Origin of the sequence: Paenibacillus sp. UNC499MF (genome assembly GCF_900107975.1) — a bacterium.
Lineage (GTDB): Bacteria > Bacillota > Bacilli > Paenibacillales > NBRC-103111 > Paenibacillus_F.
In genome coordinates, this window is sequence record NZ_FNVF01000010.1 from 1 (window position 1) to 192,598 (window position 192,598).

Annotated in this window: 161 protein-coding genes, 3 tRNA genes, 1 pseudogene and 1 riboswitch; of the genes and pseudogenes, 37 read left to right on the forward strand and 128 right to left on the reverse strand. The window is 52.0% G+C overall.

Going from position 1 to position 192,598, the window contains the following annotated elements; genetic code table 11:
• Positions 1-399 precede the first annotated feature (399 nt).
• From ligA to C4S74_RS18770, 4 genes are all read right to left on the reverse strand, one after another.
• Positions 400-2,421: an NAD-dependent DNA ligase LigA gene (gene ligA / locus C4S74_RS18755; protein WP_103996820.1), complete on the reverse strand. Its 2,022-nt coding sequence runs from the start codon at positions 2,419-2,421 to the stop codon at positions 400-402.
• Between the two features lie 41 nt (positions 2,422-2,462).
• Positions 2,463-4,796 carry a DNA helicase PcrA gene (gene pcrA, locus C4S74_RS18760; protein WP_103996821.1) on the reverse strand — a complete coding sequence of 778 codons (2,334 nt, stop codon included), beginning with the start codon at positions 4,794-4,796 and terminating at the stop codon, positions 2,463-2,465.
• Between the two features lie 50 nt (positions 4,797-4,846).
• Positions 4,847-5,533, reverse strand: a complete 687-nt coding sequence (locus tag C4S74_RS18765) for a heptaprenylglyceryl phosphate synthase (RefSeq protein ID WP_103996822.1) — start codon at positions 5,531-5,533, stop codon at positions 4,847-4,849.
• Between the two features lie 288 nt (positions 5,534-5,821).
• Positions 5,822-6,244, reverse strand: a complete 423-nt coding sequence (locus C4S74_RS18770) for a DUF6130 family protein (protein WP_103996823.1) — start codon at positions 6,242-6,244, stop codon at positions 5,822-5,824.
• A 144-nt stretch (positions 6,245-6,388) separates the two neighbouring features.
• On the opposite strand from C4S74_RS18770, the gene C4S74_RS18775 reads away from it, so the two are divergent.
• On the forward strand, positions 6,389-6,688 hold the full coding sequence (locus C4S74_RS18775) for a hypothetical protein (protein ID WP_103996824.1): 300 nt from the start codon (positions 6,389-6,391) through the stop codon (positions 6,686-6,688).
• Between the two features lie 80 nt (positions 6,689-6,768).
• Here the strand turns inward: C4S74_RS18775 and C4S74_RS18780 are convergent, their stop codons facing one another.
• From C4S74_RS18780 to C4S74_RS27270, 6 genes and pseudogenes are all read right to left on the reverse strand, one after another.
• Positions 6,769-8,286 carry a spore coat protein gene (locus C4S74_RS18780; protein ID WP_181024476.1) on the reverse strand — a complete coding sequence of 506 codons (1,518 nt, stop codon included), beginning with the start codon at positions 8,284-8,286 and terminating at the stop codon, positions 6,769-6,771.
• An 81-nt stretch (positions 8,287-8,367) separates the two neighbouring features.
• Complete coding sequence (locus C4S74_RS18785; RefSeq protein WP_103996825.1) at positions 8,368-8,616, reverse strand: hypothetical protein; 249 nt, start codon at positions 8,614-8,616, stop codon at positions 8,368-8,370.
• Positions 8,617-8,793: 177 nt separating this feature from the next.
• Positions 8,794-9,714, reverse strand: a complete 921-nt coding sequence (locus C4S74_RS18790) for a DUF4340 domain-containing protein (RefSeq protein ID WP_103996826.1) — start codon at positions 9,712-9,714, stop codon at positions 8,794-8,796.
• Entirely contained in the window at positions 9,711-11,099 is a 1,389-nt protein-coding gene (locus C4S74_RS18795) for a GldG family protein (RefSeq protein ID WP_103996827.1), read from the reverse strand. Before C4S74_RS18795 ends, C4S74_RS18790 begins: the two co-directional genes overlap by 4 nt.
• A gap of 5 nt (positions 11,100-11,104) precedes the next feature.
• On the reverse strand, positions 11,105-11,821 hold the full coding sequence (locus C4S74_RS18800) for an ABC transporter permease subunit (protein ID WP_103996828.1): 717 nt from the start codon (positions 11,819-11,821) through the stop codon (positions 11,105-11,107).
• A 744-nt stretch (positions 11,822-12,565) separates the two neighbouring features.
• A pseudogene (locus C4S74_RS27270) lies at positions 12,566-13,295 on the reverse strand (ABC transporter ATP-binding protein); the annotation flags it as partial.
• Positions 13,296-13,679: 384 nt separating this feature from the next.
• Between C4S74_RS27270 and C4S74_RS26665 the strand changes: the two are divergent.
• From C4S74_RS26665 to C4S74_RS18835, 6 genes are all read left to right on the forward strand, one after another.
• Positions 13,680-13,856 carry a hypothetical protein gene (locus tag C4S74_RS26665; protein WP_219819067.1) on the forward strand — a complete coding sequence of 59 codons (177 nt, stop codon included), beginning with the start codon at positions 13,680-13,682 and terminating at the stop codon, positions 13,854-13,856.
• A gap of 106 nt (positions 13,857-13,962) precedes the next feature.
• Positions 13,963-14,256 carry a hypothetical protein gene (locus C4S74_RS18815; protein WP_146065513.1) on the forward strand — a complete coding sequence of 98 codons (294 nt, stop codon included), beginning with the start codon at positions 13,963-13,965 and terminating at the stop codon, positions 14,254-14,256.
• A 126-nt stretch (positions 14,257-14,382) separates the two neighbouring features.
• A complete protein-coding gene (locus tag C4S74_RS18820) occupies positions 14,383-14,664 on the forward strand; it encodes a hypothetical protein (protein WP_103996832.1) in 282 nt (93 codons plus the stop codon).
• 278 nt (positions 14,665-14,942) lie between these two features.
• Positions 14,943-15,251: an S-layer homology domain-containing protein gene (locus tag C4S74_RS18825; RefSeq protein WP_103996833.1), complete on the forward strand. Its 309-nt coding sequence runs from the start codon at positions 14,943-14,945 to the stop codon at positions 15,249-15,251.
• A gap of 182 nt (positions 15,252-15,433) precedes the next feature.
• Positions 15,434-15,946 carry a sigma-70 family RNA polymerase sigma factor gene (locus C4S74_RS18830; protein WP_258042544.1) on the forward strand — a complete coding sequence of 171 codons (513 nt, stop codon included), beginning with the start codon at positions 15,434-15,436 and terminating at the stop codon, positions 15,944-15,946.
• The gene (locus tag C4S74_RS18835) at positions 15,933-17,255 is read left to right on the forward strand and encodes a DUF4179 domain-containing protein (protein WP_103996834.1); all 1,323 of its coding nucleotides are present in this window, start codon (positions 15,933-15,935) and stop codon (positions 17,253-17,255) included. Before C4S74_RS18830 ends, C4S74_RS18835 begins: the two co-directional genes overlap by 14 nt.
• 295 nt (positions 17,256-17,550) lie before the next feature.
• Here the strand turns inward: C4S74_RS18835 and C4S74_RS18840 are convergent, their stop codons facing one another.
• Positions 17,551-20,244 (reverse strand): U32 family peptidase, encoded by a 2,694-nt coding sequence (locus tag C4S74_RS18840; RefSeq protein WP_103996835.1) that lies wholly within the window; start codon positions 20,242-20,244, stop codon positions 17,551-17,553.
• Positions 20,245-20,596: 352 nt separating this feature from the next.
• The gene (locus C4S74_RS18845) at positions 20,597-22,669 is read right to left on the reverse strand and encodes a glycosyl hydrolase family 18 protein (protein WP_103996836.1); all 2,073 of its coding nucleotides are present in this window, start codon (positions 22,667-22,669) and stop codon (positions 20,597-20,599) included.
• Between the two features lie 803 nt (positions 22,670-23,472).
• Between C4S74_RS18845 and C4S74_RS18855 the strand changes: the two genes are divergently transcribed.
• Positions 23,473-24,858 (forward strand): glycine--tRNA ligase, encoded by a 1,386-nt coding sequence (locus C4S74_RS18855; RefSeq protein WP_103996838.1) that lies wholly within the window; start codon positions 23,473-23,475, stop codon positions 24,856-24,858.
• A 172-nt stretch (positions 24,859-25,030) separates the two neighbouring features.
• Here C4S74_RS18855 and C4S74_RS18860 read toward each other — a convergent pair whose 3' ends face one another.
• Complete coding sequence (locus tag C4S74_RS18860) at positions 25,031-27,175, reverse strand: methyl-accepting chemotaxis protein (RefSeq protein ID WP_103996839.1); 2,145 nt, start codon at positions 27,173-27,175, stop codon at positions 25,031-25,033.
• Positions 27,176-27,353: 178 nt separating this feature from the next.
• Between C4S74_RS18860 and C4S74_RS18865 the strand changes: the two genes are divergently transcribed.
• From C4S74_RS18865 to C4S74_RS18890, 6 genes are all read left to right on the forward strand, one after another.
• Positions 27,354-30,575, forward strand: a complete 3,222-nt coding sequence (locus C4S74_RS18865; protein WP_103996840.1) for an FG-GAP-like repeat-containing protein — start codon at positions 27,354-27,356, stop codon at positions 30,573-30,575.
• Between the two features lie 122 nt (positions 30,576-30,697).
• A complete protein-coding gene (locus C4S74_RS18870; RefSeq protein WP_103996841.1) occupies positions 30,698-30,949 on the forward strand; it encodes an acyl carrier protein in 252 nt (83 codons plus the stop codon).
• A gap of 4 nt (positions 30,950-30,953) precedes the next feature.
• A complete protein-coding gene (locus C4S74_RS18875) occupies positions 30,954-32,147 on the forward strand; it encodes a hypothetical protein (RefSeq protein ID WP_103996842.1) in 1,194 nt (397 codons plus the stop codon).
• Between the two features lie 11 nt (positions 32,148-32,158).
• The gene (locus C4S74_RS18880; RefSeq protein WP_103996843.1) at positions 32,159-33,064 is read left to right on the forward strand and encodes a hypothetical protein; all 906 of its coding nucleotides are present in this window, start codon (positions 32,159-32,161) and stop codon (positions 33,062-33,064) included.
• Between the two features lie 160 nt (positions 33,065-33,224).
• Positions 33,225-34,376, forward strand: a complete 1,152-nt coding sequence (locus tag C4S74_RS18885) for an MBOAT family O-acyltransferase (RefSeq protein WP_103996844.1) — start codon at positions 33,225-33,227, stop codon at positions 34,374-34,376.
• A 157-nt stretch (positions 34,377-34,533) separates the two neighbouring features.
• Positions 34,534-35,502 (forward strand): sugar phosphate isomerase/epimerase, encoded by a 969-nt coding sequence (locus C4S74_RS18890; protein WP_103996845.1) that lies wholly within the window; start codon positions 34,534-34,536, stop codon positions 35,500-35,502.
• Between the two features lie 109 nt (positions 35,503-35,611).
• On the opposite strand, the gene C4S74_RS18895 is transcribed toward C4S74_RS18890, so the two are convergent.
• Positions 35,612-35,812 (reverse strand): DUF2759 family protein, encoded by a 201-nt coding sequence (locus tag C4S74_RS18895; protein ID WP_103996846.1) that lies wholly within the window; start codon positions 35,810-35,812, stop codon positions 35,612-35,614.
• 302 nt (positions 35,813-36,114) lie between these two features.
• Between C4S74_RS18895 and C4S74_RS18900 the strand changes: the two genes are divergently transcribed.
• Complete coding sequence (locus tag C4S74_RS18900) at positions 36,115-37,731, forward strand: nitrite/sulfite reductase (RefSeq protein ID WP_103996847.1); 1,617 nt, start codon at positions 36,115-36,117, stop codon at positions 37,729-37,731.
• Positions 37,732-38,014: 283 nt separating this feature from the next.
• On the opposite strand, the gene uvrA is transcribed toward C4S74_RS18900, so the two are convergent.
• Together uvrA and uvrB are read right to left on the reverse strand one after the other, a co-directional pair.
• Positions 38,015-40,906 carry an excinuclease ABC subunit UvrA gene (gene uvrA, locus C4S74_RS18905; protein WP_103996848.1) on the reverse strand — a complete coding sequence of 964 codons (2,892 nt, stop codon included), beginning with the start codon at positions 40,904-40,906 and terminating at the stop codon, positions 38,015-38,017.
• A 458-nt stretch (positions 40,907-41,364) separates the two neighbouring features.
• Positions 41,365-43,362, reverse strand: a complete 1,998-nt coding sequence (gene uvrB, locus C4S74_RS18910; RefSeq protein ID WP_103996849.1) for an excinuclease ABC subunit UvrB — start codon at positions 43,360-43,362, stop codon at positions 41,365-41,367.
• 290 nt (positions 43,363-43,652) lie between these two features.
• Between uvrB and C4S74_RS18915 the strand changes: the two genes are divergently transcribed.
• The gene (locus tag C4S74_RS18915; RefSeq protein WP_009676980.1) at positions 43,653-44,453 is read left to right on the forward strand and encodes a flagellar motor protein; all 801 of its coding nucleotides are present in this window, start codon (positions 43,653-43,655) and stop codon (positions 44,451-44,453) included.
• The gene (locus C4S74_RS18920) at positions 44,437-45,264 is read left to right on the forward strand and encodes a flagellar motor protein MotB (RefSeq protein WP_103996850.1); all 828 of its coding nucleotides are present in this window, start codon (positions 44,437-44,439) and stop codon (positions 45,262-45,264) included. Before C4S74_RS18915 ends, C4S74_RS18920 begins: the two co-directional genes overlap by 17 nt.
• A 149-nt stretch (positions 45,265-45,413) precedes the next feature.
• Here the strand turns inward: C4S74_RS18920 and C4S74_RS18925 are convergent, their stop codons facing one another.
• The 5 genes from C4S74_RS18925 to ftsE form a co-directional block, all read right to left on the reverse strand.
• Complete coding sequence (locus tag C4S74_RS18925; RefSeq protein ID WP_103996851.1) at positions 45,414-46,703, reverse strand: PDZ domain-containing protein; 1,290 nt, start codon at positions 46,701-46,703, stop codon at positions 45,414-45,416.
• Between the two features lie 174 nt (positions 46,704-46,877).
• A complete protein-coding gene (locus tag C4S74_RS18930) occupies positions 46,878-48,332 on the reverse strand; it encodes a S41 family peptidase (protein ID WP_103996852.1) in 1,455 nt (484 codons plus the stop codon).
• A gap of 95 nt (positions 48,333-48,427) precedes the next feature.
• A complete protein-coding gene (locus C4S74_RS18935) occupies positions 48,428-49,696 on the reverse strand; it encodes a murein hydrolase activator EnvC (protein WP_103996853.1) in 1,269 nt (422 codons plus the stop codon).
• 44 nt (positions 49,697-49,740) lie between these two features.
• A complete protein-coding gene (gene ftsX / locus C4S74_RS18940; protein ID WP_103996854.1) occupies positions 49,741-50,658 on the reverse strand; it encodes a permease-like cell division protein FtsX in 918 nt (305 codons plus the stop codon).
• Positions 50,648-51,334 carry a cell division ATP-binding protein FtsE gene (gene ftsE, locus C4S74_RS18945; protein ID WP_103996855.1) on the reverse strand — a complete coding sequence of 229 codons (687 nt, stop codon included), beginning with the start codon at positions 51,332-51,334 and terminating at the stop codon, positions 50,648-50,650. Before ftsE ends, ftsX begins: the two co-directional genes overlap by 11 nt.
• A 258-nt stretch (positions 51,335-51,592) precedes the next feature.
• Here ftsE and C4S74_RS18950 point away from each other — a divergent pair, with 258 nt between their 5' ends.
• Positions 51,593-53,035 (forward strand): VanW family protein, encoded by a 1,443-nt coding sequence (locus C4S74_RS18950; protein ID WP_103996856.1) that lies wholly within the window; start codon positions 51,593-51,595, stop codon positions 53,033-53,035.
• Positions 53,036-53,162: 127 nt separating this feature from the next.
• Here the strand turns inward: C4S74_RS18950 and argH are convergent, their stop codons facing one another.
• From argH to C4S74_RS19420, 93 genes are all read right to left on the reverse strand, one after another.
• Entirely contained in the window at positions 53,163-54,578 is a 1,416-nt protein-coding gene (argH, locus tag C4S74_RS18955; protein WP_103996857.1) for an argininosuccinate lyase, read from the reverse strand.
• Between the two features lie 100 nt (positions 54,579-54,678).
• Positions 54,679-55,917 carry an argininosuccinate synthase gene (locus tag C4S74_RS18960; RefSeq protein WP_103996858.1) on the reverse strand — a complete coding sequence of 413 codons (1,239 nt, stop codon included), beginning with the start codon at positions 55,915-55,917 and terminating at the stop codon, positions 54,679-54,681.
• Positions 55,918-55,949: 32 nt separating this feature from the next.
• Positions 55,950-56,906 carry an ornithine carbamoyltransferase gene (argF, locus tag C4S74_RS18965; RefSeq protein ID WP_103996859.1) on the reverse strand — a complete coding sequence of 319 codons (957 nt, stop codon included), beginning with the start codon at positions 56,904-56,906 and terminating at the stop codon, positions 55,950-55,952.
• A 66-nt stretch (positions 56,907-56,972) separates the two neighbouring features.
• Positions 56,973-58,163, reverse strand: a complete 1,191-nt coding sequence (locus C4S74_RS18970; protein ID WP_103996860.1) for an acetylornithine transaminase — start codon at positions 58,161-58,163, stop codon at positions 56,973-56,975.
• Positions 58,164-58,204: 41 nt separating this feature from the next.
• Positions 58,205-58,990, reverse strand: coding sequence for an acetylglutamate kinase (argB, locus tag C4S74_RS18975; protein ID WP_103996861.1), 786 nt, complete (start codon positions 58,988-58,990; stop codon positions 58,205-58,207).
• Positions 58,991-59,035: 45 nt separating this feature from the next.
• Complete coding sequence (gene argJ / locus C4S74_RS18980) at positions 59,036-60,262, reverse strand: bifunctional glutamate N-acetyltransferase/amino-acid acetyltransferase ArgJ (protein ID WP_103996862.1); 1,227 nt, start codon at positions 60,260-60,262, stop codon at positions 59,036-59,038.
• Between the two features lie 154 nt (positions 60,263-60,416).
• On the reverse strand, positions 60,417-61,466 hold the full coding sequence (gene argC, locus C4S74_RS18985) for an N-acetyl-gamma-glutamyl-phosphate reductase (RefSeq protein WP_103996863.1): 1,050 nt from the start codon (positions 61,464-61,466) through the stop codon (positions 60,417-60,419).
• 248 nt (positions 61,467-61,714) lie between these two features.
• Complete coding sequence (locus tag C4S74_RS18990; protein ID WP_103996864.1) at positions 61,715-62,599, reverse strand: YitT family protein; 885 nt, start codon at positions 62,597-62,599, stop codon at positions 61,715-61,717.
• Positions 62,600-62,954: 355 nt separating this feature from the next.
• Positions 62,955-64,068 (reverse strand): peptide chain release factor 2 gene (gene prfB / locus C4S74_RS18995; RefSeq protein ID WP_103996865.1). Its coding sequence is split into 2 segments (ribosomal slippage): positions 62,955-63,995 and positions 63,997-64,068, totalling 1,113 coding nucleotides; the frame shifts between segments, so codons are not numbered across the junction.
• Positions 64,069-64,262: 194 nt separating this feature from the next.
• Positions 64,263-66,767 carry a preprotein translocase subunit SecA gene (gene secA, locus C4S74_RS19000; RefSeq protein WP_103996866.1) on the reverse strand — a complete coding sequence of 835 codons (2,505 nt, stop codon included), beginning with the start codon at positions 66,765-66,767 and terminating at the stop codon, positions 64,263-64,265.
• Positions 66,768-67,258: 491 nt separating this feature from the next.
• A complete protein-coding gene (gene hpf / locus C4S74_RS19005) occupies positions 67,259-67,807 on the reverse strand; it encodes a ribosome hibernation-promoting factor, HPF/YfiA family (protein WP_103996867.1) in 549 nt (182 codons plus the stop codon).
• 196 nt (positions 67,808-68,003) lie between these two features.
• Positions 68,004-68,201, reverse strand: a complete 198-nt coding sequence (locus C4S74_RS19010) for a cold shock domain-containing protein (RefSeq protein WP_009677088.1) — start codon at positions 68,199-68,201, stop codon at positions 68,004-68,006.
• A 243-nt stretch (positions 68,202-68,444) separates the two neighbouring features.
• A complete protein-coding gene (locus tag C4S74_RS19015; RefSeq protein WP_103996868.1) occupies positions 68,445-69,233 on the reverse strand; it encodes an FkbM family methyltransferase in 789 nt (262 codons plus the stop codon).
• A 25-nt stretch (positions 69,234-69,258) separates the two neighbouring features.
• Positions 69,259-71,016 (reverse strand): glycosyltransferase, encoded by a 1,758-nt coding sequence (locus C4S74_RS19020; RefSeq protein ID WP_103996869.1) that lies wholly within the window; start codon positions 71,014-71,016, stop codon positions 69,259-69,261.
• 36 nt (positions 71,017-71,052) lie between these two features.
• Positions 71,053-72,291 carry a flagellin lysine-N-methylase gene (gene fliB, locus C4S74_RS19025; protein WP_103996870.1) on the reverse strand — a complete coding sequence of 413 codons (1,239 nt, stop codon included), beginning with the start codon at positions 72,289-72,291 and terminating at the stop codon, positions 71,053-71,055.
• 17 nt (positions 72,292-72,308) lie between these two features.
• Entirely contained in the window at positions 72,309-73,397 is a 1,089-nt protein-coding gene (locus C4S74_RS19030; protein ID WP_181024478.1) for a glycosyltransferase, read from the reverse strand.
• Between the two features lie 63 nt (positions 73,398-73,460).
• A complete protein-coding gene (locus C4S74_RS19035; RefSeq protein ID WP_103996872.1) occupies positions 73,461-77,429 on the reverse strand; it encodes an IPT/TIG domain-containing protein in 3,969 nt (1,322 codons plus the stop codon).
• 18 nt (positions 77,430-77,447) lie between these two features.
• The gene (locus tag C4S74_RS19040; protein WP_103996873.1) at positions 77,448-77,780 is read right to left on the reverse strand and encodes a hypothetical protein; all 333 of its coding nucleotides are present in this window, start codon (positions 77,778-77,780) and stop codon (positions 77,448-77,450) included.
• Positions 77,773-78,165 carry a flagellar export chaperone FliS gene (gene fliS, locus C4S74_RS19045; RefSeq protein ID WP_103996874.1) on the reverse strand — a complete coding sequence of 131 codons (393 nt, stop codon included), beginning with the start codon at positions 78,163-78,165 and terminating at the stop codon, positions 77,773-77,775. The genes C4S74_RS19040 and fliS overlap by 8 nt, the downstream gene beginning before the upstream one ends.
• A gap of 45 nt (positions 78,166-78,210) precedes the next feature.
• Positions 78,211-79,716, reverse strand: coding sequence for a flagellar filament capping protein FliD (gene fliD, locus C4S74_RS19050; RefSeq protein ID WP_103996875.1), 1,506 nt, complete (start codon positions 79,714-79,716; stop codon positions 78,211-78,213).
• Between the two features lie 14 nt (positions 79,717-79,730).
• The gene (locus tag C4S74_RS19055) at positions 79,731-80,069 is read right to left on the reverse strand and encodes a flagellar protein FlaG (protein ID WP_103996876.1); all 339 of its coding nucleotides are present in this window, start codon (positions 80,067-80,069) and stop codon (positions 79,731-79,733) included.
• A gap of 73 nt (positions 80,070-80,142) precedes the next feature.
• Complete coding sequence (locus tag C4S74_RS19060; RefSeq protein ID WP_103996877.1) at positions 80,143-80,982, reverse strand: flagellin; 840 nt, start codon at positions 80,980-80,982, stop codon at positions 80,143-80,145.
• Positions 80,983-81,147: 165 nt separating this feature from the next.
• Positions 81,148-81,375: a carbon storage regulator CsrA gene (gene csrA, locus C4S74_RS19065; protein ID WP_103996878.1), complete on the reverse strand. Its 228-nt coding sequence runs from the start codon at positions 81,373-81,375 to the stop codon at positions 81,148-81,150.
• Position 81,376: 1 nt separating this feature from the next.
• Positions 81,377-81,808 carry a flagellar assembly protein FliW gene (gene fliW / locus C4S74_RS19070; RefSeq protein WP_103996879.1) on the reverse strand — a complete coding sequence of 144 codons (432 nt, stop codon included), beginning with the start codon at positions 81,806-81,808 and terminating at the stop codon, positions 81,377-81,379.
• A 63-nt stretch (positions 81,809-81,871) separates the two neighbouring features.
• On the reverse strand, positions 81,872-82,444 hold the full coding sequence (locus tag C4S74_RS19075) for a DUF6470 family protein (RefSeq protein ID WP_103996880.1): 573 nt from the start codon (positions 82,442-82,444) through the stop codon (positions 81,872-81,874).
• Between the two features lie 12 nt (positions 82,445-82,456).
• The gene (gene flgL, locus C4S74_RS19080) at positions 82,457-83,368 is read right to left on the reverse strand and encodes a flagellar hook-associated protein FlgL (protein WP_103996881.1); all 912 of its coding nucleotides are present in this window, start codon (positions 83,366-83,368) and stop codon (positions 82,457-82,459) included.
• Between the two features lie 13 nt (positions 83,369-83,381).
• On the reverse strand, positions 83,382-84,947 hold the full coding sequence (gene flgK / locus C4S74_RS19085) for a flagellar hook-associated protein FlgK (protein ID WP_103996882.1): 1,566 nt from the start codon (positions 84,945-84,947) through the stop codon (positions 83,382-83,384).
• Between the two features lie 51 nt (positions 84,948-84,998).
• A complete protein-coding gene (locus tag C4S74_RS19090; RefSeq protein ID WP_103996883.1) occupies positions 84,999-85,499 on the reverse strand; it encodes a flagellar protein FlgN in 501 nt (166 codons plus the stop codon).
• A gap of 24 nt (positions 85,500-85,523) precedes the next feature.
• Positions 85,524-85,787, reverse strand: coding sequence for a flagellar biosynthesis anti-sigma factor FlgM (gene flgM / locus C4S74_RS19095; protein WP_103996884.1), 264 nt, complete (start codon positions 85,785-85,787; stop codon positions 85,524-85,526).
• Between the two features lie 144 nt (positions 85,788-85,931).
• Positions 85,932-86,348: a flagellar protein gene (locus C4S74_RS19100; RefSeq protein ID WP_103996885.1), complete on the reverse strand. Its 417-nt coding sequence runs from the start codon at positions 86,346-86,348 to the stop codon at positions 85,932-85,934.
• A 1,051-nt stretch (positions 86,349-87,399) separates the two neighbouring features.
• Positions 87,400-89,658: a DEAD/DEAH box helicase gene (locus C4S74_RS19110; protein ID WP_258042545.1), complete on the reverse strand. Its 2,259-nt coding sequence runs from the start codon at positions 89,656-89,658 to the stop codon at positions 87,400-87,402.
• 84 nt (positions 89,659-89,742) lie between these two features.
• Positions 89,743-90,135, reverse strand: coding sequence for a hypothetical protein (locus C4S74_RS19115; protein ID WP_103996887.1), 393 nt, complete (start codon positions 90,133-90,135; stop codon positions 89,743-89,745).
• Between the two features lie 50 nt (positions 90,136-90,185).
• Complete coding sequence (locus C4S74_RS19120) at positions 90,186-90,911, reverse strand: response regulator transcription factor (RefSeq protein ID WP_009677083.1); 726 nt, start codon at positions 90,909-90,911, stop codon at positions 90,186-90,188.
• Positions 90,883-92,070 carry a sensor histidine kinase gene (locus tag C4S74_RS19125; protein WP_181024479.1) on the reverse strand — a complete coding sequence of 396 codons (1,188 nt, stop codon included), beginning with the start codon at positions 92,068-92,070 and terminating at the stop codon, positions 90,883-90,885. Before C4S74_RS19125 ends, C4S74_RS19120 begins: the two co-directional genes overlap by 29 nt.
• A gap of 88 nt (positions 92,071-92,158) precedes the next feature.
• Positions 92,159-94,777: a stalk domain-containing protein gene (locus C4S74_RS19130; protein ID WP_103996888.1), complete on the reverse strand. Its 2,619-nt coding sequence runs from the start codon at positions 94,775-94,777 to the stop codon at positions 92,159-92,161.
• A gap of 485 nt (positions 94,778-95,262) precedes the next feature.
• Positions 95,263-96,471, reverse strand: a complete 1,209-nt coding sequence (gene metK / locus C4S74_RS19135) for a methionine adenosyltransferase (protein ID WP_103996889.1) — start codon at positions 96,469-96,471, stop codon at positions 95,263-95,265.
• A 146-nt stretch (positions 96,472-96,617) separates the two neighbouring features.
• A complete protein-coding gene (locus C4S74_RS19140) occupies positions 96,618-96,896 on the reverse strand; it encodes an alpha/beta-type small acid-soluble spore protein (protein WP_103996890.1) in 279 nt (92 codons plus the stop codon).
• 401 nt (positions 96,897-97,297) lie between these two features.
• The gene (locus tag C4S74_RS19145; RefSeq protein WP_181024480.1) at positions 97,298-97,867 is read right to left on the reverse strand and encodes a hypothetical protein; all 570 of its coding nucleotides are present in this window, start codon (positions 97,865-97,867) and stop codon (positions 97,298-97,300) included.
• Positions 97,868-97,935: 68 nt separating this feature from the next.
• Positions 97,936-100,947 carry an S-layer homology domain-containing protein gene (locus tag C4S74_RS19150; RefSeq protein ID WP_103996892.1) on the reverse strand — a complete coding sequence of 1,004 codons (3,012 nt, stop codon included), beginning with the start codon at positions 100,945-100,947 and terminating at the stop codon, positions 97,936-97,938.
• A 431-nt stretch (positions 100,948-101,378) separates the two neighbouring features.
• A complete protein-coding gene (locus C4S74_RS19155; RefSeq protein WP_103996893.1) occupies positions 101,379-105,248 on the reverse strand; it encodes an S-layer homology domain-containing protein in 3,870 nt (1,289 codons plus the stop codon).
• A 264-nt stretch (positions 105,249-105,512) separates the two neighbouring features.
• The gene (locus C4S74_RS19160; protein ID WP_103996894.1) at positions 105,513-106,625 is read right to left on the reverse strand and encodes a glycosyltransferase family 4 protein; all 1,113 of its coding nucleotides are present in this window, start codon (positions 106,623-106,625) and stop codon (positions 105,513-105,515) included.
• Positions 106,626-106,744: 119 nt separating this feature from the next.
• Entirely contained in the window at positions 106,745-107,518 is a 774-nt protein-coding gene (locus C4S74_RS19165; RefSeq protein WP_103996895.1) for a WecB/TagA/CpsF family glycosyltransferase, read from the reverse strand.
• A 15-nt stretch (positions 107,519-107,533) separates the two neighbouring features.
• On the reverse strand, positions 107,534-108,679 hold the full coding sequence (gene csaB / locus C4S74_RS19170) for a polysaccharide pyruvyl transferase CsaB (RefSeq protein WP_103996896.1): 1,146 nt from the start codon (positions 108,677-108,679) through the stop codon (positions 107,534-107,536).
• A complete protein-coding gene (locus C4S74_RS19175) occupies positions 108,643-110,706 on the reverse strand; it encodes a DUF5693 family protein (protein WP_308458029.1) in 2,064 nt (687 codons plus the stop codon). The genes csaB and C4S74_RS19175 overlap by 37 nt, the downstream gene beginning before the upstream one ends.
• Positions 110,707-110,802: 96 nt before the next feature.
• On the reverse strand, positions 110,803-112,500 hold the full coding sequence (locus C4S74_RS19180) for a phospho-sugar mutase (RefSeq protein WP_103996897.1): 1,698 nt from the start codon (positions 112,498-112,500) through the stop codon (positions 110,803-110,805).
• Between the two features lie 45 nt (positions 112,501-112,545).
• A complete protein-coding gene (gene fabZ / locus C4S74_RS19185) occupies positions 112,546-112,974 on the reverse strand; it encodes a 3-hydroxyacyl-ACP dehydratase FabZ (protein WP_009677001.1) in 429 nt (142 codons plus the stop codon).
• Between the two features lie 202 nt (positions 112,975-113,176).
• Entirely contained in the window at positions 113,177-113,731 is a 555-nt protein-coding gene (locus C4S74_RS19190; RefSeq protein WP_103996898.1) for a CDP-alcohol phosphatidyltransferase family protein, read from the reverse strand.
• A gap of 116 nt (positions 113,732-113,847) precedes the next feature.
• Positions 113,848-114,105 carry a DNA-directed RNA polymerase subunit beta gene (locus C4S74_RS19195; RefSeq protein WP_258042547.1) on the reverse strand — a complete coding sequence of 86 codons (258 nt, stop codon included), beginning with the start codon at positions 114,103-114,105 and terminating at the stop codon, positions 113,848-113,850.
• A 29-nt stretch (positions 114,106-114,134) separates the two neighbouring features.
• Complete coding sequence (locus C4S74_RS19200; RefSeq protein WP_103996900.1) at positions 114,135-115,004, reverse strand: flagellar hook-basal body protein; 870 nt, start codon at positions 115,002-115,004, stop codon at positions 114,135-114,137.
• Positions 115,005-115,080: 76 nt separating this feature from the next.
• Complete coding sequence (locus tag C4S74_RS19205; RefSeq protein ID WP_103996901.1) at positions 115,081-115,899, reverse strand: flagellar hook-basal body protein; 819 nt, start codon at positions 115,897-115,899, stop codon at positions 115,081-115,083.
• A 9-nt stretch (positions 115,900-115,908) separates the two neighbouring features.
• Positions 115,909-116,910 carry a rod shape-determining protein gene (locus tag C4S74_RS19210; protein ID WP_103996902.1) on the reverse strand — a complete coding sequence of 334 codons (1,002 nt, stop codon included), beginning with the start codon at positions 116,908-116,910 and terminating at the stop codon, positions 115,909-115,911.
• Between the two features lie 167 nt (positions 116,911-117,077).
• On the reverse strand, positions 117,078-117,368 hold the full coding sequence (spoIIID, locus tag C4S74_RS19215; RefSeq protein WP_009676986.1) for a sporulation transcriptional regulator SpoIIID: 291 nt from the start codon (positions 117,366-117,368) through the stop codon (positions 117,078-117,080).
• Between the two features lie 198 nt (positions 117,369-117,566).
• Positions 117,567-118,313, reverse strand: coding sequence for a M23 family metallopeptidase (locus C4S74_RS19220; RefSeq protein WP_103996903.1), 747 nt, complete (start codon positions 118,311-118,313; stop codon positions 117,567-117,569).
• Between the two features lie 77 nt (positions 118,314-118,390).
• Positions 118,391-119,431, reverse strand: coding sequence for a stage II sporulation protein D (spoIID, locus tag C4S74_RS19225; protein ID WP_103996904.1), 1,041 nt, complete (start codon positions 119,429-119,431; stop codon positions 118,391-118,393).
• A gap of 253 nt (positions 119,432-119,684) precedes the next feature.
• Positions 119,685-121,007, reverse strand: coding sequence for a UDP-N-acetylglucosamine 1-carboxyvinyltransferase (gene murA / locus C4S74_RS19230; RefSeq protein ID WP_103996905.1), 1,323 nt, complete (start codon positions 121,005-121,007; stop codon positions 119,685-119,687).
• Between the two features lie 164 nt (positions 121,008-121,171).
• Positions 121,172-121,423: a DUF1146 family protein gene (locus C4S74_RS19235; RefSeq protein WP_009677070.1), complete on the reverse strand. Its 252-nt coding sequence runs from the start codon at positions 121,421-121,423 to the stop codon at positions 121,172-121,174.
• Between the two features lie 4 nt (positions 121,424-121,427).
• On the reverse strand, positions 121,428-123,980 hold the full coding sequence (locus C4S74_RS19240) for a S8 family serine peptidase (RefSeq protein ID WP_103996906.1): 2,553 nt from the start codon (positions 123,978-123,980) through the stop codon (positions 121,428-121,430).
• Positions 123,981-124,117: 137 nt separating this feature from the next.
• The gene (locus C4S74_RS19245) at positions 124,118-125,632 is read right to left on the reverse strand and encodes an NADH-quinone oxidoreductase subunit N (RefSeq protein ID WP_103996907.1); all 1,515 of its coding nucleotides are present in this window, start codon (positions 125,630-125,632) and stop codon (positions 124,118-124,120) included.
• Positions 125,633-125,635: 3 nt separating this feature from the next.
• Positions 125,636-127,264: a NuoM family protein gene (locus C4S74_RS19250; RefSeq protein ID WP_103996908.1), complete on the reverse strand. Its 1,629-nt coding sequence runs from the start codon at positions 127,262-127,264 to the stop codon at positions 125,636-125,638.
• On the reverse strand, positions 127,254-129,128 hold the full coding sequence (gene nuoL / locus C4S74_RS19255) for an NADH-quinone oxidoreductase subunit L (RefSeq protein ID WP_103996909.1): 1,875 nt from the start codon (positions 129,126-129,128) through the stop codon (positions 127,254-127,256). The genes C4S74_RS19250 and nuoL overlap by 11 nt, the downstream gene beginning before the upstream one ends.
• An 82-nt stretch (positions 129,129-129,210) precedes the next feature.
• Positions 129,211-129,522 carry an NADH-quinone oxidoreductase subunit NuoK gene (gene nuoK / locus C4S74_RS19260; RefSeq protein WP_103996910.1) on the reverse strand — a complete coding sequence of 104 codons (312 nt, stop codon included), beginning with the start codon at positions 129,520-129,522 and terminating at the stop codon, positions 129,211-129,213.
• A 1-nt stretch (position 129,523) separates the two neighbouring features.
• A complete protein-coding gene (locus C4S74_RS19265) occupies positions 129,524-130,054 on the reverse strand; it encodes an NADH-quinone oxidoreductase subunit J (protein ID WP_103996911.1) in 531 nt (176 codons plus the stop codon).
• Positions 130,047-130,499, reverse strand: coding sequence for an NADH-quinone oxidoreductase subunit NuoI (gene nuoI / locus C4S74_RS19270; RefSeq protein WP_042233867.1), 453 nt, complete (start codon positions 130,497-130,499; stop codon positions 130,047-130,049). The genes C4S74_RS19265 and nuoI overlap by 8 nt, the downstream gene beginning before the upstream one ends.
• Positions 130,500-130,545: 46 nt before the next feature.
• A complete protein-coding gene (gene nuoH, locus C4S74_RS19275) occupies positions 130,546-131,553 on the reverse strand; it encodes an NADH-quinone oxidoreductase subunit NuoH (RefSeq protein ID WP_103996912.1) in 1,008 nt (335 codons plus the stop codon).
• On the reverse strand, positions 131,553-132,650 hold the full coding sequence (locus C4S74_RS19280) for an NADH-quinone oxidoreductase subunit D (protein ID WP_103996913.1): 1,098 nt from the start codon (positions 132,648-132,650) through the stop codon (positions 131,553-131,555). Before C4S74_RS19280 ends, nuoH begins: the two co-directional genes overlap by 1 nt.
• Positions 132,651-132,654: 4 nt before the next feature.
• Positions 132,655-133,635: an NADH-quinone oxidoreductase subunit C gene (locus C4S74_RS27210; RefSeq protein WP_103996914.1), complete on the reverse strand. Its 981-nt coding sequence runs from the start codon at positions 133,633-133,635 to the stop codon at positions 132,655-132,657.
• Positions 133,632-134,150, reverse strand: coding sequence for an NADH-quinone oxidoreductase subunit B family protein (locus C4S74_RS19290; RefSeq protein ID WP_009676983.1), 519 nt, complete (start codon positions 134,148-134,150; stop codon positions 133,632-133,634). Before C4S74_RS19290 ends, C4S74_RS27210 begins: the two co-directional genes overlap by 4 nt.
• Positions 134,135-134,500: an NADH-quinone oxidoreductase subunit A gene (locus tag C4S74_RS19295; RefSeq protein WP_103996915.1), complete on the reverse strand. Its 366-nt coding sequence runs from the start codon at positions 134,498-134,500 to the stop codon at positions 134,135-134,137. Before C4S74_RS19295 ends, C4S74_RS19290 begins: the two co-directional genes overlap by 16 nt.
• Positions 134,501-134,690: 190 nt before the next feature.
• On the reverse strand, positions 134,691-135,095 hold the full coding sequence (locus tag C4S74_RS19300) for a F0F1 ATP synthase subunit epsilon (RefSeq protein ID WP_103996916.1): 405 nt from the start codon (positions 135,093-135,095) through the stop codon (positions 134,691-134,693).
• A 146-nt stretch (positions 135,096-135,241) separates the two neighbouring features.
• A complete protein-coding gene (gene atpD / locus C4S74_RS19305; protein ID WP_103996917.1) occupies positions 135,242-136,651 on the reverse strand; it encodes a F0F1 ATP synthase subunit beta in 1,410 nt (469 codons plus the stop codon).
• Positions 136,652-136,695: 44 nt separating this feature from the next.
• A complete protein-coding gene (gene atpG, locus C4S74_RS19310) occupies positions 136,696-137,559 on the reverse strand; it encodes an ATP synthase F1 subunit gamma (RefSeq protein ID WP_103996918.1) in 864 nt (287 codons plus the stop codon).
• Between the two features lie 48 nt (positions 137,560-137,607).
• Positions 137,608-139,122 (reverse strand): F0F1 ATP synthase subunit alpha, encoded by a 1,515-nt coding sequence (gene atpA / locus C4S74_RS19315; protein WP_103996919.1) that lies wholly within the window; start codon positions 139,120-139,122, stop codon positions 137,608-137,610.
• Between the two features lie 16 nt (positions 139,123-139,138).
• Positions 139,139-139,687: a F0F1 ATP synthase subunit delta gene (locus C4S74_RS19320; RefSeq protein ID WP_103996920.1), complete on the reverse strand. Its 549-nt coding sequence runs from the start codon at positions 139,685-139,687 to the stop codon at positions 139,139-139,141.
• A complete protein-coding gene (gene atpF / locus C4S74_RS19325; RefSeq protein ID WP_042233891.1) occupies positions 139,684-140,169 on the reverse strand; it encodes a F0F1 ATP synthase subunit B in 486 nt (161 codons plus the stop codon). Before atpF ends, C4S74_RS19320 begins: the two co-directional genes overlap by 4 nt.
• 110 nt (positions 140,170-140,279) lie before the next feature.
• A complete protein-coding gene (gene atpE, locus C4S74_RS19330; protein ID WP_068777401.1) occupies positions 140,280-140,492 on the reverse strand; it encodes a F0F1 ATP synthase subunit C in 213 nt (70 codons plus the stop codon).
• 106 nt (positions 140,493-140,598) lie between these two features.
• The gene (gene atpB, locus C4S74_RS19335; RefSeq protein ID WP_103996921.1) at positions 140,599-141,378 is read right to left on the reverse strand and encodes a F0F1 ATP synthase subunit A; all 780 of its coding nucleotides are present in this window, start codon (positions 141,376-141,378) and stop codon (positions 140,599-140,601) included.
• A gap of 26 nt (positions 141,379-141,404) precedes the next feature.
• Positions 141,405-141,773 carry an ATP synthase subunit I gene (locus C4S74_RS19340; RefSeq protein ID WP_103996922.1) on the reverse strand — a complete coding sequence of 123 codons (369 nt, stop codon included), beginning with the start codon at positions 141,771-141,773 and terminating at the stop codon, positions 141,405-141,407.
• On the reverse strand, positions 141,766-141,999 hold the full coding sequence (locus tag C4S74_RS19345) for an AtpZ/AtpI family protein (protein ID WP_009677071.1): 234 nt from the start codon (positions 141,997-141,999) through the stop codon (positions 141,766-141,768). The genes C4S74_RS19340 and C4S74_RS19345 overlap by 8 nt, the downstream gene beginning before the upstream one ends.
• 197 nt (positions 142,000-142,196) lie before the next feature.
• Positions 142,197-143,333 (reverse strand): non-hydrolyzing UDP-N-acetylglucosamine 2-epimerase, encoded by a 1,137-nt coding sequence (gene wecB, locus C4S74_RS19350; RefSeq protein WP_103996923.1) that lies wholly within the window; start codon positions 143,331-143,333, stop codon positions 142,197-142,199.
• A 23-nt stretch (positions 143,334-143,356) separates the two neighbouring features.
• A complete protein-coding gene (gene upp / locus C4S74_RS19355; protein ID WP_009676968.1) occupies positions 143,357-143,986 on the reverse strand; it encodes a uracil phosphoribosyltransferase in 630 nt (209 codons plus the stop codon).
• Positions 143,987-144,226: 240 nt separating this feature from the next.
• Positions 144,227-145,477, reverse strand: a complete 1,251-nt coding sequence (gene glyA / locus C4S74_RS19360) for a serine hydroxymethyltransferase (RefSeq protein WP_103996924.1) — start codon at positions 145,475-145,477, stop codon at positions 144,227-144,229.
• Between the two features lie 102 nt (positions 145,478-145,579).
• Positions 145,580-146,239: a TIGR01440 family protein gene (locus C4S74_RS19365; protein ID WP_103996925.1), complete on the reverse strand. Its 660-nt coding sequence runs from the start codon at positions 146,237-146,239 to the stop codon at positions 145,580-145,582.
• A 29-nt stretch (positions 146,240-146,268) separates the two neighbouring features.
• Positions 146,269-146,727, reverse strand: coding sequence for a ribose 5-phosphate isomerase B (gene rpiB, locus C4S74_RS19370; protein ID WP_009677057.1), 459 nt, complete (start codon positions 146,725-146,727; stop codon positions 146,269-146,271).
• 166 nt (positions 146,728-146,893) lie between these two features.
• A riboswitch (ZMP/ZTP riboswitch) is annotated at positions 146,894-146,974 on the reverse strand.
• 103 nt (positions 146,975-147,077) lie between these two features.
• Positions 147,078-147,659 (reverse strand): low molecular weight protein arginine phosphatase, encoded by a 582-nt coding sequence (locus C4S74_RS19375; RefSeq protein WP_103996926.1) that lies wholly within the window; start codon positions 147,657-147,659, stop codon positions 147,078-147,080.
• An 84-nt stretch (positions 147,660-147,743) separates the two neighbouring features.
• Entirely contained in the window at positions 147,744-148,316 is a 573-nt protein-coding gene (locus C4S74_RS19380) for a manganese efflux pump (protein ID WP_103996927.1), read from the reverse strand.
• Between the two features lie 248 nt (positions 148,317-148,564).
• Positions 148,565-149,650 carry an L-threonylcarbamoyladenylate synthase gene (locus C4S74_RS19385; RefSeq protein WP_103996928.1) on the reverse strand — a complete coding sequence of 362 codons (1,086 nt, stop codon included), beginning with the start codon at positions 149,648-149,650 and terminating at the stop codon, positions 148,565-148,567.
• Between the two features lie 29 nt (positions 149,651-149,679).
• Positions 149,680-150,396: a stage II sporulation protein R gene (gene spoIIR / locus C4S74_RS19390; protein WP_103996929.1), complete on the reverse strand. Its 717-nt coding sequence runs from the start codon at positions 150,394-150,396 to the stop codon at positions 149,680-149,682.
• Positions 150,397-151,012: 616 nt separating this feature from the next.
• Positions 151,013-151,906, reverse strand: coding sequence for a peptide chain release factor N(5)-glutamine methyltransferase (prmC, locus tag C4S74_RS19395; protein ID WP_103996930.1), 894 nt, complete (start codon positions 151,904-151,906; stop codon positions 151,013-151,015).
• A 7-nt stretch (positions 151,907-151,913) separates the two neighbouring features.
• Complete coding sequence (gene prfA / locus C4S74_RS19400; protein ID WP_103996931.1) at positions 151,914-152,984, reverse strand: peptide chain release factor 1; 1,071 nt, start codon at positions 152,982-152,984, stop codon at positions 151,914-151,916.
• Positions 152,985-153,198: 214 nt separating this feature from the next.
• On the reverse strand, positions 153,199-154,299 hold the full coding sequence (gene ychF, locus C4S74_RS19405; RefSeq protein ID WP_103996932.1) for a redox-regulated ATPase YchF: 1,101 nt from the start codon (positions 154,297-154,299) through the stop codon (positions 153,199-153,201).
• Between the two features lie 257 nt (positions 154,300-154,556).
• Positions 154,557-155,093 carry a hypothetical protein gene (locus tag C4S74_RS19410; RefSeq protein WP_103996933.1) on the reverse strand — a complete coding sequence of 179 codons (537 nt, stop codon included), beginning with the start codon at positions 155,091-155,093 and terminating at the stop codon, positions 154,557-154,559.
• Positions 155,094-155,229: 136 nt separating this feature from the next.
• Entirely contained in the window at positions 155,230-155,685 is a 456-nt protein-coding gene (locus tag C4S74_RS19415) for a hypothetical protein (protein ID WP_103996934.1), read from the reverse strand.
• Positions 155,686-155,869: 184 nt separating this feature from the next.
• Positions 155,870-157,297 carry an amino acid permease gene (locus tag C4S74_RS19420; protein ID WP_103996935.1) on the reverse strand — a complete coding sequence of 476 codons (1,428 nt, stop codon included), beginning with the start codon at positions 157,295-157,297 and terminating at the stop codon, positions 155,870-155,872.
• A 351-nt stretch (positions 157,298-157,648) separates the two neighbouring features.
• Here C4S74_RS19420 and C4S74_RS19425 point away from each other — a divergent pair, with 351 nt between their 5' ends.
• The 10 genes from C4S74_RS19425 (at position 157,649) to C4S74_RS19470 (ending at position 169,221) form a co-directional block, all read left to right on the forward strand.
• Positions 157,649-158,875: a CdaR family transcriptional regulator gene (locus tag C4S74_RS19425; protein ID WP_103996936.1), complete on the forward strand. Its 1,227-nt coding sequence runs from the start codon at positions 157,649-157,651 to the stop codon at positions 158,873-158,875.
• Between the two features lie 137 nt (positions 158,876-159,012).
• On the forward strand, positions 159,013-160,146 hold the full coding sequence (gene ald, locus C4S74_RS19430) for an alanine dehydrogenase (protein ID WP_103996937.1): 1,134 nt from the start codon (positions 159,013-159,015) through the stop codon (positions 160,144-160,146).
• Positions 160,147-160,299: 153 nt separating this feature from the next.
• Entirely contained in the window at positions 160,300-161,502 is a 1,203-nt protein-coding gene (gene alr / locus C4S74_RS19435) for an alanine racemase (RefSeq protein WP_103996938.1), read from the forward strand.
• 644 nt (positions 161,503-162,146) lie between these two features.
• The gene (tadA, locus tag C4S74_RS19440) at positions 162,147-162,680 is read left to right on the forward strand and encodes a tRNA adenosine(34) deaminase TadA (protein WP_103996939.1); all 534 of its coding nucleotides are present in this window, start codon (positions 162,147-162,149) and stop codon (positions 162,678-162,680) included.
• 84 nt (positions 162,681-162,764) lie between these two features.
• Positions 162,765-162,838: transfer RNA gene (locus tag C4S74_RS19445), tRNA-Arg, on the forward strand.
• 766 nt (positions 162,839-163,604) lie between these two features.
• Positions 163,605-164,486, forward strand: coding sequence for a class I fructose-bisphosphate aldolase (locus tag C4S74_RS19450; protein WP_103996940.1), 882 nt, complete (start codon positions 163,605-163,607; stop codon positions 164,484-164,486).
• Complete coding sequence (locus C4S74_RS19455) at positions 164,483-165,244, forward strand: amidohydrolase family protein (protein ID WP_103996941.1); 762 nt, start codon at positions 164,483-164,485, stop codon at positions 165,242-165,244. The genes C4S74_RS19450 and C4S74_RS19455 overlap by 4 nt, the downstream gene beginning before the upstream one ends.
• 27 nt (positions 165,245-165,271) lie before the next feature.
• Positions 165,272-166,621 (forward strand): phenylacetate--CoA ligase family protein, encoded by a 1,350-nt coding sequence (locus C4S74_RS19460; RefSeq protein ID WP_103996942.1) that lies wholly within the window; start codon positions 165,272-165,274, stop codon positions 166,619-166,621.
• An 18-nt stretch (positions 166,622-166,639) separates the two neighbouring features.
• The gene (locus C4S74_RS19465) at positions 166,640-167,926 is read left to right on the forward strand and encodes a 3-dehydroquinate synthase II family protein (protein ID WP_103996943.1); all 1,287 of its coding nucleotides are present in this window, start codon (positions 166,640-166,642) and stop codon (positions 167,924-167,926) included.
• A 65-nt stretch (positions 167,927-167,991) separates the two neighbouring features.
• Positions 167,992-169,221, forward strand: coding sequence for a phenylacetate--CoA ligase family protein (locus C4S74_RS19470; RefSeq protein ID WP_103996944.1), 1,230 nt, complete (start codon positions 167,992-167,994; stop codon positions 169,219-169,221).
• A 91-nt stretch (positions 169,222-169,312) separates the two neighbouring features.
• Here the strand turns inward: C4S74_RS19470 and C4S74_RS19475 are convergent, their stop codons facing one another.
• From C4S74_RS19475 to C4S74_RS19490, 4 genes are all read right to left on the reverse strand, one after another.
• Positions 169,313-171,469, reverse strand: a complete 2,157-nt coding sequence (locus tag C4S74_RS19475; protein WP_103996945.1) for an EAL domain-containing protein — start codon at positions 171,467-171,469, stop codon at positions 169,313-169,315.
• Between the two features lie 195 nt (positions 171,470-171,664).
• Positions 171,665-173,653: an FAD-dependent oxidoreductase gene (locus C4S74_RS19480; RefSeq protein ID WP_103996946.1), complete on the reverse strand. Its 1,989-nt coding sequence runs from the start codon at positions 173,651-173,653 to the stop codon at positions 171,665-171,667.
• 237 nt (positions 173,654-173,890) lie between these two features.
• Entirely contained in the window at positions 173,891-175,396 is a 1,506-nt protein-coding gene (locus C4S74_RS19485; RefSeq protein ID WP_103996947.1) for a CAP domain-containing protein, read from the reverse strand.
• 218 nt (positions 175,397-175,614) lie between these two features.
• Positions 175,615-175,691: transfer RNA gene (locus C4S74_RS19490), tRNA-Pro, on the reverse strand.
• Between the two features lie 190 nt (positions 175,692-175,881).
• Here C4S74_RS19490 and C4S74_RS19495 point away from each other — a divergent pair.
• The 9 genes from C4S74_RS19495 to C4S74_RS19535 all read left to right on the forward strand — a co-directional run bounded on the left by C4S74_RS19495 (position 175,882) and on the right by C4S74_RS19535 (position 184,366).
• The gene (locus tag C4S74_RS19495; protein WP_103996948.1) at positions 175,882-176,751 is read left to right on the forward strand and encodes an ABC transporter ATP-binding protein; all 870 of its coding nucleotides are present in this window, start codon (positions 175,882-175,884) and stop codon (positions 176,749-176,751) included.
• Positions 176,744-178,954, forward strand: coding sequence for a hypothetical protein (locus C4S74_RS19500; protein WP_103996949.1), 2,211 nt, complete (start codon positions 176,744-176,746; stop codon positions 178,952-178,954). The genes C4S74_RS19495 and C4S74_RS19500 overlap by 8 nt, the downstream gene beginning before the upstream one ends.
• Positions 178,951-179,667, forward strand: a complete 717-nt coding sequence (locus C4S74_RS19505; protein WP_258042546.1) for a hypothetical protein — start codon at positions 178,951-178,953, stop codon at positions 179,665-179,667. The genes C4S74_RS19500 and C4S74_RS19505 overlap by 4 nt, the downstream gene beginning before the upstream one ends.
• Before the next feature lie 46 nt (positions 179,668-179,713).
• Entirely contained in the window at positions 179,714-180,331 is a 618-nt protein-coding gene (locus tag C4S74_RS19510; RefSeq protein ID WP_103996951.1) for an RNA polymerase sigma factor, read from the forward strand.
• Positions 180,324-181,160, forward strand: coding sequence for a hypothetical protein (locus C4S74_RS19515; protein ID WP_103996952.1), 837 nt, complete (start codon positions 180,324-180,326; stop codon positions 181,158-181,160). Before C4S74_RS19510 ends, C4S74_RS19515 begins: the two co-directional genes overlap by 8 nt.
• On the forward strand, positions 181,157-181,999 hold the full coding sequence (locus C4S74_RS19520; protein ID WP_103996953.1) for an ATP-binding cassette domain-containing protein: 843 nt from the start codon (positions 181,157-181,159) through the stop codon (positions 181,997-181,999). Before C4S74_RS19515 ends, C4S74_RS19520 begins: the two co-directional genes overlap by 4 nt.
• A gap of 168 nt (positions 182,000-182,167) precedes the next feature.
• Complete coding sequence (locus C4S74_RS19525) at positions 182,168-182,692, forward strand: RNA polymerase sigma factor (protein WP_103996954.1); 525 nt, start codon at positions 182,168-182,170, stop codon at positions 182,690-182,692.
• Positions 182,689-183,237 (forward strand): hypothetical protein, encoded by a 549-nt coding sequence (locus C4S74_RS19530; RefSeq protein ID WP_103996955.1) that lies wholly within the window; start codon positions 182,689-182,691, stop codon positions 183,235-183,237. The genes C4S74_RS19525 and C4S74_RS19530 overlap by 4 nt, the downstream gene beginning before the upstream one ends.
• A complete protein-coding gene (locus tag C4S74_RS19535; RefSeq protein ID WP_103996956.1) occupies positions 183,227-184,366 on the forward strand; it encodes a hypothetical protein in 1,140 nt (379 codons plus the stop codon). The genes C4S74_RS19530 and C4S74_RS19535 overlap by 11 nt, the downstream gene beginning before the upstream one ends.
• A gap of 100 nt (positions 184,367-184,466) precedes the next feature.
• Here the strand turns inward: C4S74_RS19535 and C4S74_RS19540 are convergent, their stop codons facing one another.
• The 10 genes from C4S74_RS19540 to guaB all read right to left on the reverse strand — a co-directional run bounded on the left by C4S74_RS19540 (position 184,467) and on the right by guaB (position 192,379).
• The gene (locus C4S74_RS19540; protein WP_103996957.1) at positions 184,467-185,048 is read right to left on the reverse strand and encodes a thioredoxin family protein; all 582 of its coding nucleotides are present in this window, start codon (positions 185,046-185,048) and stop codon (positions 184,467-184,469) included.
• A 386-nt stretch (positions 185,049-185,434) separates the two neighbouring features.
• On the reverse strand, positions 185,435-185,584 hold the full coding sequence (locus C4S74_RS19545) for a small acid-soluble spore protein P (protein WP_103996958.1): 150 nt from the start codon (positions 185,582-185,584) through the stop codon (positions 185,435-185,437).
• A 42-nt stretch (positions 185,585-185,626) separates the two neighbouring features.
• Positions 185,627-185,773: a hypothetical protein gene (locus C4S74_RS26670; RefSeq protein ID WP_181024481.1), complete on the reverse strand. Its 147-nt coding sequence runs from the start codon at positions 185,771-185,773 to the stop codon at positions 185,627-185,629.
• Positions 185,774-185,806: 33 nt separating this feature from the next.
• The gene (locus C4S74_RS19550) at positions 185,807-186,154 is read right to left on the reverse strand and encodes a hypothetical protein (RefSeq protein WP_103996959.1); all 348 of its coding nucleotides are present in this window, start codon (positions 186,152-186,154) and stop codon (positions 185,807-185,809) included.
• Between the two features lie 214 nt (positions 186,155-186,368).
• Positions 186,369-186,458: transfer RNA gene (locus C4S74_RS19555), tRNA-Ser, on the reverse strand.
• Positions 186,459-186,540: 82 nt separating this feature from the next.
• Positions 186,541-187,824 (reverse strand): serine--tRNA ligase, encoded by a 1,284-nt coding sequence (gene serS, locus C4S74_RS19560; RefSeq protein ID WP_103996960.1) that lies wholly within the window; start codon positions 187,822-187,824, stop codon positions 186,541-186,543.
• Positions 187,825-187,913: 89 nt separating this feature from the next.
• Positions 187,914-188,486 carry a pyridoxal 5'-phosphate synthase glutaminase subunit PdxT gene (gene pdxT, locus C4S74_RS19565; protein ID WP_103996961.1) on the reverse strand — a complete coding sequence of 191 codons (573 nt, stop codon included), beginning with the start codon at positions 188,484-188,486 and terminating at the stop codon, positions 187,914-187,916.
• A gap of 28 nt (positions 188,487-188,514) precedes the next feature.
• Positions 188,515-189,396: a pyridoxal 5'-phosphate synthase lyase subunit PdxS gene (gene pdxS / locus C4S74_RS19570; protein ID WP_103996962.1), complete on the reverse strand. Its 882-nt coding sequence runs from the start codon at positions 189,394-189,396 to the stop codon at positions 188,515-188,517.
• 115 nt (positions 189,397-189,511) lie between these two features.
• The gene (locus tag C4S74_RS19575) at positions 189,512-190,804 is read right to left on the reverse strand and encodes a D-alanyl-D-alanine carboxypeptidase family protein (protein WP_103996963.1); all 1,293 of its coding nucleotides are present in this window, start codon (positions 190,802-190,804) and stop codon (positions 189,512-189,514) included.
• Between the two features lie 117 nt (positions 190,805-190,921).
• Entirely contained in the window at positions 190,922-192,379 is a 1,458-nt protein-coding gene (gene guaB / locus C4S74_RS19580; protein WP_103996964.1) for an IMP dehydrogenase, read from the reverse strand.
• Between the last annotated feature and the right edge of the window lie 219 nt (positions 192,380-192,598).

The following is a 192,598-nucleotide window of genomic DNA, read 5'->3' on the forward strand; positions in this document are numbered from 1 at the left end:
TGCTGGTTGTAAATTAGTTCTGTTCAGTTTTCAAGGAGCTTACTTAATGTTTGCGTCACTTGCGGTGACAAGAACTAATATTATCAGGCTTTTTGACTATTTGCAACCCCTAATTTAAAAGAATTTTCTTCCAGGTGTTTAATGACGTTGAAAATTGGGTACAAGCCCGGAATTCAAATACTTCCTCTCCTTTAAGTGCCTAAAAGTGATTGCTGACTTTGTTCACTGTAGCCTGCCGATACTTGGCATCTATTGCAGCAGATCCATTCATTGCGGCTGTAGGAGAAACCGCAGAACGAACCAAGCCGTGCCGGAGTTTTAACGGTGGACTTCTTCTATATATAAGAGTAAAGACAAGGCCCGAACGAACGAGCCTTGTCTCTTGTATCCCAGCGGGGCTTATTGTTCTCCGAGCAGCTCCAGAAGTTCCTGCTCGTTATCTATAACGCGGATGCCAAGTGACTGTGCCTTGGCAAGCTTGCTGCCGGCACTCTCCCCGGCAATCACGATGTCCGTCTTCTTCGAGACGCTGCCGGTTACTTTGGCGCCGAGGGCCTCGAGCTTATCCGCCGCTTCGTCCCGGCTCATCACGCTGAGCGTACCGGTCAGCACGATGGTTTTGCCGAAGAGGGGATGGCTCTCGTCCGCTGCGGCGGCGGGCTTTTCTTCCGCGCGAGGGTGGACACCAGCCGCAAGCATGCGGGATATACTGTCCTGCATGAGCGGATCGCGGAAGAAGCTGTAGATGCTGTCGGCCACGATACCGCCGACATCCGGCAGCGCGATCAGCTCTTCGATCGACGCCTCCATGACTTTATCCAGGCTGCCGAGATGCTCAGCCAGCACTTTGGTCGTGGTTTTGCCCGTATTCGGAATGCCTAAAGCAAACAGGAAGGACGAGAGGTCGCACTCCTTGCTCTTCTCGAACGCGGCAAGCAGCTTGTTGGCTTTTTTCTCACCGAAGCGTTCCAGTTTGATCAAGTCGTCATAAGTGAGCCTGTACAGGTCCGCAGGATCGCGTACGCCCACCTCCTGATAGAGCTGTTCCGCCGTCATGACGCTGAACGTATCGATATCCATCGCGTCACGGGAAGCGAAATGAGTAATTCTGCCGATCATCTGAGGCCTGCAGCCCAGACGGTTCGGACAGAACAAGTGGGCTCCCCGCTGTTCAAGCGCAGTTCCGCAGGCAGGGCAATGATCCGGGTAAACGATTTCTTCCCCGTCGGTCTCTTCCGTGGCTTTACCGAGTATTTCCGGAATCACGTCGTTCGAACGCCGGATATAAACAAGACTTCCCAGAGCATGCTTCAAGTTTTTGCGTTCGATATCGCCGATATTGTTCAGCGTACAGTTTTGTACGGTTACGCCAGCCAAATCGACCGGTTCCACGCGTGCCACCGGCGTTATTTTACCCGTGCGTCCCACTTCCCATGATACGGATTCCAGAACGGTCGTAACCTCTTCAGCCTCGAACTTGAACGCGATAGCCCAGCGCGGAAATTTCTCGGTATACCCGAGCACTTCCCGCGTACGCATATCCGCCACTTTGACTACCGCTCCGTCGATGAGGAAATCGTAGCTCAGGCGATTGCTTCCGATACGCTCCAGTTCATCCATAACATCGTCGATAGAATCGAAAAACTTGATGTCCGGGTTAACTTTAAACCGGTTCTCCCTAAGAAACTCCACCATTTCCCGATGGTCGGTGAATCGGAGGTTATCGGAATAGCCCACATTATAGAAGAAAGCGCTCAGTTTGCGTTTGGCCGTTACTTGCGGATTAAGATTGCGGAGTGCTCCCGCGGCCGCATTCCGCGCGTTTTTGAACGGTTCGGCCGCCGTCTGATTGTACTGGTCCAAAACGGACAGAAACATCAGGCCTTCACCCTGCACTTCAATGATCCCGTCTTTATAAGGAATCTCCAGAGGGACGGAACGGATGGTTTTCACCTGTTCCAGAATTCCTTCTCCTACCGTTCCGTTGCCGCGGGTCGAAGCCTGGACAAGCGCCCCCTTGTCATACGTCAAATTGAGCGTAAGTCCGTCAAATTTAAGTTCGACGACGAAAGTCGGATGCGGCAGGGGATTGTCCGGGTTCTGTTTATTGTATTCGCCGACGAGTTTCAATACGCGCGTTAGCCATGCGTTAAGACCGTCTTTGTCGCGCGTCTTATCCAGACTCCACAGCCGGGAGAGATGACGGTGGGGTTCGAACCCTTTCAGAAGCTCGCCGCCGACACGTCTGGTGGGAGAGTTCGGAAGCGTCACTCCGGATTCCCTCTCCAATTCCACCAGACGGTCATACAGCTTGTCGTATTCGGCATCTGTAACTACCGGGCGGTCCAGCGTGTAATAGTTGTAATTGTGCTGCTCGATAGCTTCGATGAGTGTCTTCATCTCCGCAGTGAAGTCGGCCATCAGTCTTCTTCCTCTCGTCTCATCTATTCCTTGAATATTATTTATTGCTTCGTAATCGGCGCAAACTTGGCCAGCAGACGTTTGACGCCTACAGGCGCCGGAAAAGCGATCTGGAGCTCGGTATCGTCCCCTTTACCTTTGACCGCCACGATAACGCCTGTACCCCATTTGCCGTGGGATACCTTATCGCCCATCTTGAAGTCTCCAGGCTGGCTTCCCCCTGCCGCAGGGGCCGTACGCGGCGCACTGCGAACGGTGGAGGCTCCCGGAGAAGTCTTGCCGAATGAGGAAGCCTGGCTTCCCCAGGAAGAGCCTCCCGCTGCCGATTGTCCGAAGCTTGTGGAACCGGAGCTTCCGAAGCCGGAAGATGTGCGTCCGCCGAAGCTCGTACCGCCGCTGCGGGACCAGCCGGAGAATGTGCTGCCCCCTCCGCCGGAAGAGACAATCTCCATAAGTTCCTGAGGGATCTCTTTCAAGAACCGGGAAGGCGGGTTCGTGCTTGTCCGGCCGAAGAGCATCCTCATCCGGGCGCAGGAGAGGAAGAGATTTTCTTCGGCACGCGTGATTCCCACGTAAGCCAGGCGCCGCTCTTCTTCCAGCTCCTCATTGTCCGTGGCGGCACGGCTGTGAGGGAAGACACCTTCCTCCATTCCGATAATGAAGACGACGGGGAACTCCAGGCCTTTGGCGCTGTGCATAGTCATCAAGACGACAGAATCCTGAGGCCCCTCCTCCTTGTCCATCGTGTCTATATCCGCAATAAGCGCCAGATCCGTCAAGAAGGCGACAAGAGACTTGTCTTCATTGCGGGTCTCAAACTCGCTGGTAACCGACAAGAACTCGTCGATGTTCTCCAGCCGCGATTTGGATTCCAGCGTATTCTCACGTTGAAGCTCCATCCGGTACTGGCTCATTTCCAGTACTTTTTCCGTCAATTCCGTGACCGACAAGTATTCCACCATCCGGTGAAGGTTATGGATCATGTCACGGAAGTCCGCCAGCGCGTTGCGCGTTCTCGCCGTAATCTCCAGCGATTCCACTTCATCGAGCATAGCGAACATGGAGATGCCCCGTCTGGCCGCGAAATCGGCCACCTTATCCAGAGTAGTATCCCCAATTCCCCGTTTAGGAACATTCACGACCCTCGTCAGACTGATATCATCATCTGGATTCGAGATAAGTCTTAAGTAAGCCAGGATATCCTTGATCTCTTTACGGTCGTAGAACTTGACGCCTCCCACGATCTGATAAGGAATATCGGATTTAATTAGAATTTCCTCGATTACCCGGGACTGGGCGTTAGTCCGGTACAAAATGGCGTGGTCTCCGTATTTTTGCGCGGAACCGACGTTTTTATTGATTTCACCGGCGATAAAATAACCCTCGTCATGCTCGGAATCCGCCTGGTATACCCGGATTTTGCTGCCTTCGCCTTTGTCGGTCCACAGATTCTTGGCTTTGCGGCCCGTGTTGTTGCCGATCACCTTATTGGCTGCCTGCAGAATAGTCGAAGTGGAGCGGTAATTCTGTTCCAGTAAAATGGTCGTGGCGTTCGGATAGTCTTCCTCGAAATTGAGGATATTCGTGATATCCGCTCCCCGCCAGCGGTAAATGGATTGGTCGGAGTCCCCTACGACACACAGATTTTTGGACTTGTCCGCCAGCATCTGGCACAGCATGTACTGGGCGCGGTTCGTATCCTGGTACTCATCCACGTGGATAAAACGGAATTTATTTTGATAAAAGTCCAGAACTTCGGGCACATCGGTAAAAAGCTGGATCGTCGCCATGATAAGATCGTCGAAATCCAGGGAGTTATTGCTTTTGAGTTTTTTCTGGTACAGGGCATACACTTTGGCTACCAGACCGTCAAAATAATCTCCGATTTTCTGCTCAAGACGCTGAGGGGTCACCAATTCGTTCTTGGCTGTGCTGATCGCGGCCTGAACGGCTTTGGGCTCGAATTTCTTGGTATCGATGTTGAGTTCTTTCATGCAAGTTTTGATAACAGATAATTGGTCGCCGGAATCCAGGATGGAAAAATTCGAGGTAAACCCGATCCGGTCGATATCGCGGCGCAGAATCCGCACACACATGGAGTGGAACGTGGAAACCCAGATGTCATTGGCGGACGGGCCCACAAGGTGTTCGACCCGTTCACGCATTTCACGTGCGGCCTTGTTTGTAAACGTGATGGCCAAAATGCTCCAAGGGGCTACCCGCTTCGCTCCGATCAAATAAGCGATTCTGTGGGTCAGAACCCGGGTCTTGCCGCTGCCCGCTCCCGCCATAATGAGAAGAGGCCCTTCGGTCGCTTCCACGGCTTTACGCTGCTGAGGGTTGAGCTTCTGAACGGCTTGCTGTATATCAATCATGAGATTACCTTCCTTCCACGGCTGACCGGCCGATGCCGGTCCCCGCTTGTTTATATCAACGCCCGCACCGTTTCCAGCGCACGGTCCAAATCTTCATATACAAGGTTGCCGACCACAATCGTATCGGCGGCTTCGGCCGCCAGCTTCGCTTTCTCGGGACCGTCGATGCCGCCGCCGTAGAATAGCCGGGTTCCTTCCAGAACTCGTTTTGTCCTTCTGACGAGATCCATGTCGCCGAACGTCCCGCTGTATTCCACATAAAAAATAGGCAACCGCAGCAGATGCTCCGCCATGCGGGCATAAGCGACAACGTCACGTTCGGTCAAGTCGGTACGGGCTGCGGTCACCTTCGCGGCGGTAGATTCCCCGTTCAGGATGACATACCCTTCAACCAGAATCTCGTTCCAGTCCATGATAGCCCCGTATTCTTTAAGCGCCTCGTGATGACGGCCGAGAATCCACTGGGGATCTCCCGCATTAAGCACCATGGGAATAAAAAACAGATCAAAGCCCGGCACAATCGCTTCCGCATCGGACACTTCCAATATGCAGGGCACTTCAAATCCGCGTATCCGCGCAAGCAGATCCACTGTATTGTCAAACGTTACACCGGACGAGCCGCCGACAAGAATGGCATCGGTGCCGGACAAGCAAATACGCTCAAGAGCCTCGTCGGATATTTCCCGGTCGGGATCGAGCTTAAACACATGTTTCCAGGTTGAGCTGTCTACGATCAAAACGTTTCTTCCCTCCGCTCAAGCATAGGCGAAAAAGCCGCCCGTCTGCACTTCAATACCCTCAGTCTATGCTACGCGTCCGGGTGTGTCAAATAAGGAGACAGACCTCTTTTTATTATAAAACAGGAATGTACGTTCCCGAAAGGAAAACTTCCGTTTGGAGAGGTGGGAGTGAAAGGAAGCTTGGAGTTTTCGGCCCCGAAAATAAAAAAGAAACCGGTCCGAACGCGAGGTTCGTCCGGTGCCGGCTTGGGGATACCCGGTTATGTAGGACTCGAAAAAAACCGATTATTTTTGAATCGTTACATCGAAAACCTTCTCCACATTTAAAGGAACATGGTCGTTCTGCTGGAGGGACAGCTTGATCGTATGTTTACCCGGAGGAATGTTTTCGAGCCGGACCGGTGCGTCTGTCTTCAGCATCGCTTTCTGCACGCCGTCCACGTAAATGTGAAGGTGCCCTTCTCCCTCTTTGGGCGCAGCGCCCACACTGTCACCGGCGATCGTTAAATTATTTACCTTGTAGGAAATAACGGCGGACGTGCCTTCCTGCGTCAAGGTTGCATCGATAGTCGGGACCGCGCCCGAAACGGCTTTACTGCCCGCCTGATCCGATTTGTTCTGGAAACCGCATGCCGTCAAGGCCCCGCTGCAGGCGAAAACAAGGAGAAGCATGAGCACAAAAGATCGTTTAAAACTTATTTTACGCATGATTTAGACACTCCTTCGATTAATTAAAGTGGCCGGGAGGGACATCCCTGTAACTTGTATATGTGGCGCAATGAGGAAACATGCCAGCATCTTCGGGAAGGGCATAATGTAAACGGCGAAAAGGACGTGAGAGGAGAGGCGGCTATGGTCAAAAAGAAGGAGCCGGGCACCTGTGAATTATGCGGACGTCACGAAGTGGAGCGGACCGAGCACCACTTGACTCCGAAAGAGAAAGGGGGAACTTTTCTGCCGACGGCTATGCTTTGCATTCCTTGCCACAAGCAGATTCACGCCCTCTTTACGAACGAACAGCTTGAGCGCGGGCTGTATACGCTTGATGCGCTGCGAGGCGAAGAACGGATGAAGGCTTTTCTGAAATGGATCCGCAAACAGCCATCGACGTCTCTTCCGCGAATCCGCAAATCCCGGGAATTACGGCAATAAAAAAACGCCTTCGACGAGGCGTTTTTTGGATTGGTGCTATCGGCTGGCCGCCGTCTGACTAGAATGACGGGAAGGAGCCGTTAACCCTGCGGACGGTAAGCAGGCGGCCTGCCGCCGCCCTCTCCCCCGTACCGGGAGGGGTAGGGCTGCTGGGCGGACGGTGCCGCGGGTGGCGTCGGGCTGCCCTGCTGCTGCGGCTGCCGGCCGGCGTAAGGCTGGCCGTACCGCTGAGGATGGCCGGCAGAGTAGGCGCCTGCCTCCTGACCCGGCTGCGGACGGTAAGGCGCACGAGCCGGGGCCGGGCCCGGACTGCGGAAGCCGCCGTAGGACACTCCGACCGGGGCGCCGGAAGGGGCAGCGGGCTGCCCGTAGGCCACGGGCGGCGCTGCCGCGGCAGGCGTGCCGTAAGGCGCCGGTCCGCTTGTGGCGGGACGGCCGTACGGGGAGCGTGGAGCGGCATACGGCTGCGCGGGTACAGCGGGAGCGGGGACGCTTCCAAAGCGCGAGGGAGCTGCATGCACGGGGGCGTGGCTTTCCACCGGGGCGGCAGCGGGCTGCGCGGGCACGGCGGGCGCTGGCTGCTCCAGCGCAGCGGGAGCGGGGACGCCTCCAAAGCGCGAAGGAGCTACATGCACGGGGGCGTGGCTTTCCACCGAGGCGGCAACGGGCTGCGCGGGCACGGCGGGCGCTGGCTGCTCCGGCGCAGCGGGAGCCGGGCCACCTCCAAAGCGCGAGGGAGTTGCATGCACGGGGGCGTGGCTTTCCGCCGGGGCGGCAGCGGGCTGCGTGGGCACGGCGGGCACTGGCTGCTCTGGCGCAGCGGGAGCGGGGACGCCTCCAAAGCGCGAAGGAGCTGCATGCACGGGGGCGTGGCTTTCCACCGGGGCGGCAGCGGGAGCCGGGCCACCTCCAAAGCGCGAAGGAACTGCATGCACGGGAGCGTGGCTTTCCACCGGGGCGGCAGCGGGCTGCGCGGGCACGGCCGGCGCTGGCTGCTCCGGCGCAGCGGGATCTTCCGCTCCCATCTCAACAGTTTTCGCGGAAACGGAGTCTTCCTCTCCAGGATCGGACGGCCCGGAATGATAGGCGTCTCCGTATGAAGATTCATAAACGGGAGACGCGGAAAGAGAAGAATAATAATCGGGACGTTCTCCGAATATTTCAAGTTCTTTCTCTTCATATACAATCGGTTCTAAGACTGCCGTCTCCTCTTTGACGCTATACAAAGCCGAAGCCGCTCCTGCCGATGCTTCCGGGTCAGCTTCTTTCGCTTCCATACCGGCAAAATCTTTCCGGATAGCGGCTTCCAGTTCGGAGAGCGCACGATCATGGCTGGCAATCTCCTGTTGTACGTCTTCTCCGCTGGCGCTCCGGACTTTCTTCTCGTCCACGCGGGCCGCCAAAAGCCTGTACAGCTTATCCTGATCGTCCAGAGTCTGCTGAAGAAGCTGGCGGTAAAGAGCGCGAATGCCGGGCTGCCGGGCATCCCATGCGGCCGAAGCATATCTGGACGCAAGCCTTTTAAAATCCTCCATCGTCCGTTCGGCTGCCTCCCATTGTTTCTCCCCGGCTTGTTCACATTGAATTTCCTGTTTCATCTGTTGCCACCTCCATTTAGTCCATACGTCTTTTTGTAGAAACCCTCGACGGCCTAGAGCCGATAAATGCAGGGCAAAGGCTCATAATTCCGTGCTTCTGAGGGCAGCCAGAAGCTGCCGGGCACAGCTGAGGCGGAGCACAGCCAATTGCCCCAGTACCTCCTGAAGTTCCGCATCTGTGGAAGCTTCGGCTTCTTCGGCGCAGCGTTTTGCCAGCGTATGCTCAAAACGGATCAGGTCTCCCAACGACTGAAGCTCAGGAAGAGTGACCCTCTCCAAATGTTCTTCTTTGTAAACGGCACGATGCTCTCCGGCATGACTGATTAACATTTCCCTCTACCCCCTGAACTGTTTTTATTAGCATGCCCATTTTTACCCATCCTATGTACTCCCTCTCCTCACCTCCCAGCTTCTCAAACCCAGCTTCCGAGCATAAAAAAAGAATAAAAGCGCCAGGCGCTTTTATTCCTCAGTTGCTTTCCCTCCCTTACCGGAAGTCATGAGACGTTATTCCTTTTTTACGTTGGAAACCGCTAGTTCTTCCATGGCGGCCTGCGGAATGGCATAAGCCCAATCCCCACCCTGCTTGGCGATCCATACGGATTTACCGTCGGAGCGGCCGTTGTACGTGTCCTTCTGCTCTTTGCCTTCAACGGTGCGGACGATCTCAAGCTTCCACTCCCCCGGCTTGATCGAAGCATCGGCGGACGGTTTCGGCAATTCCTGCGTTTGCATGAAAAGCACTTTGTCCAAAACCTGAGTCGCCTCCGCTCCCTCGATCTCACGGTCAGGCAGCTTCCACTTGGACTGGGCCGCGGATTTATCGGCCTCGTTCTTCGTCAGGGACCATTTATGATCCTTCCAGGAGAACGTGACGCTTTTAACCTGATCGTAATCGAATTTCACCGGACTTGTTTCCACGAAATCCAGCGGAGACTTATTTAAGGCGGACAGGGAGGATTCTCCGACCTGATAGACGGCAGGAGAACTTCCCAGCTGTACATAGACGTAGCCTTGCACCGGCGTTGGCGATCCTGCTTTCACTTCCTGTGAAGTACCGTCCGCAAGGTTTACCTTATAGACGGATGAAGGCTTGTCGAGCCCGTATTTGGCCAGATCGGACGCCTTATCTTCCACGATCCTTTCCTGTGTCAGCAAGTTGAAAGAATCGATCCAGCCTTCGGTCAAATTAGGATTAAGCGGAGCGGCCGAGGGCTTGGTCATCGACCAATCGCCGTCCTTGCGGACCAATTCCGTCTGCTCGTCTCCGCTCAAGATAGAAAAGCTTTGGACATCCGCTACATTTACATGGACAAGAGGCTTGGATGTCTCCATTTGTTTTTCCTTGAAAAAATCCTGGCTCCAGGCATACCAGAGACCGCCCAGAAACACGAGAATCAAAAGCAGCGCGGGCGCGAATTTTTTCACCCTTTTCTCCTCCTCCACCAGATAAACCCGCCGAGCAGCAGGAAGATCAGCGGCATAAAGACGATCGCCACGAAAAAGATAGTTTTGGCCTGCCCCGGAGTTAATGCGGCGGTTTGATACGCTTCATTCTGTCTGGGCCGGATCGTCACCTGATCTTTCTTCTCCTGAAGCCATCCGATGCTGTTCATCGCAAAATCCCGGTTTCCCTGCACGTTGATCTCCTGGTCCATCAGGAATGTGGAACCACCTAGTATGACAGCCTTAGGCTTGCTGTCTTTATCTTCTACCGCATAACCCAGGTTGAGCGGGCCCTTCACATCTTTGTCGTCCTGATTCGTCTGAGATTTCATCAGCCCGGCGATATCCGTTTCACCGTAGGCTTGAGCCGACGTCTTCAAGATCGGCGTGCTTTTAAAATCCCCCTCTTCTTGAGCGTCCAAGGCAACGGCCAGCGACATCATCGTCAGAAGATTGTAGTTTTTCAGCTTGGTCGTGATATCGTGATCCCCATACTCCGGAATAATCGTAAGCGGATCGTACAGGGTGCTCTGTTTCGCTTCGATGGCAACCGCATGCTGATCCTTGACGCCGTATGTATTCATCAAGGTATCGATATTTTTCCATTTTGACGCCATTTCCTGGCTGAAGCCGAGGGAGACGTACAGCTTGCCTTTTCCGCTCAGGTACTGCTTGATCAGTTCCGCTTCTTTGTCGTTCAAATCGGTTTGGGGACCGATCATGAACAGCATGTCGGCATCGTCCGGAATTTTGCCTTCCCGGTACAAATTAAGATCTTTAACCGTGTAATTCTCGCCTTCCAGGCTCGATTTCAGAACGGTCATTTCCTGGAGCGTAATTTCCTGGTGTCCCGATAAGAAATAAACCGTATGCTTTTCGGTGCTGGTCAGGCTTTTGACGGCCTGGGTCATCTTCTCTTCCCCGGCAAACTGATAAGAGCCGGAGCCCTGGCCGGCCGTGAACATCTCCTGGAAAGTGATCACTTTTTTCTGGCTGCCGCTTTCGAAAACGAGACTGCTCTGCTGTACGCCGTACTGCTGGACTTTGGAGGGCTCTTTCAGCATGTCGTACTGGTTATACGTAATCTTGCCCGTACGCTTGCCATATTCCTGAACCATGTCCGTCACTTCACGGGTCAGCACGCCGTCCGGATCCTCCTGAGGATTCGTAAATGCCGTCACATGGATATCCTTGTCCAGGCCTTTCAGGGTTCCCAGCGTTTGATCCGAGAGTGTGTACATTTTATTTTTGGACAAATCGAGCTGAAAATCTTTCAACGAATGGAGAAAGAAGGTCAGCAGAATAAAAATTCCGATGACGGCGATTGAAATCACCGCCGTATTTGTACCGCGCAGCCATTTCTTCATCGCTGTCACCTCCACCGTTTTCTTTCAAGGGTCTGCATGCCGAGAATAAGGAAAACCGCCGCAAGCGTCACGAAGAAAAGGATATCCGCTCCGTGAAGAATCCCCTTCTGCATATTGGCCATCCGTCCGCTCATCGAGAACTGGATAATCCATTCCCGGAACTTGCCGCCGAATCCGTCGGCCATCCAGTCGATCAGCCAGAAAAACAGAAGAAAAGCAAAACCCGCAATACCGGCCACCATCTGATTGTTGGATAACGTGGAGGCAAACAGGCCGATTGCCATCATAGCGGCTCCCAGCAGGAACATGCTGAGGTACGACAGCCACAGGACCGGCTGGTCCAATGTGCCGAAGGCCGACATGATCAGCGGGTAGACCAGACTGCACAAAGTAAGCAGAAACTGGACGATAAGCGCAGCCATGTACTTGCCCAGCACGATTTCGCCGATTCCGGCAGGTGAGGTTAGCAGCAGCTCATCCGTTCCATGACGGAATTCATCCGCCACCAGACGCATCGTAAGCAGCGGGATGATGAACAGGTAAATGAACGTAATATTACCGACCACATAGCGGATATCGATCAGGCTGGGCTGCACCATGACAAAATTCAAGTAAAACATGATGCCCGAGACCAGCACATAAAAAGCGAATGCGACATAAGAGGTCGGCGAGTAGAAAAACAGCTGCAGTTCTTTCGAGCAGATCGCCCACGTTCTACGCATCTTCGCCGCCCCCTTTCGATTGGCCTGCTACCTTACTTCCGGACTTATCTTTCAGCGGCAGCCATCTGCTGACCCGGTCCAGCTTGGACGTCTCTCCCCGACTGCTCTCCCGGTCCCCATCGGGATCTGCGGACAAGCTCTCGTCGGTCGTCAGCTTGAGGAAGATATCTTCCAGACTGAGGCTCTCCCGTTTCATCTCCAAGATGGGATAGCCCGCCTCCGCGAGACGGAAGAAAAGCGGCTCGCGGATGTCCGTACTGTCGGCTGACGATACGAGCAGCTTGACCGTGCCGGGTGCTTCCGGCGCACCGCCAGCGGGAGAAGCATCCCCCGGGCGGGAGACCGGCGTGGCGCCGGCCTGCTGAGGCTTCGCGGGGGCATCGGGCGCAGCCGGATCATCGACGGAGCCGATAGAGCCCGGCGCTTCGGGCAGTGCTTCCGGCACGTCTGCCGCATCAGCGTGCAGCTTCGTATCCGCCTGCGGCAGAGCCGTGGCGCCGGCGTCGGCGCCTGCCGCATCAGCCGGCTGCGGCGTACCCGCTTCGGCCGTCTCACCTGCCGCAGCCGGTGCAGCTTCACCCTCATCGGCACTGCCGGGGGCCGCTCCCTGCGCTTCCGCGTCAGCCGCCCAGCCGGCTTGGGACTCCCCGCTTGTCCGGATTCCCGGCAGATGGGGCCCCCCCGCATATACGCCGCCGGAAGCATCCGCAAGCTCCCGCACGGCGGCGATGCCTGCGGTAGAGCCCAGCAGCGAGATGACTTCCTCTCGCGGTCCCTTCACTTCCAGCGACACCTCGAATGTGTCGCCCATCGTCGCGCCAAGCATCTCCGGCTTCTCGTCGAGCACGATCTGCCCCTGGTTAATAATGAGCACCCGGTTGCACAGGGTATTCACTTCGGGCAGAATGTGCGTGCTGAGCAGCACCGTATGATTCTCCCCCAGCTCGCGGATCAAGCTGCGGATTTCAATAATCTGCTTCGGGTCCAGACCCGAAGTGGGTTCGTCCAGCACTAGCAGGTCGGGCTTATGGACGATCGCCTGCGCGAGTCCGAGACGCTGCTTGTATCCTTTGGACAAGCTGCGGATGATCTGGTTCTCGCGTCCGTTAAGCCCCAGCTTGTCGATAATTTCGTTAACCCTGCCCTTTTGCGCCCGGACAGGCACATCTCTTAGGTCGGCCACAAATTTAAGGTACGACCTCACGGTCATTTCCGGATAAAGCGGCGGTGTTTCGGGCAGATATCCGATCTTGCGCCTTGCCTTGCGGGGATGATCGGCCATGGACAAGCCGTCCACCAGGATGTTCCCGCCCGTCGGATTCAAGTACCCCGTAATCATCCTCATGGTAGTCGTCTTGCCTGCTCCGTTGGGCCCCAAAAAGCCCACGATTTCCCCGCGCTGCATGGAGAAATGAATATCCTTCACTCCCCGCGAGTTTTCGTAGAGCTTGCTGACTCCGTTCACTTCCAGCAATCCTGCCCCCTCCTTTTCAACTGTAAATTAGGGTGTTCATCAGTTACATATTCTCGTACAGATAGACAACGTTCTTTTGTAGAAGCCGTACTCAATATATCCAGGGCACAATAAAACAAGCTTAAACAAAACTGAATTTTGGATTAAAAAAATGTGTCTGAATTGTGAACGAAATATTTTTCCAAGTAAGTCCTTTCCACCATCTTCCTTATTTAAAAACTAGCTCAAAAGTAATCATTTCCTAAATCTTACTTCCTAAAATCCCGTATTGCGGCCTATACCAGCGGCACATTCCGCAGCGTATGGCAGGGCCTTACCTCTTTAAGAGGCGCGACGTTCACCGAAACGCTTAAAAATGGCGTGAAAGCGCTGGGACAGCAGCTGATGAGCAAAGGCTTCAAAGTAACCTTTTCTATGAATCTGGGCATCAGCTTTGCGTCGAAGCTTGCCTTTGAAGGAAAATTGCCTACCACCGGGGAAATTCTTCAGATGGGTGCAGAAAGCTTTGTCGGGGCGCTGGTTATCGATAAAGTCGCCGATCTGCTCAGCCTCAGGCCGTAAAGCCTTCGGCAAACGGATGGCCAACTATTTCGTCGGCGCCGCAGAAAGTTTAGCCGTCGATGCCGTGATCAAACGGAAAGAATCGAACTACGGAGAAGTCGCGCAGATGAGCTTTATCAAAGCTTTCATTCTGCAGCCTTTGTTTAAAGCCCGGTTAAACCATGTCCGTCTCAAGCAGGATATCGGGACCACTTTGGGGGAAGTACGGCAGCAAGCGCCCGATTTTGACGCCTCGAATGTATCTCGCAAACAAATGACTAACCGCTCGCTAGATCAGATGTGGCAGAATGAAATCAATCCGAATACGTTGAATCAGAATTCGATCGACCATTGGAACCGGCGCGGAAATCGGTTACCCAAAACCAGTTCGATCGGCTGGTACAGAATGATCAGCAGCTGAATAAAATCGAAGACACAGAAACTGGTTGAAAAAAGCACAGAGAAGGTCGTTGAGAAAGGGGTAGAAAATAACTACGGGTTAAAGCCGGGGAAATAACCATTCTTGCGAAAATTGGGACGTGATGCCATGAAACTTCTGGAGAACGTGAGTGAAAAAAAGTTAGCCAACTGGCTGTTTATCCATACGATTATCTTTTTTATAGGATTGTTGATCGTCTCGTATTTGGGCGGCGACCATGATTATATTTCATTTCGTACAGGCGTTATTATTGCAGCCGTGCTCTATGCCCCGGGTCTCTTCCTGCTTATTGCCTTATACATCCGGGCCGACCGACAGACACGCAAAGGATATAACCTGCGGCTCCTACTCGTATTGGCCCTTGTGGCCGCAAAATATACGTTCTTCTAAAGATGGACTCTCAAGTTCACATCAGCATCAGGTAGCGGCAATAAGCAAATATCCCGCTGTAAAAAGGAGGGATCTCTCATGAATCCGATAAAAATCACACTTCTGGCGGCTAGTGCAGCCTCTCTCCTGGCAGCCGGCTGCAGTTCCGGAGGAAACGGGTCCCCTCCGGATCGGCGTCCACGCCTGCCTCATCCGTCTCCCCGGCCAATTCCCCTAGTGCAGTGCCAAACGGAAGCCCGGCGCCTGCGGAAGTCGGCAAGGAGAAGGTTAAAGTAGAAGTGGTTGCTTCCGGGTCGAAAGAAACGGCTTCCGTAAGCACCCCGGTCACGGATATAGCCGGCCATCCGGCCGAAAAGGCTATGCCCGTGCTGCTCGAAAGCGGTGCCGTCAAGCCCGATGACGGCGGACGCTTCCGGCCGGACGAGCCGGTCACCCGGCGAGAATTTATTCATTTTAAAGCGGCGCGCACGCTGGACATAGAGCAGCTCTCATTTGAAAAAGATATCGAAGCAGCCGCGGCAGCAAACGTATCTTCGAAGGATTTTAAGATCACGGTCCGCTCCGACACGCGGAGCATTAAGTTATAAAAACCCGGTCGAAAACTAAAAACAACCACCAGGCAGTTGGAGCGGATTGCTTCCGGCTGCTTTTTTATATGCCCAAATCCCGGGTTTGGAAAAAAATATGTACTGGAACTCCGACGATTTTCCCTCCCGAACCGTCTAATAAAATAGAACCTGGAAGGAGGGACCTTTTTCTGGACACCGAAATGCTTGTCCGGGCGGCACGGAACGGGGACGATCAAGCTTTTACCCGGCTTATGGAAGAGGAAAAAGCAAGGCTGTACCGCATTGCCTACGCCTACCTTCACAGCCGACCGGACGCGCTGGATGCTCTGCAGGAAACGGCTTTCCGGGCGTTCCGCAGTATTCGCAAGCTGCACGATCACGCGTTGTTTTCCACTTGGATTACGCGTATTCTGCTGAATTATTGCGCCGATGAACGAAAGCGCCAAAAACGTACCGTTCCACCGGATTATGCGGCTCCGACAGAAGTATCCGGCCCGCAGCCCGACAATCTGGATTTATATATGGCCCTGGACAGCCTTCAGCCTTCCGAAAAACAACTCGTTATCCTCAAATATATGGAGGACTGGACCTACCCCCAGATCGCCGCTCTGCTGCAAATGCCGGAGAGCACCGTCAAAACGAGGGCGCGAAAGGCGCTCGATCAGTTAAAATCGATTCTCGGAAGGGAGGATAAAGCTTATGGAGGAGCATAACTGGCTGCAAAAAGAACTGCGCGGAGCGGCAGACGGGGAAATACCCGCCGAGGCGGACCTTGCCATTGCGCAAGGTGTTCAGAGAGCGAAAGCCTTACAGCGCCGGAACCGGACATCTTTAACCGCTGCGGCTTCTTTTTTCCTCCTGATTACTGTATTTGCGGCCTTAATCCATGTGTCTCCCGCTTTCGCCTCCGCGATCCGTCAGATCCCGGGTATGGAGATTTTCGTCCGGATATTGAGCACACAGGATAAAGGGCTGGCGCGTGCGTTCGATAACGAATTTTTTCAACCGATCAACATCTCCCGCACTCAAAACGGGGAAACTGTCACGCTTAACGGCATAATCGCCGATGAATCGCGGATCGTCGTTTTTTATTCGTGGGGCAATGCCCCCACCGCTCCGAAACACGGCCCTGAGGTTAAGCTGCGCCCTGCGGACGGAAGTCAGCTGCCGGCCTTAACGAGTTATCAGCATTCGCCCGTTCCTGCCGAACCTGTATCCTCGGGCAGCGACTATTTGGATGCGATGCTGGCAGAGGGTGCTCCGATGCCGGACGACTTCATTTTCGAAGCCAGGCTGGAAGGCGATGATGGTCCGGTAATGCAGATACCTCTCAAGCTCGACCGGGAGCTGTTTATGAACCGGGTAGAGACGATTCCGATCGGTAAAAGCGTCGTCATACAAGGTCAAACGGTCACGTTTAACGAAGCCAAACTTTATCCGACCCGGGTACTGCTGGACGTTTCGTATGAAGAAAGCAACACTAAGCAGCTTTTCGGGCTGCGCGACATTCATTTGGTCACCGAAAAAGGGGAACGCCTTACGTCCTGGAGCACCTCAAACGTTAGCGAGAATAAAAAAATAATGACCTTCGAAAGCTCCTACTTTACCCGACCGAAGGAACTATACGTGGAAGGCAGCCTGGTGACTGCTCTAGACAAAGATCAGTTGACGGTGACGCTGGATGCGGCAAACAAACAGATCCTGTCTCCGGACAACCGGCTTCAGCTTCTGAAGCTGACCGACCTGGGCGACAGCTATGCCGTGTCCCTTAAATTAAGCGGGCTGGAGTCCTCCTGGGACAATATGAGCTACACGACTTGGAGCGATTGGAAAGATGCGAACGGAAACACTGTCGAAGTATCAAACCGTACTTCAAGCAGGACTTTTGGAGAAGATCCTGAATCCAGCGCATCCCTGGAATCTTTTATGATTCCGAAGAAAGACAATGGCGGCGTGTTGACCACTACTTTACAAGAGTGGCCGAATCCTCTAAGAGAACCGTACCGCATTCGTATCAAGTAACGCATCTATAATCAAAAAAAGACCCGCCGGTTTCCGGCAGGTCTTTTTCTGGTTCCGTCCCGTACAGAGTCGGCGAGCTTGGTACGAAATCCACGATTCCGTCCCTATCCTTTTCTATAAAAAGAGCCCTCGACCGCATCCTAGTGAACCGATGAGTACGTTCGTCAGGATGCGGCACAAGGAGCCCATGTATGTTACATCCGCAGAACAGGCAGCATCCAAACTTTGCCGCCAAGCTTCCGCAGCGCAGGCGGAAGGTCCGTACGCTTCCTCTTGCACCCGGGAAAGCTCCGCCTTATTCCATCGTATCCACGCGGCCCCATTTGACAAGCTGACCGCGGGTAACGCCAAGCTGGTTGGTCGCTTTGAGCGTCTTCCACACCTGCGTGCCGGTAATGTTGCCGCGGATCGCCCGGCGGTACAGGTCGAGCACTTCCTTGACCTTCTCGGGGGATTCCTCCAGGAATTCGACGCGGTAGGAGCGTACGCCCAGCTCAAGGAAGTGGTTCAAATACTCGGCGCCGGACTGCTCAATGGCATTGTAGACGGTATTGCGGCAGCCTTCATCCACACGAACCGGATGAGACATACCGATCCGGTCCTGCAGGGAGGCGCGGTGATCTTCGCAGGGACGCCCGCAGTTCGTGTAGTCCGTGCCTTCGCTCATAAACGTGCAGTACACGCAGTGCTCCGTATGGAACATCGGCATATGCTGCTGAATCACCATCTCCATCTTCGACGTATCCGTGCGCGACAGCATATCCACCATCTGCTGGATATTCAGATCGTACGACGGAGTGACCATGGAGCACCCGGCATCTACGAAGAGCGAAGCCGTCTTATGGTTGGCGATATTCAGCGAGAAATCGCCGATCAGTTCCGGCTGGTACTCCTCCGGGTTTTCCGCGCGGTACTTCATAAAGAAATACATCGCACCGGTATTCCGGATAAGTACCGCATCCGGCCGCAATTTCAAAATATTGCGGAAGTAGCCGGTCTCGCCCGGCATATGAATGCGCGGAGTCGCCAGCGCGATCTTCTTGCCCGCGGCATGAGCGGCCTCTACAGCCGCAGGAAACTGCTTGATGAACTCGAAATCGGCGTAGATCATATCCACGTCGGTTTCGACGGCCGCAAGCACCTGCTCGATGCCGCGGCAGAGCGCGGTCAGGCGCACGCCGTAAGGCTGCGCCCCGCCACCGGCGGCGGAAGGGACGGCTCCGGTACCGTCCGCAGCCCCGTTCGCCGCGTCAGCCGCGTGCTCGGAGCCAGCCGGCTGTGCCTGTGCCGCTTCCGCAGGCACCTGCTGTGCGCCCGCATCCGCGCGGCCGCTTGCCCGGCGCTCTTCGGCGCTCACCGGCACCTGCAGCAGCTGCTCGTCGGCGTAAGCGTCGACTTCGCGCTTCATGTAGCGGCGCGGTTTCTGGCGCTCGGCTTCGAGCAGCTCCACGGCGCGGCGGCGCAGGGCGTTCAGCTCGCGCATCGGGACGATCACGTCGCCGCTGAGCTGGACATCCAGTCCGGCCAGCTCGAAGATCGTGCCGCCGAGACGCCCCAGCTGCTCCGCCAGCACTTCTTCGCCGAGAGGGCGCTTCAAAGCCGCTTCCAGCAGCGCCTCGCTTTCCACGAACACACTGTGGTTCGAGGAAGGATCGCTCCACCAGGTCTTCAGCGGCTGGCCTTCCGCCCCGGTGACGCGCACGTGAACCGGGAACGTACGGTACGGCTTCTCCGTTTCGTACGTTTGACGCAGACGCTTGTCGAGCGCCGGATCGCTCGTCTTCCAGATCCGGTCTCCGACGCGGACGCGTCCGAGATCGACATCGTTGCGCCCCGGGACGATCTCAATCAGACCGCCTTCGGCCTCGCCTTCCATCTTGACGCCTTTGCGGCGCAAGTCGTACACGCGGCCGCCCTCTTCCTTCTTCGTCGGGTCGCCCGCATCGAACACGATCCCGTCTCCGCGCTTGAGCGGCGCCTCAATCTCGCAGATGACCGCATCGCGCAGAACCTGCTTCACGCGGCCGAGGAATACGCCGCGGCTCTTCGGGAAGGTGCCGTCCACGAGCTTCTTGTTGTTCGTGCCTTCAAGGAACCCGCTCGTGAATCCGCGGGAGAAGCTCTGCTGGAGCTCGCGGATATCTTCCTTGGACGGCTTCTCATCCTTGCCGTCGAAATACGCGTCGATAGCGCGGCGATATTTGCTCACGACGTTGGCCACATACTCCGGACTCTTGAGGCGTCCTTCGATCTTGAACGAAGTCACACCCGCTTCGATGAGCTGGGGAACCAGCTCGATAGCGGCCAAATCTTTGGGCGACAGCAGGTAAGCCACGTCCCCCATCGGCTTGGGCTCTCCATCGACGATCAGGTCGTACGGCAGCCGGCAGGCCTGGGCGCACTCACCGCGGTTGGCGGAGCGGCCTCCCCACATTTCGGAGGTCAGGCACTGTCCGGAATAAGAAACGCACAGCGCACCATGCACGAAAACTTCCATCGGAAGCTTCGCCTGATCGCCGATCGTTTTGATCTGCTTTAAGTTATTTTCGCGCCCAAGCACGACTCGTTCGATCTCGAACGGTTTTGTAAACTCCACCGCCTCCGGCGAAGTAATGGTCATCTGCGTCGATCCGTGGATCGGGAAGTCCGGTGAGATGTCGCGGATCATTTTGACAAGGCCCAGATCCTGCACGATTACCGCGTCCACGCCCGCATCCACGCAGGCTTCGATAAGCTCCTTCGCATCGCGGAGCTCGTCCTCAAACACGAGAATGTTGAACGTCAGAAAACCTTTGACGCCATATAAGTGTAGAAACGACATAATGTCGGACAGTTCATCCATCTTGAAATTGTGCGCGCGGGCGCGGGCGTTGAATTTCTCAACCCCGAAAAAAATCGCATTGGCGCCGTTCGCTACGGCCGCCCGCAGGCAATCCCAATCGCCGGCAGGAGCCAAAAGCTCTATATCTTCTCTGCGTAAAGATCGCATGATTCATATCCTTTCATTGTGCAAATCAGGTAACATAACTAGTGTACCTTTGTGAATGTTCGCCCGCAACCCGCAAAAGCCCCCGCGGCGCCCTTTTTTTGTCATAAGGTTAAAAAATAAACGTTCCGGACAAATTTGTCCGCAGGCGATTTGCCGCAGACGGCTGGAGTGCAGACTTTTTAAAGAGACCCCTCACCGCTGCGCTGCGCTGCGCCTCGCCTGTTTGGAGCATATGGGATAGCCGTATACAAAATGCGAAAGCTTCCAACCGGCCTATTCCGCACAAAAAGAGCGCTGTCGAGAGACAGCGCCCTTTTTTTCTTCCTATCAAGATCTTAAAAAGGATAAGTGCTTAGTGAGGCAGATCGTTGGAGACAACTGTTTGCAGCGTTTTGTTGCTGTCGGCTTCCAGCTCCCAGAACATGACGCCGCGCAGTCCTTTGGACTTCGCATATTCGTTCTTCGCGTGGATCGAAGCCTCGTCCTCGTAGGTGATGAAGATTTTGCTAGTCGGATTGTACAGGTAAGGTGTCTTGGTCACATCGTTCCAGTAACGCGTGAAGCCCAGGCCGCCCACCGTGTATTTACCGCTTGCGTCTTTCGTCAGATAGCCTTTGTTTTGCAGGTACGAGAAATTGAAAGTGGAGCCGTCCGAACCCGTGTTGGCAGAGCCCGTGCAGCTCTGATACAGGCCGTCGCCTTTGGCTCCCGCGTTACATCCGTTCCAGCCGTAACCGTAGAACGGCTCGCCTACCGTGATTTTGCTGGCTGGCACGCCTTTGTTCAGATAAATTTTGACCGCGGAATCCACATTGAACTGCGGAGTTCCGGACGGATCGCTCGGATCATTGTAAAGCGGTGCTACGTGATTGCTGGAAGTATCCCAAGGACCGTGGAAATCGTACGTCATGATGTTGATCCAGTCCAGATAGTTTGCCAATTGGGTGATCCAGTTGGATGTGCCGCCCGCATCCGCCACGAAAGTGGAGTTAGCTCCGGAAGCGATCGTGATATAGTACTGCTTGCCGTCCTTCTGACCGGCCGTATCCAGCTGCTGGCGCAGAGTTTGCAGCAGCAGGATATAGTTCGCTTTATCCGCCGCGCGCTGGCAGGTTTGACCGGAAGCGCACGGTACGCCGATAGCGTTCGGATATTCCCAGTCGATATCGATGCCGTCAAAATTGTACTGGCGGAGCAGAGAAACCGCCGAAGTGGCGAAGTTTTGGCGGGCTGTCGCATCTGCGGCCGTGTTCGAGAACTGGTTGGACCAAGTCCATCCGCCCACGGAGAAGAACAGCTTCAGCTTCGGATTTTTCGTTTTCAGCTGAGCCAGTTTTTTCAGGTTTTCGTAGCCGCCGCCTTCGCCGACGTCATCGACATAAGGATCGCCCAGTACGATGGACCCGTTCGGTGCGTTGTTTGCGGTTCCGTTGCCGTTCTGGCAAGGCCAAGTTTGCGCATTCGGGTTCTCAGGGTCGTTGGAAGGGTTGCCGTGTCTGCCGTTCCAGCAAATATCCAGGAACGCGTAGTTGATTGCGGATATTTTCGTTGCGTCCACATTCGCCGGTGTGAAAGACGGCGTATTGTACGAAGTCCAGCTCGGGAAGTAAGCGATAATCTCGTTGCTTCCGGCCGGCTGGGTCGTCGTCGTTGCCGTTACTGCCGCGCTTGCAGGGGATACGTTGCCCGCCGCGTCCTTGGCTTTCACGGTGAACGTGTACGCTGTATTCGCCTGCAGACCCGTCACCGTGTAGCTCGTCGTGGACGTCGAACCCGCGAGTGCGGTGCCGTTGTATACGTCGTAGCCGGCTACGCCGACGTTATCGGTAGAAGCCGTCCAGCTGAGCGCTACGCTGTTAGCGGTTACATTTCCGGCTTTCACATTAGTCGGAGCAGTCGGTGCCTGCGTGTCCGGGGCAGCCGTCTTGACGGTTACCGCCGCACTGGCCGCGGATACATTGCCGGCAGCGTCTTTCGCCTTCACGGTAAACGTGTAGGACGTATTCGGCTGAAGGCCGGTTACCGTATAAGCAGTCGTCGTGGAAGTTCCGGCGAGAGTCGTGCCGTTATAGACTTCGTAACCGCTTACACCAATGTTATCGGTAGAAGCCGTCCAACTGAGCGCGGCGGAATTCCCCGTTACGGTACCCGCTGTCAATCCAGTAGGCGCAGTTGGCGCCTGAGTGTCCGGAGCGGCCGTCGATTTTTTCCAAAGCGCCGGTACATTCGGCGGTTCCCATCCCTGCAGAGCCGTGTGCGGCTGTATGCATTCATAAAGCGATCCGCTGTAACTGACGACGTCACCTTTCTTGTAAGCCGTTCCGGGTGCCCATTCCGATGCGCCCAAAGCGCTCAGCGGCAAGGATACGAGCAGCAGCAGGACGACCAATAGAAACGCTAATCCTCTTTTTGCTTGTCCATTCATTCGTTAATTCTCTCCCTTCATAATTAGGAAACTTCCCGGGACAAACCGGCTACCCGTCCGGGCACAGCCGTCCCCTTGACTGTGGTTCGCATCTCGACCGTCAGCCTGTCTTTCTTTCGTTTATCTCCTCCTCCATGTCCCTGTAAAAGTTAAATGGCTTTAACTTACAGGCTATAAAATGTGCATCTGCGGATGCATGCGTCCGGGTCATTTTTATCACCGCAGTTCTCTTAATACCTAAACAGTTCGACTCTCAATATTTATTTCCTTCCTTTTCCAGAAAAATATTTTGCGTCCCGGCTGCGCGGCTGCCGCATTGATTTTTTCTCGCAACTTAGGTAAACTATTCCCAACTGCATACGATGCGGCCGTGAAGGACCAATAGTACCTGAATTTCCTTCGAATCAGCGATCCGGGAATGGTGAAAGCCCGGACAAGGAACCAGCGAAACGGCAGTCCGGAGCCGCGTGCGGAAAGAAAGGGGATGCGCCAGCCAGGCGCCATTCGCCGTAATCCGATCCTTTGTCCGGGCAGCATGCGCCGGGCGGGTACGGAAAGACGGGGAACGGCGGATATCCGGGCGGAGCATCAACTAGGGTGGAACCGCGGGTGCTCAAGCTCTCGTCCCTAGGCATATCGGATGCCTGTGGGATTGGGGGCTTTTTCGATTGGGCGGCGGAAGGCTCCTTACGGATCTGTGGAGTCTGCCCGGACGGAAATTCCCATAACCCCGGCAGCGATCAGGCGATTCGGCTTGCATCTTGTTTTAACCCATTCCCGACATACGCAAAGGAGCGAAAAAAATGAGCGTCAACATGGATCAGATCGTAGCTCTGGCCAAGCACAGAGGTTTTATTTTCCCGGGTTCCGAAATTTACGGCGGCCTGGCCAACACTTGGGATTACGGCCCCCTCGGCGTAGAACTGAAGAACAACGTAAAGCGCGCCTGGTGGAAAAAATTCGTCCAGGAGTCTCCGTACAACGTCGGTCTGGACGCGGCTATCCTGATGAACCCGCAAGCATGGGTGGCATCCGGCCACGTCGGCAATTTCAACGATCCGATGATCGACTGCAAGCAGTGTAAAGCCCGCCATCGCGCGGATAAAATCATCGAAAACGCACTGGATGCCAAAGGCATCGAGCTCGTGGTAGACGGCCTGTCCTTCGATCAGATGAAAGCGCTGATGGACGAACACGAGATAGCCTGCCCGGACTGCGGCAGCCGCGACTTCACGGACATCCGCCAATTCAATCTGATGTTTAAGACGTTCCAGGGCGTAACGGAGTCCAGCTCCAACGTCGTCTACATGCGTCCGGAAACCGCACAGGGTATTTTCGTTAACTTTAAGAACGTACAGCGCACGATGCGTAAAAAGCTTCCGTTCGGTATCGGCCAGATCGGCAAAAGCTTCCGGAACGAAATCACGCCGGGCAACTTCACTTTCCGTACGCGCGAATTTGAACAGATGGAGCTTGAATTCTTCTGCAAACCGGGCGAGGACATGAAATGGTTCGAATACTGGCGCGCTTACTGCCGCGACTGGCTCTTGAACCTCGGCGTGAAAGAAGCCAGCATCCGTCTGCGCGACCACTCCGATGACGAGCTGTCTCACTACAGCAACGCCACGACGGATATCGAGTACCGCTTCCCGTTCGGCTGGGGCGAGCTCTGGGGCATCGCCGACCGCACCGATTACGACCTGAAGCAGCACATGGAACACTCCGGCGAAGATTTCAACTACGTGGATCAGGAAGCGGGCAACGAGAAGTACGTGCCGTACTGCATCGAGCCTTCGCTCGGCGCCGACCGCGTCACGCTGGCCTTCCTGATCGACGCCTTCGAAGAGCAGAAGCTGGAAGGCGACGACAGCCGCACCGTGCTTCATCTTCACCCGGCGCTTGCTCCTTTCAAAGCGGCTATTTTCCCGCTTTCGAAGAAGCTGTCCGAAGGCGCGCAGGCGATCTTCTCCGACCTGGCCAAGAGCTTCATGGTCGATTACGACGACACCGGCTCCATCGGCAAGCGTTACCGCCGTCACGATGAGATCGGCACGCCGTTCTGCATCACGTACGACTTCGAGTCCGAGCAGGACGGTCAAGTTACTGTCCGCGACCGCGACACGATGGAACAAACCCGGATGCCGATCAGCGAGCTGAAGGCGTTCATCGAGAGCAAAGTCCAGTTCTAAGACAGACTTCATCAAGCGACTGAAGGCCTTTTACAGAAAGGGATCGGGGTACAGCCTGAATCATCACAAGGCTGCCCTCCCGTCCGCAAAGGGCATCATTTAAACCAAAAGCCCGGCCACCGCAGGAACCTGCGTGGGCCGGGCTTTTTTTCATGGATGTACCGATCCGGTTCTATACCTTGAACTTCGTCAGCGATTCGCTCAACTGGCTGGAAACGTCCTCCAGCTTCACGGACAGCCGTACCAGCCCTTCGCTCACGCTCTGCTGCTCGCTGCTCAGGGAAGCGACTTCCTCGCTTGTCGCGGAAGATTGCTCCGCAACGGCACTCACGTTGGTCATCGCATCGGCGAGCGTCATCTGGGACTCGTTCAGCTCATTTATGGAAGTCGAGACCTCATCCAACTGGATGAGCAGATTATCCATTTCGTTTTTCACCGAGGAGAACATCTGGTTCGCTTCCTTCACCGACTCCGTCTGTTCGCGGAACAGCGGATATGCGGCCGACAGCGCTTCTACCGTAGCGTCCATCTCACGTTGGATTTCCTCTGTGATATGGGCCACGTTCACGATCGATTCTCTGGATTGGTCCGCCAGATTGCGGATCTCACCGGCCACGACCATGAACCCCTTGCCCGCCGCTCCGGCGCGCGCCGCTTCAATACTTGCGTTCAGAGACAAAATATTCGTCTGAGCGGTGATTTTTGTAAGTACATCGAGAATTTTACGGATAGAGCTGGTGCTTTGCTTGAGCGTATCGACCCGGTCTACGAGAGAGTGGGTCATCTGCTCGCTCTGCATGGTTTTCTGGGTTAGCTCATCCATCTGCTCGATGCCCCGCTCACTCATCTGCTGCACTTCGGAAGTGGCGATAGACATCCGGATGTTTTTCTCGATCACATATTTCATCTGTTCGGAAATTTTGGTGGTCAGATCGTTTCCGTTCTCGGCCGCAACCGCCAGGCTTGTTGCCCCTCCGGCGATATCTTCCGTAGCCGTCGCGATTTCCCGTGCCGAAAGCGCGGTCTTCTTCGAGGCGTCCGTCAGCTCGCGCGCCGTTTCGAGAACGCTGTCCGCCGAGCGGTTCGTCTGGTTGACGAGATCCGTGATTTTACTCATCATGCCGTTAAAGCTCTTGCCCACTTGGCCGATTTCATCCTGACGCTGGGTGAAGAGAGTGCGTACCGCCAGGTTGCCCTTCTCCCCTTCGTTCATCAGGTGGCCCAGCTCGACTAGCGGTTTGCCGATCATGCGGCTCATCAGCCAGCCGACCACCACCGCCAGCAGAGCGGAAATAATCGCCACCCACACGGTCAGCGCAAAAATGCCGTTCGCTTTTTCCGTGATTTCATCCAGCGGGGCGTAGCCGTAAATGAGCCAACCCGTCTGTTTGCTTTTTGTATAAACGATCAGATTTTGTTCGCCGTTGACGTCCGCCTTCGTTCGCCCCTGATCCTGAAGCTGGCCTTCCAATTTAACCTGTGCCGCCTGACCGATATGGTCGGCTTTCTCGGTCACCGTCAGCTGCTGCTTTGTATTCATCGCTTCGATCCTGCCCGTCTGGCCGACGCGAATGCTGGAAAGCTGGTTATACAGATAGTCCGTTTTGATCTCCAGCAGGACCATGTAATTGCTTTGTCCGTAATCGTTCTTCATTACACGGGCCACGCCGAAAGTAGGGAAAGAAAGCTGTGTAAAATAGCCGTTGATTTTGGAATCGAACCAGACCGCCTTGCCGTCCGCTTCCTTCACGCTTTTGATGAGCGCCGCGTTCTCCTGAATGAGCTTCTCTTGGCCGTAGCCTGTGGGAATCCCTTTTTCGGTCAGCGGAATAACGTAGATGCCCGCGAGATTCTCATCCGTTTGCGAGTATTTCTTAAGGTTGCTGTCGAGATTCATCCGGGCGATGGCGATATCCGAATCGGAATTGTTCGGACGTGCCAGTTGATCCACCGAGGCTCCGACCGTTTTGTCGATCATGATATCCAGCGACATCTTCTCATAAGTCCGGAAAAGAAAATCGAGCTTCTCCCCCGTCTGGATGACGGTCTGCTGGGCCGCCTTCGACACCTCTTCTTCCACAACGTTTCTGGATGTCCGGTAAGACAGCGTTCCCACAATCACAACGGCGACCAGAATGCTGAGAAAAAAGATGACGAACAGCTTCGTCCCGACCGCTTTCAGCGCCGGAACCGAGCTTTTTCCCGGCCCCTGTCCGGACGGATCTCCCGAAGCGATTTTTGCCGGCGCAAGGTTCTTTATTTTTCGGGCCGCGCTCTCCCAAACTCCGGCTGCTTTCTCACTCCACTTGTTACTCATAGCAACTCCCCATTTGTCAGAATAATTTCGCGTTGTAAATATTCACCTTTTCTATATATCGGCGCCCGGGGTTTTAATTATGAACCTAATTTTCGGCAAAATTTTTCGGATTCGACGAATGCGCGGAACCGCGCCGCAGCCGCCCCCAAAGTTAACAAACGGAGGGAGAAGTGCTATAATGGCAAGGATCATATACAAAAATCGAGGGATGAATTTGTCGAAAAAAAGAACCGCCATAGCGGTATTTTGCCTGGCCGCTCTTCTTCTGGCAGTCGGAGCCGCAGCCTTCCTCACCGGGAAGAAGGAGCAGGTCCGGCTTCTGTACGCAACCGGCGGCGATCGCTATGATACGGCGGCATTCGAACAGTTCCGGCAGTCGCTGGCGGCGAATCTGGAGCTTGAACGGAAACCGATGGACGAAGTATCGGCCCGCAAGCTGCAATCGTACGAGGCGGTCGTGCCGGACCCGGAGCTCGCAAACATACCCGACAACGGATACATCCAGAAGCTCCAGGACTATGTGCAAAACGGAGGGCATTTGCTTCTCGACAACGCGTTCGCAAGCAAGTTTCCCGCCGATTTTCTGGGAGCCTATCAGACGCAGCTCATAGCGCCGCCGCAGGCCAAACCGCAGTTTCAGTATCCGGCCGTCCCGGTGAACGCTCAAGGCATGCAGGAAGTCATCAAACTATTCAGCGATAATTTCTTCAAACGCGAGACGATGGACAATCTTCCGGGCTTCTATTGGGGCTACGGCCTTGACCCTTCAACGGCGCAGCCGCTGGTTACGCTGAACGGGCAAGCGCTCGTCGCCGTCAATAAAGTCGGCAAAGGAACGGTACTTCTGAGCAGCACCTTCCTGCCCAACCGGTACTTTATTACAGGCTACGATCTTCAGAGCGGCACGGACCCCGCGCAGGGGTTCGGCAGTCTGGCCGCCAAATACGATCAGCAGCGGAGCCTGAAACCGGGCACCGCCTATTTCGACAAGAAAGACCTGAAGCTGGAGCCTTACTTCCACTTTGCTTTCTCGGCGGCCAACGCCCAGTTCCGCACGGAATTTGTCTCTTACGTGTCCAAGGAAACCTACGGGTACAGCGTGACCAAAGTACTCGGTCCTTACGGACGCCCGGCCATGTCCTACCAGAACCATTTCGAGGCCATGCCCGCGTTCAAGGACAAGGAAGCGATCCAATGGGCGGAGCTGACGAAGAAGTACGATCAGATCCCGTCCTTCTCGCTGGTCCGCTCCGCCTTCTATTGGGGGCAGTGGAAAGAGAGCGTCTCCGTCCACCTGAACGGCGGATCGAACGAGAAGCCGCAGTTCAGCGGAGAATCGCCCGCTTCCTATTACAGCAGCGGCATGCATCTGCAGTCCGAGGAAGGCGCCATACGCCTGGCGGAGTACCCGGACTACAAATCGCTGGCCGACCCCGTGGAAGGCCCGCACCGGCTCGTACCGGCGTTTGCGGATATTAACGGGGACGGGAAGGAAGACCTTCTCGCCGGCAGCAGCGACGGGTACGTCTACGTGTACCCGAACCTCGGACCAAAGCCCGAGGCTTACGAGCGGGATCCCGCGCCGGGCGGCCTCAAACTGCCGGACGTGTACGGCAAGCCGGAGAAGCTGCTGCTGGCGAGCGGCCAGCCGCTCAAGACCGGTCCGCATGCTTCCGTGCATGCGGTGGACTGGAACGCCGACGGGAAGATCGATCTTCTCGTCAGCGATGCCACCGGGGCCGTGCAAATCGCGCTCGGCCAAGACGGCGGGCGGTTCGCGCCGCTGACCGCCCTGCAGGACCCGTCCGGGCCCATCAAGGTGCCCGGACCGGCTCTCGCCGCCGCGGGAGACCTCGGCGGCCAAGGCTTCCCGGACCTTGCCGTCGGTGACGCCGACGGCAAGGTCCGGGTGTACCGCGCGCCGCAGGCAGGCGCGCTGCGCCTCTCCGCCGGCGCCGTAGTCGCGGACGTCGGCGCCAAGTACGCCGCGCCGTCCGTCCGTGACATGGACGGCGACGGCCGGGCCGACCTCGTTGTCGGCAGCAACGAGGGAGATCTGCGCGTGTTCCGCCAAGAGAGCGGCGGAACCTTCACCGCCCAGGGAAGCGTAAACGGCGCCACGCTGAATCAGATGGGCACGAACGCCCTGGTCGGCGGGCACAACTCCGTGCCGGTCTGGCACGACGTGAATCACGACGGCGTGGAGGACCTGATCGTCGGGCAGCTGGAATTCGGCTCGCCGGTTCCGGTTGATTCGCCGGCTTTCCCTTACAAGGCGGAGCTGCAGGAGTTCCTGCAGTATACGAAGCAGAACCATCTCGAATTGTATCCGCACATATACGTGCACAATTTCGTCAGCGACGCCCAGGAGAAGCAGGAGATCGCCCTGCACAAGCAGGCGTTCGAGAAACTCGGCCTGCCCTGGACGATGCCCGGGACGAATCAGCACACCTGGCGGATCAACTTCCCGGACCGTCTCCAGACGCTCCGTAACGAGAACGAGCAGGGAATCTGGTTCAACTTCGGCTTTACGCCGTCTCACACGCCTACGGAGCCGCGGCTCGGTACGGATTACATCTGGGGGCTTCCTTTCCTGCTGACGAAGGACAAGACCGGCAGCGATCAGCCCATGCTGATTTACACGCCGGCTCCCGTACTTCGCAAAACGGGTGAAAGCTCTACGGTCGATATTTATGATTCTTACGTTAAACGCGATATGCCCATTGATTACTTCGAACACATCGAGTATCATTTCCCTGCCCGCACAGGTGAATTGGAGGAATTCGCTTCCTTCCTCGATGACATTCGGAATCAATACGATTATAACTTTATGACGGAACCTCAAATGGCCCGTTCCTTCCTGACGACGCTGACTACACAGGTAACGGTGAAGCGTACCTGGGCCGATTACATCTTGGACGAAGTGAAAGACCGGATTTCGGGCAAGGGCCTGCATCTGTCTCTCACGATCGGAGCGGATACGTCGGCCGTGCCGAAGCAGGCGGCCGAGTACGCCAATACGCCGGGCGTTGTCGTGGAGAAAGGCGAGAAATACGCGCCTTACTCCCTAGCCGCCAAGTCCGACGTATATACGGAGCGCGACGGCAAGCTGTATCTCGGCCTAGCCCGTGACGCGCAGCTTCATATCGGCAAGCCTGCCGGGGAAGCCCACATCGTCCGTGCCAATGTGCCGTTCGAGCTGGATACCCGCGAGAGCGGCATCTGGAAGCTCGATCTGCAGGCGGCCGGTCTGCAGCAGATCAAGATCTACAGTCCGGCCGGACTGACCATTCAGGGAAACCCGGCCGATATCAAGCTTGAGCAGGATGCGGCGACCGGCACGTATACACTTACACGTTACGGAGATAAGACGGCCATCCGCTTGTCTCTAACCAAATAAAAAGGGATCGGCCGGATGATACCTGCCTGATCCCGTGTACAGCCGGTGCCTGCCGTCCTACGGTCCATCCGGCTGTACGCCTTCTTTACACAACCCTATTTGCCCGGGAGGCCCGACTGACTATGGAAGAAATCATGAAGCAGCTGGAAGAACACATCAAAAGCCGCTATGAGATTGAAGAAGACGACGAGGATTTCGGCACAGACGTTCATCTGTTCGATTACGGCTTTATCGACTCGATGGGTGCCACGGCACTGATCGCGCATATCGAGCAAACGTACGGCATTCAAGTGACGAATCAAGATCTGATGCTGTATCCGATGAACACCGTTCGCGAGATCGCCCAATTCATTTCCACGAAAACCGGGAGGTAACACCATGGAATGCAAAATATCGCTGGAGCGGCTTTCCGAAAGCCAGCACGGACAGGTTAAATACGCATCCGCTTTCGTGGATGAGCACATTCAGGAAATTTCCCTGGAAGACGGACATCTCCGGATTATCCATACGTCCCCGAACGGAGACGAAGCGATCCGCGAACGCGTAGAGCGTCTTATCGAACGCTTCTCCAAGGGCGACTTCGGTTTTAAAGAAAATGTCCTGTTCCGCAACGAGGTTTCCGTTCCCTACAGCGGCGACATTATCCGCGAACTCGTGGAAAGCAAAAGCATTAAAGTGCTGGAGCCGGGCCTGTTTATTTTCCGTGAGCCGTTCTCCTCTCTTATGCGGTTTCTTGACTATTCGTTCGTTACGAAGATCGCCAACCGTTTCCAAGTAACGGAAGAGTCCTACCCGGCCGTCATTCACTCGGAAACTTTGAACAAAACGAATCACTTTACCTCTTTTCCGGAGCACATCCACTTCCTTACACATTTGCGCGAAGATCTCGACGTGATCGAATCCTTCTCCGACTCCATTCGCGCTACCGGCGGCTGGAAGGACGAGCTTCCGCTTGATCTGAACGCTACTATGCCGAAGCCTAAGTTCACCATGAACCCTTCTACCTGCTATCACTGCTACGAAGGACTCCAAGGCGAAACTCTCGAAGGAGACGGAATCGTCGTAACGGCTGTCGCGAAATGTCATCGGTTCGAGTCCAAGAACCATACCGATTTCGGCCGTCTGCTCGATTTCTCGATGCGGGAAATTATTTTTGTGGGAAAACCGGACTTCGTGAAGGAAAATCGTCTGAAATCCATCGAATACATTAAAGAGCTTGCCGTAGAGTGGGAAGTCGACAGCCTGCTTGAAATTGCGAACGATCCGTTTTTCACCAACGATTTTCAGGTAAAAGCGTCCTTCCAGCGCAACCAGGAGATGAAATACGAGCTGCGGTTGACGATTCCTTACCTGGACAAGTCTATCGCTTGCAGTTCCGTCAACTTCCACAGCAACACCTTCGGCAACGCCTTTGACATTAAAGTCGGCAAGCGTGCCGCCGTTACCGGCTGCGTAGGATTCGGCATCGAGCGCTGGGCGTTTGCGTTCCTTGCTCAATACGGTATGGATGAGGCCAACTGGCCGGCGTCTTTCCGTGAGCAGTACCATGCTTGGCAACAAAAATCCCTATAAAGAGTGATCGTGTGAACATACTCGCTTTTTTCAAGAAGAACAGCTTCGTCCTGGGGCTGCTTCTTATTTTTGTGGTCGCTGAAGCTCTCGTCATGTGGTGGAATCCGCTGGAGACGAGCCGCCGGTTCGGCAAGGACGACTTTACGAAGACGCTCTACCATCACGGCTGGTCGCGCACGGGAGCCGTATTTTACGGCAATTCCTCCGTTACGGGGGCTTATATTGAGGATAAGTCGGCAGCCAAGCTGGTTGAAATGGGTTTGTCCTACGGGAAGCTGACGGATTTGCAGCAAATTCTTCAGCGCGGTCTGTACACCGTGAAAGATGAATTGGTCATCGGCATCGATGTGCATACGCTGCTGGACAAAATGGAAACCGACTACCGGTTCCCGTGGAACAAGCCTTGGTACAAGCCGTACGTGTACGCGTACCGGGCGGACTTCCTGGATGCGGGCAAGGAACTGGTCCGCAATCTCGCTTTTCAGGGAAATCTCGCTTATGAGCCACGCTGGATCGACAAGGAACTGTATCACGGGTATGCTGCGGAAGAGGCGATGACCAAGAGCTGGACCCGGTACGAGAAGGATTACAACTGGATGACGCTCAAGGACATGGAAGACAACCTGGACGCGCTCCAGTGGGTGCTGGATTACAGCCGGGAGAAAGGGATTCCGCTCCGCGTCGTTTGGATGCCTTTCCGCCAGGATCACGTGAAGCCTCCCTATGTCGAAGCCATGAAGCAGGAAGTGAATGCGCGTCTTAAAGCCGCGGACGTTCCCGTGCTTGATCTCATGGACCGTTACGCGCCCAAGTACTTTCATGACCTCGTCCACCTTAACCGGGAGGAAGGGGCTCCCTTGTTTACGAAGGAGGTTGACGAATGGCTGCTTTCTTTAAGAAAACTTTCGAAGTCCTGATTTATGTGGCCATGCTTTACTTGGTACTTGTTTATTTTACCGGACAAGGTTTGTTTATTTACGAAGGGTTTTAGCCCCTTGCTCACCCCTGGGGCTTAACCTGTCCGCTTATGTTTATGTATCGACTCACTCATTCTCCGTCCGTTGAAGGAGCCCTGTTATGTTTTATTTGAACATGAACGCGCTGCTCGCCATGTGCGGCATGGTGTTCGTGCTGATGGCGACGAGAAAATGGCCGCAGAACAAACGTATCCTGATGCTGCTATTCAATCTCGGCTTTCTTTTTCTGTGGAGCGGCAAACTGTTTGCGTTCTATATCGCCTATACGCTGCTTAATTATATTTTCTTCGTGTATCTGTGCCGTACGCCCGTCTGGCGGAAATTCGCGTTCGCGCTGTTCATTCTCGCCAATATAGGGGCCGTCGTCCTGTTTCACATGCTGGGCAAGCAGGACTCCACTTCACTCCTGGCAGACGGCGTGATGACACTCGGCATCATGTTCAACGTGCTCAAAATTATCGATGCGCTGTATTTCGCTTATTTTTTCGGCAAAGACGGCCAAGCCAAAGTTATCGACTACGTGAACTATATTTTGTTCGTTCCCACGTTTACTTCGGGGCCGATCTTAAAGTTCCGGGACTTCATGGCCGATGTAAAAGTGCCGTATAAAGTGGATGCGCCCCAGTTTGAGGCCGGCGTGAAACGGATTATTTTAGGCCTTTTCAAAAAAGTCGTCGTGGTCGTCTGGATGACCGATCTGTTCAATAAAGTGATGGACCAGGAGCTTCATACGCATCAGAGCCTTTTCTTGATGATCTGGTTTTATCTGATGATTTACATGGATTTCTCGGGCTATTCGGACATTGCCGTCGGCTTCGGCCGTCTGATGGGCTTCACAATTCCCGAAAACTTCAAGAAACCGTTCCTCTCTCCCACCCTCACGCAGTTCTGGCGTAACTGGCATGCGACCTTGGGCGATTGGTTCCGCGATCATATTTTCATTTTCTTTTCCCGCAAAACGCCATCCAAGCTCATGACCGCCGGACTTTCGATATTCATTATGACATTGATGGGACTGTGGCACGGCTTCTCATGGCTGTTTCTGATCTACGGGGTTTATCACGGGGTCATTATCGCGATTGAGAATTTGCTCGGCAAGACGACCGTCATCCGCAGAAAGGTATCCAAGCCATACTTCTATATGAGATGCCTCCTGACCCAGGCGCTTGTCGTCGCTGCCATTATCATTAATTTGAATAACCCCGACGTGGTTATGCGCGTGTACAAAGGTCTTTTCCATCTCCCCTTTTAATGGCGGCAGGTGGGAAGGCCCTTTTTATTTTCCGTAAAAAGCAGGAGTGATTTCCTTGACGGAACTTGCTGAGGCTGTCCGCTTCATTTCCGGGCAAAGCGGTGATATAATGAGTGTACGCGCGTTCTTTTTTTAAAATCCGTGGAGGTGTACAAAAATGAAGCTAGGCGTGTTTGCCGTCCTTTTCGGACAGAAACCTCTAGAAGAAGCACTCGATTACATTGCAGAAAAAGGCCTTGAAGCCGTTGAGATCGGTACCGGCGGTTACCCGGGTAACGCTCACTGCAAACCCGAAGAACTGCTTGCCGACGAAAGCAAGCTGAAAGCTTTTAAACATGCGTTCGATTCCCGCGGCCTGACGATTTCCGCACTCAGCTGCCACGGCAATCCGCTTCATCCTCAAAAGGCGATAGCCAAACAGTTCCACGAAGATTTTATCCGTACGCTCGAACTGGCTGAGAAGCTTGAAGTGCCTGTCGTAAACGGATTCTCGGGCTGCCCGGGCGATCACGAGGATGCCAAATACCCGAACTGGCCCGTTGCTCCCTGGCCGAACGATTTTCAGGAAATTCTCGACTGGCAGTGGACGAATAAAGTGATCCCTTACTGGACCGAAACCGGTAAATTCGCTTCGGACCGCGGCTTGAAAATCGCCCTTGAGCTGCACGGCGGCTTCTCCGTTCATACACCGGGCACCCTGCTCCGTCTGCGCGAAGCGGCCGGCGAAGTAATCGGCGCGAACCTGGATCCGAGCCACATGTGGTGGCAGGGAATCGATCCGGTGCAAGCCGTTCAAATTCTTGGCCGCGAAAATGCGATTCATCATTTCCATGCCAAGGACACTTCGATCGATCCGATCAACGTAAACAAGCATGGCATTACCGATATGCAGTCTTACTCGCTTATGCTGGATCGCGCTTGGCAGTTCCGCACCGTAGGCTATGGCCACGATATGAAGACATGGGCAGATATCATCAGCGCCCTGCGTTTGGTCGGTTACGACTATGTCGTGAGCATTGAGCACGAAGACGGCCTCATGTCGGTTAACGAAGGCTTCACGAAAGCCGTCGAGAACCTTCAGCAGATTCTTATCAAAGAACCGCTTGGCGACATGTGGTGGGTGTAACCCTCTCATATCGGCCTCGACCAGCGACCGAATAAAACAAAAAGAAAAGCCTCTTATCCGAAGATAAGGGGCTTTTCTTCATGCGCTGCTATTTGTAAGCGGCAGCTTGTTACCAGCCTTTGATCATGACGACATCCATGAAAAGGAATACAGCCAAGCTAACCAACGCGAATGCTATCGCGAAAACGTTTTTTCTTTTGGCCGCGAACAGACGGACCAAACCGATTGCGATCAGGATCGTAAAGATGATCACAAATGGATCGAATCCGGAAAAACTGGATGCTTGTGCTGCCTCTTCTGCAAATAACATTGAGAGACCTCCTTCATTTATCCAACCAGGTAACCTAACGAAATAGCCTTTTACTCTCTATGTTAGCTCTATCGGTGTCAAGATGCAAGGCCCTAGTCTTGATGTTAACAAGTTTGTCACGATTTATTCATTTCTATGAATAGAGCGGTCAATTATAAACAAAACCTGTCTCTTTCATAATAATTGTTTATACCCGCTTTGGCCCCCTACGGATTTACGCCCTGACCTAAATATGATACGATCAACCTATCCTATTTCACACTTTTTCTATCGGAATTACGTATAAAAGGGAGGTCGCAAGCATGGCTTATCAACCGATCTGGACACAAGACACGTCAAAGCTGAACAAAATGGAGCTCGTCAAGCTTCAAAAAGACGGACTCGATGTGATTCGTACCATTATTGAAAAGTATGCTCTGGAAGGATACGATTCCATTCCTGAAGACGATATGAATTTATTCAAATGGGCTGGTGTTTATCAGCAAAAGCCTAAGGACGGCCATTTTATGATGCGCGTTCGCATCAACTCCGGCGTATTGACCAGCGCCCAAGCCCGCGCACTAGCCGCCATCGCGGAAGATTACGGACGGAATCTGGTCGACGTCACAACGCGTCAGGCGATTCAGTTTCACTGGTTGACCGTGGAGAACCTCCCCGATATCTTTAAACGGCTGGAAGAAGTCGGCCTTTATTCTTATGAAGCTTGCGGCGACTGCCCGCGTACGATTGTCGGCAATCCGCTGGCAGGCATCGATCCCGATGAGCTTATGGACACCACTGCCCTGGTAAATGAAGTAAACGATTTCTTCCTGATGAACAAAGATTTCTCCAACCTGCCGCGTAAATATAAAATGTCGATTTCCAGCAACGTCTATAACTCGGCTCATGCCGAAATTAACTGCCTCGGTTTTACACCGGCCGTTAAAGTCATTGACGGAGAAGAAGTGCTCGGCTTCCATGCTTGGGTCGGCGGCGGTCTTTCCGCAAAGCCTCATCTCGCCAAGCAGCTTGACCTCTTCGTGCGTCCGGAAGAAGTGCTGAAAGTCGCCACCGCGGTAACGGTTATTTTCCGTGACTTCGGCTATCGCGAGAAGCGCCATCATGCGCGCCTGAAGTTTCTCGTGGCCGATTGGGGCCCGGAGAAGTTTCTGGAGAAGCTCATCGAGCTGACCGGACCTATGCCAACCCGCGGAGAAGAGAAAGTTGTCGGCTGGACAGCGGCATATTTTGACGGCGTTCACCCTCAAAAGCAGGAAGGCTACAGCTACATCGGCCTGAACGTGCCGGTAGGCCGGCTTAATGCGGAAGAGCTGCGTGAGCTGGCCCGCATCTCGGACCAGTACGGCCAAGGCACGATCCGCACGACCATGTCGCAGAACATCATTCTGTCGGATATCCCGAATGACCGGGTGGACGATGTTCTCCAGGAAACCGTGCTGCAGCGTCTGACGCCGTTCCCGAAACGTTTCATGAGCCGGACGGTATCGTGCACAGGCAACGAATTCTGCAACCTGGCGATCGTAGAAACCAAAGAACGCGCGCGCCGCGTTGCCGAGTATCTGGACGCCCATGTAGACCTGGACGAAGAAGTCCGCATCCACTTCATCGGCTGCCCGAACGCCTGCGGCCAGAAACAAATCGCGGACATCGGCCTACAGGGTACGCTCGTTAAAACGCCGGACGGCCCGGTAGATGCGTTCGATATCGCGGTCGGCGGCATTCTCGGTCCCGGGGCCCAGTTTAACACCGGTCTGAAGGGCCGTGTCAAAGGAGACGACGTAGGTCCGGTCCTTGCCGAGCTTATCCGTTTCTACAAGGAAAACCGCAGTCCCGAGGAAACGTTCCATCAGTTCTATCTTCGTGTAGGAGCACCTGCATTCCAGGAAAAATTGACGGAAATCCTTACGGTAGCTTCCTAATACGAAAGGCTGGGGATGAGCTGAATTCAGGTTCATTTTCAGGTTCATTTGCCGGGTCACAGCATTCCTTAAGTTCGTACAGAACTTGGTTATCATTCCCATTTAATCTTAAAAACCTATAGAAAACGGGCAGGGTCGTTTAAAGACGATTCCGCCCGTTTTCTCTTTATTTTCTCTACCGAACCGGACACAAAAAAGCAGGAACAAAGCGATGCCCGCTTTAATTCCTGCTTCTTTTTTGCTGCAAGCCGCTGGTGGCGGTCCGAACCGAATAGTTCTTCCCTTAGCTGACCGCGTCCTCCAGCATTTCCTTCGCACGCTCGGCATAATCGTCCGAACGCTTGCGGTCGCGCTCCAGTATCGGTTTGAGATACTGGCCGGTATAGGAGCCTTCTACTTTGACGACGGATTCCGGTGTGCCGGCCGCGACGATTTCGCCCCCACGACTGCCTCCCTCAGGACCCAGGTCGATCAAGTAGTCGGCCGTTTTGATTACATCCAGGTTATGCTCGATAACCAGGACAGAATCTCCGTTCTCCACTAGACGGTGGAGAACTTTCAGCAGACGATCGATATCGTGAATATGCAGCCCCGTAGTCGGCTCATCCAGAATGTAGATCGTCTTACCCGTGCTGCGGCGGTAAAGCTCTGCCGCCAGTTTCACACGCTGCGCTTCCCCGCCGGACAAGGTCGTTCCGGGCTGCCCCAGCTTCATGTAACCCAAACCTACATCCAGAAGAGTATAAAGCTTGCGGTGAATCCGCGGTATATTTTCAAAGAATTCGCAGCCATCTTCAATGGTCATATCCAGGATATCGGAGATGCTCTTTCCTTTATAGTTGACTTCGAGCGTTTCACGGTTGTACCGTTTGCCTTTGCAGACTTCACATGGCACATAAACGTCCGGAAGGAAGTGCATCTCGATCTTGATGATCCCATCGCCTCTGCAGGCCTCGCAGCGTCCGCCTTTCACGTTAAAACTGAAACGCCCCTTCTTGTAGCCGCGGATCTTCGCTTCCGTCGTGGATGCGAAGAGATCACGGATATCATCGAAGACCCCTGTATACGTTGCGGGGTTGGAACGCGGAGTCCGTCCGATTGGCGATTGATCGATATCAATGACCTTGTCCACGTGCTCCAGACCTTTCATCTCACGGTATAAGCCTGGGCGTACCTTAGCCTTGTTAAGATCACGTGCCAGAGTCTTATACAAGATCTCATTGATAAGTGTACTTTTCCCGGAGCCCGACACACCCGTTACGCAAGTAAATACTCCCAGCGGGAATTTCGCGCTTACGTTGCGCAGGTTGTTTTCTTTGGCTCCTTTGATTTCGAGCCACTTCCCGTTCGGTTTGCGCCGCTCCGCCGGAATCGGAATAAACTTTTTGCCGCTCAAATATTGACCTGTCAGGGAATTATTATTGTTCATGATTTCTTCCGGCGTTCCTTGGGCGATGATTTGTCCCCCATGAATACCCGCGCCCGGGCCGATATCGATAATATAATCGGAAGCCATCATGGTGTCTTCGTCATGTTCCACCACGATCAGCGTGTTCCCCAGATTTCTCATATGCTCCAGCGTCTGAATCAGACGGGTATTGTCACGCTGGTGAAGGCCGATACTCGGCTCGTCCAGAATGTAGAGGACACCCATCAGCGAGGAGCCGATTTGAGTGGCCAGCCGGATACGCTGGGCCTCGCCTCCGGATAACGTTCCAGCTGCCCGGTGCAAAGTCAAGTAATCCAGCCCTACATTCACTAGAAATCCCAGGCGGGCTTTGATTTCTTTAAGAATCAGGTGAGCGATCGTCCGCTCTTTCTCGGACAGCCCTCCGTCAAGTTCCTCAAACCAGTTCTGAGCGTCTCCGATGGAAAGCTCCGTGGCATGAGCAATGTTGGTTCCCCCCACCGTTACGGCAAGAGTCTCCGGCTTAAGACGCTGGCCCTTACACTTCGGGCACGGTTTGGAGCTCATGTACGCCTCAATGTGTTCCCGGATTCCATCCGAGAAGGTATCGCGGTAGCGGCGCTCCAAATTCCGTACAATGCCCTCAAACGGCACGTAGGCGTCCTTGACGGTTCCGAACTCATTCTGATAACGGAAGCGGACACGCTGCCCGTCTGTGCCGTACAGAATGATTTTGAACTGATCCTGGGTCAGTTCCGACACCGGAACATCTGTCGGAATATGATAATGGCTGCAAACGGCCGCCAGGAATTGAGGGTAGTAAGTGGATGTGCTTCCCGCCCACGCTTCAAAAGCACCCTGGTCGATCGTCTTATTCGGATCGGACACCAGAAGGTCCGGGTCTACGATCATCTGACTGCCGAGACCGTCACACTCCGGACAGGCTCCGAACGGACTGTTAAAGGAGAACATACGCGGAGACAGTTCATCGATGCTGAACCCGCATTCCGGACAGGCGAGATTCTGGCTGAAGAGCAGTTCTTCCTGGTCGATAATATCGACGATAATGCGGCCTTCGGAGAGCTTTAGCGCCGTCTCCAGGGAATCGGCCAATCGGCTTTGAACGTCTTCTTTAACCACAATACGGTCAACAACAACTTCGATGTTGTGCTTCTTGTTCTTCTCTAGAGTAATCTTGTCGGAGAGATCCATAATTTCTCCGTTAATCCGCACGCGGACGAAACCCTGCTTCTGGATATCGGCAAGCAGCTTGGTATGCTCGCCTTTTCGTCCCGAAACAAGCGGCGCCAAAATTTGAAGCTTCGTCCGTTCCGGATATTCCATCACCCGGTCGACCATTTGCTCGACGGTCTGGGAAGTGATTTCGATGCCATGCATGGGGCAGTGCGGTTTCCCGATACGCGCAAAGAGAAGACGCAGGTAATCGTAAATCTCCGTTACGGTTCCGACCGTAGACCGGGGATTCCGGCTGGTCGTCTTCTGGTCGATCGAGATCGCTGGCGAAAGCCCTTCGATGGAATCGACGTCCGGCTTGTCCATTTGGCCCAAAAACTGCCGCGCATAAGCAGACAGCGATTCAACGTAACGGCGCTGTCCTTCCGCATAAATGGTATCGAAGGCCAGGGACGACTTCCCGGAACCGCTGAGTCCCGTAAGCACGACGAACTTGTCGCGCGGAATGGTCACATCAATATTTTTCAGGTTGTGTGCCCGTGCCCCTTTAATGACTATGTTTTCTCTGGCCACTTTGTACGTACACCCTCTCTATTCGCAGGACGCCCAGTCCATTTCCGAACATTGAAGCATGTCCGGTTTCTGAGGCTGAGCTTCCTGTTAGTTAATCTCTTGGATACTCCACACGTTTTAAAATCCTGCCTATCTGCCGATTCCGGACTTTACGGACCGACTCTTCGAATATAGCAGAACAGCTTCACACCAAAAAGATATCTATGAACAAAACCCGTCCGTCCAGCTGTCGCTTGGACGCGGGTCCTATAAGCAGTATCGGAACGTATATACGTCAATATATACGATAATCTATCAATCATGCAACTGTCACCCCCAACTATAAGGGTGCGCGTACTCTATTTACCACAATTGACTCGCTTATTACCAGTTATGCCCGTCTTGGGCCGGATATAAGCAGACAGACAGGCAGGATCCCTTACTGTTCTCCTGCCTGTCTGTGCTGCGGAACTGCTATCTTAACCTTCCGCTTTCAGTTCAAGAAGAGCATCGCGCAATTCCGCAGCTCTTTCAAACTGCAAATTTTTCGCCGCATCTTTCATCTCCGCCTCGAGACGTTCGATTACCGCGGCGCGATCTTTCTTGGACATCTTGCCGGTCTTCACTTCTGCCAGATATTCCGTCTTCTCCTCGGCGACCTTCGTCGCCTCGATTACGTCGCGAATCTTCTTGGCAATGGTTTGCGGGGTAATTCCGTGCTCTTTATTGTAGGCTTCCTGTATGGTCCGGCGGCGTTCGGTTTCCTTAATCGCCTTATCCATGGAATCCGTAATTTTATCGCCGTACATAATAACGCGTCCGTCCGCATTCCGGGCCGCCCGGCCGATCGTCTGGATCAGCGAACGTTCCGCGCGGAGGAAGCCTTCTTTGTCGGCATCCAGAATAGCTACCAGCGAAACTTCCGGCAAATCAAGCCCCTCTCTGAGCAGGTTGATTCCGACAAGAACGTGGAAGGTACCTAGCCGCAGGTCGCGGAGGATTTGCATCCTCTCCAGAGTCTTGATATCGGAGTGCAGATAACGTACCTTGATGCCGATTTCCTTGAAGTAGTCCGTCAGATCCTCGGACATCTTCTTCGTGAGGGTCGTCACGAGAACCCGCTCGTCCTTGGCGATCCGGTCTTGAATCTCGCCGATCAAATCGTCGATCTGGCCTTTGGTCGGCCTCACTTCAATGATTGGATCAAGCAATCCGGTCGGACGGATAATCTGCTGGACCATCTCCGGGCAATGCTCCAGCTCGTATGGCCCCGGCGTCGCCGAGATATAAACGATCTGGTTTACCTTGCGTTCGAACTCCTCAAACTGCAGAGGACGGTTATCCAGCGCGGAAGGCAGACGGAATCCGTGCTCGACCAGCACTTCTTTGCGCGCCCGGTCCCCATTGTACATCGCACGGATCTGGGGCAGCGTCACGTGGGACTCGTCGACCATCACCAGCATGTCGTCCGGGAAATAATCGAGAAGCGTGTAAGGCGTCGCCCCGCGCTCGCGGAACGTCAGCGGACCGGAATAATTCTCAATCCCGGAGCAGAAGCCCATCTCCGCCATCATTTCGATGTCATACCGCGTTCTCTGCTCCAGTCTCTGCGCTTCGAGCAGCTTGCCCTTGCTGCGCAGTTCCTCAAGCCGTTCCTCAAGCTCGCGCTCGATGTTCACCAGCGCACGCTTCATCGTATCTTCTTTCGTTACGAAGTGAGATGCCGGGAAAATGGCGATATGATCGCGTTCGCCCAGAATCTCACCCGTAAGCACGTCGATTTCGGTAATCCGCTCGATCTCGTCCCCGAACAGTTCCACGCGCACGGCCTGTTCACTTCGGGAGGCCGGAAAAATCTCAATGACATCGCCGCGTACGCGGAACGTGCCGCGCACGAAGTTCATATCGTTGCGCTGATACTGGATGTCCACCAGCCGGTGGAGAATCTCATTGCGGGACTTCTCCATGCCCGTGCGCAGCGACAGCAGCAGCGAGCCGTATTCGGCAGGCGAACCGAGGCCGTAGATACAAGACACGCTCGCTATGATAATAACGTCTCTGCGCTCAAACAATGAACTCGTCGCCGAGTGGCGGAGCTTATCGATCTCTTCGTTTATGCTGGAGTCTTTCTCTATATACGTATCCGAAGAAGCTATATAAGCCTCCGGCTGATAGTAATCGTAGTAGCTGACGAAATAAGACACGGCGTTGTTCGGAAAAAACTCCTGAAACTCGCTGCAAAGCTGGGCCGCCAGCGTCTTATTGTGCGCAATGATGAGAGTCGGACGGTTTAACTGGGCAATGACCTGAGCCGCCGTAAACGTCTTCCCCGTACCTGTGGCGCCCAGAAGCGTCTGATGCCTATTTCCGTTCTGTATGCTTTTGACGAGTTCCTGGATCGCAACAGGCTGGTCTCCCTGAGGAGAAAAATCCGATACGAGTTCAAACTTGTTCGTGCTCTTGATTATTTCACTCAAAATATATCACCCACCGTCAGGTAGTCAAATTTAAAAGCACGCGGCGGCTTGCACCCCGCATGCCTGTCTTAATACCTATAAACTTTTACCCGTCTTGCTCCGATATAGAACATATATACTTACCTACAACGGAGATATTCGGGCTGCCGGAAATAAGAATATGTGTTCCCGTATAATTATACTCTTTTTATGAGCCGGTTGCAAATATTCAAACGCATTTTCATTCCCTTATTTTAGGCGGCAGCCTGGTCTGCATCATGAACATATTTCGATTTTAGAGGTGGTCAATTGTGGATTTGGCAACATTGTTAGGGCTTATACTCGGCCTGGGGGCGCTAATCGGAGGATACATGTGGGACGGCGGTCATTTGACCTCGCTCCTCGTCCCGAGTGCCATGCTGATCGTCTTCGGAGGCACCTTCGGTGCTGTGGCGGTGAGCTTCCCGGTAGCAACACTCAAAAAAATTCCGAAAGCGCTCGGAATCGCATTCAAGCAAACCCAGAGAGACACGACAGCCACCATCGACGAAATCGTTGACATGGCTTCTATCGCCCGCCGCGAAGGCGTGCTCGCTTTGGAACAGAGAGCCCAGGAACATCCCAATCCTTTTCTGAGAGACGGGCTTATGATGGTCGTGGACGGAACGGATCCGGAGCTTACCCGGCAAATTCTCGAGCTTGAAATGGACTCGATCGAACACCGCAACGACGGCATGTCCAAAATGTTCGAAGCGGCAGGCGGCTACTCCCCGACTATGGGAATTATCGGAACGGTGCTCGGGCTTATTCACGTACTCGGCAACTTGTCCGATCCATCCACACTCGGCCCAGCCATCGCGGTCGCATTCTCCGCCACCCTGTACGGGGTTATGTTCGCCAACGTGGTCTATCTGCCGATCGGCAACAAGATCAAGTTGCGCGGCAAAGAACAAATTTCCGAAATGGAACTGATGCTGGAAGGCATTCTGGCTCTCCAGGCCGGTGAGAACCCTCAGCTGATCCGCAAAAAGCTGGCCTCCTTCGTTCACGAGAAGAATGCCGATAAGCAGAGCAGCGGAGAGGCGGGTGCCGTCCTTGCGGAAGAGAGGTAAGAAACAAGAAGAACACGTTAACCACGAGCGCTGGCTGATTACTTATTCCGACTTGATTACGCTGCTCCTGGTGTTTTTTATCGTGATGTACGCGATGAGCAAAGTCGATATGAACAAATACGAGACTATGGCCAAGGCCCTGAATTCGCAATTTATGAAAAACGAATCCCTGCTGCCTCAAGGCAGCGGCATTTCCGGCACGATTATCCCTACGGCGAGCGACGGAACCAAGCCTAAGAAGGAAACCTCCTCAGAGGAAGCAGCCAAGAAGGAGCAGCAGCTCAAGGACATGCTCCAAGCCATCCAGGCGTATATCAAAGATAACAACCTGGAAGCCAAAGTATCCGCATCGGATACACCGAGAGGCATCGCCATTACGCTGAACGACCTGTTCCTGTTCGATCTGGGCAAAGCCGACCTCAAACCGGCCGCTTATCCCGTTCTCGAAAAGCTCGCTACTCTTCTTCCTACGCTGAGCAACCGGGTCAGTATCGAAGGGCACACCGACAATATTCCGATTTCATCCGGATCGGCTTACAAAGATAACTGGGGACTCTCGTTTGCGAGGTCGCTTTCCGTGCTCCGGTATTTCACAAATACGGCTAAGCTGAGCGATGATCATTTGATGGCGACGGCTTATGCGGATACGGTTCCCAAAATGCCTAACACGAGCGAAGAGAACCGCGCCAAGAACCGGCGCGTGGAGATCGTCGTGCTGAGAGAATTCCAAAATGACGAGCAGCAGCAGCAGCCACAGAAAGAAGCGCCGCCGGCAGCGGTCGCGGAAGCGGCTCCCGTCATAACCAACTAAATTGAGGTTCCTTTAGCCGGAAGCGGGGCAAGCCCGCCACGCTTACCCGCTGACGCAAAAAAACCTCGACGTTCACCCTAAAGGTGACGTCGAGGTTTTTTTATTTGCTTTAGAGAACTGCCGGCCGAAGAATACGCTCCGCCCGTTCCCTAAAATGTTTCTTCCGATGATTTCGTCAACAGTCCGGTCAGCTTTCTCGTAAAATACGTCAGCAGAGGAAGCTGCCGGACCTCCACGTAATAAACGGCATCCTGGTCCGGGCAGATGACGATGCCCAGCTGATGATGCTCGCCCGCGAAGACGGCACGTTTATGAAAACGGATCTCGCCTTCCATGTTGACGATCTCCAGCTTACAGTACGCCGAGCTCACCTGGATTGCCTGGTGCAGCTCGGTTTTGCTGTGAACCCGGACGCCGTTTACTTTGTGCACAAGCTCTCCGGGTTTCAGCCCCAGCTCGGCGGCGGGACTGCCGGGCACCACCGCCAGAATCTTCAGCCCGCGGGGCTGGTTGATAAAGCACGGGCTGCGCTGCGCCTCTTCCCATCGTCCGTACCAGATCACCGCTTCGTGCAGCACAATGCCCAGCACGGCGGCGACAACGGTGAACGGACTCCAGACCTGCGCCAGCAGCGCGGCGAGGAAGAGCACCGCTGCGTAGACCAGCAGCATAACGGAGCTGCGTCTCACCTTCTGCTCCGGAAGCCGGGTCATCGTCAGCTCCGTAAAACCGATCATGGCGGGGAAGGCGAGCAGGCTCCAGCCCGCCATCAGCGCATCGCCGGTAAACAGCGGCGACCAAGGAAAATCAACCGCTCCCGTCCCCGCTTGAACCGGAACCGCGAGGAAAAGCGGTACCGGCCAGAATCCCTGGAGCTGGTAACCTCCGACGATCTTGCCCCGCTTGCCTTCATAGAACATAGGACTCGCCATCCGCGCTCCCTGTGAACGGATCAGCAAGGCCTCCGCCGCATGGAGAACGGCCACCAGAGCCAGCAGGGACGGAACGTCCGCATTCCTTACGACACCGGCCAAACTGCTCCAGAAACCGTCTCCGGAAGGCTCGGGAAGGCTCGCCAGCACTACTTGCAAAATACCGAGAAGTCCCACCGAATACGCCAGGCACAGAAACCGGATGCGAATGAGAATCATCACGACGGACAGGCCCCAGAGCAGCAAAATCGTATCGGCCTGCAGGGAGACGCCTACAAACATCATGACGACCGACACGCCGAGACCGGCGACCCATCCCCATAAATAAGTCCGCCACGTTTCTCCGATCAGGGAATGAAGGCGGGTGGCAAACAATTTTCGCTCGAATTGAATTTGTTTCCGGTACTGCAGAAGGACGAGAAGAAGTCCGATATACGTAAAAGGGTTCAGCCATAACCGGCCGAACGCCATCAAGAAACGTCCGGCAATATCCGCAATAATGTCCATAACTCACTCCCTCGAGGCTCGAAACACGCTTCTTTTTTGTACAAAAATCCGAAGGTCCGACTCAGTATATACATTCGACCCGCCCCCTTCATTTCCTTCCGTCCCCACGCAATTGGCAAAAAGAAGAGGACGGCGGGACCCGCGCCAAGCGCGTAAAATCCTGCCGTCCTTCTCTTATTTCGAAAGCTGGGTTTGCAGCTCCTTAACGGCCGCTTTCAGCTGGTTGTCGTTCTTCGGAAGCTTAACGGCTTCCAGAACGGCGCTTTCCAGCTTCTTGGCGGTTGCCGAATCCACATTGCCGGTTACAGGCAGGCCGCTGCTCTTCTGGAACGCCTTGACGGCATCCGCCGTTTTGCTGCTGTAGTAGCCGTCTGTCCGGCCCGGCTCATACCCTACGCCGGTCAGCATCAGCTGCAGGTTTTTCACATCGTCGCTGTTGCTGTCCGGCTTCAAGGTATCTTTCTTGGACAGAATCGACGCTTTGAAGAATGCCGGCTGCTCGACCGCGATATCCGGTTCGATCCCCTTCTTGTGAATCCAGTTGCCATCCGGGGTCAGCCACTTGTAGACGGTCATTTTGATATTGCTGCCGTCTCCCATTTCCTTGACATACGTTTCCTGTACGGTGCCTTTGCCAAACGTAGTCTCGCCGACGGTCTTGCTGCCGACCGCCTCTTTGAAAGCACCGGCCAGAATCTCGGAAGCGCTGGCGCTTCCCTTATTCGTGAGCACGACAACCGGATATTTCTTGCTGCCGTCCTTGGATGTCGTCGCTTCCCGTTTGCCTTCCCGGTTTTCGATCTGAACGATCGGTTTGCCCTTCGGTACAAACGGTTCGACAATATCTATCACAACGTTGAGAAGCCCTCCCGGATCGTTCCGGACATCGATCACGAGTCCTTTCATTCCCTGCGTCTCCAGCTTTTTCAGCTCTTCCTGGAAATGTTCCGCGGTGTTTGCCGAAAACTGGCGGATTTCGATTTTGCCGATACCGCCTTCGAGCATTTCGCCGAAAACCGTCTCAATGTCGATTTCGTCACGGACTACAATCACTTGAACCGAATCCGTCGAACCTTGGCGTAAAATCTCCAGTTTGGCCTGGGTGCCCTTCTGTCCGCGGATTTTGACGACCGCTTGATTAACGGTCAGCCCGTCCAATTTTTCGCCGTTAACGGATACGATTACATCGTTGGCCATAATTCCGGCTTTTTCGGCCGGGGACCCTTTGATCGGGGATACCACCTTGATTTTGCCGTCCTCCGACGTAACCTCGGCTCCGATTCCCTCGAACGAGGAATTGATGCTTTCGCTGAACTGCTTCGCTTCATTGGAATCCATGTAGACGGTATACGGGTCTTCAAGCGACTCCAGCATTCCGTTGATGGCGCCGTTCATAATTTTGTCGTGATCGACCTTGTTCAAATACTTGTTCTCGATCAGTTGGTACGTCTTTGCAATTTTGCCGACGTCCTGACTGCTGAGTCCCGAACTTCCTGCGGTTGCCGAAGCTCCGACGGAATTGCTCCCGAGGGGCAGCAGATTTCTGCCCGTAAAGGTCAGCGTCAGAATGCTGCTTGCGAACATCCCCAGCAGAACGAATGCGATCACCGTACGCCCTTTGAATTGCACTGCCGTTCACCACCTTTGTACTTGCACCCTTATGAGCTGCTCTTGCTAGTGTATGACAAGCTCTTCCAATTTATGAGTGCCAGTCGCCGAAAACATTAATAGCCGATATAGCTGGACGGATTGACCGGTTTCGAATTGATCCGGACTTCGAAATGCAAGTGATTCCCGGTTGATCTTCCCGTGGAACCGACCTCCGCGATTTTCTCTCCGCGTTTTACGGATTGTCCTTTGGAAACCTTAATGCCTCCGTTACGTATATGTCCGTAGAGGGTCCAAACGCCGCCCCCGTGGTCGATAATGACACAGTTGCCGTAGCCGCTCCACTCGGAAGCAACCAGTACGGTGCCGGATTCCGCGGCGTAAATATCGGTGCCTTGCGGAGAAGGCATATCAATTCCCGTATGACCGGCGAACGAACCGTTGATCGGATCTACGCGGCCTCCGTAACCGGAAGACAGCGAGACTCTCTTCGGAAGCGGATACCCCATGCTGCCGCCGGAACCTGCTGCCGGGCCACCGCCACCGCCGCTGCCCGAGCTTCCGAACGAAGAAGAGTTCTTCGCTGCCGCCGCAGCCGCAGCGGCAGCCGCTGCAGCCTTAGCATCGGCCGCTTTCTTCGCTTGAAGCTGGGATTCTTTCCTCGCATATTCCATAATCGCCTGTTCCTGGTCGCTGCTAATTTCCTCCAGGTGCTGCTGCTCGGCGGACAGGGACGCGATTTTTACTTCTTTTGCTTTTTCCTTGACGAGGAGATCCTGTTTAAGATCCTCCGTCTGCGCGTACAGGTTTTTTACATAAGCCAGCTGCTTCTCGATCTGCTGTTTCTTTTCGGCTACAAGCGCGCGGTCTTTCTTGTTCGCTTCCAGGATCTCTTTATCCTGGCCCACGATAGATTTCAGTGCGGACATCCGGTCGATAAAGTCCGAGAAGCTGGTAGAGTTCAGAACGACTTCCAGATAAGACACCGAACCGTTCTCATACATAATGCGCATGCGCTTCTTCAAAAGCTCGTCCCGGGTTTCAACCCGCTTCTCCGCTTCGTCCAGCTGCTTGGCATTCTCTTCGAGATCCTCGGTCGTGTTCTCGATCTGCACGTTCAAGCCGGAAAGCTTGGCTGTCGCGCTGTCGAGCTGATCCATCAAGGTTTCGATATCCTTGGCGGTTTCCTGTTTTTCCTGCTGAACCTGTGTAAGCTGATTTTGAACGTCCTTCGCCTTCTGTTCGGCAGCGGACTTCATTTTTTTCATATTCGAAATTTCCTGATCGATTTTGGCCGAGTTGGAAGCCCCGTTGGCCACCGCATACGGCAGCAATGTTGTCGAGATTCCGAGTGCAACCACTAAAGGCATGAGTCTTTTCTTCAAGTGTTGATCCTCCTCTTACACATTGTGCATGCGCCCATTCACGTCTACACTTTGAGAAACTTGCGCACGGAGATGATGCTGCCCCAAATTCCGATAAGGAAACCAAGGCACAACAGCAGTCCGGCAATGACATAACTGACTTCGGCAAAAGGCTTTAATTTGATAAAGACCATACTCAGGTCCGACTTGCTCGAATCCACCAGCTTGTTGTATCCGTACAGGAGCACGGCCACCGGTATGGCGGAACCGCCGATTCCAAGCAGCGCGCCTTCGATAAAGAACGGCCAGCGGATAAAAGCGTTCGTTGCGCCCACCAGCTTCATGATCGAGATCTCTCTGCGTCTGGCGACAATGGTGAGCTTGATGGTGTTGGCAATCAGAAATACGGATGTAAAAGCGAGCAGAGCTACAAGAACGAGTCCGACGTTGCGGACGATTTGCGTGATTTTGAACATGTTCTCAACCGTGCCCTGGCCGTACTTGACGCTGCCGATCGGCTTCGGTTCCTTGCCTTCGTTAAGCCCATTGATTTTATCTGCAACTCCCGCCACTTGCCGGGGGTCTTTAACCTCTACTTTAAAAGCGGGAGGCAGCGGGTTCTCGTCGCCTTCGAAACCGTCCAGGAAACCCTTGCCTTCTTCCCCCAGCCGGTTTCGGAGATCTTCAAGCCCCTGCTCCTTCGAGACGAAAGTAACCTTCTGAACTTCCGGCAGAGCGTTCAGCTCCTGTTTCAGCTGGTTCGTCTGCTCTTCGGTGATATTCAAATCCATGTATACGCGGATTTCGACTTGCTTTTCTATTTGATCTGCCACGTAATTCACGTTTAATGACAGCAGCAGGAATAAGCCAAGTATAAAAAGCGAAATGGTGATGGAACTGATCGACGCGAAGGTCATCCATCCGTTGCGAATGATATTGCGAAAGCCTTCCCGCAGATGGCGGGCCATTGTTCTACTCTTCATAGCCGTACTCACCTCGCAGCTCGTCACGGGCGATAATCCCGTTCTCGATAGCGATAACGCGCTTGCGCATCGTGTTGACGATTTCTTTGTTGTGGGTCGCCATCATGATCGTCGTTCCACGGAAATTGATTTCTTCCAGAAGCTTCATGATTCCCCATGAGGTTTCGGGGTCCAGGTTTCCTGTCGGCTCATCGGCGACAATCACGGCCGGGTTGTTCACTATTGCCCGGGCAATTGCAATCCTCTGCTGCTCTCCGCCCGAGAGCTGTCCCGGGAAAGAATTGGCCTTATCCTTCAAGTGCACGAGATCGAGCACTTCCATCGTGCGCTTTTTGATCAGCTTCTTCGGCGCCTCGATAACTTCCATCGCGAAAGAAATATTTTCATAGACGGTCATCTTCGGCAGCAGCCGGTAATCCTGAAAAATAACGCCGATGTTGCGGCGCACATAGGGGATTTTCCGCTGTTTAAGCTTCTCGATGTTAAACCCGTTCACGAATATTTGCCCTTTTGTAGGTCTTTCCTCCCGATAGATCATCTTCATAAAAGTAGATTTACCGGCGCCGGAGGGCCCGACAATATAAACGAATTCGTTGCGGTCGACCTTGACGTCGATCCCCCGCAGCGCATGAGTTCCGTTCGGATACGTTTTCCAGACATCCTGCATTTCGATCAAAATCATCACTTCCTGTTAACGGCGGATTGATCCTAGCTCATACAAGTTCGACAGCCATCTTAAAATTCCTTTTAAAAAAGGGAATATTCAACATCTTTTCACAACGGACGCGAATTTTGTTGGGGTTTGCCCTCTTTTCGACTCAGGCATATTTGTCCGATGAATCCATAGACATGTAGAACAGGCATCCGTCTGAATGTTCAAGTTCAACTTGAGTCCAAAGTGTCAGTGCGCCAAATTCTTCGAAGGAGTTTACTTATGAAGCCAGTTAAGCGTGTGCTAACGACAATTGCCATCGTCCTGCCGCTGGCGGCCCTCATAGGACTTGGCACCATCGCCCTTTACGGCTCGCGTCCGGCTTTTCCGGAGCAATTCTCCGTATCGGGATGGAAGGTTGGCGGAATGGCTTACGCCGATTTTCCTCAGCAGTTGAGCCGCCAGGTCGCGCTTCTGAATTCCGTTTCCGTACAGCTTGTTTCCGACCGGAAGGAGGTCCCCTCCCGTTCTCAGAAGCTTCAGGATCTGGGACTGCGTGTAGACGACCGCGAGCTTCAGGACCTCCTCCGCGAACTTACGGAAGGAAATCTGCTGGATCGCGCGCGCAGCCGCTGGAAATTACGCCATCATGAGGCGAAAATCGGCTTGTCCATAGAAACGGACCGGCTCGACAAGAAGCTGCAAATCCTGTGGCCGGAACTTTATGCGGTACAGCCCGTATCCGCCCAACGTATCGTTACGCCCGATGACCGCGTGGAGTATAAAGCGGGACAACCCGTCCTCCGCATTGACGCTCCGGGCTTGAAGGCGGACATAGAGCGGCAGATCCGGCACATAGATCCGAAACGGGCGGAGAATCCGCTTTCCATACAAGTTCCTTTTCGGCTGCAGCAGCCCGAGGTGACGGAAAAAATGCTGCGGGACCAGCATGTGGACCGGCTTCTCACGCAGTTTTCGACTCCGCTTAACCAATCGTCGCCGGGACGCAAGCATAACGTGCGTTCGACCGCAGCGACGCTCCATGAAGTAATCCTGAAGCCGGGCGAAATATTCGATTACGCCCCTATTATTGAACAGACCGGCATTAAATTCGGCTTCCGGGAAGCTCCCGTTATTCTTAACGGAAAGCTCGTTCCCGGTGTAGGGGGCGGAATTTGCCAAGTTTCCACCACGCTCTACAATGCTGTTCTGCGGGCCGGTCTGGAGATTGTCGAACGAAGAAATCACTCTCTGCCGATCAGCTACGCCCCTCTGGGGCAAGATGCCACCTTTTCGACAGGTTTCATCAATTTTCGCTTCCGAAACGACACAAAAGCCCACCTCCTTATCCGAACGCAAATGTCGGATACGGCGCTGACTATTAAACTATTCGGGAGCATTCCCTCGGATACGACGTATGAAATTATGTCGAATAACGTCGAGACCATTCAACCGCCCGTTAAATATGTGCACAACCCCGGTTTAAAAACCGGTGAACAGGTGGAGCTAAGTCCCGGCAAACAAGGGTTTGTGGTCGATACCTACCGGATAAAAAAGCAGGGCGGCAGAGAAATCTCCCGTGAAAAAATTTCCAGAGACCGCTATACTCCGCAAGCGAGAGTCGTCGCCTCGAATACGGGCGTACTCAAGCCGCCGGCAGAACCCGCTCCTCCGCAAAAGAACGTCATTGAAGACGGAGTCACCCGGAACGGCAAGACACCTTAGCGCCTGCAGGGCAACCTGTCCACCCGGCTAAGGAGGGACAGGGCGAAACAGGAAAGGCCCTGAATAACCCGTGCGCGGCACAACGGCCAAACGCATGAATTTCATGAGCCTTTCGGTTATTTCCCCATTATTTACTTTTATCGATCTTGCTGTCAACCCAGCTTACAGTTACTTCCAGCGCCTTCTCCGCACGCGAAATAGCTCCCTCTACCTGGCTGCTGGCCGTGCCTCCGTATACGTTGCGGGCATTAACCACCTGCTCCGGCTGAAGCACCTCGTAAATGTCGTCACCGAACAGTTCAGAGAACTTGTTGAACTCTTCCATGGACAGATCAAGCAGGAATTTACCCTCTTGAATGCAGTAGAGAACCGTCTTGCCGATCACTTCGTGAGCTTGGCGGAACGGCAATCCTTTGTTAACGAGATAGTCCGCAATGTCCGTGGCGTTGGAGAAATCCTGATTCACCGCCTGGCGCATGCGGGCTTTGTTCACTTTCATCGTGGAAATCATCGGTGCGAAAAGCTGCAGGGCGCCTTGAAGGGTGCGGACCGTGTCCAGCATGCCTTCTTTGTCTTCCTGCATGTCCTTGTTATAAGCCAGCGGAAGCGCTTTGAGAACGGTCATGAGACCGAACAGGTTGCCGTACACGCGGCCGGTTTTACCGCGGACAAGCTCGGCCACATCCGGGTTTTTCTTCTGCGGCATGATAGAGCTGCCCGTACAGAACGCATCGTCCAGTTCCACGAAATTGAATTCGGTGCTGGACCACATCACCAGCTCCTCGCAGAAACGGGACAGGTGCATCATGATGAACGAAGCATTGGCCAGGAACTCCAGAATAAAATCACGATCGCTGACCGCGTCCAGACTGTTCTCATACACTCCTTCGAAGCCGAGCTGTTCCGCCACGAAATGACGGTCGATCGGGAACGTGGTTCCCGCAAGCGCGCCTGCGCCCAGCGGCAGGACGTTGATCCGCTTGTAGCTGTCCTGAAGGCGCTCGATATCACGCTGGAACATCGACACGTAAGCCATCAGATGATGGGCGAATAAAATCGGCTGCGCACGCTGTAGATGCGTGTATCCCGGCACGATTGTATCCAGGTTAGCCTTGGCCTGAGTCAGCAGTGCCTCTTGCAGCTTCTGGAGCAGGCTGACGAATTCCACCACGCGCCCGCGCAGATAGAGGTGCATGTCGGTCGCCACTTGATCGTTACGGCTGCGGCCCGTGTGCAGCTTGCCGCCTACCGGCCCGATCTCATCAATCAGCGTTTTCTCGATATTCATATGAATGTCTTCGTTGGCGATCGTGTATTCCAGCTCGCCGCGACGGATCATGCCCAGTACGCGGTTAAGCCCGTCCTTGATCGTTTCGACATCCTCTTGAGGAAGGATGCCGCACTGGCCGAGCATGGTCACATGAGCCAGACTGCCCTGGATGTCTTCTTCCGCCAGTTCTTTATCGAACGTGATGGAAGCTGTGTATTCTTCTACTAATTGGTCGGTTTGCTTCGTAAACCGGCCGCCCCATAATTTCGACACGGCTGCTGCCTCCTTCGATTTCAACGGAACAACGGGCCGCTTCCGGCCCGTTCCCCGTTTCCTGTTTTACAGGTATATAAACAAACGATTGGTTTCCCGCTTATTTCCCGGACTGCTGCTCTACGCCCGAGCTTACTTTCAAACGCAGCGCGTTGAGACGGATGAAACCGGCCGCATCGCCCTGATCGTAAGCTTGAGTCGGGTCGGCCTCCATGGTTGCGATATTCGGGTTGTACAAGCTGACGGGGCTCTTCACGCCGGCCGCAATCACGTTGCCTTTGTACAGCTTCATGCGGACCGTGCCCGTTACGTTTTTCTGGCTCTCGGTTACAAGCGCCTGAATGGCCAGACGTTCCGGAGCAAACCAGAACCCGTTGTATACGAGCGTGCTGTATTTGGAGATCAGGGAATCGCGCAGATGCATGACTTCACGATCCATCGTCAGCGATTCGATCCGGCGGTGAGCCGCAAACAGAATCGTGCCGCCCGGAGTCTCGTATACGCCGCGGCTCTTCATACCCACAAAGCGGTTCTCGACCATATCGATACGGCCGATGCCGTGCTTGCCGCCAAGCTCATTGAGCGTCTCCATCATTTGCAGCGGGTTCAGCTTCTCGCCGTTGATAGCTACCGCGTTGCCCTGCTCAAATTCAAGTTCGATGTATTCCGGCTGATCCGGCGCATCTTCCGGAGATACGCTGAGCACGTACATATCGCGGTTGGAGTCGGCGCTTGCGTCGAACCAAGGATCCTCGAGCATGCCGCTCTCGAAAGAGATGTGCAGCAGGTTGCGGTCCGTCGAATACGGCTTCGACGCGGTCGCCTGCACTTGGATGCCGTGCTTCTCGGCATACGCGATCATTTCGGCGCGGCCCGGGAACTGCTCCCGGAACGCTTCCAGGCGCCATGGAGCGATTACGCTGATTTCCGGCGCAAGCGCAGCGGCCGTCAGCTCAAAGCGCACCTGGTCGTTCCCTTTGCCGGTTGCGCCGTGCGCAATGGCCGTAGCGCCTTCGGCGCGGGCGATCTCGACCATGCGCTTGGCGATCAGTGGGCGTGCGATGCTCGTGCCGAGCAGGTACTGCCCTTCGTAGAGCGCGCCGGACTGGAACATCGGGTAGATGAAGTCGCTCGCGAATTCTTCGCGGAGATCATCGATGTAAACCTTGCTGGCGCCGGTTGCCAGCGCTTTTTCTTCCAGGCCGTCAAGTTCGTCCTTCTGCCCGATGTCGGCTGTAAATGCGATAATTTCAGCATCATATGTTTCTTTAAGCCAAGCCAGAATAACGGACGTATCCAAACCGCCCGAGTAGGCCAGCACGATTTTTTCTTTAGCCATGTTTTCCCTCACCTTTGCTGCCATAATTTTAGTTACATAATCGAAGCCATAACGGCTTTCTGCGCGTGAAGACGGTTTTCCGCCTGATCGAATACGAACGAATTCGGTCCGTCGATCACGCCTTCGCTGACTTCTTCTCCCCTATGTGCCGGGAGACAGTGCAGGAAGAGATAATCCTTCTTCGCGTAGCGGGCAAGCTCCTCGTTCACCTGGTAACCGCTGAAAGCACGCTCGCGCTCCTGCTGCTCCGCTTCGAAGCCCATGCTCGCCCACACGTCCGTGTAAATCACGTCCGCATCCGCTACCGCTTCCTTCGGATCTTGAGTAACCAGCACGGAGCCGCCCGATTGGGAAGCAAACTCCCTGCTGCTGCGCACAAGCTCTTCGTCCGGCGTGTATCCTTCCGGAGAAGCGACTGTGATGTTCAGGCCGAGTTTGGCCGCTCCGACAAGCAGGGAGTGGACCATATTGTTGCCGTCGCCGACATAAGCGATTTTAAGCCCTTCCAGGCGGCCTTTATGCTCCTGAATCGTCATATAGTCCGTCAATGCCTGACACGGATGAGAAAAGTCCGTCAACCCGTTAATAACCGGAATGGTCGCGGCACGCGCCAGATCAACCACATTGCGGTGGGCAAACGTACGGATCATGATGCCGTCCAGATAGCGGGACAACGTCTGCGCCGTGTCGGAAACCGTTTCTCCGCGTCCGAGCTGGATGTCGTTTTTGCTGAGGAAAAGAGCTTGACCCCCGAGCTGAAACATCCCCACTTCAAAAGACACACGCGTCCGCGTGGACGATTTCTCGAATATCATGCCGAGCGTTTTGCCTTTGAGAAGCTCGTGAGCTTCACCGGCCTTTTGCTTGGCCTTCAGATCGCGGGCCAGAGTGATCAGGTGGTTAAGCTCCGCGGTTGTGTAATCGACCAGCCCCAGAAAATCTCTTCCCTTAAGCTGCTGCTGCAATTCTTCCTGTACCGTGCTGGACATGGGAATCCGTCCTTTCTTTCCTGCAAAATGTCGGAGCGTCCGCAGGGCTGCGGACGACCTTCTTGTCTATTGTACTAAAGCAGAGGCTTTTCTTGCCAGCACATCGCAAACGACGTCCAGGCCCTTCTGCAAATCTTCTTTCGGAATAACGAGGCTCGGCAGCAGACGCACCACTTGCGGGCCGGCCGATACGACCAGAACACCCGCCTCGTGAATCTCGGCTATCAAATCCGCTGCGGGTTGTTTGCATACGATACCGATCAAAAGCCCTTCGCCGCGTACTTCTTCAACGAGCGGGTTATCCGCAAGCTTTTCGCGAAGCGTCGCAACCGTCCATTCGCCCAGCTCCGCCGCACGCTGAGGAATTTGCTCGCTCAGCATATATTCGACTGTCGCTATAGCCGCTGCGGTCGCGATAGGCGTTCCCCCGAATGTGCTGCCGTGGGAGCCTGCGGAGAAAGCCGGCGCCACTTTGGCGTTGCCCAGCATGGCCCCGATCGGGAAGCCGCTGCCGAGACCTTTGGCCAGCGTAAAGATATCCGGCTCGATGCCGTAGTGCTCATAGGCGAACAGCTTGCCGGTGCGCCCCATACCGGTCTGAATTTCATCGACGATAAGGAGCAGGCCGCGTTCCTTGCAAAGTTCGGCCAGCGCCTTCACGAAAGCGGGATCCGCCGGGATTACGCCGCCTTCGGCTTGAACCATTTCCAGCATAACGGCGCACGTGCGCTCGCTGATCAGCTTTTCGACGGAAGCAAGGTCGTTATAGTCGGCGTAGACAAACCCTTCGGGAAGCGGGTGGAAGCCTTCCTGGACCTTCTCTTGTCCGGTTGCGGTCAGGGTAGCCAGCGTACGGCCGTGGAACGATTGCTGGAACGTGATGATCTCGTAACGGTTCTCGCCCAGCACCTTCTGAAAATAACGGCGTGCAAGCTTGATCGCCGCCTCGTTGGCTTCGGCGCCGGTCGAGCAGAAGAACACGGCATCCGCACAGCTGTTGTCAGTCAGCAGCTTCGCCAGCTTTTCCTGATTCGGGATATGAAACAGATTGGACACGTGCCAAAGCTGGTCGAGCTGCGCCACGAGCTTCTCTTTGACAACCGCCGGGGCATGCCCCAAATTCGTAACGGCAAGACCGGCCATCAGATCAATGTACTCCTTGCCCTGGTCGTCCCACAATCGGCTGCCTTCTCCCTTTACCAGTGTGATCGGAAACCGGGCATATGTCGGAAACAAACTGCTTGCCTGCTGAACCATGTTCTTCACTCCCATCGTTTAATTGTTCAAGATAACTGCCGTTAGCGGATAATCCGGGTCCCGGCCTGCGATCCGTCCAGAACGCTGCTGAGAATGCCGGGGACGGAACCGTCCACGATCACGACTTCCCGCACATCTCCCTGGATGCACTGGATCGCCGCCCGCACTTTGGGGATCATGCCCCCGTAAATATCTCCGCTCTCGATCATCGCTTCGATATCGGCAATGGTGACGGTCGGAAGCACCCGCTTCACACCGTCCTCCACCTTCATAATACCGGGCACATCGGTCACGACGATCAGCCGGTCCGTACCGGTCCGGGATGCGACTGCGCCCGCTGCCGTGTCGGCATTGATGTTGTACCGCTGACTGCCGTCGGCGCCGAGGCCGATCGGAGCAATAACGGGCATATAGCCCATCGCGACCACGCCTTGAATCAGCTCCGCGTTCACATCGGTCACGTCGCCGACAAGTCCTACTTCGGTGGCGTTGGCCACCGGATGGGCCGTGATCAAGCGTCCGTCCACTCCGGACAGTCCCAGAGCCTTGCCTCCCGACAATTGAATGCGTCTGACGATTTCTTTGTTGATCCGTCCGGCCAGCACCATTTCGACGACGTCCAGGACAGCCTCGCTTGTTTTGCGGAGACCGCCCACAAACTCACTCGCGATGCAGAGCTGATTCAGCGTCTCGGATATGGCAGGTCCACCGCCATGCACGATGACGGGCACAATGCCGCGTTCCTGAAGCTGTTTTAAATCGGTGAAAAAAGAATCCGGCAGTGCGGCTAATGTACTCCCGCCGCACTTCATTACAAAACTGTCCATGTCTCCCCTTGCCTCCGTTCGTCTTCCCAAGCGGGTCCTGGCGGCCTAAGTCCGGTATGCCGCATTGATTCGGACATAATCATAGGTCAAATCGCAGCCCCAAGCGGTCGCGCCGCTCTCTCCCATATTTAAGTGCACGTCTATCTGCACGATATCTCCTTTTAGGTAAGCCTCCGCCCGGTCCTCGTCAAACGCGACCGGTCTGGACTGCTTCAGAACGGTGATTCCTCCAAGACTTACATCCACTGTCTCCGTATTCACCGGCTGGCCCGCGCGTCCGACGGCCGCAATAATGCGTCCCCAGTTGGCGTCCGCTCCGAAGCACGCCGTCTTCACAAGGCTGGAGCCTATGACGGTCTTGGCAATCGCACGTGCGGCCTCCTGTGAAACGGCTCCGTGCACGTTGACTTCGATGAGCTTCGTCGCTCCTTCGCCGTCTCTGGCGATCGCTTTCGCCAGATGCTCCGACACGTAGCGGAATGCCGCCGCGAAGTCATCCCAGTCCGCATGGCCGGGCTGAAGCGCATCCCCGCCGGCCAGACCGCTGGCCATCACGACGACCATGTCGTTCGTGCTGGTATCGCCGTCCACCGTAATCATGTTAAAGGTGGAATCGGTCGCTTCGCCAAGCAGCTGCTGCAGGTGCTTGCTCTCAATGTTCGCGTCGGTGGTGACAAAACCGAGCATCGTCGCCATGTTCGGATGAATCATCCCCGAACCTTTGGCCGCTCCGGCGATATGCACCTCGCGCCCGCCGATGTTTACACGCACGCAGACGACTTTCTTCACCAGGTCCGTCGTCAGGATCGCCTGGGAAAAGTCTTCTCCGCCTGCGGCGTGAACCTTCTCCGGCAGCGCTTCTATGCCGGCGAGCACTTTCGTCATCGGCAGCAGTTCGCCGATGACGCCAGTCGAGGTGACGCCGACCAGCTCTTCGGCGATTCCGAGACGGCGTGCCAGGGACTCACGCATGGCACGCGCATCCGCGAGTCCCTGCTCGCCCGTGCACGCGTTGGCGTTGCCGCTGTTGACGAGCATGGCCTGGAGCCTGCCGCCAGCGGCAATGCTTTCCTGCGTCACGCGAAGCGGCGCAGCCTGAAACGCGTTAAGCGTATAAACGGCCGCAACGGCCGCAGGAACGTCGCACACGATCGCCCCGAGATCGTTGCGCTCAGTTTTCTTCAACCCGCAATGCAGGCCGCCTGCGCGGAAGCCTTGAGGTGTAGTCACCGTGCCATCCGGCACGACGGTAAAACGGCCTAGCAGCGTCATGGATGCTCACCTGTCCTTTTTTTCCATTATCCCTGGGATATCTAAGTATCCAGTAAAATCCCAGTCCCGGTAAAATATATTATCGGACCCTCTTCAACTTCATAGAGTCTCTTATCGTTATGCCTGGCAAGCCATCATGAAACGACCGGAACAATTACGGATAAACCGGCGTAACCTGGAGACCCGCAGTTTCATCCCAGCCGAGCATCAGATTCAAATTCTGGATAGCCTGCCCCGCCGCGCCTTTCATCACATTGTCGATAACGGATACGACGGTGACCCGGTTCGTCCGCTCATCCACGGCAAAACCGATATCACAGTAATTCGAGCCCCATACTTCTTTGGTCGCCGGCCACTTGCCTTCTTCGCGTATCCGCACAAAACGGCGTCCTACATAGAAACTGCGGTACATGTCAATGAACTCGCGGGTGTCATGCTTTCCGTTCAACTGCGCATAACAGGTTGCCATAATACCGCGCGTCATCGGCACGAGATGAGTGGAGAACGTAATAATGACTTCACGTCCGGCGGCATCGCTAAGTACCTGCTCGATTTCGGGAATATGCTGATGGCGGTTAAGTTTGTAAGCCGAGAAATTCTCGTTGGCTTCCGCGTAATGAACGCCAAGGCCCAGACCTCTGCCCGCGCCGGAAATACCGGACTTGGCATCCACGATAATTGTGGATGGATCGATCCAGCCCGCTTTTACAGCCGGAACCAGACCAAGAAGAGTAGCCGTCGGGTAACAGCCGGGATTGGAAATAAACTCTTTGCCCGCTACCTGCTCTCCGTAGATCTCGCACAAACCGAAAACCGCTTTATCGAGATCCTCTTGCGATGCTCCTTCGCGTTTATACCACTGGGTATAAATCTCCGGGGTTTTCAGCCGGAAATCTCCGGACAGATCGATCACTTTGAGACCCGCCTCCAGCATTTGCGGAGCCAGCTTGACAGCTACCCCTGCCGGTGTCGCCAGAAATACGACATCCGCTTTGGACGCGATTAGCGGTACATCCACAGCATCCAGCGAATCGTGCATAATGCTGTTCAAATGAGGAAATCCGTCCGAAATGGGCGCGCCTGCGCTTGAAGACGAAATAACCGAAGTGATGGTTACCCGCGGATGTCCGAGCAGCAACCTGATCAGCTCCACTCCCCCGTAACCGGTTGAACCTACAATAGCCGCTCTCACGTGTTCCGTCATTGCTTTATCCCCCAAACGTCCTAAAAATGATATGTATTATTATACAGACATAGGTATAATAATTCAATGACTTTTTTACCTTCCGAGGGTCCTCTCTTCAACAGCAAAAAATGGCGTACAAAAAAACAGCTGCCTATAGAGACAGCCGTTTTTCTGTTTAAGAATACAGGTTCGGATTCCCGTTTATCGGAGAAGTCCGGTCTCCCGCCTTTTCACTTTTATGCAAAATGTTTTGTATATATGCAAAGTTATACCGCCCGTTTGAAACCTTCGCCCAGCACCTCGTTCGCGTTGCTTAAAATAATAAACGCATTCGGATCGATGGACTGTACCAGCGCTTTAAGCTTGCTGACTTCGCTTTGGCTGACGACTACCATAAGCACAAGCCGCGCATCCCCCGTGTATCCCCCGGCTCCGGTAAGCTGGGTCAGTCCCCGGTCGAGATCATGAAGAATGGCTTCGCGAAGCTTCTCGGGGTCATTCGAAATGATATAAGCTACCTTCGAAGTGTTGAGTCCGACTTGGACGATATCGATGGTTTTCGTAGTTACAAAGAGACCGATAAGCGCGTAAAGGGCTTTTTCGGGACCGAAAAAAAGACCCGCCAGCAAAATGACCATTCCGTCAAATACGGCGACCGATACGCCCAGGCTCAGACCGGAATACTTATGTAAAATTTGCGAGGAAATGCTGAAGCCCCCTGTCGATCCGCGGCCGCGGAATACGATCCCGATACCGAGTCCCAGTACCATGCCGCCATAGATCGTCGCAAGCAAAATGTTATGAGTCAAAGTCGGCAGATTGCTCGTCAGCATGACGCAGAGCGGAAGAACGATCGAACCTACGACAGCCTTAAGGCTGTAAGAGCGGTCCAGGAGCCACAAACCGAGCAGGAACAAAGGAATATTCAGCCCCCACTGCGTTAAAGCCGGCTGCCAGCCCAAGGTTTGCTGGATAATGGTCGACAGGCCGGATACTCCTCCGGAAGCAACCTGGTTGGGATTAAGAAAGACATTAAAACTGATGGAAATAATCAAACATCCGATCAGCAGCATCGCATATTCATACGCTTTTTGCTGCGGACTGTTCAGGACAAGACGGGCTTTTCTCCGTTTGCCTTTGGCCATAGCCATGGACTTTCCTCCTATCTGCTGCCGGCCGTTCGCGCCGGTTATCTCTAGTTTTGCCTGATGAAGGTCTATTGTTGTATGAGTAAGGCACTGGAATTATTATGGCATCAAAAGAGTCGTTTGCCTACATCTAATTAACCGGTGGTTAAAAATAAAGAGGCAGCGCTGCAGAACCTTGTTGCAGACTGACTTGAACGGGCCGGACATCCTTCCGGTTTTGAAAAAACTCATGGATTTTACGGGTGTTCACTGGTTTGTCCGCGCCGGTGCTAAAACCTGCTGAGCCGTCCGTCTCATCTTCACCAGTATATAAAAAAATGCGGGGCCGCAGGCACTCGGCCTCCTTCCCCGCACGACACTATTCTTCCTTCTTCTGGATCTGCAGGCGCAGATAGGCATCGATGAACGGATCGAGATCGCCGTCCATTACCGCTCCCACATTGCCTGTCTCTTCCGTAGTCCGGTGATCCTTGACCATGCTGTAGGGATGGAAGACGTAAGAACGGATCTGGCTGCCCCACGCAATGTCGGACTGCTCTCCGCGGATTTCCGCGAGATGCTTCTCCTGCTCCTCGATCTTCTTCTCGTAGAGTTTTGATCTCAAGTGCTTCATGGCCCGTTCCCGGTTCTTGATCTGGGAACGTTCCGTCTGGCACGTCACCACGACGCCCGTCGGCAAGTGCGTAATCCGCACGGCCGAATCCGTCGTGTTGATGTGCTGGCCGCCCGCTCCGCTCGCGCGGTACGTGTCGATCTTCAAATCCTCCGTGCGGATATCGACCTCCACGTCGTCTTCGATCTCCGGGACCACGTCGCACGACACGAAAGACGTGTGGCGCCGGCCCGAAGCGTCGAACGGCGAGATGCGCACGAGACGGTGTACGCCCTTCTCCGCTTTAAGATACCCGTAGGCATTGTGCCCCTTGATGAGGAGCGTAACGCTCTTCACGCCGGCCTCGTCTCCGGGAAGATAGTCGAGCACCTCGACCTTGAAGTCCCGCTTCTCGGCCCATCGACGGTACATCCGCAGCAGCATCTCCGCCCAGTCCTGGGACTCCGTCCCGCCCGCGCCGGGATGCAGCTCGAGAATGGCATTCAGCCGGTCGTACGGCTGATTGAGCAGCAGCTGCAGCTGGAAGTCTTCCAGCTTACGGAGAACGCCTTTCAGGCCGTCGGCCAGTTCGGCCGCCATGTCCTCGTCGTTCTCCTCGTCAGCCAGCTGCGCCATGACTTCCAGGTCTTCATATTCATTATTCAGCCCCTGGAACTGATCAACAACGCTTTTGATGGCGTTGAGTTCGCCGATGATTTTCTGGGCCTTCTCGTTATCGTCCCAGAAATCGGGCGCCGCCATCTTCACTTCATAATCTCCGATCTCTTCGAGCTTATGATCTAAGTCAAAGAGACCCCCTTAATTCCGTTAGTCGCTTTGCAATTTCGCGCAGGTCTTGTTTTACTTCCGGTTCCAGCATACCAACACCTCGGAGTCCTCATATTTGTACTAGCAGTTAGTTGCAGCTTTAAATGAAAAAAATGCGTATCCCGGCTTTTTAGGTTTATCATAACCGGGTTGATGCCAATATATAAGCGAATATGCAAGGTTATGCATGATGTATGCATAACCTTGCATAAGATACAGCTTATCAAATGCCGAGCCCGATGCGAATTACGCTCCGTGGCACTGCTTGTATTTCTTGCCGCTTCCGCAAGGGCAAGGATCGTTGCGCCCGATCTGCTCTTCTTTGACGATCGGCTGCTTGCCTGCGGATTCCACTTTAGGATCCACGGCCTGGCCTTCAGCAACGGCTTGACGCTCCAGGTTGCTTTCCACATGCGCCTTCATGATATAAGTCGCCACTTCTTCCTGGATGCTGTCAACCATTTCGTGGAACATTTCGAAGCCTTCGAACTGGTACTCACGAAGCGGATCCGTACCGCCGTATGCACGAAGGTGAATCCCTTGGCGAAGCTGGTCCATCGCATCGATATGATCCATCCATTTGGAATCGACCGCACGCAGTACGACGACTTTCTCAAACTCGCGCATAAACTCGGCGCCGATTTGTTCTTCGCGCTCGTTGTATTTATCTTTGACTTTCTCATCAATAAATTCAATGATTTCGTTGATCTCTTTACCCCAGATATCTTTGCTGACCAGCGCATCTTCGGAAAGGAAGTTGTTATTCACGTAATCGACAACCGCCTGAAGGTCCCATTCTTCCGGAATTTGAGATTCGCTGCAGTGGGCGTTCACGATACGCTCAATGCTGGAACGAAGCATCGTTTCGACGATCTCGCGGATATTCTCGGACTCAAGCACCTCGCGGCGCTGTTTATAAATAATTTCACGCTGCTGGTTCATAACGTCGTCATATTGGAGGACGACTTTACGCATGTCGAAGTTGTTGCCCTCTACACGCTTCTGAGCGGATTCGATCGCACGCGTGATAAGCTTGCTTTCGATCGGCTGATCTTCTTCCATGCCAAGACGGTCCATCATAGCCATGATGTTCTCTGCGCCGAAGCGCTTCATCAGTTCATCGCCGAGCGACAGATAGAACTGGGAGGAACCCGGATCACCCTGACGGCCCGCACGACCGCGGAGCTGGTTATCGATCCGGCGGCTTTCATGGCGCTCCGTACCGATAATATGCAGTCCGCCGGCTTCATGGACTTGGTCGCCCAGCATAATATCGGTACCGCGGCCCGCCATGTTGGTTGCGATCGTTACGGCGCCGGCTTGTCCCGCGCGGGATACGATTTCCGCCTCTTCGGCGTGGTACTTCGCGTTAAGAACCTTATGCTGAACGCCTTTTTTCTTCAGCATTTCGGACAGCAGCTCCGAATTCTCGATAGATACGGTACCGACCAGTACCGGCTGTTTATTTTTGTGGCGCTCGACGATTTCTTCCACGACCGCTTTGAATTTGCCCAATTCCGTCTTATAAACAACGTCAGGCATATCTTTACGGATCATCGGACGGTTAGTCGGCACAATAATAACATCCAGACCGTAGATCTTCTTGAACTCTTCTTCCTCCGTTTTTGCCGTACCGGTCATACCGGCCAGCTTGCGGTACATACGGAAATAGTTCTGGAAGGTGATTGTTGCCAGCGTCATGCTCTCGTTTTGTACCTGGAGCTGCTCTTTCGCTTCGATCGCCTGGTGCAGGCCCTCGCTGTAACGGCGGCCTGTCATCAGACGGCCCGTAAATTCGTCGACGATCAGAACTTCATCGTCCTGAACGACGTAATCCACGTCGCGGCGCATAATGACGCGTGCTTTCAGAGCCTGGGTAACATGGTGGTTAAGAGTAACGTTCTGATGATCGAACAGGTTCTCGATCCCGAACGCCTTCTCGGCCTTCTCCACGCCCTGCTCCGTCAGAGATACGGAACGGACTTTAATATCAACGGTGTAATCCTTCTCCGCTTCCAGCTTGCTCACAAAACGGTCCGCCGCATAATACAAATCCGTAGATTTGGCAGCTTGTCCCGAAATGATCAGCGGTGTTCTGGCTTCGTCGACCAGAATCGAATCCACTTCGTCGATAACGGCAAAATAAAGCGGACGCTGAACCATCTGCTCTTTATAAAGCACCATATTATCGCGCAAATAATCGAATCCGTATTCATTGTTCGTGCCGTACGTTACGTCGCAAGCGTAGGCCGCCTGCTTCTGCTCATGCGAAAGATCGTGAAGATTGACCCCGACGGTCATCCCCAGGAAATCGTAAATCTGGCCCATTTCGCCGCTGTCACGCTGCGCCAGATAGTCGTTGACGGTAACCACGTGCACGCCTTTGCCCGCCAGCGCATTCAAATAAACGGGAAGCGTACCGACGAGGGTTTTACCTTCACCGGTTCTCATCTCGGCAATCTTGCCTTCGTGGAGAACCATACCGCCGATTAGCTGCACGTCATAGTGACGTTTGCCCAGCACCCGCTTGGAAGCTTCACGCACGACGGCAAATGCTTCCGGCAGCAGGTCATCCAGCTCTTCACCCTTTTCCAGACGCTCGCGGAACTCAACGGTTTTGCCTTTTAATTGATCGTCGGACAGAGCGGAAATTTCCGGCTCCAGCCCATTTATAGCATCGACTGCTTTCCAATATCGCTTGATTTCACGTTCGTTGGAATCACCAAACATTTTTTTGACCAGTCCTAGCATCGGTGAACCCCTTTCCCTTACACTCAGTATCCTTAAATTGTATCAGTTTGCTCGTCAAGCCGCAACAAAACAAGGCTGCAGAGCGGGAACATTTCAGTTTATCAGATGTGCTTCTCTGTAGCAAACCTACTCCTTTACATACGTAAAAGCTCGCGCTTTGTTGCAGTTCTTGTCGGCAAAGTGCCTCAAATGCTATTTTTTCATTTCCAAAGTTGGTGAAATTTTACCGGCCGGCTCGTTGAACAGACAGGAACCTTGAAAATCGGTTTTGCTGCTGATTTCCGAACCGCCGAGCCTTGTCTACTATATAAGGAAGAAACGCGACGGAAGTCTCCACGCGATCACGGCTGCTTCCACCCGATTCTTACATGTTCGGTTTTAAAATAACTGTCTGTAAACATTTAAAAAGCTTGACCCTGTCGGATCAAGCTTTGGTTTCATTTTCAATTGGAAGTTCGTTTGCATTGGCGCAATCAGCAAGGCGGTTGAGGTTAAATAGCCGGTTCGATAAGACCGTACCTACCGTCATCCCTTTTATAAACCACATTCACTTGCTCCGTGTCCATGTTGGAAAAAACGAAGAAATCATGACCAACCATGTTCATCTGCAGAATCGCTTCATCGATATCCATCGGTTTCAGCGTAAACCGCTTCGTGCGGACCAGTTCGTAATCCTCCTCTTCCTCATCCATGGTGAGAACCGGGCTTTCCAGCTTGCTCAACTCGCGTTTGTTGCCTTCCAGACGGATTTTACGATTCATTTTCGTTTTGTGTTTGCGGATTTGGCGTTCCAGCTTGTCGACCACCAGGTCAATTGCCGCATACATGTCTTGATCTTTATTCTCGGCACGGAGCAGGACGCCCTGGAGCGGAATCGTCACTTCCACCGTGTGGATGTTTTTGACTACGCTAAGTGTCACAAATCCTTCCGAGTTGAGGGGGGCTTCAAAGTACTTCTCCAGTCTGCTCAGCTTTTTCTCCACATACTCCCTGAGGGCAGCTGTTATCTCGAGATGATCTCCTCGAACGGTGAATTTCATATAAAACTCCTCCCTTCTGTCTCTATTATACACCAACTATTTTGAATATTCAAAAAATCTTAAAATACGTTCCGTGTCCGTTCTGCGGCTGAATTGTGAACTCCACGCGCATCAAAAAAACACCCCGGACCGGAATCCAGGGTGCTGGTTCAAACATCTTTGCCATGTTTTATGAACCGGCCAAACGGCCGAATAATTACAGCTTGTTTACGTTAGCTGCTTGTGGTCCGCGAGCGCCTTCCACGATGTCAAACTCGACAGCCTGACCTTCTTCTAGTGTTTTGAAACCGTCAGTTTGGATTGCCGAGAAATGTACGAATACGTCTCCGCCGTCCTCGCGCTCGATGAAACCGTAGCCTTTTTCCGCATTGAACCATTTCACTTTACCTTGCATCGGACACATTCCCTTCATCTTCAAATAAATGTAAGCCTTTGCTTACCTTTTGAATATATCACCACGGAAATAATTGTGTCAATCTGATGACAAGATAATCCTAAATATTTTGAAAATTTAGGTATTCACACTTTCGACAGTATAGGCTTTAAGCCCTAGATCCCTTGTCGAAAGCGGGATTTAAGCACTTATTCACAGAGTTATCAACAAAGTTATACACATTGTCCACAGGGTTAATAAGCGCTAATTTGGGAACTCCAACAGAACGAAAGGGTAGAATTCGAACGCCGACAGATCCTTTAACGTCGTTTGAACGACTTCTCCTTCTTTATCCAGAAGAGTGAGACGAGCCCCCCGCTTTGCGATCAGATCGCCGATCAACTCAAGGAACGGACCTTCATCCACTCCCAGCATCGCCTTGTTCCATTCGAAAGTAATCTTCTTAATCTTGCGGTTTTGAATTAATTTTTCCATTCCCAGAAAAGCATGATACTCTCCACCCTCGATATCGATCTTAACCAGATCAATCGTATCCAACTCTTGCAGTTCATTATCTAAAGAAACAGCTTCGACGTCCCGGATCGTATAGTTATCGATCAGATTGTCGTCCTTAGGTTTTTCCTTCCATGAAGAATATCCATGAAATCTTTCCGAGCTCCGGAATTGAAGCGTCTTATTTTCCGAATAAACCGCTTTGTTTAGAACGGTCACGTTCTCCGTCAGCCAGTTCATAGCAAGGTTATCCTTTAGGACAGCAGCCGTGTCGGGGTCCGCTTCATATCCTATAACTTTTCCCGTATTTCCGACTACTTTGGCGGCCAGTACCGTAAAATAACCGATATTGGCTCCCACGTCCACGACCGTATATCCGGGTTTCAGCTGGGTAAGAAAATATTTCGTTAACGGAACTTCAAACATTCCGGTCGTTACCAGTGTCGGCATTAGACTCAAATCAGTGGACGGTACCGTGATTACGGCGTTATACGCTAACTTCACCATCATTTTATTGTTCCCTATATAGGTTCCGTGCATGATTATCCGCTCTCCCTTTATCTGTTCACTGTTGTAAATTTTTTAATAATGCGGAGCTGTTCAGGAAAAACTCGGGGTAATGAGCCGCGTCTCCCACTAATTTAGCTAATCCTATTACCGGGCCTGCCTCGCTCCCTTTACCGAGCAAAGTAAGCACAAGAGCATATAAATAATATAAATCTGTATAATCCGGGTGCTTAGGAAGAGTCCTATTTAAAATCTGGAGAGCATCATCGTCTCTCTCGAGTTCAATCAAACATAATATAAGCCATTTTGTATAAATGCCTTGCTGGTCTGGCGAAGCATGGTTTGTATTTATCAAGCGCTGCCACAGGCGATAAGCTTCTTCCGGCATTCCTTGTGCAAGCACCCCGATAGCAGTATCGTGATCGGATTCGGGCGATATTGCACTCCGGGCTAAGATATACGCTCTGTCTACGGACATTCGGTTTCCCGGCTGCTTTCTTACAGCCGCCGTCTCCCATCTGCCGAATGAATGATTCTCAATGAGAGAATATACGGAGACAAGCTCGATTTTATCTTTGCTGCTATGCAGCAGCCTTTTTATGAATCTTCCGAATTCCTCTTCATTCACGAAGTCTTTCTCCTGGATCAAGATGTCCCATTCATCCAAAGAATTCACCGGTACAGGATCGCAGCCGGCCGATTCCTTATAATAGTTCTCTATTTGCGGCAGAACCGCATTCCAGGAGAAACGGGCCGCCGTTTCCAGACCTTTTACAATCTGCTTTTCTCTCAGCAAAGGATTTTCAAGCAAATAAGTCAATTGTTTGGATAAGCTCTCCGGATCACCGATTTCCGCCAGCAAAATATTAGATCCCTCTGCCGCATATTCCAGAACACCCCGATTACGGGTACTGACAACCGGGCAGCCGCTAGCCATGGCTTCTATCACGGGCAGTGAAAAAGACTCATAATGGGATCCGGAGACAAACACGGACGCTCCCCGGTACAGCTCGGCAATTTCTTGCTGAGTCGGATTCACATGCACTTCGGTAATCCATGCTTTATCTTTAATAGAAAATTGAGGCTCGACCGGTGTAATCCATATTAAATCGTAATGTTCCTTGATTGCTGCTGATTTCAGATAGGCCTCCCAAACATCGTGAATGCCTTTAAAAGCTATTTGCTCGTTTCCCATCATTAATAGGTAGGGGCGCTTTCGGTCAGGAACACTGCCTTCAGGGTTAAAGGTATGAGAATCAATCCCGTTATGAATAACAGTAGAATCACAATGATACAAATCCCGAAGCAGGTTATGGGCCTGGTTTGAAACGGTTAATATGCGATCCGCATAATTCAACTGTTTTTGTATAAATAAGGACTGTTCTTCTTCCAGCTTCTCCGGTTCAAATAAATGCTTATCCCCCTGCTCGAAATAAACAACCGGTGCGATCCCCGTCTGTACACATTCGAAAATGTGGTCGTAGTAGGTGGCCACAATTAGATCGCAGAGCGGAATCCCCTGCCCCAAATCCAAAGCGTAGGGTAACTGAATATATTCTGCCTGCAGCGGAAACCATTCAGGAAAAGGATGCCTGGATATAATGGTTATACGGAAGCCCTTTTCCATTAGTCGATTGGCTTGCTCAAAAACTATTTTAACGCCGCCCCAAATACCGACCTGATTCATAACGAAAACGATATGGAGCCGGTGCTTCGGACTCATTTGCTTAGCTTGCAGAGGTCGTTTGGGACAAGTCTCCGCTTTTACATCTTGCATTCGTTTGTATTGAAGATCGGAGCGCAGCTTTTGCAGCATGATTTATTCTCCTTTGAAGCGTTACAGCTGTTGTTCTCAGTCTTTTACTAATAACGAGATGTGCGCCAACGTGTAGTAGTTGTTTCTTTTTAACTCTTCAACAATAGATTGGAGATAAACGCTGGTGTGCTCGATAGCTTTAGCGAAAGATTGCACGGTTCTGACAAGGATCTCATCATTTAAAACTTTGTGCTTGCCCGCTACACCCACCAAATGAATTTTCAGCATTCCATACATCACCGCTAAGAGGGCGTATTCATCAAAGAGAGAATTGTTTTTTACGGATAAGTTAGGAAACAAGGAATTAAACAAAAAGTTAACCAAGTAATTTTCTAAAACATATTCTTTTTCTTTCATATAGGGAGAATAATAAGCTTTAAAGTTTTCTTCGTAATTCACACGAAACTCATCTAATTTAAAGTCTGCTTCGGCAAGTTGTAAACCCTCTAACATATCTGTAAATGTCACGTGGTATCTATCCATGGTAGCCCCATAAGCCAGTCTGGATTTTATAAGTTCAAACAAAGCCTGTAATTGCAAGTCCAAGTTTACACGTAGCTTTGAAATGGATTCCAAATACTCGGCACTCATGAGTTTTGAACGAAACGATTCAATAATGTCCGTTGCTCCCAAACCAAGACCTTGATCGATATCCTTTTGCAAAGCGTCTATAAATAACCCGAGCATAACCAGTCGGTCACCCAACGGAATTGCACGTGTTTGAATCATTTCGATAGCGAGCATTCTTATCGGCCAAAAATGTTGAGTGTAATCGGCAGCTCCTTCATTTCCATGGTGTTTGATGACTGGCCAATTGGGTTGAATTTCATATTCGGTTTCATCAAAATCAATACCATTGGGCTCAAGCAGGACCAATCGTGCGATTTCGGGACAGGATACTCTTCCGGAGAATTCAAACGTATCGTTGTATTTATTCAGATTTCTAGGATACATGCGGCAAGTAGTAGATAGAGCGTCTTCACCCATCTTCAATTGAACCGAGCACCATTTTTCCTCGGTAAGCATAGGACAGTGTTTGTCTTGACCCATGACAATGCTGGCATAGTATCTATCGCTTTTAGTTGCGCTATTTTTATTTCTCTTTATAACATTACTTAGTTTAGTTTTCAGCTCGGGGTCGCTTGCCTTTTGATATTTTTTATACGTCTGTTTATCGATGGATACTGTCCATCCCGCACAGCATGTATCTTCACAATCTCCGCCTAGGCATTGAAACTTTTTCATATATTCGGGTATTAACGTGTTCTGTTTCATTGTCTATCCTCTTTTCTTTACGTTCTAAGTTGAGTGATCCGCTCTACTGCAGGTTTAAAATCAGCCTCGGCACTATGTTTATATGCAATCAAGGCTCTATCTATCTGACCCGTCAATTCATAATACAACCCTAAATTATAATAAGCTTTGAATGAACCGACTCCTGCAACCGTTTCATATTTTTGGGGATCAGGTTCCCCTAATTCAATGCAGCCGAGAAATATATCCGGAATTAAATGAACATGTTCAGCTGACTTCAATTCGACAAGTGTACATCCGTAAAGAAAGTATAAATCCGTATAATCCGGAAATAATTGAAGACCGATTTGTAAAAGTTCAAATAACTCACTAAATTTTTTTGTTCTTAGCAAAGCCCATCCGTAAGCTTGAATGAGCGCACTGTAGTACGCATGATCCGTATTTGAAAATTTATAGGCTAGACTCAAGTGATGCGCGGCCTTCACATAGTCTCCCGACGCTGAATACGTCCGGCCTATCTGAAAATGTATATAGGAATTTTTGTTGTTCTTTTCCAACTCCTTAAACAACAAAGTTAAATTGCGTTCGTATTTATTGTTGGCGATGATTTGAGAGGATAAATACCCCGTGTGTCGTAACACAATATCCGATTGAATAAATTTCAGTGCTTTAGTTGAACATTCTATTTGTTCATGCACTACACCTTTAAAAAATAATCCACTGTCTTTATTAAATATTCTCGAGATATTTGCACTCGAAATTCCATCATCCGTCTCATTGATAATGCTAATTTTGGCCACTAAACTTTCGTCGGTAAGCAGTCGTTTGCCAACCTCGCTAAACGCTCTCTCCTGCTTGGGGGCAGCCATTTCATCTGCGTCTATCATGAAAACAATGGGTCTGGTCGCTAACTGAATTAATTCGTTTCTGACTCTCGAAAAATCATTTTGCCAGACCGTTCGATAAACAGCAGCACCTTTTGACATAGCGATATCGGCAGTTGCGTCTTCTGAACCCGTATCGAGCACAATGATTTCTTCTACATAAGGACGTATAGAATCCACGCAATTCCCAATCGTATCCTGTTCATTTTTAGTCATAATACACGCCGATATAGGTTGTTTCATGGAATTACCCCTCATCAAATTGTTATGAAAAAAGGGTGCCTGCAAGAGGCACCCTCTTAAACCTTACCGGTAAGTGAATCCACCAACAAGCGTAACCGTTTGTCCGTCCGGATTGATTACTTTAATATCTACAGGTCCCGTTTTAGACGTTATAGGAATCCTAAACCGAAGTTGCGTGCTGCTCAAAAATGAAGTTGCAATCGGAGTCGCCCCATCTACGGAAACTTTAGCTCCATCCATAAAATTAGAACCATTAATATAAACCAATTCTCCACTCGAATTCAAAGCATTATTCGGTGTAAGATTCGAAATAACAGGGGCCGGTTTCATAGGAGGAGCATCATAGGTAAATCCGTTTGCCAATATAACAAACTGGCCGTCCGGATTAATCACTTTAACATCCACCGGTCCTGTTTTGGAAGATGCAGGTATTCTAAACCTAAGCTGATTGCTTCCAAAGAACGACGTGACGATTGGCGTTCCGCCATCAACAGAAACCTTGGCTCCCTCAATAAAATTAGAACCATTCACATATACCAAGTCACCGCCTGTTTGAAGAGAGTGATTTGGCGATAACGTTGAGATGGTCGGTGCGGGCTTCAAAGGAATCGGATCAAATGTAAAGCTGTTGGCTACTGTCGTGATTTGACCGTCAGGATTAACAGCCTTAACGGAAACAGTCTCCGCTTTACTCCAAATAGGTGCCCTTACACGAAGCTGCTTATCGCTGAGGAAGGAAACGCTGGCTTCTTTCTCACCAAAGTAAACCTTCGTGGCCGGATCAAAATTTGCTCCGTCGATGACTACAAAACCACCTAAATCCAACTGCATATGATTAGGTGTCAAATTGGTTATAACAGCAGGAGCTACGGGAATATACTCGAACCCGGCTACAGCTACGGCTACCTGCCCATCGGCATTAGAAACCGAGACATCAACTTTTTCTGCTTTTGTCCAGACTGGGATTCTCACACGCAATTGTTTATCGGAAAGAAATGAAGTGGTGATTACTTTATCTCCGAATTTAACACTTGACTGTGCGTTGAAGTTTTCCCCATTGATTACAACAAGAATACCTCCGGTAATCGGAGCTTGCGCCGGGCTTATACTAGTAATTACAGGGGCCGGGCCAAGAACAGGGGCCGTGTAAGTAAAAGTACTTGTTGCTTGAAGGCCATCGGGATTTGTAACCTTTATTTCTACCGCACCTTCTTTGTCTCCCAGAGGGGCCCTCACACGCAGTTGGGTATCACTCAAGAAGGAAGTTGTCAGTTCCTTGCCGCCGAAAGTAACTTTGGCGCCGGATTTAAAGTACTTTCCATTGATGGTTACAAAATAGTCTCCTTTTACTTCACCCGAATCTGGTGTTAAAGAGGAAATTTCAGGGGCCGGGTCTGCCGGCGGGTTCGTAAACTTCAAAGCTCCATCCAACAGCACAAACTGGTTGTCTGGATTGATTACTTTTACCGTAACGGTTTCTTCCTTACCCCACACAGGGGCTCTAAAGCGAAGTTGTTTAGTGCTTATAAACGATGTGGTTTGCTTGCTGTCATTTAACCAAACTACAGCACCCTCTTGGAAGTTATCTCCGTTAACATAAATGAATTCTCCACCCGTTCTTACTGTTTGAGATGGGGTTACACCCGAAATAGTCGGAGCCGGCAGAGGTGCTGGTGCCCGATATTCGTAAGCTTCTTTAAGAATGCTCTCGCGGTTATAAGTATCTGTTACTTTAACATCGACTTTTCCCGCAACAGCCGTTTTTGGTGCTTTGAATGTGAGAGTATCGCTGGAGAGCAAAGTATAAAGTACTTTAGTATCCGCTACATATAAACTCAGCTCACTGCTCAGATTAGTTCCTTTAACCGTAATTACATTTCCTCCGTCCAGCGGTCCACTTACGGGAGAAAGCGAGACCAACTCGGCAGCTTTCGGAAACTTGTACGAGAAACTTTTACTCAAAACAGCAGATTGACCGTCCGGGTTTTTAACCGTAATATCTACTGTTTCTTCTTGGTTCCATTTTGGAGATCTGACTCTCAAATGCTTAGAATCTACAAAGCTGCTTGCCATCTCTTTATCTTTAAAAATAATTTTGGCATCCGGTAAGAAATCCGTCCCTGTGATGGTAACTAAATCCCCTCCAGTTACTAAACCGGAATTCGGACTAATACTTTCGATTACCGGAGCCGGGTTCAGGTACTTAAACGCTTGGTCTAGGGAGCCCTCCAACTTATCCGGATTGATAACAGTAACCTTCACACTTTCAGCTCTAGGCCAAGCCGGTGTCGTTATTTTTAATTCCGTCGATGAAACAAATTCAGCTGGTACTGCAGTAGTGTTGAATTTAACAACTGCGCCCGATTTGAAGTGGCTTCCCTTAATGGTAACAAGGTCGCCGCCTTTGCTGGATCCTTGGTTAGGCGCTACTTCTGTTACACTAGGGCCAACCAGGTATTCATACGCATTTTTTGCCGTAACACTAGTGTTGTCTGAGTTTACAATCTCAATATCCACAAACCCTTCAACATCGCCAGCCGGCACTGTTGCAGTAATTTGAGTGCTTGTGGAACTTTTGATGATAGCTTCATGTTGGCCGAATTTCACCTTTGGGTTAGCTAAAAAATATTTGCCCGCAATGACAACATCGTTTCCGCCTGCCAGGACCCCGTTATTCGGGGTTACAGACAGAAATTCCGGCACCGCATAGTAATTATAAGGCGCGCTGGCGGACTGTCCGTCATTGTTAGTGACTTTTAAGTCAACCGAACCTTGATTTCCCGCAGGCGCAACAACCGTTAACTTAGTGGAATCGATGAAATTTACAGAAACCGCTTCTTTGCTTCCAAATGTAACCGATGGATTTGCACGGAAGTTCTTACCATCGATGGTAATGGTTTCGCCGCCATTAATAGAACCTTTATCAGGTGTTAGGAGCGTGATTACTGGAGCCGGATAAGAAACCTTAATAAGAGGATTAACGACCTTGGTTGCACTAGGTACGCCAAGATAATCCTTAAAGGTTACATCGATATCCTGACTTCCTACGGATAAATCCCCGATTCTTTGTCCAGATTTATGTCGGATTTTATAATTGAACGTCAATGTTTCTTTTTTCAACTCATTAAACTTCCAGGTAAGCGTATTCCCACTTACAGTCGGTTGAGGAATATTGTCCTTATAAGAACCTGGAACGATTTCGAATTCCGGAGCAACGGAATCTTTGACTGTCACATCATACGCGCTGGCCACACCAATCTCACTTACGATGGCTTGATAAATTTCTGCCAAGCCTACGGAACCAAGCACAAAGTGGTGATGTTGGGCTGTAGTTGCCATATCTTTCATTAATAGATTTGGTGCGCTTGTATCAGGATTTTCCGTCTTCTTTAATAGTGCGATTGTATAGAAGACTGTGCCTTCGCTCTTAGCGGCGTTAGCCTGCTCTAGGGCTACTTTACGCGCATTGTCTACGGGAGCCGGCTCTGTGGCCTCTCCATCCGTTAATAGCAGTATAACCGGTTGGGCATCGGTTCTATGGGTAGCCAGGAGCTCTCGCGCCTTTTTTATTGCTGCCATTGTTCCTGTACCACCGGATGCGTTTATACCCGTAATGTAATTTTTAATATCCGCCGGGTTAGAAGAAAGATCTTTAAACTTAACATCACTTGCGAAATCAACAACTCCTACGCGGTGTTTGCTGAAGTCGATTAGATCAACGAAGCCTTTGGCTGCATTTTTAGCATTCGTCATTTTATCTTCGCCGTTATTATTTTGAGGAAGCATACTGCCTGATCTGTCAATGATCAATATGATATCATTTGGTTTAACGAAATTGACGCCGTCTGATCCTTGCACATTTACAGTTACATCTGCTTCTCCGCCTTCTAATATGGAAGTTGGATTTACTTGCTTAGTTACTCTTACAATTTCATCGGCCGCTTCAGCCGAAGCAAAAGTAACCGGGAAAACCGATAGAAGCAGTACGATAGATAAAATTAATCTGATGGATTTTACAACGGTATTCTTCACGGGCAAGCCTCCTTCGATTTAGTTCCTGATATCCACAAAAAAAGCATCATTAGTATAAGATGCTTTTGTACTATAGGCATTAGAAACATTTTTCTTCATTTCCATTGTGTTTATTTGATTTTTTATTTCTTTTTGTTCCTGCTGTATGACAGCAACAACTTTTTTGTGCATGTTCTGAATTTGTTCTAACGTAAGCATATCTGCAGTAGTAAAGCTTTTCTTCTCAGAGAGATCAAGATACAATTGGTCAATTTGTCCCTCTATTTGCTCATAACGCTCGAAGCTTGGAGATTCAAGCAGAAATTTATATAACCCGGCGAGCTCCTCTAATAATAAATTACTGCTACGCATTTTCGCGGTACCCGCCGGTTTTTAATGAAGCCAGTGCCTGCTTCCAAGTTTCGGCCATTCCTCTTGCAAACTCAAGGACGTCCTCCAGGATGTTCTCGTCTTTCTTGATAATAAAATTGGCGATATGCTGGTCGTAGAACAAATAAAGCTTTTGCAAATCTCTAGATATATCGTATTTCATATCTAAAGTAACGATTAATTCACTAAGAATACTTTTGACTTTGTAGAGCGGCTGGTTCATTTCCTCATACTGATTCTGAGAATACAGCTGCTTAGCTTGGAGCAACAATTTGACCATTTCCTGATATAACAGCAATGTCAATTCTCCCGGGCTTGCCGTCTCTACACGAACCTTCAAATATTGCTGCTGTTTTGCATTCTGCATTGTAACCCTCTCTCAATCAGTTGTAGTTTAATGTCAACCGTCTACTTAACGGTTTAATTGAGACGCTATCCAGGAACCTTGGCTGTTCAATTTCTGCAAAGCTTGTTCCATAGCTGAAAATTTTTTATAATAGCGGTCTTCAATATCTCTTAATTTACGCTGGAGATCCGTTTCTCTTGTTCCCATTTCCTTTAACTGCTTGCCGAGAACACTGTCATCCAAAGATTCGTTGGAACCTAAACCAATCTTCTTAGTAAACTTCGTCAACTGGGAAGTCATTACCTCGTATAAACGATCACCAATTCCCTGTTCACTTTTTCGCTTCTTGATATTTTCCGGTGTGTCGCTCGGTGTAGTGGAGGTCTTGGTGAAAAGTTGGACAACCTCGTTAAACCGGGTGTTCAAAGCGTCATTTAACTTAGCTTCGTCGACTTGAAGCTTTCCGTTTTCCCGGAAATCATTTTTGACTGTAATTCCGATTTGCGAAAGAAGCCTAAGCTGACTTTTAGGATCCGCGGGTTCGGTAATTCCTTCAAGAGGCATGTTTAAAGCGGAACGCAATGTCATTAACGTGTCTTTTAACAGGCCGTCGTTATAGAGATCGCCCTGACGCGCTTTCTTCTCCCACAAAGCAATCTGAGCTTCCGTCATACCCTCTTTTTCCTCAGTGGTTAAAGGTTGATAGTCACGGTTCTTCTTGGCTGTAGTCGCTTCCGTATACTGATCGATAAGTTCGTTGTACTGTTTGACGAAACCTTTGATTTTATCGGCTACAGCCGTATGGTCCGCCACTGCTCCGATAGTCGCTTCGCCTTGGCTTCTTAAAGAAACCTGTACACCGTTGATAATAACGTCATTTGTCTTGGCCGTAATATCCTTACCATTCACATTATATTTGGCGTCTTGTCCTTGTGAGGTTAGAGGAATGTTTCCGAATAAGTTTGTAAAGGTTCCATTCCCGTCATCCGTTACCTTAACCGTTGACTGAGCACCAGTAGATGTAGAATTTAAATATAATACACCGCTGGAACGGTCGAAGCTAGCCTTCACGCCCGTTTTTGCCGCACTTCCGTTAATTTGCTTGACTAAAGACTCTATCGTTGAATCCGCACTTACTGTAATTTGTACAGATTTACTAGGGTCCGTTCCCTCGATAGTAAAACTTCCGCTTACATTCAACTGCTCTGTCGGCAACTTAGTTACCTTATCGCTTATGATAGAAGCAGAATTAGCCAATTGCGTAATTTTAACGTTGCTTATACCTGGATTAGTACCGCTTGATGTTACTTCCAGAACGGTAGGATTGGAAGAATTAGACTTTACCGCTTCGAACTTGTTCTCAAAGCGCAAATCATCAATTGTTTTACGAATGGACAAAAGCGATGTGTTCATAGTCCGGTAATCTTCTCTTTGCCACAAGACCAGCTGCTTTTTTCTCAGCAAATTATTTAATGGTACCTTTTCGGTGTCCATCAATTTTTTGATAAGACCATCTGTATCCAATTGTCCGCTAAAGCCCGTCAGCCTTGTAGGTCCGCTTATACCAGCCATCTTACATCTCCCTTCTAGATTTTTTTGTCAAGAAATACACCTACGTTCACACACATGTTATACATAAGATCCAGCATTCTCTCAGACGGTATTTCTCTAATTACTTCATCCGTATCGTTATTGACGACCACTACCATAATGGTGTTTGTCTTCTCATGAACTTTTACTTTAATATGTGTATCCGTTTCATGAAGTGCCTTGTTAACACGATCCACAAGTTGCTGAATGTTTTGAGGATCCGCATTTACTGATGGAGTAAGATTTTCATTAGCCGCGTCGGAAAGTAAAGTATCCGAAATTGTATTAAACAATGGTGTTGAAGACGTAGATGCTGTTCCGGGATTGATCTTCATCCTTTAGAATCTCCCATCACCTGTCGATATGTCAAAAAAGCCGACCGGAATTCCGGCCGGCTTCTCTCATGGATTAACGAAGCAATTGCAGAACGCCTTGCGGCTGTTGGTTAGCTTGAGCAAGCATCGCAGTAGCAGCTTGTTGAAGAATTCCGTTCTTCGTGAATTCGCTCATTTCTTTAGCCATGTCTACATCACGAATACGGGATTCAGCAGCTTGAAGGTTCTCAGCAGTTGTACCCAAGTTGTTGATCGTGTGTTCCAGACGGTTTTGAACGGCACCCAGGTTAGAACGAGTTGTGGATACTGTATCGATAGCTTTTTGAACCAATTCCATGTTTTCAGCAGCATCTTTGTTGATATCAGCAGCTGCAGAAGCCGAAATATCTTTCAGGGAACCTGCATCTACGCTAAGAGTAACTGCTTTCATGCTTACAAGAGTCAAATCGATAGTTTCACCTTTGTTAGCTCCTACTTGGAACTTCAAAGTAGTTGTGGAACCATCAAGAAGTTTCTTGGTATTGAATTGAGTTTGGTTCGCGATAGCATCGATTTGGTTGCTAAGTGCGTCTACTTCGGTTTTGATCTTAGCAGTGTCGGATGTAGTCAACACTTCGTTCGCCGCTTGAGTGAACAGTTCACCCATACGTTGCAGCATAGCGTGTGTTTCGTTAAGAGCACCTTCAGCTGTTTGGATCAGGGAGATACCGTCCAAAGAGTTCTTGGAAGCTTGCTCCAGACCACGGATCTGGTTACGCATTTTTTCAGAGATAGCCAGGCCAGCTGCATCGTCAGCCGCACGGTTGATACGGAAACCGGAAGAAAGTTTCTCCAGGGATTTGCTTTGTGCAGTGTTGTTGGAGCCCAGTTGACGTTGTGCATTGTAAGAGCTGATGTTGTGGTTAATACGCATGATTATATTCCTCCTTGAATGTAGGCAGTGATCGCATCCTTGCGTTCACCTAATTGTGGATTCAGCGAGTTTAGTCGGCCGCCAAAGCCCGCTTGCCTCCCATAATATATATATCGGATCGCAGGGATAGTTACTTTAGAGCTATTTTGATAAAAACGAAAAAAATTATTTGCCTTTAACGGCTTTTAGCAAGGATGCCGCATTGAGATCGATTTTGACTGCCGCTTGATTTTCCGCCTGAATTGCCTTGTAAACCTCTTCACGATGAATCGGAACATCCTTAGGTGCTTCTATTCCGATCCTTACCTGATCTCCAGCAACATCTAATACCGTGAGGACGATGTCCTGACCGATTATAATTTTCTCACCTTTTAGGCGGGAGAGTATCAACATATCAGGCTCCCCCCTTGATTAAAGAATATCGGATCGGGTAATTCGTGCTTTCCAATACAATCTGGGCCGCTTTATTACTTTTTTTATTCAAAATGATTGGTGCCTTCAGATTCATCGTTACATTATCCTTGGCTCGCACACTTACAATGCCATATACTTGCGTGTCCCCTTCGTTCTTTATTTCAAGCTGTTCGCTGACAGCCTTGGGAAGCTCGAACTCATAGGCAGGTTCAAACAGAAAAGGTTCCGCGATAACAAAGGCCAAATCCGCATCACTCAATGACTGGAGTACATGAAAAGTAGGATCACCGTTATCTAATTGCAATAACGCATAGCGGCGGTTAGTCTCAAATCCAAAGATACCCGCTTCAAATGTAATCAACTGCTCATCCGAAACGTCAATTTCACCAAATCTTGTAGATTGTACGATCATTAAATTTTCCTCCTAATAAAAAGAAAGAATAGCTATAAAATTATAGCTATTGTCTCATATGCTTTAAATAGATGCATCCCAATTTCCCCCGACTACGGAAAAAGAAATTGCATTTTTTTGCGTAACATAGGCTTCTAATTTGCCGGCTTCATATTGAATATGCGGAGAGTTCAACTTGGGATCAAAAGTAATCTTACCGTCTTGGACGGTTGTATGGATTACACTCGGTGCATATTGAATATCCACATTATCATATGAGGGCTCGGCTGTTACCTGCACGGGACGGTCTTTAAAAGCATTCTGCCGGGCGATGTCCGCAAACGCATTGGAATGATTAGTGATCTCCATCATTCGGTCACCGTTCTGGGCAATCTCCGCAATATTCTGCATAGAAATGTCAAAAGCGCTTTGTGCGATAAGATCTCTCATTTCAATGAGTTTGGAGGAACCTAAGGCAGACCATGCTCTTGTGGAGTCAATCTCAAGATTTGACTTCTCCGTCTCCATGCTAACTTTGGTATTGTCCTGCTGAAGGTTTAATTCCGCTTTAGGTTGTTCGATGGATAAGTTACCCTTTGTGGAAGAGAGTCCGATTTTGGTGTATTGCTGGCTGATCTGAATACGCGGAATTTGCATATAAGGCTCCTTTTATCTCAGGAAGTCGAGCAAGCTTGGACGAATAATCCGTCCCATCGTATCAAGAGAAGCCTGAAATACGCTCTCCGCAGTCTTTAAATCGGTAATTGTTTTGGGTACATTTACATCTTCGATTTTAGATTGCAGATCAGTGTAATTTAAAGTTAAATCTTCCAAACGGTCGGTTGTAAATTGAAGACGATTTTGGCGTGCACCAACATCCGCTTGTGCGAAGAGAACCTGATCCATAGTCGTCTGAATCTCTTTTATACTTTTTTCGATGTCGGCTGTATTATCGCCGGTTAAAGCAGTCTTAAGGTTATCCAGCACTTTAAAAACATTCGCTGCCTTGGTCGGATCAGCCGGGTCTTGAAACGGACCGAAAACATCCTTTCCCAGAGAATTTACATCTACGTAAATTCCTGCACCTATCTGATAGCGCATAACCCCATCATCAAGGCTGTAGGAAGTGTTTGCCGGATCGTCCGAAAAAGGCTTCTGGTCCGTCGTTTGTCCGTTAAATATATATTTCCCCTTGAATTGAGAGTTGCCGATGGCAACCATTTGTTTATAAAGCTCATCAATTTCCTGACCAAGAATCTTTCTGGCTTCGGGGTTATTGGATTCAGTTGCTCCTTGTACAGCTTTTTCGGAGACCGTTTGTAGGATTTTCACAGCTTCGTTCATCACTGTATCCGTGAAGTTCATCCAAGAATCCGCGTCTTTAGCATTTTCGGCAAATTGATCCGTCATGTCAATTTCGCCTCTGTAACGAAGCGAGCTGGATATGCCCACCGGATCGTCGGAAGGCCGGTTAATTTTTTGCTGCGTTAACAGCTGTTCTTGATATTTATCCAGACGGTTATAATTCGTTTGGAGATTTTTCATCATCGACGAACTCATCATGTTCTGTGTGATCCGCATTTAGCTCCCCCTCCTATCTGCCGACAACGCCGGTTCCGTTAATCAATTTATCGAGCATTTCATCTACAACGGTAATAACACGAGCCGAAGCGTTGTAAGCGTGCTGGAATTTAATCAGGTTGGCCGTTTCCTCATCGGGCGACACGCCGCTGATCGATTGGCGCAGGCTGTCCGCGTGGTCGGTGAGCAGCTCTCCGTTTTCGAGCATTTTCTTGGCATGATCGGTCTGAACGCCCAACTGACTCATTACCGCTTCATAGTAACCGCCGTACGTGGAGGACGCCGTGAGGGCTGTACCGCCGAAGTCAAACGTCTTCTCCGCCAGACCGCCGATAAGAAGCGCCAGATCGCCGTTGCTTTGCACCACTTTGTCGGTAGGTGCCGCAGGCGGTTTACTTACGGTTTCGATGCGTAGGGAAGCCGCGATCTTCTTCAGATCTTTGGCGATATCCGGATTAACCCGGATGTTCGCTGCGGTAATTTTGCCCGCTCCGTCGGAAGTAACGAAAAAGTCCTTCCCGTTGGTAGCCGGATCCTCGAGGGTGTATCCGAGCTTGTGTAATCCGTTCAAGCCATCGACGGTTACTTTCGCGTCGGCAGCCAGTTTGCGCGGGTTCGCCGGATCCATTTTGGCTCCTGCCGGAGGCGTCATGCCATTAGGCAAAATGCTTCCCGCCGGGAGGGTAACCTCAATTTTGCCGGTAGCCAGGGTATTGGCCATAAGGTCGATTTGTTTGGTATATTCGGCAATGAATGTATCCCGCGACTGGACATAACCGAAGATTTCGCCGGAAGTAACGCCCGCAACATCGGCCTGCACAATTGAATCCGAATTGAGATCGTCGATAACTTGTTTGGCCCCGAACGTGATCTGGTAAGTCTGCGACGTTTCCGTTACTTTCACGTTACCGAGCTTGGATAATTGATCGACGAGGTAGTCGCGTTTATCGCGGAGGTCGTTGGCATTATCTCCACCCGACTCAATATGCTTGATCTGCTTCGTCAAGTCCGAGATTTCCGTCACATAGCTGTTCGCTTCGGATACTTTAACGTTGATTCTTTCCGTGATGTTGTTACCCATCGTTGTAAACTGATTAGCCATGCTGTTAAAAGAATCGGCCATCGCCATCGCCTGTTGAACGACTGCAGAACGGGCCGCCAGGTCTTCCGTACTCGGGTTTTTGCTGAGCGTCTGCCAGGCCTTCCAGAATTCCGTAATATTCTTAGCCAGGCCGTTTTCCGACGGTTCGTTAACAACGCCTTCAATGTTGCTTAGCGTTTCCGAAATCACTTTCGATTCGTTCATTAATGAGTTCTGATTCCGGTATTCCACGTCGAAATAAATATCCCGGATGCGCTGGATCGCATTGACTTCAACCCCCATACCCAGCTGGCCGGGAGAGGTCGAATTGGTCACAGAAGGATATTCGAGCGGACGGGCGGCAACCATCTGAGCCACCTGACGGGAATATCCCGGAGTGTTGGCGTTGGTAATGTTGTGACCCGTTGTATTCAGCGCGACTTGCTGTGCGATAACACCGCGTTTGCCGAGCTCCAGTCCATGAAATGTAGAACGCATAAATTCACTTCCTTTGCTGTTGGGCCTTAAGCGGCCGGAGTATGTGCCGGGCTAAGCCCGTGTATCGAAGTAAGCGTTCTTGCGTCTGGCCTGTCCCTGCTGGGTCGGGTTCGCATAGATCGCGTCCTGCTCGGGTGTTGCCGTCAAGAGATCGAGTGAAAGGTCGATGAAACCGAGTGACTGTTCCACCAGCTGCTGATTTAAGGCATTGAGCTCTTTGAGCTGTCGGATTTCTTTCAAAAGCCGCTCCTGGCAATCCATCAGCTGCTGCTTTTCCTCCGCCTTGAAAACCAGCTTAACCAGTTCCCCTACAGTTATAAAAGGGTTCGTTTTATAGCAACGTGTCACCAGGTATTCATTGATCTTGACTACACGGCGCTGATCCAGCTCCTGGATTTCTTTAACGGCCTTGGATTCTTTCTGAACAATAGCGGACAGTTCTTCTATGGAGTTTTGAAGAATCGCTTCTTTCTTCCTAGCCCCAAGCTCCCGAAGTTCCTGGTGACATTCAATAATGCGATTCAAGACATTGACGATTTCGGATACGGACACAGCTCTTCCCCGTTTCTGCCGGTCTTATTTGAGGTACGGAAGGAGCTTCTCGGCAATCTTGCCCGCTTCCACATGGTAGGTTCCCGATTTGACCTGCTGCTTTAATTCTTCTATTCTGCGCACTCTATTCTCATCCCCCGCGGCTCCAAGCAGTTCTTTAGCTTCCGTAGAAATTTGAACTTCGTCTTTGGGACGGTTACGTTTATCCGCGGCAGCCGTCTGAAACTGTTCCTTATGCTTGGCATACGGATTTACATTTCCGATACGATGGCTATCATTAATTTTCATAGTTATTCACCTCTTGTTATCTGATGGAGGATCCTCTACTTTCCAAGGCCGCTGCACGGCTCGATTCTACAAAAAAACCGATAATGGTTATTACTATTATCGGCAGAAGGATATGATCTTTTTAGTTAAATGCAGCTTTTCTAATTAATGCCGGTCTTTTAAGCGGTCCGTAATACGAAAATGATGAGCGTCTTTTTCCGTATTTCCGCTGTTTTTGCTCTCATCCATTACCTGATTCACGTCCCGTACGAGGCGCTGGCGGCAGGAGTCGCACATGGTGTGTTCACGAATGGGATTTCCGCAAACTTCGCAGGGATAAGTCAGATTGGGTGAATCCGCTATCGAAATGCGGCCCTCGCGAATAAAACGGATAATCTGGCGCATAGGAACTTCCGTCTCTTCATGCAGCTCCTGGAGATCGCATTTACGATTCTGCCGCAGGTAATCCGCACAAGCAACATACTGAGCCTCGATGTCTTTGACGCAGGCCGGGCAAGTTTCGGCAAAGCCTTTCACAAACAGCTTTCCGCAGCGCGGACAGTTTTGAACGTTCATACTCATTATAATCACCTTATCAAGCTTCAAGTATAGTATACGACTAGTGTAACGTATTGGACTTGCGTTGAGAAGGGGCCTTCTGAAAGAGTTGGAAATATGTTCTTACTATCCGTGTATGCAGTATGGCGAAATTACCGCGCCCACATCAGTCCGTAAACCTCTGCCGGCAAAGATTGCGTTATAGCCCGGGCACATTGGTTTAGAGTACTCCCTGTTGTGTAGACATCGTCCAATAGGAAGATCCGGACCGGCCTTCCTTGACACGCAAGCTCTTCCTGCTTCCGCGTAAGCGACTCCTCGGCTTCCTCAAGAAGCTTGAAGGCTCCCTGGAGATCGTTGAGCCGCTCCCCTCTAGACTTGAAGCTCTGCTTAGCCGTGTGTCTTGTCCGTTGCAGCAGTGGTATCACAGGCAGCGAGAGCCGTTTCCCCAGCATTGCGGCCATAGCCTCGGCCTGGTTGAAGCCTCTTTCCTCCAGCCGGCTCGTATTCATAGGTACGTAACTGATGCAATGGAAGCCCGGACTATCCTGCCCGGCAGCAGGCAACTCCTTAACCAATTGATGATAGGCATGCACCAGCATCCCGGAGAAAAGAGGGAGCAGGCGTTCATTGCCCCTGTACTTATAGGAGGCGAGCCACTCTTTCATCAGGGAGTTATAACGGACTGCACTTCGACTGTACCGGAAAAAACACGATGTTCTGCGGACGCAGTCCGGGCACTCATCCGGACGGCCGCAAACCGGGCAGCGGACAGCCATTATCCAAGGAATGGCGTTAAAACAGGTCATGCAAAGCCCGAGACTCTCTTTTGCGGAATTTCTGCGCCCGCCGCAGCAGATGCAATTAGTCCATTCCCTGCCATGTGTGTTTACCTCGGCTTCAGGAAGCTGAAACCATCGTTTTACCCTACTCCACCATTCCGCAGGCGGCTTGTGATTAGAAAGACCGATCATATGTCTATACTCCCTTCCAAATTACTTGCTTCACTTCCACCTAGCTTTCTTCTGCTATCCCACTTCGACTAATTTAATTCCACCGACTCACTTCAACTAACTTACTTTAATAAGTATCCTCTTCTCCGTGCTGTCCGGTTCATTTTTCTAATCTGCCGGACAGCCCCTCTTTGAGACACCGTATTTTCCGGCCCTGCAAAAAAGACAAGTCCCCTGGGATCATCTTTCGATCTTCCCGCGCGGCCCGCCATTTGAACCAAAGCGGCTTCGTTGAACAGACTGGAATCGGCATCGAGGATGAATACATCCGTTTTGGGTACGGTTACGCCGCGCTCCAATATCGTGGTCGTGACCAGAATGTCCGTAACCTTGCCGCGAAAGTCGGTTACCTTCACCGACCTTTCGCGGTCTTTGGACGATGTGCCGGCGATAACCTTGTCCGGCCAGAGGCCTTGGAGCAGCCCGACAAGCGGGTCCACCAGCTTGATCTCCGGCACGAACACGAACAGCTGCGCGCCGCGTTCAAGCGAGCCCTCCAGACGCTTACGCAGCGTCTGTGGGAGGGCACCGCTGCGGAGAATACGCCGCAGCGAAGGCACCGGCACCCGCTTGGGCACAGGCAGCGGGTGCCGGTGAAAACGCACGGGCACGGTAACGTGAGGCAGGCGTCCGGACGCCGCCTCGTGCTGTAGTGCCCGCGGGGGCGTCGCCGAGAGGAGGACGTAGCGTCCTCCCGGCGCGAGAGCTTTGCGCGCGGCGAATTCCAGCGCCGCGCTGTTCAGGTACGGGAAAGCGTCGATCTCGTCGATAATCACGGCATCAAAAGCATGCGCGAAGCGCATAAGCTGATGCGTGGTCGCGATCGTGATATCGCCGCTTTCCCAGGTTTGGCTGCCGCCGCCGTACAGCGTCACGATGCTGCGGCCCTCAAACGCACGCGTCAGGCGCGGCTGCAGCTCGAGCACGACGTCCCGGCGCGGCGTGGCGATGGCGATCTTGCGTCCGTGCGCAAGCTCGTATTGGAGGAGCGGGAAGATCATTTCGGTTTTTCCCGCTCCTGTAACCGCCCAGATCAGGAAGCTGGGCGCTGATTTACCGCTGCCTGCTCGCCCGCCAGAGCCTTCGTCGCTTCCGGGCGGCTCTGCTCCTCCTGCCGCCTTTTCGCTGCTGGGTGAGTTTCCAGGTGAAGTGCCGCTTAAAAAGGCGAGTGCTTCCTTCGAAGCTGCTGTTTGAGCCGGGCTCAGGCCCCATGGGGTCAAATAAACCTCCATGTCAGGGATGTTTACCGATTCCCTTGTGAGCTTTTTATGACTAACCCTTCCCATGGGGTTTTCTTTTACATCAGAAGTACCAAAAGCCTCCTCCTCGTCCCCGCCGTTTTGCTTATTTCCTTTAATCAGCAACGTACATGAGCGTACTCTTCCCATGGTTAGACACTCTTCACAATACGGGCAGTCCGTTCCGCAATGATAACAGGGCGTAAAATGAAGTTTGCCGCTTCCGCACCTTTTGCACCTATATTCGGTCTGCAGGCACCAAAAGGCAGGGAACTTTCTTATACGTTTACTCTGTAATCCATTGGTTAAGGTGATATCGCCATTTAAATAAGCCGCTTGAATGTAAGCTTTCCAAGTTCCATTTTCCAAAAGTTCTGTCATATCGGAAGCGTCCAGCAACCGGAGAACTTCTTCACTTAAAAGACTTCTGCCGTGCAGTGCTTCTATAAGACGATCATAAAGAATGGAATTGTCAGGAAATACAGATAGGCCGTAAGTAAACCATTTGTCATAGTCTATCGAACGGAAAGTGAGAGATTGAATGAGCTCAGTAGGCACAGGCGGGGAAAGACGCGTTAATTCTTCCGGGAGGAAAGAGAAGGTGTGCTTTCTGATCTCTGGGGATGGAGAATGTCTTAAATCTTCCGTAGGACCGGTTAGAGTCTGTTCTTGCAAAAAGTCACTTAACGAATCGGATGATGAAAAATTAGAATGAATGGCATCAGAGGGGGCGAAAAGATCGGAATTCGCTTGGGAGGTACTTCTTTTACCGGTAGAGTAAGAACGGTGGATAGGCAAAGTGTTAATTTCAGGACAATGAGGGTCTTCCTTTAACAAGGGAGGCGAGTAACTAGACGGATGTTTTTCGAGGGTAATAGGAGGTAAGCGTTTCTTGCAAGAGGGAGAACTCAGCGCGTCAATCAAAGCCAAAGCTTGTCCTATTGAAACAGGAGGCTCCAGCAGCACAATCCGGACAGAACGTCCGAGCCGCTCGAACCAGTACGTGAAGTCGACGGCCATTGCGAGGGAAATGTGCCATTGCCAATCATTTTCGTCGGCAGCAGCGTAAACCTGAACTTTCATGACTCACCTTCTTCAACGCTTATTCGGTTGTAAACGATTACGTAAACTACAGACGGCTCAAAGCCAATGAATAATCTTAGGGGTTTACTCAAACAACGGAAGTTTAACGAGCTGCTTCTGGTTGCTCACATGCATAACTACGAGGTTATCACGCCCGGATGAGAAAGCCCACTCTTCCCAGGAGGATTCAGGTAAAACCGTTCTGATCTTAAGCTCGTAGGAACGTGAAAGCTTCTCGGCGATCCGCAGCGTATCGTCCGTAGAACCTTCGTCAATTACGGATACGGACAGCGATTTTCCGCCGAACCTTGCAAGAAAAAACAAAGAACGGATATACCATTCGATATGCATTTGGTTATCCTTGGTCACTAAAAGCAAATGGTACGAACGTACCGCTTCATTGGGGCGTTTTAACGCATGGAGCATACATACACAGAAGATGTAGCTCCCTACAAATAACATCAATCCGGTCCACATGACGGCTCCCTCCCTTAGCATACTATATGCCTTGGCGGGAGGGTTGGTTCCTAGAGAGTCACCCAGCCGTTTTTGATGGCGATAATAACGGCCTGTGTGCGGTCGTCTACTTCCATCTTTTGCAGAATGCTGCTCACATGATTCTTTACCGTTTTCTCGCTGATATAGAGGAATTCTCCGATCAGCTTGTTGCTTTTGCCTTCAGCCATCAAACGCAAAACTTCCGCTTCACGCTTGGTCAGCGGGCTTGTCGGAACATGAATATATTTTAGGCCCGATTCCTGAACGCCGTTGCCCGATCCCATCACACCGTTATCATCCAAATAAGTCATACGACGAAGCTGGTTGATCAATTTGCCGGTTACTTTCGGGTGTATATAGGCATGTCCGGCTACAACGGAGCGAATCGCATTAATCAGCGCCTCCGCCTCCATGTCCTTCAGCAAATATCCGGAAGCACCTTTGCGAAGCGTCTCAAACACATAACTCTCATCGTCATGAATCGAAAGGATAATCACCTTAACGTCCGGAAAAATAAGCTTTAGCCGCTCGGTAGCGACGACGCCGTTTTCCAGCGGCATATTAATATCCATCAGGACTACGTCGGGCTGCATTTCATTGCAGAGCTCGATAACCTGAATACCGTCGCCGCATTCCCCGATGACTTCCATATCGTCTTCCATATTAATGATCCGTTTGAGGCCTTCGCGAAACAGCTGATGATCGTCCGCAAGAATGAGTCTTACATTACGCTTGGGACTCCCCTGGTTGTCCATTACCAATTTCCTCCTTGTTCTCTGCGCGAATGGGAATCAACATCGTAATCTTCGTTCCCACGTCCTTTTCTGAGTAGATGGCCATGTCCCCTTCGAGTAACTTCAACCGTTCCCGCATCCCGATAATGCCAAAGTTGTTGCCCTTGGCAATCTTATGCTCCGTCAAATCCACATTGAACCCGATTCCGTTATCGTTAATGGAGATACTGACCAGATCCTCCTGGAATGACAGCTCAAGTGTAACGAACGTTGCGTGGGCATGCTTGAGAATATTGGAGAAGGTTTCCTGAATCAGGCGGAAAATAGCGACCTCCATTCCCGATGGAAGTCTCGTTTCTTTGCCCGAAATTTCAAGCTTCGTATGTACCTGTGTCTTATCTTCAAAATCCTGAACGAATTTACGTACGGTCGGAATCAAGCCCAGATCGTCCAGCGCCATCGGCCTGAGATTGAAGATCATTTTACGAACTTCCTCCAGCCCGCAACGCAGCTGGGACTTAAGATCTATGAGTTCTTCCTTTGCCGCCGTATATTCCTGCTTGGTTACCATGCGCTCCGCAATTTCCGTGCGAAGTACGACGTTCGCCATAGTCTGCGCTACCCCGTCATGAATCTCGCGGGCCATGCGCTTGCGCTCGTCTTCCTGGGCCAAAATTATTTTCAGCCCGAGCAGTTGGCGGTTTTTGGCCGACTCCAGAATACGGGTGACCTGATTAAGATCACCCGATAAATATTCGAGAACGACATTCATCTGGGAGACGATCATTTCCGCCCGCTCGAGCTGTTTGTCTACGTTTTTGATTCTTTGTTGGATGTCGTTGCGTCTTTCTTTCAGGTGATTCTCTTTTTCTCTCGATACCGTAAGCTGCAGTTGGAGCGATATAGCCGCCTCATAGGCGGTTTTGATGTCATTTTCCCGGTATCTCGCAAAGTCACGGCTTACTTCCGTAAGACGGATACGCGCACGTTTGTAGTCACGTTCCAGGTTGTCCACCAGCTCGATCGTCTGGGTAACTTCATCCTTAACTTGACTTGATTCCCTAAGAAGCGACTCTCGTTCGCCCCGGGCACTTTCGCAAATTTCGAATACCTGGTACTTGCTGCTCTCCATGACTTCGATGGCGTTCTTGATGACACGGTCTAATGCATCCACCTGCAAATCGCTCCAAGCCCCTTTTCAAAACAAATTGGTCTGCCTTCTATAGTACCATACTTTGTGCTGTTTGAGAGTAAACTAATAGAACTATTTATTGCAGGTTAACGATCTGTTCGGCCTGATTCCACGTGACTTTCCAGCCTAAAGTTTCAGTCAGCAGACGCAGCGGAACCATCGTTAAATTGTTCATGATACGCGGCGGAACCTCGGCGGTAACCCGCTTGCCGTTCGTGATTAAATCCAGTTCATTGTTCCACATATCGACGATGTTCCCGTCTTTTACAACCGTTGCCCGGAGTGCCTCCTGATCCCACAGCACTTTCGCTCCCAGCGCTTCGGAAACAAAGCGGGTTGGCACAAGTGTGTTGCCGCGGTCGTTAATCGGCGCTTGCTCCAGCCAGTATGATTTTCCGTTGACGGTTGCCATCTGGTTCCCGATTTGCAGGGATACCTTGTTCAAGCTGCCGGATGGAGTCCCATAATTCGGATAGCTGAAGGAAATATCGTCAAGCTCGATTTTGCCTTGCAGCGCACGTTCGTCTTGACCCTGCTCTGGATTAACCACATAGATGCTGCGCAATGTAAGCGGGTATTTCAGGTTAAGGCCGGACAAGTTGGCCGAAATGGACTTCCAGCCCTGCCAGTTGATATTTTTGGCGAGCTCTACCAGTTCTTTTTTACCATCCGCATCGATCACCTCGGCACGGAGCCAGTTTTGGCTTTCGTCACCTTTTACTTTCAGGTTGATCGTTTGCGGATAACCGTACAACTGCGCACCGGTATTGTTAAAGACCGCATACGATGCCTTGTTGCCGCTGCCTTTTGTAAAATCGTAAGCAAGCTGCAGACTGTTGTTACCGGACTCGTTCTTCACGATGCTTAGCTTCGTGTCAACCTCTGCCGGGAAACTTTCCGTCGTCGTAAGTACCGACTTGTCGTCGAGGTTGTACCACATGGATTCATTGCCGAGCGGAATGTTCAGCATACTGCTGTAGCCGTCGTATCGGGCGATAACTTGGGCATTCTTGCTGCCCTCCAGGCTGTCCACTTTCAGGACGCCGTTCTTGACTTCGCCCTTCACGCCGAGCACTTCCCACTCAAGCGATGCCGGGGAAATTTCCTTGGTTTTGCCGCTCTTGGTCGTTGCGGTTACGCTCAGATTGTAGCTTCCTCCCGCAACAAGCCCTTGTCCGCTCGCTTTCGAAACCTTCATAGAGCTGATATCCGCACGTCGTATTACTTTTACATCCAGATTCGACGAACCTGCGCTTGTTGTTGCCGTAATTTTACCGCTGCCGAAGCTCGTAGGAATGAAGGCATTTCCTTCAAATTTGCCAAGATTGTTAGACACACTCCAGGTCGGCTGAACGCTTTCTGAAACAATCGGGTTGTAATATTCGTCATAACCACTGAAGGTAAACGTCGCTTTCTCGTTCAGGAACAGCTCTGTATCGCCTTTCATAGTGAAGCCCTTCGGCTGGCCTTTCGGTGCCGTCGAGAAAACTCCCAAGGCATTCACGACTGCCCTCTGTGTGCCATATTCCGTTACATGAGCCAGCTGGATATTGTTCGTTCCCAGAGGACGTTCGACCATTTGCGTGGAACCGCCGCCGTCCAGATTCATCGCTTTGTAAGCCCCGATCTGAATCAGAAAACGCTGGAATTCCTGCAGGCTCATACCCGCACTGTTGTCATTCTTATCAGCTGTAACCAGGTAAGCCTTCTTCATATCCTGGGAGTATCCTACGCCTGTGCGGGAACGGTATCCTCCGAGGGAAGAAACGTCGCGCGAGAACGAAGTGGCTTTGGCCGCGTCTACGAGGATGGAGTGGCCCCCGATCATTGTTTTAAAAGCATCGTTCGCATAGGCCGTTCCTGTACGCTGGTTAATAAATGCATAGTTTGCCGTAAGAGGATCTCCGACTTTTAAATGTTCTTTAACGAATTGAGCGGATTTGCCCGCGGCTCTTAAAATATAACCGTTCTTAGGCGGCTCGATTTTGATGACCGTGTCCGGTGCGATTTGTTTGATAACCCCGTCTTGTACCAGGACTTCGGTCGGTACGGATTTCCCGTCATTCGAACGGTCTACCTGTCCCCAAGCATCGGTATACATGAACAACCCGTCCGTATGGCTGTGAGTACCGTCATCATACCAATAGTACGTTTTGTTGATGCCTCCGAGTTCGAAGGAAGCGCCGTCCTTGGCTTTTACCGCGCCTTGGAAAGCAAACAGGTCAATCACCGGCTTGTTATCCTTTGTTATTCCAAAAGCGTACAACCCGGACATCTTGTTGGATGGAGTGGACATGATTTGTCCGTTGGTGATTTGCGGACCCAAGGGCACGCCTTCCGCTTGCGTATTAAAAAAGTCCCCGTTAACCGCCGCGACTGCACCGGCCGCTTTTGCCATCGTAGCCACCGTCTGCTTGTCGGTAAACTGATTATTTTTCCCCGCGATCACATCCAGTTTCACATACGGGTTCGTCAAGTCTACTTCTACTACGTTGGCGGTAGCCGAGACCTTCTTGTTGTTTCTGGTAAAGTTCCAAACATACTTCTTCATAACGGCACCCGAAGTTAAAATGCTCTCCGACTTCAAAGTAACCGTAGGGTCAGCGGCAAATGTGGGAACAGGCAGGGATACGACTACCTGAAAAGCAACGACGAAAGCGAGTGTCGATCTCCACAGCTTGTTGGTAAACCTCATTCTTCTTTCACTTTCCTCTCTCCTGAATAGGTAAAATCAACTAGGACACACAATAGTATAGACTCATAAACTAGCTAAAAAGTTACGAAATTTATGTGATTTTTCCTAGAGTAATTGAGAAAAGAGAGCAAAACGCTCGGAATTTGGTCCAAACTGGAATAATCGGGTCTCAAATCGGTCTTTTTATGCTTTTTTGGGGGTAGGCGAAAAATTAGAGGCGCTTAAAGGAGTTAGCGATCATGGGACTATTAAGTAGAGCTAATCGTAAAATCATTGTTCAGTTGCGATAGTTTTACACTATTCTGTTCTACATAAGGGACCGCTGCTCCCAAATCTCACTAACTTCCGTTTCTATCTACATAGCTACTTAACTCAAATCAATCCTATGCACATATACATTTAGCGAACAAAAAAACACGCCCTGACCCGTTAGGATCAAGCCGTGTTCTTCACGTCTTTTCAGACAAGTTGTACTAAAATGAATCTTACAGAGCTTCCGCTTTAAGCAGTTCAGCTTTGTCTGTACGTTCCCAAGGAACATCCAGATCGTTACGGCCAAAATGACCGTAAGCAGCCGTTTGCTTGTAAATCGGACGACGCAGGTCAAGCTCCTTGATGATACCGGCAGGACGAAGGTCAAAATGTTTGCGGATCAGCTCAACCAGCTTTTCTTCGCTCACTTTGCCTGTGCCGAACGTATCGATGCTGATGGAAACCGGCTTAGCAACGCCGATGGCGTAAGCAAGCTGTACTTCGCATTTTTCCGCCAGTCCTGCAGCAACGATGTTTTTAGCGACATAACGAGCCGCGTAAGCGCCGGAACGGTCGACTTTTGTCGGATCCTTACCGGAGAACGCGCCGCCGCCGTGACGAGCATAACCACCGTAGGTATCTACGATAATTTTACGACCGGTCAGACCGGCATCGCCTTGAGGTCCGCCGATTACGAAACGGCCTGTCGGGTTGATGAAGTAGTTGGTGTTCTCATCCAGGAATTGCGCCGGAACGATTGGCTTGATAACGTGTTCTTTGATGTCTTTTTGGATTTGCTCCAAAGTAACATCTTCACTGTGCTGTGTAGATACTACGATTGCATCAACACGTACAGGCTTGTCCCCATCGTACTCAACCGTCACTTGAGTCTTACCGTCAGGACGGAGGTATTCCAGGGTACCGTTCTTGCGGACTTCAGTCAGTCTGCGGGAAAGCTGGTGCGCCATCGAAATCGGCAGCGGCATCAGTTCAGGTGTTTCGTTCGTTGCGTATCCGAACATGAGACCTTGGTCGCCTGCACCGATCGCTTCAATTTCAGCGTCGCTCATTTGGCCTTCACGGGCTTCAAGAGCCTGGTCTACCCCTTGTGCAATGTCAGGGGATTGTTCGTTCAGGGATGTAAGGACTGCACACGTCTGATAGTCGAAACCATACTTCGCGCGTGTGTAACCAATATCCTTAATTGTTTTTCTGGCAATGGCTTGAATGTCCACATATTCGGAACGGGACGTGATTTCGCCGATGACCAGAACCAAACCGGTAGCCACAGATACCTCACAAGCTACACGTGCGTTCGGATCGTTCTCCAAAAATGCGTCTAACACCGCATCGGAAATCTGATCGCAAATTTTATCGGGATGACCTTCTGTCACGGACTCGGATGTAAACAAACGTCTGCCGCGTTCTAGTGCCAATGTCATCGACCTCCTACTTGATTTAGTATGTAGAAACAAGTGCGAACTTACACAAAAAATGAACCTTTTCCTCGGTGGAAAAGGTTGCTTCAGGACCTTCTTGAAGTTATGTTACTTCATTTGTCGATGAATGTCAACGAAACAGGTATGAATTATAAAGTGAAGAGAACCTCTTCCGCCCTGCGGATTAACCGGCTTGTAATTGCCCCGCCAACCGCACCGCTATCCCGTGAACTGATGTGTCCCCAGTAGTCTTCCTTTATTGAAGCTGCCGGGATTGAACCCAGCTCGGAAGCAAACTCCGTGCTTAAATCCAGGCTTCCCAAAGCTTGTTTTCCCACTGGCAGGCCCATTTCCGCAGCGATTTCGTATTTAAGTAGGTCTAAAGCTTTGTGCGACTCGGGGACTACTTTATTGTTGTTCTTCGACATCTTTTTCACACTCCTTCACTAGTTGTGGGATTAGTATCACCTTCCCACTTCATTCGACCCGTATAAGTTGTTGTCAGCTTGGTTAATTTATGGGGAGTGAAGGTATGGGATGGACTGATGTTCTTAAACGAAGGATGGTCATTCCTAAATAGTGCAGCATAAAGATCAAGGTTTAAATTATAATCAAGCAGGAATTTCAAACATTTTTACGCATAAGGTTTTGAAGCTAAAGCCAAAATTTATGCAAATGTCCAACAAGATCTAGGTAAGAACAATCATTATTTGCCCAATTCCGGCTTTAAGTAGAGTTTTACAATAATTATTTATAAAAAATGGCGGGATACCAATACTGGATCCACGCCACTTTAATTTCTATAAAAAGTTCCATGCCTGTTTATACCTTATTGAGAAACCTTAGTGCCATCTGCATTTTGCACTACATATCCACCACGGACCATTACGTATACGTCTGCTGTTTCCTTAAGATCAGGCTTAACACCACGACCGTCTCTCGGGAAAATTAGCAGGTGATTATTTTGTACCACTGTACCAGCAGCTAAGTCTTTGCCTGCCGTTACATCTGGAATGCCATTATCGTCGTTGCTCACGGCTAAAGTTTTACCATTCCGTACAATCAGTTCCGAGCCTGCATCCGCGAGAATAGTTTGTCCGGCTTTAAGCACAACTACCTTCATGGCATTGCCTTGACCTGTAGATGGCGTTCCACCACCATCGTTGTTCGTTGGCAGTTTTGCGATTTCTTGTGCAATGATTTCTTTAATTTTGCTCTCTGTTAAGCCATTGCTTCCTCCACCTGTACCGACAGATCCACCAAGCCCTTGAACGTATTGTTCCAGATAGCTCTTGGTTACGATCGGATCATCTGCTGAGCCGGGTGTGGGAGCGGCGGCATGAATAGGAGAAGCAAGTACTGTTAATATAGCCAGCCCGAGTCCTATTACTTTCTTCATATAAATTACCTCCTTAAGAAAAAAGGAGACCCTATTGGGTCTCCTTTTTTTTGTCACCGGCATGTTGATTACTGAACTGTGATCACAGCAGAATCGGACTTACCGTTAGCGTTAGCTGTAAGAGTGAAGCTTGTTACAGTTCCACTGATATTGATTGTACCGTCAGTGGAGATCGTAACAGAACCGCCACCTTGAATATCAGTTGCAGTGTAGATAACACCCAGGATGTTGTTGTTGGCTGCAATTACAGCATTGCCATATTCAACACCATAGTTATCAGTTACTGTCAACTTGAGGAGTGCTTGAGCAGTTTTAGGAGAAGTTTTAACGAAAGTATCTTTGTCGTTATCAGCTACAACCTTAGCAACTTGAACAGCCTCATCTTTAACATTGATAGAGATGGAAGCAGTTTTTTGCTCACCTTTTGCAGTGTTGTAACCAACAGCTACAGTAGTGGAGCCTACTTTATTACCCAGTACGTAAGGTGTACCACCAACTACTTCTGCTTTTACAACAGAATCATTGTAAGTAGCAATGGAAGTAATTACGTTGGACGGAAGAGCAACAGTATCACCAGCGTTGTCTTTCGCAGTAATTTTAACTTTTTTACGAAGTGCACTCTTCGTAATATCTTCTTGATCTCCGCTCAGTTTATCAACTGCTGCATACAGATCAGTTACAGGAGTTACAGTGTAGGAAAGATCAGAATTCTTGTCGATAACTTTTACATCTTTAGTTACACTTGCAAGCACATTACCTTTGGAGTTGATAAGCTCAGCTTTGAAAGTACCCGTAAGGTTAGTGTTTGCATTGTTAGCAGCAGCGTCAACAATTACATCAAAGCCTTCGTTAAAGTCTTTAAGTTTATCTGCTTGATATTTCTTAGGAGTAGTAATAGCAGTAGTTGTATCACCATCCGCATAAAGACCGATGCCAGTACCGTTAGCTGTAAAGGATACTTGAACATAAACATCGCTTGTTACCGCTGCTTTGTCAAGCTTCGAATCGAATTGATCAAGTACATTCAGTTCGATATCAGCAGTTGCACCTGGCAATGCTTTCTTAGCTGGATCGTTTGTCAGCTTAAGCGTGCTTGCAATACGAGCGCCTTTTACATTGTAAGTTTTTGTGTCGAACGCGTTAAGTCCTGGGGAAGTCAACACGATGCTTACGCTGATAACACTCTTATCTGTTGCTTGGAAGTTAGAAAGACGGATTTTACCTTTTTTGTCACCGCTTTGAACGATTTCGATGTTACCAGTGGAAGTCGAAAGGTTCACAGTGTTGTCATTGCTGTTGCTTTGACCAAATTTCAGGCTGTTAACGATATCGTCTGCACTCAGTTGGTTTCCGTCTACATCAAATGCAGTCAGATCGATGAATGCTTCGTCATCGCCTTCGGAAATTTCTTTGCTAGCATCGCCCAGTTTAACCTTCGTAGCTACTTTCGAAGATTTAACGTTGATTTTAGCAGTGGAGAAAGAAGCTTGAGTTTGAACATTCAGCGTGTAAGTACCGGACTTAGCAACGTTGTCAAGCAGGGATACTTTAATGTTCAGAAGACCTTCGTTTCCAACTTTAACCACTTCAGTTTTCAGGTTTTTCTCATATTCAGAGAAGAAACGAGTAACTGTTTGATCATAGTTTTCGGAATCGTCAGCAGCTACCAGGTTACCGTATTGATCATAACGAAGGAATTCTACAGTAGCTGTTTGGCCTTTAGCGGAAAGAGCATCGCCATTGGAGTATTTCACTGCACCCAGCTCACTCTTCGTGATGATAGGCTGTGTTCCAACTTTGAATGTTTTATTTACGCTAACACGGGAATCATTCTCGATGATGTTTACTGCAACCACGCCATAACCTTGCTTGTAAAGGTTATCGTTTACAGTAGTATCGAGGATCAGACGAAGGGAACCGTCATCTGCTTTAGTAATTCTTTTTACTACATCGTTGTTGTTACCAGCGTATACAGTGTAAGAACCAGCTGGCAGGGAAGCAGCTTCACCGTATTGGTTAGTAGCAGCAACTTTGATCATTACGTTCTTGCTGTAAGCGATTGTGTCGCTAGGGTTCAAGAATTCGATCTTAGTCAGCTTCTCGTCTTCAGCGGAGAATTCTGCTACAGCTTTGTCAACTGTTTCAGCAGCCAGACCGCTAAGCGTTACGGAGTAAGCACCAGCGCTCAGTTTGCTGTTAGTCAGTGTAAGTACAGCAGATTTCTTGTCGTCTGCCCATTTAACGTCAGTTGCTACGGAAGCAGTACCTTTTTTCAGAGCAAGGGATGCTTTAGCAGTATCAACTTCACGGTTGAATTTAACTGTTACAGTCTTAACGCCAGTAGCTTTAGCTTCGGATACGGAAAGCTTCTTGCTAGCGTTGCTAAGTTGTTGTGCTTGGTAAGAGGAAGTTACGAGCAGGTCGCGCGTAGCAGCTGTAGTACCGTTGAAAGGTTGGCCAGCTGGAGCTTCGAACAATTTCAGTTCTTGTGCCAGTTGAACATAACCTTTAGCCCAGTCGGAAACTGTTTTGTCGGAAACACCTGGTTTAGCAAGTGCTTCGGACTCTTTTCCAAGACCACGGATCAGGAATGTAGCGAGTTCTTCTTTAGTTACATCGCCAGCTGGAACGTATTTGCCTTCTGCTTTACCGTCAGTGATGCCGGCAACACGAAGAGCTTCGATGTAAGGAAGAGCGTAACCGTTAGCAGGATCGCTGGATTTAACGTCTTCGAAGCTGGAAGTAGTAGCGGAAGATTTCAGTTCGAAAATCAGAGCTGCTACTTTAGCGAATTGGGCGCGGTTCATTTTGTCGTTCAGACCAAAGCGGCCTTCTTCAACACCGTCAAAGATGCCTGCTTGAATCATGGAATCGAACTTGGCTTTTGTAGCCGCGTCCAGATCTTTAAGATCAGAGAAATCATCAGCCTTAGCTGCGAATGCTACGGAAGAAAATACGGACAATGCCATAGCTGTGGAAAGAATTACGGATAAACTTTTTTTCATAACCTTTTTGTCTCCTCCTTGAATATCTTTCGGGTTTTGAGAGTGATTAGAAATTCTAGAGCTCATATTACTCATTGAATGATTCACCCCCTTTCCAGAGTGGTTGAGCCTAAATGTATAACTAATTCATCTGCAGCCTAAAAGACCACATAGAATCTAGTAACGAAGCTAATAGATATGTAGACATCTAACACCACTTTAAACATTATACATGGGCGTTATTGCTACGTAAAGAAGAATTTTGAGAAATGATTCCAGAAAACCTTGCGTTTTTGGAGCTCTCTTGCTCTTCCAATGTATTAAACGAGCGGTTTCGAAAAAAGTTGCGGCTGTTGCGATTTTTTTTATTTTTTTTGAAATCTTTTTGTAACTTTTTTCTTGCCCTTATGTATTATAGCTTGGGATAAATAGGGATGTCCAATTTTGAAGACTCTGAGCCCGGATTGCTTAATATACGAAGAAGACACGACAGCCAAACGCTGCCGTGTCTTTTCTTTTTATCCTTTTTACTTCAACTTGCCCTGCTGCTTCATGACACGAATGGCAACAATAGCCGCCTCGGCTCTCGTGAAGGTTTCCAGCGGATCGAAACGGACGGTTTCTTTCTTCTGGCCCTCGATAAGCACGTTAGGCTTGCCTTCGATCAATTTGGCATTCGCAACGGCCTCTACGGCCGGCTGGGCATAATAATCGATTGTATTCGCATCGGTAAATTTCTTTTGCAGTCCTGCGAGAATCTTTTTGTTATCCGTGCCCAGCTTCAAATCCGCCGCACGGGCAATCATTACGGACGCATCCTGACGAGTAAGCGAGCTGTCCGGACTAAAGCGGTTGCCCGCCGTACCCCTGACGATACCTGCTCTTGCAGCTGTTTCGATGTACTTGAAGTCATACAATCCATATAGATTTTCAACCTTAAATACGTCGATAAAGGTCGGTGTCCCGCTGTAATTTAAAGGAAGATCAAAAATACGAACGAGCATAGTGGCGAACTCGCCACGGGAAATCGGTTCGTTCGGGCTGAAAGAATAGTTCGTTTTGCTGTTCATGATCCCTTTAGAGAACAAGGTTTCCAATTCGTTTCTTGCCCACGGATGGCCTGTTACATCATCGAAGCCTTTATCCATGTACATAACTTGATAGTAACCGAATTTCTCAAACGGAACCGTTACGGTGTTGCTCTTCACATCCACAACGCCGCCAAGATTAACCCAACCGCGTCCTGTCAATGTATTGTACTGCTCATACGTATCAAAGAAGAAGACGGAAATATACTTACCGGCGTCGTCACGGATAGCTTGGTCGAACTTAAGAGTCAACGTACCGCGTTTGGTAGGCACTACCGTTTGGTCGACGGAACGGGTGTAGAAGTTGTTTTTAAGATCAAACGGTTCCATCCCTCTTCCCCGGAGAGCGTTTTGCAAATAATCTTCTGTGGATTGTCCGCTTGCTTTCTCGGGAATCGTACCTGAATCGATATAGAACAGTTTGCTCGCTGCGCTAAAGTTGTCGCCTTTGCCTTTTCTGGCAAGTAAAGATTTGGCGTAGTCGCTGCTGAACGGATTGCCGATCTTGTCTACACGGCCGTCAACGGTATCTGCAATACCGAAGTACACTTTACGGTCGGCAGTAATGTATTGATTGTTATCGAAAGTTGGTTTAAAGCGCATAAGCTTGGTGTCTTTATCGAACTTCAGTTTAACGTCACCGTTAAATACGTTGAAGTTACTGGTCATATCGTCCAGATATTCCGCTCCGGCAACCGGCGTATTCGTGTTGTACAACACGATAGTACCGTTTGTTTTCGAAGTTCCGCGGTTTACCGTGAACTTGATCGTGTTTTTACCCGCCTTCAAGTCTCTCACTTCATAAGAGAAACGATCGACATCCAGGCCGTTTTCGTTCAAGGTTTGCTTGCTTGCCGTCTCTTTACCGAAAGTAACGCTGTCCGCTTTCTCGGCATCGATTACGATCGTGTAGAAGTTGCTGTTGATGTTCGCTTGGTACTCGTGCTTCTCATTTTCGATAAGTACCGGCTTTTTCACGACATACGGCAGCGGTTCGCGCGCAATGGTAACCGTTTTAGAAACACTCATGTTAGCCTGGTTAGTAACGGTGAACTGGAACGTCATTTCGCCTTTTTCAGGAAGCTTAATGGCATTCGTTCTAAATTCAACGCCCGAGCTAGGCATACCCGTAAAGAATCCTCCGCTCACGTTCGTGCTAGAACCGTTAGCGCTGCTCCATACATGGTAATCCGCGCGTGGATTGCCGTCTTTATCTTTCGAGTACACGTTCAAGGAAACGGTAACGTTGCCCGCATTAGTCGTGTTAAAGAATTTACCGTTCAATTGAACGGTGCGTTCATTCGTGGCATACATGTCGGGCTTCTGGGCTTTCGGATACTTACTCTTGCCAACCGAATCTTCATTCGGTACGAAAAGAACGATTTCCGGCGCTTCGGCCGTGATCAGGTTAACGTTATAAATCGCCTTGCTGATCAGCGAGTTGTTTACATACATAAAGAACTTGATCTGGTTAGCGCCTTCGCTGAACAGTTGAGCCGGCGTGATGCCGTATTTCGTGCCCAGTCTGGCCAGATCGAACTTAAATTGACGATTAGCGTCAAAGTCGCTTGCTTGAAGCTCGATCATTTTGTCGTTGACATAAAGCTCGACTTTGTTGCCGGCGCCTGTAGGCAGGTAGTTGACCGCTTTACCCGAAAGACAGGCGACGGCGGAGCCGCAAGTCAGCTCTTTAACATCACGGAGTGTGATGCCTGTATTGCCCGGGCTTGCGATTTGGTTCGCGATAATATACGGTGCGTTGTTAATTTGGATCGTATACTGACGGCTTCCGTTTTCAACTAGTATGCCTGAAGCATCGACCGGAACAAACTTGATGTTCTTTTGGCCGTCGGTGATATTCTCCAGTTTGTAGATAAATTCATTGTTGGTCGGATTGGCAACCTCTGCGATTTCTTTGCCATCCAGGAAAACTTTGATCTTAGCTGTGTGTCCGTTAGCTTTAATCTTCATTTCTACCGGCAGTTCGTTAACCTCGGTCGTTGCAGACTCGGTCAAGGAAGTGTAGATGTTTGCGTTCGTAGCGGCGTCTTTGCCCGTTACCATCGAAACATCAAGAATGCCGGCTTCGTTCGGATTGGTGTAGTTAAAGGTATACGAAGACTCCCCTTGTCCGGCCGAACCTGTTGCATCTTTGAAAATAAATTGAATCGTTTGCGGGTTACGGGCAGCTGTCCATTCGGTCAGACCGGCAACGTTAAGATCCAGAACAAGATCATAAGCCGCATATTCATTGGCACGCGTAAACGTGGAGTTCGGTACAAATTTCTTGACTGCGCCCCCTACGGAGCTGCTTGGCGTATTCAGGTCAAGACCCGCAGCTACCTGCTGGCCGTTGATCAGCACATCGACACGGTTCTGACGCAGTGCGCCGGTCGAATCATAGTCGACTTTAAGGCTTGTTCTAAGCGTCAGTTCTTTTACGTCAAAGTTAGGCTTGTCCAGCAGAGACTGTGTAGTGCCTGTGCTTGTAACACCCATTTGTACCCCGAAAGCAAACGGCTGGCCGTTGTCGTACACGAACCGTTTTTCCGTCTGGTAGGAGTTTGAATCGTTACTGGAATCAAAAACAATCCGGTTATCACCGGCTTTCAGACAAATCTCACCCGTGGAACCGCAGCCTGCGGCGGCATCTCCCCCACGGAAATAAACCATGCCTTCGGTCCGGTTAAGAATACCGATTTTAGGAACCGTACTGCCGGTTTCATAAGCTTTCACTTCGTTCGCGTTGGAAGCTTTGGCTTTAATATCGACAGCCGTAACACCCAGCTTGATGTTGCCGCGGTCAACCGGATAAATCTTGCCGTCCACGAGACCGGCGTTATTTACCGTAAAATCGGTCAGGTTGGTCGTTGGCGTATAGTAAATCCACCCCGGTGCGGAAGACAACGTGTTAGTATCTCCCATTTTGACGATAATACGGTTTAAACCTTCGGAAAGCGTGATGTTAGAGAATGTAATCTCGTTCGCGCCCGTTTGTGTAGGTTTGTGGGACTTCTCCACCGTAACCTGCTTTGTATTAACGTTCATGATCTCATAGTAGATCGAGCTGATCTGAGAATCGCTGATGTTGGAAATACTCGCTTTCAGAGTGAACGGGTTGCGTGTTACGCGAGTAACGTTGTTGTAATCCTGTGGAGCTTCCTTGTCCGTACCGAAGTTTACGGTCTGGTTGTACATGTTGGTGATGGAAATGGTGGAAGCCGCGTAAGCCGTAAGAGGCGGAAGCAGGCTAATCAGCATCGAAAAGAGCACGAGAACGCTGAACCATTTACGGGTATGCTTTTTCAAAACAAAACTCCTCCTTATATAAATGGATGAAATCTACAATGGAACGTACAATCTTGCTGTCTGCGGGCCCCCTTCCGATGTTGAGCGAAGCTGATCATGGTGTCCTTTAAACAGTTGTATTTTAAATATCGGCCCGTATCGCCGAAATGTTTAGCCATTTCTCATTTTCTGGAATAAAAAAGACACAAAAAAACCATTCCGCGGATGGAATGGTTAGATATTAATTTTATAAGTTCAGTTAACTTATTGCCGGAATACGTGCCGCTATTTGGGTAAACGGCTGTTTACCGAAGGCTTCACAAACAGCTTCTGAAGAAAACGGATGACCGGCTTCTGACTGTTGCTGATAATCCCGATCGCTTCGGCACCTACCACCAGTACAAAGAGCAGAATGACGACGATCAAAACCGTTAACCAGGCGGAATCCGTGTAGTTATTCAAAATGATAGCTACCGCGCCGAACATCGCCGCGATTCCGTAAATAATCAGCACCGTGGTGCGGTGGCTGAATCCCAGTTGAAGCAGGCAGTGATGCAGGTGATTCTTATCCGCTTCCGAGATCGGCTTCTTGTTAAGAAAGCGTCTCATAATTGCGAAGAAGGTATCGGACAACGGGACACCCAGAATCATGATAGGCGTCAGCAAGGAAAGAACGACGGATACTTTGAATCCGAGTATCGAGAGTGTTGCCAAGGCAAAACCGAGGAACAAGGCTCCCGAATCTCCCATAAAAATCTTGGCCGGATGAAAGTTGTAGAACAGAAATCCGGAAATGCTTCCAAGAAGAATGGTACAAAGCAAGATGACGGTAAAAGCATCGCTGAACGGTGTGAGCAGCGCCAGAACCAGAATGGTACCCGTACCGATTCCGGATACACCGGCAGACAGACCGTCCAAACCGTCGATCAGGTTCACCGCGTTGGAAACGCCAACGATCCAGAGAACGGTCAGAGGCATGCTCACATAATCGGGCAAAGAGAAATGTCCGCCGAACGGCACGTTGAATTCGTTGATCTTGAGTCCGCACGCCACTACGATAATGGCAGCTATCAATTGACCAAGAACCTTCCATCTGGGAGAAAGCTCGAAACGGTCATCCAGAGCGCCGGTAAGCACAATAACAAATCCTCCGAGCACCAACGCCAGTGCCGCGTTTCCGTTAACATCGGAAAGGGCCGGTGAAATGACAAAGTATGCTCCGACAAAAGCCAAGAAAATCGCAACTCCACCCATACGCGCCATGATTCTCGTATGTACCTTGCGGTGATTCGGTTTATCAATGGCGCCTACCCAGAAGGCAAAACGTTTGACCAGCGGGGTCAACAACAGTGCAAACAGGCAGGATACAACAAAGCCCAGCACATATAATCCATACATAATCGGTTTTTTCAACCCCTCTTGTCGCGAGTAACTTGTACTGCCGACAAAATTATACTGCTACTTTATAAACATTACCAGTCCTATTTTACACCTAAACAGACGGACAACGCCAATTTTCAATGGTTTTCATCGGTTTTTAACACATTTTCTTTGTCGCGAATCACTTTCCACGCAAATTTGGGCAAAGCCAGCATGCGTCCGAAACGGGACGGCTCCTGAAGCAGTCGGTAAAACCACTCCAGCTTAAGCTTTTGAAAAATTTTGGGTGCACGCTTCAGCTTGCCCGCAAAAACGTCGAAGCTTCCGCCTACGCCCATTATAACAGGAACGTCCAGGTCCCGCTTGTATTTCGCAATCCAAGGCTCCTGCGTCGAGGAAGAACGGCCGACGAGAAGGATGTCCGGCTGCAGCTGCCGTATGCTGTCCACAACCTGCCGGTCTTCCGCTTCTCCGAAATACCCGTCCCTGTACCCGACGATATCAATGAGCGGATATTCGCGGGCCAGTTTAGCCGCAGCCGTCTGGATCGTTTCCTGAGTGGTGCCCAGCAGATAAACTTTCCATCTGCGGGGCTCTCCGGTTCTCATCAGCTCATGGATGAGATCGATGCCCGGAACGCGTTCGGCGACAGGCTGTCCGACATAGCCGGCGGCCCAAACCAGTCCGGTTCCGTCCGGGACAATCAGCTCCGCTCTGCGCATCATCTCCATATAGGCCGGGTCCTCAAGGGCCGACATGATCATAATCGGATTGGCGGTTATGATCTGATGCGGAACGCGGGACTCGATTGCCTCCGTCAAATAGGCGACAGTATCCTTCATATTCATTTTCGAAACGGGAACGCCGTAGATCCGGACAATCGGCACGCTTGCGTTTGCATTAGCAGTCATTGGTCTTCATCCCTCTTAACGGTAAAATTGCATGATTTGTTGCGCCGGCAGCTGCGCCTCTTTTTTAAGCCGGTCGATGGCCGCTTGCTTGCCGTCCGCCCACTCGCGGCGGCCGTCCAGCAGCCGGCCGATCTCGGCGGCTACCGCCGCGGCGTCGAAGCTCTGCGTCGATGCCGCCGCCTTCATTCCGAGCCGGGCGAGGAATTGGTCGATCTTCGGGTCGTAGGACACGCCGACCATGGGCACGAACTGCGAGGCGGCATAGATCAGCGAATGCAGTCTCATGCCGACGAGCACATCGCAGGCGCTCACCTCGGCGAGCATGTCCTGCGGATGCGTGACGCCGCGCACGATGCGGACGTTGCCGCCTTCTCCCGCGGACGAGAGACGCTCCGCCACATAGGCGGAAGCTTCCTCGTCCGAAGGGAGATGGAACGGCAGCAGCCGCACCTCGACGCGGCGGCTGTCCATCACGGCGCGCAGCGCCTCGGCGAGCGCGTCCAGCTCGGAACGGTCCGCGTTCCAGAAGCGGACGGATACGCCCACGACGGGAACGCGGCCGGTTTCGCCGCCGGCACCGGCGGCTCCGGCTTTGCCGGAGGCTGCCTCCCCGCGGAGGGGAAGCCCCATGACCGGGTCCGGCACCACGCTGACCGAAGCGGCCGGCACGCCCATGCGTCCGATCAGATCCGCGGATTCCTGGTCGCGGACCGTGATCATGGCGCACTTTTTGAAAGTGGACCGGATCCAGGAAAAGAAGCGCGGGTTATTCACCGGTCCGATCCCCTGCGAATAAATAAAGGTCGGCTTGCGCATCCACTGGGCTAGCTTGAGGACAAGCAGATAATAAGGAATCGTGCGGGAGCTTGTCGCATCCTGCAGCAGACTCCCCCCGCCGCTGATCAGACCGTCGGACGATTTGATTGCCCGGAACAGATCCGGCACTTTCATCCGGTGGCAGGCCTCGACTCCATACATCTCGCGTGTACGCTGGGGATTGGCGGACAGCACGACAGGCTCGATTCGAATGCCCGCCGTCTCCCCCTGTTCTTTTAGCGCAAAAAGAATCGATTGCAGAACGGCCTCGTCCCCGCTGTTGTCAAAACCGTAATAGCCCGAAACAACTAACCGTTTGCTCTTGTGCGCGACTTCGCGGCCCATGCTTTCCAACTCCTTGATGCAATTTCCCAGACGGCGATCAGCACGAGTCCGATCATGGCGCCGAATACGATTCCGTAGGTGATCCGGATACCCGAGATCTCAAGCGGCGTGTGCAAATGCGCGAATGTATCCACGATGGACAGCTGTCCCACAACGCCGATCAGCAGAAGATAGACGGCGTTCCGGTATTTGACCGCCAGATAGGCTCCGAGCAGGAAAAGCGGATGCGCCAGCAAAAATTCCTTGGTCCGCGGACGGACACCCAGCGTGTTTTCCAAGAAGGAACGGAAGTAACGCTCGAACGCGGAAGCTTGTCCTTCATTGCCCGTACGCGACAGGTAGTAGAAGATAACTCCGGCTGCCGCGGCTGCCGCGACAATCCAAAGCACGCTGACGTTTGTGAAAAGAAGCTTTTTCACGCGTTCTCCGCGTTCCCGGTAGTTTAAGGTTTCCCGGAAGAACAGCAGGTAGAGACCGACGATGGCGATCGGCAGCAAGTGCAGAAGGCTCACACCGCGGAACTGCTGGAGTACCAGGAAGTACGAAATGTGGTTGAGCAAAGCAACCAGGTAAACCACTCCGATTAAGGAGATCAGTGTCGTTTTAATGAGCTGCCACAAGGCATAGAGCACGGCTGATTTCGCCTTGGCGGCCCGTCCCGATTGAACGGAGCGGATCGCCTCAATCACCGCGATGCTCGGGGCCGATATCGCACAAGCGAGCGCGAGTCCCTGAGCGTAAAGATCCGGCGATTTAAAATACAGTCCCGCCGCCCCCAACAGGCCGATGACAAACAGCGCCAGCACGGCTTCGGGAACGAAGTAGCCGATCAAAAGTACAATCAGGCTAACTCCACCGATCAGGGTAAAGAATCGGGCAACGTTCTGATAAGCGTTATACTTATAGTCGAAATGCTTGGCCGGTTCCACTTTGAATCCGGCGTCTTCGATCCGTTTGATCGCACCGTCTTTGCCGTTCAAGCTCTCGTACAAGCCATCCAGCGGAGTGAGGATCGCAGCCTTGTCCAAGTTTTTAACGGCACGTCCGTTCAGGAAGATCATCCGGATGTTCCGGTCTTTAACCGCCAGCACAAAACGGTCCGCCGTTTGTTGAATACGGGCTTCCTGATCTTCTTTGGTCAAGTTTTCCGTCAGTTTCTCTCCGTCTTTCTCCGTGAAAGAGTGCAAGCGGACGACGTTATAGTCGGTATCTTTGGCCAGAGAGCCAAAGCCTTTTTGCGGCTGTTTCAGCATTTCGATATTGGCCAGGCCCATATCGTACTTTTTCAGCAGAATCCCCATCTTATGGAGAGTAACTTGTTCGGGATCGTCCGAGTATCCCGGGGCATAATCCCCGTCAATGATGACACGGCGGGCACCCAATTTGTATAGTTTCGCCAGCATCGCATCCATCTCGTTCGTCACGAATTCACGTTTGTTGCCGAGACGCACCACGATACGGAAGCCTTCATCTTTCATCATTTGAAGCGTAATCGGATCGGGATCCATCGGCTTCATGTTAGCTTCTTCCATGTTCATTTCGATAATCATGCCCGACTGGTTTTTGAAGCTCCACGGGCTTGTTTTAATGCCGAGCTTGTTAAAAGCCGTCTCGATCATCGGTTTGATCTGGGACTCCGATGCCGGATCGGTGAACAGGATATACGTGAAATTTTCGTTCGGCGAGATCGGCTTTTGCGTAAGGGAGGTTGCATCCTTGGAGGAGAACACTTCGATACGACGGCTCAATCTCAATTCGGAAAGCGTCGATTCGTACACGGCAAGCGATCCGATGCCGGCTTTTTTCATCGCCTGAAGCTGTTCCGATACAAATCCTTGCGGATTCGGCCGCATGTCGGCCATCTCCAATAAGTCGCGATAATCAAACACAAACTCCACTTGATTTGCGGACTTCTCCGTCTGGTCGCGGAAGAAGGCAAGCGGCAGGGAAGCCAGAAGGCCAATAATGACAAGCCACCATAAAAGCTTGCGCAGCATCCGGTTAGCCGCAGTATACCTGTGTACCAATCTGTTCAACTCCGTTTCTTGAATCATGCGTCATTTGTACCCGAAAACCTCTCGGCCCCGGCACCGTATGGATGCAGGGGCCTTAGAGAGGTTCGGTTATTGCTGCTCTACTCTGCCGAGAACGAAGCGAACAAGTCCGTCCAGCTGCTTCGCCGCCTCGTCGCCCGTCGTTCCTTTTACCGCAAAGTAGAATTTGATCTTCGGTTCCGTTCCAGAAGGACGGAGGCAGAACCAGGAGCCGTCTTTGAGCTTGAATTTCAATACGTTCTCTTTAGGCAGCCCGTTGATGCCGCGGCTGTAGTCTTCTACTTCCGCAACCTCGACGCCCTCGATGGAAGCAGGCGGGTTGTTTCTCCAGTCTTCCATCATCCGGCCGATCTGCTCCACGCCGTCTTTGCCTTTAAGCGTTTTGGACTCCAGTTTCTCCAGGAAAAAGCCGTGCTGACGGTAAAGCTCCTGCAGAACGTCGTAAAGCGTCTTGCCTTGGCTCTTGTAATAAGCGGCCGCTTCACAGATCAGCATGGCGGCCACGACCGCGTCTTTATCCCGGGCATAGGTTCCCGCCAGGTAGCCGTAGCTTTCTTCATATCCGAACAAGAACCGGTGCTCTCCGGTCGATTCGAATTCGGTCATTTTCTCTCCGATGTACTTGAATCCCGTCAGGGTGTTAAGCACCTTCGCTCCGTAGCTTTCCGCGATAACAGCTCCCATCTCACTCGTTACGATGGTTTTGATCACAACGCCGTTAGCAGGCAGCTCTCCGCGCTCTTTTAGAGAACCCAACAAATAATTGACGATTATGGCGCCCGATTGGTTTCCCGTGAGTACGAAATATTCGCCTTTATCGTCTTTGACCACTGCGCCCATCCGGTCGGCATCCGGGTCCGTTCCCACGATGATATCAGCGTCCCACTCCTTGGCGTCTCCCAAAGCCAGCGTGAAAGCTTCGCGCTCTTCCGGGTTAGGCGACTTGACCGTGGAGAAATTGCTGTCGGGCTGCTCCTGCTCCTTCACCACGCGCACCTGTTCGAAACCGATGCGTTTCAAGGCTTCGCGAACCGGTTTGTTGCCCGTCCCGTGCAGCGGAGTGTAGACGATGCGGAAATCTCCGCTCGTTTGCTTGATAACATCCGGATGCTGGCTCACGGATGTAACGGCCGCATAGTATTTCTCGTCCATTTCTGTGCCCAGCCATTCCAGCAGACCCTTCTCTTCGGCTTCGGAGCGGGAAATCTTGCGTACGCTGTCGAATCCCTCGATCTTCTGGATGTTTGCAAGCACCTGTTCGGCATCATGCGGCACCAGCTGGCCTCCGTCGGCCCCATATACCTTATACCCGTTATATTCCGGAGGGTTGTGGCTGGCCGTTACAACAATACCGGCGGAAGCTTTCAGCTCACGTACGGCAAAAGAAAGCTCGGGTGTCGGACGCAGCGCCTCGAACACGTACGCTTTCACTCCGTTGCCCGCAAGGACAAGCGCAGCCTCCAAGGCAAACTCCGGCGACTGGTGGCGGGAGTCATACGCAATGACAACGGAAGGCTGCGCCCCGCCGTTTTTCAAGGCGAATTCCGCAAGAGCCTGCGTAGCCTTTCCTACCGTATATAAGTTCATCCGGTTCGTGCCCGCGCCGATTACGCCGCGAAGACCTCCGGTTCCGAATTCAAGATCCTTGTAGAAACGGTCTTCGATCTCTTTGTCCTGTCCTGCAATGGATTGAAGCTCTTTTTTCGTTTCTTCGTCAATAGACGGGTCCTGCAACCATTTTTCATAAAGATTCTGTACACGAGTCATCGTTCATCGTCCCCTTATTAAAATGATAGGATCTTTTTTATCCGTTTAGGCGTTTGCCAGCGCAAACATGATTTCACCTTCGGCTACCAGCTCTTCTCCGACTTTAGCGGTCGCCTGGCCTTTGCCTATGGTACCCTTCAAACGGGTGATTTTCACTTCCAGCGTCAGCGTGTCACCAGGAGTTACCTGTCTGCGGAATCTGAACCCGTCCACACCGGCCAGCAGACCGATTTTCCCGCGGTTGGCTTCCACATTCAATATCGCAAACGCCCCGACCTGTGCGAGCGCCTCCAAAATAAGAACGCCCGGCATAACCGGATAGCCCGGAAAATGTCCCTGGAAAAAGGGTTCGTTCGCCGTTACGTTTTTGAGGCCCACGGCACGGACGCCGTCCTCTACCTCCAAAATGCGGTCTACCAGCAAAAAGGGGTAGCGGTGCGGGATAATCTCCTGAATCTGCTTGTTGTCCAACATTACAATCTTGCTCCTTCCGACGCTTTCCGTTTGTATATTTTGGTTTGAAACAACTCACAATAACCCTATCCCTTCACGGCTGCAGAAGTGAAGGTTGATATAAGGGAGCGTATTTTACGGCCATCGAAAAGGGCGTGGAATATGCTCTTTTTTTGCTTCCCTATCCTTTATAAACAATTTTTCGAGGTTCGAACAAGGTTCTTTATGACCCTTTTTTTACCGGGCTGGTTTCCTCCGCGCTAAATTGCCGCGTTTTCCGGTTGGCCGCATAGAACTGGGCCACGTAAATAATGGAAGTGACGAAGGAAAACAAGATGACGGCCGCCAGGTATCCCGTTGCATAAGGAACGTGAAAGAGGATGAGCAGGACAGCCAGGTAATATAGAACTGTCGTCAGCTTGCCCATGGCATTGGCCGGAAGCGTTCGTTTGCCGCGGAAATGAAAAAAAGCCGACCCTGCGATCATGCCGATATCCCGGATGAAAAAAGCTGCTGCGGCCAGCCAGGGAATCATCCCGGAGCTGAGCAGGGAGATGATAACCGCGATCATCATCAATTTATCCGCTAGCGGATCGAGCATAATGCCCATCTGGGTAACCAGATTCCGCTTGCGCGCGATATATCCATCTGCAATATCAGTTATGCCCGCTAGGACGACAACGAGAAAAGCCAGTTTAGTATAGCCTGCATAGAAAATGTACAGATAGACGGGAATTAGAAAAAAACGGCTTATGGTAAGCAGATTCGGTAAATTCAATCGTCTCTCCCTTTCTACGGCTAAAGCTGGAACAGGCGCGATTCCTCTCATTTTCATTGGTTTCCATTATACCGTTTCTCCGGGCAAAAAGAAAACTCCCTTGCGGGAGCCCACGCTCAGTCTGCAAACACCAAATCGAAGAGATGTTTCCAGGTGCTGATTCTGAATATGTCTAAAGTCGGCTGACCGCCGATGCCTGAATATCCGATCCAAAGCCCCACGATCAAGGCTCCCAAAAAAATGAGCGGAACGCGCAGTTTCTTCAGAACGCGAAGCGTCCCGGCGGACCCGGAAGTCTTGTCCGGCTTACCAGCGTCCGGTTCTTTAGCCTGCGTAGATGATGATGCTTCCGTCTCCTTGCTCTCTTCTTCCATGGACACGAGAATCGCCCCTCCTTCACGCATTAGCCGCGCAAGTTGTTAGCGAGCCCCATCATCGTATCCGCCGAGGAGATTGCTCTAGAATTCAATTGGAAGGCACGCTGAATCATTACAAGTTCGGACATCTCCTGCTGCAGATCCACGTTGGACTGCTCAAGGAAGCCCTGCTTGACAGTCACGCCGTCCGTATTGGCCGCAAAAACGTTGTTCTGCGCCACGTTCGCCGGCAGACGGAAGTAGTTTCCGTCGGCTTCGCCGAGCAGCTGCGGATTAATGACTTTGACCAGTTTAATCTGGCCGACTTGCCTGCCCGTACTCGCCGGATTGGCTTCGTTGTATACGACTACCCGGCCCTGTTCGTCCACGCGGACGCGGCTGTTCTGCAGGGTCGGATCGGCCGGATCGATCGCAATCTCAATCGGCTGATTGCTGGCCGTATCCTTCACGAAGTAGCCGTCTTTGGTCGCAAGCCCCATGGCTTTAGTTACAGCGCCCGTAGCCGGGTCCACTTTGTTGTACGCGCTCAGCTTCAAAGCTCCGTCACGGGTCCAAGCCGGCGTGTTGGAACCGGGAATGGTTACCTCGAAGAGACCGTCCCCTTCGATTGCCAGATCGTACGGTTCATCCGTCGGTTTCAGGCTGCCCTGCGTCATAATATTCTGCAGGCCGACCAGCTTGGCGCCCCAGCCCTGAGGCAGCCCGAGAGAAGTCATCCGTCCGGTTTTCATAAAACCCTGCGGCTGATTCATCGTGTTCGTCAGAACATTTTCGAAGCTCGCTTCCTTCTTTTTGTATCCGACGGTGTTGACGTTCGCCATGTTGTTCGCCAATACATCCAGCTTCTGCTGCAGGCCCTGCATCGTAACCGATGCGTTAATAATCGAGTTGTTCATTGTGATCTCCTCCAAGCTTTCCGGAGAAAGCCGCTTCGAAAGCATTCCCTGAGAGGGATTTTATCATGCCTGCTGTTTATACCCGGCCTACGTCATTGACAAGCTTGTCCATACTGCGGTCGTAGAATTGGACCATCTTCTGGTTGGCTTCATAAGCCCGTGCCGCCGTCGTCATATCGACCATTGCTTGAGTCGGATCGACGTTGGAACGCTCCACAAAGCCCTTGCGGACCTCAACCTGGTCTCCTGCCGCCAGTGCGACAACTTGTCCCTCGTCATTAGGGCCTACCGTGAAAAGGCCGTTGCCTTCCGGAAGGAGCACATTCGGATTCTGTACCTTCATTACGAGCGGAATGGGAGGATTGTCCGGATTGTATTGAACTGTCCGACCGTCAGCCGCCACTAAACGGTAACCGTCCGCATTCGCAACGTAGCCCTCCGCATCAACCGTGAATTTGCCGTTGCGCGTGTAATGACGCTCCCCCGCAACCTGCGGGTTCTCGACCACAAACAGCGCTTCCGGCTGGTATACGACCGTACCGTCCGGCCCGACAGCCTTGCCGCCGTTATCAAACCTCAAACCGTTTACCTGAATATCGGAAACAAGCGCGTAATCAAGCGGATTTCCCGTCTGCTGAAGCGGACCCTGTGCCATAAGCCTGGCGGTTTCCTCGGCAAATACGCCCGTATTCATTCTGCCCACATTCACTACTGTTCCGTCACCGGCTTCTCCTCCGCGAATACGCGAGATAAGAACCTCGGGAAATGAACGTGCGGAAGTGCTTTCCTGTTTGAAGCCCGGTGTATTGAGATTGGCAATGTTGTTCGTCACGGTATCGTGTTTACGCTGCTGCATGGTCAAGCCGGATGCCGCCGTGTATAATCCCCTAAGCATGAGTCACCTCTATACGAATTTTCGTTTGGTCACCTTGTCCAGGTTGTCGAGCATGATGCCCGTACCTTTGACGACGCAGTGCATCGGGTCTTCCGCAATCAGAACGGGAACTTTAAGCTCGTCCGCCAGAAGCTGATCCAGACCGTGAAGCATGGCACCGCCGCCTGTCAAAATAACCCCTCTATCTATTATATCGGCAGAAAGTTCCGGAGGTGTACGTTCCAATACACTTTTTGCGGCAGTTACGATAGAAGAAATCGGATCCCACAGTGCTTCCTGCACTTCGCCGGAGCGAATTGTGATCGTTAAAGGAAGACCGGACACCATGTCCCGGCCGCGGATATCCATCTCATTCGGAGCGCTGTCGGCTTGTACCGTACCGATTTTGACCTTGATGTCTTCGGAGGTGCGTTCGCCGATCAGCAATTTGTATTTGTTCTTGATGTACTTGGTAATCGCCGTATCAAATTTATCGCCGGCGATCTTAATGGAGGAAGAGGTGACGACATCACCCATGGATAACACGGCCACGTCCGTCGTCCCTCCGCCGATATCAACGACCATATTGCCGCTCGGCTGGTAAATGTCCATTCCGGCGCCGATTGCAGCGGCTTTCGGTTCTTCTTCCATAAACACTTCGCGTGCGCCGCTGCGTTCAGCCGCTTCCCGAATTGCTTTTTGTTCCACAGAGGTAATGTTGGTAGGCGCACAGATGAGGATGCGAGGATGTGAGTACCAGCTTTTGCCCCCAACCTTGGAAATAAAGTGTTTCAACATCGCTTCAGTAATTTCAAAATCGGCGATTACACCTTCGCGGAGCGGACGAATAGCCACGATGTTGCCGGGAGTACGTCCTACCATTCTCCTGGCTTCTTCACCGACCGCGAGAACGCGTTTTGTATCGCTTTCGATCGCCACAACCGAGGGCTCATCGAGCACTACGCCGCGTCCTTTCACATGTATCAAGACGTTCGCAGTGCCCAAGTCGATTCCGATATCCTTACTTAACATGAAAAATAATCCTCCCTAAACTAACCGTCCATCCCCATAAACTGAAGCGGTGCTTCGAATAGTATACATATTTTTCATTATAAGCTAATTTCGCAGAAAAAAACAGAAATTCCTCTTTTTTCGGGACAATTTCGACAATTTTCCGGAAGGAAGGGCGGGCTTGGGAGTCAGGATTTAACCGTAACAAGCGGTTCAGCGGATTTGACAGGTTTGGTCTTGCGGTATTTGATTTTGGTCGCTTCCCCTCCCCTAAGATGGCGGATCGATTTGTGGTATTCGAGGATCGTTTTGACCTGGTTGGCCAGCTCCGGGTTGATTTCCGGCAGTCTCTCCGTCAAATCCTTGTGCACCGTGCTTTTGGAAACGCCAAACTCCTTCGCTATGGTGCGAACCGTATTTCTCGTCTCAACGATGCAAGTTCCGATCTTAATGGTTCGCTCTTTGATGTAATCGTGCACTCCCCTCGCCTCCCTACTCGGATAGTTTGGTACATTATATGAGGGGTAGGGCCTAATATTCTTTGTTTCCGCCGCTGACAAGCTATTTCCGTCCATTTATTTTGACGGACAAGGTGAATGCTTGTCCTTCGGACGCTCTTCGTATGCAAGCAAAAAAAGACGGATAGGGTTTCCCCCATCCGCCGATATGGTAAAGATTTATTGCGGTTTGAATTCCGGAAGCAGCTGCTCCGGCAGTTCGGCCGTGCCGTCTTCAGCCTTGCGCACTTCGAAGTGAAGGTGGACGCCCTGGTCCTTCTCCAGCTCGTTGCGGCCGGCTTTTGCGATAACATCGCCTTGCTTAACGGCGGCGCCTTTGGCAACTTTTATTTCACCAAGGCTTTGATAAACCGTTACAAGCCCGTTGTCATGCGTAATCTCAACCAGATTGCCCACGACCGGATTTTTGTCCACCGCGGTTACTTTGCCGCTGAGTGCCGCGCTTACATCAAAAGCCTGCTTGTCTGCGCTAACCAGATCGACACCAACGTGAGGGGTAATGGTATCTCCGTATTCGATCATCGCTGCTTGCTTGGCTTCATTGCTGCCTTTGCTGTCGTAGGACGGAAGCGAAATCGTTACTTGGCTGCGGTCTTTTACCGGCCATTGGATGCTCTCGGCTTTGGCACCTACGGGAACGGCGTTGTCTTTGTTAGCCGTTTCACCAGCAGGTTTATCGGATTGAACGGAATCAGCCGGCGTATTCGTGGCGACCGGTTTCTTAACCGCATCCTGATAGACCCACATTAAGGTTAAGATAATTGCCGCTGCCGCTACATAAGTTGCCGGGAAAACCCACTTTTTGGCCAAAAATCTCTTCCATGCGGAGTTAGGGACATTTGCCGCTCCCGTTACAGTTTGGGGAGCTTCTTCCTTGTTCTGAAACTCTTGTTTACCATCTCTCATATGGTTATCACCTCAATAACCATTGTTGACACGTTTGAGAGTTTTATACATTTACCCGGAAGAAATTCTAGCAGGTCTTATTTTTGAGTTTTCTTGTTCAGTAGAGTGGAAGCGGAAGTCAGCTTTGCTCCGGGATAGTAATAAGCGGTGATTTCCTCGGCTTTCTTCCCTTCTTTAGCCATTCCGTTCGCTCCCCACTGGCTCATCCCGACTCCGTGTCCGTATCCTTTTACCGTGAACGTCCAATCCGCTCCGCTCAAAGCCGCTTCAAAATCGGTAGAGTTGAGGCCCAGCTTCTCTCTTATTTCTTTTCCCGTGAATGTTTTGCCCGCTATCGTGGCGGTCTTTACCCGCTTGGACGCCGTCCGTTCCATAACTTTTACGCTGCCTGAGTTTAAGGAAGACGAAGCCGGAAGCCCCATCTTTTGAAGAATGTCTTTATAAGAAAGAGTTATCGTTTGTTTGAATTTGGGTGAAAGCTTCTCATCCCACGGACTGCCGACCGACTTCAGATAAGGAACTTCGGATCCCCAGACATTACGGACATCCTCGGTATATCCGTTGGAAGTGGAGAAAAACGTGGCCTGAATCGGCTTCCCTTCGTAGGTAAGAATGAGATCGGCCGTAGCCTTTACGGCGGCATCGACTTTTTTGCTGTTCGATTCATAGGCGGTGCCTGTCCATTGTTTCCTAAGCTGGTCATCGGTCAGGTAAGCTTGATGCTGAATCGTGTCCGTAACCCAGGCTTCCTTGACGGGGACGTTGCTGAAATCTTCCGCTAAAATCCGGCGTACGATATAGGTACGGGCCGCGATTGCCTGGGCTTTAAGCGCTTCTTCCGAAAACTCCGCAGGCATTTCCGCCGCCACTACCCCTTTCACATACTGCTCCAAACTTACCGTCTGAATTTGCTTCTGCTTGGACAGGTAGACAGGAACCATTACCATGCCGGCCGATGAAGCGACTGCTTCGGTATCCGCGGCATCCGAAAAATCGTCCTTTTGCTGGTTGACGACCAGGGCGGGCAGCAGCACGGTAACCAGCAGCAAACCCGAAACCGCAATGCCCGTCCAAAGCAGCGCCGGCTGTTTGAGCTTTGAACGTCTCTTAAACTTCATAGATGGCCTCCGTAAATGTTCCGTTCCGTACCTGAAGTACGGAGAATGGCAGCCGAGAACCGCCCTTTAAGGAAGGACAGCCTAAATCCGCTGTCGGCAGACGGCCCATTCTTCCTCTTTCTGCGGAACGGGATTACTCTCATCTTATGAAGACATTTGCTAGATTAGAACGAAAACCGGCACCCCGATAGGAGAGCCGGTTTTCATCTTATATCTGATTCAATCCGGTAACGGATCATGAAAGTACAGGTGCTTAAGCCCAGGTAGGCTGAACGGCGAACAGTCCGATTTCTTGCGGTATCTCCTGCTCTTCTTCCTGCGGGACGACCCGTTGAATATCGGCACCCACCGAACGGAGCGCGGAGGTAATATCCACGTATCCCCGGTCAATGTGGTGAAGCCCGGTAATCTCGGTCTCTCCCTCGGCCACAAGAGCGGCCAGAATCAAAGCGGCACCCGCGCGGAGGTCGGTTGCGCACACTTTGGCGCCTTTGAGCTTATTGCTCCCGCTCACGACAGCCGTACGGCCGTCGACTTTGATCGAAGCGTTCATGAGCATAAATTCGTCCACGTGCATGAACCGGTTCTCGAATACCGTCTCGGTAACCAGACTCGTGCCGTCCGCAACCAGCTGGAGCGCCATCATCTGAGACTGCATATCCGTCGGGAACCCGGGATAAGGCAGTGTCTTGATATCGGCCGCGCGCAGAGGTTTATCGGCTCGGACGAGAATACCGTTCTCATCCTCTTCCACGTGCACGCCCATCTCCTGCAGCTTTGAAATCACGGGGCGCAGGTGATCGCCGATGGCTCCTTCCACGTACAATTCACTGCGTGTAATAGCAGCGGCGATCATATAAGTACCCGCTTCAATGCGGTCCGGTATGACGCTATGTACCGCGCCCTTCATTTTTTCCACGCCTTCAATGCGGATGACACCCGTACCGGCACCCCGGACAACCGCGCCCATCGCATTCAAGTAGTTGGCCAGGTCGACGATTTCGGGCTCTTTCGCCGCGTTTTCAATAATCGTCGTGCCCTCGGCCAGAGTTGCGGCCATCATGATGTTCTCGGTCGCGCCTACACTGGCGACGTCGAGATAGATTTTCGCGCCTTTGAGACGCTTATCCACTCTGGCTTCGATATAGCCCTGGCCCAGCTCGATCTCCGCTCCCATGGCTTCAAAGCCTTTGAGATGCTGATCGATCGGACGCGTGCCGATGGCACAACCTCCCGGCAGGGAGATACGGGCTTTGCCCATGCGGGCCAAAAGCGGTCCCATTACGAGAAAAGAAGCCCGCATTTTACGAACGAGCTCGTAAGAAGCTTCGTACGTCTCGATCGTTTGAGCATTTACTTTCACGCTCTGGTTATGGTAGCTGAGCTGCAGGCCCAGGCTTCTAAGTACTTTGTTAATTACAAGTACATCGTCAAGCGGAGGAGCGTCATGTATGACACTTTCTCCTTCCGCAGCCAAAATTGATGCCGCAATGATGGGCAGTACAGCGTTTTTGGCGCCGTTAACTTTAATCTTGCCGGCTAATTTACGGCCACCGCGGACGATAATTTTGCTCATCTCGGTCCCTCCGCGTCTTAATTTATCGTTCTAATCGGGTAAAACGTGACTGTCGGTCTATGTCGTCATGAACACACCATTCATACAGTTCGGAATGGGGTCTGGGTTTGGCACCGTTGTACTACCATTGTTTACAAGTCTAAGCGATGTTATTCGACAAAATGTCAAAAAATTCCGTTTAATCCTACAGACCATTCCAGATACTTTAAGAAAAAACTGGCTACCAGGTAGCCGAGTCCGATGGACATAAACACTTGCAGCATCTTGGCTGCCGGACTGCGCGGCTGCTTCAGCAGCACGTCGAACCGGAACTGCTGGAGTGCCCACCACGACAGTCCCACGGCGGCTAAATACACAACAATATTGATCAGGGGCATTTGCGGAACAACAGTTGTCAGTTCTTCCATATTCGACATGTTTCTACCTCTTCCTCCCGAAAACATTCGAAAGCCGGGACAAAAGGGCTGCAAAATCGGCCCGGGTCGCCTGGTTGTCAGGGTGATAAGTCCCATCCGGGAAACCCCGGATCCAGCCGTCCCCGGACATTTGCTTCAGAATGCCAACACCCCAATACCGGTCGTTAACGTCCAGGAAAGGGGAACGCCCCCGGTATTTGCCTGCCATCTGCATCGTATTCGCGATCACTTGCGTCATTTCCATCCGGGTCAGAGGCTGATCCGGACGGAAATGCCCATCCTCATATCCGTCCATGTAACCGGCCATTGTTGTCCTTGCAATGGAATCATAGGCCCAATGGCTGCTGCTGAGATCCGGATAGTCTACCGCCCTGCTCTTCTCCAGGCGGAATCCGTTCGCCAGCATTACAGCGGCCTGTGCGCGGGTGATCGGCAGGTCAGGGTAAAATTTGTAGCTCCCGTCTCCGTCGATAACATGCCTGCTGGCCAGGTCTGCGATAGCCTTCTCGGCCCAATGCCCGTGAATATCGGAAAATCCGGCAACGAGAGGCTGTGCGGCCGCATTCAGCTGATACATCTGCTGGTTAGCGGCCCTATCACTCTGCAGCTTGATATAATACAAGCCTGCCGGCAAGCGCCGGTCGAGAACGAGATTCTCGGCAGTTCCTTCGCTGCTCTTGCTGTCGAGTTGCTTCAGAGTCTGATCGTACAGCGTGAACATCACATCGCATCCCCGCTGTAGAGAGCCAAGCTTAAGCTGCATCAGACTTTCCTGCTCCAACCGGAATTGGAACCAATCCAAATCTGAAGAACTCTCTATAACGCCGGGATGATCGGCTTGCAGTGTCAGTGTCGTAGCCTGGTAAGGCTTATTATTGGGTTCATTCGGGTCAATCAGCTTAGGTGTATAATCAACCGACAGCGTGTATTCTCCCATCACCGGTTGCGTATTGTCCTTCACATTGCTGATCCGGATATAATAATCGCCTGCCGTGACATTCATAAGTGGAGACGCCTCGGTCGCTCCTTCTCCAAACTGGTCAAAAGTTGTCGATTTTTCTCCCTTTTTCTGAATCAATACTACCGGGTCTATTCTAGCGGTATCCACGGAAGTTTTCAAGCGGAGAGTGCCGGATTTCGTAAAAGAAATCACAAACCAATCCTGATCGTTCTCCTGATGAAACGTGCCCTTTAAAATCTGACTTCTCGCAGGCAGGGAAGTCGCCTTATACTGATGGTCGTTATCTTCAAAAGCGTCCTGATAAATCTGGAAATCGGTCTGCAGCGTATACAGGACGGCCCCTGCTTTGCCCGGATCCAGAAGACTTGCCGCGATTTTGCTCTTTCCCTTCTGAACAGGCAGAGTCACAAGCGGATTTTGAGGGTCCGTGGTGAAAACCTCTTCTGCCTCTTTATTATCCCGAAAGTACCGAATAGAAACAGGACTGCCGTCACTTGTTTTTAAGACAAGCTTCACAAAACCGTCATAAGGACTATCCAGTGTAAACCAATCGGTATCTTTTCCGGAGCTGAAATCCGCATGGATAAGCGTGTGCACAGGCAGCATAGGCGCATGACCCGAATCGTCGTTTGGCTCGAAACGGTCGCTCAGCAGCGGCTCCTTCAGCAGGCGGTCGACCCGCAGGAGCCCGAAGCCTGTCGTCGCATCCCAGCCGGGCGACTCCAGATCATCCGCCGTCTGCTTGATGAGCTCCCTGAGCTGCCAGGGCTCCAGATAAGGGGAGCGGCCCCATAACAGCGCCGCGGCTCCCGCCACCTGCGGAGCGGCCATCGACGTGCCTTCCTTGCTCTCGTAGCCCCCGCCTTTGGCGGTGGTGTACACCTGCCAAGGCGCCACGAGATCAAGATCCGGTCCGTAATTCGACCGGTCGTCCGCGTGGCGCGCGGAGGTCATGCCGCCCACCCCTAGCACCGTCGGGTACGCGGCGGGATATTTCACGCTGCCGCCTTCGTTGCCGGTGGCGGCGACGAGAAGCACGCCGCGCTCCTCGGCATAGCGGACCGTGCCGGCCATGAAGCTTGAATATTTATTCAAGCCCAGCGAGAGCACGACGATCTTGGCCCCGTGATCGACGGCATACCGGATGCCTTCGCCAAGCTTGGTCTCGCCGCCCGTACCGTCCGCTTCCAACGCCTTGATCGGCATGATTTTGGCGTTGGGCGCGATGCCGGCTATGCCTTTGTCGTTGTTCATCCTGGCGGCGATAATCCCGGCCACGTTCGTACCGTGGCCGTTGTCATCCTGGGGCTTCTCCTGCGGATTAAGCAGATTCGCCCCCGGGACGAGCCTGCCTTCCAGATCGGGATGCGTCAGGTCAACGCCCGTATCCACGACTGCCACGATGACAGGCCCGTCGCTGTCGCCCGCCTGTGCCCAGGCTTCATCCATATGTATGTCATCCAGGTAGGTTTGTTTCACCCGCAAAGGATCGCTGGAAACCGGATACGCCTGTACGTTCGATATACCGACGGTCCACACGAGCAGTACAATCCCGAGCCATCCATACATCCATTTATATCGAAATTTTCGGTTCATTTGAAGAGTCCTCTTTCGGTCATTTTAAAAAAATAAATAAGCCCCGATAATTGCACGCCGCCTGTCTGCACATCAAAACAATAAAAAATAAGCCCCTCCACTGCCCAAACAGCGGAGAAGCTTATATTATATCAAATTTATGACAGGATTAGGAGGTCCCTAGTCAAACTGAATATCCGGTCGATATAAGCGAGCAGATATCCGGGAATAAGTCCAAGCAATACCGTCAGACCCGCACACAGCCAAAGGGTGATTCCCAGGGGAACCGGAACGCGTACGGGCCGGTCTTCAAGATCGGCGCGCATGAACATTTGCCGGATAATGCCGAAGTAGTAATAGAACGAAACGACGCTCGTAATCATCATAACGGCACCGAGCCAGTATAAATGCGCCTGCATCGCGCCGAACAGCAAATATAATTTCCCAAAAAATCCCGCGGAAACCGGAATCCCCGCCAATGACAGAAGCAGGAGAACAGCGGCCGCAGACGTCCAGGGAGCACGGTAGTAGAGTCCGGCAAACCCTTTAATCTCCTCGTCTCCGGTCGATTTTTCTATAATCTGAAGGACGGCGAAGGCTCCGATATTCATCAACATATAGGCGATCAGATAAAAGAAAAACTTGGAAAAGTTATCCACCTGCACCAGATTGATATGGACGGCCAAAGGCACGAGGAGATAACCCGCATTGGCGATACCGGAATAAGCCAGCAGCCGTTTGGCGTTTTTTTGCCGCAGCGCGACCGTGTTGCCCCAGATCATCGCCGCTGCCGCCACTACTGACAGAGCCAGGAAAATATCCTTTTGAAGCCCTTCGTCTCCGAACTGTCCCAATGCCAGAAGCACATAAAAGACCCGGAACAAGATGGCAAAAGCCGCCCCTTTGGATATAACGGCGAGAAAAGCGGTAACCGGCGTCGGAGCTCCCTGGTAGACATCCGGCGCCCAGGAATGGAAAGGCGCGGCGGCTATTTTGAAACCGAACCCGGCTAAGAGCAGGAAAAAAGATACATACAGGAGCGGTTTGTAGCCCTCATAGCCGGCCACGATGGCCGCCTGTATCGCACCCATGTTCGTTGTTCCCGCCATCCCGTAAAGGAAGGACATGCCATACAAAATAATGGCGGACGATATTCCGCCCAATATGACGTACTTGAACGCGCCCTCGTTGGACCGGGTGTTTTTCTTTTTCATGGCGACAAGCACGTAGGAAGTAATGCTAAGAAGCTCCAATCCGACGAATAGCGTGATGAGGTCGGCGGAGGAAGCCATCACCATGGCCCCGAGCACAGCCGGCAGCAGGAAATAATAATATTCCCCGACGTGCGGTATTTCCCCGTCTTCCACGCTCCCGAGACTCATTAGAACGATAAGTGCGGTTCCGCCGAGGAATACCAGTTTCAGCAAGTTTCCGAAATCGTCTATACGGTAACTTTCGTTAAGGAGCACAATTGCCTGATCGGGATTAAGCTGGGCGATAACCAAGGCGATAGAGACCGCGATGCCGGCTAGAGAGAGCCAGCCGATCCATTTCCGGTTGACCGCCTTCGGCAAAAACAGATCGAGCACCGACAGCAGGATAGCCGTGATAACCAGTGTTATTTCCGGGAGCAGATGCGTTAAATCCTGTACATGAATTCGTATCGGTTCCACGTTCTACCCCCCTATCTTCCCAGCTAAGCTGTGAATCGTCTGATGGAATCCGTTTACCGTCTGCTGCAGAGGCTCGCTCAGTATTCCCGGATATACACCGAGCAGAAGAATGAAAGCGACCAGCGCAATCATCGGCACCACTTCTACAAAACGGGCATCCGGCAGTTCCTTGAACCGTTCCGGCAGCGGGCCGTGAGTAATTTTCATAACCCCCCGCAGAACATAAGCGGCCGTCAGGATAATGCCGACTGCACCTATAATCGCCAGAACCCGGGCCGTACCGAACAAGCCGATAAACGCCAGCAGTTCGCTCACGAAGCCCGAGAGCCCAGGCAGTCCAAGGGAAGCAAGCCCTCCCACAAGCAGAATAGCGCTTAAAAACGGCATGGATTTTGCCAATCCGCCCAGCTTGCCAAGCTCCGTCGTGGAGGTCCGTTCGTAAATACTTCCGACGAGCAGGAACATGAGAGCAGAGATCAGGCCGTGAGAAACGAGCTGGAAAATCGCCCCCTGCATGCCGATCGGATTAAAGGCCGCCAAGCCCAGCAGGACAATGCCCATGTGGCTGATACTGGAGTAAGCGAGCACTAGCCTGAACTCATTCTGGACAAAAGCCAGCAGGGCCCCGTACAAAATGTTGACGACTCCCAGCAGGGCAAGTACCCACGCCCACTCCTGCGCTTGGGCCGGAAAAAGCAGGATCCCGAAGCGGATGAGCCCGTAAGCGCCCATTTTCAGCAAAATACCCGAGTGAATCATCACCACGGGAGGCGGAGCCTCCGTATGCACCTTGAGCATCCAGGTGTGAAACGGAAAGATCGGCAGCTTGATGCCGAAAGCGACGAGCAGCATGATCAGCAGGACTGTTTTCATGCCCCCGCTCAGGAAAAACGGGTTTTCCGCTCGGGGATCAGGCGATGCCTGATTCACCAGGGCTGCCGGGTCCTGCAGCAGATTATGTACAATCGTCTGGATATCGCCGCTGTAGAAAACGGTCAACTGATTGCCTGCAATCTGCTGTGAAATTCCCGCCGTCGTGACGAGAATAACGAAGGCGATGAGCATGATGGCCGAGCCGAGTCCGTTGTAAATCAGGAAGCGGCTGGCAGCCTTTTCGCGGTCCACGCCGCCCCAGATTCCGATCAGGAAAAACATCGGAACGAGGGTGATTTCGAAAAAGAGGAAGAACAGGAACAGATCCTGGGACGTAAACACGCCGAAGACGCCGACTTCGAGCAGCAGCAGCCAGATCGAATAAGCCTTCCACCTTTTCTTGATATAAACCGAAGCCAAGGCGGCCATTGTGAACACTAACGCGGCAAGGAAAACGAGCGGCATCGACAATCCGTCAACGGCCAGATGATATTGAACGGTCCAGTAGAAGCTGGCGAGGCCTTCAACCCCTTCTTTGTTGAGGGGGATGCGGATCCAGTCCAGCTGCTCCTTGAACTGCATCCCCGCCGTCCCGTTGGAATAGGCCGCATACAGCCACACGCTGAGCAGAAGCGGGATTCCGGTCGCCGCCACGCATACGGCCTGGAGCGCCTTTCTGTTCTCCTTCGGCATAAAGAGGAGGACGAGCACGCCCAGCAGCGGGGAAAACACGATCAGACTAAGCAGGCTAGCCGACATGGATAAACCTCCTTCCGGCTATAGCAAGGATGAGAACAAGCAGGCCGAGCAGGGTGATCAGGCCGTAGGTCTGAACTTGGCCGTTCTGCAGCCGCGAGCCCGTTCGGCCCAGTCCGACGGCGGCTGCGGTCGCGAGCCTGACGGCACCGCCCACGATAAACGTGTCTACGGCCTGCAGCAAATACCCGATTCCCCGCAGCGGAAGGACAATGACCGTCCGGTAAATTTCGTCGATATAATATTTACGGCGCACGAGATTGTACAGCCATGGAAACTTTGCGGAGAACAGAGAGCTTTCCGGCTTCCTTGCATATAGCAGGTAACCCAGAACAAGGCCCAGAACGCCCGCTGCCGTGGAGAGAACCATCACGCCCGCGTGAACGGCGGGTTCTTCGGTTCTGCCTGTCAGCCAGTCGCCGAACCACCCGCTCCACGGGGTGTACAGAAAGCCTGCAAGAGCGGCAGGAACCGCCAGCAGAAGGAGCGGAACGGTCATAGAGGTGGGAGATTCGTGAGCCTCTTGACCGCTGCGCGATTTGCCCCAGAATACCAGGAAAAAGAGCCGGGCCATATACAAGGCCGTAAAGAAAGCCCCGGCAATGCCGACCCAGAAGAGAAGCGAATTCGTCTCGTAGGCCTGGGACAGAATCGCATCCTTGGACCAGAAGCCGGAGAACGGTGGAATTCCGGACAAAGCCAGCGTTCCGATGGCGAACGTCCATGCCGTAATCTTCATCTTTCCCCCGACTCCGCCCATCTTGGTAATATCCTGCGTATGTACGGCATGAATGACGCTGCCCGCGCCCAGAAACAGAAGAGCTTTGAAGAACGCGTGCGTAAACAAATGGAACATGCCGGCCGTATACGTGGCGCTCACTCCAAGCGCCATCATCATATACCCGAGCTGAGATACCGTCGAATACGCGAGAATCCGCTTGATATCGTTCTGCGCCGTTCCGATGGTCGCCGCGAAAATCGCCGTAAAACCGCCTACATAAGCGACGACCTGCATGGCCGTATCCGATGCAAGGAATACATCGAACGTGCGTGCGACCAAGTAGACCCCGGCAGCGACCATAGTCGCCGCATGAATAAGCGCACTGATCGGAGTAGGTCCTTCCATCGCATCTGGCAGCCAGGTGTGCAGAGGAAACTGTCCTGATTTACCCATGGCTCCCATAAAGAAAAGAAGCGCGATCCAAGTGGCGGCGGAGCTATCGACCTGACCGCTTGTAAACGCATTTTGTACCGAATTAAAATCCAGCGCATGACCCGGCATGCTCCAAAACAGAAGCAGAATTCCGATAAACAGACCGAAATCGCCTATTCTGGTTACGATAAACGCTTTTTTTGCGGCCGCCTTCGCTTCCGGTTTCGTATACCAGAATCCGATCAGCAGGAACGAACAGACCCCGACAAGCTCCCAGAACAGATAAAACTCCACCAGATTGACTGAAATCACCAGTCCCAGCATCGCAAAAGAAAAGAGCGATATGTAGCTGAAAAACACATGGACCCGTTCGTCTTCCTTCATATAACCGATCGAATAAATATGGACGAGCAGCGAGACGAGAGTGACAATAATGAGCATGATCGCGTTTAAATTATTGACCTCGAAACCAAGGCTTACCGATAAATCGCCGATCCGCAGCCACCGGAAACCGTCCCAGGTGTAATCCTGAACGCCCTTTCCGATTCTTTCGATGAAAATGAGAAGCGCCACGACAAACGAGACGAATATGGCGGCCGTGCTCAGATACAGTCCTGTTTTTCTTGCCGACCTGCCTGAAGCGGTTATCAGTACATAGGCCAGGAGCGGAAACAACGGGATGAGCCAGGCATATTGCGAATAAACGGAAATCATATTATTCCTTTCCTCCTTCAAGGCCATGACGTTAAACAGCTCTGCCAATCAAAGATGAGGATAGAAGCCGGGCCTTTCGCCGCTAATGTTTCATGGAGTCCATTTCGTCCACGTTGCCGGTTCCTTTGTTGCGGTACAGGGCGATCAGGATCGCGACGCCTACAGCCGCTTCCGCCGCAGCGACCGTGATGGTGAACAAGGAAAAAATCTGACCGGTCAGCGCAGGCTGTGCGCCCATTTTGGCGAACGCGACCAGGTTCAGGTTCACGGCATTGAGCATAAGTTCGATAGAGAGGAGGACGATGACGCCGTTCTTCTTGGACAAAGCCCCGTACAAACCGATGCAGAACAAAATGGCCGCCAGTGTCAGATAAGGAGTCACTACACTCGTCACGTTAATCCTCCTCTCTTTTGGCAACGACAATCGCCCCGATAAAAGCTACCGTCAGCAGCACGGACATAATTTCGAACGGAATGACGTATTCGTTGTACAGCAGTTTTCCGATCTCAAGCGTATTGTCCTGTCCGGTTTGAAGAGAGCCCGAGGCCGAAGGAAAGGTCGTATTTTGAATCGCGTAAAAGAGGATGCCGAAGAGTCCCAGCGACCCGATACCGAGCAGAATCTTCTGGACCGGACCGCTCTTGGCTCTCTCTTCCGCCCGGTGGTTGGTCATCATAATCCCGAATATCATCAGGATCGAAATAGCACCGGCATAGATCAGAATTTGGACAAAACCGACAAACTCCGCTTCCAGCAGTACGTATAATCCGGCCAGACTCACGAAAGTGAAGGCAACGGACAGCACCATATGAACGACTTTGGTGAACGTGATCATATAGATGGCGCCCCCGATCGCACAGATGGCAAACAGAAGAAACCACCAGTTCTGGCCTTCCGACAAAAAGCTTCCCAGGCCGCTAAACATCTTTCTTCGCGCCTCCTTTGGGAAGAGCGGAATTGTTTTCTTTACGCACCAGCGTGTTGTTGTCCGTGAGCCATTTCATATCTTTAAACAGCTCGTCACGGCTGTAGGCGCTCAATTCAAAGTGGTTGGTCATCACAATCGCTTCGGTAGGACAAACTTCCGTACAGAGATCGCAAAGGATACAAATTTCAAAATTGATATCGTAGGTGTCGATAATTTTCCCTTTTTTATCGGGATCGGGATTCGGCTTCCCTGTCAGGGTTATACATTCCGTGGGACATACTTTCGCACACATATTGCAGACAATACATTTATCCGGTTCGAAATGCTGGATTCCCCGGAACCGGTCCGGCATTTGCAGGGGTACATCGGGATAAGCGTAAGTCACTTTTTTCTGGGTCATCGTTTTGAGCGTCACGCCTAATCCTTTGATAAGACCTTTCACTGGTCCTCTCCTCCTTTTACGACTTCATAGAACGGCGGCAGCCGCCTTATCCGGTAAGCCCCATGTAAAGAGCCGTTATAAAAATATTGAGCAGCGCCAAAGGCAAAAGAACCTTCCAGCCGAGCCCCATCAGCTGATCGATCCGGATTCGGGGCAAAGTCGCTCTGATCCAGAAAAAGAAGAAAACGATGAACGAGAATTTAAGCAGGAACCAGACAATGCCCGGAATAAAGGTAAGAAAAGCAAAAGGAGCGTGCCAGCCGCCCAGGAAAAGAACGGTAGTCAAGGAAGCGATAGCGAATACGTACACGTACTCCGCAAGCATGAAGAAAGCGAAACGGAATCCGCTGTATTCGACGTGATAGCCGGCTACAAGCTCCGATTCGGCTTCGGGCAGGTCAAACGGGGTGCGGTTGAGCTCGGACACGCCCGCAATGACGAAGACGATAAAACCGATGATCTGGGGGAGGAAGTTCCAGTTCCAGAAATTATCTCCCTGGGCTTCCACGATTTTATGAAGGTTCAAGGTGCCGGTCATCATGATGACCCCGATCACGGAAATGACGAGAGGAACTTCGTAACTGATCATTTGAGCGGCTGACCGCATGCCCCCGAGCAGAGCATACTTATTGTTGGACGCCCAACCGCCGAGAATCATGCCCAGTGTTGAGATGCCGGACAGCGCCACGTAATAAAGGAGGCCGACATCAAGATCGGCATGAATGAGATTAGCCGTGAACGGAATCGTCGCCACAACGACGAAAGCCGGGACAAACGTAAGCACAGGCGCGAGAATGAACAGTTCCCGGTCCGCTTTGCGCGGAATGGTATCTTCCTTGATAAGCAGTTTGAACACGTCAGCGACCGTTTGAAGCAGTCCCAGAGGGCCTACCCGGTTAGGGCCGTATCTCCCCTGCATCCAGCCGATGACTTTACGCTCGAAGTAGATGGCATAGGTAACAAACCCCAGGATGATCAGAAGCAGCACAACGCCGTAGGCCGCGAAAATAAGCCCGGTCGTCCATGACAGCGGTTGTCCGACCAGATCCAGCATCAGCCGTCCACCTCCCCTACAACGATATCGATTCCGCCGAGAATAGTAATGAGGTTGGTCATGGTCTCCCCGACCAGCAGCTTAGGCAAAATTTGAAGATTAACGAAGGAGGGCCGCCGGAACTTCAGCCGGAACGGTTCAGGACGCCCTTTGGACATGATAAAACAGCCGATTTCCCCCCTCGGTGATTCGATCGGTGCATAAATATCGCCTTCGGGCGGCTTGATGACCCGGGGAGCTTTTCCCATCGTTTCGCCTTCCGGAATCTGATCCAGCGCCTGTTCGATGATACGCAGAGATTGAACGATTTCTTCAAGCCGAAGGAGATAACGGTCATAACAGTCGCCGTTGGTTCCTACCGGCACATCAAAATCGAAGCGGTCATAAATACAGTAAGGCTGATCCTTACGCAAGTCCCATTTCACTCCGGTACAGCGCAGATTGGCCCCGCTTAATCCGTAAGCGATGGCCGTGTCGGCATCGTAGCGGCCTACGCCCTTGATCCGTGCCAGGAATATTTCATTGCCGCTGACAAGGCGGTCATACTCTTCCAGCTTACTCTTCATGTAAGGGATAAATGCCCGGATTTTGTCCAGCCAGCCTTCCGGAGCATCCCATTTGACGCCGCCGACACGCATGTAATTATAGGTGAGCCTGGCACCGCACAGCTCATTGAAAAAGTCGATAATCATTTCCCGGTCGCGGAACGCATAAAGAAACGGACTCATCGCCCCGATATCCAGCAAATATGTTCCCCACCAGACAAGATGACTGGCAATCCGCTGAAGCTCCATAACCAGAATACGCAAATATTCGGCTCTTTCCGGTATCTGCAGACCCAGCATCCTTTCGACCGCGTTGACCAGCACATAATTGTTTGTCATGGCCGATACGTAGTCCATCCGGTCGGTATAAGGGATGATTTGAGTGTAATTGAGATTTTCCGCAAGCTTCTCGGTGCCGCGGTGAAGGTAGCCCATGACCGGAATCGCCTCTCGGATAATCTCTCCGTCCAGCTTCACGATAATCCGGAATACCCCGTGGGTACTCGGATGCTGAGGCCCTACGTTAAGCAGCAGTTCTTCTGTCCGTAACAAAACGCTACACCTCCGGGTCGTACGCTTCGTAATCTTTGCGCAGCGGGTGGCCTACCCACTCGTCCGGCATCATGATGCGCGTCAGGTTGGGATGGCCGGGAAATTCAATGCCCAGCAGGTCATAAATTTCCCGCTCGTTCCAGTCCGCGGTCGGCCATACGGAAGCTACGGAGGGAACCGACGGAGCTTCCCGCTCTGTGCGCACGCGGACTCCGTATTCTTGGCGCAGCGGGATAGAGAGCAGATGGTAAACCACTTCCAGCTGGTTTCCGAGATCGACGCCGCTTACGCTGCGCAGGTAGCCGCACTGCAGCTCCTCGTGCTGCAGAAAAACCTCCGCGGCACGCACCCAGTGCTCGCCGCGGATAACCACGAAGGGACGGTGACCGTCAATTTCGTTGATGAACGCTTCATCAACGGCATCCCCGGCCACCTCTCCCTTCAGGATCTCGACCAGCCGGTCCAGCAGCGGCTGGTTCGGGGACGGCGGCTTCGGCGGAGCATCCTCCGCCGGAGCCGCGGTTTTGGCGGCGCGGGCAGCCGCCCGGGCTGCGCGCGCTTCGGCGGCGGCTTTCGCTTTGTCGCCGCCGTCTACGGCTGCTGTCCCTTCCGTCGGGACAGCGGTGTTGGCCGCGGCGGCCGGAACGGTGCCGCCGGATTCATCGGCAGCGGCGCTTCGCGCTGCCGCACGGTTTGCGTCCGTGCGCTGCGCAGCACCGGACGCCGGGGTCTCCGGCGCCGGTCCGCCGGTGCCCTTTTCCGAGGCGCTCCGCTCGGACGAACGAGCCGGAGATGCAGTGTCGTTCCCCGCCGGTTTTACTTCCTCCGGAATCGTATGTAACTCCTTATTTTCCTCTTTCGACAAAATTCCTTGTTTTTCCTTATATTCAATTGTATTCGCTTCCAAGTTTTCGTCTGATTTTGTCGGTTTTGATTGAATATCGGCTTCCTGAGGGTCTTTCTTTTCCTTTTCCTTATCGGTCACAGGTTCGTCACCTGCTTTCCGGTTTTCGCCTCGTATCGGATTTTCTCCTGAAGCTTATTGATTCCATAAATCAATGCCGCCGGGTTCGGTGGACAGCCCGGAATATACACATCGACGGGAACAACCTGATCGACACCTTTTACAACCGCATAAGATTTTACGTACGGACCGCCTGCCGTAGCGCAGGAACCCATCGCGATAACCCACTTCGGTTCCGGCATCTGATCGTACAGACGACGCAGCAGCGGAGCCATTTTCTTGGTTACCGTACCGGCCACGATCATCACATCGGATTGGCGGGGAGATGTTCTGAAAATGACGCCAAAACGGTCCAAATCATAATGCGACGCGCCCGTCCCCATCATTTCGATGGCACAGCATGCAAGGCCGAAAGTGAGCGGCCACAAGGAGTTGCTCCTTGCCCAGGCTTTGACCTGCTCCAGAGTTGTCATAAACACGTTGCGATCCAGTTCGGCACGATCCTCCGGAGTTATCGACTCTAAATTGAAGTCCATTGCAGCACCTTCTTCTTCCAAGCATAGAGTAACCCAACACCGAGAAGCAGGACGAAAATACACATTTCCACCAGTGCAAACAGCCCCAGCTTGTTATATGCCACGGCCCACGGATACAAAAATACGGTTTCCACATCAAAAATGACAAACATTAAGGCGAAAAGATAATACCGGATATTGAACCTGACCTGACCTTCCCCTACCGGCTCATTTCCGCTTTCGTAAGTGGTCGCTTTATCTTCGTTCGGCTTGTTGGGTCTAAGCCATCTGCCGATCGTAAGAGCTGCAACCGGAAGCAAGATGCCGAGTGCGACGAAAATGGCTACGATCACATACTTTACCGTGTACATCTGATTGAAACCGCCTCCATTTTCATAAGAAATCTTGAATCATCTCATAAAATTTGGTAATGTAATGCCTTTCCAATTATAGCATACGCTCAAAAAATGTGTCTAATGAAAATGATTTTAGTTGTAAACGCATTCTTTGACAAAAAATAAAAAACAGAAGACGCATTAAACGTCCTCTGTTTCTGCTTGCTTATTTTTGCTCGTAAACCCCGATCCGGTTCAACGCCCGTTTAAGAGAAAGCTCGGCGCGCTGGAAATCAGCTTCGTCTTTCTTACCCGTTAAACGTTTCTCGGCGCGTTCCTTCGCAGACTTCGCACGTTCGATGTCAATGTCGCCAGGCAGCTCCGCACTTTCCGCCAGGATGACAACCTTATCTTTGCGCACTTCCATGAAACCGCCGTTCAAAGCGACGATATCTTGTTTGCCATTCTCAAGCTTGATTGTGGCGGGTGCGATTTTCAAAGGTGTCACAAACGGAATGTGGTTCGGAAGAATGCCAAGTTGGCCTTCGATGCCGTCGACACTTACCATGTGAACATTCTGGGTATATACGATGCGCTCCGGAGTTACGATTTCCAAAAGGAAAGTACTCACGCTCATTCCTCCCCAGAACTTTCGCTAGAAAGTTCGTTCGCTTCGTAAGCTTTTCACCTTGTCCAAGAGAGGGCATCGTGAGAGTTCCTCTCTCCGACTCGGATCAAACCAGGGAAAGCAGGCAGACGCCTGCATGACCCGATTGCTTATACCATCGTTCTTGCCTTTTCAACGGCCTCATCAATCGAACCCACGTTAACGAAAGCTGCTTCCGGCAGGTCGTCATGCTTGCCGTCAAGCAGTTCTCTGAAGCTGCGCACGGTTTCTTTAACCGGGCAGTAGAGACCTGGCATACCGTTAAACGCTTCGGCAACGTGGAGCGGTTGGGACAGGAAGCGTTCTACGCGTCTTGCGCGGTTAACGGCAATCTTGTCATCCTCGCTCAACTCGTCCATACCGAGGATCGCGATAATATCTTGAAGTTCTTTGTAACGTTGAAGCAGACGCTTAACGCCTTGTGCCACTTCATAGTGCTCTTCGCCTACTACCTGAGGAGTCAGGATACGGGAAGAGGAAGCAAGCGGATCAACGGCCGGGAAGATACCTTTCGCGGCAATGGAACGCTCGAGGTTAGTCGTTGCGTCCAAGTGGGCAAACGCAGTTGCCGGAGCCGGGTCAGTATAGTCATCCGCCGGTACGTAGATCGCTTGAATCGACGTTACAGAACCTTTGGTCGTGGAAGTAATACGCTCTTGAAGTTGACCCATTTCGGTTGCCAGCGTAGGCTGGTAACCTACCGCGGACGGCATACGTCCGAGGAGGGCGGAAACTTCGGAACCCGCTTGTGTGAAACGGAAGATGTTGTCGATGAACAGAAGTACGTCACGGCCTTCCTCATCACGGAAATACTCCGCCATAGTCAGACCGGAAAGAGCAACACGAAGACGCGCGCCTGGAGGTTCGTTCATTTGACCGAATACCATTGCGGTCTTGGCGATAACGCCGGAATCACTCATCTCGTGATAAAGGTCGTTACCTTCACGTGTTCTTTCACCTACGCCCGCAAATACGGAAATACCGCCATGCTCCTGCGCGATGTTATGAATAAGCTCTTGCATGGTTACGGTTTTACCTACACCCGCACCACCGAAGAGACCGATCTTTCCGCCCTTCATGTAAGGAGCAAGAAGGTCGATAACCTTGATACCCGTTTCCAGCATCTCGGCTTGAGTCGTCAGATTGACGTACTCAGGAGCTTGCTTGTGAATCGCGGATGTCAGGGTCCGGTCCGCAGGACCTTTACCGTCGATCGGATCGCCCAGTACGTTGTACACGCGACCCAGCGTAGCAGGACCGACCGGTACGGAGATAGCGGCACCCGTATCGATGGCTGCCATTCCGCGCACGAGACCGTCCGTGGAAGACATGGCTACACAGCGTACTTGGTTGTCGCCAAGGTGTACGGCAACTTCAACTGTCACTTCGCTGTTTTCTTGATCAGCGGATTGAGCAGTTTTTTGAATTTTAATGGCATTCAGAATCTCGGGCAGATGTCCACGTTCGAACTCGATGTCGACAACCGGTCCCAAGACCTGAACAACACGTCCTTTGCTCATTGTATTTCCCTCCTGTACTCAAATGCTTAGTTCCGCACTGCGCATTAATTCAATGCGTTGGCACCAGCAACAATCTCCGAAATTTCCTGGGTAATTGCCGCCTGACGTGCACGGTTGTAGGAAAGTGTAAGCTCTGCAATCATCTTCGTCGCATTCTTCGTCGCGCTGCCCATAGCGGTCATACGCGCGCCGAATTCGCTCGCTTTGCTTTCCAGCACGGCGCTGAAAATGACCGTTTCCGCATACTTCGGAAGCAGTACTTCCAGAACGCCTTCGGCGGAGGGCTCATATTCGTAGGAAGAGACAGCGCTGCTGCCGGACTCCGGCTGCTCGAGCGGCAGCAGTTTTTTCTCAACCGGCGTTTGCGTAATTGCGTTATGGAACTGGTTGTAATAGACGTACAGCTCGTCGTAATTGCCGTCGATGAAGTTCTGCACAGCGGACGAAGCGAGCTGCTTGATATCGGCGAACGTCGGAGAATCGCTAAGGCCTGTGACTTCGTCAAAGACCGGGATGTTTCTCCGCTTGAAGAAATCCCTGCCTTTGCGGCCGACAACGAAAACCGCATATTCATCCGAAGATTTATGGCGTTCACGAATAGCGTTTAACGCCTTCCGAAGCACGTTGGCGTTAAAACCGCCAGCGAGTCCGCGGTCAGAAGTCAAAACCAGATATCCCGTACGTTTGACTTTACGAACCTGGAGCATCGGATGCTGAACGCCTTTCGAGCCCGCAGCCACACTAAACACAACTTCGCGGATTTTGTCCGCATAAGGACGGGAAGCCTCCGCATTGGTTTGAGCGCGCTTCAGCTTGGAAGCCGCCACCATCTCCATTGCTTTAGTGATCTGCATTGAGCTCTGTTTGCTCTTAATCTGACGCTTAATCTCGCGTATACCCTTAGCCATACCGTTTCACCCCCTGCAGCTTGATTATGGAATCGCAAATTCTCATAATTATCCGGATACCGAGAATCCTTTACGGAATGTCTCGATAGCTGCAACCAGCGCTTTTTCCGTGTCGGAAGTTAGATCCTTCGTGTCGCGGATGGAGCTGGCGATTTCCGGTTTGTTGGCATCGAGGTATGCAAGGAATTCTTTTTCGAAACGGGTAATGTCTTTAACCGGCAGTTCGTCCAGGAAACCTTTAGTAGCGGCATAGATGCTGATAACCTGTTTTTCGAAAGGCATCGGCTCGTTAATACCCTGCTTCAGAATTTCCAGTGTACGCTCACCGCGGTTCAGACGGGAAAGCGTTGCTTTATCAAGGTCGGAACCGAACTGCGAGAAAGCAGCCAATTCGCGATATTGTGCAAGGTCAGTCTTGAGGGTACCGGCAACTTTCTTCATGGCTTTCACTTGAGCGGAGCTACCTACACGGGATACAGAGATACCCACGTTGATGGCCGGACGCTGACCGGAATAGAACAGGTCGGACTCCAGGAAGATTTGACCGTCCGTAATGGAAATTACGTTGGTCGGAATGTACGCCGATACGTCACTCGCTTGAGTTTCGATGAATGGAAGCGCCGTGATGGAGCCTCCGCCCAGCTCGTCGTTCAGCTTGGCTGCACGCTCAAGCAAACGGGAGTGAAGGTAGAATACGTCACCCGGATAAGCCTCACGGCCCGGAGGACGACGGAGAAGCAGGGAGAGCTCACGGTAAGCGGCAGCTTGTTTGGACAGATCGTCATAAACGATCAAGACATGCTCGCCTTTGTACATGAAGTATTCGCCCATTGCGCAACCCGAATAAGGAGCCAGGAAGAGCAGTGGAGCCGGTTCGGATGCACTCGCGGTTACGACGATCGTGTAATCGAGAGCGCCGTTGCGGCGGAGTGTATCCACTACGTTGGAAACGGTGGACTGCTTCTGTCCGATGGCAACGTAGATACATTTCACGCCATTGCCTTTTTGGTTGATGATCGTATCGATGGCAATCGCCGTTTTACCGGTTTGACGGTCACCGATGATCAACTCACGCTGGCCGCGGCCGATCGGCACAAGCGCGTCAATCGCCTTGATACCGGTCTGCATAGGCTCGTGTACGGATTTACGCGCCATAACGCCAGGAGCCGCGGATTCAACCGGACGGTAGCCGGAAGCTTCGATCGGTCCTTTGCCGTCAATCGGCATACCCAGTGCGTTAACAACGCGTCCGAGTAGCGCTTCGCCTACAGGCACCTGCATGATGCGGCCTGTACGCTTAACTTGGTCACCTTCGCGGATTTCCGAGTACGGACCGAGAATGATGATACCCACATTGTTTTCTTCCAGGTTCTGCGCCATGCCCACAACGCCGTTGGCGAACTCGAGAAGCTCACCGGCCATGACGTTCTCCAAGCCGTGCACACGAGCGATACCGTCACCGATAGTGATAACCGTACCGACTTCAACGACTTGCAGATCTGCTGTATAATTTTCGATTTGCTGCTTAATCAGCGTGCTGATTTCATCAGGTCTGATACTCAACGAACCTCACCCCTATCTACATTGCTTGAGCTTGTTTCAGCGATTTATCCAAACGTTCGAGTTTGCCAGCCAAACTGCCGTCGTATAGACGGTCACCGATCCGAACAGTAATGCCGCCAAGCAAGCTCGGGTCGACTACCGTCTGTACACGAATTTGTTTGCCGGTTATACGGCTAAAGTTGTCTGCAATTTCCTTGACTTGTACTTCAGACAGCGGCAGGGCTGTATGAATCGTTGCGTCTGCCTGGCCAAGCGACTCGTTGGAAATCTGAACAAAGTCGGACAGTACAATAGGAAGCAGGGATTGCCGTCTTCTATCGATCAGGAGTTTAATCGTATTCATAACGAGCGGAGAAATCCGATCCGCAAAGATGTTCGACAATAGCTGACGTTTTGCAGGCACGTCGATATTCGGATGATCCAGAACGCTGCGCAGTTCCGCATGATCCTGGATCGTCTGAACAATCTCGGTCAGTTCAGTTTCAACTTGAGCGACCGTGTTCTGCTCCTTCGCAGCTTCAAAAAGTGCTTTCGCATATCTTTTCGCTACCACGATGTCACTCATTTAGATCCCCCTACCTCATTCAGGTAATGGTTCACCAATTCTTCCTGTGACTTTTCGTCAACTTGCTTTTCAATAATTTTAGAAGCGATCATAACGGACATGGCGCTAACTTGACCGCGCAGTGCTGCAACCGCTTTGTTTTTCTCGCTTTCGATCTCGCGTACCGCTTCTTCTTTCACGCGGTCCGCTTCGCTTTTCGCTTTATCGACGATTTCTTCGGCTTGCTTGGAGCTCGTCAATTTAGCTTGCTCAATCATTTGGTAAGCTTCTTTACGTGCCTCTTGAATTACCTGCTTCTGTTCTTCGAGCATTTGCTCGGCTTGAACACGACTTGCGTCAGCAGAGTTCATCTGGTCGGCAATCAGCTTTCTGCGCTCTTCCATCGTTGCGAGCAACGGACCGAAGGCGTATTTGCTGAGCAGCCAGTATAGAATTCCGAACGCGACAAGCGCGAATACGAACGATTCCCAATTCCAAGACATTCGAGTCACTCCTTTCCGTAACTGTGTGCTGGGGCGATTCTTCAAGAACCTAATTCATAGCGAAGGCGCGGATGGCTCAGGCCTTCCCCGCCCAACCGAGGCTATGCGAATTAGCTGAAGAAAATCAGGAAGCCCAGAACGACACCGATAATCGGAACAACCTCGACGATACCAACACCGATAAACATAGTTGTTTGCAGTGTACCGCGAAGCTCAGGTTGACGAGCGATACCTTCTACTGTCTTGCTTACGATCAGACCGTTACCAATACCAGCGCCAAGTGCGCCCAAACCGATTGCTAATGCTGCTGCCAGGAATTCCATGAAAAATTTCCTCCTCAGAAAATAGGTTTTGTACCTGTAATGTGTATATGGATCCCACGCCTTGCGGAAGCCGCGCAGAGCTGCTAAACGCAGCTGAGCCGATCATTTAGTGATCTTCATGATGAACGGTAGCTTGGGAAATGTAAACCATGGTAAGGATGGTGAACAAGAATGCCTGGATGGCACCTACGAAGATACTGAAGCCCTGCCAAACGGCGAGCAGCGGTATTCCTACAACACCCAGCATCATAATGGTGGAGATCAGAACCTCACCCGCAAAGATGTTCGCGAACAAACGAAGAGCAAGCGTCAACGGCTTGGAAAGCTCTTTAATGATGTTCAGCGGCAGGAAGAACCAGAACGGCTCAAAGTAGTGCTTAAGATAATGCTTCGTGTTCTGTGTCAAACCGAGTGTATTCGTCATAACAAACACCATCAGGGCGAGTGCGGACGTTACGGAAAGGTCGGCTGTCGGTGATTTCCACCAAGCCACAGAAGCATGCTTGCCTGCTTCCTCCAGCTCATGAATACGGGCATCCGTCAAGACTTGCTGACCGAATAGCGTAAATCCATGATGATGGTCGGTTACGATACCGAACGGAAGACCGAGAAGGTTGGAGACAAAGATGAACATGATTAATGTCAATCCTAACGAAATGTAGGACTTTGCCTTGCTGAGCGGCATCGTACTCGCAATGGTGTTATGAACGAACTCAACGACCCATTCCATAAAGTTTTGCAATTTGGAAGGTTTGTCGACGGACAGGTTCCGTACGGACAGAAGAGCCAGGACTAACACAACCACGCAGGATACGATAATCGCCAAAAAGGTTGAAATGTCAATATCGATACCATTTTCGAAGTGTAGCACGGGAAACTCATGCATTTTCCAATTTCACCCCTTTCCATGCATTACGGTTTGTGTGGACGACTCAAAATGCCGACTAGCAAAAGTATAAATGGAACCAAAAAGCAACCAATTATGGTTGAGGCGATATCAAGGTGTTGTGGAAATTTAAGCGCAATCATAACGGCAAGGAGCACTGTGGCCAGACGGCTTAAAAATCCGAGACTCATACGCTGTGCGCCCCGCTCCGCAACGGTTTTGCCGATCAAATCGACTCTGCGCTGAAGGAGCAAAGCATTGATGCCGCTTGCAACCGCACCCACTGATAATCCTGCAGCTACCGTACGTACGGAAGGGACAAGCGCCCAGACCAGTAAACATGCGGCTAGAAGCAGAAGTGCGATACGCATAGCTTTCTTGAGCAGGTCATTCATCGGGTTCCTCCAGAAACTTCTTAAGCAGCATGATAACCGAAGCGATCCCCGCGAAGAGACCGAGCATCACGCCTGCTACTATCCAGCTTCTCGGACCGCCAAAACGCTGGACTGCGAAGTTCGCGGCGAAGTAGCCGAGCAGTGTACAGATAGCGATATCAAGCCCGAGAGCGCCTACAAGGCCGGCAGCCCTCCAAGGATTATCGCGGTTTCCTTTGTTTTTCATGGCTTTGACCCCTATCAATCCTCATATATTGTATCGGAGCAAAGTCTACTTTGTCAATTCGTATAAAATCAAACATTTCGTGAACAGTATTGCAGAAATCCCTTATATATCAAGGGATTTCGGCATTTAAAACCAAACAGTGGAACTGTACAGTGTGACCTTTGTCATTGCATCGTCACAATGTCGAATGAGTTGAGCTAAAAAGAGTCCGGTTTTTCCGTTTTATAGCCGAAATGGTGAAGGATTCCCTGCACGATTCTGCGGGAAGCCTGCCCGTCTCCATAAGGGTTCGCAGCGTCTTTCATGCGATCATATGTTTGCGGATCGGTGAGCAAAGCGCGTGCGCGCTCGTAAACTTTCTGCCCGTCCGTACCGACCATCTCCAGGTTGCCGGTTTCCACACCTTCCGGACGCTCCGTAGTGTCACGAAGAACCAAAGTCGGAATCCCGAAAGACGGAGCTTCTTCCTGCATACCGCCGGAGTCTGTCAGAATCATGTAAGTGTGCGGATAAATATTGTGGAATTCGAACACGTCGAGCGGATCGATCAGCTTAATTCTCGGGTGGTTGCCCAGAATTTCATAAGCAGGTTCCTTAACAGCCGGGCTCGGATGGACCGGATATACGATCGCGACATCCTCAAATTCGTCCGCAATGCGCTTGACCGCGTTGAAGATCTGACGGTGCGGCTCTCCCTGCGCTTCCCTGCGGTGGGCCGTCATCAGGATGAGACGCTTGCCTTCCGCCCAGTCCAGAACCGGATGGTGGAAGTCCTTCTTCACGGTATACTGGAACACGTCCGTTACGGTGTTGCCGGTAACATAAATCGTGTCTTCCGATTTATTCTCTCTGCGCAGGTTGTCTGCCGACAAACCGGTTGGAGCAAAGTGCAGATCCGCGAGGACGCCTGTCAACTGACGGTTCATCTCTTCCGGATACGGCGACATCTTGTTCCAGGTTCTGAGGCCCGCTTCCACATGACCGACTTTGATCTGCTGCAGGAAGGCCGAATAGCTTGCCAGGAAAGTCGTCAGCGTATCGCCGTGCACCAGAATCAGGTCCGGCTTCGCTTCGCGGAAAACAGGTTCCAGCCCTTGAAGAACCCGGATGGTGACTTCGTTGAGTGTTTGACGGTCCTTCATGACGTTGAGGTCAAAATCTGGCTGGATATTGAACAACTCAAGCACCTGATCCAGCATTTGACGATGCTGGGCCGTCACGGCAACGAGTGATTCAATCTGTTCCGGATGCTTCTGAAGCTCCAAAATAAGCGGAGCCATCTTGATGGCTTCCGGTCTTGTCCCGAAAATCGTAATGACTTTCAACCTTTTCATGAACGTACGTCCCTCCAAATTACTTATTTCGTACCGAATAACCGGTCGCCCGCGTCTCCCAGACCGGGAATGATGTAACCGTGATCGTTCAAATAATCGTCGATAGCGGCCACATAGATGTCAATGTCCGGATGCTCTTTCTGGACGGCTTCGATACCTTCCGGAGCGGCGATCAGGCACATCAGCTTGATTTGCACGCATCCGCGGTTTTTCAAAGCGGTGATAGCCAGGTTGGCGGAACCGCCTGTCGCCAGCATCGGATCCACGACGATCAATTCTCTTTCCTGTACATCTGTGGGTAATTTCACATAATACTCGACAGGTTGAAGCGTTTCGGGGTCACGATACAGCCCGATATGACCTACTTTCGCGGCCGGAATCAGATTCAGAATCCCGTCCACCATGCCTAGCCCTGCGCGAAGAATCGGGATAATGCCGAGCATGCGTCCGGAAATAATCCGGCAGTCCGCGGTCGCTACAGGCGTTTTGACCTGTATGTTCTCCAGCTGGATGTTACGCGTAATCTCGTACGCCATCAAAGTGGCGACTTCATCCACCAATTCACGGAAATCCTTGGTTTTCGTATTTACGTCTCTTATGTATGTGAGTTTGTGCTGAATCAAGGGGTGGTCGCAAATGAACACCTTACTCATAGTATTCCTCCCGAATATCGATCTGGCTGATCTGGATGTCTTTCCAACTTTCCACAAACCTCGTCCATTATATCATATGTCTGTTTATATATCCTCCCCAAAAAGCACACTCTCTTATGACAAGAATCTGCTTTTGTATGAACAATCCGTCTACTTTTTTTCATAAAAAAAGGAACCCCCTGCGGGTTCCCGGATTAACTAGCCGCCCGCTGATAAAGCAGGCTATTTATAAGGAAAGAATTAATATTCCAATCCCGTGTAAAGCGGGAATTTGGAGGTAACTTCTTTGACGAGTCCACGGGCTTGGTCGTGAACGGCGGAATCGCTCGGATTTTTAAGCGTAAGGGCGATAATCTTGGCGATTTGCTTCATGGCTTCCGTATCCATTCCACGGGAAGTCGCGGCAGGCGTACCGATACGGATACCGCTCGTTACGAAAGGACTAGTCGGATCGAACGGAATCGCGTTCTTATTGACGGTTACGCCGACTTCGTCAAGCAGATGCTCGGCGTCTTTACCCGTGATGTTCAGGCTGCGCAGGTCGATCAAGATCAAGTGATTGTCCGTGCCGCCGGAAACGAGGTCGATTCCTTCGGCCGTCAAACCTTCCGCCAGCGCTTTGGCATTATCGATAACGTTCTTTCCGTACGTCTTGAAGTCGGCTTGCAGAGCTTCACCCAGCGCAACGGCTTTGGCGGCGATGATGTGCATGAGCGGTCCGCCCTGGGAACCCGGGAATACGGCCTTGTCGATGGCGGCGGCCCAAGGCTTGCGGCACAGGATCAAACCGCCGCGCGGTCCGCGGAGCGTTTTGTGAGTCGTCGTCGTGACAAAGTGAGCATGCGGAACCGGATTCGGGTGCAGACCTGCCGCAACAAGACCCGCGATGTGAGCCATGTCGACCATGAACAAGGCGCCCACTTCGTTCGCGATTTGGCCCAGCTTCTCGAAATCGATGATACGCGGGTAAGCACTTGCCCCTGCAACGATCAGGCGGGGTCTATGTTTGAACGCCGCTTTGCGGACATCATCGTAATCGATACGGGAATCCTTCTCGCTTACTCCGTAAGCTACGAAGTTATAGAGGATGCCGGACGCGTTGACGGGGCTGCCGTGTGTCAAGTGTCCGCCGTGCGCCAGGTTCATACCGAGAACGGTATCGCCCGGTTTCAGCGCGGCCAGGTAAACGGCCATATTCGCTTGAGCGCCGGAGTGAGGCTGTACATTGGCATGCTCGGCCCCGAAAAGTTCTTTCGCACGGTCACGCGCGATATCTTCGACGATATCGACGTACTCGCAGCCGCCGTAATAGCGCTTGGACGGATAGCCTTCCGCGTATTTGTTCGTCAGCACGGTGCCCATAGCTTCAAGAACCGCCTGGCTTACAAAGTTCTCGGAAGCGATCAGCTCGATTTTGTCGCGTTGACGGCCAAGCTCCAGGTTCATAGCCTCAACGATTTTCGGGTCCTGTTTGCGCAAAAATTCTACCATCTATAACAACCTCCCATGAATTTAAAATCACAACCAGTTTCGCTTTGTACGAGCCGCGATAAGCGGCGGTAAAATTCCCCGCTTATCGCGGCTTAAGGTGCATTACTCACAGGTGCCGCTGTCTTCAGCGCCTCCCGAAACCGTGCCGGCAGGCGCGCCGGCGCCGGCGAATACGGGAATGCCCGGACTTTCCGGCACGGCTTCGTACACGGCCCGCTGTCCGCCGATCAGCTTCGGACGCGTGTAGGCCATCGTCACGTGCGCCTCGCCCACCTGTTTCACGGGCGGACGCACAGGGACGGCAACCCGGCGGAGGTGCATGCCGATCAGGGTGTCGCCGATGTCGATGCCCGCATGGGCGGCGATCTCTTCCACGACGCATGCGCGTTCCAGGTGCCGGTAAGCATGGGCGGCCATCGAGCCGCCGGCTTTGGGCACCGGCACCACATTCACCGGCTCCAGCCGGGGGTCTTGCTCCAGCAGCGCTTCTTCGACGACAAGCGCGCGGTTTAAATGCTCGCAGCACTGGAAGGCGAGCCGCAGCCCGTGTTCTTCCGCCACCTGGACCGCGGCGGCAAAAATGCGCTCGGCCGCTTCCGGCGTGCCGGACGTGCCGATTCTCTGGCCCCGTACCTCACTCGTCGAGGTACCGAAAACGACGATCTGGCCGCGCTTCAAGCCGCCGGCTTCGATCAGCGCCCGGAAATTGGCCTCGACCGCAGGCCCTATTCCGTCCAGCCAAGCTTTCTCACCGTCATTCATACGATCACCTCCATTTAAAATAGAGCTCCTTACGGATGAATCGTATTTTTCTCTTCGAGCAGCTTCACTTTGTTCAGGCGGTTCTCATGACGTTCCCCGTGCGAAAACTCCGTCTCGATCCAGATCTTGACGATTTCCTGCGCTACGCCGGGTCCGATTACGCGTTCTCCCATAGCAAGCACATTCGTGTCGTTGTGCTCCCGGGTTGCCTTCGCGGAGAACATATCGTGCACAAGCGCGCAGCGGATGCCGGGCATTTTGTTGGCGGCAATGGTCATGCCGATGCCTGTACCGCAAATCAGAATGCCTTTATCCGCCTGTCCGTTAAGCACCATATCGCAAACGGGGACGGCATAATCCGGATAATCGACCGATTGTTCACAGTTGCAGCCGACATCCTTTACTTCGTGACCTAACGATTCCAGGTAAGGAACGATAACATCTTTAAGCCGGTATCCGGCGTGATCGGCGCCAATTGCAATTTTCATTGAAAAGCCCTCCTCGGGTGGGAATAAACTGCGTTTGGCTCTATTATAACCCAAACCGATCAGCCGGAGAAAAAAACCGCCAAATTCCGACTTTACCTGCACCTGTGAAACCGTTAAATGACAATGAAAAAAAGAGCATGACACACGTGTAAATACGCATGTACTGCTCTTTTGCCCAGGCGACCGGCCGTATACCCCGATGCTCCACTGTGGTTACACCCACTCGTCGCCAGTTACACCGGGTCTTCTTTTATGCCCCTATCTTACCGTATTCCCGCAAAACTGTAAAGCCGCTAAAAAATGAAGATTTTGTTAGCCCGGCGAGCAGAAGCCCCGGCCATTGTGGCCATTCATCGGCTATCCTTTATCTTTTGAACCAGTTTAACGAGCGCTTCCTCGATTTCTTCCGCCGTATGCCGGTAAAGCTCTAGCGAACCGCCGTAAGGATCGGAGATATCATAATCCGGAAACTTTTTTTCCAGATGTTTAAGCCGGGTTCTCTCTTCCAGCGTGATTTCTTGGGAAAGGGCCTGCTTCACCTGCAATTCGGCGATCAGCTTCTCCCACTCTGCGGCCGCTGCCGTGACCCCGGAATCGTCTTCTACAAATTCTTTCAATGTATGTGTTTTATCCGCCGCTTGCGGAAACCGCTGAATTACGGCGCGTTTATGATCTTGTGTCATCGTTAAGATGAGTTCGGCCCAATCCACGTCTGCGGATCTGAGAAGACTGGAGCTGATAGAAGCTTCACAGCCTTTTTCACGCAAAACGGAAGAAGATTGCCGGGAAATCGGACTGCCGTCGGAAGCAAAAACCCCTGCAGAACGGATCTGGACTTCCAGGTTTTCCTCCCGGGCCATATGGCGCAGAATCCCTTCAGCCAGCGGGCTGCGGCATGTGTTTCCGGTACAGACAAAAAGGATCTGTTTCACGTTCCGTCTACCTCCCTACAGAGTATTCGAACGGGTTCATTCCGCTCTCTATTATTGTACCGCTTTTTTTCAAATCAGGAAAACTTACAGCAAAAATTTCAGACCGAACAGCAGTAAAATCAGACCGCCCAGCGCTTCACCGTATTCACCGATCCAGCTTCCCACCCGGCGCCCGAGTAGAAGCCCCAGAATCGACATACCTCCGCCCAGAAGCCCGAAAAGCAGAACCGTCAAAACTACATCCGTCGCGAAAATACCCAGCGAAACTCCGACCGAAAAAGAATCCACGCTCACGCTTAGCGCAAACAAAATCATTCCCCAAAAGGTACGATGATCGAAAGCGGGGGAATCTTCTCCCCGGAAGGAGCTGTAAATCATATGAGATCCGAGCAAAATGAGCAGACCGCCCCCGGCCGCCACGGCAACCTGTCCGAGCAAAGAGCCGAGATAATGGCCCGCATACATGCCGAGCAGAGGCATGAGGATATGGAAGAGACCGATGACGATGCTGATTTTAAGAATATGCAGCAGGCGTATTCCTCTCATTCCGATTCCGATTCCTAAAGAAAACGCGTCAAAACCCAGCGCAATGGCCATGATGAAGATCGTCAGCAGTTGGCCCCATACGAAAGGTGACACGCCCGCCAGTGCCGCCATTGGTATTTCCCCCTGTCCGCTTTTTCTCTCTCAAGATATGCGGACAAACCGGGAAACATGCTATGGACTTGTACCTGACTCCATGGGTAAAGGCTGCTAGCTTTCGTGATAAGTATTGTGTGGAAAAGGATACTGGCTTCCCGGAACTTTGGCGCCTTGCGGTGCACCGGAATACGGCATATTCCCGCTGCCTGTAGGAATCAAACAGTCTGAAGGCGTTCCGCGTGCAGCGATACCCCTTCCGCCGCTTAAACGCGGATAACTTCTTGACCCGCGGCTTTCAGCAGCCGGTTCATGACCGCACGGCCTATTCCCGTGTCCGGGCAGCCTTCCGCGAGAATATACGTCGCTCCCTCGCGGTCGAACTGCCGCAGCGCGGCATACAGGCCGCGCGCGATCGTCTCCGGCTCTGCCAATGAGCCGGAGGAGACGACGGCGTCCGCGTGATGCAAACCGCGGCGCTCGTCATAGGTGAGCACCCCCGTGCGCTCACCGCGGGCCTTGGCGGCGTCAAGGTCACGCCGCATCCACTCGGCGACGGCCTGCGGATCGCCGCCCAGCACCACGCGCATGCTCCCCTTCGGGGCGTAATGCGCGTATTTCATGCCGGGAGCCCGCGGCGTCCCGGCCGGTTCTTCGGTGCGCATAGGCTCGCGCACCGGCACGTCCGGCAGCACCTCGCGCAGCTGCTCGGCCGTAACCCCGCCGGGGCGGAGGATGTAAACCGCCCCGGACGCCCACTCCACGACGGTCGACTCTACGCCGACGCCCGTCGGTCCGCCGTCGACGATGCCGCCGATTCGTCCGCCGAGATCCTCGGCGACGTGTTCCGCCATCGTCGGGCTGGGACGCCCCGAGCTGTTCGCGCTCGGGGCAGCCACCGGGCAGCCTGCGGCGCGCAGCAGCGCCAGGGCGACCGGGTGGTCGGGGATGCGGACCCCGACGGTAGACAGCCCCGCCGTCACCAGCGGGGATACCGCGCCCGCGCGGACCGGCACGATGACGGTCAGGGGCCCGGGCCAGAAGGCATCCATAAGCCGGAGCAGAGGCTCGGCGGGCACTCCCTCCACGAACGCGTCCATTTGAGAGCGTTCCGCGATGTGGACGATCAGGGGATTGTCCGACGGACGGCCCTTGGCCCGGTAAATGCCTTCGACCGCAGCGGAGTTGGTCGCATCCGCTCCCAAGCCGTATACCGTTTCGGTCGGGAACGCTACGGTTTCTCCCTGAACGAGAAGATAGGCCGCTGCGGCAATCGCCTCATCGGCGGTTTGTCCGGATCCGGTCTCCGCTCCCGCTTCATTGTAAATCTGCCATAGTTTAGTCGTTGTCAAAGCTGCTCACCCTTACTGGTTTCCGAAATTTATCTGAACAGATTCAGAAAGAATCCGATGATACCTTGAAGCAGTTCCCACAGAAAAAATTTCACTTCCGTATCTCCGCTTGCGGCCGCATCGGCAGCCGATCCTTCGGCGGGAGTGTTCGCCGCTTTTTTCTGCGCGTCAGCCGTCTTAGCTTCACCGGCAGTTTTTGCTTCCCCGCCGTCTTCAGCAGGAGACGCCTGAGCCACAGCTTCACCTGATACACCGTCTACAAAGCAAAGCGGCGGAAAAAGTACACACCACCAGTTCTGCCCTTTCCCTTCTCCGAGAGACACGCGCAGAGCTTCATAATTCCCGGCCGGATAAACCCGGCTGCCGTACATTTTGGTCGGAAACGGAACCTGTCCGAGCTCTACTGTGTAAGGAATACCTCCAAGACCTCGGGACACAAGCGTGTCGCGGACGACTTTTTCCAGAACCGGAAGGTTCCGCTGCACAATTTGCCTCGCCTCATCTATGGATTGCGGACCCGTAACCCATTCGTTCATCTGAGCGATTATGGCGTCCCGCACCTGCCGCTTGACAGCCTGATCCTCGGGCTTATCGGAGTTGGCCAGGATACGAAGACGGATCGACTGATCCGGGATAGCCCCTTCTGCCAGAGCTGCGTTCGAGCGCGTGCCTTCCCAGCTCATCATCATGATAGCAAGAGCGAAAAACGTATAAAATAAATGCTTGTATGATTTACGGATGACCATAATGAATCCCTCCCGTTTGCCGGAAAAACAGCATCAGCCTCGAAGCCGTTTCTGTTTCTTCCTCTGTAACGGTTAGTATGGTCAAAAGGCAAATCTTTTAAACTAGCAATCTATGATTTTTTTCACGTGGAACAATTTTGATGTGTGGAACATATAAAACAGCCGGAAAAGCGGCCGCCTAACAAAGCTGCAACCATAGCGGCCTCGGATTTTCCGGAGTTGGCGAGCGTGAGTACCGAACATGCTGATAGGTTTTAAAATCGGCCCTTGCTAGATGCTAGGTTTATAGATTGCCTGTTCGGGGAAGGGTAATAGCAAAACCTGTTTCGGAGCCATCAAAAGTTAACTTTTACCCATTCGGGCCTGCTAGACCAACCGCCCTAGTTCCGACAAAAGCCACACATGAGTATCGGCAGTCGCTTTACATGTGTTGTATGCGATTTTTTTAAAAGGATAGTCACAGCCCTTTCCATGGGCAGCAGCAGCTCTCTTGTCAGGCCCGGCCCAGATTCTATAAAGCCTCGGGCTTTCTGGTTGAATCAGCAGCCTCATCAGCCGTGCAGCCTTTTCCGCTTTGCGAGACCCCAATCACTCGTTAGAGCCGGCCTTCCGGCGGTCAATCGTTGTTTATGGCTATGACATGCCGGTCGATGCCGGCCAAGTCTTTCACGAAGCGGATCTCGCTCCACTCTCCCGCTGCGCGCAGCAGCTCTGCTACAGCCTCCGCCTGGTGGATACCGACTTCCAGTCCGACCAGTCTCGGCTGTTTCGGCAACAGCGGGATCTGGCCGGCCAGCCGCCGGTACAGATCCAGTCCGTCCTCGCCCCCGAACAGCGCGAGGTGCGGCTCATAGTCGCGCACCTCCGGCTGCAGCGACGGCGAATCCCCCGCCGGAATGTACGGCGGGTTCGAAACCAGGATGTCGACGGGCAGCTCCCGTTCGATGCAGGGCAGGAGCAGATCGCCCTCGTAGAAGGCGATCCGCTCCCCTACGCCGCACCGTCCGGCGTTGCCCTTGGCGACCTCCAGCGCCTCCGGCGAGAGGTCGCATGCCGCGGCGCGCCAATCGGGGCGCGCATGCAGCAGACTCACCGGGATAGCTCCGCTCCCGGTGCCGATATCCGCAAGGAGCGGAGCGCCTTGCGGAAACAAGCGCGAGCCCTCGCGGAGGATTTCCTCCACGAGGAGCTCGGTTTCGGGACGCGGGATGAGTACCGCGTCCGTGACCCGGAGCGTCAGGCCGTAAAACTCCTGCTCGCCGGTAATGTACTGTACCGGCTCCCCGGCGGCCTTACGCTCCACGACCTCGCCCCACTGCTCCGCATGCGCAGCGGGAAACGGCTCTTCCAGCCGGAAGAAGAATTCCGTCCGGCTCAGACCCAGCACGTGCTGAAGCAGAATCTCCGCACAGATAGCCGCGTCCTGGATTTGCCGCTCTTTGAAAAAAGAAGAAGCCTGGGAATAGGCTTCTCGGATTGACATGCCGGCTTGATAAATAAGCCTGTTCATGATGATTTTATTGCTCCCCTTTTTCAAGAAGCTCGGCCTGCGCCGTCATAGTCAGAGCATTGACGATTTCATCCATGTCTCCGTTCAAAATGGTGTCCAGCTTGTGAAGCGTAAGACCGATGCGGTGGTCCGTTACGCGGCTTTGCGGGAAGTTGTAGGTCCGGATGCGCTCGCTGCGGTCACCCGTGCCGACCTTGCTCTTACGCTCCCCGGCATACTTCGCTTCTTCTTCCTGACGTTTTACATCGTAAATGCGCGCGCGCAGAACCTGCAGCGCCTTCGCCTTGTTATCGTTCTGGGACTTGCCGTCCTGACAGGTCGCCATAATGCCTGTCGGCACGTGCAGAACCCGGACCGCGGACTTCGTCGTGTTAACGGACTGACCGCCCGCTCCGCTGGAGCAGAACGTATCGACCCGGATATCGCTGTCCTTGATCTCGATATCGATCTCTTCCATTTCGGGCATAACGCCTACCGTGGAAGTGGACGTATGAATACGGCCGCCCGATTCCGTTACCGGAATCCGCTGAACGCGGTGCGCGCCGCTTTCGTATTTCATTTTGCTGTAAGCGCCCTTGCCGTTGATCATGAAAATAATCTCTTTAAAACCGCCAAGGTCGTTCAGGTTCGCTTCCAGCACTTCGGTCTTCCAGCCTTGAGCATCCGCGAACTTGGAGTACATGCGGTACAGGTCTCCCGCAAACAGGGCTGCCTCGTCGCCGCCGGCCGCGCCGCGGATTTCCACGATCACGTTCTTGTCATCGTTAGGATCTTTAGGCAGCATAAGCACAGTCAGGCGTTCTTCCAGCTCATTTTTGCGGCCGGACAGCTCCTCGATCTCCATTTTCACGAGATCGCGCATTTCGTCATCGAGCTTCTCGGCCTGCATGGCTTTCGCCGCATCGAGCTGTTCCAGCACGTCTTTGTATTCTACATAAGCATCGTAGGCTTCTTGTAGGTCGGATTGTTCTTTGGAGAATTCCCGGAGCTTCTTCGTGTCGCTCGTTACATCCGGGTCACAGAGCAGCTCGCTCAGTTTCTCATAGCGATCCGCCAGAGCCTGCAAACGATCCAGCATTTGGACCACTCCTTACCATAATGTCAAAATAATCAGAGCTTTGCGCCGTTTTTGCAAACAGCCTAAACCTCGAACGTTTCCTTCGGCAGTCGCCAGGATAGTTTACGTAAGTGAACGATTAACCGTTCGAGGGCTTTTTTACCGCCGAGCGTTGTATATCCTTATTTTCTATATAACACCGTAACAAGCTAAGGAAACGTCTAATAGCTGATCCCTAAACGTTGAAACGGAAGTGCATGACGTCGCCGTCCTGCACGATATATTCTTTGCCTTCCAGACGAAGCTGGCCTTTTTCTTTAGCCCCGTTCATCGAACCTGTTGCGGTCAAGTCTTCATAAGATACCACTTCCGCCCGGATAAAACCGCGCTCGAAGTCCGTATGAATGACGGCAGCCGCCTGAGGAGCTTTCGTTCCTTTGCGGATGGTCCAAGCTCTTACTTCCTGGACGCCGGCCGTGAAGTAGGTATAGAGACCGAGCAGCTTGTAAGCCGCTTTGATCAGACGGTCAAGACCCGACTCCTGCAAACCGAGCTCTTCCAGGAACATTTCTTTGTCTTCGCCTTCAAGCTCGGCGATTTCGGACTCAACCTTCGCGCTGATAGCCACAACCTCCGCGCCTTCTTGAGCCGCAAACTCGCGGACCTTCTGCACGTAAGGGTTGTTGTCGCCGTCCGCCACTTCCGCTTCGCTCACGTTAGCGGCATAAAGAACAGGCTTCATCGTCAGCAGATGAAGGTCGCGCACAAGCAGACGCTCCTCGTCCGTCAGCTCTACGCTGCGGGCCGGCTGGTCGTTGTACAGGGCTTCCTTGATTTTCTCGAAGCATTCCACTTCTGCGGCATACTGCTTGTTGCCGCCTTTCATATTTTTGCGCGAACGGTCAATGCGCTTCTCCACGGAATCCAGGTCCGCCAGAATGAGCTCCAGGTTAATCGTCTCGATATCGGAGATCGGATCGACTTTGCCGGACACGTGGGTAATGTTCTCGTCCACAAAACAGCGGACTACGTGCACAATTGCATCCACTTCACGAATGTTTGCCAAAAATTTATTGCCAAGGCCTTCGCCTTTGCTCGCGCCTTTAACCAGACCTGCAATATCCACGAATTCAAACGCAGTCGGCACGATGCGGTTCGGATTCACAATATCGGCCAGTTTCTGCAATCTTTCGTCAGGCACCTCAACTACACCGACGTTCGGATCAATCGTGCAGAAAGGATAGTTTGCGGATTCGGCACCCGCCTGTGTAATCGCGTTAAATAGCGTCGATTTTCCTACGTTCGGCAACCCGACGATTCCTGCTTTCAAAGCCATGTATGTGACACTCCTTGGTTCTCAAATTAAAAAAATGCACCATATTCTATTATAAACCATTCGTCAAGGGGTTACAATTTGCCTGTTTGGGCGGAATTTAACCAGGGGGGGGCGGCATAACCCGAAGGAATAATCCAACCGATAGACATGGGAAAACATCCTAACCCCCTCAATCAGGAAAAAGGCAGGATGGTCATTTAGCCTGCTTGCGGTTTTCAACCTCTATATAAATGAAACCAGCAATTCAGGGACATTTTTTATTCATTAATAATTAGTTCCCGGACAGCTCTTAATTCCTCGAATTCCTTTGTTAATTGGTCGATGGGCTTGCTCCCGTCTTTTAACTGATGCTCGATTTCTGCAAGCGTCTTTATCTTTTCATTCAGAATTCGGGCAGCTCTTTCATACGCCTTCCCATTTACGGGGTCATTCTTCTTAGTCTCGTAGTAACCGTTGATTTCCAATGTATTCTTCAGCAATCTTATATTTTCTTCAAGTACTGCCTTAGTGTCAGGCGGGTATAATTCATCCTGCAAAGTCCCCGCTTCAATTCCGATTTTCTTGACCAATCTCTCGTCTTGCTCACGTTGTAATTTTTCGGCCGTTGTTTCGGAAGCCCCGGACTGTCTGGAATCGAGTATAGCTCTTAATCGCTGTTCTTCCTTCTTTAAAGTTTCCAGCCTCTCTTTCTTATCAAAACCATTTGCCTGACTGGAACCGTTACATCCCGATCCGACTATGATAAGAGCGGTTGCCGAGCAAACACCGACTATCCATGTTTTTTTAATATTCATCAACGAGCCGCCTCCTTAATTGCCTAGTTCTGAGCAATGGTTGCGGAGTAACATGCCGTCGGGTAAGTGTATCAAAGCCATTGTCGGTGAACCTTTGGAATTTTAAACCTTTTAAGTTATGTATGATTCCACGCAGTTATTTATTTTTCAAGCTTTTGAGCAGCCCCGCCGCACACAATCCGACAAACAGAGCCGTGCCGTGCAGTAGGATCGGGAGCCAGGCGGCGGCATCTACCGGAAGCACCATGCCCCATAGGAAAACGGGCGGAAGCTGAATCAGCACAAGTACGACCGCAATCCCGGCCAGGACGTTACAGCTGAGCCCGCATGCTTTCCCGGGCCGGATCAATCCGACCAAACCGGTCAGCAGGATGGCCCCCAGACCGATGGAAAGATAAGCCCAAAGCTTTAGTCCGCGGGGTTCGGCCACAATTTCGTGAGCTATAAACTGAATGGAGAATGCCGTTTCTCCGCCCCAAATCGGGGTATATAAAATACCCAGCAGCAAGCTGAGCAGACAAGTTCCAAGAATGAACAGAAAATGACCTTTGGCGAATTGCTTTTGTCCCATTGCTTCACGGTTGGCTGACAACCTGACCCCCTCCTGAAAATGCTCTTAGTTTAATAACGACTGGGAGTCCCTAAAAGTTCCAGTCCCACCTTCTAATAACAAGAGTTTTTCATAAATTTTTCTGGGAATAAAAAAAGGCAAGTCCGGACTCCGTTTAGGAATCCGTCCTTACCTTTTTAAACGTTATGTTCATTCAAGAACCGGTTTACAGCTCAGATTGAGGATTAATGCTGATTCCTGAGCTATCGGAGTTTTTTTCGGGAAGCGCGTTCTTCCGGTGGAAACCCTTACTGTAGTAAACGACAACGAGAGCGATCAGCCAGATCGGCCCGACAATCAGCGCGACACGTGTGTCCTCGGAGAAGCCGAGTAGGACAATGACGAGCACGAGGAACGCCAGAGAGATATAGGAAGTATAAGGCGCCAGCGGCATCTTGTACTTAAGATTGCGAACTTGATCCGGGCTTAATTTCTTGCGGTATCTCATTTGAGAAATAAGAATCATGCCCCATGTCCATACAGCTCCGAAAGTAGCAATACTTGTTACCCAGGCAAACACTTTTTCCGGAACGATATAATTGAGAATAACACCGATAAGAAGAGCGATAGCCGAAACGACGATGGCTTTGCCCGGAACGCCGCTTTTGGAAACCTTACGGAAGGAATCCGGCGCCTCGCCCTGCTGAGCCAGGTTGAAAAGCATACGGCCCGTACTGAAAATACCGGAGTTGCAGGAAGACAGCGCTGCCGTCAGAACGACGAAGTTGATAATTCCCGCGGCTCCCGGAATTCCGATTTTCTCGAACGTCATTACGAACGGGCTGCCGGCCTTGCCGATTTCATCCCACGGATAGATGGACATGATGACAACAAGTGCGCCGATATAGAAAATAAGGATGCGCCAGAAGACGGTATCGATGGCTTTCGCCAAGGTTTTCTCTGGGTTTTGGGCTTCACCCGCCGTTACCCCGATCATCTCAACGCCCAGATAAGCGAACATAACCATCTGGAAGGAGAGCAAGAGACCTGTTACCCCGTTAGGGAGGAATCCTCCATGGCTCCAAAGGTTGCTGAATCCGACCGCGATGCCTTCGTTGCCGAGTCCGAAGAAAATCATCCCGGCTCCGATAACTATCATGCCGATAATCGTGACGATTTTAATCAAGGCGAACCAGAATTCGAATTCCCCGTACGCTTTAACGGCGATCAGGTTAATGCCGCTCATGAGTACAAGCGCACCTAGTGCCCAGAGCCAGCGCGGAGTTCCCGGGAACCAGTACTCCATATAAATGCCGACGGCCGTAATTTCGGCCATACAAGTGATAATCCAGAGGAACCAATAGTTCCAGCCTGTCAAATATCCGAAAAGCGGTGAAATATGATTTCTCGCATACCGGCTGAATGAACCGGCTACGGGATTTTCAATGGCCATTTCCCCGAGCGCTCTCATAATGAAGAAAATGATGAGGCCTCCAAGCGCGTATGCCAGCAGAATGCCGGGACCGGCAAGTTTGATTGCGGATGCGGAGCCGAGAAACAGGCCTACACCAATGGCGGCACCAAGCGACATCAAGGTGATATGTCGTTGTTCCAATCCTCTTTGCAGTTCATGAGTCTGAGTTTTTTTGGACATAGGTACCTCCTGAAGATTCGTCTTAAACGTGTTCTGATTATACCCTCTTGAGGGCTTGAAGTCTGTCCACCAAAAGTAGCTAATTTCTGTAAAAGTAAGCGTTATCAACTGTTTTATGTTTATTGAAAGCGCTTCATTTACAAAAAGAAGTGTAGCATATTTGTGTGTGATCTGTTTTTGTGTGATTATGAGAATGTTTCCCCCGCGATTTGTGCAAATACACAAACCGTCGCGTTCCGTCTATGGCTTTTCGCACAATCGTTTTATAATAAAAGTACTGACTTTAAATGAACCTTACTTATATAAAATAAACCCGCTTCGCAAGCCAAAGGAAATGGAGTCAAGACCTGCATGAGCAATGAATTAAATCCGTTCGACCGAAGTTTTGAAAGTTTGGAAGCATTGGCGGATACCATCAGCGAGGTGCTCGGCTGCGCCATCACCATTGAAGACGCCAACCACCGTCTTATCGCCTACAGCACGCATGAAGCGCAGACGGATCCCGTACGGATCGCCACGATAGTCGGCCGCCGCGTGCCCGAGAAGGTTATCGCCAGCCTGTGGCGTGAGGGATTTATTCAACGGCTGATGAACAGCGAGGACCCCGTGCCGATCAAAGCGCTGGACGATGTGAAGCTCGGACGCCGCATTGCCATTTCGATCCGCAACAACCGCGAAGTGCTCGGCTACATTTGGGTACTGGAAGACGCCCGGCAATTGGAAGAAGCGGATTTCCTTCAGCTTAAGCACGCCTCCCGCGCGGCCAAAACCAAGCTGCTGCAGCTTCAGCAGCAGAAACGCAAGGAGCAGGAAGGCTTTGAGGATTTTTTCTGGCAGCTGCTGACCGGCCATATTTCCTCAGGCGACGCCGTCCGGCAGAAGTCCGACAAGCTCGGCATTCCTCTCATGGACTGCTTCCAGGTCATGGTCGTCGAATTCGATTCGGACATCAGCGAGCAGAGGGCCCAGCAGATTCGTTATCTTATCAGCACGACTCAGCGGATTCGCATCGCCCTTCATATTGTCGACCGCACCCAGCTTGTGCTGCTTGGGACCTCTTCTTCCCGCAATCAGTTTGCGGCGGATTCCTCGGAGTTTCTGCGCCTCTTTGCCCAGCAGATGAAGGATCGGTTCGGCGTCTCCCCCGGGCAAACCGCTATCGGCAATATTTATGAAGACTATGGCCTAGTCGAGAAAAGCTACAGGGAGGCTCTCTCCGTTCTTCAGGTAAAGCGGCAGTTTCCCCAGGAAACGAAACGGTTTATCCATTACAGGGATCTGGGTTTCTATCGCTTTCTTCCTCTTATGGCCGAGGAAAATCGTATTCACGCCCACACCAATCCGTCCCTGCTTAAACTGCGGCAGTACGACCGGGAGCATAACGGCAATCTTCTGCATACACTGGAAGTATTTCTTCTGCAGGACAGCAACGTCAAAGACGCGGCCGATGCTCTCCACGTTCACACCAACACCCTGAACTACCGGCTGAAACGGATTTCCGAAATCGGGGATATCGACCTGAAAGATATGGACCAGAAGGTGAGCCTGTATCTCGATTTGAAAAGCGAAAAATTGTAGCGTCATTCGGCATTCTATGGCAAGCTTTGTGGATTTACACAAAAAGCGGGCGCTTTTTTCTCGAAAGTGCACGAAGCAAAAAAGCGTTTTCAAAACTATACTAGCCTTAGATTTCCTAATCTAAGGAGGCAGTTTTTATGCGGATAGGTGTTCCTAAAGAAATTAAAAATAACGAAAATCGCGTCGCCGTAACTCCTTCGGGTGTTGTGGCTTTTGTAAAAGCAGGTCATGAAGTACTTGTTGAGAAAAATGCCGGAATCGGCAGCGGCTTTACGAACGAAGAATACTTGACGGCAGGAGCTTCCCTTCTTGATCAGGCGGCAGATGTATGGGCCGGAGCGGACATGATTATGAAAGTGAAAGAACCGCTCGCATCCGAGTACGACTACTTCCGCGAAGGTCTCATTCTCTTCACCTACCTTCACCTTGCGGCAGAGCCCGAGCTGGCTAAAGCACTTACGGCAAAAGGCGTAACGGCTATCGCTTACGAAACGGTCGAAGTAAACCGTACGCTTCCGCTGCTGACTCCGATGAGCGAAGTGGCCGGACGCATGTCCGCTCAAATCGGCGCTCAGTTCCTGGAGAAGCCGCACGGCGGCAAAGGAATCCTGCTTGCGGGCGTTCCGGGCGTACAGCGCGGTAAAGTAACCGTTATCGGTGGTGGTGTCGTAGGCACGAACGCAGCGAAGCTTGCGGTCGGTCTGGGCGCGGACGTAACGATTATCGACCTTAGCCCTGAGCGCCTTCGCCAGCTGGACGACCTGTTCGGCAACCAAGTGAACACGCTGATGTCCAACCCGCTGAACATTGCGGAAGCGGTTGCGGCTTCTGATCTCGTGATCGGCGCCGTTCTTATTCCGGGTGCCAAAGCGCCTAAACTGGTTTCCGAGGCGATGATCGCTTCCATGAAACCGGGTTCCGTAGTCGTTGACGTGGCTGTCGACCAAGGCGGTATCATCGAAACCGTCGACAAAATCACGACGCACGACAATCCGACTTATGTGAAGCATGGAGTCGTTCACTATGCGGTTGCGAACATGCCGGGTGCGGTTCCGCGTACATCTACCCTTGCGCTGACCAACGTTACGCTCCCTTATGCCTTGCAAATCGCAGGCAAAGGCGTGCTTCAAGCCGTAAAAGACAACGCCGCTCTTCAGCTTGGCGTCAACGTGGCCGGCGGCTCCGTTACGTATGAAGCGGTTGCCCGCGATCTTGGCTACGAATACGTCCCGGTCGGGAAAGCACTGGACAAAATCTCGGTTTCTTCCTAAAATCAGATCTGTCCCGGACTATCCACCGCACTGAATTACACTATATGAAAAAACACCGCGGTTTCCGCGGCTTTCATCCCCTCGAAGCTGCTTCGGGGGGATTACCTCTTTTCGGGTAACCTATCGTTAAAATGTTTTGGAGGCGAATTCTGCATGCATCCTGCCAGTTACCGCGATACTTGGGCGGAAATTTCGCTAGACGCGATCGAACACAATGCACATACGTTCAAAAAAAATCTGCGGCGCGGCTGCAAGCTTATGGCGGTCGTCAAAGCCGACGGTTACGGCCACGGAGCGTACGAAACAGCACGTGCCGCTCTGCGTGCGGGCGCGGAGTACCTCGGTGTCGCTCTGCTGGACGAGGCGCTGGAGCTGCGTGCGGCCGGTATCACGGAACCCGTGCTTGTACTGGGCTATACGCCTCCCCGTTCGGTCAAGAAAGCCGTTGAAGCAGACATAACGCTCACCGTCTTTACGACCGACGTGCTGGAGGCTGCCGGAGCCGCCGCGATGTCGTCCCAAATGCCTGCGCGCATCCATCTCAAAGTGGATACCGGCATGACCCGGATCGGCGTGAGAACGAAGGAAGAAGCTTTAAGCCTCGCCCGTCAAGCCATCCAGACGCCGGGTGTGGCACTCGAGGGGATTTTTACTCACTTCGCGACGGCCGACAGCGAAGACGATACGTTCACCCGGGAGCAGTTCCGGCGTTTTATGAACATCGTCGATCACCTGTCCGATGCAGGTATCGGCATCCAATTGCGCCACTGCTGCAACAGCGCCGCCGCGATGCAGTATCCCGACATGCACCTGGACATGGTCCGTGTCGGGATCAGCTTGTACGGCTTGTTGCCTTCCACGCCCGCCGCGCGTGACACTCACTCTCTTCAGCCGGCGATGCAGTTCAAAACCCGGCTCGTTCAGGTTAAAGATATCGAGGTCGGAACACCGGTCAGCTACGGCAGCACCTTCGTCGCCAAACGGCCGACACGCATCGGCACTATACCCGCCGGTTATGCAGACGGTCTCTCGAGGCTGCTTTCCAACCGCGGAGATATGCTCCTTCACGGAAAACGTGTCAGAATCGCCGGAAGGGTCTGCATGGACCAGACGATGCTGGATATAACGGATGTAAAGAATGCCAAGGAAGGCGATCCTGTGACGATTTTCGGTCAGTCCGAGGATGCGTTTCTGCCTGTTGACGAACTCGCCGGACTGATGGGTACCATCAATTACGAGGTCGTTTGCCTGATCGGAAAACGGGTTCCCAGAGTTTATCTGCACCATGAGAAGCCGGTGGCATCCGTCAACAAGTTGATCGGAGAACTCGCTGCCGAGGGTCTTTCATCCCGATAGATATGAAAATACAAACCGGATGCCGCTTATCACGAAGCAGACGAGCCCCGATAGCGCCGACGCTTCCTTCCCCGCTTTTCCGGGGCCCGGTTATACTCCCGTCGTAAAAATCCGTTCCCGGCACTTAAGGGAACGGGTTCTTTTTTTCGTGATCCAGCCATGGTATATTCAATAGGTTAGTCACAAAATATCCACAGAATTATCACTTGTCAACATTGTTATCCACAAGTTGTTAACAAAGATTTACCGAAAAACGTTATCCACTTGTGGGTAACGTTTGATAATTTCTGTTCTTCCTAACCAGAAGAAAATCGCTCTTTTGGTTTATGTTCGAATTTTCCGAATTTTACGACTAAACTGAATTTTCCTCAGTATTCATGCGGGTTTGCACTTGTTTCTTCTCTCTTCTTTTATTAGGTATCTCTGACGCTTCCTGCTTATTTATTTTTTTCATAAATGTGAATCATTTGCTTACTATATCTATTTTGGATAGACTAAGGTACACTACTCAGGTAAAATGAGTAGAGTTATCCACAATTTTATCCACAACATGTTAACAAAGGAATAAACGTTCGGGGCATAACCTTATTTTTTGGGGCTGATCTTTATGCGTAATACGCCGGACAAGGAGCAGAAACAACATTATGGAAACCTTACAATTTGACCATGAACCTCACGATCCTATACAAGCCGAACACGAAAAGTGGATGCGCGAAGCCATGCTGGAAGCGGACAAAGCAAAAGCGCTGATGGAGGTTCCCATCGGGGCCGTTGTTGTCCACGGCGGCGAGATCATCGGACGCGGCCACAATCTGCGCGAAACCTCGCTCGATCCTACCGCTCATGCGGAAATTATCGCGATACGCGAAGCCAGCGAAAAGCTGGGTGCCTGGCGGCTTCTCGACTGCAGGCTCTACGTTACGCTGGAACCGTGTCCGATGTGCGCGGGCGCCATCGTCCAGTCACGCGTTCCGCAGGTGATTTACGGCACGCCCGATCCCAAAGCGGGCTGCGCCGGAACGCTGATGAACCTGCTGCAGGAAGAACGCTTCAACCACTGTGTTGACGTGATCAGCGGAGTGCTGCAGCCCGAGTGCGCTTCCCAGCTGACCGACTTCTTCCGGGAACTGCGCCGCCGGGCCAAAGAAGCGAAAAAGGCGCTGGCGGCAGAGGAGTAACCGGACATCCTCCAAGGTTTTAACCTGGAGATTCTTCCTCCCTCAAACCATTCTGTGGTATACTAAATAACGGAATTTGTATATGCGCCCGTAGCTCAGCAGGATAGAGCGACAGTTTCCTAAACTGCAGGCCGGAGGTTCGAATCCTCTCGGGCGCGTTCCATATCGACTCGCAAACCCTTGTGCCGCAAGGGTTTTTTCTTTTTGGTTCGCGAACTTAATGCAGAAACATACTTGTTTTTGCCTAAATAAACATCCGTCTGCCTTACCGGAGTGAAAATTATATCGGGCATCCACCGGTCTCCGATATTGCGTCTCGTCATTCCCGTGGCTTCTTTCCTCTAACCGACAAATTATTTTTACAATTTATTACAAATTTTAACCGAGATTAAAAATATATCTCCATTCGCCTTTATCCTCTCTACCCTCACATGAAGTGGAATTGACCCTTGATTAGCGTTTTTTCTCCCTTCCACCCCTTACTCCAATCAGGGTTTCCGAACTCATGCTTCATCCCGCTTATCTTCCTTCCCCGCCAAAAAGACAAACCGTGGTGGATTAAATACTAAAACTTAATTTAAAAGTTTTTGAGCAATTTAACCAAATTTTAATTTACTTTTTTTGTCTAAAAAAGTAAAATCATAGTTGAAGAGATCGTTATGGATGTTAAGGGATCTATTTACATTTAATCCATTTCACGTCTACTGGCCTATTTCCTCTTTTCGCCCCTATCTTCCGAATTATTCGTACTGTGACGAAAGAACGAATTTTAAGATCCTCGCTTCTAGAAATGTCCACAATAATTAGCGGCAATCGGTACTGGTTTTGCGCTTTTAGCCTGTTCGGTATCACTTCTATTTTCGTGCGGTTCTGAAAATGGGGTTCTTTCTTATTTTGCATTTACATCGGAAAGGAGATCTATGTATGAGTAAATTGCTGCGTCTTTCAAAGATTTTTCATCCGAAATCCGGCCGCTCTTTCATGCTTCCGGTAGATCACGGCACCACCTACGGACCACTTAACGGTATCTCCTCCATGCCTGACTTGCTGCGTATGGCCAACCGTTTCCGTCTGCAGGCAATCATTGCTCATAAGGGGGCCATCCGCCGTGCCCTTGAAAGCAGCGAATCGCCATGGGGAACCGAATTCATCCTTCATCTCTCGGCTTCTACTCAAATGTCACCGGATATGTCCCGCAAGCAAATCGTATCGACCGTCCGTCACGGCCTGCAAATCGGAGCTATCGGCCTTTCCGTACATATTAATCTGGGAGTTCCCCAGGAACATGAAATGCTGCGCGATCTCGGCCTTATCTGTGATGAGGCTTATGCCTGGGGTCTTCCCGTCCTGGCTATGATGAACGTCCCCGATGAAGATCTTTCGGACCGGGCGGCGACCAACAAAATAGCTCATGCGGTCCGGATCGCCGGGGAACTTGGCGCGGACCTCGTTAAAGTTCAAACGCCGGCTACTCCGCAGAGAGCGGCTGAAGCCGTAGCTGCTTTTACCATCCCCGTTCTGATGGCCGGAGGAAGCTCCGTAGGCGACAAGCTCGCTTTTTTCCGGGGAGTCAGGGATATGCTCGATGCCGGCGGTAAAGGCCTTTGCATAGGCCGGAATCTTTTCGAAGATTCCCGCCCCGATGATATGTGCCGCGCACTCGGAGATCTCGTTCATAGGGACTGCAGCGCGGAGGAAGCCTACGAGACTTATTTGGCCGCCGCCTCCCGTATGCCGCTTATCGCGAAACAGACGGAACCCGACAGCGCCGCCGCTCAATTTGACACTTGGGAGGAATACGCATGATCATTGACAGCCACGCCCACATATCGAGGCAGGATTACAGCAGCCCTGAACGTCTGCTGGACGATATGAAGACGGCGGGTATAGACAAGGCCGTCCTGGTGCCGGGCGGCATGCTGGACGTTAGACGAATGACCCGGTACGTCACCGGAGAGGAAAAGCCGATCCTGACGGCTCCTCCCAACGACACCGTACTGGAGATTATCCGTGAATACCCGGATAAATTTTACGGAATCTGCTGTATTAATCCGAACGACGGGGCTCCGGCCGCTCTGGCTTCTTTGGAGAAGGCATGCCGGGACGGATTCAAGGGACTCAAAATGTCGCCTCTTGTCCATGAGGTTACTCTTATGGGAGACGTTGTTAAAGAACTTGCCGCCCTGTGCGGAGATTATGGGATCCCCTTCTATACGCACCTAGTTATCCAAGCAAGAGCGAATACGGCCGCACTGGGTTCGCTTGCCGAAGCTTTTCCGGGTACTAATTTCGTTATCGGCCATATGGGTTTCGGCCCGCTAGACATAGACGCCATAGAATTAGCCGCCCGTAGGGAAAATGTTTACCTGGAAACGTCTACCGGCAATCCGCTGTCCATTCAGACGGCGGTTAAACTGGCGGGTCCCGACAAGCTTATGTTCGGTTCCGAGTTTCCCTTGTCGGACCCATTCGTGGAGAAGGTCAAAATCGACCGTCTCCCTATCTCCGATGCGGATAAAGAAACGATTTTGCATCATACGATTTCACGCTTGCTTGGACTATAATATTCGCCGTATAAGGAGGGAAAGCACGTGGCCGTAACAGCAAGAAGCCAAATGGAATTGATGTCCGGGCAAAAAGCGGGGGACCGGTTCGAGCCGCACGTCCGGTGGCTTAACAGCCTGACCGAACGCGGAACGTCGGTAGAGAACCTGAGTCAGGCGGAAGTGGATGCTTATCACCGGAGAGCCTTACGCAGCTTGCTTCAATTTGTGTATGAAACCAATGAATTTTACAAACAGCGTATGGATATGGCCGGCCTGACTCCGGAAGAGGCTTCCACTCCCGCTTTATTTGCCAAACTGCCTTTCCTGACTAAGGAGGATTTGCGCAGCGATCCCCGCTGCATCATTTGCTCGCCTGATCTGGCTCATATTCATACTTCGACCGGTACAACCGGAGGCAAGCCGATCTTTATCGGCCATACTTTGAATGATCTTTACCGGCTGGATACGGCTCCCCGCTACCCATCCCTTATGCAGAATACGCGAAATACCGTAGTCGGCAACGCCTTACCCTATGAAATGAGTTCTTCCGGACTCTCATTCCACCGGGTGTTTCAATATATGCAGAACTGCTGTGTACTGCCTGTCGGTAAAGGGGGAGCATACTCCCAACCCGATAAGGCTCTCGAGTGCATGCTGGCCTGGGATATGCAAACCTTGATTATTGCTCCTTCTTACGCCGTTACCCTGGCTGAACATGCGCAAAAATTAGGAATCGATCTTCATCGCGATTTCAATTTGCAGCATTTGTTTTTGACTGGTGAAGGCGCTTCAACCGCTCTCCGGGAACGGGTCGAACGGATCTGGAACTCACCGGTGACAACCTGGTACGGTTCGCTTGAAGTAGGTCTGATCGGGATCGAATGCCTGGAGCACCAAGGCTACCATTTGGCCGAAGGCCATACTTATACCGAAATCATTCATCCTGTTACGGGAGAGCCCCAAGCTCCCGGCATCGTCGGCGAAGTCGTTCTCACTACCCTGATGCGCGACGGCATGCCCGTAATCCGGTACAAAACGGGAGACCTCGGCTACATTGAGGAAGGTCCCTGCCCTTGCGGCTGCCGTCTGCGCCGTTTGCAGCTGAGAGGACGTATGGGTGATCAGCTCGCCCTCAACAGCGGGGATTTTTCTCCCCTGTATCTTGAACAGCAGCTCCTGCAAATCAGCGGCACAGGCAATTGGTATCAATTTATCGTTGAAAACGGGGAGCTTTCCGTACTCGTCGAAACTTGCGACTCCAGTGTAGACCGGGCGGGGCTTTTAAAGGAGATAAAACTGCGTATCGAAGCGAGTATCCGGCAATCCTGCGACGTTCAAATCGTCGATTACGTAGAACGCGACGCGGGGAAAGCCCGCCGGGTTATTCGACTATAACAAGAGGAGATCTGCGAAATGAGCAAAGTGCTGAAAGAAACGCCTGAAATCGATCCGAAAGCATCCGATAATTCCAATCGTCCGACCGAAAAACCTGCTGAAGCGAAAACAAGCGGCGCAGCCGTTCCCGTTTCCAGCCTCAATCAGGCCAAAACTAAACCTATCGCGTCCGTACGCAGCAAGTACGCGTGGTTCGATATCAGTACTTTGACCGCACCGGAGCAATGGGGCGCCATCGTACAAGCTATGCCCCACCAGAAATTTACCGGTGTCGTGGCCAATGAGCAGCAGGTGAAGCAGCTTCCTCCGAATTTGGATAAAATCACCTATGTCCAAGGCACTCCTTCTCCCGATAAGCTGACGGCTTTAAACGAAGCCTACGATATTCTGGTTTTGGAACCGTCGGTGATCAGCAGCAGCTGGTTCAGACGCAACCGTGAAACCATCACCTGTAAAATAGGAACCAGTGTAAATGTAACGGACCCTGAGACTCTACAGCTCGCTGTAGCGATGACGCACGAAGTGTCCCTGCTAATCGTTGAATTTCGCGACGACACCAAAATTCCACTTGAAATCGTTCTGGCGGACGCCCAGAATTTCGGCACCGAGGTAGTCATGAAAGTACGTGACGATGTCGAGGCGAAAGTCGTGTTCGGCGTACTCGAATGCGGGGCAGACGGAGTCCTGATCGCATCTGGCGATCTAGGCCAAGTATATGCGGTAGGCGAAGTCATCACTTCAACGGGACAAAAAGGCGGCCAGCCGCTCCAGAAGCTGACCATTACACGGACGGAGCACGTCGGCATGGGCGACCGCGCCTGCATCGACCTGACAAGCTATCTCGGCCTCGATGAAGGAGTGCTGCTTGGCTCTTTTTCCTGCGGTGGCATTCTTGCCTGCAGCGAGACCCATCCGCTTCCCTACATGCCGACAAGACCTTTCCGCATCAATGCGGGCAGTCTTCACACCTACGTGCTGGCACCGGATAACCGGACCTGGTACTTGTCCGACCTGCGATCGGGTATGGAAGTCCTCGTCGTCAGCACATCAGGCAAAGCGAGACGCGTATCGGTCGGCCGCGTGAAAATCGAGCGGCGTCCCCTGCTCTATATCGAAGCCCAGGCGGAAGACGGGACAATTCTCAACGTCATTATGCAGGAGGACTGGCACGTGCGCGTATTCGGCACGGGGGGACAGCCGATCAACATTACAACATTGAAGCCGGGCGATCAGGTGCTGGGCTATACGATGGACCCCGGCAGGCATGTCGGTGTGAAGGTCGATGAGCTGATTATCGAGCAGTAACGCATTCTTCAGGTCTAAATTTTTCGACCTGCACGATCCCATACCCATTTAAGGGGGAACATCCTGTGTCCGAGAAATTTACCGCCCTTATGGAGCGATTGGAACAATCACCTTTCTATAGACAGCATCTTTCCCCGGACGATCGGGAAATCAGAGATATTTCCCGGATCGGGGAATTGCCGCTGACGACCAAAGACCAGCTTCGCGAAGCCGGTCCCTGGAATCTGCTGGCGGTGCCGCCGGAGGAAGTCTGCCAATACTTCGAAACGTTCGGGACGACCGGACTGCCGGCCTCGGCCTGGTACACAGTCCGGGACCTGGAAGCGGGCGGCCGTCAGATCAACGACTCCGGCTTGCGCCTTAAACCCGGGGACCGGCTGCTTAACCGGTTCCCGTACGCACTGTCCCTTCCGGCTCACCTGGTTCAGCAGGCCGCGCGGCAGGCGGGCGCATGCGTGCTTCCGGCCAGCAGCCGGAATACGATGACGCCTTATCCGCGCATCATCGAGCTGCTGCGCAAGCTGAACGTGACGGTGATGACGGGTCTTCCCCGCGAGATGGAAATACTGGCGGAAACCGCGCGGCTGCATGGATTCAGCTGCCGGGAAGACTTCCCGTATCTTCGGGCCATCGGCGTCGCGGGGGAACTTCTTGCCGAGCCGCGCCGCAAGAATATTGAAGAGTTATGGGGCGTGCCAGTTTACAACCTCTACGGCTCTACAGAAACGGCCAACATAGCGGCGATGTGCGAACACGGCGTCCTGCACGTGGCCGAAAAAGATTTCTTCGTCGAAGTGCTTCAGGAAGACCTGTCGGCTGCGGTTGAGCCCGGCGGAGGCAAAGGTCTTGCCGTGATCACAACGTTGACCCACGAGGGCTCTCCCCTTCTCCGTTACTTAAACGGGGACGTGATTTCCCTCGAAGAAGTCAACTGTCCGTGTGGAAGAAACGGACACAGACTGACCCATTACGGACGGCAGCATGACAGGCTGGAGGTATCCGGACGGATATTGGAACCGGCGGACATTCATAACGCCGTGTATTCGCTGCCGGATCTGCCGGATGCCTGGAAAGTATCGCCCGTGCAGGACGGTCTCCATTTTACGTTCGAATGGCAGGGGAAAGACGCCGGGGTGCTCCCGCATTTTGCGTCAATTCTCAGCGAACAGCTTCAGCTTCCGGTTGCTGTGGAACCGAGCGAACCGGGAACCCTGTTCGACCGCCGCCTGCTGCTTGAGCGCCAGGTCAGCACCAAGCCGCTTTATATCGTAAAGCCGGCAGAAGTTGTGCTTTAAACCGCCACACGTTCGGCGTTTATATCAATAGGATCAAGCAAACCCCCGTGCCTTCTTGGCCGGGGGTTTGTTGGTCTTTGTAGAAAAGCCGTCAGACTTGAACGAACGGCTGCCTTCTGCTTAAAAGCTCTCCAGCCTTCTCGCTGGACAAAGGCGGGCTGATAAAGAAGCCTTGACCGATCGTGCATTGGTGTTCCTGAAGAAAATGAATCTGTCTCTCATGCTCGATGCCTTCTCCGATAAGCTGGAAATTTAAATGCCGGCCCATATCGATGATCGTTCGGACAATAGCTTCCGTGTTGGCATTGAACGTAATTTCTTCTATAAAGGTGCGGTCGATTTTAATATGGTCGATAGGCAGTTTGTCCAATAAGAAGAGGGAAGAATAGCCGGTTCCGAAATCATCGATCGAAATCTTGACTCCGATCTTCTTCAATGCGGTCAAGATCACAAGAGACTGGTCCAGATTCTGCATAATGCTCTCGGTAATTTCAAGCTCCAGATGCCCGGGGTCCATATCGAATTCTTCGAGGACGCTTTGGATCGTTGAGACGAGCTGCTTATCCTTGAATTGTCTTACGGAGATGTTGACGGCCAGACGGATTTCAGGCAGTCCCGCTTCTCTCCACTGCTTGTACTGGTAACAGGCTGTGTGGAGCACCCACTTGCCGATAGGCACGATAAGCCCTGTCTCCTCGGCGATCGGAATGAACTCTCCGGGCGTGACGACACCGAGTTCCGGATCCATCCAGCGGATCAAGGCTTCCATCCCTACGATCTCACCGCTGGCCAGGTTAATTTGCGGCTGATAGTGAAGAGTGAACAGCTGCTTCTCAAGCGCTCTGCGCAGCCCATTCTCCAGCTTTAGCTTGCGGGCCAGCCGGTTGTTGTGTACGCGGTAAAACTGGTAATTGTTTTTCCCGTTTTCTTTGGACAGATACATCGCCATATCCGCATGTTTAATCAGTACGTCACGGTCCATACCGTCCTGAGGGTAAATACTGATCCCGATGCTTGTCGTCGTATAGACCTCATGCCCGTGCAGCTGGAAAGGCTGTTTAAACTGATCCAGCACCGCCTGCGCCTGGACACAGACCCCGTCTTCCGTCACTCCTTCAAGCAAAATGACGAATTCGTCTCCGCTGTGCCTGAATACGGTATCGGACGGACCCAGACATGCCTGCAGCCGTTCGGCCACCTGTCTAAGCAGCAGATCTCCGTATATATGGCCGACGGTATCGTTAATATTTTTAAACCGGTCCAGATCCAGAAAAAGCACGGCCAATTGCGATCCCGTCTGTCCCGCTCTCTCGATCGCCATATATAGACACTCGTTGAGGTAACTGCGGTTGGGCAGTCCCGTTAAGGTATCATGGTAAGCCATATGATTTATCTTTTCCTCGGCCTTCTTGCGCTCCGTAATGTCTTTGCCGATGCTCATGCACGCCGGCTTGCCCCCGTAATTGGTTGCCACGAGTACCAGTTCGCAGCTTCTTACCTGTCCGTCCAGACGGACATACCTCTGCTCCATGCGGGCGGAGACCCCTTTTTCCAAAACTTCGTTCACATGCTCCAGAGCATTCTTGCGGGATTCCGGATGGAGAAACCTCAAGGCCGACCGCCCTAAAAGCTTGTTCACGTCTTCCGCGCCCAGTGATTGGACGGCAGCCGGATTGGCATAGACGAGCTTGCCCTTCTGCTGAACCACAATCGGCTCCGGACATATCTCGATCAGACTCCGGTAGCGGTTCTCGCTTTCTTTAAGCCGGTCGCGTTCTATGATCATTTGCCTGAAAAAATAGCTTAAAGCGGCATAAACGACCGTGTTAAATACGACACCGACAAGATTGGCCCGGAGATAGTCGAACTGGACCGTGCTTGAATAGGTGAGCAAAAAAAGCAGAAAGCCCGCTCCGACAATGGTCGGCACCCACAAACCGGGAAGCAGGAAAGCATAAAGCAGCAGCAGAGTGTACATGATGGAAGGAAGTTTGAAATAATCGATGTTGTGAAGCAGAGTAAACAAGGTAATATAGGCTATCGAAGCGAGGATGTGCTGCAGCACAACTGATTTTCTCAGGAATACGGCGGATAGAATAGTCGTCAGGAACACAAACACTTTAATCATATGATCCTGTCCGACCGAGAACAAGTTGTTCACGATAGTGAGTACGAGAAGCGTTAATAAATAAGCCTTGCCATTTCGCATAATGTGCCGATATACGGGACTAGACCGCAGCTGCCTCATTCAAGTGCTCACTTTCTTATGGAATTATAATCTTCATACATTTACCAATTATTATCATTATAGCAGATATCTACTAGACTAAAGGGATACATTTCTCTTGTTTTAGTATAAATTTATTTTTGTAAAAGAATAAAACCGGCCGCACAAGACGACCGGTTCCGAATAAGGCTCATTTCGTTTTCGCCGCGCTTTCCACTACCGGTAAACGACCCCGGCCTGTGCTTTAAGCACATCGCGCAGCAGCATATAAGCATCCCCGTTGGTCAGCTTCGATTTGTTCCCGATACCTTCGTAAGTAGCGGGCTCGATCAGCTTCTGTTCCAGCACATAAGCGGCCGACTCGCTCCGTCTTACTTTTGCCCCTACCGCTTGGGAGATGGTCCAGGCCGCCTGATCCCACGTCAAGGCAATATCGCCGGGTTTGGTCAATCCTTTGACCGCCGCATCGGCACTGCCGTTTATGGCTTTGGGATAGGTCCGGCCGAGCACCGTCTTCATCGTGTTAAAATGGTTTGCGAACCGCCGAGGGTTGGACGGTTCGTCTAACTGGAACTCGTTCTTCTCGCCCCCGGCGGCGATGCCGAGACTCACTGCCGCCTTCAAGCCTTCATAAGCTTTGTGCTTCGTATACGATGGCGCCGCGAATTTATAAGGCTCCAGCCGCACTCCCTGCTTCACCAAGGTCTCCTGCAGCTCGGTGACCATCGGCTTCGACAAAGACAGCTCACGGAAGCTGACCTTGTTCTTGGCCGCTACCGCAGCCGCCGCACCCGCCGCTTGGCCCGATGCCATTCCGACCGGAACGGTCCGGGCAGACCCGTGGGGCAGCGAATCGAAGCTCGCCGAGCGTCCGACCACCAGCAGCCCGTTTATTTTCTGAGGGACCAGCGCCCGGAAAGGAACGGCATACTGGATCGGCTTCAAAACGATATCTCCGCGATACTTGGCGTCCGTGCTTTGGATATCGATGTTGTAGGAGCCGTAGGCAATCTTGTCCCACTGGTCGCGGTTATCCAGCGCATCTGCCATGGTAAGCCGGTATTCGCCGATCATATGGCGCGTTTCCCGGACGTACAGTTCTGGAGCCGAGCCGTCCAGTTTGAGAGGCCCGAATTCCGGAAATTCTTTTTTCATGTAATCCAGAACATGCGGAAGCTCGGCACGGCCGATTTCCATTCCTTCTTTGACGGAAACGGGGTCAAGCGGATTCACCCCGAATATTTGCAGCGCATTGATCAGAATCGAGCCGTCGTTCTGGCGGCCGATATTCAAGCCGCGCATGCGAACCCGTTCGGGGTTCGTCGATTTGTAGTCCCACATGGCCGAGTACCCCCAGCCGCTCATCGCATCGGCACCCATGCCCCGGAGCAGATGCGGGTCGTTCTCGCCGTTCTTTTTCATCTGCTGCCAGATTTCTTCCGTCATTCCTTTCAATCGGAAAACGAGCGTAACAGCCATGAGCGATTTGTCATCCCCGAGGTCCTGCCGTCCGATTGTAAAAGGCGCGCCGGCAGCCGCTGCCACATCTCCGTCCTGAGTGGCGTCGATGACGGACCGGGCGCTCACTTTGTGTTCTTTGCCGTCGGCCGTCGTGATGCTCAGTCCCGTTACGGTCTGCGAACCGTCCACCGTTGGCGTAAAGCTTTTCGCCTGCATCAGGAGGTCGATTTTCTTCTCCTTCCGCACCAGATCGTAGAATGCGTTGGCTGCCGTTGTGATGTCAAAGGAAGTCCCTTCGACTTTCTTGCGCCATTCCAGGAAAATTCCCTCGTTCAGAAACTTGGAAGCGTCGGATTTTCCTTCTCCGTCAGGCGCAAAGCTGTTGTCCAGGCTGTTGAGCCAGCCTTCGGTGAATAAGCCGCCCAGAACATTCCGGCTGCGGTTCTCCACGAGAAGCGTCTTCTGTCCGTTGCGTGCCGCCGATACGGCCGCGGCAATGCCTTCCGGGTCCGTACCCGCCACGATCACGTCGTATTCGGAATCGGGCGCTTTAACCGAGGCCACTTTCTTGACGGCCTGGGACTGACCGGGATTGACCGTATCCGTTCCTTTCCAGGCCGACCAGGCCCACCAGCTTAAGCTGATCAGCAGCAGAAAAGAAAAAGCGCTTATTAATCCCATTCCCTTACGGGGATAAGTGCGTGGCTGACTCTCTTTTTTTCTCGAATCCGTCGTTTGCGTCATCTTCAACCTCATCCTTCTGCGAAATAGGTTCCCCTCTGTTTCCAAGCAAACAATCCGTCGATAAATCTCTTATTTAGACGAAGTTTGGCGGGGATAGGTTTCATTTGGCAGGGCCCCGAGCGAAGCGCCCGTTGTGCCGGCCCCAGGCGCAGCATGCCCCATCCGCAAAAAACGGGCTCCCTCCCAGGAACCCGTCGCTCCACGGGTTTTCCCGAAGGAGATGAGATGCACATTACGTTATCTCGGTGTATAAAAGTTTTGTGTGTAATATACGTTCATGGAGCCGCCGAAGTAAACTCCGACGCCCAAGCGGGTTGTATCGCCCATTATGTTTTTGCGGTGTCCCGAGGAATTCATCCAGCCGTTCACCACTTCAATCGGTCCCGAGTATCCGGCCGCGATGTTCTCCGCCGCACTCCGGAACTTCAGCCCGTCCTTCTCCATCCTGTCGAAAGGAGAAAGTCCCTGCTTATTTGTATGATCGAAATACCCGTTCACGGCCATATCTTCGCTGTGCTTGCGGGCCGTCGAGGCGATGGACTCGTCCCAAACGAACGGCGACTTGCCGTAACGGACACGAATCGCGTTCGTAAGGTCGAACGTCTGTTTCTCGTAGGCGGTCCGCTGATCGGCACTACGCGTGGATAAGGTGCCCGAGCTGCTTTTTGCGGCAGATAGGGACGTATCCTGGACGAGCATGCCGATCAGTTTCCCGCTATCGTTCGCATCGAAGTAGAAGCTGACATTCAACCCGTCAGACTCGAACGAGACCGTTCCCTTCTCCGAGCCGCTAACGGCTTTGGCACCCGCCATTTTCTGGCGGACCGCTTCCTCGTTCATAGCCGGCGTAATTCCGTTCGCTTCCGTCCAATTTCCGGTAACCGTATACAACGCGGCAACTTGGCCGTCCTTGATACCGGCCTGCAGATAATGCTGATAGTCTTTGTTGTTGTAGATGTACCAGGTCAGTCCGCCGCCTCCCGTATCTTTACGGACGGGCTCACCCAGCCGTTTGATGAGATCGGCTTCCGTGTCGCCAACGGCGGCACCCTCGATCGCAAAATGCCGATCCGCCAGGCTGCCCGTATTTGTAGTGCCGGCATTGCCGGCACCGTCTGAATTATTAGGGTTTGGGGTATAAGCAACCGCAACGAGGTCACTCTGCACACCCAGCAGATTTTGGAGGAACTTCAGCGCCTCCGCGCGGGTTAAAGCGTCGTCGGGACGGAAACCGTTTTCGCTTCCGTCCGTTTTGCCTTGAGACAACCCTTGATCCAGCAAACGCTGAACCGCCTCTTTGGTCGAAAGCAGATTGCCCTGCGTAGCCGCAATCAATCTGGCGGCATCGCCCCGCAAATATGGGGACGTTGTATTTTTAAGCACGGGCCATGAATAAACAGCGGCTTTGGTATAATAAGGATCGAACCATTGCGAGCCTGCCGGCGTTCCGGATCCCACTTTGTTATAGGCGCGCAGCAGAAGGGCCAGAAACTCCGGTTCGGTAACGGCCTTGTCCGGCCGGAACGTACCGTCGGCATAGCCGTCCGTCATCTTGTGCTCATACGCCCAGCGGATCGTTTCTTCAGCCCAGTGCCCCTTGGTGTCCTTAAAAGCCGCTTTATAGGAAGGGGCCGCCGTTTGAGACGCCGCAGCAGCCTTGTGGCTGTTACCGCCCAATCCTGAAGCCAGCAGAGCTGCCGTCAAAAAACCGCCGATCAATATTTTGCCTGTTCTAGTTCTCATACCCTCACTCCTTGATCGGAATTATGATGCCGCTCTTCTATTCTAGCGAATGATGGGGGCGGGGTAAATTGATAATTTGATAGATTTTGGCGATTGAAGAAGTTTTTTCTTCGTGAGACGGGCCGGCAGACCTTTCCCGGCATACTAAAAAGACCGCCTCTCGGCGGTCTGTTATGTATATATAGCGGAAAATGAGACTGATCAGGGGAATAAACGGATGGTCGAGACGACAGGATTTGAACCTGCGACCTCTTGCTCCCGAAGCAAGCGCTCTACCAAGCTGAGCCACGTCTCGATTACTCGGAAATAGATCAATTCGATACTAAATATTATAGCACACCGGCAAGGGAGATCAATACTTCTCTTTCGTAAAATACTCCGTTAAAAGCCGGCAATCGATCAACCGCCCAAAACTATTTTACCTCTCTTATCGTTGAAAGAGTACATACGCGTAAAGTAAACCACCTTCACAAAGGAAGATCCGCATGATCGAGATCCGTAACTTATCTAAAAAATATAAAAACCAGCCGGCTCTCACCGGGGTTAATCTTGAGATCGGGCAGGAAATGTTCGGCCTGCTCGGGCCGAACGGAGCCGGCAAAACGACGCTCATGCGTATTTTGTCCACGCTTCTTGAGCCCACGGAGGGTACTGTGCGCGTGGGAGGATTGCACCTGCTGTCGGATGCCGAGCATATCCGCAAAATCACGGGCTATCTCCCCCAGTATTTTCACCTGTACCCGCAGCTCACAGCCTACGAATTTCTGGACTATGTGGCCGTCATGAAAGGCATCAAAAGCGCCCGCGAGCGCAAATCCCAGATCGGCGAAATTCTGGGTCAGGTCAATCTGACCGAGAAGGCGGGCGCCAGGATCAAAACCTTTTCCGGCGGCATGAAACAGCGGCTGGGGATTGCGCAGGCTCTCCTCGGGGACCCCAAGGTGCTCATCGTGGATGAGCCCACGGCGGGGCTCGATCCCGAGGAGAGAGTCCGCCTCCGCAATCTCCTGAACCGCTCCAGCCTGACCCGGACGGTGCTGCTGTCCACGCATATCGTCGCGGACATCGAGAGCAGCTGCAGCCGGGTAGCGGTGCTGCACCGGGGCCGCGTCGCCTTCGCGGGCAGTCTCTCCGGCCTGCAGGAGTGCGCCGAGGGCATGGTCTGGGAAGCGGAGCTGAGCGAACGGGAATTTGCGGCCTATGAGCCGCATCAGGTCGTAACCGCCCGCCGGACCGGCCACGGCATGCTCTGCCGCATCGTGTCCGCAGCCCCGCCAGCGGGCAATCCCGCTCCCGTGAAGCCTACGCTGGAGGACGGCTACCTCGCACTGATCGGAGGTGGCCGGCGTGAATAGATGGCTGCGCGCTTTCTCGCTGGAACTGCGGCTGCTGCGCAGCAATCCCGTTCTTCTGGTCCTCCCGCTCCTGTTCGGAGCCTGGATGGTCTACTCTCTCGCGGGCATCGCTCCGCCCGTATCTCAGGATCTTTATTTGTATGTCTATGACTTTCATAAGGTCAAGCACACGCTGACTTTGGGGGCGGCCATGCTGCTCGGTATTCTGCTTATCCGCAGGGATACCGCCAAAACCGCCTACGAGTGGACGGCCGGCCTTCCCGTCTCTCCCGCGGTTCTTTTCAGCGTAAAGTATGCGGCCGGGCTTCTCTATCTTTCCTTGTTTACCGCGGCCATGGCGGTCGTTTACGTATACTTTGCCCTTCGCTACGGAATCAGCAGACCTGTCATGGTTCAGGAGCTTACGTTTTTTGCAATCCAGTACGAGTGGTCTTATATGGTGACTCTTGCCCTGGCCATGCTTCTGGCCATCAGCATCCGCAACCGGATCGTATATCTGATCGGCTTCTGCGCCTGGGTTTTCGGCACGTTTTTTATCGATCAATTTATTATCGAACGCCTCGGAATTCTGGAACTGCGGGTACTGAAGCCGTTTCATCTCAGCGGAATGACGCTGGATTCCTTCTATGGCAATGAGGCATGGGGACCCTGGATAAAAGAACGGGAAACATGGCTGGCCAGATGGTTTGTGCTCAGCTTCACCCTGGTTCTGCTTACCGTTTGCGTTACCATACTGAAATGGGTCCGTCCGAGCGGAACACGCGGGAGATGGGCGGCGGCCCTGATCCTTTTTACCGTCCTGTCCGCGAGCTCTTACTACACCTATATAAAATTCTGGACTCCGCATTTTGCGGCTTATCGGGATCAGCTCGGCAATGCTCCGACAGAATCGGTCTATAATCAGCGCACGATTACCCAGTTTGCCGTTAATTCTTACAAAATGGAGCTGGCTCCTGTTTCTCCGGATGGGCTCCAAGCCACTGTAGAAGTGTCGCTCCATCCTGCCGATTTACCGCAAGGCGACGTTTCCTTTACCCTGCACGATTATTTTCACGTGGAACAATTGTTGCTTGATAATCAGCCTGTGCCGTTTAAGCGCGGCGGCAATTTGGTTTCCGTCGAGAGCCGTTATTTTGATTCTTCCAAAAGCAGCCAAATTCTTACCTTCTCTTATAAAAGTAAAGGCTTGAACTGGACATACGGGCCGCGGCAGGGGGAGCAGATTATCTCATTCGTAAAGGACCCTTATTTGTACCTGCCCCACTCGGCCGCCTGGTATCCTTTACCCAATAACGGACCGCTCTACCTTACCGATGAACACAATAAGGAACTGTTCTACGGCGGACCCCAGCCTTTGGCGCAGCCGGCCGATTTCGATGTCACTTTTAAAGGGTTTTCTACCCCCATATACGGTTCTATTACGGAGAAACAAGGTTCCGCGAGCATCCAGCATTTTGAGCAGAAGGGTATAAAGCATCTGACCTTCCTAGCAGGAAACCTTATTCAGTTCAGTGACGCCAAGGGCAGCCTCAAACTGCAGACAACTCCGGGCAACCGGTTGGAAGCCGACCTATTCTGGAAAGATATCCTGAGGATGAAAGCCTATTATGAAGCTGTTCTGAAAACAAATCTAAGCGCCGTGCGTAACATCGTGTATCTGTCTTACGGGAATCTAATTTCTCCGGACAGCCATCAATCGGCGGTTGCGGGAAGCAGCTATTATATCAACGAATCGAAAAATCATAACCTGGACGATTATCAGCGCATTCGGACCACTTATGCTCTCCTTTTCGGGGATGATGTCTACCAGGTCAGCTACGCTGAAGTTTCCAGAGATGCGAACGGCAGCATGGACGAGTCCGTCAAACCTTCCATTTTTATGGAAATCCGCTCTGCGTTCTTATACCTGTACTATAGGGACGGGCTCCAGCTTACGGAGGAGCAAATCAGAAGCGTTCAATTCTCGGACCAGTTTCTTCCGAAGGATAGGATGCCCGGAGGCCGGGGCCTCGGCCAGCAGATCAAGAACTCGATTCTCCTTCAAGTCCGGGAAGCACTGGATACGGGAAAAGCGGAAGAAGTGAAGAGAGTGCTTGCCTATTTCTACAAAAAGGGCCTCAGCGCTCCCGACGCTCCTTTCCGATACCCGGTAGTCACGCTCGATGATTGGAACAGGGAGTGGGCAAAGGTGTTCGGCTCATGAGCCTTTGGCTGCAGGACCTCAAAGGGTTTAAAAGTATATGGGGCTTGTTCCCTCTCCTTTACGTGCTTATGCTGGGATTCGCTATGTGGAACTCGGATCCGGAGCAGCCGGGCAATGCGTTATTTTATGGAGAGCTTGCCTTCTATCCGCTGGTTGTCATGCTTTGTGCCGCGCTTTTTCATCGCGAGCTTGACGGGCCCATGGAAATTTACGCGGCCTTTCCCTTGTCCCTGGCTTGGATGCCGATGCGTAAAGGGCTGATCCTGCTTGCCGTCTGCGCAGGCTATCAAGCCTCATGGTTTGCAGCCTATCAGGCAAAATTCGGGGCCGTAACGACGCTGATGTTTCCCTATGGCTCTGACGGTCAGCCTCACATGCGTACGTTAAACGGCTTTATGCCGCTTCTGATGCAGATGCTACCAGCTCTGCTGTTTGTTTCCGCACTTACCGTTACGGTCATGCTGGCGGTCAAGAAGCTGTATGCCGGGCTGTTTGCGGGGCTTGCCTTCTGGATGCTCGATATCCTTTCACATGGAAGCTGGTTTCCTTACTTCACCATTTATACGGTCCATCTTCAGGAGCAGGCTAAAGAGATCCCGGATCTTTTTCTTCCGAACCGGCTTGCGCTGCTGTGTGCTGCGCTGATTTTATCCGTGTTCATGATTTATACGGCTCGGAAACGCAGCCGCTGGATTGTCTCCGAAGAAGAATAATACAGCCGGCCGCCGCATAAGCGGGACCGGAGAAAGGAGGAGAGCCATGCTTACGGATGAAGAGCTGGTCCAAGCTATGGCCCGGGGCGATCAGGCCGCATTCGAGGCTTTTGTGCACCGCTATCATGCCCCGCTTCAGCATTATCTCGAACGGACCCTGCACGATCCCCGCAAAGCGGAGGATATGGTCCAGGAAGTATTCGTGCGTCTGCTCAAACAACTGCAGAAACAAATCATCCCCGATCACATCCGACCCTGGATGTACCGGGTAGCCTTAAATCTATGCCGGGATTATTGGAAGAGCCTTGCTTACAAAAACGAGCAGCAATTAACGGCCGAACCGCCCGAAGCGCAGGATTTTCAGCCTTCCGTTGTAGAAATCTACGAGCGGCAGGAAGCACGCAAAGAAATTATCGGAGCCCTTGGCTCCCTTCCCGAAGTTCAGAAGGAAATCGTCATACTCCGTTTCTTTCATGATCTGAAGCTTCAAGAGATTACAGAGGTTCTGCAAATCCCGCTGAGTACGACGAAAACCCACCTTTACAGCGGCCTTCGTAAGCTCAAAGCTCTACTCGGCTCCAAAGCCGGAAGCTTAACGGACACCGCCGGCGGGCAAAAAGAAAATCACGGCAAATCGACCAAGGAGGGAACCCCTTATGTATGAACCTGACGATAAAGAGCTTGACCGGTTGGAGAAAGATGTAGCCTCCCTGCTGAACGGATACCTGGTTAAGACGCCTGATCGTATAGACACTGCCCGCCTGCTCGGCAGGCTTCAAAGCCACTTTGATGCCATTCGCGAGAGCAGTACGGGTGCAGCCGCGCCTGAATATTCTGCCGACCTGCGGCCGTCTTTGTGGAAGCTTTGCCGCCATCAGCTTTTTATGTACAACAAGTGGTTCTGGCTGCTTAGTCTGCTGCTCTTTGCCATGCTGCTGCTGCTTAACTCGCCCTACACCATAGCAGGCTCCCTGCCGGGCCGCTCGTCTTATTCGCTGGCTTTCCCGCTTCTGCTCGTTTGCGGCTTTCTGTACCAGTACCGAAGCTGGAACGAAGGGATGCGCATGATCGAGAGCGTTACGCCCTATCCCCCCGCGCTTCTCATGTTCAGCCGTCTAATCGTTCTGCTCATAACGAATGCGGTACTGGGCCTCATTGGCTCTCTCTATACGTTTGCAACGATGAGCTACTCAAGATCATGGATAACGGTTCCTTTTCTTTTCGATTGGATTGCACCGCTTCTGCTCGTAACGGGCTTAACCGCCTATTTTATGATGAAGCGAGGCATGTTATCGGCCATAATGGCCGCTCTTATAGGCTGGGGGGTAGAACTGTTCATGGAAGAGTGGCTACGCCGGGAACTAACCGGACCGGTCTGGAACTGGGCGCTGATTCTTCAGGCGGTGCTTATCGCGGCGGGTGTCCTTCTTCTTCTGTCGGCCTACCGGAAAAGCCTGCGTCTCTCAAATGTGCAGGGATGGCGGTCCGCATGATCCGCGTTAATCAGCTCGTCCGTCTCTACGAAGGCCATATCCGGCTTCATATAGACCGGCTGACACTTGATCCGGGACTGATCCTGCTCGTCGGAAAGAACGGAGCCGGCAAGTCCACGCTGCTCCGTCTGCTGGCTACCGCTGATTTTCCCGACGGAGGGGAGATCAGTTATACGGAGGGGACCGTCAAAGAGCAGCTTCCCCAGATCCGCAGCCGGATCGGTTATGTGCCGACGGATGTGGAACTTCATGAAGATATGACGCCCATCCGGCTGATGAATTACATGTGCCTCCTTAAAGGAGCCGACCCTGCTCAAGGAGAACAACTGCTGCGTGAGCTGCATCTGGAAGACGTCAAACGGAAGAGGATCGGATCGCTTTCTCAAGGAATGAAGCAGCGCCTGGCAATCGGCCAGGCGCTGCTCGGATCTCCGCGCTATCTGCTGCTGGATGAGCCTCTTAACTATCTCGATTCCATCGAGCGCAAAACGGTCATCCGCATCTTGTACCGGCATGCCCGCAGCAGTGTCGTGCTAATCGCGGCTCATGAGTTGAACGAATGGCAGGAAGCCGATCAGCTTCTGTGGCTGAACGCCGGCAAGCCGGAATTTTACGGAACGCCGGAAACGTGGAGGCAAGTACCTCTCGGAGTTTGGCAGGGAACTCTTCCTCATGCAGACATCTGCCCCTTCGACGAGGCTTGCGTAATGATCCGAAAGCTCGCTGGGGAACATATCGAGTGGCGGGTATTCAGCCCCGAATGTCCCGCGGCGGGGTTTGTCCAAGTCCCGCTGACAACCGAGGACGCGTATTTTATCCGCTCCCGGCGCTTGCTTTGAATCTTAATCAATTCCGCCTTTGGCTTGCCCGGCTGGCGGTTTTTTTGTGCCTGGAAAAATATTTTTACCGGAAGTGCAGAACTCGAATGAAATCGCTTCGTCTATAGTGATGGAGAGGGGAGGGAGAAAGACATTTTAACGCAGCAAGAGGAACTGCTTGTCCAAGGCATGCTTGCCGGAGATGAGGAAGCCTTTCGAGAGGTTGTCCGGACTTACCGGAATTACGTGTTTCAAATAGTGTTTTCGGTCGTGCGGCATCCCAAAGATGCGGAAGACGTCATGCAGGAAGTCTTTCTCAAGATGTATACCTCCCTCCCCCAAACCGAGGTAAAAGGCTTGAAAGCTTGGATTTCCCGCGTGGCCGTCAACAAAGCGATCGATTACAAACGCAAAGCTTACCGCCAGCGGGAAGCGGCGACCGACGGTATGGAAGAAGCAATGCCCCCTCCCTCCCTGAGCGGGTCCGATACCGAAGATCCCCTGCTAAGCAAAGAGCTTCAGGCGCTTGTTATGCGCAAACTGGAGGAGCTTCCCGAAAACTATAGAGAAGTCATTATCGCTTTCTATTACGAAGATAAATCGTACCAGCAAATTGCCGATGAGCAGGAAGTTACCGTGCAAACCATCAAATCCAAACTATACCGGGCAAAACAGTGGATTAAGCAGCACTGGAAGGAGGAAGAGTTCGAATGAGTCATAGAAGCCGGGATGAATGGAAGCTTTACATTGCCGGAGAAATTACGGATGATCGTCAGAGAGGCCTTTGGGAGGATCACTTGTATGAATGTGATCTTTGTCTGGAGATGTATACGGAATGCCTGGAATTCTTGTCTCCGACTCTTCCTCTTCCGGACGAGGCCGACACAGAGCGCATGATCGACCAAATTCTATCCCGAAGCCGCAGCCTGCCGATTCTGCAGGAAGCGGTCCCGATAGCTGTACAGAAGCGGGAAGATACCGAAGGTGCACCGGACCGGACGGAAGCGAAAAAACGCCGGAAAGCCCGCTCTCCGAGACGTACGGCGTTTACTCATTACGCCATCGCGGCAGCGGCTACGTTCCTGCTTATGACTACCGGCGTGTTCGGCAAAATGACGGACCAGTTCTCCGTAGTCCGAGCCGAACAGAAGAAACCGCTCAGCACGCCGGTGTCCGATCATCTGATGGAGCAAACTTTCGCTTTCTTCGATTCTCTGCATGCCCAGAAACCAAAAGGAGGACATCCCCTTGAACCCTAGATCCAACACCGTCGCTCTGCTGCTCTCGTTTATACCCGGACTCGGGCATTTGTACTTGAAGCGTATTTTCAGGGCCTTTCTGTATGGAGCCGGTTTCTTCGGTCCGGTCGCTTTGGCCTTTCTCATCGTTGTCGAGGGGCATGGCGGTAAAGACTTCGCCCTCATTCTCCTGCTTTTTGCGGCCGCCTGCTGGGTCGTTAACATGATCGATATGTTTATCACCCTCGGCAGCACGCCGTCATACCCGCCACCCGGCTATCATGACTACGGAATCCCGGGCCACGACAATCTGGGTCATGGTCACGGACCGGGTCCCGGCTCCGTTCCGGAATTCAATCCCGCCGTCTACGAATGGCAGCGCAGGGAAGAACGCCGGAAGATCATCCTGGCGTCCTTCATTCCCGGCCTGGGCCATTACATGCTGGGCATGATGTACCGCGGGCTCTCCGCCATGACCTTCTTTATCGGAGGAGCGATTGTGATTTTCTTCGGAGCATCGCTCACCCATACGGCGGAATTTCTCTTCTTCCTGCTCGCGCTGCCCGTGCTTTGGATTTACATTCTTTTTGATGCCATCCGGCAGCTGGAGAAGAAACAGGCCGGCTTGGAGCTGACGGACCGGACGTTCTTCGACGACTTCAGCGAAAGCCGTCAAGAAGGCAGACGGAGCAAGACAATCGCTACCGTTCTGGCCGTATTTCCCGGTGCCGCCCACCTGTATCTCGGGCTTCAAATGAGAGGGCTTCAGATCATGGCAGGCTTCCTGTTTTCCATTTACATTATGGATGTGCTCCGCCTGTCGCTCTTCCTGTTCCTGATCCCGATCTTCTGGTTTTACAGCTTCTTCGATGCCCTGCAGCTGATTTCCCGGCAGGAATTCGGATATGTCGAAGACAAACCGATTTTTAAAGGAATCAAGCGGCACCAGCGTAAGATCGGCTTTCTCATTATTCTGGTCGGCTTGTATTACCTTACGAATGAAGTACTGCTCGACGTATTGCGGAGATATTATCCGGATTGGCACTGGCCGTATTCGATCTCTGCCTACTTCCAAACCTTTATCGTCGCCTTGGTTCTGATCGGAGGCGGGTTAACCCTGCTGCTCAATCCGCCGAACCGGAAGTCTTAAAAATCTCCATGCCAAGCTCCGCAGAGCATGACGCCCTGCGGATTTTTTCTATGCAACGGGAAATGCGCACTTTCCTCGCTGTTAAACATGATGCAATCGTTCAGACCAGATCGCAGGCTTCCTCGGGCATCCAGTGCTTGTCACGGCCCTCCCATTTGACGTTGCAGCCGATCGGGTTTGTGACAGGGGTAGGAACAGGTCTACCCGCTGTAATCGCCTCCAAGGCCTCCTGGAGGTTGTTAACGGTGATGTTAGCGGTTTCCTTCGGATTGTCGACTCCACGACCTGTGTAGACAAGCTTACGTTTGTCATTAAACACGAAGAAATGAGGCGTACGGAGAGCACCGTATGCAAGAGCAACTTCTTGACTTTTGTCGTGTAGATAGACCCAGGGAAATTTCTTCTCTTCCATGCGTTCTACCATTTTTTCAAAAGAATCTTCCGGATTGGTCTGGGAACTGTTGCTGTTGATCGCCACGAAAGCGACCCCTTGTTCCGTAAACTGCTCCGCCGTCTGCCGTGTGATTTCTTCTGAACCCAGGACATACGGACAATGATTGCATGCAAAGAAAACAACCAAAGCTTTGGCATGCCGGAAACTGTCCAATGTGTAAATATCGCCGTCCGTACCTTGTAAACGAAAATCCCTAGCCCGGTCTCCAATTCCTAACGTAAATCCCATGATTCATCCCTCCTTGACTATAAACTATACCTTATCAGTACCTCTTATGACGAAGTTAGAATCGTTTGTTACCAAATTGTAAGAAATTTCATGCATATTAAAATGAAAAAGGAACCCCTAAGGGTTCCCTTTTGTCGGTGATTACTGGGATGATCTTCAACATCTTGCTGTTCACAAACCTTCACAGTGAAACGGCTTTTAGAACACGTCCCGGTGTCTTTGGCACATCTCCTCCAGTTTGGCTTTACAAGCTCGAATGACCTTCAGATGATTGTTCTGCTGACTTTTCCAACGGAACCACACCTCTCTGTGTTCACCGACAATTCTAGTATGTCCTGGTTCAAAGCTGCTATGCACGTGCGTGTAAAAATTTTTTCGGGCTGTTCTTAGCTTCCTTCTCCCTGATTTTGACGGGAATGATTCCGGTTTTTCACTTTCTTCGAGCCCGATAGAGGCTCATTGGCAGGAGTGTTGTATCTTTCCCGCTCCTCATGAGTTACGCTCTCTCCCACAGGCTGCGTCTTTGGTTTGGACATCTTTTTCACCCCCAAACGGTCCGTTTTCGAAATTTTTAGCTTCTATTCTTCGTGGTTCAAGGCATCCTGATGACGGCGGTCATTGGTCTGCTGCTGAATTTGCTGAGCATCATGACTGTTTACCGCCGATTTTTTCAAATCCTTGGCCACATTTTGCAGGTTCTTATCCCGGGTTCTTTGTCGGGTCATGATCGTTCCACCCCCCATTTCGGCTAAAAGCAGTTACGCATGCGTGAGCTCTTGCAGCACTTGAGCACATTCGTGAATATGACGGACATAATCCTTAACCAGTCCTTGGATAACTTCACTCGTCTCATCCACGTGCACGTCATCACGCTCTACATCCACCAACTCGACCTTCACTTCACGCGAGTCTACGTAAGTGCATTTAAAGTCGAACGTGTAATGCGTTCTGCCCGCGTTCGTGATATGAATCCGGACTGCCTGCGGATCGGCCTCGTCGGGCCATACGCGCGCATGATCGGACTCGGGAAGCGTGTTGGGCAGCTGCTCCATCCAGGCTTTGGCCAACTGCTCTCTTTCCACAGACGGCTTTTCCGTCTTGATCATCCTAAACCACCCCCTACCGTTAACATGCGTCAAGGCGTGGTCTGCCTATTCCCCTTCCCTTACAGTAAAAGCTGGGTAGTTTCAAGCTGAGCCGAACCTCCAACCTCCATAGAACAGCCCAAGCAAATCTCATTCGTTTAAAAAGCCATAAATGCAAAAAAACTGCGGCACTTAAGCCCGCAGTTTGTAAACTCTTGTTTTTTAAAATATGGAATGGCGGAGAGGGTGGGATTCGAACCCACGGTGCCCTCACAGACACGGCGGTTTTCAAGACCGCTGCCTTAAACCACTCGACCACCTCTCCAGAAAGCTACCGGCTTCCGATCACAGAAGTCAGTAACTGTAACAGAGAAATTTTATCACATTCAAAGTTCCATTTACAAGTGTTAATTTTTACGCAAGACCGTAACGCCATTCATGTAAGGAACCAGCACTTCCGGAACCGTAACCGAACCGTCTTCCTGCTGGTAATTTTCAAGGATAGCCGCTACCGTCCGTCCGATGGCAAGCCCCGAGCCGTTCAGCGTATGTACGAACTCCGGCTTCGCTTTGGCATCTCTGCGGAAACGGATATTGGCACGGCGCGCCTGGAAGTCCTCGAAATTGCTGCACGAGGAAATTTCCCGGTAGGCTTCCGAGCTTGGCAGCCATACCTCAAGATCGTACGTCTTAGCCGATGTGAAGCCGATATCGCCTGTACAGAGCGTCAGAACGCGATAAGGCAGCTTCAGAAGCTGAAGCACGCGCTCCGCGTTCTGAGTGAGCTCCTCAAGCTCCTGGTAGGAGTCTTCAGGCTTGACGAGCTTAACCAGCTCCACTTTGTTAAACTGGTGCTGGCGGATCAGGCCGCGGGTATCTCTTCCGGCAGCTCCGGCTTCGGAACGGAAGCATGCGCTGAACGCGACGAATTTACGCGGAAGCTGCTCCGCGGCAAGAATGTCATCCCGGTGGTAATTGGTCACCGGTACTTCCGCCGTCGGAATCAGGAAGTATTCCGAATTCTCGATATGGAACACATCTTCCTCAAACTTCGGAAGCTGTCCGGTTCCCGTCAGGCTGTCCCGGTTTACGATATACGGAGGAAGCATTTCCTCGTAACCGTGTTCCGTACTGTGCAGGTCCATCATAAAGTTCATCAAGGCGCGCTCCAGACGGGCACCCAAACCTTTATAGAATACAAAACGCGAGCCCGTTACCTTACCGGCCGCTTCAAAGTCGAGGATTCCCAAGTCCGTAGCCAAATCCCAGTGGGCTTTCGCTTCGAAGCCGAATGCGGGCACTTCCCCGTTGCGGCGGACTTCAATGTTGTCCTCTTCCGAAGCCCCTACCGGCACGCTTTCATGAGGAACATTCGGTATAGAAAGAAGCAGGTGATTCAGCTCGACTTCCAGTGTCCGGAGCTCCTCATCCAGTTCTTTAATGCGGTCACCCACGCCTTTCATTTCGGCAATCAGATCGTCCGCGTCCTCTTTCGCCTTCTTGCGCATCGCCACTTCCTGCGATACCGTATTCCGGCGGTTCTTCAGCTGTTCCACTTCCTGCAGCAGCTCTCTGCGCTTTACATCGAGCTCCGCAATGCGCGTAACTTCTTCGAGCTGCTTGCCTCCGCGGTTTTTCATAGCGGTTTGAACCGTTTCTATGTCGGTACGGATTAATTTAATATCAAACAAGGAGACTCCTCCTCCTAAAGTTGTATAAATGGAACAAAAGCACCCTTCTCTCGTATGGAGCAAAAGAGGTGCTTCTGCTTTTGTTTCGATTAACGGGTTTCCCGAATCATATCCAGAAAATAAGCGTGCATGCTTGAATCATCCGTCAGTTCGGGATGGAACGAAGCCGCAAGCAGATGACCCTGTCTGGCGGCCACGATTTGACCGTTGTACTCGCTTAACACGTCCACGCCGTTCCCGACATGTTCGATAAGCGGCGCACGGATGAATACGGCTCTTACAGGCTTGTCAATGCCCTTGACGGGCAAATCGGTTTCAAAGCTTTCACGCTGCCGGCCAAAGGCATTGCGCTGCACGGTCATATCCATCAGCCCTAGATGGGCTTCTTCCTGACCCGCGATTTTATCCGCGATCACAATCAGCCCGGCACATGTGCCGAAGACCGCTTTCCCCTGATTGGAGAAATCCTGAATCGCTTCGATAAAACCGTAGCGTCTCATCAATCTTCCGATTGTGGTGCTTTCGCCTCCGGGAATGATCAGACCGTCCAGCTCGGCGAGCTGTTCCGCGCGTTTTACAACAACGCCTTCTCCGCCAACCGCCTCGATCAGACGGATATGTTCCGCTACGGCTCCCTGCAGAGCCAATACGCCAACTTTCATCGTTATCCCCGCTTCCTGCCTCGGCTGATTACCAGCCGCGATCCTGCATCCGCTCGGAAGCATGCAGCTTGGAGATTTCGATGCCTTTCATCGGAGCACCCAGGTTTTTGGAAACTTCCGCGATCAGCTTGTAGTCTTTGTAGTGCGTAGTCGCTTCTACGATGGCACGCGCGAATTTCTCAGGGCTGTCCGATTTGAAAATACCGGAGCCTACGAATACACCGTCCGCGCCAAGCTCCATCATAAGAGCCGCATCCGAAGGAGTCGCTACACCGCCTGCGGCGAAGTTGACGACCGGCAGTTTGCCGTTCTCGTGAATATATAGAACCAGATCGTATGGAGCACCCAGGTTTTTGGCTTCGGCATACAGCTCGTCCTTCGCCAGGCTCTGGATTTTCCGGATTTGAGATTGAATAAGACGCATATGACGAACCGCTTCAACGATGTTGCCCGTTCCCGGTTCACCTTTCGTACGAAGCATGGAAGCTCCTTCGTTGATACGGCGCAAAGCTTCGCCGATATCTTTCGCTCCGCATACGAACGGAACCGTGAAGTCCTTCTTGTCGATGTGGAAGACTTCGTCTGCCGGTGTCAGTACTTCGCTCTCGTCAATATAGTCCGCACCCAATGCTTCCAGTACGCGTGCTTCCACAATATGACCGATACGCGCTTTCGCCATTACCGGAATGGAAACAACCTTCATAACCTCTTCCAGAACAGTCGGATCCGCCATGCGGGCTACGCCGCCGGCCGCACGGATATCGGATGGTACCCGTTCCAGTGCCATAACCGCGGAAGCACCCGCAGCCTCTGCAATCTTAGCTTGTTCCGCATTCATGACGTCCATGATGACGCCGCCTTTTTGCATTTCAGCCATGCCTCTTTTTACGCGCGAAGTACCCGTCTCCATCTTAAATCCTCCTGGAATTTATATCCCTAGCTAGATTTTTCGTTCATGAACTTCTAAGCTAACATTTTACATGAACCTGTTCGCGAAAACAATAACTTTTCCTGAGAGAACCCGCTTAGAATAAGCCTTTAACCCCGTTGAACAGGTCTGCGAACAAGTTTTTGATCGCCCGCATCATCATCCGGAACCAGCTCGCTTTTTCCATATCGTTCGCTGCCACCAAGTCAACCGTTTCGGAATTTTTTCCATAGGTCAAGGTAGCCGTACCCAGCTTGTCTCCCTTTTTGAGAGGAGCAACCAGTTTGTCCGCTGCCAGCAGATCAACCTTCGTTTCCAGCTTCGTATCCGCGGTTCCTTTCTTCACGGCAAAAGCTACATCGTTTTTCAGGACAGCAGGCGCTTCCAGTTCTACGCCTTTTGTAATCGGCACCGTTTTTTGGGCGTCGAGAGCTTCTCCGGCTTTAGCCAGCGATTTGAATTCGAAGTTGGTAAATCCGTAGTCCAGCACTTTGCGTGTCTGGTTAAAGCGCTCCGGCTCCGTCTTTGCACCCATTACAACGCTGATCAAGCGCATGCCGTTGCGTTCGGCCGTACCTGTAAAGCAATACTTGGCTTCATCGGTATGCCCGGTTTTAAGGCCGTCCAGACCTTGATAGGCATATTTCTTGAAATTCACATTATTGCTGTTGCCTTCAAGCATCCAGTTGTAATTAATCATCGGGCTTTTATCCGATTCGCGTAATTTCTTTGAAGGAACCTTTGTATACTCCAATACTTCCTTATGCTCTGTAACCAGGTGTCGTGCGAGTATGGCTACATCTTTCGCCGACATCACCGTTTCCCCTTGAATACTTTGAGGGGCATTCTCCTTAATATCCGCTCTGGATAGGCCCGTCGCATTAATGAATTGGGCTTTATCCGACATGCCGAGCTCTCTTGCTTTGTCGTTCATCATCTTGGCAAAGCCTTCTTCCGATCCGCCGAGCTTTTCGGCAAGAACAATAGAAGCATCGTTGGAAGAATAAATCGACATGGCATAAAACAAATCTTTAATCGTCAGTGTTTCGCCTTCCGCGATCAACTGGCCGGATCCGATTACGTTAGCCGCGTATTTGCTTGCCGTGGCCGTATCTTCCCACTTGAGCTTGCCATTGTGAATCGCTTCCATAACGAGGTATTCCGTCATCATTTTGGACATGCTTGCCGGAGGCAAGACTTCATCGGCATTTTTCTCGAATAAAATCTGTCCTGTGCTCGCTTCCATCAAAATAGCAGAACTAACATCCAGTTCGGGTTCGCCGTCAGCCGCCAACGCGGTAACCGCAAATATGTGAAGGAAGGATACTTGTAGCATTGCAAAAACAAGGGCCAAAGATACTTTTCTTTTCCAAAAACCAAATTTTTTCAACTCACACACTCCTATTTGTAAATTCATGATGTGTCTTATTGTACCATCCCCGGGGCATAAAAAAAAGGAGACCCCGGTCCTGAAACCGGGGCCCCCCATATAGCGAAAAAGAATAGCTTATAGCGAGTAGTTCGGTGCTTCTTTCGTAATCTGCACATCATGCGGATGGCTTTCACGAAGACCTGCGCCCGAGATACGAACAAACGTTGTATCGTTGATCAAAGTGTGGATATCAGGAGCACCACAGTACCCCATACCGGAACGAAGACCTCCAACCAGTTGGTAGATGGTATCGGCCAGCGGTCCTTTGTAAGCTACGCGTCCTTCAATACCTTCCGGCACCAGTTTCGTTTCGTTTTCCTGGAAATAACGATCCTTGCTGCCTTCTTTCATGGCTCCGAGGGAGCCCATACCGCGATAAACCTTGAAGCGTCTGCCTTGGTAGATCTCGGACTCTCCAGGGCTTTCTTCCGTACCTGCAAAAAGGCTTCCCAGCATAACGGCGCTGGCACCCGCGGCAATCGCCTTGACTACGTCACCGGAGTACTTGATGCCGCCGTCTGCGATAATCGGCACGTTGTACTCACGTGCAACAGATGCACAATCGTAGATAGCGGTAATTTGAGGAACACCGATACCGGCGATAACACGGGTTGTACAAATTGACCCCGGGCCAATTCCGACTTTGACGATAGAAGCGCCTGCTTCGATCAGGTCTCGTGTTCCGTCTCCGGTAGCCACGTTGCCGGCGATAAGCGGCAGCTCCGGATATTGGTTGCGAAGCTTTCTGACCGTCTCCAGGATATTGATATGATGTCCGTGTGCCGAATCGACCACAAGCACGTCCACTCCGGCTTCTACAAGAGCCGCGGCGCGTTCCATTACGTCTTTGGATACTCCTACTGCGGCTCCGCACAACAGACGACCGAATTCGTCTTTACCCGCATTAGGGAATTGAATAGCTTTTTCGATATCCTTAATAGTGATAAGGCCTTTCAAGACAAAAGCGTCATCCACCAGAGGCAGCTTCTCGATTTTGTGCTGTTGAAGAATACCTTCAGCCTGCTCCAGTGTTGTCCCAACAGGAGCCGTCACCAGATTTTCTTTCGTCATGACTTCCTCAATTTTAATGGAGTAATCATGAACGAAACGCAAATCACGGTTGGTCAAAATCCCAACCAGCTTCTTATTCTCATCGACGATCGGTACGCCGGAGATTCTGAACTTCGCCATGAGGGCTTCCGCATCGTATACATGATGCTGCGGTGTAAGGTGGAACGGATTCGTAATAACACCGGACTCCGAACGCTTAACGCGGTCTACCTCGCCTGCTTGCTGCTCAATGGACATATTCTTATGAACAATTCCGATTCCGCCTTCACGGGCGATTGCAATCGCCAGCGCGGCCTCTGTCACCGTATCCATCGCTGAACTGAGGAAAGGAATAGTTAATTTCACTTTCGGGGCAAGCTTGGTGGAAACATCAATCTCTTTACCGAATACATTTGATTTACGAGGCACCAGAAGTACATCGTCAAACGTCAATCCTTCTTTTGCGAATTTAGCATCCCACACAGGGTTTGCCCTCCTCTTCTGTCTTTAGATATTATTGCAATCATACATAAGGCGTTTTTTCATGTCAAGAAGCAGACCATGACAATCTTGGTGCTCCTTGCTAGCATGTCTCTTTTCTATAACAAAAAACCTTTTCGAATTGAAGTTCGAAAAGGTTTTATTCGTGCTTGGCAACGTCCTACTCTCCCAGGACCCTTCGGTCCAAGTACCATCGGCGCT

Excerpts from the sequence above, each read along its gene's own strand:
- ligA (WP_103996820.1), bottom strand. The coding sequence starts at position 2,421 with ATGGCCGACTTCACTGCGGAGATGAAGACACTCATCGAAGCTATCGAG.
- pcrA (WP_103996821.1), bottom strand. The coding sequence starts at position 4,796 with ATGATTGATATACAGCAAGCCGTTCAGAAGCTCAACCCTCAGCAGCGT.
- C4S74_RS18770 (WP_103996823.1), bottom strand. The coding sequence starts at position 6,244 with ATGCGTAAAATAAGTTTTAAACGATCTTTTGTGCTCATGCTTCTCCTT.
- C4S74_RS18775 (WP_103996824.1), top strand. The coding sequence starts at position 6,389 with ATGGTCAAAAAGAAGGAGCCGGGCACCTGTGAATTATGCGGACGTCAC.
- C4S74_RS18780 (WP_181024476.1), bottom strand. The coding sequence starts at position 8,286 with ATGAAACAGGAAATTCAATGTGAACAAGCCGGGGAGAAACAATGGGAG.
- C4S74_RS18785 (WP_103996825.1), bottom strand. The coding sequence starts at position 8,616 with ATGTTAATCAGTCATGCCGGAGAGCATCGTGCCGTTTACAAAGAAGAA.
- C4S74_RS18795 (WP_103996827.1), bottom strand. The coding sequence starts at position 11,099 with ATGAAGAAATGGCTGCGCGGTACAAATACGGCGGTGATTTCAATCGCC.
- C4S74_RS18800 (WP_103996828.1), bottom strand. The coding sequence starts at position 11,821 with ATGCGTAGAACGTGGGCGATCTGCTCGAAAGAACTGCAGCTGTTTTTC.
- C4S74_RS26665 (WP_219819067.1), top strand. The coding sequence starts at position 13,680 with ATGAGCAAAGGCTTCAAAGTAACCTTTTCTATGAATCTGGGCATCAGC.
- C4S74_RS18815 (WP_146065513.1), top strand. The coding sequence starts at position 13,963 with ATGAGCTTTATCAAAGCTTTCATTCTGCAGCCTTTGTTTAAAGCCCGG.
- C4S74_RS18820 (WP_103996832.1), top strand. The coding sequence starts at position 14,383 with ATGAAACTTCTGGAGAACGTGAGTGAAAAAAAGTTAGCCAACTGGCTG.
- C4S74_RS18830 (WP_258042544.1), top strand. The coding sequence starts at position 15,434 with ATGCTTGTCCGGGCGGCACGGAACGGGGACGATCAAGCTTTTACCCGG.
- C4S74_RS18835 (WP_103996834.1), top strand. The coding sequence starts at position 15,933 with ATGGAGGAGCATAACTGGCTGCAAAAAGAACTGCGCGGAGCGGCAGAC.
- C4S74_RS18840 (WP_103996835.1), bottom strand. The coding sequence starts at position 20,244 with ATGCGATCTTTACGCAGAGAAGATATAGAGCTTTTGGCTCCTGCCGGC.
- C4S74_RS18845 (WP_103996836.1), bottom strand. The coding sequence starts at position 22,669 with ATGAATGGACAAGCAAAAAGAGGATTAGCGTTTCTATTGGTCGTCCTG.
- C4S74_RS18855 (WP_103996838.1), top strand. The coding sequence starts at position 23,473 with ATGAGCGTCAACATGGATCAGATCGTAGCTCTGGCCAAGCACAGAGGT.
- C4S74_RS18860 (WP_103996839.1), bottom strand. The coding sequence starts at position 27,175 with ATGAGTAACAAGTGGAGTGAGAAAGCAGCCGGAGTTTGGGAGAGCGCG.
- C4S74_RS18865 (WP_103996840.1), top strand. The coding sequence starts at position 27,354 with ATGGCAAGGATCATATACAAAAATCGAGGGATGAATTTGTCGAAAAAA.
- C4S74_RS18870 (WP_103996841.1), top strand. The coding sequence starts at position 30,698 with ATGGAAGAAATCATGAAGCAGCTGGAAGAACACATCAAAAGCCGCTAT.
- C4S74_RS18875 (WP_103996842.1), top strand. The coding sequence starts at position 30,954 with ATGGAATGCAAAATATCGCTGGAGCGGCTTTCCGAAAGCCAGCACGGA.
- C4S74_RS18885 (WP_103996844.1), top strand. The coding sequence starts at position 33,225 with ATGTTTTATTTGAACATGAACGCGCTGCTCGCCATGTGCGGCATGGTG.
- C4S74_RS18890 (WP_103996845.1), top strand. The coding sequence starts at position 34,534 with ATGAAGCTAGGCGTGTTTGCCGTCCTTTTCGGACAGAAACCTCTAGAA.
- C4S74_RS18895 (WP_103996846.1), bottom strand. The coding sequence starts at position 35,812 with ATGTTATTTGCAGAAGAGGCAGCACAAGCATCCAGTTTTTCCGGATTC.
- C4S74_RS18900 (WP_103996847.1), top strand. The coding sequence starts at position 36,115 with ATGGCTTATCAACCGATCTGGACACAAGACACGTCAAAGCTGAACAAA.
- C4S74_RS18925 (WP_103996851.1), bottom strand. The coding sequence starts at position 46,703 with ATGGACATTATTGCGGATATTGCCGGACGTTTCTTGATGGCGTTCGGC.
- ftsX (WP_103996854.1), bottom strand. The coding sequence starts at position 50,658 with ATGAAGAGTAGAACAATGGCCCGCCATCTGCGGGAAGGCTTTCGCAAT.
- C4S74_RS18950 (WP_103996856.1), top strand. The coding sequence starts at position 51,593 with ATGAAGCCAGTTAAGCGTGTGCTAACGACAATTGCCATCGTCCTGCCG.
- C4S74_RS18960 (WP_103996858.1), bottom strand. The coding sequence starts at position 55,917 with ATGGCTAAAGAAAAAATCGTGCTGGCCTACTCGGGCGGTTTGGATACG.
- argF (WP_103996859.1), bottom strand. The coding sequence starts at position 56,906 with ATGTCCAGCACGGTACAGGAAGAATTGCAGCAGCAGCTTAAGGGAAGA.
- C4S74_RS18970 (WP_103996860.1), bottom strand. The coding sequence starts at position 58,163 with ATGGTTCAGCAGGCAAGCAGTTTGTTTCCGACATATGCCCGGTTTCCG.
- argB (WP_103996861.1), bottom strand. The coding sequence starts at position 58,990 with ATGGACAGTTTTGTAATGAAGTGCGGCGGGAGTACATTAGCCGCACTG.
- argJ (WP_103996862.1), bottom strand. The coding sequence starts at position 60,262 with ATGACGCTGCTAGGCCGTTTTACCGTCGTGCCGGATGGCACGGTGACT.
- argC (WP_103996863.1), bottom strand. The coding sequence starts at position 61,466 with ATGACGGAACACGTGAGAGCGGCTATTGTAGGTTCAACCGGTTACGGG.
- C4S74_RS18990 (WP_103996864.1), bottom strand. The coding sequence starts at position 62,599 with ATGGCTATGGCCAAAGGCAAACGGAGAAAAGCCCGTCTTGTCCTGAAC.
- secA (WP_103996866.1), bottom strand. The coding sequence starts at position 66,767 with ATGCTAGGACTGGTCAAAAAAATGTTTGGTGATTCCAACGAACGTGAA.
- hpf (WP_103996867.1), bottom strand. The coding sequence starts at position 67,807 with ATGAAATTCACCGTTCGAGGAGATCATCTCGAGATAACAGCTGCCCTC.
- C4S74_RS19010 (WP_009677088.1), bottom strand. The coding sequence starts at position 68,201 with ATGCAAGGTAAAGTGAAATGGTTCAATGCGGAAAAAGGCTACGGTTTC.
- C4S74_RS19015 (WP_103996868.1), bottom strand. The coding sequence starts at position 69,233 with ATGCACGGAACCTATATAGGGAACAATAAAATGATGGTGAAGTTAGCG.
- C4S74_RS19020 (WP_103996869.1), bottom strand. The coding sequence starts at position 71,016 with ATGCTGCAAAAGCTGCGCTCCGATCTTCAATACAAACGAATGCAAGAT.
- fliB (WP_103996870.1), bottom strand. The coding sequence starts at position 72,291 with ATGAAACAGAACACGTTAATACCCGAATATATGAAAAAGTTTCAATGC.
- C4S74_RS19030 (WP_181024478.1), bottom strand. The coding sequence starts at position 73,397 with ATGAAACAACCTATATCGGCGTGTATTATGACTAAAAATGAACAGGAT.
- C4S74_RS19040 (WP_103996873.1), bottom strand. The coding sequence starts at position 77,780 with ATGCGTAGCAGTAATTTATTATTAGAGGAGCTCGCCGGGTTATATAAA.
- fliS (WP_103996874.1), bottom strand. The coding sequence starts at position 78,165 with ATGCAGAATGCAAAACAGCAGCAATATTTGAAGGTTCGTGTAGAGACG.
- fliD (WP_103996875.1), bottom strand. The coding sequence starts at position 79,716 with ATGGCTGGTATAAGCGGACCTACAAGGCTGACGGGCTTTAGCGGACAA.
- C4S74_RS19055 (WP_103996876.1), bottom strand. The coding sequence starts at position 80,069 with ATGAAGATCAATCCCGGAACAGCATCTACGTCTTCAACACCATTGTTT.
- C4S74_RS19060 (WP_103996877.1), bottom strand. The coding sequence starts at position 80,982 with ATGCGTATTAACCACAACATCAGCTCTTACAATGCACAACGTCAACTG.
- csrA (WP_103996878.1), bottom strand. The coding sequence starts at position 81,375 with ATGTTGATACTCTCCCGCCTAAAAGGTGAGAAAATTATAATCGGTCAG.
- fliW (WP_103996879.1), bottom strand. The coding sequence starts at position 81,808 with ATGATCGTACAATCTACAAGATTTGGTGAAATTGACGTTTCGGATGAG.
- C4S74_RS19075 (WP_103996880.1), bottom strand. The coding sequence starts at position 82,444 with ATGCAAATTCCGCGTATTCAGATCAGCCAGCAATACACCAAAATCGGA.
- flgL (WP_103996881.1), bottom strand. The coding sequence starts at position 83,368 with ATGCGGATCACACAGAACATGATGAGTTCGTCGATGATGAAAAATCTC.
- flgK (WP_103996882.1), bottom strand. The coding sequence starts at position 84,947 with ATGCGTTCTACATTTCATGGACTGGAGCTCGGCAAACGCGGTGTTATC.
- flgM (WP_103996884.1), bottom strand. The coding sequence starts at position 85,787 with ATGAAAATTAATGATAGCCATCGTATCGGAAATGTAAATCCGTATGCC.
- C4S74_RS19100 (WP_103996885.1), bottom strand. The coding sequence starts at position 86,348 with ATGAGTATGAACGTTCAAAACTGTCCGCGCTGCGGAAAGCTGTTTGTG.
- C4S74_RS19110 (WP_258042545.1), bottom strand. The coding sequence starts at position 89,658 with ATGAAAGTTCAGGTTTACGCTGCTGCCGACGAAAATGATTGGCAATGG.
- C4S74_RS19115 (WP_103996887.1), bottom strand. The coding sequence starts at position 90,135 with ATGTGGACCGGATTGATGTTATTTGTAGGGAGCTACATCTTCTGTGTA.
- C4S74_RS19120 (WP_009677083.1), bottom strand. The coding sequence starts at position 90,911 with ATGGACAACCAGGGGAGTCCCAAGCGTAATGTAAGACTCATTCTTGCG.
- C4S74_RS19130 (WP_103996888.1), bottom strand. The coding sequence starts at position 94,777 with ATGAGGTTTACCAACAAGCTGTGGAGATCGACACTCGCTTTCGTCGTT.
- metK (WP_103996889.1), bottom strand. The coding sequence starts at position 96,471 with ATGACATTGGCACTAGAACGCGGCAGACGTTTGTTTACATCCGAGTCC.
- C4S74_RS19140 (WP_103996890.1), bottom strand. The coding sequence starts at position 96,896 with ATGTCGAAGAACAACAATAAAGTAGTCCCCGAGTCGCACAAAGCTTTA.
- C4S74_RS19145 (WP_181024480.1), bottom strand. The coding sequence starts at position 97,867 with ATGAAGAAAGTAATAGGACTCGGGCTGGCTATATTAACAGTACTTGCT.
- C4S74_RS19150 (WP_103996892.1), bottom strand. The coding sequence starts at position 100,947 with ATGAGTAATATGAGCTCTAGAATTTCTAATCACTCTCAAAACCCGAAA.
- C4S74_RS19160 (WP_103996894.1), bottom strand. The coding sequence starts at position 106,625 with ATGTATGGATTATATGTGCTGGGCTTTGTTGTATCCTGCCTGTTTGCA.
- C4S74_RS19165 (WP_103996895.1), bottom strand. The coding sequence starts at position 107,518 with ATGACTGCTAATGCAAACGCAAGCGTGCCGATTGTCCGGATCTACGGC.
- csaB (WP_103996896.1), bottom strand. The coding sequence starts at position 108,679 with ATGGGCCGCGAAGTCGCGCACAAGAGCAAACGGTTAGTTGTTTCGGGC.
- C4S74_RS19180 (WP_103996897.1), bottom strand. The coding sequence starts at position 112,500 with ATGACTCGTGTACAGAATCTTTATGAAAAATGGTTGCAGGACCCGTCT.
- fabZ (WP_009677001.1), bottom strand. The coding sequence starts at position 112,974 with ATGTTGGACAACAAGCAGATTCAGGAGATTATCCCGCACCGCTACCCC.
- C4S74_RS19195 (WP_258042547.1), bottom strand. The coding sequence starts at position 114,105 with ATGGAAGAAGAGAGCAAGGAGACGGAAGCATCATCATCTACGCAGGCT.
- C4S74_RS19200 (WP_103996900.1), bottom strand. The coding sequence starts at position 115,004 with ATGAACAACTCGATTATTAACGCATCGGTTACGATGCAGGGCCTGCAG.
- C4S74_RS19205 (WP_103996901.1), bottom strand. The coding sequence starts at position 115,899 with ATGCTTAGGGGATTATACACGGCGGCATCCGGCTTGACCATGCAGCAG.
- C4S74_RS19210 (WP_103996902.1), bottom strand. The coding sequence starts at position 116,910 with ATGTTAAGTAAGGATATCGGAATCGACTTGGGCACTGCGAACGTCTTG.
- C4S74_RS19220 (WP_103996903.1), bottom strand. The coding sequence starts at position 118,313 with ATGAGAGATGGTAAACAAGAGTTTCAGAACAAGGAAGAAGCTCCCCAA.
- spoIID (WP_103996904.1), bottom strand. The coding sequence starts at position 119,431 with ATGAAGTTTAAGAGACGTTCAAAGCTCAAACAGCCGGCGCTGCTTTGG.
- murA (WP_103996905.1), bottom strand. The coding sequence starts at position 121,007 with ATGAGCAAAATTATCGTCCGCGGTGGCCGTAAATTAGCCGGCAAGATT.
- C4S74_RS19235 (WP_009677070.1), bottom strand. The coding sequence starts at position 121,423 with ATGTCGAATATGGAAGAACTGACAACTGTTGTTCCGCAAATGCCCCTG.
- C4S74_RS19240 (WP_103996906.1), bottom strand. The coding sequence starts at position 123,980 with ATGAACCGAAAATTTCGATATAAATGGATGTATGGATGGCTCGGGATT.
- C4S74_RS19250 (WP_103996908.1), bottom strand. The coding sequence starts at position 127,264 with ATGTCGGCTAGCCTGCTTAGTCTGATCGTGTTTTCCCCGCTGCTGGGC.
- nuoL (WP_103996909.1), bottom strand. The coding sequence starts at position 129,128 with ATGATTTCCGTTTATTCGCAATATGCCTGGCTCATCCCGTTGTTTCCG.
- C4S74_RS19265 (WP_103996911.1), bottom strand. The coding sequence starts at position 130,054 with ATGTTTAGCGGCCTGGGAAGCTTTTTGTCGGAAGGCCAGAACTGGTGG.
- nuoH (WP_103996912.1), bottom strand. The coding sequence starts at position 131,553 with ATGCTGGATCTGGTCGGACAACCGCTGTCATGGACGACCGGGCTTATT.
- C4S74_RS19290 (WP_009676983.1), bottom strand. The coding sequence starts at position 134,150 with ATGGACTTCAATTTAGAGTCGATAACTCCGGAGGATCGTGCCGAACTG.
- C4S74_RS19295 (WP_103996915.1), bottom strand. The coding sequence starts at position 134,500 with ATGTACACGGTAAAGTATGTGATCGTAGCCATTTTCGTCGCACTCGGC.
- atpD (WP_103996917.1), bottom strand. The coding sequence starts at position 136,651 with ATGAGCAAAGGACGTGTTGTTCAGGTCTTGGGACCGGTTGTCGACATC.
- atpG (WP_103996918.1), bottom strand. The coding sequence starts at position 137,559 with ATGGCTAAGGGTATACGCGAGATTAAGCGTCAGATTAAGAGCAAACAG.
- C4S74_RS19320 (WP_103996920.1), bottom strand. The coding sequence starts at position 139,687 with ATGAGTGACATCGTGGTAGCGAAAAGATATGCGAAAGCACTTTTTGAA.
- atpF (WP_042233891.1), bottom strand. The coding sequence starts at position 140,169 with ATGTCTTGGAATTGGGAATCGTTCGTATTCGCGCTTGTCGCGTTCGGA.
- atpE (WP_068777401.1), bottom strand. The coding sequence starts at position 140,492 with ATGGAATTCCTGGCAGCAGCATTAGCAATCGGTTTGGGCGCACTTGGC.
- atpB (WP_103996921.1), bottom strand. The coding sequence starts at position 141,378 with ATGCATGAGTTTCCCGTGCTACACTTCGAAAATGGTATCGATATTGAC.
- C4S74_RS19340 (WP_103996922.1), bottom strand. The coding sequence starts at position 141,773 with ATGAATGACCTGCTCAAGAAAGCTATGCGTATCGCACTTCTGCTTCTA.
- C4S74_RS19345 (WP_009677071.1), bottom strand. The coding sequence starts at position 141,999 with ATGAAAAACAAAGGAAACCGCGATAATCCTTGGAGGGCTGCCGGCCTT.
- wecB (WP_103996923.1), bottom strand. The coding sequence starts at position 143,333 with ATGAAAAGGTTGAAAGTCATTACGATTTTCGGGACAAGACCGGAAGCC.
- upp (WP_009676968.1), bottom strand. The coding sequence starts at position 143,986 with ATGAGTAAGGTGTTCATTTGCGACCACCCCTTGATTCAGCACAAACTC.
- glyA (WP_103996924.1), bottom strand. The coding sequence starts at position 145,477 with ATGGTAGAATTTTTGCGCAAACAGGACCCGAAAATCGTTGAGGCTATG.
- C4S74_RS19365 (WP_103996925.1), bottom strand. The coding sequence starts at position 146,239 with ATGAATGACGGTGAGAAAGCTTGGCTGGACGGAATAGGGCCTGCGGTC.
- rpiB (WP_009677057.1), bottom strand. The coding sequence starts at position 146,727 with ATGAAAATTGCAATTGGCGCCGATCACGCCGGATACCGGCTTAAAGAT.
- C4S74_RS19380 (WP_103996927.1), bottom strand. The coding sequence starts at position 148,316 with ATGGCGGCACTGGCGGGCGTGTCACCTTTCGTATGGGGCCAACTGCTG.
- spoIIR (WP_103996929.1), bottom strand. The coding sequence starts at position 150,396 with ATGGTCATCCGTAAATCATACAAGCATTTATTTTATACGTTTTTCGCT.
- prmC (WP_103996930.1), bottom strand. The coding sequence starts at position 151,906 with ATGAACAGGCTTATTTATCAAGCCGGCATGTCAATCCGAGAAGCCTAT.
- prfA (WP_103996931.1), bottom strand. The coding sequence starts at position 152,984 with ATGCTGGATCGTTTGCAGGCTCTGGCGGATCGCTATGAGAAACTGAGC.
- ychF (WP_103996932.1), bottom strand. The coding sequence starts at position 154,299 with ATGGCTTTGAAAGCAGGAATCGTCGGGTTGCCGAACGTAGGAAAATCG.
- C4S74_RS19410 (WP_103996933.1), bottom strand. The coding sequence starts at position 155,093 with ATGAATATTAAAAAAACATGGATAGTCGGTGTTTGCTCGGCAACCGCT.
- C4S74_RS19420 (WP_103996935.1), bottom strand. The coding sequence starts at position 157,297 with ATGTCCAAAAAAACTCAGACTCATGAACTGCAAAGAGGATTGGAACAA.
- C4S74_RS19425 (WP_103996936.1), top strand. The coding sequence starts at position 157,649 with ATGAGCAATGAATTAAATCCGTTCGACCGAAGTTTTGAAAGTTTGGAA.
- ald (WP_103996937.1), top strand. The coding sequence starts at position 159,013 with ATGCGGATAGGTGTTCCTAAAGAAATTAAAAATAACGAAAATCGCGTC.
- alr (WP_103996938.1), top strand. The coding sequence starts at position 160,300 with ATGCATCCTGCCAGTTACCGCGATACTTGGGCGGAAATTTCGCTAGAC.
- tadA (WP_103996939.1), top strand. The coding sequence starts at position 162,147 with ATGGAAACCTTACAATTTGACCATGAACCTCACGATCCTATACAAGCC.
- C4S74_RS19450 (WP_103996940.1), top strand. The coding sequence starts at position 163,605 with ATGAGTAAATTGCTGCGTCTTTCAAAGATTTTTCATCCGAAATCCGGC.
- C4S74_RS19455 (WP_103996941.1), top strand. The coding sequence starts at position 164,483 with ATGATCATTGACAGCCACGCCCACATATCGAGGCAGGATTACAGCAGC.
- C4S74_RS19465 (WP_103996943.1), top strand. The coding sequence starts at position 166,640 with ATGAGCAAAGTGCTGAAAGAAACGCCTGAAATCGATCCGAAAGCATCC.
- C4S74_RS19475 (WP_103996945.1), bottom strand. The coding sequence starts at position 171,469 with ATGAGGCAGCTGCGGTCTAGTCCCGTATATCGGCACATTATGCGAAAT.
- C4S74_RS19480 (WP_103996946.1), bottom strand. The coding sequence starts at position 173,653 with ATGACGCAAACGACGGATTCGAGAAAAAAAGAGAGTCAGCCACGCACT.
- C4S74_RS19485 (WP_103996947.1), bottom strand. The coding sequence starts at position 175,396 with ATGAGAACTAGAACAGGCAAAATATTGATCGGCGGTTTTTTGACGGCA.
- C4S74_RS19495 (WP_103996948.1), top strand. The coding sequence starts at position 175,882 with ATGATCGAGATCCGTAACTTATCTAAAAAATATAAAAACCAGCCGGCT.
- C4S74_RS19505 (WP_258042546.1), top strand. The coding sequence starts at position 178,951 with ATGAGCCTTTGGCTGCAGGACCTCAAAGGGTTTAAAAGTATATGGGGC.
- C4S74_RS19510 (WP_103996951.1), top strand. The coding sequence starts at position 179,714 with ATGCTTACGGATGAAGAGCTGGTCCAAGCTATGGCCCGGGGCGATCAG.
- C4S74_RS19515 (WP_103996952.1), top strand. The coding sequence starts at position 180,324 with ATGTATGAACCTGACGATAAAGAGCTTGACCGGTTGGAGAAAGATGTA.
- C4S74_RS19520 (WP_103996953.1), top strand. The coding sequence starts at position 181,157 with ATGATCCGCGTTAATCAGCTCGTCCGTCTCTACGAAGGCCATATCCGG.
- C4S74_RS19525 (WP_103996954.1), top strand. The coding sequence starts at position 182,168 with ATGCTTGCCGGAGATGAGGAAGCCTTTCGAGAGGTTGTCCGGACTTAC.
- C4S74_RS19530 (WP_103996955.1), top strand. The coding sequence starts at position 182,689 with ATGAGTCATAGAAGCCGGGATGAATGGAAGCTTTACATTGCCGGAGAA.
- C4S74_RS19540 (WP_103996957.1), bottom strand. The coding sequence starts at position 185,048 with ATGGGATTTACGTTAGGAATTGGAGACCGGGCTAGGGATTTTCGTTTA.
- C4S74_RS19545 (WP_103996958.1), bottom strand. The coding sequence starts at position 185,584 with ATGTCCAAACCAAAGACGCAGCCTGTGGGAGAGAGCGTAACTCATGAG.
- C4S74_RS26670 (WP_181024481.1), bottom strand. The coding sequence starts at position 185,773 with ATGACCCGACAAAGAACCCGGGATAAGAACCTGCAAAATGTGGCCAAG.
- C4S74_RS19550 (WP_103996959.1), bottom strand. The coding sequence starts at position 186,154 with ATGATCAAGACGGAAAAGCCGTCTGTGGAAAGAGAGCAGTTGGCCAAA.
- pdxT (WP_103996961.1), bottom strand. The coding sequence starts at position 188,486 with ATGAAAGTTGGCGTATTGGCTCTGCAGGGAGCCGTAGCGGAACATATC.
- pdxS (WP_103996962.1), bottom strand. The coding sequence starts at position 189,396 with ATGGAGACGGGTACTTCGCGCGTAAAAAGAGGCATGGCTGAAATGCAA.